The following is a 230686-nucleotide window of genomic DNA, read 5'->3' as shown; positions in this document are numbered from 1 at the left end:
ATTGCTTTCATGATGGTCGGTCCGGCGTTCGGAATGACCGATTATGACATGCGTAGCGCCCGCTTCCTTAAGCATTTCTGCAGAGACATCGCCTGTATGCGCGCCAGACACTTTATGGTGAGCATCCTGACCGCCGAGACCAACAGTCTCGCCTTCGAGCGTTTCCGCCGCGCGGGAAAGAAGCGTCGCAGGTACACAAATGACGGCGTCAAGCTTGCGGCCGAGATCGGAGCTCAGGCCGGCAGCAATCGCACGCAATTCGGTCAGGGACTCTCCCGTGCCATTCATCTTCCAGTTGCCAGCAACCAGCGGACGGATTCCCGGAGTCATTTCATTCTCCTCGCCTGTTCAAAACAGTAGACGCGGTCACCTCTTGAAAGCGGACCAGCGCCAAAATTTGCCACTGACTAAGCGTATTCGTGCCGCAATGCAAATGTTCTTGAGTGCCTACATGCAATGAGATCTTGCATATAGGGCTGGCTTGAGGTTATCCCCTGACTGGCTCTATCTATGAAAGCCGAGCTTAGATTTATACTTGAAGGGTTTCCAATGCTCGACAGCCTGCGTTCTGCCGCTCAATCCTGGGTCGCCAAACTTCTGCTTGGCCTGCTTGTACTGAGCTTTGCGATCTGGGGCATCTCCGATGTCTTTCGCGGCGGCCTGTCAGGCAATGCCGCTTTGACGGCTGGCGGTTCCGAAGTGAGCGCCACTGATTATCGTTTCGCCTATGAACAGCAGATGATGCGTTTGTCTCAACAGTTTCGCCAGCGTCTGACGCGCGAACAGGCAAAAACGCTCGGTGTCGAAAATCAGGTACTCGCCCAGCTCGCAGCCGGTGTGGTTCTGGATGAAGGTGCGCGCAACATGCAGCTCGGCCTTTCCAAGGACGGAATTGCTCGACTGACCGGTGAAGATCCGGCTTTCCATGACGCAAGCGGCAACTTCAATCGCGCGCAGTTCGATGCAGTGCTTCGTCAATCTGGCATTCGTGCACAGGATTATCTCGACAACCGCGCGAAAGTGGCTCGCCGCCAGCAGATCGTGGAAGCTGCAACGGACGGCATCAAACTTCCGAATACAGCGTTGAAGGCGCTGGCTCTATATCAAGGTGAAACCCGCAGCGTTGACTATGTGACCATTCAGGCTGAAAAGGCCGATGCTGTCCCTGCCCCGTCCGAAGATGCGCTCAAGACCTATTTTGACGCACACAAGGACGAGTATAAGGCACCGGAGTACCGGAAAATAACCTATGTGAAGCTGGAGCCGACTGATATTGCAGATCCGTCTGCCGTCACGCAGGACGAAATCAACGAATATTACGAAAAGAACAAGGACCGCTTCAGCACGATCGAAAAGCGTACTATCGAGCAGTTGAACTTTGCCGATGACGCCGCAGCTGAAGCTGCCCAGCAGAAAATTGCCGCTGGAACGAGCTTCATCGATATCGGCAAGGAACAGGGCAAAACAGAAGACGACCTGAAGCTTGGCACGTTTGAGAAATCCGCCATTCCTGATCAGGCAGTTGCCGATGCAGCTTTTGCACTGGCAGAGAATGGCGTGAGCCCGGTGGTGAAGGGTGGCTTTGGTCCGGTTATCCTGCGCGTGACGCAGATCGAACCGGCTCATGTGAAACCACAAGCCGAAGTTGAAGGTGAAATTCGCACCACGCTTGCCAACAATATCGCAGCAAGCAGCATCAGCGGCATTCATGACTCTTATGAGCAGGACCGTTCCGACGGCGCATCCATGGCTGATGTGGCAAAGAAGCTAAGCCTCAAGTCCGTCATCGTGGAAGCCGTCGACGCCGAAGGTAACGATCCTTCTGGTAATCCGGTGCAGCTGCCAAACTCCGAAGCGCTGCTTTCTGCTGCCTTCCAGGCCGATCAGGGTTTTGACAACGACGCCCTGACCATGGGCAATATCGGCTATCTCTGGTATCAGGTTGACGGTGTAACTCCGGCACGCGACCGTACGCTCGACGAAGTCAAGGACAAGGTTGCAGCGGCATGGAAGGGCGAAGAAGCAGTCAAGCGCCTCAACCAGCGCGTAGACGAGTTGCAGAAACGCCTCGACGGCGGCGCGACACTCGACGCAATCGCTACAGAGCAGGGCGTCGAAAAGCAGACAAAGCGTGGTATTGTCCGCACGACCAACGATGCCGATATCGGAACCGCAGCGGCGGCGCAGATCTTCCGGGGAGCGAATGGTTTCACCGGTAGCGCTGCTGCACCTTCGGACGATGCCCAGATTCTGTTCAAGGTTGTTGAAGTGACCGAACCTGCCGGAGCTGGCCCGGAAGCTATTCCGGAACAGCAGCAGAAATATCTGGCGACATCGCTCTCGGATGATGTTCTCGAACAGCTCGTCGGCGAATTGCAGAAGCAGTATCCTGTTAAGATAAACCAGACCGTCATCAACAACGCTCTGGCGTTTTAAGGACGGTGGGCATCCAAAATGGCTGATCTAAAACCCTATATCGCGAAAGCTGCATCAGGCGAACCGCTTTCGCTTGAGGATTCCCGAGCCGCCTTCGATATCATGATGTCAGGACAGGCAACGCCGTCGCAGATCGGCGGACTGTTGATGGCGTTGCGCGTACGCGGTGAAACAGTACCGGAAATCGCCGGTGCCGTTGCCTCCATGCGCTCGCGTATGCTGGGAGTTTCCGCTCCCAACAATGCCATTGATATTGTTGGCACTGGTGGCGATCAGTCGGGTTCATACAATGTCTCCAGCTGCTCGGCGTTTGTTGTTGCTGGAGCTGGCGTTCCTGTAGCAAAACATGGCAACCGCGCCCTCTCCTCCCGCTCTGGTGCAGCCGATGCACTCGCGGCGCTCGGCATCAATATCGAGGCCGACGCGAGCATCATCGGTCGCAGCATCACAGAAGCTGGCCTCGGCTTCATGTTTGCACCGATGCACCATTCCGCCATGCGCCATGTCGGCCCCTCGCGCGTAGAACTCGGCACCCGCACCATCTTCAATCTGCTTGGCCCCCTCTCCAATCCGGCCAGTGTCAAGCGTCAGCTTGTGGGGGTATTCGCACCACAATGGCTTGTGCCGCTGGCTGAAGTGCTCAAGGAACTCGGTTCCGAAGCGGCCTGGGTTGTCTATGGCGACGGCCTCGATGAAATGACCACCGCGGGAACGACACAAGTTGCCGCCCTCGAAAACGGTCGGATTCGTACCTTTGAAATTACGCCGGAAGAAGTTGGATTGCGTCGTTGCGACCCGGCCGAACTGAAAGGTGGCGAGGCTGCGGTAAACGCCAAGGCTCTGCTGGGCGTGCTTGAAGGCGAGAAAAACGCCTATCGAGACATCGTCCTGCTCAATTCAGGCGCGGCGCTTGTGATTGCTGGCAACGCGAAGGACCTGAAAGAAGGCATCGCACTCGCGGCACAATCCATCGACAGCGGCGCAGCACTTGATGTTTTGCAGAAGGTGATTGCCGTTTCCAACGACAAAGCCGCCTGACGGAAAGGATTAAGTCATGTCCACCGACATTCTGCGCAAGATCGAGGCTTACAAGCGCGAAGAAATCGCTGCTGCAAAAGCCGAGCGTACCGTCGCTGATTTGAAGGCGCGCGCACAGGATCAGGAAGCGCCGCGTGGCTTTTTCAAAGCGCTGGAGGCAAAACGCGCCGCCGGTGAATTCGCGCTGATTGCTGAAATCAAGAAGGCAAGCCCATCGAAGGGCTTGATCCGTCCTGATTTCGATCCGCCTGCACTTGCAAAAGCCTATGAAGCTGGTGGCGCTGCATGTCTTTCAGTGCTGACTGACACACCTTCCTTTCAGGGAGCGCCGGAATTTCTGACGGCAGCTCGCAACGCTTGCAGTCTCCCGGCTCTGCGCAAGGATTTTCTGTTCGATACCTATCAGGTACACGAAGCCCGCAGCTGGGGCGCAGATTGCATTCTGATCATTCTTGCAAGCGTCGACGATGATCTTGCAAAGGCGTTGGAAGAAACCGCGTTCGAGCTTGGCATGGATGCACTCATCGAGGTGCATGACGAAGCCGAGATGGAACGCGCACTAAAGCTTTCGTCGCGTCTGCTCGGCGTCAACAATCGCAATTTGCGTACATTTGAGGTCGATCTGGCCGTTTCGGAACGGCTGTCGAAGATGGCGCCAGCCGATCGCGTTCTGGTCGGTGAAAGCGGCATATTCACACACGAAGATTGCCTGCGTCTGAAAAAGTCTGGAATCGGGACATTCCTCATCGGAGAGAGCCTCATGCGGCAGGCCGATGTTGCAGCGGCTACCCGTGAACTGCTGACTGGCAAGGCCTGACTGATGATGTCCAAACTCACCCATATCGACCAGACCGGCGCTGCCAATATGGTGGATGTTGGTGCCAAGGACGAGACTGAACGACAGGCTGTGGCCGAAGGGTCGGTCAGAATGAATCTGGAAACGCTGGCGCTCATTCTGGAAGGCAACGCCGCTAAGGGTGACGTCATTGGCGCTGCGCGTCTGGCTGGCATCATGGCGGCTAAAAAGACCGCCGATCTGATTCCCCTCTGCCATCCACTGATGTTGACCAAAGTAGCCGTCGAAATCGAGCCGGATCAGACATTGCCCGGTTTGCGCGTTCGTGCGCTGGCCAAGCTCAAGGGGCGCACCGGCGTGGAAATGGAAGCCCTCACCGCCGTTTCTGTTACATGTCTTACGATCTATGACATGGCCAAAGCCGTCGACAAACATATGGAGATCGGCGGTATCCGCGTTACCGAAAAGGGCGGCGGCAAATCAGGTGACTGGAAAGCATAAACCGCTAGACTTTGCTCTGGATCAACTCATCTGGACAGATTCTGTGGTCTAGACGGGTCAACAATTCAGTTCGAGAGGAAACGCCATGTCCCTTCTCCCGGTCGATGAAGCACTGGCCCGCATCCTGAAATCCGCAGAACCGCACGGTAAAGAGCAGGTCGCTTTGTCAGATGCAGGTGGGCGCGTGGTTGCAACACCTGTTTTGGCACATTTTCTGCAGCCGCCGTTCGACGGATCGGCCATGGACGGTTACGCCCTGATCGCGCCAGACAACATCTCTTATCCCGTCGAGTTCGACATCATCGGCGAATCGGCAGCGGGCAATCGCTTCGAAGGTGAACCGGGAATTGGTCAGGCGGTCCGGATTTTCACCGGCGCGCCACTGCCCAAAGGCACGGATACGATCGTTATTCAGGAACACACTGAGCGCTCGGATAACCGGCTAACCGTTCACGAAGGCATAGAACCGGGACGACATATACGCCGCGCAGGCCTCGATTTTTCACCCGATAACATCGTCATTCCGAGCGGGCGGGCGCTGGATGCTGCGGCCCTGTCGCTGGCAGCGGCCAGTGGCAATGCGAGAATCGACGTCTTTCAAAAGCCCAAAATAGCAATCATTGCGACCGGCGATGAGCTGGTTCCGCCGGGGGAAACACCCGGAAAAGACCAGATTGTTGCATCGAACAGCGTTGGAATCGCCGAGATAGTAAGGCGAGCCGGCGGAGCGCCACATGATAAAGGGATCATTCCGGATGATCCTGCCAAAATCGAACGGGCAATAGCAGACAGCCTGCAAAGCGGCATCGACATTCTGGTAACGATCGGTGGCGCTTCCGTCGGTGACCGGGATTTTGTGCATGGAGCACTGCAGAAACAGGGCGTCAATCTCGACTTCTGGAAGATCGCCATGCGGCCCGGCAAGCCCCTGATGTATGGGCGCATCGAAGTGAACGGCAAGATCGTGCATGTCATCGGCCTACCGGGCAATCCCGTTTCGAGCTTGGTATGCAGCCTCGTTTTTCTCCGTCCGCTCGTCGCCAAGCTTGCCGGAACGAACCTCGATGCCGATATCCGACCTGCAAAGCTGGGCACTGACCTGCCTGCGAATGACCACCGCCGCGATTATATCCGGGCCACAATCGAATCAAACCCTGACGGAACGCTGACCGCAAAGCCGTTTCCGGTCCAAGATTCGTCCATGCTTTCAGCTCTCGTCGGTTCAAAAGCGCTTCTCATCAGGGATGAAAACGCTCCTGCTGCCACTGTTGGCGATGATTGTCGCGTTCTCATGCTATAGATCGAGCGCAATTCTCGCCCTCACTAAAGCTTGAGAAAACAGACCTAAGTCATAATAAAATATATGTTATTCGAAGCAGCATCTGACATGCCGTGCCCGTGATGGTCTTGCCCTGAAATATTCCGTTCAATCTCACCCTGAGCGTTAATGGTTTTAAAACCATTGCAGAACAAGACTGGAACATATAGTGTTCGTTCTGGTTTTGTTTTTCTCGATTCTTGGCCGGGAGGGTGTCGCGCATGTTAACCCGTAAACAGCACGAGCTTCTGCTGTTCATTCATGAACGTCTAAAAGAAACGGGCATTCCCCCGTCTTTCGATGAAATGAAGGAAGCGCTCGATCTGGCTTCAAAATCGGGTATCCATCGTCTGATCACCGCCCTTGAGGAGCGTGGATTTATTCGCCGTCTGCCGAACAGGGCGCGTGCGCTTGAGGTGTTACGTCTGCCGGATTCCATCGCTCCGGGCCTCAACGCACAAAAGAAGTTCGCTCCCAGCGTTATCGAAGGCAGCTTGGGCAAAACACCTCCGCCACCGGCACGCCCCGCTCCCGTGGCTACCAATGACGACACGTCTGGAACTGTATCCGTACCGGTCATGGGGCGAATTGCTGCGGGTGTACCGATTTCAGCAATCCAGAATCAAACACACTCCCTCAGCCTTCCGCCCGAAATGATCGGTGCGGGCGAGCATTACGCGCTTGAGGTCAGAGGTGATTCAATGATCGACGCCGGCATTTTTGATGGTGACACCGTCATCATTAAACGCGGTGATTCCGCAAACCCTGGCGAAATCGTGGTGGCACTTGTCGATGACGAGGAAGCGACTTTGAAGCGCTTTCGCCGCAAGGGTGCATCCATCGCTTTGGAAGCCGCAAACCCGGCATACGAAACCAGAATATTTGGCCCGGATCGCGTTCGTGTGCAGGGCAAGCTTGTGGGCCTGATCCGCCGCTACTAGATCGTAGTGTAGCCGGCTTTGGAGATAAGCTCCGAGTTCAAACAATGGGGCGGTTCCAGTTAAGAACAGAAACGTGGAACCATTCTTTATTTAGTTGCAGCGCGTTGGTTCATCGCTAACACCTGATGAACAAACTCCGGCATTTTGAGCGGAGTGGGATTTTGGTTTGTACTCGCGCTCGGACAAGCCACGTGCTGGACGCGAATGGATGCGGTGCAAATGCCAAGGACGACTTGGCGCATCAATTGCATAGGTAATTCGGTCCTCCGGCTGCAATTCAGATGTTTGCTGGCTCATCTCGGGCTTTGCGACGTCGTAGGTGTCGCCCGATATAGCCTTGAGAGATCGATTTTTATCTGGCCTTTCTCCGAGCCTGATCTCGACGGCTCCCTTTAGCGCCAGTTCCTGTTTGCTGATACTCAGGATAGTGGAACGTCCGCACGCCGGATCTTTGCCGGAAACGGCGAGAATAACCACATCGCCGATGTTGCAGGCTATTTCCAGCATCGCGACATCTGCGGTGTAGGCTAGTGTACGACCATCACGCAGACTGATCGTGCAAAGTCCATCTTCGCATTCGAACCCGTCCCCATCAGTTCGCTTTTTGTTTTTGCCGGATGGCGGCGCGATGAACTCTTCCACCAGATAAGCGGTTTTCCAATTGTCGATTGTGAACTGTGACTGTCGGCTTCGATTGACTGCGAACTTCCCGTCTGCGAGCCGAACACCCACCAGTTTGGCATCTTCCGAGATCACGATGTCAGGAAAAGGCTCCCTGACGAAAACGGCAAACCCCAGAACGATGAAGGGCAGCGCCAGCGCCTTCAATCTGGTCGACAGAACAATAACCAGAACGAGCGCAATGGCCCAGAGAACGATAGTGAGTGCGGGCATGGCTCCAGGATTGCCATCTGGTGACCACTTTGCAACAAAGGCAGCAATGTGCCTGACTGCAAAAATACCCCAGCCCATTATCTGCAAAGGTACCCAGTCCAGTTGCAATGGCATCAGTACAAGACCAAAGACGGCAAACGGCATCACGAGAAGAGCTATTACAGGCTCAGCGAGGACATTTCCTACCAGACCAAACGGCGCTGTATTGTTGAAGTGATAAGCTGCAAAAATCCCGCTTGCCAATCCGGCGATGAGCGAAGTAGCCGCCGCCGCAGTGATCGGCTTCAGGACTTTTCCAGCGAAGCTATAGGCGGTCTTCCCACGTTCTTCCGTGCCAACCTGCCTGATCGCGTTGCGCTCGCTCCACCAGGCATAACCGGCAATCAACGCAGCCGTAGCCGAAAAAGACATTTGAAAACTCGGTCCCAGTATCTCATGCGGCGAAATTGCAATCATAGCGATGGCCGCAATCGCCAGATTGCGCATGCTGATGGCCGCTCGGTCTACCAGCAAAGCTCCGAGCATCACTGCAATCATCACATAGCTTCGTTGTGCAGCGACATCCGCACCTGACATGGCAAGATAGAAGGTACAGCTCAACAGGGAGAGAAAGGCCGCATATTTCTTCACGGGATGCCGCACACTGAAAGCCGGAAATAGCGCGAAGACAGATCGCAACGTCAGCATGATAACGCCAGCGGCAAGCGCCATATGCAAGCCCGAGATCGACAGAATATGTGCGAGCCCCGCCTTGCGCAGGTCTTCATTTGTCCGCTCGCTGATCCCTGCACGCGTACCTGCCACAAGCGCCGAAGCAACACTGCCGTCCTCGCCACCGATCACTTCCTCGATTCGTTCAGACACCCGCACGCGCAACATGGCGATCCACTGGGAGATTTCCGCAGTCAGTTCGTCTGGCTGAGAAACCGTCGCCACTTTGGGTGTTCCGAGAAAGAAACCATTGGCACCGATACCATTGAAATAGGCATGAAACGAGAAATCGTAGTTACCCGGGCGAACCGGACCCGACGGAATACGCAATCGCACGAAACCTGCCAGTCCGCCGCCAATGCTCGTTGACGCCGGTATGTCCCGCGCATTGACACGAATGCGTTTCGGTGGAAAACGGAGTTTTGGACGCTCTGTCTGGAGCACATCAAGTGTTATCCGCCAGCTGCCATTGTCCTGATATTCAAGAGCGACAACCCGACCCGTTACACGTGTTGCCACGTCAGAGCCCAGCATCGGCGTGGCACGACGTTCCGTTTCCCATTTGCCGACCACAAACCCCGCCAGCAGAGCGATTGCCAATGTCACGCCTTGGGCAGCGGCGAATTGCTTGCGCGTCGCAATTCGCAAGATAGTGGCGATACCGAGCATGGACAAAAGCGGTAACCATGCCGGTTCGAATGAGAGCGTGAAATAGATGATTGCGCCAACACCGGCAAAAACCGGCAGCAGAAGAAAAAATACACCGCGTCCCGCTTCAGTTTCGACCGCAGCATTGAACTGTCGCGCTGTGACCGACGGTATAGACAGAAGTCGTTCACGCAAGCTCGGCGCAGGAGGCTTGACCGGCAGTGGATTTACCGGAATCTCGACATCATTTGGAGGCCAGACCTCTGGCAACAAAGCGCGCACGAAGCCGTCGGGCATGCTTTTCACAAGCGCCCGTTCGTTTATATCGCTCGCTTCCCTGATGCCTGTCATGCCCCCGCCTGACCGCAAAAGTTGGCCCAACCGCCGGAATACCCCGAAAGAACGACGGCACATTCGCGCGAAAGGGATGCGAGGCCCTTGCGCACATTGCTGCCTATGCTACATGAACCGCAGCCGAAATCGAGTGGGTTCGCATAACGAACCCCGATTACCTGCCGGGCATTCTCGCGCAGGCATTGGAATTCAAGTTCGCGCCTGTGTCTCCGGCATTTGCCGCTGCTCTAAAAAGGCGCACGACATAGTGGAGCTATCATGTCGAAACCGGTCGTTACCCGTTTTGCCCCCTCGCCCACGGGGTATCTGCACATTGGTGGTGCGCGCACTGCCTTGTTCAACTGGCTTTATGCCAAGCACAGCGGTGGCAAGATGCTGCTGCGCATCGAAGACACCGACCGGGAACGTTCCACCGACGCCGCGACGGCTGCCATTCTTGATGGCTTGACCTGGCTTGGTCTGGACTGGGACGGCGATGCCATCTCTCAGTTCGAGCGCGCACCTCGCCATCGCGAAGTAGCAGAAGAACTCGTCGCTCTCGGCAAGGCATATTATTGCTATGCAACACCAGAAGAACTGGCCGAAATGCGCGAGAAAGCACGCGAAGAAGGCCGTCCGCCGCGCTATGACGGTCGCTGGCGTGATCGCGATCCGTCAGAAGCGCCTGCAGGCGTAAAGCCGGTCATCCGGATCAAGGCACCGCAGGAAGGTGAAACTCTCGTGCAGGATGCAGTGCAGGGCGATGTGCGTTTCCCGAACAAAGACCTGGACGATTTCATCATTCTGCGTTCCGATGGTACGCCGACTTACATGCATGCAGTCGTTGTCGATGATCACGATATGGGCGTGACCCATATCATACGCGGCGACGATCATCTGACCAATGCTGCGCGGCAGACAGTCATCTATGATGCAATGGGTTGGGACGTGCCGCAAATGTCGCATATCCCGCTCATTCATGGTGCGGACGGTGCAAAACTCTCCAAGCGTCATGGCGCTTTGGGTGTGGATGCCTACCGTGCGATGGGTTATCTGCCTGCTGCTCTGCGCAATTATCTTGTACGTCTCGGCTGGAGCCACGGCGACGACGAAATCATGTCGACCGAACAGATGATCGAATGGTTCGATGTGAAGGATATCAACAAGGGTGCAGCTCGCTTCGATTTTCAGAAGCTTGAGGCAATCAATGGCGTCTATATGCGCGCCAGTGACGATAAGGCGCTTTATGATGCGCTTATCGCTGTTCTGCCGGAAATCGAGGGTGGCAAGGAAATTGCCGACGCTCTCGACGACAAGCGAAGCACACAATTGCTTGCCGCTATGCCGGGCCTGAAGGACCGCGCCAAAACTTTGGTGGAACTGGCTGATAGTTCGAAATTCATCTTTGCTGCCCGCCCGCTTGATCTTGACGAAAAGGCAGCTTCTCTCCTGAACGACGAAGGCCGGGCCGTGCTCAAATCCGTACTCCCGGATCTGGAAGCAGCTGGCGAATGGACCGTTGAATCTCTTGACGGCGTCGTAAGGACTCACGCAGAAAAAACCGGCCTGAAACTGGGCAAGATCGCACAGCCATTACGTGCATCTCTGACCGGTCGCGCCACCTCTCCGGGTGTGTTCGACGTGCTTTTCGTCCTTGGACGTGAAGAGTCTCTCGGACGTATTCGCGATCAAATCGGTTAAGGTGGGAACATTCACGCTGACGTGACAAAACCGGCGTAAATAGTTCAAATTACGCATTGCATCGCGAACCGTTTGGGATAGTTTGACGGGCAAAATCGTTAGGATAATGCGCTAAACGCTGATGGTCCCCATAGGGGCAGGGACCATTCCAAGAGATAAAAGACAAATTATAACGACGATTACAATTCTGCCGTCGTGCGGGCGGCAAAGTGGACATGAAAGGAAACACGATGTCAGATAGGACAGCCAGCTTTACACTAGAAGGCAAAACATTCGACCTGCCTGTACGACAAGGCACTGTCGGACCAGACGTCGTCGATATCGGTCCACTTTACAAAAACTCGCAGATGTTCACGTACGATCCCGGTTTCACGTCCACGGCATCGTGCGAATCCAAGATCACTTACATCGATGGCGATGAAGGCACCTTGCTCTATCGTGGTTACCCGATCGATCAGCTTGCCGAACACGGTGATTTTCTGGAAACCTGCTATCTGCTTCTCTACGGCGAATTGCCTACCGCGACGCAGAAGTCTGACTTCGACTACCGTGTGACACGCCACACGATGATTCACGAACAGATGACGAAGTTCTTTACGGGCTTCCGTCGTGACGCTCATCCCATGGCAGTCATGGTTGGCTGCGTTGGTGCAATGTCGGCTTTCTATCATGACTCGACCGACATCACCGACCCGCATCAGCGTATGGTCGCGTCGATCCGTCTGATCGCCAAGGTTCCAACGCTTGCCGCCATGGCCTACAAGTACCATATCGGGCAGCCGTTCATGTACCCGAAGAACGACCTCGATTTTGCGTCGAACTTCCTGCACATGTGCTTTGGCGTTCCATGCGAGGATTACAAGGTCAATCCGGTTCTGGCTCGTGCAATGGACCGCATCTTCATTCTCCACGCAGATCATGAGCAGAATGCCTCGACCTCGACCGTGCGCCTTGCCGGTTCTTCTGGAGCCAATCCGTTTGCATGTATCGCTGCCGGCGTTGCCTGCCTCTGGGGCCCTGCCCACGGCGGCGCAAATGAAGCTGCGCTCAACATGCTGGCTGAAATCGGTTCTGTGGACCGCATTCCAGAATTCATCGCCCGTGCAAAGGACAAGAACGATCCGTTCCGTCTGATGGGCTTCGGTCACCGCGTCTACAAGAACTACGATCCACGCGCCAAGATCATGCAGAAGACCTGCCATGAAGTTCTGGGCGAATTGGGTATCAAGGACGATCCGTTGCTCGACGTTGCAATGGAACTGGAAAAGATCGCCCTGACGGACGAATACTTCATTGAGAAGAAGCTTTATCCAAACATCGACTTCTACTCCGGCATCACGCTGAAGGCTCTCGGCTTCCCGACCGAAATGTTCACGGTTCTCTTTGCTCTCGCCCGCACCGTCGGCTGGGTCGCACAGTGGAAGGAAATGATCGAAGATCCGCAGCAGAAGATCGGCCGTCCGCGCCAGCTCTATACCGGCGCTCCCGAGCGGGATTACGTGCCGCTCGCAAAGCGTAAGTAAGTATCAGACTATAATAAAAACCCCGGTTGCCAAAACAACCGGGGTTTTTCGTATTCAATCTACAGTCAAAATCAGCTCTTGGAATTGCCTGCCAGTTCCAGAATGACGCGCGCCCCGATCTCGCCGGAGGGTTGCTCCGTCGCCATGATCAACGCAACTTTATCAAATCCGTCCAGCTGCGCCTGACGTGCCGATCCAGGCCGCATCAACCGTTCAAGGTTGCGTGCAAGCATTCCCGGACGGACAAACTCATTAAAATACTCAGGAACGACCGGCTCGTCGGCGATGATATTTGGCAAGGCAGCGCTCCAGATCGTGATCTTGGGCATCAGAAACTTGCGTGCGAACCAGTCCGCCTTATAGGAAAGCACGCTTGGAATGCGCGATAGAGCCAGCTCCAGCGAAACCGTCCCTGAAGCGGCAAGCGCCGCATCGGCTTTAGAAAAAGCTTTCCACTTTTCCTCATCACCCAGCACAATAAGCGGTTTGACAGCCCAGTCCTTTGAAAGATCGCGAACCATTTCCTCAATGCGTGGCAGTGTCGGCAGAACGACGTCAAGCTTGTCGACCCGGGCAGCTAATTCACCAACAGCCTGCCCGAACGGTTCCATGAGCATCTGGATTTCAGTCCGACGAGACCCCGGCAGAACGAGCAATGTTTTTCGGGACTCAACAGTCCGTCGCGCTTCCAGAGTTTTTTGTTCAGCCCGTGCCCGCAGTATCGGTTCATAACTAGAAAGGCGATGTCCGACATAAGTGGCACTCGGCCCGCTTAACCGCTGCATGACCTCCACCTCAAATGGAAGAATAGTCAACACATGGTCGAAATAGGCTTTCATCGCCCGTGCGCGTTGCGACCGCCAGGCCCACACGCTTGGTGCGATATACTTCACGATGGGAATCGATGGATTTGCAGCCCTGATCTTCTTGGCAACGCGATGTGTAAACTCCGGACTGTCAATCAGAAGTACGCAATCCGGTTTCTCAGCGATGATGCTTCTAGCGGTCTGGCCAATACGTCGCATTAGACCCGGTAAGTTCTTCAGAATTGCGCCCAGCCCCATAAGCGCAATCTCGTGCGGATCAAAAAAAGACTTCATTCCCCGGGCTGCAAGGTGATCACCACCGACACCGATGATATCAACCAACTGGTCTGTCTGGCTCCGCAACGCATCAATAAGGTCGGCACCTAGAAGATCACCGGATTCTTCACCGGCCACTATTGCTATTTTCAATGGCCGGCTGGTGGTGTTCACTTCTTGATATCCTTTTTCTCGCGACTGACCGTCTCTATGAAAAGGCCTTCTGCATTGGCCGCCGCGATGGTTTCACCGAAGCCTAGAATGAATGTCCTGCCTGCCTCAACAGCTATTCCTGATAATCCCGCTTTTACGGCATTATCAATCGTAGAAATTCCGATAGTCGGAAGGTCTGCTCTTTCGTCCTGTCGCGGCTTCGCCATCTTGACGAGAACACCGCCACGCCGAGGTATGCGGCCAGCTGCACGTAACTCGCGCACACGCTCTATCATTTGATCTGTGCCTTCCGCCCCTTCGAGCGCAACGACACGTCCGCCAACCGCAACAGCACCCTGCCCGACATCCAGATCACCCAGACGAAGCGCAGATTCCATTGCAAGTTCAAGATTATGACGTTCTCGCGCGTCCGGTGCATTTCGCGTCAAAATTTGAGCTGGCGATGGGGAAAGTAAATTCGGAACAACATCGTGAGCCCCGACAACTTTGAAACCGAAGGACTCCAGCAGACCGATAAATGCACGTAAAAGAGCATCATCGCCTTGTCCCAGCGCACGTAAAACGTAAGGCACTGCGCGCAGAGTAGGCCAGTCAAACTTCAGATCACTGACATGGGGCCTGCTTGTCACGCCACCAGCGAGGACAACGCGATCCACACCGGCAGCCTTCATGGACCGCACGAGCTTTGCAAACTCTACGATGGAGATTTCCTGATGCTCGTACTTGTAGAGTACCGGATCAGCCTCCCCTCGCAACGGTACGAGGAATGGCTTCTTCTCCGCAGCCTCAAGGGCCTCCGCCACACTGATCGGCAGCAGGCCATTACCGGCGATAATTGCAACGCGTCCCGCATCATCTGCAAGACGCGGTATTTGCTCAATCTTCGCCGCTGTCATGCCCGGCCCCACCATGGACCGCATCGAGCGGAGGTGTACAGTAGGCACGTTTGGTATCGACATTGATGAAGTCGATCATGTCAATCACAGCCGGAGAATCCGGTATCGCAGTCAGAACGTCCTTTGCACGATCCCGAATGGGCTTTGTGCGATCAAACAGCATCCGAACTGCATGACGGAGATTATGAATCTCTTTGCGTTCCATACCGGAACGCTTCATGCCGACGATGTTCAATCCACCGAGATGAGCGTGCACGCCAATCGCCATGCCGTACGGGATAAGATCGCTTACAACCGCAGCCATGCCGCCAACGAAAGCGTGATGCCCAACGCGCACAAACTGATGAATAGCGGCACCACCACCCAGAATAGCGTGATGTCCGATTGTCGTGTGGCCACCAATCATCACATTGTTGGAGAAGGTGACGTAGTCGCCAATGTCACAATCATGTGCCACATGCGCGTAAGCCAGGAACGAACAGTTGTCGCCAACCGAAGTGTAACCACGTGCGCTGTCTGACCCCTTGTGCATGGTCACGCCTTCGCGGATCAGGCAATTTGCGCCAATGTTCAGCTTCGTTGGGCCGCCCTTATGCTTGTTGTTCTGCGGGTCGCAACCCAGAACAGCGTGCGGATAAACCTTTCCACCTGTGCCAAGTGTCGTTGCACCAGTCACCACTACATGACTCATCAATTCCGAATTGTCGCCTATGACGGCGCCAGACTGAATGTGACAGAAGGGGCCGACAGACACACCCTGCCCCAGTTCCACACCCTGCTCAACAAGAGCGGTGGGGTGAATAAATGTTTCTTTCATTGATATGCTCACTGGCTTTCTTCAGCTGTACTGATCATGGCAGCGACTTCAGCTTCCGCAACCTTTACACCATCGACTTCGGCAATGCATTCGTATTTCGAGATATTTGCGCGTTGCTTGATCTTCTTTACGTGAAGCAAAAGTCGATCTCCCGGTATGACCGGGCGACGGAATTTGGCATTATCTATAGTCATGAAATAGACCACGCCAGGGCGCCCGGTTTTGCGCTGAAGCAGAGAAATAGCGCCCGCCGTCTGTGCCATGGCTTCGACAATCAATACGCCCGGCATAATCGGCTTTTCAGGGAAATGTCCGGTGAAATGCGGCTCGTTGATCGTCACATTCTTGATGCCGGTTGCGGAGACGTCGCCGTCAATGTCAACAATCCGGTCGATCAGCAAAAATGGATAGCGATGCGGCAGCACTGCCAGAAGATCCTGGATATCTGCTGCTTCCAGCTTGGTCTGATTTGCATCACTCATCAGAGGATTGCTCCTTTCTCGATTGCCCGATGCTACGTATGTTCGCGATATCTCGGAACCACTGCTTGATAGGCCGAGCGGGAATACCGCCCCAGCGCTCGCCATCGGGTATGTCATTCATAACGCCGCTCGCTGCGGCAATCTGCACGCGCGAACCGATAATCAAATGGTCGGCAAGTCCCACACGACCACCCAGCATCGTCTGGTCACCGATGACACAGCTGCCGGAAATGCCGCAATGAGCCGCAACAATACAAAAACGGCCGATCCGCACATTATGGGCGATCTGTACGAGGTTATCGATCTTCGTACCTTCGCCAATGACGGTATCGTTCAACGAACCACGGTCGATCGTCGTATTAGCGCCAATCTCGACATTATCCTGAATGATGACTCTGCCAAGCTGGGGAACCTTCTCCAAGCCGGCGGGACCTGGGACGTAGCCGAAACCGTCCTGCCCAATCCGCACACCTGGATGAAGAGACACTTGATTGCCGATGAAAGCACACTGAACGGTTACACCGGGGGCAATATAGCTGTTGCGACCTATCTGGCTGCCTTCACCGATAACCGCTGTAGAAGCGATCAGCGTACCGCTGCCGACACTTACGTCCTTGCCGATAACTGCGCCGGCCTCGATGGTCGCACCATCCTCAATATGTGCTGTCGGATGAATAATTGCCGCTGAAGAAACACCAGTTTCTCCGAACCAGCTGACCGGTTTGACGGATGCCGGAAACAGCATTCGACCAACGGATGCAAAGTCCCGTTGCGGATTGCGGGTAACCAGTGCAGCTATGTGCGACGGCACGCTATCCACCACAGCCTCGCTACATAGAACGCCAGCAGCATTAATCGATGAGAGACCGTCAGCATTCTTCTTGCCTTCGACGAAAACAAGAGAACCCTCAATAGCATCTTTAAGAGAAGAAAGACGCGCAACAGAACGCGGTGCAAGCTTCGGGTCACGAAGTCTTGCACCGGTAAAATCTGCGATATCGCCAATCGTGAGTTTACGCGAAGGCGCGAAAAAAACAGGATCTGCCATCAAAACACTTTCTTCCCCGGGGTTGTTATACCCCGGGAAAAGGCAAATCTATTAGAACTTGGTCGAAACACCGAAGTTGAAGTTCTGAACCTTGTCGGTATCAGCCTTCGCGATCGGGAACGCATAGTCAAAACGCAGAGGACCGAACGGCGAAGCCCACATCAAGCTTATACCTGCTGAAGCGCGAAGCTTCTTGTCGTCGCCATAGATTGGCGAACCGCCCTGCGAGGAGTCATTACCATAAAGCGTTGCGGCATCAGCAAACAAGGCGCCACGGATACCCAAGCTTTCAGGAACGAGCGGCATCGGGAACTGAACTTCAGCCGTACCGTTGATATAGGTCGTTCCGCCCATCCAGTAGCGTTTGCCGTTCGCGGCATCCTGATATGGACCGATACCATTGAACTTGAAGCCGCGGATGATGTCCGAATTGTTCTTGAACAGATCAAAGATGCGGACGCCATCATCACCGAATTCATGGATATAACCACCGCCAATGCCCAGCATACCGACGATATCGGCTTCCTGAGAAAGCGTCTTGTAGTAGTTACCCTTGAACGTGGTCTTGATGTACTTGGCATCGCCGCCAAGACCTGCGAACTCCTGTGTGAACTTGCCATAAAGACCGTCATGCGGATTCTTCATGTCGTCGATGGAGTTGTAGGTCAGCGAATAGCTGATCGACGAACGCAGCCACGGACTATGCTCAGCAGCCTCTAGCAAGGCAGGCGCATAGTAGTTGTCAGCGTCCGCACGGAACAGGTCATACTTTTCCTGAACGAGGTTATACGCGAGACCTGCCGAGAAATTGTCCGTGATCGGAAGACCGAAGCGGATCGTACCACCGGTCTGCTCGACATCGTAATCATCGTTTACGCGATACGTACGACGGAATACATCGAAACCAGCCGAGAGACGATATCCGAGGAAATATGGCTCCGTAAACGACAGGCCATAATTGCGCATATCATCCTGACCGGCACCGGCGCTGATACGGATGTACTGGCCGCGTCCGAGGAAGTTACGCTCGGTAATAGCAGCTTCTACCTGCGCACCCGGCGATTCGCCGCCTGTCGTGTAACCGCCACCGATCGAGAATTCGCCGGTCGACTTTTCAACAACATCAACGACAAGAATAACCTGATCCGGCTCTGAGCCCGGCGCCGTCGAGATATTGACCGTCTGGAAGAAGTCCAGCGCTTCAAGACGACGCTTCGCACGCTGCACCATGACCTGATTGAAAGCATCACCTTCGTTCATGTCGAATTCGCGACGAATCACGAAGTCACGCGTCTTGTCGTTACCGCGAATTTCAATGCGCTGAATGTAAGCGCGCGGACCTTCGTCAACGCTATAGACGACCGAAATCGTATGATTCTCGAAGTCACGATCGCCACGCGGTTCAACCTTGGCGAAAGCATAACCGCTACCGGCAACATTTTCGGTAACTGCGAGAACCGAATCTTCGATTTCCTTGGCGCTGTAAGGCTTACCTGAACGAGTCTTGACCAGATGATCCAGAGCCTGCCCGTCAACGCCATCAACGTTGCTCTCGACGCTTACATTGCCGAATGTATAGCGCTGACCTTCATCAACCGTGATGGTGATCGTGTATTCGTTTGTCGACGGATCAAGGACTGCATTCGATGAAATAACGCGGAAATCCGCATAGCCGCGATTGTAATAGAAACGACGGAGCGTTTCCTCGTCAGCCTGAAGACGCCCTTCGTCATATACGTCATTACGCGTCAGCCATGAAAGCGGGTTCGAACGCTTGGTCGAGATCACATCGCGCAAACGACGAGAGCCGAATGCCTGATTGCCAACGAAATCGACATTTGCGATTTTCGTGCGCGAACCTTCGTTGATTTCATAAACGACGTTCACACGCCCCTGACCAAGATCAACAGTACGTGCATTCACGGTCGCATCGCTGCGCCCGATATGTGCATAGGCTCCCTTGATGGCCTCAACGTCAGCCTCCATGGTCGCTGCGTCGTAAGGCGAACGCGGCTTGAGCTGAACAGCACGAGTAAGATCAGGATCCTTGATCTTCTTGTTGCCCTGGAAAAGGACGTTGTTGACGACGGAACGCTCAGAAACATTCACGACGAGCGTGCTGCCGGACTGATTGATGCGAACATCCGAGAACAGACCCATCGCGAACAGACGCTTCACCGCAGCATCAATATCAGCGCTGGTGAAGGCCTTGCCCGGACGAATGTCGATATTGTCACGGATGGACTGTGCGTCGACGCGTGTATTTCCGCGTACCTCGATACGGCTAACGACAGCAGCCTCGGCAACATTGACCGAAGCCAGCGAGAGTGCAGCAGTACCCGAAGCCACAAGAGCCACTGACATGGCGAGCGCAGAAGCGGCGCCAAAGAATTTAGAACTTGCCGTCATAGGCTTTCCGAACCTTCGTTTCTTTCTGTCCCCGGGGCGATTAACCCAGAAAAGCACGTACAGATACAACCGTCATACCCGGTTTTTCCATACAAGCAAGCGTCACGGTTAAATTCTGTTTACTTAAGCAACCAGCGTGGCATCCGCGCCACGCGATTTGAGCGTTATGGTAAACAAATCGCTTAGCTTTTCGAGCAGTCACTCCCAATTTTCACTTCTGTTTAACACCTTCCCCGATCCTCGCCAGAGAAGATGCGCATCATAGCGGTTAGCTGACTGGAACCCTCCAGCCTGCACCGATCCCCAAGATCACCACCTGAGCCAGCCGGAGAGTCATCTAGCAGGCAAACAGGTCGTTGAAAAGTACGAACCCCATGAATCCCATAACAAGTAGGAACCCAACACGATAGAAAATTTCCTGCGCCGCAACAGATACCGGGCTACCCTTTATGGCCTCCACCGCATAGAAAACCAGATGGCCGCCATCCAATGGAGGCAATGGAAACAGGTTCAAAAGCCCGATACCAACCGACAACATTGCCATTAGCTGGATGAGCCAGTCAAAACCCTGACTCGCAGCCTTACCAGCCATATTGGCGATTTTCACCGGACCACCGAGCTGACATTTGTCCTCACGCCCAACCGCAAAACGCTGAAAGAACTCTCCTGTCCGGCTGATAATGTAGCCCGTTTCCATGACAGCTTGTCCCACTGATTCGAGGGGGCCATATTCAATCCGGCGGAAATTACCGACAGCTTCAGTGGTTTCCACGCCGATGGCGCCAAGCTTGATCTTGTTTCCAAGCGGATCCGTACGCTCGACGATTGCCGGAACGGCCTGCAAATCCACCATCTTGCCATCACGCTCGACAGTGAAGTTCAGCTTGTCCCCGGCCCGTCCGGATACGATGCGCTGCACATCGGAAAAAGTTGTGATCTTTTCGCCCTCAACGCTGATAAAGCGATCCCCGGCTTCAAACCCTGCTTCAGCAGCAGGACTGCCAGGCTGGACGCCAGCTATGAGCGGATCGGAAATCTGACGCCCATAGAGCGCGAAGAAGACACTGAAGATAACGATCGTCAGAATGATATTGAAAGCAGGACCAGCAAAGACGGTCGCCGCCCGCTTCCACACAGGCTGGGTATGGAATGCCCTTCGCTGCTCATCTGCGCTCAGGCTTGCATTATCGACGTCAACTGGAGAGCTCGTGGCGCTCTCGTCACCGATGAATTTGACATAGCCACCAAGCGGAATGGCAGAAATCTTCCACCGCGTGCCGTGCTTGTCCGTGAAACCGATCAGCTCAGGTCCGAAGCCGATAGAAAATGCCTGTGAGCCAATGCCGCACCAGCGCGCAACCAGATAGTGGCCCATTTCATGGACAAAGACCACAACGGTCAAAACAAAGAGGAATGGAATGATGGTCCCGACAAGCAGACTTTCGCCACCCAGAAAAAAGGCCAACGCCTCCTGCAAATCACTACTCCTTACACAACGCTAGTGGGCTTCCGAAGAACCGAATGCGTTTTGAGCAATCCCACAAACTCATCCGTCGCACCCTTAGAAACTGAAGAATATAGCGGACGGCACGTCTGGTTCTGCAAAAATTGCACCAAACAGGTACAAAAGTGCGGCAGCAGCGACAAGCCCGTCCACGCGATCCAGAACACCGCCATGCCCCGGCAAAAGACGGCCAGAGTCCTTTGCGCCGAACTGGCGCTTCACCCATGATTCTGCAAGGTCGCCAATCTGCGAAACGACAGACAGCAGCAATGCGAGTAGCGGTACCAGCCAGCTTCCGGGAGCAGCCACCAGTGAGGCAACCAGAATGCCACCGGCTACCGCAGCCGCGGCGCCACCGATGGCGCCTGACCATGTCTTGTTCGGTGAAAAGCGCGGTGCCAGTTTCGGCCCGCCCAGTGCCCGGCCATTGAAGTAGGCCGCGATATCTGTGGACCAGACAACTGCGAAAAGGAAAACAATCGCAGTAAAGCCAAAGGGCTCATCGCCGCGCAGGAGTGAAAGCGAAACGGCGGAGAAACCTGCATAGAAAAGCCCCGCCGCTGGCCAGCCGCGCCCTGTCCGCCATTGCGTGGCCAGAAGAATGAGGGTGCCCACCAACAGAACGCCAATCGTCAGCAAAGCGCTCCGGTCCATAACAAGCAGAACGCTTGTGAGCACCAGCCCTGCCCAGCCGAACACACGTGAGAACACTGTCTGCTTCGGTGCGGTCAGGCTCGTCCACTCGTGGAACATGGCCAATCCGATTGCAATCGAAAACAGTGTGAAACCCAAACCGCCGACCCACGTCAGCCACAAGGCGGCTGCACCGAGGACAATGGCAGTAATGATGCGGGTTTGCAGATTGGACATTGAGACCTTTCGACGGACTGGCTTACGCCATATTAGAGCATTTTCAGTCGTCCCAACTCTCGGGAACCACCTTAGACTGCCGCCCCCTTGGTCGAAGGGCATGCGATTTCTTCTTCACGGTCTTCCAGTCCGGCGCGCACTTCAACGCCGCCAAACCGACGCTCGCGCTGGCGAAAAGCCTCATAGGCTGCATCAAGATCAGACGCGCGGAAATCAGGCCAATGAATGGGCAGGAATAGAAACTCGGAATACGCCGCTTGCCAGAGCAGGAAATTCGACAGGCGCATTTCCCCGCTCGTACGGATGATAAGATCGGGATCGGGTATCCCGGCTGTATCGAGATTTGCGGAAACCAGTTCACTGGAAATGGAAGCAGGATCAAGCAGTCCGGCAGCGACATCACGCGCCAGACTTCGAACGGCACGGACGATCTCGTCGCGGGAACCGTAATTGAAAGCTATGATCAGGTTGAGGCCTGTATTGCGACGCGTAAGCGTTTCCGCTTCGACTAATAGCGCACGTATATCGGCGGCAAGTTCCTCGCGCTCGCCGATAATACTGACACGCACATTATTGCGGTGCAGCTCAGCAAGATCGCGTCGGATGAAAATCTTCAGCAACCCCAGAAGATCGTTCACCTCGCCGCTGGGGCGGGACCAGTTCTCTGAAGAGAACGCAAACAATGTAAGGTAGCCGAGACCACGATCCCCGGCCGCCCGCACAATCTCACGAAGAGCTTCCACGCCTGCCCGGTGCCCGGCGCTGCGCGGCAAATTGCGCGCCTTCGCCCAACGGCCATTGCCATCCATGATAATGGCGATGTGGCGCGGATCGGACATGGCGAAGCTCTCCCTCAATGAAAACCATGCAGGTACTAGACCTGCATGATCTCCCCTTCTTTCACTGCAACGACCTTATCCATCTCAGCGATGGTTTCGTCCGTCAGCTTCTGCACTTTTTCAGACAGAACGCGGCCATCATCCTGACTGATGAGGCTGTCCTTCTCCAGCTTTTTCAGCGTGTCCATACCGTCACGACGAACATGACGGGCAGCGATACGACCCTGCTCAGCATACTGGTGCGCGATCTTGACCAGTTCCTTGCGGCGCTGTTCGTTCAATTCCGGCAGCGGAATGCGCAGCGTCGTGCCATCGGTGATGGGATTGAGACCGAGGCCGGAATCGCGAATTGCGCGTTCCACAGCGCCCACCATGCTCTTGTCCCAGACGGAAACCGAAAGCATACGCGATTCGGGAACAGTGATATTGGCAACCTGATTGATCGGCATGGTCGAGCCATAGGCCTCTATCACGATCGGCTCCAGCAAGCTTGCTGAAGCGCGGCCCGTGCGCAGACCGTTAAGGTCGTGCTTCAAAGAATTGATAGCGCCTTCCATGCGGCGTTTCAGGTCGTTGATGTCGAAAGCATCACTCATGCATTTTCTCCTTCGATACGCAGCAAAGGTCGATCAATTATCGGAAACGATCGTGCAGCGTCCCTTGCCTTGCAGAATTTCGGCCAAGCCGCCGTTTTCATGGATGGAATAGACTATTATCGGAATGTTGTTCTCACGCGCAAGGGCAACAGCAGCTGTATCCATGACTGCAAGCCCGCGATCGAGAACTTCTTTGTGGGTCAAACTGTCAAAACGCGTCGCGTTCGGATCCTTCTTCGGGTCGGCAGAATAGATTCCGTCAACCTGCGTGCCCTTCAAAAGCGCATCCGCTTCAATTTCCGCAGCACGAAGAGCTGCTGCCGAATCCGTCGTGAAGAAAGGATTTCCGGTGCCACCAGCAAAGATCACGACCTTGCCCTCATCCATGTAAGCCGTAGCCTGTCTCTGCGAGAAGCTCTCACAGATTTCAGGCATGGCTATGGCCGAGAGCACGACAGAATCGACGCCAATCTTGTGCAGGGAAGTACGCAGCGCCAGCGAATTGATGACCGTGGCCAACATGCCCATGTGATCGCCTGTGACGCGGTCTCCGCCCTTGGAGGCCACAGCGACACCGCGAAAAATATTGCCACCGCCGATCACGACGCCAACTTCAACACCAAGCGACCGTGCCTGCTTGATGTCGTTTGCAATACGGTCTGCAACGGAAACATCGATGCCAAAGCCCTGACTGCCCATCAATGCCTCGCCCGAGGCTTTCAAAAGGACGCGTTTGTAGGCGGGCTTACCGGACATTGGATGCTCTCCGCAGATTGTGATCAAGTGGTTGTGTTCGGGTTCCGATACACGAAGGGCACCGCGTTGTCACGCGATGCCCTTCATAATCAAAAGCCTTTTCAGGCAATCAGCGCATTCCGAAAAGTGGAAACCGGTTTTCGGAACAAAATGCGCTGAAAAAACGGAGCCACTTAGCCCTTGGCAGCAGCAGCTACTTCAGCAGCAAAGTCGGTTTCTTCCTTCTCGATGCCTTCGCCGAGAGCAACACGGACAAAGCCGGTGATCTTGGCCGGTGCACCGATGGTCTTTTCAGCTTCCTTGAGGGCAGCTGCAACCGTCAGGTCAGGATTGATGACGAAAGCCTGCGAAAGAAGAACAACTTCTTCGTAGAACTTGCGCATACGGCCTTCGATCATCTTTTCGATGATGTTGTCCGGCTTGCCGGATTCACGGGCCTGCTCGATGAAAATCGCCTTTTCGCGCTCGGCAGCAGCCGGGTCAACGTCCTCGGCAGTGAGAGCCAGCGGGTTGATTGCAGCAACGTGCATGGCAACCTGACGACCAAATGCGTTTGCAGCTTCTGCATCGCCAGCGGTTTCGATTGCTACGAGAACGCCGAGCTTGCCGAGGCCATCAGCAACGCCGTTGTGAATGTAGGTCGCGACAACGCCCTGCGGGACGGTCAGCGCAGCCGAACGGCGGAAGCCAATGTTTTCACCGATGGTGGCAACAGCGTCCTTTGCCGTTTCGGTAACGGTCTTGCCGTCAACGTTGGCGTTGGCCACAGCTTCGGTCGAACCGTCGGTCGACAGAGCAGCCTGGGCAATCTTGCGGACCAGATCTTGGAAAGCATCGTTGCGGGCAACGAAGTCGGTCTCGGAATTGACTTCAACCACAACAGCCTTGTTGCCGGAAGCTGCAACGCCAACCAGACCTTCGGCCGCCGTACGGCCAGCCTTCTTGTCAGCCTTTGCAATACCCTTGGCACGCAGCCAGTCAACGGCAGCTTCGATATCGCCATTGGTTTCAGCAAGTGCTGTCTTGCAGTCCATCATGCCGGCGCCGGTGAGGTCGCGGAGTTCTTTGACGAGAGATGCGGAAATGCTCATGATATCGCCTTTCATGAAAGCGAAGGCACACCGGGTGGGTGTGCCAACTTTTAACCGGCGCTTGGTTTCTGGATCGCGATCACCCTGAGCATTGCACTTCAGGAATCACAATCCCGCGCCGGGATGAAACGAGATTATCCACCCGCCCTATCGCAGATATGACGGATGGATGAAATCATACGCTGATTAAGCGCCTTCAGCCGGAGCTTCGAGGGCTGGCTCAACCGGAGCTTCAGCCTGCGCACCGACGTCGATGCCCATTGCGCCCTGCTGACGGGCAATACCGTCGAGAGCAGCGCGAGCAATCAGATCACAATAAAGAGCGATAGCGCGTGCAGCGTCGTCGTTACCCGGAATCGGGTAGTCGATCTGGTCTGGATCGCAGTTCGAGTCGATCACTGCGACAACCGGGATACCAAGACGCTTGGCTTCCTGAATAGCAATCGCTTCCTTGTTGGTGTCGATGATGAACATCAGGTCCGGAACTGAACCCATGTCCTTGATACCACCGAGGGCGCGGTCGAGCTTTTCACGCTCACGCTCAAGGTTCAGGCGTTCCTTCTTGGTGAAGCCCTGAGCTTCGCCAGCCAGAAGTTCGTCGAGCTTGCGCAGACGCTGGATCGAGTTGGAGATCGTCTTCCAGTTGGTCATCATGCCGCCGAGCCAGCGTGCATTGACGTAATACTGTGCCGAACGGTTGGCAGCATCGGCGATGATGTCCGAAGCCTGACGCTTCGTGCCGACGAACAGAACGCGACCGCCGCGAGCAACCGTGTCCGAAACGATCTTCAGCGCATTGTGCAGCAGAGGAACGGTCTGGGACAGATCGAGAATGTGGATGTTGTTACGGTCACCATAGATGTATGGTGCCATTTTCGGGTTCCAGCGATGGGTCTGGTGGCCGAAGTGAACACCAGCTTCCAGAAGCTGGCGCATGCTGAAATCAGGCAATGCCATCTTTATTTTCCTTTTCCGGTTTAACCTCCACGGGCTGAGGCGATTTCTCGCCACCGGAGGTTTTTGCCGGATTTCTCCCGACAAAAGCCCAATCCCGTGTGTGGAATAGGCGCGCTGTTAACTGATCACGCCGTAAATTGCAAGTCGTCTACACAATATAGCATTGAACAGGCGAACAAACACGCCAATCGGCGTGCTTATTTGCAGGTCGCGGTCTGTTTTGCCGCGTCATAGACATCAAGCTTCACAAGCTTCCCGCGCATGGAGAAATCTCCATAGTCCATAGTGAGGTCGCGGGTGATGCCATTGCGATAGAGCTTGAAATTAATGCGGTAGATCGGCAGGCCGTCCTGCTTTTCCTTGTCATCGAAATAGGCAATCGTCACCGGCCAGACCTGATCCTTGGAAAATTTACCCATGACCTTGGTCTCGTCATCCGGCAGAGACTGCTCCTTGCCGACGACAACGGTGGTAGCAACCACCCGGTCGGCATCTTCGGACGCGTCGAAAAGCGACGTCTGGTAAAATTTCTGCCCGGCTTCCGCCTTGCCGATCAGCTCTTCCATATGTCCGGTCGGAAATTGCGTTCCCTTGAGGTCAAGCTTGTTTTCCTTCGGCTTGTTCAGTTCAACGACTGTCTTGCCGCCCTCGAGTTTCGCGTCACCACGCACTTCCTTGACCAGTTCCTTGTCCACGAAGGTCTTGTTGACGAAACGGAAATTCTTTCCGTCTGCACCTTCGAAAGTCGTCGTCTGCTGGTCGGTCACACGCTGCGGCTGTTCTTCCATATCGATCCGAGTCACGAAACGGAAATTGGTGGTGTAGCCTTCACACGCAGATCCGTTGAACTCGTAGACCATGCGACCGGTCAAACCGCTGATCCCCGATTTTTCGTCGGCGCGATCCAGGGTCAGATCATAGACTGCGCGATGTGGAACCAACGTTACCGTCGAGGCCGCATGAGCGACGCCAGCGAATCCGGCCCATACACAAGCAGCCGTCCCACTCGCCGCAACCGCACTCTTGAAAAAACGCATACATGAATCTCCCGATGAGTTGACGAGCATGATAAAAAAACTCGTGGCGGAAGCGAGGCAAAAAACGCACCCTTCCCAAAAGCTTCACCGATTCTGCCTATAGGTAGATCGCGAAGTACCTTTGCAAGCAAGGATTAATACAATGACCGACACGATCGACAGCCGCCTCAAAAATCTGGGTATATCCATCCCAGAGGCCGCAGCACCCGCCGCAAACTACGTTCCTTTTGCACAAAGCGGTTCTTTGCTTCTCACATCTGGCCAGCTTCCGCTGGAAGGCGGCAAGCTTGTGCACACGGGGCAGATTGGTGATGAGCTGACGGTTGCGCACGGACAAGCTGCTGCACGCGCCTGTGCTGTCAACATCCTTGCCCAGGCAAAGGCTGCTCTTGGTGACCTTGGCCGCATCAAGCGGATTGTGAAGATTACTGCCTTCGTGGCTTCCACGCCTGATTTCGTGGAACAGCACCTTGTGGCCAATGGCGCCTCCGATCTCCTCGTGGCGGTTCTCGGCGACGCTGGCAAACATGCCCGCTCGGCTGTTGGTGTTGCGAGCCTACCCCTCAATGCACCTGTTGAAATAGAAGCGATCATCGAGGTTGCCTGACATGACTTCCATCGACTGGATCAAGAAGCGTCCTGTTGCTCATCGCGGATTGCACGATCTCAATAAAGAGCGCTGGGAAAACACTCTTTCAGCGTTCGAGGCAGCAGTAAAGGCGGGTTTCGCTATCGAATGCGATGTGCATCTCACAATTGACGGCGGCGTTGTGGTCTTTCATGACGATGAACTGAAACGTCTCGCCGGTCGCGAAGGCTACATCAGCGATCTGACACTGAAGGAAGCCACCGCACTGAAGATTGGCGGCACCGCCGATCATGTGCCGACGCTTCGTCAAATGCTTGATCTGGTCGATGGTCGCGTTCCCCTCGTTATCGAGCTGAAGGGTATCGAAGGTAAAGATGACGGTCTGGTTGCCACCGTTGCCAAAGAACTGGCATCCTATAAGGGCGAAGCCGCGATCATGTCTTTCGATCACCACCTGATCCGCCGTTTTGCGGCAGATGCACCGGGAATTCCTGGCGGTCTGACAGCCGAAGGTACACGCAGGGAGGACTTCGAAAGACATTTCTCCATGCTGGCGCATGGCATCTCCTTCGTCTCCTATAATGTGCATCACCTGCCCAACCCGTTCGTCACCTTTGTTCGCGAGAAGTTACAAATGCCGGTGATCAGCTGGACAGTGCGGGATCGGGAAATGCAGAAACATAGCGATCTCAATGTCGACCAGATCACGTTCGAAGGCTTTGATCCACGCGCCCTCGTAGCTTGACGACAACACGCCGAACACCGCAAAATATGTGCGATAACGGCAAAGGAATAGCGGTGAACGACGAAGATCCGCAGAATGAGCAAAGCTTCGTTCTCCGTGTCGTTGAGAATATCAGCGAGTTCACGGCAGACGAATGGAACAGTCTTGTCGGAGCATCCCGGCAGGACGCGCATTACAATCCCTTCATTACCCGCAACTTCCTGCTGGCTCTGGAAGAATCAGGCTCGGTTTCACGAAAAACGGGCTGGCTTCCGCGCCATTTACGTCTTGAAGATGATCAGGGCCACCTCATCGGAGCCGTGCCGAACTATCTCAAGGGGCATAGTCAGGGAGAATATGTCTTCGACCATGGATGGGCTGATGCTTTCGAGCGCACCGGTGGTCGATACTATCCAAAATTTCAGGCCGCAGTGCCTTTCACACCGGCCACCGGTCCGCGCCTCCTCAATCACATCGCCTATGAAAGCGAAACCGTTCGACTGGCGCTGGCTGGCGGACTGCGGGAACTGGCTGATCAATCCGGCGTCTCATCAGCGCATGTCACATTTGCACTGCCAGATGAGATCACCGCGCTCGAGCGCGCAGGATTTCTTCATCGCACGGATCAACAGTTTCATTTTAAAAACAATGGCTTTAAAAGCTACGATGATTTTCTGAATGAGCTGGTATCTCGGAAACGCAAGGCGTTAAAGAAAGAACGACGTGAAGCCTTGTCGGATGGTATCGAAATCGACTGGTTGACCGGCAGCGACCTCACGGAATCCGTCTGGGACGACTTCTTCGCGTTTTATACGGATACCGGTAGCCGCAAATGGGGACGGCCCTATCTGAACAGGCAGTTCTTTTCGCGGATCGGCGAAACCATGGCGGGAGACATTCTGCTCGTCATGGCCAAACGCAACGGACATTACATTGCCGGTGCGATCAACTTCATCGGTGGTGATACACTTTTCGGCCGTCATTGGGGCTGCATCGAAGATCACCCATACCTGCATTTCGAGGTTTGCTATCATCAGGCAATCGATTTTGCGATTGATCGAAAGCTGAGCGTCGTGGAAGCCGGAGCACAGGGCGAGCACAAAATTGCCCGCGGTTATGTGCCGGTAACCACCCATTCAGCGCATTACATTGTTCATGAAGGCTTTCGGAAAGCCGTACGCGACTATCTCGATCATGAACGTCGCGAAGTCGAACAGATTCAGGACGCCCTGGAAGAACACTCGCCATTCAGGGATGCGCTCTGACTGCTTGTTTTGACGCGCATCTCATCCGAAAGCCGCTTCACACCTTTCGGGATGCGCTCGCTCTATCCACCTTGCCTAACGCGACTTGATACGGTCTGATCCTGTCAAACATTTTCGCATTGGAGAGAATCGCATGTCCGCCACCTATGACGACAACAATATCTTCGCCAAAATTCTGCGCGGCGAAATCCCGTCCACCCGTGTTTACGAAACCGATGACGTCGTTGCTTTCATGGATGTGATGCCGCAAGGCACGGGCCACACGCTGGTTGTGCCAAAGACTGCTTCCCGCAATCTGCTCGATGCCAAGCCGGAAACCCTCGCGAATGTTGTTCAAGTGGTGCAGAAAATCGCGCAGGCCGTGAAGAGGGCATTCAATGCCGATGGCGTAACCGTCATGCAGTTCAACGAACCGGCATCCGGCCAGACCGTCTATCATCTGCACTTTCATGTGATCCCGCGCTTTGAAGGCGTGGCGCTCAAGCCCCATACCGGACAGATGGAAGACGCAGCAGTTCTTTCCGCAAACGCTGAAAAGATTCGTGCAGCGCTCTGATAAGACTCACACTTTCAAAGTGTAAGCAGGCCGATTACCAGCAGGATTTCCGCAACGAGCACACCGACGAGCAATCGCTTACCGGTAATGAGAAAGGCGGCAAATCCTGCCGCGGCAGAACCAGCGCGGAGCCAGAGCGGCGAATTGGCCAGTTCTCCATTAGGATAGAGAATAAGCTGCGCGATAACGCCTGCAACCAGCGCAGTCGCGACGCAGCGCACGAAAACGAGAGCTTCTGAATCCTCCCGCACGCGCCCACCAACCAGCACCCCCATCAGCCGAAACAGATAGGTTGGAAGCGCTCCAGCCAGGAGGATAAACAGAAACGGCCACCACCAGGTCGAAAAGCTGTCCCAGTTCATTCAGTTGCCCCCACCGATACGCGGCGCATCCGGTGAAAACCGAACGCTATCAGCCCACCGAGAACACCCGTGATCAGCAGGTCATATCCAGGAGCCAGATGATGAAATATGGGGAACAGAACGATCCCGGAAATCATTGCGACCTGCCCTGCCCTTTCTCTGGCTGAACGCCAGAGCGACGTCAGAAAATACATCGGCGTCAGCATGAAAAGTGCCGCGAAAACAATTGGCGGAAAAGACGTCGATAACGAATAGACGATAGCAACGACAATCGCATTGGTTCCCACCAGAACCATACCGATCCCCGCAAAATAGCTCGTCCGCATATCACGCGGGATCTTGCGCAGCTCCTCCATGGCCATGACCCAGGCGGTGACGGCAACGAAATGACACAGAGCAGCGAGCGTCAGTTTTCGCGTTTTAGGTCCCTGCAGCTCGGGAAGCAGCGCGACCACCATCGGCATCAAACGCACGGACGAAAGTCCCACCGCAAGAGCCGCGGTAGGCAAAGCCACACCTGCACTGATCGCTCCGATCAGAACGACCTTTGCCGGAAGCGCCCAGATGGTCAGCGTCATAAAGACGGCTTGAACAACGGTGATGCCGCTTTCAATTGCCAGTCCCGCAAAACCGATAAACGAACTCATCAACAATAGAGCAGGAATACTGCAAATGCGTGTGCAGCCGCGCAAGAACCATCGCAGGTGACGATGGTCTTCTGAATTTTGCTCAGGATAATCGGAATGAATCGGTGGCATAGAGTCACGTTAGAGCAAGGTCCGAGCAAGTTGCACCCGGTTTTTACCGCTCAGATCGGAAAACCTCAGTTTTCCTTCACACCAGCCTCATCCTCAAAACAAAACGGCCCTCAGAGAGGGCCGTTCCGCTTGCTTGTTACTTCTTACGTGGCACTTTCGGCACCGACGATTTGGCCGCCGAGGACTTCGCGGAAGATTTCGGCGCCGGTTCGTCCTTGCCCGCCAGCACCTTCTCCTTCTCTGCCTTCTTCGGCGCAGCCTTCTTGCGTTGCAGCTGCTTCTTCTCAGCCGGAATATCCTTCTTCGGACTTACCGGCTTATCAGCCACGCTTTCCAGCGAAAGATCGGTCTTACCGTCCGGTTTCGTCACGACATCCACCCGGACCGTGCCACCATGCTTGAGTTTCCCGAAGAGCACCTCATCAGCCAATGGCTTCTTGATGTGTTCCTGGATAACCCGGGCAAGCGGACGTGCACCCATGCGCTCGTCGTAACCCTTGTCAGCAAGCCAGGCGATTGCGCCTTCGGTCAGTTCGAAGGTCACGCCGCGCTCAGCAAGCTGAGCTTCAAGCTGAAGCACAAACTTCTGCACAACCTGATGAATGACGGGAACCGGCAACGGACCGAACGGAATGATCGCATCCAGTCGGTTACGGAACTCAGGCGTGAACAAGCGGTTGATCGCTTCCATGTCATCGCCTTCGCGACGCGTGGAACCGAAGCCGATTGCTGCCTTCGCCATATCCGACGCACCGGCATTGGTGGTCATGATCAGGATCACATTGCGGAAGTCGATCTTCTTGCCGTTGTGATCGGTCAGCGAGCCATGATCCATTACCTGCAACAAGATGTTGAACAGATCGGGGTGTGCCTTCTCGATCTCATCAAGCAGCAGCACGCAATGCGGATGTTGATCGACGCCATCGGTCAGGAGTCCGCCCTGATCGAAGCCAACATAGCCGGGAGGCGCACCGATGAGCCGTGATACGGTGTGACGCTCCATATATTCCGACATATCGAAACGCAGGAGTTCCACGCCCAACGAACTTGCCAGCTGTTTGGCGACTTCCGTCTTGCCGACGCCGGTCGGGCCGGAGAACAGGTACGAGCCGATTGGCTTGTCCGGTTCGCGCAATCCCGCACGGGCGAGCTTGATCGACGCTGACAGCGCTTCGATGGCCAGATCCTGACCGTAAACGACACGCTTCAGTTCAGCATCCAGATGCGAGAGAACCTGCTCATCATCCTTCGATACCGACTTCGGCGGAATACGGGCCATCGTTGCGATTGTCGCTTCGATTTCCTTCACGCCGATGGTCTTCTTGCGCTTGTTCTCAGGCAATAGCATCTGGCTGGCACCTGTTTCGTCAATCACATCAATTGCCTTGTCTGGCAATTTGCGATCCGAAATATAACGCGCAGAAAGTTCCACTGCCGTCTTGATGGCATCGACCGTGTACTTGACCTTATGGAAATCCTCGAAATAGGGCTTCAGCCCCTTCATGATTTCAATCGCATCCGGGATCGAAGGCTCATTGACATCTATCTTCTGGAAGCGACGCACCAAGGCACGGTCTTTCTCGAAGAACTGACGATATTCCTTATAGGTCGTCGATCCGATGCAGCGGATAGCACCCGATGAAAGCGCCGGTTTCAACAGGTTCGATGCATCCATCGCGCCGCCCGAAGTGGCGCCAGCCCCGATGACTGTATGAATCTCGTCGATGAACAGAACCGCACCCGGATACTCTTCGAGCTCCTTGACGACCTGCTTCAGACGCTCTTCGAAGTCACCGCGATAGCGGGTGCCCGCCAGAAGTGTGCCCATGTCGAGCGAGAATATCGTCGCATCGGCAAGCGCTTCAGGCACCTGTCCTTCAACGATCCGCTTGGCAAGACCTTCGGCAATCGCAGTCTTGCCGACGCCGGGATCACCCACATAAAGCGGGTTGTTCTTCGAACGACGGCAGAGCACCTGAATGGTGCGGCTGATTTCGCTGTCACGACCGATCAGCGGATCGATACGCCCGGCCTTGGCCTTCTCATTCAGATTGACGCAATAGGCAGACAGGGCGTCCTGCTTCTTCTTGGCGCTTTCTTCCTGTTCTGTGCTAGTGCGTTCTTCATTTGCGCTCTCTGCGCCGCGCGGCGGGCGAGTTTCGCTGTTCTGCGGGCGCTTGGAGATGCCATGCGAAATATAGTTCACGGCATCATAACGTGTCATCTGCTGCTCCTGGAGGAAATAGGCAGCATGACTTTCCCGTTCCGCAAAAATGGCAACCAGCACGTTGGCACCGGTTACTTCCTCACGGTTCGAGGACTGTACATGAATGACCGCGCGCTGAATGACGCGCTGGAAAGCGGCAGTTGGCTTGGAATCTTCGTCATAACCCGTGACGAGATTATCAAGTTCGCGATCAATATAGTCGGTAACGATACGTTTGAGATGCTCAAGGTCGACGCTGCAGGCACGCATCACTGCGCCCGCATCCTGATCGTCGATCAAGGCAAGCAAAAGATGTTCGAGCGTCGCATATTCGTGATGCCGCTCGTTTGCAATTGTGAGGGCTTGATGCAGGGCCCTTTCAAGGCTTGGGGAGAACGATGGCATATGACCTCACTTTTTCTCCATCACGCATTGCAGCGGATGCTGGTTTTGGCGGGCGAAATCCATGACCTGGCTAACTTTGGTTTCGGCGACTTCGTATGTAAATACGCCGCACTCGCCGACCCCGTGATTGTGAACATGCAGCATGATGCGCGTGGCATCATCCTGGTTCTTCTGGAAAAACCGCTGCAGGACATGAACGACGAACTCCATGGGTGTGTAGTCGTCATTGAGGAGCAGGACACGATAGAGGCTGGGCTTCTTGGTTTTCGGCTGTGTACGCGTAACTAAAACGGTGCCGTTTTCCGGACCATTTCCGCCGTCAGTCTTGCTTTGCATGACTATATCGAGATGCCTCATGAAACCTATTACCCGGATGCCCATCTGCCTGACCCAACTTGCCCTATTATGTAGGTCGTCATGTGGTGATTTTAAGCCCTTCATTGGCACTTGCAACCGGGACTTATTGCAATAACGAGGCTTGACACAGTTATATGGCGTCGTCCGAACGATAGGTCATGACAAAACAGCTCTATGTAAAATAGCCGGAGCACTTCGCTGCCAAATAATATAGGTACTAATAATTGAACCTAATAAACTCGACCCTATAAAAAGCGGAACACAAATTGCGGTTTCACGAATACGAAAAAAGTACTAATTTTCTCACATAATCAAAACATTAATGAATGCATTAGGGCTACTAACAGAACATACTTTTTAAAACCCGCTCATTTCTAGAGGCTGCCTCTCCCCTTCCACCCAAACAAGGCAGCAGCAAAACTAAACTCGCGCAAGCGGGTTTTTTTGTGTTGTGACACCACTGCCTTCCCCTGATACGAACAGCGCATTTCATTGACACATCTGCGTGAACGTTCTTAACGCATCGGGTCTGAACGGACTGTCAGCGTTACGGCTTCCTCAAAATTTTTCCGAAATTTATGAACAACACGGTTACCATAAACGGATTGGTAACGCTGATGGCAGTAGGATCACCGAATTAGACGCTGTGTGCCTTTTGTGTCGCAGTTCAAAAAATCCGGGATACAGGTAGGTCATCATCGTGCGTACCGCATTTAGTAAAGTCGCATATGCCTTGAAAAGAGCGGCGCAAGCCACCCTTCTTCTTGCAGTTGTAACGGGGTGTTCGACAGCTTCGACAACGATACCGGCGATAGCGGCTAGCGATAGATATGCAGCGATCGTGATCGATGCGAACACCGGCAAAACGCTGTTTGCCTCGAATGCGGATGCACAGCGCTATCCAGCTTCCCTCACCAAAATGATGACTCTGTATATGCTTTTCGAGGCAATGCAGGCAGGGCGCATGAACAAGGACACGCGTATCCCGGTGTCCGCCTATGCAGCCGCACGTCCGCCCACTAAAATCGGCTTCCGTTCGGGGCAAAGCATTCGTGCTGAAGATGCAGCGCTGGCCATGATCACAAAGTCAGCCAACGACGTGGCAACTGCCGTCGGCGAATATATCGGCGGCTCCGAAGAGCGGTTTGCGCAGATGATGACAGCAAAGGCTCGTCGTCTTGGCATGCGTAACACGACCTTCCGTAACGCATCGGGTCTGCCGAACATGGCGCAGCATACGACTGCACGCGACATGGCGATCCTCAGCATCGCACTTCGCCAGCATTTCCCGAACGAATTCTCCTATTTCTCCCGCCGCAGCTTCGTTTTCCGCGGACAGACCATCAACGGTCACAACCGTTTGCTCGGTCGCGTTGAGGGCGTGGACGGCATCAAAACCGGCTACACCAATGCATCCGGTTACAATCTGGCTTCTTCAGTCAGCCTGGATGGCCGCAGGCTCGTAGCGGTGGTCATGGGCGGCAATACCGGTGCTAGCCGCGACGCCCATATGACTCAGCTCATCCGCAAATATCTTCCTATGGCAACGCGTAGCCGTAACGCTGCACCGCTCGTCGCCATGCGCAACGATGCACCGCAGGTCGTTGCTTCGATCGATCTTCCCAAGGCCAAGAATGCCCCTGTTCCTGTAACCCGTCAGGTTGCAGCCGTGGACGACATCATCAACAACGAAAGCGGTGAAGGCGATAGCGACCAGCCTCAGGTTCTGGCACTTGCAGCACCGACCGCGCGTCCTGCTGCGCTGGCCGCACAGGCTGCGATCCGCCCCACACCAAAGGCCGCCGTCCCGTCTGCACAGGCTCAGGAAGTCGATCCGGTCACCACGGCATCCGCCCCTGCTGCCGGTGGCTGGGCAATCCAGATCGGCTCCCTCCCGAGCGAAGGTCAGGCGCGGGACATGCTTGCCAAGGCTTCTGCCACAGCAGGTGGCACGCTGCGTGCGGCGTCGCCCTATACCGAGACCTTCAACAAGGGTAGCGCAACTTTCTACCGCGCGCGCTTTGTTGGCTTCTCCTCCAAGCAGGCTGCTTGGGATGCCTGCGCCTCGCTGAAGAAGAAAAACTTCGGCTGCTATGCAGTCGCGAACTAATCGATTGCGAGGGGTTCTGCCCCCTCGTTGCCAGCTTCAAACCCGAATTTGTAGTGCGTAGAGGGTTTCGAGATGTCAAATATGAGAGAAACTTTCGGCCAGCCGCCGTTCAAAACGGCCGACTGGACACAGGATGAAGGCAAGACTTCAGCCTTCGGTGCATTGTTCTCGGTGCAAGGCCTCAAGCAGGCTGCCCTGCGAATTGCCGATGTAAGGCGAGGCACCGGCTTTCAGACCAAAGATCTGGTCGGGCTGCTCGTCTGTCATGCAGCACGTAACAAGCGGTTGGTTCAACCACGGGCTTCCATGCGGATGACCCTACCGGTGAATTTCGACCGAGTTTCTGTGCGCCTGACGATAGAAAACTGAATGAACACCAGATGAAATGAAAAAGGGCCTGCCGGTTAACCGGCAGGCCCTTTTTCATGAGTGTATCAATCTTCAAAGCAATCCCAGAGCCGCCAGCTCCTGGCGCAATTCTGCCGGCAAGGCAGCCCTGCCCGCTTTACCCGCGGCTTCATCACGCGGGACTTCATTTTCAACCAGATAGCGCCAACCCTGAAAAGCGCGGCGTGGCTGCCACTCGGTCGGAATGACCTTGGGTTCGAGAACAAGGTGACAGCGATTGATACCCTGCTCATCTGTAAATGGACGAACATCCAGCAGGCGCTGACGGCATTGGACGCTGCCCTTGATAACCCAGTAGAGCGAGCCACCTTCCAGCAGCTCATCGATCCGTTTCGGAACCATTCTCGTTGTGTGAAACTGTTCCGGCACCAAACCGGCCGCACGCTGTTCAGCGAGACGGAAATCGATCCAAGCCGCGAGATCTTCGATACTGTCGCAGCCGACACAAAGTTTGACGAGATTGAGAGCCATAGGGGTGATTTAGCCAAGACGAATGCGCGCTTCAAGCCTGAAGCATCGCATTCCGCCCAGAATTGCGAATCAACAGGCGACCACGTTGACGGCGAGACCGCCCTGACTGGTTTCCTTGTAACGCTCGCTCATATCGTGACCGGTCTGGCGCATTGTCTCGATACAAGCGTCGAGAGGTACAAAATGCTTGCCGTCGCCCTTTACAGCAAGTGACGCTGCGGTCACCGCCTTCACCGCACCAAGCGCATTACGTTCAATGCACGGCACCTGCACAAGCCCGGCAACCGGGTCGCAGGTCATGCCAAGATGGTGCTCGAGCGCAATTTCAGCAGCATTTTCAATTTGCTCAGGCGATCCGCCAAGCACAGCGGCAAGACCCGCTGCCGCCATTGCCGATGCTGATCCTACTTCGCCCTGACAACCAACTTCCGCGCCAGAAATCGATGCGTTGTGCTTGATGACACCGCCGATCGCGGCAGACGTCAGGAGAAAATCGCGAATGCCTTTCTCATCGGCATCATCATGAAAATGCAAGTAATAGCGCAGAACCGCCGGTACAACGCCTGCAGCACCATTTGTCGGTGCGGTGACTACCCGGCCGCCGGACGCGTTTTCTTCATTGACCGCCATCGCGTAAACCGAAAGCCAGTCATTTGCCAGAAGCGGGTTGCTGCGATTGTTGCGCCAGTCATCCTGAAGCTTATCATGAAGCTGTCGCGCACGACGACGGACATTCAGGCCGCCCGGCATGACACCGTCCCGGCTCAGTCCACGCTCGATACAGCCACGCATGGCCCCCCAAATACGATCGAGACCATTATCCAGATCACCGCGTGCCATATGCTTTTCTTCATTAGCCCGCTTCATTTCGGCGATCGACAGCCCGCTGTCATGGGCCATCTCAAGCATCTCAGCGGCACTACGGAATGGAAACGGCACATCAGCCCTGTCGTCCTGCTTTGCACCGCTGCGCTGAACGCGGCTCAGCTCTTCTTCCGTCACGACAAAACCGCCACCGATGGAAAAGTATGCCCGACGCAAGAGAAGATTGTCATCGGCATCGAATGCTGAGAAAGCCATGCCGTTGGCGTGCCCCGGCAAAGGAGTCTTCCGATCCAGTACGAGATCGACCTTCGGATCGAAATGATAGGCCGGATGCCCATCGGGTTTCACCTTCTTCTCGGCGAACACCTTCTCAACTTCAACGTCCATAATGTCGGGATCAATCGTATCCGGCAGATGACCGCAGAGCCCCAGAATGACGGCACGATCCGTCGCATGCCCGACGCCGGTATAAGCAAGAGAGCCGTGCAGGCTCGCTTTCAACCGGTGGATTTTCGAATGCGCAGGCCGTGGCCAGTTTCCGCCTATAATTTCATTGAGAAACATGCGCGCAGCCGTCATCGGGCCCATCGTATGCGAACTGGAAGGCCCAATGCCAATCTTGTAAAGATCGAAAACCGACAGAAACATTCCACACCTTCTGCAGCCGTCATAAGGCTGATTGATTCCTGATCGCAGCGTCGCCCGCGATTTGCCTGATCGTCCATTCTAGACAAAAATCGGCAAAAAGTCGCTAACGCAGAAACCGCGTATCTCTATCAGATAGTGTAGGAAAGGATCAACGCAAACGGAATGCTGAAATGCGGCATCAAATTTCCGGAATACGTAACGCCGCCTGACTTCTAGAGCATTTCCTGTTTTGTTTGATTCATTGGAAATGCTCTATCCGTTTGTTTTCACGCATGTCTTTATCCCGAAACCGGTTCCCACTTTCGGGAGACATGCTCTAGACGGAGAACAGATAGGCCATGAGGATGACAGCAGCGAGACCAACGACTGCCCAGAGCGTAACGCCCCAGCAGGATTTTTGAACGGTTTCGTCCATGGAGATTTTGGCAACCTTGTTGTGCAACTCTTTTACACAGCGTCCTTCACAACGCTGTTACCGATCATATAGCTTCGTGAACAACGGAACGCAACGGCGAAAAGCGACTGAATTGTGGCGATAAATTTTCTGGATTGAACATCCACCTCATGAAAGCTTTCTTTATCAATCAGTTACCAATAGATAACCTTAACAAAAGCTTTAAAGTGACGGCAGAAATGCGGCATCAGGGTTGAGGTAGAAGCATATCTGTCTTGCCCGCCAACCAGTAAGCGGCAAGTCCTACCCACTCACGCATGGCCACGCTGAACCGCGAAAGCGCTTCATTCGGGGATTCAAGATAAAGGGCAAAACGCTCGCGGGCGCGCGTCTTGTAGTCTACCGGCCAGGCGACAACATCGAAATCCGCCTTGCGAAAGCAGCCAACGGATCGCGGCATATGATATGCGGAAGTCACCAGAAGCCACGTTTCGCCGGGCTTGGGCTGGGCCAGTTCTTTCGAGAAAATTGCATTCTCAACCGTGTTCCGAGACTTGTTTTCATAGATGTAACGTTCGCCGGAAAAGCCAAGATCTATCAGCATCTGCCGCGTGCTATCTGCCTCTTTGGCGGCTTCTTCGAAAAAGGCTCCATCCCCTCCGGAAACAATAACCCTGGCGTCTGGATATAATCTCGCCAGCCGCATCGCTTCGAAAATGCGGTCGGCCGCGCTATTCAACTCGAAACCTTTGCGCCCGGCATTAATGTCGCCATTCATATAGCCGCCAAGAACAACGATCCCATCCACATGTTGTGGCATTGCATCCGGCTTCGCGAAACGATCCTCCAGCGGGGCAAGCAGAACAGAACCCAGTGTGGTGAAAGCCGCAAAAAACAGAATGGCGATAGACAACCCCAGCACACTCATACTGAGCCGTCGAGAACCTCGCCACATGGCCAGAAAAGCAATCAGGACAAGAACGAGAATTATCGTAACAGGTTGGAAAAACAGCCAGAAAATCTTCGACAGACTAAAAAACAATCAAGCTCTCCAATATCCAGCCCTCTGTCCGTGCCCATGCCAGCACGAATCCGTGTGCGACCGCATACTATAGTGTTGCAAAAGCCTGTGTTAGAGATTTGCCGGGAATCGAAAAACGCCGGATAGCGCTATCCAGCCGGAAGGAACCATGTCTAACATCACGCCCCAGGATATTGCACCTTCGTCCCGGATTCGTCTCGGTCGCATCGATATTGCGCGTGGGATCGCGCTGATCGCCATGGCGATCTACCACTTTGGCTGGGATCTTGAGTTTTTCGGCTATATGGCACCTGCCACAACTGCCCATGGGGGCTGGAAGCTTTTCGCCCGCTGTATTGCTTCAAGCTTCCTGTTTCTGGTCGGCTTCAGCCTCGTTCTGGCGCATGGCAACGGGATTCGCTGGAAATCAATGGCGAAACGTCTGGCACAGATCGTTGTCGCTGCGGCCGCGATTTCAGCAGTCACATGGTATATGTCGCCGGACAGTTTCATCTTCTTCGGCATCCTTCACCAGATCGCTCTGGCAAGTGTGCTCGGTCTTATTTTCCTGCGGCTGCCCGCCATTGCAACATTGATCATTGCAGCGTTGGTCATCAGCGCCCCGCTTTACGCAAGCGCCGATATTTTCAACAATCCCGCGCTCAGCTGGGTCGGCCTTTCGACCGTAGCGCCGCGTTCGAACGATTATGTGCCGCTGTTTCCTTGGTTCGGAGCTGTCCTTATTGGCATGGCGGCGGCGCGCATGTTTCAGCGTTTTGGTTGGCTTCAGCTCTTGGCTGGCGGGATCAAACCCCAGTTTCTTGAAAAGCCGCTGACATTTATCGGCAGGCATAGTCTGGCTTTTTATCTCATTCATCAACCAGTTCTGATCGCGCTAGTTTATGTCTTCTCGCAACTGATGCCTCCGGCGCAGCCAACACCGCGAGAAGCGTTTACGCGATCGTGTGTGGCTGCATGCCTGCAAAACGGAAGCGAACAGCTATGCCAGCAGTTCTGCGGCTGCGTCGTGACGGAACTGGATAAAGCGAAACTGTTCGATGATGTCTTCAGCGGCAAGATCGATCAGGAGAACAACAGCACGGTCCAGGATATTGCACAAATGTGCTCACCGGTGCCCGATACCCAGTAAAACAGATCAGGTATTGACGCCCAGTTCGGCAAGACGCTCGATGCAGGATTCCTCGATCTGGTCGAGTTCGCCGAGTGTCTCCTCAATGTCGCGTCGCTTCTGACGAAGATCGGCGCGTTTTTCCTCAACGCGCTTCATGAGCAGCTTCAGCTGCCCCGTCTCGCCGGGCGGCTCACGATACATCTGGATGATTTCGTGGATTTCGGCGATCGAAAAACCAAGCCGCTTGCCACGCAGAATCTGCTTCAGAAGATGACGGTCAGCGGGACGGAACAGTCGTGTGCGGCCACGTCTCACAGGAGCGATCAGGCCTTCATCTTCGTAGAAGCGCAAAGTACGGGTTGAAATACCGAACTCGCGCGTCAACTCTGTGATCGTATAATATTCGCGCACCACAACATTCCTGCCTTATATCAAGCGGACCAGCCTCTAAACCGGATTAAGCTCAGAAGCTAAGTTGTGCTCCCCCATTTACGTAAAAGTCAACATTAAACCGATACGAACTAAAATACATCTAGCTACAATTTGGCCGAAAACCGGAATAATCAATTTCACTTACTGCCAGAAATGGTGAAGGCTTTTCCAAAGGGTATTGAGCTGAAACCCCTGAATTTCCGCTATTTCACCGTGGATTGCGACTTGCCATCATATTGCCGCTCATGCGTTATGAACTCGTGGAAACCAGTTACAAATGGCGATTCATGCGGCGCTCTATAAAATTTACCTTGATCGGACTTGTCGTCATCGCTGTGATAGGCGCGGCCCCATTTGCCGTCGAACCAATTGTCGTGAAGATCGGAGAAGGTTCGATTCGTCAGCTCGCCAGAGACGGTAATTTCTGTCAGACAGAGCAATGCGACGAAGGCCTGAATTACGCGCTTGGTTTTCTCGAAACCAATTATGCCCTGTCGCCTCACGACGTTAAATGGTGTATGGGCGTCGATGTCATTTCCCATTATGAGTTGCCATTCGGTAACGCATTGAAAAAGTCAATAACCGACCGAATGTACCAACGTTGTGGCGATCCGAAGCAAGATGAACCACCCGGCGATCATACGGATGAATAAAGGCGCTCTTCATGAAGCGATTTTTGCGCATTGGCGCCTGGATGATACTTCTGGCCATCCTTGCAGTTACGATCAGCCCGATTAAATTCCGCCCAGTGACAGGTGAGCCCGTCGATCTAGAGCGGTTTGCGGCTTTCTTTCTGGTCGGAGCCTTGTTCGCCCTCGCCTACCCTCGCCACTGGATGGGTGTTCTTCTGCTGACAGTCGGCTGCGCCGCACTTTTCGAACTGATGCAACGTTTGGCACCTGGGCGTCACGGCGAGTTCATAGACTTTGTTTTCAAGGCGGCCGGAGCCATATTTGGCATTGCTGTTGGCTATGGCCTCAGCCTTATGCGCCCTTTCCGGCAAGAAGGCTGATCAAGCAGCGGGAATAGCCTTCAGTCTGTCGCCTGCCGTTTCACGCATGAATTCCAGATGGATCGAACGTAGCAATGCGGCCAGATCGTCATTGGCAGCAGCAAATCGGCCGCCCCCGACAGCCTCGCACATGAGTGCTGATATTTCCGCAGCGCCCATACGCTTCCGCCCGGCTGCAACCGCCCGCCAGGCCTCGATGGCAACAATCAAGGGCGCATGCGTGGCATCGCTCAATCCGGAAGAGCGAAGAAGCGCAGCAAGGGCAGCAGGACGTCCGCCCGAAATAATCGCACAAATCCGCCTATCATCGAGATCGGAAAGCGCGCCCAGCAAGCTGGCGAAGAAATCTATACGGCCTCCGGCAACGGCACGGATAACAAAACTGGTCGTGATTTCACCGCGCAGACGCAGATGTTCGACCAGCGCCGGGAGTTCTTCTTGTGAACAGTTTTCCGCCAGTTGCATTGAGGCACGAGCGGTCGCATCGCCTACAACCTTATCAGCGCGGCGTTGACCCAGAAGCAATTTCACCAGTGGAAGAGATTGGAGAACCTCTCCGACTTTCACTGCGAGTAGATGACGGCATTCAGCCGGAAGATGCGGATGGGCCAGCAAGGCTTCCCGTACGACAGCATCATGTCCGCAGCGCTCGCTGATGCGCCGAAACGAAACGGGCGCAATACGGGCGCAGCTGTTGAAGAGCATTTCAGCAACAGCTTCATTATTCCCGACTTCGGCGATTGCCGCCGCGACTGCGAATGAAACATGCGGGCGCGCGGCAATCAAAACCTGCATCGATGGAGCGCTATAGGCGACACGATCAATCAGATCAGCGTCGCTAAGAAGCTTTGAGCGTGCAAGGATATATCCCGCCACCTCCGGTTGATCGGCTGCAAGCGCCGTTACGATATGCAAAGGCGAATGCACGCTGGTCGAAAGCACATCTGCAATAGCCATGCGAACTTTCGGGGAAGGATCATCAAGCAAAAGCGTCAATGCGGCTTCTGCATGTGCACGAGCATGATCAGACTGAAGCTGGTCAATACATTGCCGGGCCAACTGAGCAGCACGGACAACGCGCGCAGCTACCGGCTCGCAGCCACCGACAAACGTATCTTTTTCGATATACATTCTGGCCCCGCTCCAGATCGTTCTTGTATTCGAAAATGATAAATTAAAATGGTTTACGAGCGGTTTACCATGTTTGTTAACCGCATTGTCGCAGCATGGAACCGAACGCGTTTTCACTCGTTTTATCGTCATCAATTCAACGGAGACTTCAAATGGCCGACGAAAAGATCACGAACGAAATCCAGCAGGCTCTCGAAAAGCAGATTGCCGATATGCGCACTGAACTGAAGCGCCTTTCAAAGTCGCTGGCGTCACATTCTGGCGAGCTGAGAGAACGCGCGGAGGACGTCATGGATGATGCGTCCGGTCGTTTCCGTCATGCCGCGCAGGCCGTGCGTGAACGCGGTCAGGTCGTTGCCGAAACGGTTCGCGAAAACCCAGGCACAGCCACAACCCTTTTCGGAACTGCCGGAATTATCGGCATTCTCATCGGTGTTGCCATCGGGTGCGCCATTTCTGATCGCCGCTGAACAGCAAGAACAGCCTGATACTTGTGCCCGCGCTCAATGCGCGGGCTTTTGTTTGCGCTCTTTACGAGACGGTTGTGGTCTGCTAGCTCCCGGTCATTGGCAGTTTGCCACCGGTCGCAGCCTACCCGGTCAAAACAAGGATGAGCGCAATCAAGCGCTGCAAGACTGCGACGTGGCTTGAAACAAAGGCACGCAAATGTCTGAAAAGACAATATATTCCGATCTCAAGCAGCTCGGCTCCAACGCTTCGATCCCACAAAATCCGGAAGATGCCATCCTTGAAAGGGTCGCAAATCCGCAAGCGGGAACGCCTTACTGTGTGCGCTTCACCGCACCTGAATTCACCTCGCTATGCCCAATGACGGGACAGCCGGATTTTGCACATCTGGTCATCGACTATGTTCCCGGCCAGTGGCTGGTGGAAAGCAAATCTCTGAAACTGTTCCTGTTTTCCTTCCGCAATCATGGTGCATTTCACGAGGATTGCACGGTAACCATCGGCAAGCGCCTCGTCGAGCTGCTGGAGCCGGAATGGCTCAGGATCGGCGGCTACTGGTATCCACGTGGCGGTATTCCCATAGACGTTTTCTTTCAGACCGGAGCGGCGCCGCAGAACGTCTGGATACCGGAACAAGGCGTGCCTAACTATCGTGGTAGAGGCTAGAGCATTTCCAGCAAAAGTGCGAAGCAGTTTTGCGTAGGATAATGCGAGAAAACAAAGAGAGCGAGCGGTTCCAGTGAACCCGTTTTAACTGGAACCGCTCTAGTTGATCGGAGTCGCTGTTGCGACTGAAGATCACGATCCCTATTATAGAAGCAGACCACATGGCCCCTGAAAGGACCCCCATGAAAAACTTCGCTATTCTGATTTCTCTGGCCGTTCTTGCCGGATGCGGGGGAGCTGGTAAGGCGGCCATGGATACAGGCAAGAGTTTTGATCGATTCGCCTGCATGTCGCGCAATTTCAAGGGCGAACCGCCCTGCCCGCAGCCGGAAGCTACAAACCAGAAGGCACAGTAAAACCAGAAAGGAGGCCTGTCATGGCTATCGAACCCAAGGACGTTCTCGATTTCTGGTTCTCGCCGAAGATACAAGAAAACTGGTTTAGCAAAAGTGATGAGATCGACGCGGAAATTCGTGAGAAATTTCTGACGGCTTACGAAGATGCGCGCGCCGACAAGCTGGAACACTGGAAACAGCAGCCAGAAAGCGCGCTTGCGCTCACCATTCTGTTCGACCAGTTTCCGCGCAATATGTTCCGTGGTTCACCGCGTTCTTTTGAAAGTGACGGGCTGGCCCGAGATGTGGCGGCGCAGGCGCTCGATCACGATTTCGACCGCAAACTATCGCCCGAACAACGCCAGTTCTTCTATCTGCCATTCATGCATAGTGAGCATCTGAGCGACCAGAAGCGCTGCGTCGATCTTTATGAAAGGCTCGGCGACGAGTTCTCACTCGGTTTCGCCCGCCAGCATCACGATATCATCGAACGCTTTGGACGCTTTCCCCATCGCAACAAGGTGCTTGGTCGCGATACCACCCACGAGGAAACCGAGTTCCTCAAGGAACATACAGGCTTCTGAAGTTCAGAGCGCATCCCGAAAAGTGTGAAACGGTTTTCGGGATGCGCGTTAAACAAATATCTAGAGCAGCCGATAAGGCAATATTCCGCGGCGGTCGTGATCGACCGCCAATCTGCTTTTAAGCGGCGGAACGGCGCGCTGCACACATTCAGCGCGTTCACAGATACGGCAGGAAACGCCAATCGGATCGAAGGCAGAGCGCACTGCGATGTCGAGCCCATCCGCATAGACAAAATCCTGCGCGTAGGCCACCTCACAGCCAAGGGCGATAGCATAGCGCCGCTGGGGTGCATTGAATCCCCCCTCGCTCTTGGTCAGCTCGGTCGCAATGCAAAGATAGCGCGCACCATCCGGCGTTTCGGCAAGCTGCCGAATGATCCGTCCCGGCGTCTCGAATGCCTGATGCACATTCCATAGCGGGCACGCAGCACCATAGCGCGCAAATTGCAGCTTGGCAGCGCTGTGTCGCTTCGTGATGTTTCCGGCCCTGTCTATGCGAGCAAAAAACACCGGTACGCCCCGATGGCCGGAACGCTGCAAGGTGCTAAGCCGATGCGCAACCTGTTCCAGACTTGCCCCGAAACGCGATGCCAACAGCTCCAGATCATGACGCAGCTCCTTGGCTGCTGAAAGGAATGTCTGATAGGGCAGCATCAACGCCCCAGCGAAATAATTACGCAAGCCAATCTTGCAAATTTCGATCGCTTCGGAAGACCGAAAATCTGCGCGTCTGGCAATCACGCTCACCAGTTCTTCCATTTCCAGTTCGGCAATCTGGAACGCAATCTGGAAATTGCGGGTCGAAGCGGGTGAATAAGGATTGAGATAAAGCACCCGTGCAGCAGGGTCGAACTGGCGCAGGACTGCCTCCTCCGGCCCGGCCCGCGCAATGTGCACGCGGTGGTGCTCCGCCATATATTGCGGCAAGGCTACACCGATGTCCCGACCCGGAATGTTTAGCTCCGCTGCCAGCTTTTCTGCCGCAATATCAATCTCATGTACGTAATTGTCGATAAAATGGAAAAAGTCGCGAACTTCCTCATAAGGCGCAGGCTCCGCAGTAGACGGAGCGCGACCCAGCTGATTATCCAGACTTGCGAGCTGTTCGCTGTTGCGGCGATAGGCCTGATGGCAGGCAATCAGCGCATGAGCCAGCCCCGGCGCATTTTGAGTAATGAGCTTCAGTTCCTGCAGGTTCGGCTTGTAATTGTCGAAAACGGGGTCAGCCAGTGCCTCGGAAACAGCTGAAAGCAATCGATCATCATCACCCAGTGAAATGGCGCCTATATCGATCTGGTAGTTTTCAGCCAGCGCGAGCAAAACGGCTGCGGAAACAGGCCGCTGATTATTCTCGATCTGATTGAGATAACTCGTTGAAATACCGAGGCGTTCAGCAAAGCCCGACTGGGTTGCCTTATGTTGCTCGCGTATTTCGCGTATCTTTCTGCCGATATAAAGTTTTCTCGGTGCCATTTTCGCAAATTCGCATTTCGCTATTTGCAAATTTATATCTTACACAATCGCACCTTTTCAAGCTTTTCCAGAACGTCTTCGGATTTTAAGCAGGAAGGAGAAAAAGACTATCTTTTCAGTTTCATAACTCGCCTTCCAAAGGCCGCCCAAAAGTGGGGACTTTATGCAGGAACTTCTTGAGCAACTCGAAGCCCGCCGTACGGAAGCCCGCCTTGGCGGTGGTCAGCGCCGTATCGATGCCCAGCATGGCAAAGGTAAGCTTACTGCCCGCGAAAGGATCGAAGTGCTTCTCGACGAAGGATCGTTCGAGGAGTTCGATATGTATGTCACCCATCGCTGCACCGACTTCGGCATGGAAAAGCAGAAGGTCGCTGGCGACGGCGTCGTGACGGGCTGGGGTACGATCAACGGCCGGCAGGTCTACGTGTTCAGCCAGGATTTTACCGTTCTGGGCGGCTCATTGTCCGAAACCCATGCGCAGAAAATCTGCAAGATCATGGATATGGCCATGAAGAACGGCGCGCCGGTAATCGGCCTCAACGATTCCGGTGGTGCGCGCATTCAGGAAGGCGTCGCGTCACTCGCGGGCTATGCCGACGTGTTCAAGCGCAATGTGGATGCGTCTGGTGTGGTGCCGCAAATCTCGGTCATTATGGGCCCTTGCGCAGGCGGTGCAGTCTATTCGCCAGCCATGACCGACTTCATCTTCATGGTGCGTGACAGTTCCTATATGTTTGTGACGGGCCCTGACGTGGTGAAAACCGTCACCAACGAAATCGTTACCGCAGAAGAACTCGGCGGCGCTTCGACCCACACCCGAAAATCATCAGTCGCCGATGGCGCTTATGAGAACGATATTGAAGCGCTGGAACAGGTCCGCATTCTGTTCGACTTCCTGCCGCTCAACAATCGCGAAAAGCCGCCTGTTCGCCCTGTGTTCGATGATCCGTCGCGACTGGAAATGCGCCTCGACACATTGATCCCAGACAGCGCCACCAAGCCCTACGACATGAAGGAGCTTATCCACGCACTGGCCGACGAAAGCGATTTCTTTGAAATTCAGGAGGCTTTCGCAAAGAACATCATTACCGGCTTCATCCGTATGGATGGTCAAACTATCGGTGTCGTTGCAAACCAGCCCATGGTGCTTGCCGGTTGCCTCGATATCGATTCATCGCGCAAGGCTGCCCGGTTCGTTCGCTTTTGCGACGCCTTCAATATCCCTATCCTGACCCTTGTGGATGTTCCGGGCTTCCTGCCCGGCACGGCGCAAGAATATGGCGGCGTCATCAAGCACGGCGCAAAACTGCTCTTCGCTTATAGCCAGGCAACTGTTCCCATGGTCACGCTCATCACCCGCAAGGCCTATGGTGGCGCATATGATGTGATGGCCTCAAAACATATCGGTGCTGATATCAATTATGCCTGGCCGACGGCGGAAATCGCCGTGATGGGCGCCAAGGGTGCAACAGAAATTCTCTATCGTTCCGAGCTGGGTGATGTCGAAAAAATCGCCGGGCGCACGAAGGAATATGAGGAGCGTTTCGCCAATCCGTTCGTGGCCGCTGAACGTGGGTTCATCGACGAAGTCATCATGCCGCATTCCTCGCGTCGCCGCATTGCCCGCGCTTTTGCCAGCCTGCGCAATAAGCAGCAAAGCACGCCGTGGAAGAAGCACGACACCATCCCGCTGTGATCCCCCGGTTCATTTGAGTAAACGCACATGATCAAGAAAATTCTCATTGCCAATCGCGGCGAAATCGCATGCCGGGTCATCAAGACGGCGAAGAAAATGGGCATCGCAACGGTTGCTGTTTATTCCGACGCCGACCGCAATGCCCTGCATGTCAAAATGGCGGACGAAGCGGTCCACATCGGACCAGCGCCGTCCAATCAGTCCTATATCGTCATCGACAGGATTCTGGCTGCGATCAAGGAAACCGGCGCAGATGCCGTGCATCCCGGCTATGGCTTTCTATCAGAAAACCCACGTTTCGCTGAAGCACTGAAGGCTGCCAATGTCACCTTCATAGGGCCGCCCGTAAACGCAATTGAGGCCATGGGCGACAAGATCACCTCGAAGAAGCTTGCCTCCGAAGCCGGAGTTTCCACCGTACCTGGTCATATGGGTTTGATCGAAGACGCCGACGAGGCGGTTCGCATTTCCACATCCGTCGGCTACCCGGTCATGATCAAGGCTTCAGCCGGTGGCGGCGGTAAGGGCATGCGTATCGCGTGGAACGACGACGAAGCCCGCGAAGGTTTCCAGCTTTCGCGCAATGAGGCCAAGTCTTCTTTCGGCGACGACCGCATCTTCATCGAAAAATTCGTTACCCAGCCGCGCCATATTGAAATTCAGGTTCTGGGTGACCAGCACGGCAATGTTGTCTATCTGGGCGAACGCGAATGCTCGATCCAGCGCCGCAACCAGAAGGTTATCGAAGAAGCACCCTCGCCATTCCTTGATGAAGCCACCCGCAAAGCCATGGGCGAGCAGGCAGTGGCTCTCGCAAAGGCCGTTGGCTATTACTCTGCAGGCACGGTGGAGTTCATCGTTGATGGCAGCCGCAACTTCTACTTCCTTGAAATGAATACGCGTTTGCAGGTTGAGCATCCGGTGACGGAGCTCATTACCGGCATCGACCTCGTGGAAGAAATGATCCGCGTTGCATCGGGTGAGAAGCTCCGTTCCGACCAGAGCGACGTGAAGCTCAACGGCTGGGCTATGGAAAGCCGCCTCTATGCGGAAGACCCGTATCGCAACTTCCTGCCCTCTATCGGCAGGTTGACCCGCTATCGCCCACCAGCCGAAGGCCGCAATTCGGATGGTACGATCGTGCGCAATGACACTGGCGTGTTCGAAGGCGGCGAAATTTCGATGTATTATGATCCGATGATCGCAAAGCTCTGCACCTGGGGGCCGGATCGCACCAGCGCCATCGATGCGATGGGAGATGCTCTGGACGCATTCGAGGTTGAAGGCATCGGTCACAACCTGCCCTTCCTGTCGGCAGTAATGGATCATCCGCGTTTCCGCGAAGGTGCACTCACAACCGCATTCATTGCCGAGGAATATCCGGACGGCTTTGCCGGCGTCCCGGTTTCGGAAGATGATGCGCGGGTGCTTGCTGCGGTTGCTGCCCAGATCAATCTGGCGATCGAGCAGCGCAACATGCAGATTACCGGACGGATTTCCAGCGAAAAGCAATCGGTCGCGACTGACTGGGTGGCGACACTTGGCGGGTTCATCCTGCCGGTTCGCATTGTGGAAGGCGAAGGCGGAACGACGATCAATTTTGTGGATGGTGGTAGCCTGCCTGTTGCCACCGACTGGCATCCCGGTAGCCATCTGGGTTCATTCACCGTTGGCGGCAAGCCCATTGCAATCAAAGTTTCGCGCTCGGGCACTGGTTGGCGCCTGCGCTGGCGCGGCATGGATATGGTCGCTCACGTCCGCAAGCCACGTGTCGCAGAACTCGCAAAACTCATGCCGATAAAGCTGCCTCCGGATACGTCGAAAATGCTGCTCTGCCCGATGCCGGGCGTCATCACATCGATCCTCGTCAAGGATGGTGAAACTGTCGAAGCCGGTCAGCCACTGGCCACCGTAGAAGCCATGAAGATGGAAAACGTGCTGCGTGCGGAACGCCGTGCTACCGTAAAGCGCATCACAGCGGAGGCTGGCTCCAGCCTTGCCGTAGACGAACTGATTATGGAATTTGAGTGAGGTCGATATGAGCGAGCGCCCCACAACCCGAGCAGACTGGGAAGCATTGGCCGAGAAGGAACTGAAGCGGCCTGCTGACAGCCTGATCTGGCACACGCCAGAAGGCATTGACGTCAAGCCGCTCTATACGGAAGACGATTTGCAGGGCATCGACCATCTGGGCACCCTGCCCGGCTTCGAGCCTTTCTTGCGCGGTCCTCGTGCGACCATGTATGCGGGTCGTCCGTGGACGATCCGGCAGTATGCGGGATTTTCGACGGCGGAAGAATCCAACGCCTTCTATCGCAAGGCACTAGCTGCCGGTCAGCAGGGCGTTTCGGTTGCCTTCGATCTTGCCACGCATCGCGGCTATGACAGCGACCATCCACGTGTTGAAGGCGATGTGGGCAAGGCTGGTGTTGCCATCGATTCCGTCGAGGACATGAAGATCCTTTTCGACGGCATCCCGCTTGAGAAAATTTCCGTTTCCATGACGATGAACGGCGCGGTGATCCCGATCCTTGCCAATTTTATCGTGGCGGGCGAGGAACAGGGCGTGCCCCGCGCCCAGCTTTCCGGCACGATCCAGAACGACATTCTCAAGGAGTTCATGGTCCGCAACACCTATATCTATCCGCCGGAACCATCCATGCGGATCATTGCGGATATCATCGCCTATACGGCAGCCGAAATGCCGAAGTTCAACTCGATTTCCATTTCCGGCTACCATATGCAGGAAGCGGGCGCGACACTGGTTCAGGAACTCGCCTTCACGCTTGCCGATGGGCGTGAATATGTGCGTGCTGCCCTGAACAAGGGCCTGAATGTCGATGAATTTGCGGGACGACTGTCATTCTTCTTCGCCATCGGCATGAATTTCTTCATGGAAATCGCCAAGCTGCGCGCCGCGCGCCTGCTCTGGTCGCGCATCATGAAGGAATTCGATCCGAAGAAGCCCGGCTCGCTGATGCTGCGTACGCATTGCCAGACTTCAGGCGTCTCTTTGCAGGAGCAGGACCCTTACAACAATATCGTCCGTACCGCATTTGAAGCCATGTCAGCTGCTCTTGGCGGTACGCAATCGCTGCACACCAATTCCTTCGATGAAGCCATTGCTTTGCCAACGGAATTTTCGGCTCGTATCGCTCGCAATACGCAGCTCATCCTCCAGAACGAAACCGGCGTAACCAAAGTGGTCGATCCGCTGGCAGGTTCTTATTACATCGAAAACCTCACCAACGAGCTGGCCGAGAAGGCCTGGGCGCTGATCGAGGAAGTCGAAGGTCTGGGCGGCATGACCAAGGCGGTCGAAAGCGGCCTTCCGAAGCGCCTCATCGAAGAAGCAGCGACCAAACGGCAGGCGGCGGTCGATAAGGGCGAAGAGATCATTGTCGGGGTCAACAAGTTCCGGCTGGAACAGGAAGACGAAATCGACATTCTGGAAATCGACAATTCGGCTGTTCGCCAGTCGCAAATTGCACGTCTCAATCGCATCAAGGAAACGCGCAACAAGGCAAAAGTCGAAGCAGCTCTGGCAGAACTGGAAAAGGTTGCAAAGACCGGCGAAGGCAATCTTCTCGCCGCCGCTGTTGAAGCCTCCCGTGCTCGCGCCAGCGTCGGAGAAATTTCCGACGCCATGCGCCGCGCATTCGGCGATCATGCTGCAGTTCCGAAGGTCGTCAAGAAGGTTTACGGCGCGGCCTATAAGGACGAGCCCGAATATCAGACGCTGGTTGAGCGGCTTGGCGATTTTTCAAAGCAGATCGGCGAAACGCCGAAAGTGATGGTGGCAAAGCTCGGCCAAGACGGCCATGATCGCGGTGCCAAGATCATTGCGTCAGCCTTCGGCGATATCGGTTTCGACATATTGGCCGGGCCACTGTTCCAGACGCCGGATGAAGCTGCCGATATGGCGATCAAGTCCAAGGTGCATGTTCTTGGAGTTTCGTCGCTAGCAGCCGGTCACAAGACACTTCTGCCTCAGCTTGTGGACACGCTCCGCAAGAAGGGCGCCGAAAATATCATTGTCGTCTGTGGTGGCGTCGTTCCCCGTCAGGATTATCAGTATCTGTTCGACCACGGTGTGGCGGCGGTTTTCGGCCCCGGCTCGAATGTGCTTGATTGTGCCCGCGCCGTGCTCGACCTGATGGAAGGCAAACGTCGTAATCTGTAGTATTCTCAGATGGATATGCCCTTTACAGGACTCATTTTCTGAACAACTTCAGAAGCCGGGTGAATAGCCCGGCTTCTTGCTTGGAGCATTTCCAGCAAAAGTGCAAAGCGTCTACGCGGGGAAATCAGTTCACTGGACTGATTTCTGATCCCGCTTCGATGCGTCAGATAATGCGACAAAAAAATACTCAGAGCGGTTCCAGCGACTCCGTTTTAACCGAAACCGCTCTAGAACCATCATTCAGTTTTTCGGTCCGGCAAAACCGGCAATCGTCGAGCCCGTAACGGATACTGGATCGCTGGCCGGGAACGTATCTTCCAAGCCCTCTTCAAGCTGGCGCTCCAGCTCTGCCCGGTCACCCGCGCGGCGCGCGCTGGGGCGTGTCAACAGGTTTTCAGGCTGAATGCCGCATTCCATACATGCAACGCCCAGCGCTTCGCCGAGCTTGATCGCGGCACGACGTATCACTTCATCGCGCGCCAGTTCCGCTTCCGTCTCGTTCTCAACCTTGACAGTGATCTTCTCTTCGCCCTCGGTGACAAACTCCACCATATAGAGCTTGAAGCCCCCAACCGAACTGATGCGGGTTTCGACAATTTCCATCGCTTGACCTCCGCGTTTTCTATGAGGATCAAACGTCGACCAGCGCCTGAAAGTTCCGCATATCTATGCAATTACGGAACCCCGCCCCTCCATCAAGCGTTTCTCGCCTGTCGTCTGGAGGTTGCGATGTCACAGTTCTTCACAAAGCTCAGCGAAAAAGCCGCCGAACTTGCAGGCCATTATCTGGCATTCGGGCTGGCAACCTTGTTCATCCTGTTATGGGGCATTAGCGGGCCTTTCTTTGACTTCTCGGATACTTGGCAACTGGTGGTGAATACATCGACCACAGTCATCACATTCCTGATGGTGTTCCTTATCCAGAACGCACAGGATCGCGAAGCAAGCGCGACACAAGCAAAACTCGATGAAATTTTGACCATCGTCTCAACAGCCAGGAGTGAGACCATAGGTGCGGAACACCTTCCTCTCGACAAGCTGAAGGCAATCTTGAAGCACCTTGAAGAGCAAAGCAGAAAAACCTCGACCGAAGAACCAGAATAAGCAACCCGATCTTTCCGGTGGAATGTTCACGCCTATATCCCCTCCGGAGAATTCTTATCATTAGCAGAAAGGATGTCCCATGGCCGTCACCAAGAAGCAGGAAGCTCGTGCTCTCAATGCCGACGAAAAAGAGCTGGTGGAAAAGTCGCACCATCCATTTTTGCAGAACGTTCCCGACGAGGAGCTTTCCCATCTGGCGAAACTGATCCGCGAACGCCGCAAGAAGGCGAAAGATCAGGCCCACCAGCGCAGACGTGAAATGCGCGGAAAGGGAGCTGCCCGCGGCTCTACTCCGTCCAAGGCAGATGAAGGTTCTCATCTGAAAGTTTCGGTACTGGCCATGGCCGTCCGTCGTATCAACACCGAAGTTGAACGTCGCCGCCGCATGTCGGCCAGCGCCGAATTAATCACAAATGCCCGAAAAGCGCTTGCGACCAAGGAAGCAAACGAAAAGAAGGGCAAGGATTTCAACACGCGTCACGCACTTAGCGGCATGCGCAACATCCCGAACGAAAAATATGACAGCCTTGTCCGTCCGGCAGAGCGGGGGCGGCTCCGTAAGGCCGCAAGTGTCGCTCAGGCAAAGAAGGACACTCGCCAGAAGGAAGCGGGTTAGAGCATTTCCAACGCCGTCTTGCGGGACGGCGGTGCGAAAGCCCGGTCCAGACGTTTCAATTGATCTTCGGAAAGCCGCAACTCTGCGGCTTTTCTGTTGTCTCGCACATGATGCAGGTTGGAGGATTTTGGAATTGCTATGACATTGCCGTCTCGTATCGTCCAGGCAAGCGCAACTGAGGCTGGCGTTCCGCCTGTCTCACCAGCAATTTCCGCCAGTACGGAACTGCCCAGCAATCGACCCTGCTCAATAGGCGAATAAGCCATCAACGGAATTTTCCGCTCGGTACACCACGGCATCAGGTCGAATTCCGGGCCGCGTCGCGTCAGATTGTAAAGTATCTGGTTCGTTGCAACGGCCTTGCCGCCCGTTATACCGACCAGCTCTTTCATATCATCCGTATCGAAATTGCTGACACCCCAGCCGCCGATTTTTCCGGCATGCTGCAGTTCTTCAAATGCAGCAATAGTCTCTTCAAGCGGATATCGCCCACGCCAGTGCAGCAGATACAGATCTATACGATCAGTGCGAAGGCGCTCCAGGCTTCTCTCGCAGGCCTCGATTGTTCCCTTCCGTGACGCATTGAACGGCAATACCTTGCTGACGATAAACACGTCGTCACGACGGCCCGTGATGGCTTCGCCGACAACATCTTCCGCCTCACCGTCAGCGTACATTTCCGCGGTATCGATCAGCGTCATCCCGAGATCGATACCGCTTCTCAGTGCTTCGATTTCATAGAGGCGTTGTGTGCTGTCCTCACCCATATACCAGGTGCCCTGCCCGAGCGCTGGAACCGTCTGGCCCGAAGGCAGGGTGATCTGTGGTATGGTTCCGGTCATTGCATCCTCCCCTATGAAACGATCAATACCATGATTGCTACATAGCCGGAAAATTCAAGACCTTGAGAACAACGGCTCAAGCAAAATGCAGACCGAAACCCTGCATGAGCCTGCGGATGGCATAGTCCGGATTGCGGGATGTCACGACCGCCAGATCGTTGTGATGATGCAGCTCTTCATCGGCGCGGCGTGGTTTCAGCAGCGAGACGGTACGCCGGGCGATCGCTTCCGCAGGATCGAGCCAGTCAACCGGCCATGGCGCCAAACGGCGAAACACATTGGCAAGGAACGGATAGTGCGTGCAGGCCAGCACGACAATGTCGGTCCGGTTACCATCCTGCTCAATGAAGCAGGGAGCGATCTGTTCCACGACCAGCGCCTCGTCGATCCTTTCGCCGCGAATATGGGCTTCCGCTACTGTCGCAAGCTGATCGGCACCAACGAGACGAACATGGCACTGGGTGGCGAAAGATTGAATGAGATCGCGCGTATAAGCACGCCTGACGGTACCGGGGGTCGCCAGCACGGAAACAAGCCCCGACGATGTTCTTTCTGCAGCGGGCTTGATTGCCGGCACCGTGCCGACAAACGGCACCGAAGGATAGGCTTGCCGTAAGTCATCCAGCACCAGCGTGGAGGCCGTATTGCAGGCAATGACCGCGATTTCGGGATCATAGGCGGCGATGAGCTTGCCGAACAGTTCGACAATCCGCTCCCTCAACGCATCCTCTTCCCATCCGCCATAGGGAAACCCGGCATCGTCGGCAACGTAGACGAAGCGACGATCCGGCATAAGCACCCGCGCTTCGCGCAAAACCGTCAGCCCTCCGATACCGCTGTCAAAAACCAGAATGGGTCTTTCGGCGTCGGCGGAAGGCATGGCGGAAAAGCTCACTGCGGGTGCGTTTTTCATTCGTCCTTGCCCTTCATTGCCCGAGCTTCGCTCGCAGGCTTGCGCGCACGTCCTTCCGGGGCACCCGAGCCACGCGGCTTCTTCGGTGTGAACACGTCAAGAGACGTGATAACACCGCGCAGCAATTTGAGTTCTGCGGATGCGAAGCCGGCGCGCGTCAGCACAGCACGCAGATTGTTGACCATGATTTCCTTGCGGGCTTCCGGACGGAAATATCCCCGGACATCAAGGGCTTCTTCGAGATGATTGAAAAGGCCCTGCAATTCGTTCTTCGGTGCCAATTCAAGCTCCGGTCCACGGAATACGGTTTCCGTTTCCGTCTCAAGACCCGACTTCATCCATTCATAGGACATCAGCAAAACGGCCTGGGCGATATTCAGCGATGCGAAAGCCGGATTGACCGGAAAAGTCACCAGCTCATCCGCAAGGCCAACTTCCTCATTACTGAGGCCAAACCGCTCACGGCCAAACAGGATGCCGGTCTTCTCACCAGTCCGGAAACGACGGCGCAGCTCGCCCCCCGCTTCCACGGCGCTGCGAACCTGCTTGAAGCCATCGCGTTCGCGTGCCGTTGTCGCATAGACGAAATTGAGATCGGCGATAGCCGAAGGCAAATCGTCATAGACGACCGCATTGTCGATCACATGATCGGCCTTGCTGGCTGCCGCCCTCGCCTTTTCGCTCGGAAATTCCTCACGCGGATTGACCAGACGCAGTTCAGCCAGACCAAAATTCGCCATGGCGCGCGCCACCATGCCGATATTTTCCGGCAATTGCGGCTCCACCAGCACGATTGCCGGTCCTTCCGCTATAAAGGGGCGCTGTTTATCTGTTCCTGCCATGATCTCTTCCGCATTAACTATCGTATCGTGGCGCTTCCCTTACATAATTGACGCAGAATCGCAAAGATTCCCCTTACGTGTTTTACGGAAAAGCCTGTGTAGTAGCCCGATAACACCTATTTGCTGCCCATTCATGCCAGACTGTCCCACCAGATACAGGATCAAAGGGAGGAAACCATGTCCGGTAAGAAGATACTCATGCTTTGCGGCGACTTTGGTGAGGACTATGAAACCATGGTCCCGTTCCAGACGCTTTTGACTGTTGGTCATACGGTTCATGCGGTCTGCCCCGGCAAGAAGGCTGGCGATCATATCGCGACAGCCATTCACGACTTCGAAGGCCACCAGACCTATACAGAAAAGCCCGGCCATAACTTCACGCTGAACGCGACCTTCGCCGAGATAAAGCCGGAAAGCTATGACGCTCTGGTCATTCCCGGTGGCCGGGCACCGGAATATCTGCGTCTCGATGATAAGGTTATCGCCGTGGTGAAGCATTTCTTTGAAGCGAACAAGCCAGTCGCTGCAGTCTGCCACGGCGCGCAATTGCTGGCTGCAGCCCGTGTTCTGGAAGGTCGCACCTGTTCCGCCTACCCGGCCTGTCGTCCGGAAGTTGAACTCGCCGGTGGCAAATATGCCGATATTCCGGTCGATCAGGCGGTTACAGATGGAAATCTCGTCACGTCGCCCGCATGGCCTGCTCATCCAGCATGGCTATCACAGTTCCTTACTGTGCTCGGCACCAGGATCACCCATAGCTGATCGCAACGCCCTGCCTGTTTCCCAACAAGGTTGCAGGCAGGGCGAAACTGCGCGACAGTAAGTTTGGGAGAATGATCCGGAGGAAATCATGTGCAGGCTGTTCATCGGTGCCGATCCTGAGCTCTGGCTGAGCGTAACACGTTCGCTGCGCATCGACGGTGTCGTGACAAGCGTCCGGCTTGAGAATTTCTTCTGGTGGGCTCTCGAAGATATTGCAGCACGCGATGATCTCACGGTCAGCCGTCTTATCGGCAAACTTTACGATGAATCCCGGAATGAAGGGCACGACCTCGACAATTTCGCGTCGTTCCTGCGGGTCTGCTGTGGACGCTATCTTTCGTTGCAGCTGAACGGCCTTGTTCCCACAGACAAGTCGACCGCCATCTCTACACTGGATGCAGATACCATTCTGGTCAGGGAACAGGAAAACTATCGCCAGCGGCAATCTTCCTGGGAGAAATCTCGTGATGACAATCGCGCTGCACACCGCGCCGCATAATCGGTGCAGTCAAAAGCCATTTCACGCTTTTCGCAAGTCTCTCCCGAAATTTTGACCGCCTAAACGCTCTATAGGCCAAAGAATAAGCCTCTTACGCTTTGCCTTATTCGTCGTGAGTGCTATACGGGCGCGACGCATTGAAAAAGAGGCTTCATCCATGGCAAAAATCAAGGTTGCGAACCCGGTCGTTGAACTCGACGGCGATGAAATGACCCGCATCATCTGGCAGTTCATCAAGGACAAATTGATCCATCCCTACCTCGACATTGATCTGAAATATTACGATCTGTCAGTCGAGCACCGCGATGCCACCAATGACCAGGTTACCATTGATGCGGCTAATGCCATCAAGGAACACGGCGTTGGCGTAAAATGCGCAACCATCACCCCGGACGAAGCCCGCGTTGAAGAATTCAAGCTCAAGAAGATGTGGAAGTCGCCAAACGGCACGATCCGCAACATTCTCGGCGGCGTGATCTTCCGCGAGCCGATCATCTGCAAGAACGTTCCGCGCCTCGTGCCGGGCTGGACCCAGCCGATCATCGTTGGCCGTCATGCTTTCGGCGATCAGTACCGCGCGACCGATTTCAAATTCCCGGGCAAGGGCACGCTGTCGATCAAGTTCGTCGGTGAAGATGGCGAGACCATCGAACACGAAGTCTATCAGGCTCCGGCGGCTGGTGTGGCAATGGCCATGTACAACCTCGACGAATCGATCCGCGAATTTGCCCGTGCTTCGTTGAACTACGGCTTGCAGCGCAACTACCCGGTCTATCTCTCGACCAAGAACACCATTCTCAAGGCTTATGACGGTCGCTTCAAGGACATCTTCGAAGAAGTTTACCAGACCGAGTTCGCTGACAAGTTCAAGGCTGCAAAGATCTGGTACGAACATCGCCTCATCGACGACATGGTCGCTTCGGCGCTCAAGTGGTCCGGCGGCTATGTTTGGGCTTGTAAGAACTACGACGGCGACGTGCAGTCGGATATCGTGGCTCAGGGTTTTGGCTCGCTCGGCCTGATGACCTCGGTTCTGATGACGCCGGATGGCAAGACCGTTGAAGCAGAAGCTGCACACGGCACCGTTACCCGTCACTACCGCCAGCATCAGAAGGGCGAGGAAACCTCGACCAATTCGATCGCTTCGATCTTCGCATGGACCCGCGGTCTCGCTCACCGCGCCAAGCTCGACAACAATGCCGAGCTTAAGCGTTTTGCCGACACGCTGGAAAAGGTCTGCGTCGACACCGTCGAAAGCGGCTACATGACCAAGGATCTGGCTCTGCTCATCGGTCCGGATCAGCCTTGGCTCTCGACCACCGGTTTCCTCGACAAGATCGACGAGAACCTTCAGAAGGCCATGGCCGCCTGATAAAATATTCGACGCTTATCGTCGATATGGAAAACCCGGCAGCCCCGCTGCCGGGTTTTTTCATTTCCTTTTCAAGGGAAAAAGCGCATCCTGCCACCGCTTACAGGGAGGATGAAATGGCTGAGTTGAAGCTCTATACCAACCCGATGTCGCGCGGACGCATCGCGCGCTGGATGCTGGAGGAGATCGGCAAACCCTATGATGTGGAAATTCTGGATTTCGGGCCACCGATGAAGGGGCCTGACTACTGCACAATCAATCCGATGGGCAAAGTTCCTGCCCTGCGCCACGGCGATGCGGTGGTGACGGAAGTGGCTGCAATCTGCGCCTATCTGGCAACAACATTTCCCGAAGCTGGTCTGGCGCCTCACCCCAATGAGCGCGCGGATTTCTTCCGCTGGCTGTTCTTTACATCTGGTCCTGTGGAAGCCGCCTTGTCCAACCATGCGCTCGGCTTTGAAATCCCCGCAGACAAGCAGGGAATGGTCGGCTACGGCAATTACGATACAGTGGTCAACACATTGGAGAAAGCGGTTTCGCACCATCCATACATCACCGGCGACCGCTTCACGGCGGCTGACGTTTATGTCGGCTCGCACATCGGCTGGGGCCTGCGCTTCGGCACGTTGCCGGCCAGAGGAGCGTTCGTCGCCTATTGGGACCGACTAAAAGATCGCCCCGCCATGAAGCGCGCCACGGAACTGGACGAGGCAGCAGCAGCAGCCACTCAGCATTAACAACATAATGCTGGCTGTTCAGGTCACGTAATCTGGCCAGCCAGCTCAAACGTGCGTGAGAATGCCTGTGCACCTTTTGGCGAGAACGCGATGACACGCCCCGCTTCGCGGCGTGCCCAGCCATTTGAAATGAAATGGTTCAACAGCGCTGCACCGAGCGCTCCGCCCAGATGGTTGCGACGCTCACTCCAGTCGAGGCAGTGACGACAGACCGGGCGCTTGCCCTGCTCCAGAGTGGTCACATCAACGCCAAGGCAACTGAAAAACGACTTGCCCTTTTCTGTCAGCACCGGCTCATTGTCATCAACAATCAGCTCAAGCCGATGCGAGGCATCAAGCATTTCCACGCCACGCTCACCGGCGAGATGGTCATAGCAGATGCGCGCCCTGCGCAGCGCCTGATCTTTCGGGCCGGTCCGCACCCGCACAGCGCCGGTGCGTTGCGCAAGCCCCATCAAACCTTCCAGGACCTGCGCCACATCTGTTCCTGAAAGCCGGAAATAGCGGTGCCGCCCCTGCTTCTCCGCGACCAGTAGATTGGCCGCGTCAAGCTTCGCAAGATGTCCGCTGGCGGTTTGCAGCGTCACGCCTGCGGCTGACGCGAGTTCACTGACAGTCAGCGCACGACCATCCATCAGCGCCGTGAGCATGTTTGCACGCGCCGGATCACCAAGGAGTGCTGCAACGGAAGCTATGATCGGGCCATCTTTCATACTTCGATGCTAACCGAACTATGGAGAAACTTCAATTGCTACATTGTCAGCATCGAAGACATGCTTTTGAAGGAGACACGCATGATAACCTGTTTCATCCGCTATCAGATCGACCCGTTCAAAGCGGATGCCTTTGCAGAATATGCGCGCAATTGGGGACAGGCGATTCCGCGCTGCGGCGCTGATCTCATCGGCTATTTCGGGCCGCATGAAGGTTCGTCGACCACAGCCTACGGCGTCTATTCAGTCGAAAACCTTGCCGCGTATGAAGCATATCGGGCACGGCTTGCCGCCGATCCGCTGGGACGCGAGAATTACGAATTTGCGCGCAGAGAACAATTCATCCGATCCGAAGACCGCATCTTCCTCAAACTCCAATCCGCACCGCATGGGGAGTTCATCAAGCCATGATTGCCGTCATATTCGAAGTCTGGCCAGCCGATGACAACAGACGTGAACAGTATCTCGATATTGCCGCAGGCCTGCGCGAAGATCTTTCCAGGATTGACGGTTTTCTGTCGATCGAGCGTTTTCAAAGCCTGGCTGATCCCGACAAATTGCTTTCGCTCTCGTTCTGGCGCGACGAAGATGCGGTGCGTGAATGGCGCAACCTGCCGTCTCATCGGGCAGCACAGGGAAAGGGACGCAATGGTGTTTTTGAGAACTACCGTTTGCGTGTAGCCAGCATCATGCGTGACTATGGTCTGGATGAACGAAGCGAAGCGCCTGACGACAGCCGCACAATTCATGCGGCTTAATTCCACCGATAAAAAAGGCCGGGTTAACCCGGCCTTTTGCATTAGATGATCAGTGCCTTGACTGCTGCAATCGCAGCGTCGGCCTTATCGCCATCCGGCCCGCCGGCCTGCGCCATGTCCGGGCGACCGCCGCCACCTGCGCCACCAAGGGCCACAGAAGCAGCGCGAACCAGATCGACCGCACTAAAGCGACCAACCAAATCTTCCGTCACCGCAGCCACCGCGCTGGCCTTGCTATCTTCGCCGATACCAATGAACAGCACCACACCGGAGCCGACCTGCTTCTTGCCTTCGTCGGCAAGCGGCTTGAGATCACGCGGGGAAACGCCAGTCACGATCTTGCCGAGGAAGTTGACGCCATTCACAGCTTCAACGGCGCTGCCGCCATCTGCCGAACCACCGCCAAGCGCAAGCTTCTTGCGCGCATCAGCAAGTTCGCGTTCCAGCTTCTTGCGTTCATCAAGCAGTGCGTTGACACGTTCCAGCGCTTCGGACGGTGTCGTCTTCAGTGCACCGGCGATGGCCTTTACGCGCTCGTCCTGCTCTTCAAGGTAAAGACGTGCTGCCTCACCCGTCAGCGCTTCCATACGACGAACGCCAGCGGCAACAGCACCTTCCGAAACGATGCGGACGAGACCTATATCGCCGGTCTGGCGCACATGCGTACCGCCGCAAAGCTCAACCGAATAGGCCTTGCCTTCCTTCGAACCATGCTTGGCGGTGCCCATGGAAACGACGCGAACTTCATCGCCGTATTTTTCACCGAACAGTGCCATGGCACCCTCGGCAATGGCATCGTCAACAGCCATCAGGCGGGTGCTGACAGGAGCGTTCTGCAGAATGATTTCGTTGGCGAGATTTTCAACCTGCGTCAGCTCTTCAGCCGAAATCGGCTTCGGATGCGAAAAGTCGAAGCGCAGACGATCCGGTGCAACGAGCGAACCCTTCTGCGCAACATGACTGCCGAGCGTTTCACGCAGCGCCTCATGCAAAAGGTGCGTCGCCGAATGGTTGGAACGAATGCGCGTGCGGCGCACCGAATCCACTTTCAGCTCAACAGCATCGCCGGTCTTCGCCGTCCCCTTGGTGACTTCGCCGATGTGAACGAAGACGCCCTCGCCCTTCTTCTGCGTATCCTTGATTGCGATAGCAAAACCTTCTCCGGAGATCGTGCCGGTATCGCCCTGCTGGCCGCCGGATTCTCCATAGAACGGGGTCTGGTTGACTACGACCGAAACAACATCGCCTTCAGCAGCGGACTGTACTTCCGCGCCATCGCGGACAAGCGCAGTGATAACGCCTTCGGCAACCTCGGTCTCGTATCCGAGAAATTCCGTCGCACCGACCTTATCCTTGATGCCGAACCAGATCGTTTCGGTTGCGGCTTCACCAGAACCAGCCCAGTTCGCACGGGCCTCGGCCTTCTGGCGCTGCATGGCGGCACTGAAGCCATCCGTATCGACGGCAATACCGCGCTGACGAAGTGCATCCTGCGTCAGATCCAACGGAAAGCCATAGGTGTCGTAAAGCTTGAAAGCGGTTTCGCCATCGAGGCGATCCCCTTCAACAAGGCTTTCCGTCGCATCCGACAGGAGGCCAAGACCGCGATCCAGCGTCTTGCGGAAGCGGGTTTCCTCAAGCTTGAGCGTTTCGGAGATCAAGGCATCGGCGCGGATCAGTTCCGGATAAGCCTGTCCCATTTCGCGGATCAAGGCCGGCAGCAGGCGCCACATCAACGGCTCTTTGGCGCCCAAGAGCTGGGCATGACGCATTGCACGGCGCATGATGCGACGCAAAACATAGCCGCGGCCTTCGTTGGACGGCAGAACACCGTCAGCGATCAGGAAGCTCGAAGCGCGCAGATGATCAGCAATCACACGGTGGCTGGCGCGGAATTCGCCCTCAGCCTTCACGCCGGTTGCTTCTTCCGAAGCGCGGATCAATGCCTTGAAGAGATCGATATCGTAATTGTCGTGCACGCCCTGCAGAACCGCAGCGACGCGCTCCAACCCCATTCCGGTGTCGATAGACGGACGCGGCAGGTCGATCCGCTGTTCGGGCGTGATCTGCTCGAACTGCATGAAAACGAGGTTCCAGATTTCGATGAAACGGTCACCGTCTTCGTCAGCCGATCCGGGAGGTCCACCCCAGATATGGTCGCCGTGGTCGAAGAAGATTTCTGAACACGGACCGCATGGACCGGTATCGCCCATAGCCCAAAAGTTATCACTTGTAGCGATGCGGATAATGCGGTCATCGGAAAGACCCGCGATCTTCTTCCAATAATTCGCAGCGTCGTCGTCCGTGTGATAAACGGTGACGAGCAACTTGTCCTTCGGAAGGCCGAATTCCTTCGTGATCAGATTCCAGGCGAAACTGATGGCATCTTCCTTGAAATAGTCGCCAAACGAGAAATTGCCGAGCATTTCAAAGAACGTATGGTGACGAGCGGTATAGCCGACATTGTCCAGATCGTTGTGCTTGCCACCGGCACGCACGCACTTCTGGGAAGTCGTCGCGCGATTGTAGGAACGGTGTTCAAGACCCGTAAAAACGTTCTTGAACTGAACCATACCCGCATTGGTGAACATCAGCGTCGGATCGTTACGCGGGACAAGTGGGCTCGATGGAACGACCTCATGCCCGTTCTTGCGGTAATAATCGAGGAATGTGGACCTAATCTCGTTGACGCCAGCCATAAGTCACCCTTGGGCTTTTTTGCCCTGCACGGATACAGCTCTGCAGAAAGCTGTATCAATTATCCTGTTCAAACTCCCATAGCCGCCAACCGTCATTGAAGGCCCGAGGCTCTCCCGCACTGCCAGGAGGTGAAGTGGAGTTTTCGGTTGACCGCTTTTAGCGGTGCCTTGCTTTTCTGTCCAGATAAGTACGCTGCGCCATAAAAGCAATTTCTGCCGGAAAGCGATAAAACCAGCACCATTCACTTCGCAAAAACACCCACTGCTAAACAAAAAGCCCCATGCAATTGCACGGGGCTTCGATAATTCATTCGATGCTGGCGATCTTACATTTCGGCAGCGTCACCCGCATCGTCTTCTGGTCCGCCATCTTCGAGGAACTGTTCGGCAATCAAACCGGCATTCTGACGAAGCGTGGTTTCGATCTCGCGGGCCACTTCCGGGTTGTCCTTGAGATATTGCTTGGCGTTTTCACGGCCTTGTCCCAGTCGCTGAGAATTATACGAGAACCACGCACCGGACTTCTCGACGACACCGGCCTTTACGCCAAGATCGACCAGTTCACCGGTCTTGGAAACGCCAGCACCGTACATGATGTCAAATTCGACCTGCTTGAAGGGCGGCGCAAGCTTGTTCTTGACGACCTTCACGCGGGTCTGGTTGCCAACAACTTCGTCGCGCTCCTTGATCGAACCGATACGGCGAATATCGAGACGAACCGAAGCATAGAACTTGAGAGCGTTACCGCCAGTCGTCGTTTCCGGCGAACCGAACATCACACCGATCTTCATACGAATCTGGTTGATGAAGATCACCATACAGTTCGAACGCGAGATCGATGCGGTAAGCTTGCGCAGCGCCTGGCTCATAAGACGAGCCTGAAGACCAGGCAAGGAGTCACCCATTTCGCCTTCGATTTCCGCACGTGGCGTCAAGGCTGCGACGGAGTCGACGACGAGAACGTCGATGGCGCCCGAACGCACAAGCGTGTCGGTAATTTCAAGTGCCTGCTCACCCGTATCTGGCTGCGAAATCAGCAAGTTTTCCAGATCGACACCCAGCTTGCGTGCATAGACAGGATCAAGCGCATGTTCCGCATCGACGAATGCACAGATACCGCCCTTCTTCTGTGCTTCCGCAATCGTGTGCAGCGCGAGTGTCGTCTTACCGGAGCTTTCCGGTCCGTAAATCTCAACAATACGTCCTTTGGGCAAGCCGCCGACACCCAGCGCGATGTCCAGAGAAAGCGAGCCGGTCGGAACAGTTTCGATCTCGATAACCGGGGCATTTTTCCCCAGACGCATGATCGAGCCCTTACCGAACGCCCTTTCGATTTGCGACAATGCCGCATCGAGAGCCTTAGTCTTGTCCACTGAATTTTCCTCAACAAGTCGCAATGAATTCTGAGACATCTTACACCATCCTCTTGTCTCGCTAGAAGCCCGGCAGGCTCGTTGCTATGATCTATATGTATTCGTTTTGTTCTCATTTGACAATAGGGCTAACTCATTGATTAAAAACAGTTCCGAAATTTTGTTCTATAATCGTTCTCTAACATCAGCAATTACGAAAATAATCGAACTATCCACGAATTAACTTAATTCAAACCAAACTGCCCATCCACCGATTCGGAAAAGCAAAGAAAAACGCAGCCCTTCTATCGAAGAACTGCGTTGTTTGAAGCCTATTAACCCTTGGAAGGGAATCAGCTGGCGGCGCGAAGCGGAGAAATCTGGATTTCCACGCGACGGTTCTGCGCACGGCCTTCCGGTGTTGCGTTGGTGGCAACGGGCTGGCTCGCGCCATAGCCGATAACGGCGAAGCGACGCGGATCGATACCCTGCGAACCGAGATAGCTCGCGACCGACGCGGCGCGGCGCTGCGAAAGAGCCTGATTGTGGCTGACGCTACCGGTCGAATCGGTGTGGCCATAAACGTCCACAAGCGTCTGGTTGAATTTGCGCAATACAATCGCGACCGAATTAAGCGTCGGGTAGAACTGGCTCTTCACCTGATCCTGATCGGTATCGAAAGTGATGCTGGACGGCATATTAAGGATGATCTGGTCGCCGTTACGGGTCACAGACACACCAGTGCCCTGCAGCTGTGCACGGAGCTCGTTTTCCTGACGATCCATGTAATTGCCGATTGCGCCGCCGCCAAGTGCACCAATACCGGCACCAATCAGAACGGCATTGCGCTGTGCACGGCTGGAACCGCCGACCATCAGGCCGCCGAGAGCGCCCACAGCCGCGCCAATCGCAGCACCACCTGCGGTGTTCGACATCTTCTGTTCCCCGGTATAGGGGTCGGTGGTGCAGCCTGCCAGAAATGTGGCGGCGAAAAGGGCAATACCGATCTTCTTCAGCATGAAATGGTCATCCTCAATTAGCGAATCCGTCGCATGATAATAGCGATTAAGGCCGGATGGTGTCTCAAATGCGAGTTTGAATCCAGCCTTTCGCTTTTTAACTGAAGCCTCCGCAACTGCGCAACTGCGTGGCGTAACGATTGGCCATGGATTGGGCACGTTTTGCGCCATTGAGCGCCGTGGCATTCCCGCGCCAGACACCACGAGCGTAACCGCCGTGACCCGAATAGTAAGCGAGATAAAGGCTATATGCATCGGCGCGATTGATGCCGTTTTTCAGATAGCTTTGATAGTGATACCAGCCAATGAAATGGATAGCGTCCGCGAAATTGGTGCGCGATGCAGTCCAGCGACCGGTTTCCCGCTTGTAACGATCCCACGTGCCGTTCAGCGCCTGGGAATAGCCATAGGCGCTGGAAGCCCGCTTCCACGGTATGATCCAGAGAATCTTGGTCCGTGGCGGGCGTGCATAGGGCTGGAAGCCGGATTCGGTATAGATTGTGGCCATCAGAACCGGAACCGGCACGCCGAATTCGCGCGAAACCCGCGTGGCAGCCGTCTGCCAGTTATTGAACCAACCGTCGCGTTGATCGAAGACCGCACACACATTGTTGACCTGCCGTGGGGCAGTCGCGCAGCCTCCTAGGATCACGAGCGCGACGAGAAACAAAACGCGCATCATGGAAAACCTCGTCTCTTTGCAAAGATTGATAAAGCGTAAAAATTAAGAAGACCTTTCTAACGACAGGTCACCCCTTTCCGGGGACCTTCAAACTCGCGTGAAGAAGCAAAGTAAAAGCCGCTGCCAATATGACGGCGGCACGAACTGTGCCCAAACTGTGGATGAATGTGGATAACTATGGGGATAGCGCATTTTCAGCGGTCGAAACTGCGTGAAAACCAATGGTTAGAGCGATTGCGCTGAAACAGAACCACTCCAAACTTCAACGGCGTCCCTGGCGCTCCTGTCGCAACCGCGCCCAGTATTCGAGGCGCTTGCGGATATCTCGCTCAAAACCCCGCTCCGGCGGATCATAGAATTTTTGCCTGCCCATGCTTTCCGGGAAATAATCCTGTCCTGAAAACGCGTCTGGCTGGTCGTGGTCATAGGCATAGCCGTCGCCGTAGCCCTCATTCTTCATAAGCTTGGTTGGCGCGTTGAGAATATGCTTCGGCGGCAGCAGGGAACCGTTCTCCTTGGCCGCACGCATTGAGGCTTTATAGGCCACATAGACGGCGTTCGATTTCGGAGCCGTTGCAAGATAAACACAGGCCTGTGCGAGCGCCAGTTCGCCTTCCGGCGAACCAAGATAGTCATAGGCATCCTTGGCGGCGTTGCAGATGACCAGTGCCTGCGGGTCGGCCAAGCCGATATCTTCCACCGCCATGCGCACCAGCCGCCGCCCAAGATATAACGGATCTTCGCCCGCATCGAACATACGAGAAAGATAGTAGAGCGCTGCGTCGGGGTCCGATCCCCGCACGGATTTATGCAGCGCCGAAATCAGATTGTAATGCCCGTCCTGCCCCTTGTCATAAACCGGGGCGCGACGTTGCACGACATCCTGCAGCTTTTCGGCAGTAAACACTTCATCGGGACGGGCCGCACGCCAGACTTCCTCGGCAAGCGTCAGCGCAGCACGTCCATCGCCGTCAGCCATGCGAACAAGGCTTACCCGTGCTTCCTCGTCCAGCGGCAATGGACGTTCTTCTTGCTCTTCGGCACGGGTCAGAAGTGTTGCAATACTCTCGCCATCATGGGGATGAAAAGTAAGCACTCTCGCCCGGGACAAAAGAGCAGCATTGAGCTCGAAAGACGGGTTTTCCGTCGTGGCGCCGATCAGGATAACAGTGCCGTCTTCCATGACCGGCAAAAACGAATCCTGCTGGGCGCGATTAAAGCGATGAATTTCGTCTACGAAAAGCAGGGTCTGGCGTCCCGACATACGCCGCGCGCGAGCAGTCTCGAAAACCTTCTTGAGATCGGCAACGCCGGAGAAGATCGCCGAAATCTGTTCAAACGCGAGATCAGTTTCTCCGGCAAGCAGGCGGGCAACGGTCGTCTTGCCGGTTCCCGGAGGTCCCCAGAAGATCATGGAACCGAGCGAACCGGATGCAATCATGCGCGTCAGCACACCTTCTGGCCCGGTCAGATGTTCCTGACCGGTTACTTCCGACAAATGCTTCGGACGCAAGCGATCAGCAAGCGGCCGGTTGCGGTCCGCGTTCGGGTCTGCCGCTGCTGAGAAAAGGTCGCTCATTTCATTCGCTCGATCGATAAATTAAATGCCGCTTCAGGCATAATGCTACCCGAAGCGGCATGCAACTTTTGGCGATATACTGGCCGACAGTTTTAACGCACGAACTGACGCAGCAACGTTCCGTTGCGTTCCACCTCAAGCCGCCAGGCAAGACCACGTCCCCCATCCAGAATCGCGGTCATCTCCTCCACGGAGCGGATAGGATTTCCGTTGATGCTTCGAACAATGTCGCCCGGGCGCAATCCGAGCCGTGCCGCCGGCGAGCCGGAATAGACGTCAACAACGACCACGCCCTGGCTTTCACTCTTGAGACGCAGTTTTTTAGCCGTGGATGGCGTCAGCACAAGGACAGCTGCACCGGCGAAGGGATTATCGCCCTTGATCACCTGTGGCGCAGTTTCCTTGACTTCGGGCGCTTTGGAAAGCTTCACCGGGATGGTCTGGTTCTTTCCATCCCGCATGATTTCGACCGACACGGTGTTACCAATGCCAGCCGTCGACAGACGATAACCAAGCACATCCTGATTATCGACGCGAACGCCCTGAACGGACAGAACCACATCGCCGATTTTCAGTCCTGCGGCTTCTGCAGGACCACCTTTTGCAACTGCTGTGATCAGGGCACCATAGGGCTTTTCCATTCCAAGCCCTTCGGCCAGATCGGAGGTGACCCCTTGGAAAGTCGCGCCGATATAGGGGCGCTCGAAACTTTTGCTGCCATTCTGCGCAGCTTCCACGACGGCGCGGACCATATTGGACGGAATAGCAAAGCCGATGCCCACGGAACCGCCAGAACGTGAATAGATCGCTGTGTTGATACCTATCAGGCGTCCGCGCATGTCAATCAATGCGCCACCGGAGTTGCCGGGATTGATAGCCGCATCCGTCTGGATAAAGAAATCAAAATCGGAAATGCCAACCTGTGTTCGGGATTGCGCCGACACGATACCGCTCGTCACAGTCTGTCCGACGCCGAACGGATTGCCGATGGCCAGCACCAGATCACCAACTTCGACTTCGTCGGAATTGCCGAGGCCCAACACTGGAAACTTGTCCTTGGCTTCAATTTTCAACACGGCAAGGTCTGTGGTTTCATCGCGCAGAAGCAGCTTGCTTTCGAACTCGCGACCGTCCGACAAGGCGACTTTGATTTCGTCGGCATCCTTGATGACGTGATTGTTCGTCACGACAATGCCTGAACTATCGACAATCACGCCGGAACCGAGCGACTGTTGGATACGTGGTTTGCTTTCCCCGAACTGCCGCCCGAAAAACTGCTCGAAGAACGGATCGCCTGCAAATGGCGATTGTGCCCGTGCCTGCACTTGTCGCGCCGCATAGACATTCACAACAGCTGGTGTCGTCTCTTTCACGAGAGGAGCGAAGGAAAGTTGCATATCAGCGCGGCTGAGCGGCACTTCTTTGGGAGGCGTCGCGGGCGCATCCTGCGCCATTGCCTGCGGCATGACCAGCCCGATGGATGTCAGCATAAGACCCAATACACCTAAACGTCGCCAATTCATGCACATACTCCGCGCTTTCCGAGGGCACTCATATCTTCCGTGAAAAAATATGAGATTCGTCGTCCATATGTAGTCAACTGAGGACAAGGATAAAGGGCCACATTGTGACCTTGAAGTGCCGCACGGCAATTTTCTTGAAACATATCGATTCGAAAGAGCCGAACAGCAGCAACAAACAAACAAAAAAGGGCCGCTCAAGGCGGCCCTTCTTCAATAATCAGAAACAGTGCAGATTATGCTGCGTCTGCTTCAGCAGCCTGTTCAGCTTCGACGCGGGCGCGGTCAGCCTTGCCCTTTGCATCGACGTCGCGTTCCACGAATTCAACAACAGCCAGAGGCGCGTTGTCGCCAGCGCGGAAGCCAGCCTTCATGATGCGGATGTAGCCGCCGTTGCGGGTTGCATAGCGAGCAGCCAACGTATCGAACAGCTTTGCAACGAGCTTAACGTCGCGAATAGCCGAGATAGCCTGACGGCGTGCATGCAGATCGCCGCGCTTGCCGAGAGTGACAAGCTTTTCTACGATCGGACGGATTTCCTTAGCTTTAGGAAGCGTGGTCACAATCTGTTCATGCTCGATGAGCGAAGCCGCCATGTTGGCGAACATTGCCTTGCGATGCGAGGCAGTGCGGTTCAGCTTACGCTGTCCATTACCGTGGCGCATGGCCTTCTCCTTAATTAGTTCTAGCCGGGATATTTCCGGTCACATTTTCGTTCCAGGCATCTCAGGATGCGAAACCGGTTACCGGTTCCGCAGGAAATGCTCAGTATTGGTCTTCGTAGCGCTTTGCGAGATCTTCGATGTTTTCTGGCGGCCAGGACGGGATTTCCATACCGAGATGGAGACCCATCGATGCCAGTACTTCCTTGATCTCGTTGAGCGACTTGCGGCCGAAATTCGGAGTCCGCAGCATCTCGGCTTCCGTCTTCTGGATCAGATCGCCGATATAGACGATGTTGTCGTTCTTCAGGCAGTTTGCCGAACGGACAGACAGTTCGAGCTCGTCGACCTTCTTGAGCAGAGCCGGGTTGAAAGCCAGTTCCGCAACCTGTTCCTGCGGAGCTTCCTTCTGAGGCTCTTCGAAGTTGACAAAGATCGCCAGCTGGTCCTGGAGAATACGAGCAGCATACGCCACTGCGTCTTCACCGCTGACCGAGCCATTTGTCTCGATGTTCAGCGTCAGCTTGTCATAATCGAGAACCTGACCTTCACGGGTGTTCTCGATCTTGTACGACACCTTGCGAACCGGAGAATAGAGGCTGTCAACCGGGATAAGCCCGATTGGAGCATCTTCTGCACGATTGCGGTCGGCAGGCACATAGCCCTTGCCGGTGTTGACGGTGAATTCCATGCGGATTTCAGCGCCTTCGTCCAGCGTGCAGATGACGTGATCCGGGTTAAGGATCTCGACATCGCCGACAGTCTGAATGTCGCCAGCCGTAACGACGCCTGGGCCTTCCTTGCGGACGACCATGCGCTTCGGGCCCTCGCCTTCCATGCGGATGGCGATTTCCTTGACGTTCAGAACGATATCCGTAACGTCTTCGCGGACGCCCGGGATCGAAGAGAATTCATGCAGAACGCCATCGATCTGAATGGCGGTCACGGCAGCGCCGCGAAGCGACGACAGAAGCACGCGACGCAGAGCATTACCGAGCGTCAGACCGAAACCGCGTTCCAGCGGTTCAGCAACGACGGTTGCATGCGTGCGGGAGCCGTTGGTGATGAAATCCACCTTGTTCGGCTTGATGAGTTCCTGCCAGTTCTTCTGGATCATGTAAGTATCCCTCTATCAATCGTCGCTACCATCCTATCGTAGCGATCAAGTGTAGAAACCGCAGAGGAGCCCCGAACTTGAAAAGCCCGAGGCTCGTACGGCATGTGAACGAGGATTAGACCCGGCGCTTCTTGCGCGGACGGCAACCGTTGTGCGGGATCGGCGTAACATCGCGGATCGACGTGATCACAAAGCCGGCAGCCTGAAGGGCGCGCAGCGCGGATTCACGGCCAGAACCCGGTCCGCAAACCTCGACTTCGAGGGAGCGCATACCGTGTTCCTGAGCCTTCTTAGCACAATCTTCGGCAGCGATCTGAGCGGCGAACGGGGTCGACTTACGCGAACCCTTGAACCCCTGAGCACCGGCAGACGACCAGGCAATCGCATTGCCCTGAGCATCCGTGATGGTGATCATGGTGTTGTTAAACGTCGAATTTACGTGGGCAACGCCCGACGAGATGTTTTTACGCTCGCGACGGCGAACGCGCGTGGCTTCCTTGGCCATGACAGTCCTTTCAATCGATCTCTACACCGCCGTAATTCCAGCGGCTACACCGGTCCTCAAGAAAGGACCAGCATCAAACCCAACCGGCGCACCGGAAAGGCCCGACGGAACAAATGTCCCGTCGAAATTACTTCTTCTTGCCTGCGATTGCCTTCGCTGGACCCTTGCGGGTGCGTGCGTTGGTGTGCGTGCGCTGGCCGCGAACCGGCAGCGAACGACGATGACGCAGACCGCGGTAGCAGCCCAGGTCCATCAGGCGCTTGATGTTCATCGAAACTTCACGACGCAGGTCACCTTCGACCTGGTAGTCAGCATCGATTGCTTCGCGGATCTGAAGGACTTCAGCATCCGACAGCTGGTTAACGCGACGATCGTCAGCAATGCCGACCTTCGTTACGATTTCCCGAGCAAATTTCGGTCCGATCCCGTGAATGTACTGAAGCGCAATAACAACGCGCTTGTTCGTCGGGATGTTGACGCCAGCGATACGTGCCACGTCTGTTCTCCTTGAGTTATAAAAATTTCCATCTGGCAGATGCGATCAACCAGACAGCATTAAACGACCGGTACCGGCCTCTTTCGATTTCCGCCGATACCCGCCATTCAAAACCAGTTGAAGTGGCGCAGTCTTTGACGGAATCGCCCGAAAAAGTCAACTCTTAACTGTCCGTAAAGCCATCAAACCGGCCTGACAGGCAACCCAAGCAACTTCTGGAAGCAATAAACGGGCAGAAAACGCTCCACGCTTTCCCTGCCCGCAATGGAATGAGGCTTCTTCAAGCCTCTTCAATTTTCATGCCGGAACCAGAATTCTCTCGATTTCGGCAGTAACTTCTTCAACCGGCGCCATGCCATTGATGACGCGCAGTTCACCAGTTCCGGCATAATAGCTCGAAAGCGGCGAAGTCTTTTCGCGGTATTCCACGAGACGCTTGCGGAACGCTTCCGGATTGTCGTCCGAACGGACCTGACCACCCTTGGCAATCGTTTCAGCCACGCGGCTCTCCATCCGCTTGACCAGAGCATTCTCGTCAACCTTCAGCTCAATGACTGCATCGAGCTTTAGGCCCTTCCCCGCCAGCATGGTTCCCAGAGCCTGAGCCTGTGGAACCGTGCGTGGATAACCGTCAAGGATGAAACCGTTCGCGCAGTCAGGCGCATCGATGCGCTCCGAAACGATCTGGTTCACGATCTCATCGGAAACCAGTTGCCCGGCGTCCATCACGGCCTTGGCGCGCTTCCCGATCTCGCTCTGCTGGGCGACTGCTGCACGCAGCATGTCGCCGGTCGAGAGCTGAGGAATTCCATGCTTCTTGGTAAGAAGTCCAGCCTGCGTCCCCTTACCTGCTCCGGGCGGCCCAAGAAGTATCAGTCTCATTTATTGCGTTTCCCACCTCTGAGTTTGGACTTCTTGATCAGCCCTTCATACTGATGGGCGATCAGATGTCCCTGAATTTGCGCAACCGTGTCAAGCGTTACGCTCACAACGATCAGCAGTGAGGTGCCACCAAGATAGAACGGCACACCGGTTGCGGAAATCAGGAATTCCGGCAGGAGACAGACAAGCACGATATAGATGGCGCCGACAACAGTGATGCGTGTCAGCACATAGTCTATGTATTCGGCGGTACGCTCACCCGGACGAATGCCCGGAATAAAGCCGGAATGCTTCTTGAGCTGGTCAGCAGTGTCCTTGGGATTGAACACAATGGCCGTGTAGAAGAAGCAGAAGAATGCCATCAATGCGGCATAGAACAGCATGTAAAGCGGCTGACCATGACCGAGTGCATTGAGAACGGTAGTAGCCCAGGCCGGCATTTCCGTCGTGTTGGCGAAACCGGCAACCGTCGCAGGCAGAAGCAACAACGACGACGCGAAAATCGGAGGAATGACGCCTGCGGTATTGAGCTTCAACGGCAGATGCGACGTATCGCCCTGGAACATGCGGTTGCCGACCTGACGCTTCGGATACTGGATCAGAAGGCGACGCTGCGCACGTTCAACGAATACGATGACCGCAATCAGCACGATGGCAAGAATGATAACGCCCAGAATGAGTCCCGTCGACAGCGCGCCGGTACGGCCAAGTTCCAGCGTGCCGGAAATAGCGTGCGGCAGGTTGGCCACGATACCGGAGAAGATGATCAGCGAGATACCGTTGCCGATACCGCGTGCAGTGATCTGCTCGCCGAGCCACATCAGGAACATCGTGCCGCCAACAAGGGTGATCACCGACGAAACGACGAAGAACGGGCCCGGATTGGTGACAATACCGTTGCCCGACTGCAAGCCGACAGAAATCGCGTAGGCCTGAACAAGCGCCAGAAGCACCGTGCCGTAACGCGTATACTGATTGATGATCTTGCGACCTGCCTCGCCTTCCTTCTTCAGCGCTTCAAGAGACGGAACAACCGACGTCATGAGCTGCACGATGATGGAGGCAGAGATATAAGGCATGATGCCGAGCGCGAAAATGGCCATACGACCGACGGCGCCACCGGCGAACATGTTGAAAAGCCCGAGCACACCCTGGCTATGCTGCTGGAAAGCCTGCGCAAGCGCGTCAGGATTGATGCCGGGAAGCGGAATATAGGTGCCGAACCGGTATACGAGCAAAGCACCTAGCGTGAACCAGATGCGCTTCTTGAGTTCTTCTGCTTTCGAGAAAGCTGAAAAATTGAGATTGGAAACTAGCTGTTCAGCAGCCGATGCCATTAAATTTCTCCGGTGAAAAGTCTCCGGTCCTCCGCCCCCGTCAGCGCAATCTATTGCGGTCGCGCCTCGAGACTAAAAAGACCCTACCCAGATATGCGCATTGGCATAAATGTGCAAGCGGCGGCACTGAGGCCGCCGCTTTTTATTTTTGTATCGAAGCCTTATTCGGCAGCGGCTTCAGGAAGCTTGATGCTACCGCCAGCCTTTTCGATCTTTTCGACCGCAGCCTTGGAAGCACCGGCTACCTCGAAAGCAACCTTTGCCTTCAGCTCGCCGTCCGAAAGGATGCGAACGCCGTCTTTGGCACGACGAATCACGCCAGCAGCCTTCAGCGAATCGAGGTTCACAACTGCCTTGGCATCAAGCTTACCTGCATCGATAGCGGCCTGAACACGGCCGAGCGATACAACGTTGAAGCTCTTTGCGAAGATGTTGGTGAAGCCGCGCTTCGGCAGACGGCGGTAGATTGGCATCTGGCCGCCTTCGAAGCCGTTGATCGCGACGCCCGAACGGGACTTCTGCCCCTTGACACCACGACCACCAGTCTTGCCGGTGCCCGAACCGATACCGCGGCCAACACGCTTGCGTGCTTTGACCGAACCTGGCTTGTCACGCAGATCGTTGAGTTTCATATCTCTATCTCCTGCGCTATCACGCCTCGTCCACAACTCGGACGAGGTGTGGAAGCTTGGCGATCATGCCACGAACTGCTGGAGTATCTTCCAGCGTGCTGCGGCGGTGCATTTTATTAAGACCCAGACCGATCAGCGTTGCGCGCTGCTCGGCTGGACGACGGATTGGGCTTCCGATCTGCTCGACCGTAACCGTCTTGCCCTTCTTCTCAGCCATCACTCAAATCCCTTGTCTATGGCGTATCCGGTGGCCTCAGCGGCCCCGGACGAACACAAACTATCGGCTACTCTTCCGAACCGACCACATCATGGCGGCGAGCCTGAAGGGTCGAGTACTTGATGCCGCGCTGTGCAGCGATGTCCTTCGGATGCATCTGATGCTTCAGAGCATCGAACGTCGCACGAACCATGTTGTAAGGGTTCGACGAACCGAGCGACTTGGCGACAACGTCCTGAACGCCGAGCGTTTCGAACACTGCACGCATCGGACCACCGGCGATGATACCCTTACCAGCAGGAGCTGCGCGGAGCAGAACCTTGCCGGCGCCGTGACGGCCTTCAACATCGTGGTGCAGCGTACGGCCCGAACGCAGCGGTACGAAGATCATGTCGCGCTTGGCAGCTTCCGTAGCCTTACGGATAGCTTCCGGCACTTCACGAGCCTTGCCATGACCGAAGCCTACGCGGCCCTTCTGGTCGCCAACAACGACGAGCGCAGCAAAACCGAAGCGACGGCCGCCCTTGACGACCTTGGCGACGCGGTTGATGTGAACGAGCTTATCGACGAATTCGCTGTCGCGCTCCTCACGGCCGCGATCTTCGCGGTTACGTTCTCTCTGTGCCATATCCTGATTTCCTTTTTCTTTTCCGGAAGCACAAAATGCTATTAGAAGCTCAGTCCGCCTTCGCGGGCAGCTTCGGCGAGAGCCTTCACACGGCCGTGGTAAATGAATGCACCACGGTCGAACACTACTTCGCTGACGCCTGCTTTAACGGCACGCTCGGCAACCAGCTTGCCAACTGCAGCTGCTGCTGCGGAGTCGGCGCCAGTCTTGAGCTTGCCCTTCAGGTCGCCATCCAGGGTCGAAGCAGCGGCGATGGTAACACCGCGAACGTCGTCGATAACCTGAACGTAGATGTTCTTGGAAGAGCGGTGCACGCTGAGACGCGGACGGCCGTTTGCAACAGCCTTGACCTGACGGCGTACACGAGCAGCGCGACGCTGCAAAGTTTCTTTTGGCGATGCCATGACGCGCTTCCCTTACTTCTTCTTGCCTTCTTTGCGGACGATCTTCTCGCCAGCATACTTGACGCCCTTGCCCTTGTAAGGCTCGGGGCCGCGATATTCGCGGATCTCAGCCGCGACCTGACCGACCTGCTGCTTGTCGATACCGGTGACGACGATTTCCGTCGGCTTCGGAACGGCAACAGTGATGCCAGCAGGCACGTCGTAGACCACTTCGTGGCTGAAGCCGAGCGAAAGCTGCAGGTTCTTACCCTGCATGGCAGCGCGGTAACCGACGCCGCTGATTTCGAGCTTCTTTTCGAAGCCGTCCTTCACGCCAACAAAAATGTTGGAGATCATCGTGCGGGACATGCCCCACTTCGAACGAGCTTCCTTCGACTGGTCGCGCGGATCGACGCTGACAGCGCCATCTTCCATCTTGACCAGAACTTCATCGTGCACGACGAAGGAGAGTTCACCCTTCGCGCCCTTGGCCTTGACGATCTGCCCATCAACACTGGCGGTCACGCCTGCCGGGACCGGCACGGGTTTTTTACCGATACGAGACATTTTAATACCTGTCTTTTATCTGTTCGCTGTCAACCGCATCAGAAGATGCGGCAGAGCAGCTCACCACCAACGTTTTGTTCACGGGCTTCATGATCAGCCATCACACCCTTAGGGGTGGACAGGATCGAGATGCCAAGACCATTCGCAACCTGCGGGATCGACTTGACCGACACGTATACACGGCGGCCAGGCTTCGAAACGCGGGTCAGTTCACGAATGACTGGAACGCCTTCATAGTACTTCAGTTCGATTTCGATCTCGGCTTTGCCGTTCACGAATTCACTCTGCGTGTATCCGCGGATGTAACCTTCAGACTGAAGAACATCAAGAACGCGAGCGCGCAACTTGGAAGCCGGGGTCGAAACCTTGGTCTTCTTGCGGCCTACTGCGTTACGAATACGGGTCAGCATGTCGCCGATAGGATCTGACACAGACATATGCTACTCCTTACCAGCTCGACTTGACGATGCCCGGGATCTGACCGAGCGAACCCAACTGACGGAGCGCAATACGCGACATCTTCAGTTTACGGTAATAACCACGCGGACGGCCCGAAACTTCGCAACGATTGCGAATACGAACCTTCGATGAATTGCGCGGCAGTTCGGCAAGCCGGATAGTGGCGCGGAAGCGCTCCTCCAGCGGAAGGCCCTGATCCATTACGATCGCCTTCAGACGTGCACGCTTGTCAGCATGACGCTTAACCAACTTTTCGCGGCGCTTGTTTTTTTCGACTGCGCTAGTCTTGGCCATATTATTATACCTCGCTACGCTTGCCGTTACTGCCGGAAGGGGAAGTTGAATGCACGCAGAAGAGCGCGCGCCTCATCATCCGTCTTGGCGGTCGTGCAAACGATGATGTCCATGCCCCAGATCTGATCAACCTTATCGTAGTTGATTTCCGGAAACACGATGTGCTCCTTGATACCCATGGCATAGTTGCCACGTCCGTCAAAGCTCTTCGGGTTCAGGCCGCGGAAGTCGCGAACGCGAGGAAGAGCGATCGTGATGAAACGATCAAGGAATTCGTACATGCGGTCCTGGCGAAGGGTGACCTTCGTGCCGATCGGCATGCCTTCACGCAACTTGAATGTTGCGATCGAGTTACGGGCGCGGGTGATAACAGCCTTTTGACCAGCAATCAAGCCAAGGTCTTCAGCAGCTACAGCCGGCTTCTTGGAGTCGCCAGTGGCTTCGCCAACGCCCATGTTGAGGACAACCTTGGTGATGCGTGGAATCTGCATCTCGTTGTCGTATTTGAATTCTTCAAGCAGAGCCTTACGAATGTTTTCGTTGTAAAGCTTCTTGAAGCGGGGAAGTGCCTTAGCTTCAGCCATCGATCAGCGCTCCAGAACGTTTTGCGACACGAACCTTCTTGCCGTCCTCGACGCGGAAACCGACGCGGGTCGGCTTACCGTCCTTGGGATCAGCAATTGCCAGGTTAGACAGGTGGATCGGCGCTTCCTTGGAGATAATGCCGGCTTCCTGGGTCTGGGTCTGACGCTGATGACGCTTCACAACGTTGATACCGCGAACGAGCGCCTGCTCGTCCTTAGGCATAACCTTGAGAACTTCGCCTTTACGGCCCTTGTCCTTACCGGACAGCACGACAACGCTGTCGCCTTTGCGAATCTTCTGCATCGTCTTGCTTCCTTACAGAACTTCCGGGGCCAGCGAGATGATCTTCATATGGTTCTTTGCGCGAAGTTCGCGCGGAACCGGTCCGAAGATACGCGTGCCGATCGGCTCTTTCTTGTTATCGATGAGAACGGCTGCATTGTTATCGAAACGAATAACGCTGCCGTCCGGACGACGGATGTCCTTGGCGGTGCGTACAACAACCGCCTTCATCACATCACCCTTTTTGACGCGGCCGCGCGGAATAGCTTCCTTGATCGACACCACAATGATGTCGCCAACGGAAGCGTAACGCCGCTTCGAGCCGCCCAGCACCTTGATGCACATGACACGACGTGCGCCGGAGTTATCCGCCACGTCGAGGTTTGTTTGCATCTGAATCATGACTGGCCGCCTTCTTTCCTCTCAGCTGGTTAAGGGCTCCTGCCCTACCTAAGCTGCGTGTTTATAATTTAGCCTGCTGCTTCGTTCGTGAGAACGACCCAGCGTTTGTCCTTCGAGATTGGAGCCGATTCCTGAATGGAAACGAGATCGCCAACCTTGAACTGGTTGTTTTCGTCATGCGCCTTGTACTTCTTAGACTGACGCACGGTCTTCTGGAGGAGCGGGTGCGAATAGCGGCGCTCAACCTTGACCACAACAGTCTTGTCATTCTTGTCGCTGACGACAACGCCCTGCAGAACGCGTTTAGGCATTATATTTTTCCTTATGCCTTGCTTGCGGCCGCCTTCTGGCGGGCAATAGTCTTAATACGCGCGATGTCGCGGCGAACCTGCTTCACGCGCGCGGTTTTTTCGAGCTGGCCGGTGGCCTTCTGAAAGCGCAGGTTGAACTGCTCTTTCTTCAGGGTGCCCAGCTCGTCATTCAGTTGATCGAGGCTCTTCGCCCGAACGTCTGCGGCTTTCATAGTTGCCTCTCTCTTATTCAGCAATGCGCTGGATAAAGCGCGTCTTGATCGGCAACTTTGCTGCGCCGAGTCTGAGGGCTTCGCGTGCCACATCTTCGGGTACGCCGTCAAGCTCAAACATCACGCGACCTGGTGCCACACGGCATGCCCAGTAATCAACCGAACCCTTACCTTTACCCATACGGACTTCGGTAGGCTTCGACGTAACTGGCAGGTCAGGGAAGATGCGGATCCACACGCGACCGGCACGCTTCATGTGACGGGTGATCGCGCGGCGGGCCGCTTCGATCTGACGTGCAGTGACGCGTTCCGGCTCAACGGCCTTCAAACCGAATGCACCGAAATTCAGATCCGTGCCGCCTTTCGAGTTGCCGTGAATACGGCCCTTGAACTGCTTGCGGAACTTGGTGCGCTTAGGCTGCATCATTGTTCTCTACTCCAAATTTCTCGCCCGCGGCCCGCTTTTTAAGCGTTTTCGCGGCGGCGGTTCGACGAGGAACCCTGATTGTCACCCTCGACCGCACGACGCTCGGAAGCCATCGGATCGTGTTCAAGAATCTCGCCCTTGAAGACCCAGACCTTCACGCCGCAGATACCATAAGCGGTCTTCGCTTCTGCCGTACCGTAGTCGATATCGGCGCGAAGCGTATGAAGCGGAACGCGACCTTCACGGTACCATTCCATGCGAGCGATTTCCGCGCCACCCAGACGACCCGAGCAGTTGATACGGATACCTTCGGCTCCAAGACGCATTGCCGACTGAACGGCACGCTTCATGGCGCGACGGAATGCCACACGGCGTTCGAGCTGCTGAGCGATCGACTGAGCGATCAGCGTAGCGTCGATTTCCGGCTTGCGAACTTCAACGATGTTGAGCGACGTATCGGCATTGGTCATCTCGGAAAGCTTCTTGCGGAGCTTTTCGATGTCTGCACCCTTCTTGCCGATGATGATGCCCGGACGAGCCGAATGGATCGTCACGCGGCACTTCTTGTGCGGACGCTCGATTACGATCTTGGAGATCGCAGCCTGCTTCAGTTCCTCGGTGAGGAATTCGCGGATCTTGACATCTTCATGCAGCAGCTTGCCGTACTCACCGGTATTCGCGTACCAACGCGAATCCCAGGTGCGGTTGATGCCGAGGCGAAGACCGATCGGATTAATCTTCTGACCCATTATGCGGCCTCCCCTTTTTCCGCGACTTCGCGGACAACAATGGTGAGATGCGAAAACGGCTTCTCGATACGGCTCGCGCGGCCACGGCCACGGACGTGGAAGCGCTTCATGACGATCGACTTACCTACATAGGCTTCGGCGACGATCAGAGAATCGACGTCGAGGTCATGGTTGTTTTCTGCGTTCGCAATTGCGGACTGGAGCGTCTTCTTAACCGTATCGGCGATCCGCTTGCGCGAGAACGTCAGATCGGCAAGAGCCGCATTCACCTTCTTGCCGCGGATCATGCTCGCAACAAGGTTCAGCTTCTGCGGGCTGACGCGCAGCGTACGGGCAACAGCTTGCGCTTCGTTGTCCTTGAGCTGACGGGGAGCTTTAGCCTTGCCCATCGTTACTTCCTCTTCGACTTCTTGTCCGCGCCGTGACCGTAATAGGTACGTGTAGGCGCGAATTCACCGAACTTGTGTCCGACCATTTCTTCCGAAATCGACACCGGCACATGCTTGTTGCCGTTGTAGACGCCGAAAGTCAGACCGACAAACTGCGGCAGGATGGTGGAGCGACGGCTCCACATCTTGATAACTTCATTACGACCGCCTTCGCGTACCTTCTCAGCCTTCGTGAGAAGATAGCCATCGACGAACGGACCTTTCCAAACTGAACGAGCCACTTCAGACTACCTCTCTTACTTCTTGCGCTGATGGCGCGAACGCATGATGAACTTGTCGGTCGACTTGTTCGAGCGCGTCTTCTTGCCCTTCGTAGGCTTGCCCCACGGAGTGACAGGGTGACGACCACCCGAGGTACGACCTTCACCACCACCATGCGGGTGATCGACCGGGTTCATTGCAACGCCGCGAACGTGCGGACGCTTGCCACGCCACACCGAACGACCGGCCTTACCGTCGTTGATGTTGCCGTGGTCCGGGTTGGACACTGCACCGACCGAAGCAAAGCAGGCACCTGGAACCAGACGCTGTTCACCGGAGTTGAGGCGCAGAATGGCCATGCCCTGATCGCGACCAACCAGCTGGGCGTAGGTGCCAGCCGAACGAGCGATCTGACCGCCCTTGCCAGGCTTCAGTTCGACGTTGTGAACGATCGTGCCAACCGGCATGGAAGCGAGCGGCATTGCGTTGCCCGGCTTCACGTCGACGGAGTTGCCTGCAACAACCTTGTCACCAACAGCAAGACGCTGCGGAGCCAGGATGTATGCCAGTTCACCGTCTTCGTAACGGATCAGCGCGATGAACGCGGTGCGGTTCGGATCGTATTCCAGACGTTCGACAGTGCCGACGACGTCAAGCTTGCGACGCTTGAAATCGATGAAACGGTACGTACGCTTGTGACCACCGCCCTGAAAGCGAACAGTGATACGACCGGTGTTGTTACGGCCACCCTTCTTGGACAGACCTTCGGTCAGGGACTTGACCGGCTTGCCCTTGTAGAGTCCCGAACGGTCCACGATGACCAGCTGACGCTGGCCTGGCGTGATCGGATTAAAATGCTTGAGTGCCATTGTCTCTTACTCCATGGCCTCTCAGAGACCGGTCGAAACGTCGATGCTCTGGCCTTCGGCCAAAGTAACGATCGCTTTCTTGACGTCGCTCTGGCGCCCGATAAGGCCGCGGAACCGCTTAACCTTACCCTTGCGCACTGCAGTGTTGACTGCGGTAACCTTGACGCCGAACAGCGCTTCGACTGCAGCCTTGATTTCCGGCTTCGTTGCCTTGCGGGCTACGTTGAAGACAACCTGGTTGTGTTCGGAAACCATGGTGGACTTCTCGGTGATAACCGGGCTGACGATCACGTCGTAATGGCGAAGATCAGTCATTTGAAACGCTCCTCGAGGGCTTCGACAGCCGCCTTGGAAAGAACGAGCTTGCCGCGGCGAAGGATGTCGTAAACATTGATGCCCTGCACCGGCAGAACGTCGATGTTCGGGATGTTCGAAGCCGCGCGCTGGAAGTTCACGTCGATCTCTGCACCGCCGATGACGAGTGCATTTTCAAGACCGAGCTTGGCGAACTGCGAAACAAGCTGCTTCGTCTTGGCTTCCGTTGCAGCCAGATCATCGATGATGATCAGGTCAGATGCCTTTGCCTTTGCAGACAGGGCATGACGCAGGCCAAGAGCGCGAACCTTCTTCGGCAGATCGTGATCGTGCGAACGGACAACCGGTCCGTGAGCCTGACCACCACCGCGGAACTGCGGAGCGCGAGCGGAATGGTGACGAGCGCGACCCGTACCCTTCTGCTTGTACATCTTTGCGCCGGTGCGGCTTACGTCGCCACGGCCCTGAGCCTTATGGGAGCCCTGCTGGCGGCGAGCCAGCTGCCAGCGCACAACGCGCTGAAGAATGTCGTCACGCGGGTCGAGGCCGAAGATTTCTTCGTTCAGCTTGACCTTGCCGGCATCCTTGCCTTCAAGAGTGGTAATCGTGAGATCCATTATTCGGCTCCCTCAGTCGCGACAGCTTCAGCCTTCGCGGCACCTGCACGCAGAGCGGCCGGCTTCGGCGCGTTCTCAGGCAGCGAGACCTTTACCGCATCGCGCACGATGATCCAGGCGCCCTTGGAGCCAGGAACCGCACCGCGAACCAGAATGAGGCCGCGATCGCTGTCCGTCGAGACAACTTCAATATTCTGCGTGGTTACGCGGGTCTGGCCCATGTGACCAGCCATCTTCTTGCCCTTGAACACCTTACCCGGGTCCTGACGCTGACCGGTCGAGCCGTGAGCGCGGTGGGTAATGGAGTTACCATGGGAAGCGCGATGACCGGCGAAGTTATGACGCTTCATAACACCAGCAAAGCCCTTACCAATCGAAGTACCCGTCACATCGACCTTCTGGCCGGCGACGAAGTGTTCGGCGGTGATTTCAGCGCCGACTTCGAGGAGGTTGTCCGGCGAAACGCGGAATTCCGCGACCTTCGCCTTCGGCTCGACCTCGGCCTTCGCGAAATGACCGCGCATAGCCTTGGACGTGTTCTTTACCTTGGCAAGTCCAACGCCAAGCTGAACAGCCGTGTAACCATTCTTTTCAACTGTACGCTGAGCTACCACGTGGCAATTCTCCATGCGGAGAACCGTCACCGGCACATGCTCGCCGGCGTCGTTATAGACGCGGGTCATGCCCAGCTTCTGTGCAATAACACCTGAACGCATCGGGTTCGTTCCTTCCGTCCTCAAGCCGATTAAAGCTTGATCTCGACATCGACACCGGCGGACAGATCGAGCTTCATCAGCGCGTCCACCGTCTGCGGGGTCGGGTCAACGATATCGAGAAGACGCTTGTGCGTGCGCATCTCGAACTGCTCGCGGCTCTTCTTGTCGATGTGCGGCGACCGGTTAACCGTGAACTTCTCGATCCGCGTAGGAAGCGGGATCGGTCCGCGCACATTTGCACCGGTACGCTTGGCAGTCGACACGATTTCCCGCGTCGAAGCGTCAAGGATCCGATGATCAAACGCCTTGAGGCGAATGCGGATGTTTTGACCGTTCATTTCATCTGTTCCTTGTTACGCGGGAACGCTCGCTCCAAAGCGAGCGTTCCTGCACAAACCTTCATTACTCGATGATCGAGGAGACGATGCCTGCACCGACGGTGCGGCCGCCTTCACGGATAGCGAAGCGGAGCTTCTCTTCCATGGCGATCGGCACGATCAGGGTGACGTCCATAGCGACGTTGTCGCCAGGCATAACCATTTCCGTGCCTTCCGGCAGCGTGACAACACCGGTCACGTCCGTCGTGCGGAAGTAGAACTGCGGACGGTAGTTCGTAAAGAACGGCGTATGACGGCCACCTTCGTCCTTGGTCAGAATGTAGGCTTCTGCCTTGAACTTGGTGTGCGGCTTCACAGAACCCGGCTTGCAGAGAACCTGGCCGCGTTCAACGTCTTCACGGCCAACGCCGCGGATCAGAGCGCCGATGTTGTCGCCAGCCTGGCCCTGATCGAGCAGCTTGCGGAACATTTCAACGCCGGTTACCGTCGTCTTCGCCGTCGCCTTGATGCCGACGATTTCAACTTCTTCACCAACCTTGACGATACCGCGCTCAACGCGACCCGTCACAACCGTACCACGGCCCGAGATCGAGAAAACGTCTTCGATCGGCATCAGGAACGGCTGGTCGATCGGACGTTCCGGGGTCGGAATGTAGTCGTCAACAGCGGCCATCAGCGAACGAACGGCGTCTTCGCCCAGTTCCTTCGAAGAATCTTCCAGCGCAGCAAGAGCCGAGCCCTTGATGATCGGAACTTCGTCGCCCGGGAAATCGTATTTCGACAGAAGTTCGCGAACTTCCAGTTCAACCAGTTCGAGCAGTTCTGCATCGTCAACCTGGTCGCACTTGTTCAGGAACACGACGATTGCCGGAACGCCAACCTGACGAGCGAGCAGGATGTGCTCACGGGTCTGCGGCATCGGGCCGTCAGCGGCCGAAACAACCAGAATTGCGCCGTCCATCTGGGCAGCACCGGTGATCATGTTCTTCACATAGTCAGCGTGACCTGGGCAGTCGACGTGTGCATAGTGACGGTTCGGCGTTTCGTACTCGACGTGTGCCGTCGAGATCGTGATGCCGCGGGCGCGCTCTTCAGGAGCGGCGTCGATCTGGTCATACGCCTTGAACTCGCCGAAAAACTTCGTGATCGCTGCAGTCAGCGACGTCTTGCCATGGTCAACGTGACCAATCGTGCCGATGTTAACGTGGGGCTTCGTACGTTCAAACTTACTCTTTGCCATTTGAGCTCTCCGTAAATTTAGCCTGCTCAGGCATTCTTTTAATTGGGAGCGTGACCCTTAGGTCACGCAAACTTCTTCTGGATTTCCTGTGCGACCGCCGTCGGAACCGGCTCATAATGGTCGAACTGCATCGTGTACTGTGCACGGCCCTGGGACATCGAACGCAGGTTGTTCACGTAACCAAACATGTTGGCGAGTGGAACATTTGCATTGACGACCGTAGCGATGCCGCGGGCTTCGGTGCCGGAAATCTGACCGCGACGCGAGTTCAGATCGCCGATAACGTCACCAACGTAATCTTCCGGCGTGACAACCTCGACCTTCATGATCGGCTCGAGGAGCTGAGCGCCTGCCTTCTGCGCACCTTCACGGAACGCTGCACGGGACGCGATTTCGAAGGCGAGAACAGACGAGTCAACGTCATGGTATGCGCCGTCGATCAGGGTGGCCTTCACGCCGAGCATCGGGAAGCCAGCCAGCGGGCCTGCACCCATGACGCTTTCGATACCCTTCTGGACACCCGGAATGTATTCCTTCGGAACCGAGCCACCGACGATCTTCGATTCGAAGATGAAATCGTCGCCATCATGCGGTTCGAAGATGATCTTAACGCGAGCGAACTGACCGGAACCACCCGACTGCTTCTTGTGGGTGTAATCGATTTCAGCCTGGCGGGTGATCGATTCACGGTAAGCAACCTGCGGAGCACCGACGTTGGCTTCAACCTTGAATTCGCGCTTCATGCGATCGACGAGAATGTCGAGGTGAAGTTCGCCCATGCCGGCGATGATGGTCTGACCGGATTCTTCGTCCGACTTGACGCGGAAAGAAGGATCTTCGGCGGCCAGACGATTGAGCGCAATGCCCATCTTTTCCTGGTCGGCCTTGGTCTTCGGCTCGATAGCGATTTCGATAACCGGATCCGGGAATTCCATGCGCTCGAGGATAACCGGCTTCAGCGGATCGCAGAGCGTATCGCCAGTGGTGGTTTCCTTGAGGCCAGCCAGAGCAACGATGTCGCCTGCAAAGGCTTCTTCAATGTCTTCACGGCTGTTGGAGTGCATCTGCAACATACGGCCGATACGCTCACGCTTGCCCTTGACGGTGTTTTCGAGCGAAACGCCCTTGGTCAGCTTGCCCGAGTAGATACGAGCAAAGGTCAGCGAACCAACGAACGGGTCGTTCATGATCTTGAATGCGAGCATCGAAAGCGGTGCTTCATCCGAAGATTCACGAGTGGTTTCTGTTTCCGTCTTGACGTCGATGCCCTTGATCGCTGGCACGTCGGTCGGAGCTGGAAGGAATTCCACAACAGCGTCGAGAAGCGGCTGAACGCCACGGTTCTTGAACGCGGTACCGCAAAGGATCGGGTGGAACTTGACCTCGATGGTGCCCTTACGGATCAGCGCACGGAGCTGTTCGTTCGTAGGCATTGTGCCTTCGAGGTAAGCTTCCATGGCAGCTTCGTCGATTTCCACAGCCAGCTCGATGAGCTTTTCGCGGTATTCTTCAGCCTGATCCTTGAGGTGCTCAGGAATTTCACCAACGGTCGCAGCTGCGCCGATCGTGCCATCCCAGGTCAGAGCCTTCATTTCGATCAGGTCGATGACGCCTTCGAACTCGTTTTCAGCGCCGATCGGCAGCTGAACCGGAAGTGCTACTGCGCCAAGACGCGAACCGACCATTTCTACGCAACGGTAGAAATCGGCACCGATCTTGTCCATCTTGTTGACGAAGACCATACGCGGGACGTGGTACTTTTCAGCCTGACGCCACACGGTTTCGGTCTGAGGCTCAACGCCAGCGTTGGCGTCGAGCAGTGCAATTGCGCCGTCGAGAACGCGGAGCGAACGTTCAACTTCAATCGTGAAGTCAACGTGGCCCGGCGTGTCGATGATGTTGAAGCGGCGCTTCTTGCCATCCTGACCCTGCCAGAACGTGGTCGTGGCAGCGGACGTGATGGTGATACCGCGTTCCTGCTCCTGCTCCATCCAGTCCATGGTCGACGCACCATCGTGGGTTTCGCCGATCTTATGGTTCTTACCGGTATAGAACAGAATGCGCTCGGTCATCGTCGTCTTACCGGCGTCGATGTGAGCCATGATACCGAAATTGCGGTAGTCTTCGATTTTATATTCGCGGGCCATGATAGTCGCTCTTTGAATAGGTTTCGACGATTACCAGCGGTAATGCGAGAAGGCGCGGTTGGCTTCAGCCATGCGGTGCGTGTCTTCACGCTTCTTCACAGCAGAACCACGGTTGTTAGCAGCGTCAAGCAGCTCACCGGAAAGACGATCGATCATCGTCGTCTCGTTACGGCCACGAGCAGCATTGATGAGCCAACGGATGGCAAGTGCCTGGCGGCGTTCTGGACGCACATCAACCGGAACCTGATAGGTTGCACCACCAACGCGGCGCGAACGGACTTCGATGTGCGGAGCTACGTTGTCGAGCGCCTGATGGAACAGCGCGACCGGCTCGGACTTGGCCTTGGCTTCGATTACATCGAGCGCACCGTAAACGATGCTTTCAGCAACCGACTTCTTGCCATGAAGCATGACTGCATTCATGAACTTCGTGATAACGAGATCGCCGAACTTCGGATCCGGATTGATCTCACGCTTCTCAGCCTTATGGCGTCTGGACATTTCGTCTCTTCTTTCAATTACATCGGGCTCAGCTCGCCTTCTGGCGGCCGGTATCCCCGGAAAATCTTACTTCGGACGCTTTGCACCGTACTTCGAACGGCGCTGCTTGCGGTTCTTGACACCCTGGGTATCGAGAACGCCGCGGATGATGTGGTAACGCACACCCGGCAAGTCCTTTACACGACCGCCGCGGATCATGACGACGGAGTGCTCCTGCAGGTTATGCCCTTCACCAGGGATATAACCAATGACTTCGAAGCCGTTCGTCAGACGAACCTTGGCAACCTTACGGAGAGCCGAGTTCGGCTTCTTCGGGGTCGTCGTGTAAACGCGGGTGCAAACGCCGCGCTTCTGAGGGTTTGCCTGCAGTGCAGGAACCTTATTACGCTTTACCGGCGCAATGCGCGGCTTGCGGATAAGCTGGTTTACGGTTGGCATACAACCTTCCTCTATAAAAAATCTCGTATCCACGCCCATACGGGCCGTTTCACCGCCATGCTGATGCACGAATTCGGGACAAGTCACGACAACCGGTGACCACCCCGAACAAAAGCAGAGGAAGCTGACGCTTCATGCGAACGGCAAGTTGCATTTCGATCGTAAAACGAACCCTGTTTGAGATGAACTTCAGGGCGCGTCGCCCCGAAAAAGCTTGTCTCACATCGGCTCAGATGGGGTGCTGATACGTCTTTAGCGACGTTTCGTCAAGGGCAGCGGCTCAAGTTTCTTCAACGGAAGGTCCGAAACCAGCGTTTTGGCTTCGCCCGGACAGGTTATTGCGCCGCATTTGACGTCTATTCGCTAATATTTCGCGATCAAAACCGTCATTTTCCTATGCAAGCATGGCGCAGCCACTTGGTAAAGGTTATTGAAGCACATCTGAGTCGAAACGCAACAGAATATTAAGGGTTTCTCAATGTCTTCCACATCCCCAACAGCCGGCGACGATTCGCCAACCGTCCATCTCGTCATCGCTGACGTCTGGAACGAAGGTGAAGAATCTCCGGTAGAAGTGCACCTGCTTTTGAAATCGGACGAGAATGAAGATCTCGTCCAGACGGTCCTCAGCATTCTTGCCGAAGAAGGCTACCATGAAGCCGAGCTTCTCGAGATGGGCACGCTGACCGAAGAACCGGAAGAAGAGCCGCACAAGAGTGCCTGGGCCACCGCGCTCAGCGGCGAAGTCGCGCTGATCGAATTCGACGGCGACGACGAAGAAGAAGAAGAAGAATAAGCATCAGAAGAAAGTGCCGGTTCCGACCGGCATTTTTTTATCCAGCATCAAGCCGCACCCGCTTTTGCAGGAACTATCAAAATGCAAAAAGGCCGCCTCGAAAGGCGGCCTTTTTCAGTTTCATATCTGTCGATCTTACTCGGCAGCGTTGTTGGTCATATCGACCAGCATTGCATTGGCTTCGGTAGAACCCGAAGACTTGCGGCGCTCATCGATAATCAGCTCGTCGCGTGCAGTTGCGATGCGACGGATCTGGTTGGTCATGCCGCCAGTACCGGCCGGGATAAGACGGCCGACGATGACGTTTTCCTTGAGACCCTGCAGCGTGTCCATCTTGCCGGCAACCGCAGCTTCGGTAAGCACGCGGGTCGTCTCCTGGAACGACGCAGCCGAGATGAACGAAGGCGTCTGCAGCGAAGCCTTGGTGATACCGAGGAGGACAGGATTACCGGAACCCGGCTTCTTGCCTTCTTCGATAAGACGTTCGTTGATCTCTTCCAGCTCGATACGGTCGACGTGGTCGCCCGGAATGTAACCGGTATCGCCGGATTCCGTGATTTCCACCTTCTGCAGCATCTGACGAACAATCACTTCGATGTGCTTGTCGTTGATCAAAACGCCCTGCAAACGATAGACTTCCTGGATTTCGTTCACGAGGTACGAAGCCAGAGCTTCGACGCCCTTGATCGCCAGAATGTCATGCGGTGCCGGGTTACCGTCGAGGATGTACTCACCCTTTTCGATGACGTCACCGTCCTGAAGATGGAACGGCTTGCCCTTCGGAATGAGATACTCGACCGGCTCGATCGTGTCGTCGTTCGGCTCGATGATGATGCGACGCTTGTTCTTGTAGTCGCGACCGAAACGAACGGTACCATCGATCTCGGCGATGACGGCATGGTCCTTCGGACGACGTGCTTCGAACAGTTCCGCAACGCGCGGCAGACCACCGGTGATGTCCTTGGTCTTGGCGCTTTCCATCGGCAGACGGGCGATAACGTCACCAGCCTTAACATGCGCGCCCGGCTCGACCGAAAGGATCGATTCCACGGAGAGCATGAAGCGGGCATCGCCACCCTTCGACAGTTTCAGGATCTTGCCAGCCTTGTCCTTGATGACCATGGCAGGCTTGAGGTCCGAACCGCGAGGGGTTGAACGCCAGTCGATAACGACGCGCTTGGTGATACCGGTCGACTCGTCAGCCGATTCCGAAACCGAGAGACCATCGACGAGATCTTCGAACTCAACGTAGCCTTCAACTTCGGTCATGATCGGACGGGTGTACGGATCCCACTCGGCAATACGCTGGCCGCGCTTGACCGTGTCGGCCTCATCAACAAACAGACGCGAACCGTAGGTCACGCGATGGACCGCACGTTCCTTGCCCGTATTGTCGAGGATCAGCACAGCCATGTTACGGCCCATCACCACGAGGTTGCCATCGGAGTTGCGAACCACATTGCGGTTACGCAGCTTGACGGTGCCTTCGTACGAAGCTTCGAGATACGAGCTGTCAACAACCTGTGCAGTACCGCCAAGGTGGAAGGTACGCATGGTGAGCTGAGTGCCCGGCTCGCCGATCGACTGAGCGGCGATAACGCCGACAGCTTCACCCTGGTTGACCGGAGTACCGCGTGCAAGGTCGCGACCATAGCACTTGGCGCAAACGCCGTTGCGGGTTTCGCAGGTCAGGGCCGAGCGGATGCGGATCGACTGGATGGCAGCCTTCTCGATGATCTCGACGTCCTTTTCCTCGATCATGCGGCCAGCCTCGACGATGACTTCGCCGGTGGTCGGATGCAGGATCGGATCGAGAGCCGTACGGCCCAGAACGCGCTGGCCAATCGAAGCCACGATCTGGCCGGCATCGACGATCGGCTGCATGGTGAGACCGATTTCGGCGCCGCAATCGACTTCCGAAATGATCGCATCCTGTGCAACGTCAACGAGACGACGGGTCAGGTAGCCCGAGTTAGCAGTCTTCAAGGCGGTGTCTGCCAGACCCTTACGGGCACCGTGGGTCGAGTTGAAGTACTCGTTAACGGTCAGGCCTTCCTTGAAGTTCGAGATGATCGGGGTTTCGATGATTTCACCCGACGGCTTGGCCATCAGGCCGCGCATACCGCCAAGCTGACGCATCTGGTTGACCGAACCACGGGCACCCGAATGCGACATCATGTAGACCGAGTTCATCTGCTTCTGGCGACCGGTCACCGGATCGAATTCGACGGCCTTCAGGCGCGCCATCATCTCTTCGGTGATCTTGTCGGTTGCCTTGCCCCAGGCGTCGACGACCTTGTTGTACTTTTCGCCCTGAGTGATCAGGCCGTCATTGTACTGCTGTTCGTATTCGGTCGTAAGCGCTTCGGTGTCGGCAACGATCTTCGCCTTCGTATCCGGAATGACCATGTCATCCTTGCCGAAGGAAATGCCTGCACGGCAGGCATGCGCGAAGCCGAGCTGCATGATGCGATCGCAGAAGATAACCGTCTCTTTCTGACCGCAATGGCGGTAGACGTGATCGATCATCTTGGAGATGTTCTTCTTTGTCATCTCCTGATTGCAGATGTCGAAAGGCACGTTGACGTTCTTCGGCAGCAGCTCACCGGTGATCATGCGGCCAGGCGTCGTGTCGTAGATCTTCGACACAGGCTTGCCTTCGGCATCGACCGTCTTGAAACGGCCCTTGATCTTGGTGTGCAGCGTGACGACCTTGTTTTCAAGCGCATGCTGCAGCTCGCCCATATCGGCGAACATCATGCCCTCGCCCGGCTCCTTGTCTGCCACGATGGACAGATAATAGAGGCCGAGAACCATGTCCTGCGAAGGAACGATGATCGGTGCGCCGTTGGCAGGGTGCAGGATGTTGTTGGTCGACATCATCAGCACGCGTGCTTCAAGCTGGGCTTCGAGCGACAGCGGAACGTGAACAGCCATCTGGTCACCGTCGAAGTCGGCGTTGAACGCCGTACAAACGAGCGGATGCAACTGGATAGCCTTGCCTTCGATCAGGGTGGGTTCGAAGGCCTGGATACCAAGACGGTGCAGCGTAGGCGCGCGGTTCAGAAGAACCGGATGCTCACGGATCACTTCGTCGAGGATATCCCAGACTTCCGGACGTTCCTTTTCAACCAGCTTCTTCGCCTGCTTAACGGTCGAGGAGTAACCCTTGGCGTCAAGACGCGCGTAGATGAATGGCTTGAACAGTTCGAGCGCCATCTTCTTCGGCAGGCCGCACTGGTGCAGTTTGAGTTCCGGACCGGTCACGATGACCGAACGACCGGAATAGTCGACGCGCTTGCCGAGCAGGTTCTGACGGAAGCGACCCTGCTTGCCCTTGAGCATATCGGACAGCGACTTCAACGGACGCTTGTTAGCACCGGTGATGACGCGACCACGACGGCCGTTATCGAACAGCGCGTCCACAGCTTCCTGTAGCATGCGCTTTTCGTTACGGATGATGATGCCCGGAGCGCGCAGTTCGATCAGGCGCTTCAGACGGTTGTTACGGTTGATGACGCGGCGATAGAGATCGTTCAGATCCGACGTCGCGAAACGACCGCCATCGAGCGGCACGAGCGGACGCAGATCCGGCGGGATGACCGGAACGATCTTCATGATCATCCATTCCGGGCGGTTTCCCGACTCCAGGAAGTTTTCGACGATCTTCAGACGCTTCATCAGCTTCTTCTGCTTCAGGTCCGAGGTGGTCTCGGCAAGATCAACGCGCAGATCAGCGGCAATCTTTTCGAGTTCCATCGAAGCCAGAAGCTCGTAGATAGCCTCAGCACCAATGAGAGCCGTGAACTGATCTTCGCCGAATTCATCGACGGCGATCATGTATTCCTCTTCCGAAAGAAGCTGATGCTCCTTCAGCGAGGTCAGGCCCGGTTCGGTAACAATGTAGTTCTCGAAGTACAGGACGCGCTCGATATCCTTGAGCGTCATGTCCAGGAGCGTGCCGATACGGCTCGGCAGCGACTTCAGGAACCAGATGTGGGCAACCGGGGCTGCGAGTTCGATGTGGCCCATGCGCTCGCGACGAACGCGCGAGAGCGTGACTTCCACGCCGCACTTTTCGCAGATGATGCCCTTGTATTTCATACGCTTGTACTTGCCGCACAAGCATTCATAGTCCTTGATCGGGCCAAAGATGCGCGCGCAGAAGAGACCATCGCGTTCAGGCTTGAACGTGCGGTAGTTGATCGTCTCCGGCTTCTTGATCTCGCCGTATGACCAGGACAGAATCTTCTCAGGGCTGGCAATCGAGATTCTGATGGAATCGAACGTCTGTGCCGGAGCCTGAGGATTGAAAAGATTCATGACCTCTTGGTTCATGCCGTTCTCCTTGAGGGCGATCCGTCGCCCTGTGTCGTCGATGACAAGCTGAAAATCCTTGCCATCCTGAAAAGAAATCGCGGTACTACGCAGTTATGAACTGGCTTGCCGTAGTTTCGTTTCCGGTGCGGAACCGTGTTCCGCATATTCTGGAAACGATTATACGGGCGCGCCGCGGCAATACCGTGGCGCGCCCTTGAGCTTTATTCCGCTGCGTCAGGCAGGGCCTGCTGCTGTTCGTCGCGTGTATCGTCCAGCTCGACATTGAGACCGAGCGAACGCATTTCCTTTACGAGAACGTTGAAGCTCTCCGGAATGCCTGCTTCGAACGTGTCGTCGCCGCGCACGATCGCTTCGTAGACCTTGGTACGGCCTGCCACGTCGTCCGACTTGACGGTCAGCATTTCCTGCAGCGTATAAGCCGCACCGTATGCTTCCAGAGCCCAGACCTCCATTTCGCCGAAGCGCTGGCCACCGAACTGAGCCTTACCACCCAGAGGCTGCTGCGTAACGAGCGAGTAAGGTCCGATCGAACGTGCGTGGATCTTGTCGTCGACCAGGTGGTGGAGCTTCAACATATAGATGTAGCCCATGGTCACCTGACGGTCGAACGGCTCACCCGTACGGCCATCGTAAAGCGTCGACTGACCAGACGTTGCAAGACCCGCATCCGTCAGCATCGCGTTGATGTCGGCTTCCACCGCACCGTCGAAGACCGGCGTTGCGATCGACACGCCGCGCTTCACCTGGTTGGCCAGCATGAGGACGGAATCGTCGTCATAAGACCGGACCGGTTCGTTGCGGTCGTTGTCCGGATAGATGTGCTCCAGCGTATCGCGCAGCGGCTCGATATTGGCCGTCTTGCGATAAACGTCGATGAGCTCACCGATCTTCTTGCCCATGCCAGCGCATGCCCAGCCGAGGTGGGTTTCCAGAATCTGGCCCACATTCATACGGCTCGGAACGCCAAGCGGGTTCAACACGATGTCGGCATGCGTACCGTCTTCGAGGAACGGCATGTCCTCGACTGGCAGAATGCGGGAAACCACACCCTTGTTGCCGTGACGGCCAGCCATCTTGTCGCCTGGCTGGATCTTGCGCTTCACAGCGACAAAGACCTTGACCATCTTCATGACGCCTGGAGGCATCTCGTCGCCGCGCTGTACCTTCTCGACCTTGTCCATGAAGCGTGCTTCGAGCAGCTTCTTGGATTCGTCATACTGGCCACGCAGAGCTTCAAGTTCGCCCTGGAGCTTCTCGTCGTCGACAGCAAACTGCCACCACTGCGACCGCGGATATTCGGTCATCAGTTCACGGGTGATCGTCGAGCCCTTCTTGAAGCCCTTCGGACCCGCTGCAGCGACCTTGCCATCGATCATGTCGGCAAGACGGCCATAGACGTTGCGATCCAGGATAGCCTGTTCGTCGTCACGGTCCTTGGCGAGACGCTCGATTTCCTCGCGCTCGATAGCCATGGCGCGTTCGTCCTTTTCAACGCCGTGGCGATTGAAAACGCGAACTTCCACAACCGTACCGTAGGTTCCGGGCGGCATACGCATGGAGGTGTCACGGACGTCCGATGCCTTTTCACCGAAGATGGCGCGCAGGAGCTTCTCTTCCGGCGTCATCGGGCTTTCACCCTTCGGCGTGATCTTGCCGACAAGAATGTCGCCAGGATGCACTTCGGCACCGATGTACACGATACCGGCTTCGTCGAGATTCTTCAGCGCTTCTTCCGAAACGTTCGGAATATCGCGAGTGATTTCCTCAGGTCCAAGCTTGGTGTCGCGGGCAGCTACTTCGAATTCCTCGATATGGATCGAAGTGAACACGTCGTCCGAAACGATCTTCTCGGAAAGAAGGATCGAATCTTCGTAGTTGTAGCCGTTCCACGGCATGAACGCGACGAGCACGTTACGGCCGAGAGCCAGATCGCCCAGATCCGTCGACGGACCGTCAGCGATGATGTCACCCTTCTGGATGGGATCGCCAACGCGTACGAGCGGACGCTGATTGATGCAGGTGTTCTGGTTCGAACGCTGGAACTTCATCAGGCGATAGATATCGACGCCCGACTTGGACGGATCGAGATCTTCAGTCGCACGGATAACGATACGCGTTGCATCAACCTGATCGACCACACCGCCACGGCGTGCTGCAATAGCGGCACCGGAGTCACGCGCAACGACAGCTTCCATGCCCGTACCGACGAACGGCGCTTCTGCGCGAACGAGCGGCACAGCCTGACGCTGCATGTTCGAGCCCATGAGAGCGCGGTTGGCGTCGTCGTTTTCAAGGAACGGGATGAGAGCCGCAGCAACCGAAACGAGCTGCTTCGGCGACACGTCCATCAGATCCACGTTTTCACGCGGAGCCATCATCACTTCGCCTGCATGACGGCAGATGACGAATTCGTCAACGAAACCGCCCCGCTCGTCCAGCTCGACGTTAGCCTGCGCAACCGAGTGCTTGGCTTCTTCCATCGCCGACAGATAGACAACGTCGTTCGTTACCTTGCCGTCGACAACCTTGCGGTACGGGCTTTCGATGAAGCCGTACTTGTTGACGCGGGCAAAAGTTGCAAGCGAGTTGATCAGACCGATATTCGGGCCTTCCGGCGTTTCAATCGGGCAGATACGGCCATAGTGGGTCGGATGCACGTCGCGGACTTCGAAGCCAGCGCGCTCGCGGGTCAGACCGCCCGGTCCAAGAGCCGAGAGACGGCGCTTGTGGGTGATTTCCGAAAGCGGGTTGGTCTGATCCATGAACTGCGACAGCTGCGAGGAACCGAAGAACTCGCGCACGGCTGCAGCAGCCGGCTTCGCGTTGATCAAATCCTGCGGCATGACCGTGTCGATTTCGATCGAGGACATACGTTCCTTGATCGCGCGCTCCATACGGAGCAGACCGACGCGATACTGATTTTCCATCAGTTCGCCGACCGAACGCACACGGCGGTTGCCGAGATTGTCGATGTCGTCGATTTCGCCGCGACCGTCGCGCAGTTCCACCAGCATCTTGACCACGGCCAGGATGTCTTCCTTGCGCAGAACGCGCACGGTATCTTCCGCGTCGAGATCCAGACGCATGTTCATCTTGACGCGACCAACGGCCGAAAGGTCGTAACGCTCAGCGTCGAAGAACAGCGAGTTGAACATCGCTTCGGCGGAATCCATCGTAGGCGGTTCGCCCGGACGCATGACGCGATAGATGTCGAACAGGGCTTCCTGACGGCTTTCGTTCTTGTCGACAGCCAGCGTGTTGCGGATGTAGCCACCGATGTTGATATGATCGATGTCGAGGACGTTGATTTCCGTCTCGCCGGTGTCGATCAGAGTCTTGAGGACCTTCTCGTCGATTTCGTCACCAGCTTCGAGATAAATCTCGCCGGTTGCGTAATTGACGACATCTTCCGCAAGATACGAACCGAACAGATCGTCTTCCGTCGCCTTGATGGCCTTGAGGCCCTTTTCAGCAAGCTGCTTGGCCGAACGGGCGGTCAGCTTCTTGCCAGCTTCAAGAACGACTTCACCGGTGTCCGCATCGATGAGATCGGAGATGATCTTCATGCCCTTGAAGCGGTCAGCCGAATACGGGATGCGCCAGTTGTCGCCGTCACGCGTATAGGTGACAGTCTTGTAGAACGTCGACAGAATGTCTTCGCCGTCCATGCCGAGAGCCATCAGCAGCGTGGTGGCCGGCAGCTTGCGGCGGCGGTCGATACGTGCGTAGACGATGTCCTTGGAATCGAACTCGATATCGAGCCAGGAACCGCGGTAAGGAATGACGCGCGCGGCGAACAGGAGCTTGCCCGAAGAATGGGTCTTGCCCTTGTCGTGGTCGAAGAAGACGCCCGGCGAACGGTGCATCTGCGAAACGATCACGCGCTCGGTGCCATTGACGATGAAGGTGCCGTTGTCGGTCATGAGCGGCATATCGCCCATGTAGACATCCTGCTCCTTGATGTCCTTGATCGACTTCGCGCCGGTATCTTCGTCAATATCGAACACGATAAGACGCAGCGTCACCTTGAGTGGCGCCGAATACGTCAGATCGCGCTGACGGCATTCGTCAACGTCGAATTTTGGTGCGTCGAATTCGTAGCGAACGAATTCGAGCATTGAAGCGCCGGAGAAATCCTGAATTGGGAAAACAGACTTGAAAACCGCCTGCAAACCCTCGTCAGAACGCCCACCGGATGGTTCTTCAACCATAAGGAACTGGTCGTAAGATGCCTTTTGAACCTCGATAAGGTTCGGCATCTCGGCGACCTCTGGGATCTTGCCGAAAAATTTGCGTACGCGCTTGCGACCATTGAATGAATGGGTCTGAGCCATCGTCGCTCCTCGTTCTATAGCCTTGCGGCTTGCTCACGCCTTGCGGCCTTTATCATGCGCCGCCCTTCGGCGGTCCTTCGAGCACATGGTCCTTCAGATCGGCCCCTTCAGATCGGATGGATCGAAAAGGATCATGTGCAAACTTTCCAGAGCTGCCTTCCGCATCGTTACCGGCACGCGGCGCTCTTAACGGGCTAAAACCCGTTTCCTGAAAGCCGTCCGGCACTCAGGAAAAGGGTTCCAGTCATCCGACCCACCAGGAAAGTCCGGCGGGAACTGGCGGATGGAAAACCATCCGCCAGAATAGTCCGAACTTACTTGAGTTCGACCTTGGCGCCAGCAGCTTCGAGCTGTGCCTTGATCTTCTCAGCTTCGTCCTTCGAAGCGCCTTCCTTGACAGCCTTCGGAGCGCCTTCGACCAGGTCCTTGGCTTCCTTGAGGCCGAGACCGGTGATTGCGCGCACTTCCTTGATCACGTTGATCTTGTTAGCGCCGCCGTCAGCGAGAACGACGTCGAATTCGGTCTTTTCTTCAGCAGCAGCGGCAGGAGCAGCGCCACCAGCAGCAGCAACTGCAACAGGAGCAGCAGCCGAAACGCCCCACTTCTCTTCGAGAAGCTTCGAAAGCTCTGCAGCTTCGAGAACGGTCAGTGCCGACAGGTCGTCAACGATCTTTGCGAGATCAGCCATTTTGGTATTTCCTTAGTTTCAAGGTTTGAACAATTGACAGCGAAAAACGGCCTTACGCCGCCTCGTTCTTCCGGGCGTGCGCGCCAATAACGCGAGCGATCTGGCCCGCTGGTGCGCTGGTAAGTACTGCGAGACGCTGAGCCGGGGTCTGGATCATTCCAACCAGCTTTGCGCGCAGTTCGTCGAGCGACGGGAGCGAAGCAAGCGACTTGACGCCATCGGCGTTAAGCGTCGTTGCACCCATTGCACCACCGAGGATAACGAGCTTGTCGTTAGCCTTGGCGAATTCGACGGCTACTTTCGGAGCAGCAATCGGGTCGTTTGCGTAAGCAACAACCGTCTGACCTGTAAACAGATCAGAAATGCCTTCCGATTCCGTGCCCTGAAGAGCGATCTTGGCAAGGCGGTTTTTCGCGACTTTAACGGACCCACCTGCATCACGCATCTTCGAGCGAAGATCACTCATCTGCGCAACGGTGAGACCGGTATAGTGGGCCACGACGACCGAACCGGACTCTTTAAAAGCGCCGTTCAGCCACGAGACAAATTCGCGTTTTTCCGCTCTATCCACTGTCTCTCTCCAGTAGGCAGGACCACATGGCCCTGCCGGGTTGCCTTTGCCGGACGAACTTCACAGTCAGCCCGACGTTCGAGGATCCTGTCCCCTTCAGCTATCCTGGAAGCCAGGCGTCACTCAAAGGCAACTACGGTTCAAACCTTGCATGCGTATTCACGCGAAACAGGGTTATTCCACGTCTCATGCAGGCCACATGTTTAAGGACAATCATCCGAAGATGATGATCCGCCTGCAATCTCGGACAGGATAACCGGACTTTCGTCCGGCTATCCGGATCTTGCGATCCGGAATTTTTGCCTTTCGCCCTGCTTTACAGGACTGGCTGGCAGCCACGCCTCCCAAACCAGGAAGGCTTGGACTCCGGCGAACCGGAGCCCATGAAAACTTAGGCGACGACCTTGACGGTTGCCGGATCGACCTTGACGCCAACGCCCATGGTCGAGGAAAGCGATACGCGCTTGACGTATTCACCCTTGGCAGCCGACGGCTTTGCCTTGATGACAGCGTCAGCGAAAGCCTTGATGTTTTCTTCGAGCTTGGCATTGTCGAAGGAAACCTTGCCGATACCGGCATGGATGATACCAGCCTTCTCGACGCGGAATTCGACTGCACCGCCCTTGGAAGCAGCAACAGCGGCTGCAACGTCGGTGGTGACGGTGCCAACCTTCGGGTTAGGCATCATGCCACGCGGGCCGAGAACCTTACCGAGACGGCCAACGAGCGGCATCATGTCCGGGGTTGCAATGCAGCGATCGAAGTCGATCTTGCCGCCATTGACGATTTCGAACAGTTCTTCCGCACCGACGATGTCGGCGCCAGCCTTCTTGGCTTCTTCAGCCTTGTCGCCGCGAGCGAAAACAGCAACGCGAACCGTACGGCCCGTGCCATTCGGCAGGTTGACAACGCCGCGAACCATCTGGTCAGCGTGACGCGGATCGACGCCGAGGTTCATCGCGATTTCGATGGTTTCATCGAACTTGGCGACAGCACGTTCCTTGACGAGGCCGATAGCAGCCGACAGATCGTACAGCTTGTTGCGATCGACGCCTTCACGGATCTTGTTAATGCGCTTGGAAATCTTCGCCATCGTCTCAGCCCACCACTTCCAGGCCCATCGAACGGGCAGAACCTTCGATCATGCGCATCGCTGCTTCAATATCAGCGGCGTTCAGATCCTTCATCTTCGCTTCAGCGATCGTGCGAACCTTGTCGCGGGAGATCGTGCCGGCGCTCGCCTTGCCCGGGGTCTTCGAACCGGACTTGAGGTTAGCGGCCTTCTTGAGGAAGTAGGTCACCGGAGGGGTCTTCATCACAAAAGTGAAAGACTTGTCCTGGTAATAGGTGATCACGACTGGAATCGGCGAACCCTTTTCCATTTCCTGCGAGGCAGCGTTGAACGCCTTGCAGAATTCCATGATGTTGATGCCGCGCTGACCCAGGGCCGGACCGATCGGGGGCGACGGATTGGCCGCACCTGCCGCTACCTGGAGCTTAAGCTGGCCTGCAATTTTCTTAGCCATTGCTTTCTGCCTTTTTAATTTGCCGGAAAATCCGGCTTTCTCGATTAATGCCGGAAACTCCGGCTCTCGACTGACGCCAGCTGAACTGGCGGGCAGTTCGGTGGTTCGGAGCTCGACGACCGGCTAAGCCGCCTTCCCTTCCACCATTTCACCCTGCCCGAAATTCGGTCAGGGTGAATGCCCTTGCGGGCAAAACGATCAGAGCTTGTCGACCTGACCGTATTCCAGATCCACAGGCGTTGCGCGCCCGAAGATGGAAACCTCAACCTTGAGACGCGCACGCTCTTCGTCGACTTCCTGAACGATGCCGTTGAACGAAGCGAACGGACCATCGGAAACGCGAACGTTTTCGCCAATCTCGAAGGATACCGAAGTCTTTGGACGTTCGACACCATCCTGAACCTGGTTCAGAATCTGGTCGACTTCCTTCTGGGAAACCGGAACAGGCTTGGAATCGCCAAGGAAACCGGTGACTTTCGGGGTATTCTTGATAAGCGAGAAGACGGCATCCGTGAGGGTTGCACGAACCAGCACGTAACCCGGGAAGAACTTGCGCTCTGCGTCAACCTTGCGGCCGCGGCGCACTTCAACGATCTTCTCGGTCGGCACAACGATCTGCTCGATCAGCTCGGACAGACCCTTCTGCTTCGCCTTGGCTTCGATATCCTCGGCGACCTTCTTTTCGAAATTGGAATAGGCGTGAACGATGTACCAGCGCGCCGTCATCTAAAAACTCCCCAATCCTAACTTATCGACCAAGGCCGAGAATAAATTCTACGCCATAGGCCATAAGCTGGTCGGCAAGAAAAAAGAACGCGGCAGCCAGAAACGCCATAATCACCACCATAATGGTGGAGATGACCGTTTCACGCCGTGTAGGCCAGGTCACCTTCGCCGTTTCGGCGCGAACCTGCTGAAAAAAGGTGATCGGATTCGTTTTGGATGCCATCTGCCGCTCTGTCATTGATCCGGCGCTACCCCCAAACCCTAACCCGTCGAAACGAATCAGAAGCCTGAAGTCACGCGTATACGGCACGCAAAGCTGAAAATTCAGCCCCACGCGCCGCGTGTCTGTTGACGCTACATAGAATCGATTCCCGAAAAAAACAAGCCCAAAGGTTAAAAGAATACCATACAGGCTTATCGGAAATCCGATCCTTGCGAATATCACTCGGCGCACCATCCAATCGTGCGGCGGCGATCCTTCCCTACCCGGCCAACAAATCCCGCAGGGAATTATCATTTTCAACGACGTCGCCTTGCCGAAGCCTGCGCCACCGTCGAAAAGGTAAGGCGGCATAGATTGCCGCCTAACTTATAATATAGAAAACGGGCGCCCATAGTCAAGCCATGAGCACCCGTTATAAAATGGCAGGGGCAGCAGGGCTCGAACCCGCGACCTACGGTTTTGGAGACCGTCGCTCTACCAACTGAGCTATACCCCTATGCGGCATTGCAATGCCTGATCGGCAGAATGCCAGACTGGCGGCGTAACCGCCAGTCAAATTGATTACTCGATGATCGAGGAGACGATGCCAGCACCGACGGTGCGGCCGCCTTCACGGATAGCGAAGCGGAGCTTCTCTTCCATGGCGATCGGCACGATCAGGGTGACGTCCATAGCGACGTTGTCGCCAGGCATAACCATTTCCGTGCCTTCCGGCAGCGTGACAACACCGGTCACGTCCGTCGTGCGGAAGTAGAACTGCGGACGGTAGTTCGTAAAGAACGGCGTATGACGGCCACCTTCGTCCTTGGTCAGAATGTAGGCTTCTGCCTTGAACTTGGTGTGCGGCTTCACAGAACCCGGCTTGCAGAGAACCTGGCCGCGTTCAACGTCTTCACGGCCAACGCCGCGGATCAGAGCGCCGATGTTGTCGCCAGCCTGGCCCTGGTCGAGCAGCTTGCGGAACATTTCAACGCCGGTTACCGTCGTCTTCGCCGTCGCCTTGATGCCGACGATTTCAACTTCTTCACCAACCTTGACGATACCGCGCTCAACGCGACCCGTCACAACCGTACCACGGCCCGAGATCGAGAAAACGTCTTCGATCGGCATCAGGAACGGCTGGTCGATCGGACGTTCCGGGGTCGGAATGTAGTCGTCAACAGCGGCCATCAGCGAACGAACGGCGTCTTCGCCCAGTTCCTTCGAAGAATCTTCCAGAGCAGCAAGAGCCGAGCCCTTGATGATCGGAACTTCGTCGCCCGGGAAATCGTATTTCGACAGAAGTTCGCGAACTTCCAGTTCAACCAGTTCGAGCAGTTCTGCATCGTCAACCTGGTCGCACTTGTTCAGGAACACGACGATTGCCGGAACGCCAACCTGACGAGCGAGCAGGATGTGCTCACGGGTCTGCGGCATCGGGCCGTCAGCGGCCGAAACAACCAGAATTGCGCCGTCCATCTGGGCAGCACCGGTGATCATGTTCTTCACATAGTCAGCGTGACCTGGGCAGTCGACGTGTGCATAGTGACGGTTCGGCGTTTCGTACTCGACGTGTGCCGTCGAGATCGTGATGCCGCGGGCGCGCTCTTCAGGAGCGGCGTCGATCTGGTCATACGCCTTGAACTCGCCGAAAAACTTCGTGATCGCTGCAGTCAGCGACGTCTTGCCATGGTCAACGTGACCAATCGTGCCGATGTTAACGTGGGGCTTCGTACGTTCGAATTTGCTCTTTGCCATCGCCGTTGTTCTCTTTGTTCTAGAACCGCTCAAGCGCCAGCACAAAAGCCTTTTGGCTTCCGGGCCAGCATTTATGCCAAAACGGAACGGCGAACCGCCCGTCGATGATTCCTTACACGCCAAACCGCTCTGAAAAATTTGGAGCGGGTAGCGGGAATCGAACCCGCGTATTCAGCTTGGAAGGCTGCTGCTCTACCATTGAGCTATACCCGCGCACTCTTAACTCTGATCCGACAGTGGTGGAGGGAGTTGGATTTGAACCAACGTAGGCATAGCCAACGGATTTACAGTCCGTCCCCTTTAACCACTCGGGCATCCCTCCAGATATCACTATCAGCAGAGTCGAGCGACTAGGCATTTCCGCGGGGCTTCTGGCTGACTGTCGGGCCAGCCGTCGATCCGCGAGGGGCCTTATGACGATAAGCTTATCCCCTGTCAACAGGGTAAAAGCGAAAAGAATGCATGTCCGTCCACAACGTCGTGGAAAGATCCTCTTCCACGCTCCTGTTCCATAGGCTCAAACGCCCGCATTTCTCAGGATTTTCCAGCCATCAGAGATTATTTTGCAATCAGAACAGCCTGATAGCAATCACAGGTGAAGTCGCTATCTTCCGCTCACCTAAAGAGTTATAAGCACGCCATGACCGATCAAAACTCGCCCCGCACCCCAAAAGATTCTCATTATGCGCGCCTGCGCCGCCAGCATCGCGACCAGAAGGCCGTGACCGAAGGCAAATCACCGCGCAAACCGCAGCGTCCTTCCATTTCGGCAGGCGCCGTGACTGAGGGAACCGTACGGCTTTATGGCCTGCATACAGTCCGCGCCGCCGTGGAAAACCCGGAACGCAAAATATTGCGCATGCGCGCGACACGAAACGGATTCGCCCGACTTGAGATCGGAGAGGCTGAATCTCTCCCCTTCCCTGTCGAAATCGTTGATCCGCGCGATATCGACAAGGAAACCGGTTCCGAGGCCGTCCATCAGGGCGTCATGATAGAAGCTGAACCGCTGCGCGCCCGTAAACTGTCCGAACTTAAGGACAGCCCGCTGCTTCTCGTTCTCGATCAGGTGACCGATCCGCACAATGTCGGCGCTATCATGCGTTCAGCCGTCGCCTTCGGCGCTGGCGCGCTGATTACGACAAGCCGTCACAGCCCGCAGGAAACCGGCGTTCTGGCGAAGGCCGCCTCCGGTGCACTCGAAATGATCTCTCATATCGAAGTGCGCAATCTGGCCGAAGCGATTGAAGAGCTGCACAGCCTCGGGTTCCAGACCATCGGTCTTGATTCGGAAGGACCGCAGGAAATGGAAGCCACCTTGTCCGGCGGACGAATCGCCCTGGTACTGGGTGCAGAAGGCAAAGGCCTGCGTCAAAAGACGCGCGAAACAGTCACCGCGCTTGCCCGCCTCGACATGCCGGGCGAAATCAAGTCGCTCAATGTATCGAATGCGGCTGCAATCTCGCTTTATGCTGCTGAGCGATATCTGCGCGCACGCTGATTCGAGTATGACTCTTCAATGAAATGCCTCCCGGCCGGTTGGCCTGCCGGGAGATATAAATATCGAATCGCGATGACCCGGAGCGGTTCCAGCTCAAACAGAAGCGTGGAACCGCTCTATCTCTTTGTTTGTACGCATTATCCTACGCGAAACCGCTTCGCACTTTCTCTGGAAATACTCTCAGGCAGTGGCGATATAGGTGCGAATATCTTCCGCCTCGCGCTCAACATCTTCGATACGCCGCTTCACAACGTCACCAATCGAGATGATTCCCACGAGCTTGCCATGTTCTTCCACCGGCATATGGCGGAATCGGCTTCGTGTCATGATTTCCATCACCTGATTGATCGTGTGATGTTCGCGACAAACCTGCACTTTTGCCGTCATAACCTCGGTGACCGGCATGCTCATGGCCTTGGTTTCTTGTGCGGCGACAGCGCGCACCACATCACGCTCTGACAGGATTCCCTTGATTCGACCGGCCTCGTCGCACACCACCAGAGCGCCGATCTTGTGTTTGTTCAACATGGCGACAGCGTGAGATAGTGTATCGGCAGGTGCGATAACCACTACATCCCTGCCCTTTGTCTCGAGAATCGATCTTACGGTCATGCCAAAGTCCCTCCAAGATTTAGCACTCGCTGCTTCTGGCGTTCAAACGCCATATGAAGCAGAACGCAGTTCCTCCCACCACGTTCCATGATGGTGCGCTTCGATCGTCCGATTAGCAAGTGGCATCAAATGGGGAGAAGGCTTTGTCAAAGCCAAAAGAGTGCAGAACCCTATCGCCTCAGCACGGCATCATAGCTGCGTGGGCGGTCCATCAGTGAAATACCGAAAAAGCCGGCGATGAAGCCGCCTATATGCGCTTCCCAGGCAATGCTGGAAAGGTCCGCCCCGCCAGTCGAGTAAAGACCGGTAATGATGTTGATCAGGAACCAGACACCCACAAAAGTCAGGACGGGCTTCAGCGTCAGGGTCAGCCCTACCGGAAGAACGGGGCCTGCGAATTCCGATCTGCGTCCATGGCCGATGCGACGAAAACCGTAACGCGCCGCTGCACCCATCATTCCCGAAATCGCGCCCGATGCGCCCACCAGTGGCGAAACGCTGTCCGGATAGATCGCGTAATGGGTCAACCCGGCAATCACCGAAGTGAATATCCAGAAAACGATCATTCGTCCGGTACCGATGCGCCCGGCCAGCGGGGAACCGAAAGCCGCAAGCCAGATCATGTTGACGGCAATATGGGCGAAGCCGCCATGCATGAAGGAATAGCTGATGAGCGTAAAAAGTGCGGCGGGATCGGTGAACCCGTCCGCCAGCGAGAACCGCGCCGGAATGAGCGCGAAGTTCAGCATGAATTCATAGTTCTGCTGCTCGCTGATGAGGTAGTTCTGATAAATATAGACTGCGGCGCAGAGGCCAATCAGAGCGAGAACAACGCCCGGAATATTGAACATCGGCTCACTACCGCCCGACCGGCGGTTACTGCCGTTCATTTCCGGCTGGGGAACGCTCATGAACTGCTGCTTTCTATTTTATGCGAAGCACCGCAATTGGACCGAAGGAGCCTTTTGCGTCTGGTCGATGCATGTTGATAGGGCAGAATTTGTTAAAAATAAAGGCCGACGGAGGTTCCCGGTCGGCCTTCACGCGAACAGAAATCTTTCGCGAAATTAAATCTGGAGCTCAGAAAAACGCCAACCAAGTCAAAGGCTTCGTCTGATGCCCTATCAAAGCGCGTCTTTCAGTGCCGTGCAACCATTACTTATTATTAACCTTAACGAACGAGCCCGGTGGATGAAGAAAGGGTTAAACTGGCATCCTCGCCGTTAATACTATTTTAATGCGTTCAACAGCGGAGCCAGCCTCCGCGTGCAACGGACAAATCAACGGCGCATGATGAAACACCGCAGTACGATCGCGATTTTCGCCGAATGGCAGCGTTTGGCCCGCACTGAAAGCGGTTTCTTTCGCGCGCCGATGCGCGAACAGATCGAGCCGCGCAAGCTCGGGCGTCATCTGTCCGACCTTTTCTTCCTCGAAGCCGAAAAGCATGGTGATTTGTCCTTTCGTCTGGCCGGAACACGCATCTGCACCCTTTTCGGTCGCGAACTGAAGAACACACGGTTTCTCTCGCTCTGGTCCGAGCGGGACCGGGCAGCCCTTGGCGAACTGTCGGAAAATGTAAGTAGCCTGGAAGTCCCTGCCCTCGTGTCGCATGTGGGAATCAGCATGTCCGGGCGAAGCCTCGGGCTGGAAATGTTTCTCGCCCCGCTGGAGGCGCCAAACGGGCAGATCAGCCTGCTTGGCAGCATCGCCGTGCTTGATTCCGTCGCATGGGTCGGAGCCGATCCAATCGTCCTCGGGCATTTAAATTCCATCGACCCGGTGGCGCCCGATCTGATTCTTGCGGATGACATCCGAAAATCGGCTGCCATCACGGTGAATGCACCCCGAACAGGCCGGGAGTGGACGAATGTTCGCCTGACGCAGCTACAGGAGCACGCCGCTCCGAAATTGCGCGTCATCAAGGGCGGCAAAGCCTGACTTAGGGTTGAAATCGCGATTTCTCTTTATCGACGGCTACTGTATTGTGGCGGATAATTAAGAGTACCCAATTTCGAGATGGATCGGCTTTGATGAATAGATTTGCTGCGGCATCTACTGCAAGCAATGTGCGGCAGGAAAATTTCAACGCCGTGAATGTCGATCTCAACGGTCGCTACATGCTGGAAAATCGCAGCGAATTTCCCTGCATCATCAAGCGCATGTCGCCTGGAACTGCGCTCATGAGCGGTATTGCAACGCCGCGCAACGGTGAACGGATCATCGCCTATATCGATCACGTGGGACGGATTGAAGGCATTGCCAACGAGGTTACATCCGAAGGTTTCCACATTCTCCTGTCGACCTCCGAACAGAAGAAAGACAAGCTTTCCGCACAGTTGACCTGGCTTGCCAACAAGCACGAACTTGCCCTGCCGGAAGATCGCCGTCACGAACGTGTTGTGCCACGCAAAACCCAGCAGAACATTACTTTTGCCGATGGCGCCCAGAGACTGTGCCGCATTGCGGACCTTTCGCTTTCCGGTGCGGCAATCGAAAGCGAGTTCAAGCCCGCGATCAAGAGCGGCGTCATGCTTGGACCGATCCGGGGAACTGTCGTCCGTCATTTCCAAGGCGGTTTTGCAATCGAGTTCGCCACCATCCAGACCAGCACAACGCTGGACAATCTTTTCGGTTGAAAGCATCCGCCCAAAAGATGAACGCGTGTCAAGGTTACGGAATGGCAAACCGCGAAATGCCCGCAATCACGAAAAAGCCGCAAAAACAGCCCATTTTGCCCTGAATTTGTCCGTTCGTTGACAAAAAGTTTCAGCGTTATTTGCACTTTTAATCGAATTTGACTCGCATTTTCGTGCGCAAATTTGCGTGCCTTCAAATTGTCTAAGTCATCTTGGTCTCCAACAGGGAGACAAAAGAATGACAAAGCAAACCATCATCGCAGCCATCCTGATGCTGCTCGGAATCGGACTGGCAGAGGCAGCAAGCCCCGCCTCCAATTCACCGTGGATGACGACCGGCGAACGCACTTCGCAGCCGATTGGCCACTACGAATTCTGCGATCGCTACAAGTCCGAATGCAACATCACCAGCCGCAACAGCAATATGCTGAAACTGACGCCGGAAATCTGGAAGCAGATCATTGCAGTCAATGCGAGCGTCAACGAAAAGATTGCGCCGATGACCGATATGGAAGCCTGGGGTCGCGAGGAATACTGGGAATATCCGACAACAGTCGGCGACTGCGACGACTACATGCTTTTGAAGCGTCGTGAACTGATGGCGCTCGGCATCCCGGCAAATACGCTGCTTTTCACAGTGGTTCGCCAGCCAAACGGTGAAGGCCATGCGGTTCTGACCGTTCGCACCGACCGTGGCGACTTCATTCTCGACAATCTCGATACCCGCGTTCTCGCCTGGAACAAGACCGACTATACCTATCTCAAGCGCCAGTCGACCACGAACACCGGTAGCTGGGTCTCAATCAAGAGCGACCGCGAACTCTTGGTTGGCAGCATCAAGAACTAATCAACAGATTAATCGAACAAGGACGGGTCGTCAGTCTCCCTCTGGCCCCGTCCTTTTTCTTTTCAGGCCGGCTCCAGCCCACGCATGAAAGATCGGGCCTTCTCGACGTAATGCTCTGCGGAAAGTCTGAGTTTATCCACCGCAGCATCGTCCAGTTCCCGGAGGATCCGCGCAGGAGAACCGACGACCAGCGAATTGTCCGGTATTTCCTTGCCCTCTGTCACAAGCGCCCCTGCCCCGATCAGACAATTCTTTCCGATCTTCGCGCCATTGAGAACGATGGCTCCCATACCGATCAATGTGTTGTCGCCAACGGTGCAGCCATGAAGTATGGCCCGATGCCCGATGGTACACCCTGCACCGACTGTGAGCGGAAAGCCGATATCGGTATGCATGATGGTGTGTTCCTGAACATTGGTGTCATCGCCAATGGTGATCGGCTCATTATCGCCGCGCAAAACGGCACCGAACCAGAACCCGGCATTCTCACCCACAACGATCTTGCCGATCAGGGTCGCATCGGGCGCGATCCAGTTGCTGCTGCGGTCCGCGAATAGCGGCTTGTGCCCGTTATATGCATAGATCGGCATGTTCTTCCTCCATCAGCAAACTCGATATTGAATCGCTAAGCCGTTTCAAGCAGTCATACAAGCACGACTTCACGCTCTGTTAACCATAAAAGACCGATATTCTTTTGCAATATCATCACCATGACACCCAGATGGAAACAGCACCAGATTACACCGCCTCGAAAATGGGAAGCCGCCTCTTCGGCTGGCTGCTGTTGGCGGTTATCGTTCTGATTCTGCTTTCGGTTGCCGTAAATGTTGGCGGGCGTCTGCTTGGTCCGCTGATTGCGCGCGGCGGACACTCCGACAGCACGCACGCTTATGAAATCATCATTGGCAACAATGTCCTGTCGATTCCAGCCAATATGATCCGCTTTTCGAACCAGCGACGTGACGGGGTGACGGGGCGTCTCGATCTTTATGCCCGCTGGCCGGGGCTTACCGGCTATACGGAACGCGACCGCGCCATCTTCAACCTTTTGACCCCGAAACGGCATCTCATTTTCATGTCTATCGAACAGCGAACCATGTCCCGCGACATGAGCGGGCGCTATCTGCCCATCTATGCCGAGCTGATAGACCCGAACGGGGAAACCGCCCCCGGAAACCTGACAGTACACCGTTTTCTGGAAAGCAGCGGTTACAAGGGCGAGGAACTGGTCCTGTCCGATCCGAGCAGCGGCAAGCCGGAATTCGTTGCACGATGTCTTGCGGATAGCGGTGCGGAAAGCTTCAATTCATGCGAGCGCGACGTCCAGTTCGGCCGCGACTTGCAGATACTTTATCGCTTCCCCCGCTCCATGCTTGGCGAATGGAAGTCACTGGACAAGGCGATCGTCGATTTTGCCAACGCTCATCTCCTTGACGGCAAGCCCGCCGACTGACGCCGAACGAAAATGAGTAATGGAGCGGCCGCCAGATAGATTGCGGGCCCAAACAGCCACACCCATCCGTTCCAGCTGGCTGCAGTCCTCATATAAAAGGCTGTAAAGATAACCGGCCCTGCGACGGCACTGATATTTGTAAGACTTGCCAACATCCCCTGAAGCGCGCCTTGCTCGTCTTGACTGGTCTTATCCGACAGGACGGATTGCAGAGCTGGCATCGCTATCCCGCCAAATGCCAGCAAGACGAGAATTGGCACAGTCATCCATCCTTCTGTCGCGATCGCGAGAGATGCCATGCCCAGCCCGTCAGCCGCTATTCCGATGATTATCGTATATCCAGCTCCAATTGTTGCGACGAGACGCCCCGTACCAAGCCATTGAAACATAGCATGCAGCAAACCGAATGCCGCAAGCGACAAGCCGACATATGTCGTATCCCAATGGAAACGATCTTCAGTGAATATCACCCACAAGGCAGCTGGTATTTGCCCTACCAATTGCAGGAGAAAGAAAACCCACAGCAACGGTTTCAGCCCCTTCTGCACACCCGATGGTACAAGAGCGCAATGAAGTCCCTTCGCCTGAGGCTCCGGTTTGGTTGTTCGGCGTACCTCCGGCATCACAAGGTAGACAGATAGGGCCATGAGACCGTTGACCGCGGCGGCGGCGGCAAATGGAGCTGTCAGTGATATACTTCCTAACGCGCCGCCAACGACCGGTCCAAGAATCATACCGCCGCCATAACATGCACCCAGCCAGCCAAAAGCTCGAGCACGTGTGCCCTCTTCCACCGTATCCGCTATGCAAGCCCCTGCAACCGCCATCGTTGCCCCCATCATGCCCGATAGGATGCGCCCGGCATAAAGAACCCAGAGATGAGGGGCGGCAGACATGATGGCATAATCGATCATCGCACCAATGAGCGAGCCAAGCAGGATCGGCTTCCGGCCAAACCGGTCGGACATTCCCCCCAGAATTGGGGCAAAGAACACCTGCATCAGTGCATAAAGAGACAGCAACACGCCATAGTGCCCCGCCACATCGTCGGAATGAGCCACATCCCGCAGCAAACTGGGCAGGACAGGCATCACAAGCCCGATTCCCACCGCGTCCAAAGCAGTAACGGCGAGAACAATCATCAATGTGCGTTTCATGCCAGCCTCACAATTTATCAACGATAAGGAACTGGACTTAAAATTTATCAATGATAAATTGTCAAGACACAACTGATTTGGTGAGCGCATTGGCAAAACTGCACCGTGATGCCGTGATACAAACGGCACTGGAACTATTGAACGAGGTCGGAGAAGAAGGCCTGACGACCCGTCGTCTGGCGGAACGGCTGGGTGTGCAACAACCTGCTCTCTACTGGCATTTCAAAAACAAACGTGTGCTGCTGGATGCCCTTGCAGAAACGATTTTGGCAGAGCATCACGACCACGCCTTACCGCGCGCTGGGGAGAACTGGCGTCATTTTCTAATTGAAAATGCACATAGTTTCCGACGGGCATTGCTGACTTATCGTGACGGTGCGCACATTCACGCCGGAACCCGCCCGAATAACAATCAGGCGGGACAGGCGGAAACCCAGATCGAGTTTTTGATTCAGGCAGGCTTTACACCCGCAAATGCAGCGCGCGCGCTAATCGCCATAAGCCATTATGTTGTCGGTTCAGCGCTGGAACAACAGGCCGACATCCACGAAAGCGTGCCGGGCGATGCCGTAAGCATCACTGCGACATCGGAAATTGCCCAAGCCATTGCAATACTGGATGCAGACGGCGCAGAAAATCTGTTCGATTTTGGCTTGATGCTATTAGTCGATGGACTGGAACGACATCGGCAGTCCTGAGCGCCTCTACTCCCCGTTCAACTCCTGGAAAGCTCTTCGTCCATCTTCCCTGAACTTGATCTGGCTGAGCGGAACTCCGCTCAAAAGATGCTCCTCCGTGGCAGCCAGCACGATCTCCAGCTTTAGTATTTCTGCCGACCCAAGAAACTTCCAGCATCCTTTTCCCGCGAGAAGCGAGTAGTTGTGGTCCATGACATAGGCTGCGGCGGCGTAAGCGCCGTCGCATTTCCCGATGCTTTGCGGTTCATCGAGGATCTCAATGACCGACCGTGAGCCATCGTCCTGCCCGGTTTCGATAGTGCCGAGGACTTCTGCGCGCGCCGCTAAGGACAGGGCCACCAAAAGCATGGCCAATGAAAAACCGAATTTCATAAAGACACCCAAGGGTCAAAACTATCTGGCGTTCTCAGGGATAATCGCAAATCTCATAACCGCTCAGCTCTGATTCCACGCCCGCCTTGATCCAGAAGAAAACGCTGCCTTCGCTCGTCATATGGGCGGTGCATAAAGCGACGACATTTTCCTTGCCGACAGGCGCCTTGCTCGCGCAAGAGGCTTTCCAGCTCGCGATCCGCTCGATGGAATCCTTTTTGATATCGGGAAATCCGAAATAGATGGTTTTGAAGTTCTCTGCGAGCTTCGGGCAGGTTCCGTCGTCCTCGATAGCCTGCGCACGGACGACTGACGGCAGCATGACAGAAAGGGCCAGCGTGGCAGCGATGATCTTCATGAATCCTCATCAGTCATATCTGGAGTCATATCTGGACAACAAAACGCCCTCTCCATAGGAAAGGGCGTCAAAGAACATTCCTGCCCGGCATCAGCGTCGTTTGCGACGCGATTACCGCGACCGATCAAAGATCAACGTCGAGAATGGCCATCGAGAAATTGTAGGAGAGTTCGCCTTCATCCTCGTCCTTATAGACCAGGCCCAGGAATTCGTCGTTGAGGTAAAGCTCGGCGGAGTCGTTCTTGCGCGGACGCGCCTTCACCTGCAGGCCGGGATTATTGAAAGTCCGTTTGAAATAGGCGTCCAGTTTTTTGAGTTCTTCGGGTTTCAACCGGCTTCTCCTGATATTGAATTGAGCCGGTTTATTGCACCCGGCAATTTCCTATGTAAACCCCCGATAAACGGGGACTCAAGGGATGTTGGCGTCCAATAGCCTCTTTAGACAGAATATAGGCCGCATACTGGAAAAAACCAGCAAGCGGCCTTGTTCAAGCTGCAACGATACGATGTATCGCCTAAATCCCTTCGCCCAGCATCTGGTCCATGACGCGGGAAGGCTCGGCACAACCCGTATCGCCCATGATCCGGGCCGGCACACCGGCTACCGTGACATTGTTCGGAACAGGCTTCAGAACCACCGAACCGGCTGCAATTTTCGAGCAATGACCGACTTCGATATTGCCGAGAATTTTCGCGCCAGCACCGATCAGCACACCGTGACGGATTTTCGGATGACGGTCGCCGCTCGATTTGCCCGTGCCGCCGAGTGTGACACCGTGAAGAATCGAAACATTGTCTTCGATCAACGCTGTTTCGCCGACCACAAGTCCGGTCGCATGATCAAGGAAAAGGCCGCTGCCGAGTCTAGCCGCCGGATGAATATCCGTCTGGAAGATCGAGGACGAACGGCTTTGCAGGTAATAGGCGAAATCCTTGCGGCCTTCATGATAGAGCCAATGCGCCAGACGATGGGTCTGGATCGCATGGAAACCCTTCAGGTAAAGGATCGGATCCATGAAGCGGCTATAGGCCGGATCGCGATCATAAACCGCCTGAATATCGACGCGGACAATCTGGGACCACTCAGGATTGGCATCCAGCATCGCGTCAAAGGTCTGGCGCAGAATATCGGCGCTCAGATCGGCGTGCCCGAGACGCTCGGCGATACGATGCATGACCGCATCTTCCAGGCTCGGCTGGTTGAGGATCGTCGCATAGAGGAACGTGCCCAACACGGGATCGTTCTTGGCCGCTTCCTCCGCTTCGGCACGGATGGAATGCCAGATGGGATCGACCTGACCCAGACCGGGGGTCGCTTTCGCTGATGTGCGAACGGACATATGCATACTCCAGTTTTGCACCGCGCGAGGAGGAGACGACAGCCGAACTTTTCGCTCAATCCCCACGCCGCAATACGAGTTCGGCGCGCAGCATAACTTAAAATGCTTTGCCTTGACACAGCCGAATTTGACGCGCCCCGTCGGCGCATTCTTTGTCAGAAATCAAATTCGCTTCAGAGTCGATTTTCTTTCAAAAACTGCAACACCGCCTGCTTGTAGACCTTGTCACCAACGGCCAGCATATGGTCGCGGTCCGGAATATCGACGGCCTGTCCATTTGGCAGAAGATCGGCGAGTTCCTGCGCGCTGCCTGCAATATCATCGGTCGTGCCGACGGCCACGAGAACAGGCTGCATGATACGTGCAATCGCAGCGGCGGGAACCAGCTCCTTGGAGGTAATCACACAGGCTGCAAGGGCGATACGATCACTCTTGGTCTGGTCGGCAAATTTGCGGAACATCTGTCCACGTGGATGGGTGATCGTGGTCGGATCTTCTGCAAGCAGCGCCTCGCCAATAGGCTCCCAGTCGCCAGCGCCCGTTACCATGCCGATGCCAAGCCCACCGAAAACAGCGCTATGAACGCGCTCGGCGTGTTCAATCGCCAGAAATGCGGTAATGCGTGCGCCCATGGAATAGCCCATGACATGCGCCTTTTCGATCCCGAGATGATCGAGCAGGGCTGCAGCATCAGCCGCCATTTTGGTCGGCGTGTATTCGTCTGCGTCGTGGGGCTTCGCGGAAAGCCCGTGCCCACGATTATCGATGGCGATAACGCGGTATCCGGCTTCGGTCAGCGTACGGAACCAGCCGGGCGAAACCCAGTTGACGAGACTTGAAGAAGCAAAGCCATGAATGAGCAGGATCGGATCGCCTTCTCCGTCCTGACGATATGCCAGACGCAAACCGTCATGTTCGAAATATTCGATATCGAGGGCACTCACCTGATTATTCCTCTTGATTTTATTACAGCAGCGTCACGACCGGCATTCGCCACAAATCACACGATGGACCGCTTTGTCACCAATCTTTATGCCGGTTCTTTTAACCGTACCGGCCAGAACCTCCACGACATACGCTGCCGGAACTTCAGATGAAATGATATTTTCGGAGAATGGCACCGCATTTTCGTGAATGGCCGATACGCGTCCCTTGTCATCGAGGAAAACCATATCAAGAGGCGACGGTGTATTCTGCATCCACATCATGACACGGCGCATTTCTCCGAACACGAAGATCATGGCGCGATCCTTGGGAAAATCCGTGCGCCACATCAGGCCGCGCACACGTGCATCGTCGCTTTCAGCCACTTCCAGCGCAAAATTTACCTTGTTGCCATTGGAGGTAATGAATGTCAGCGGTTCCTTGTCGACCGGCAGCCGCATCGGCTGTGTCTCATCGGCCTGAGCAACGAATGCGAAGAAAACAAATGCAAAAGCGAGAAAAATGCGGCCCATACCCTGCCCACTCAGATAAACAAACTGGCTTGTAAACAAACAGGCTTGGAACCTAGCAATAGGACAGAGTGACGACAAGACCGCTCAGGCCGCACAAAGCGGCCTTCACCTGCTTGTTACAAGAATTGAGAAATTTGGCGCGCTCTAATGCGAAACCGGGATTGCCGTGCCGATATCCGGATGGATTTCCGCCGCCATCAGGCCCTTGTCGCCTTCGCCGAAGCGAATAAGCACGACCTGACCGGGGCGCAACTCCATCATGCCGAAACGACGCAGCGTTTCCATATGGATGAAAATATCTTCCGTCCCCTCGCCGCGCGTCAGGAAGCCGAAGCCCTTGGTGCGATTGAACCACTTGACGATCACGCGCTCAAGGCCGCTCGACGGCGTAACAGTCACATGAGTTCGCTGCGGCGGCATCTGCGCCGGGTGAACGGCAGTAGACGTATCCATCGACAGGACGCGGAAACATTGCAGGCCGCGATCGCCATTGCGAACTTCACAAACGATGCGCGCACCTTCCAGAGCAGTCTGGAAGCCGTCGCGACGCAGTGACGTCACATGGAGAAGAATGTCATTAAGGCCCGGCTGGTCTGGAACAATGAAGCCGTAGCCCTTGGCTACGTCGAACCATTTGATATGGCCCGAGACTTCGATGATATCGCCCAGCTCTTCCGAGGCGTGCTGGCTGTGAAACTGGTCATTAGACACAGACTTGTCCGCCATGCGTTCGCCCCTCCTCTGTTCTTCCGTTGCGATTCCGACCTGATTCTTGTCCAAAGAATAACACTTCCTTAACCGGAGGCGGCAAGCCCAAACTTGCATCCGTCCCCATGAAGACCACAGACTTCACAACTTCATGGTTACTTTTCCCGGCACAGCAGCGTTTGAAACTGACCCACCACCTGAAATATGGCCGGTCGTCAATTTGGCAATGACATGTTCAAGACATTTCCGGTCACATCTGCTGCTCAAAATTTTTGAACGTCACTCTGTCCATGATAACTTGACGTTCGGCCTCCGACATCGGATTCGATGTCCTTGCGTTTCCCGAACGTCAACCGCCCGAATTACAACAGCCGAGGAAAAGACTATGCGCTATCTGCACACGATGGTCCGAATTCGCGACATCGACGAATCTCTCGATTTTTATGTAAACAAACTCGGCCTTGAAGAAATCCGCCGCACTGAAAATGACAAAGGCCGCTTCACGCTGATTTTTCTCGCTGCGCCCTCCGATACGGATCGGGCGAAGGCAGAGCGGGCGCCGGAATTGGAACTCACCTTCAACTGGGATCCGGAGACCTATACGGGCGGCCGCAATTTCGGCCATCTCGCCTATATGGTCGATGACATCTACACCACTTGCCAGAAGCTGCAGGATGCAGGCGTCACCATCAATCGTCCGCCGCGTGACGGGCACATGGCCTTCATCAAATCGCCCGATGGCATTTCCATCGAACTGATCCAGAAAGGTGACCGTCTGGCGCCGCAGGAGCCATGGGCTTCAGCCGAAAATATCGGTAGCTGGTAATAAAAAAGCCCCGCCACAAGGGCGGGGCTTTTTCTCAATACTGAACAATTATTCCGTTCCCTGAATGGCTGCGAGAAGCCATTCGCCGCCATCCGTGCGAGTGAACGTCCAGAGCTCGACGCTTTCCACCGGCTCATCCGGATTGCCTTCGACGACAGCGCCGGTATTGCGATCCAGCATCACATCGATCGCCGAATAGCGGATTGCAACGGTTGCGTATTCGACATCGCCTTCGCGCCAGGCTTCGGAAACGTCACCCTGCAGAAGCTTGACGTCCTTCACTTCGTTGCGCATGCCGCTGGAAGCGATCTCGCCCAGTTCTTCGGCCAGATAGGACATGGCTTCCGGGGTAGCGAGCTTGCGCAGCGCTGCATAATCCTCACGGCCATAAGCGGTCTGGACTTCAGCAAGCATCTGTTCGAAACGATCCAGATCCTCCTGACCGACATCCATCGGTTCATCTTCAACCGCCGGAGCGGCGGGGGTGACCGGAGCGGCTGCCTGCTTGGTCTCGAACGGGTTCACCGAAGGCGTACGGCCACCAAAACCGGCCTGTGAACCAGCTTGCGGGGCTGCGGTCTTTGCAGCACCGAAAGGCTGCGCGCCTGCGTTACCGGCACCTGCCGCTGCAGGCTGGCGACGATTTGCGAACATACGCATGACAAACATCGCAATGAGCGCGATCACCGCAACCTGCAACAACAGGCCGAACATCCCGGCAAGACCGCCAAGGCCGTTGCCGAGCAGCATGCCGATCAGGCCACCGACGAGAAGACCGCCCAGCATGGAACGACCGAAGTTACCGAACATACCGCCGGAACGCTGTGCCTGCGCAGCATTCTGCGTACCTGTTGCGCCCGGACGGTTGGTCTGCGTCGCGCCGGTATTCGGCGTCATCGAACGTTCCATCGGCGCGGCATTGTTAGGTGCAGTGCGCGTCGGCGCTGGCGCAGAATAGGTGCGTGCGCCACGGCTGCCGAAACCGCCACCGCCCGCACGGCGAGCCTCGGCGAAATCGACCGCAGCAAAAGAGGCAATCAGCCCCAATACCATTGCAGCTGTCAGTTTGGTCAGGCGGCTTCCGGAACCCGGCATCGGTTTCTCCCACTTAGAGTCATGTCTGAATGTTTAAATCAGTGCTCATATGGGAATTCGCCCCCACACCTCACAAGAGCGTGAAGGCAAAAAAATCCAGAAATTTCAAATAGGCCCGGAATTTTAAATAGGCAAAGCCGCATCCAGAATCTGTATTTGTGGCGTGACCGAGCCATTCCAATGATTTAGCGACAGATTGCCTGCAACATGGACGCTCTGGCCGATATTGTTGAACAGGAACCGCCCCAGATCGCCTTCCGCCGCCCGGAAGGCGATGGCATTGACGCGCTTTCCATCCGCGCCACGCAACGCGACACGCACGTGATCGCGCCCGACGCCACGCACATCGGCCAATATATGATGCGGCAGCGCCAATATGGGCTGCGGATGCGCCGAACCGTATGGCCCAGCCTTCTGCAAGGCTTCATAGAGCGATACCGTTGCGCCTGATGCGGCCAGTGCGCCATCGATGGACAGGCTCTGGTTTTCGCGCAGGCGCGAAACGATATGCGCCGATTCTTCTTCAAGATAAGCCCGCAGCGCGCCAAGATTTGCGCGCTCGATGGTGATACCGGCCGCCATGGCATGGCCGCCACCCTTGACGAGCAGCCCGCGCTCCATCGCGCCCCGCACCAGCTTGCCAAGATCAAGCCCCATGATCGAACGACCGGAGCCCGAACCGACGCCATTGGCGTTGAAAGCAATCGCAAAGGCTGGCCGCCGGGCCTTTTCCTTAAGCCGCGAGGCCAGCAACCCGACGATACCGGGATGCCAGCGGTCACTTGCCGTCACGATCACCGATGCTCCCGCGCCACCGGAAATTTCCAGCGAAGCTTCCGCTTCAGCCTCCATAAGCATCTCGGCTTCCATGGCCTGACGCTCCTGATTGAGACGGTCAAGCTCGACTGCAATCCGATCCGCGGTTGCGGAATCGTCCAATGTCAGCAGTCGTGCGCCAAGCCCCGCATCGCCGATGCGCCCGCCAGCATTGATGCGCGGCCCGATAAGATAACCGAGGTGAAAGACATTGAGCGGTTCGCCAATGCGGGCAACACGCGCCAAGGCCGCAAGGCCGACATTGCTCTGCGACCGCGCAACGACCAGTCCTTTGACGACGAAAGCGCGGTTGACACCTGTCAACGGCACCACATCGCAGACCGTTGCCAGTGCCACCAGATCGAGCAGAGAAAGAAGATCGGGACCCGGTCCCTTGCCGCGCTCGCGCAGGATTTTGGTCACCTGTACCAATGTCAGAAAGACCACGCCTGCCGCGCAAAGATGCCCCTGCTGCGAAATATCATCTTCGCGGTTGGGATTGACGATAGCCACCGCATCTTCAGGCAGATCGCCGCCGACCTGATGGTGATCGAGCACGACGACATCCGCTCCAGCTTGCTTGGCGGCTGTAATCGACGATGCGCTGTTGGTGCCACAATCGACTGTGACGATAAGGGTCGCACCTTTGGCGACCAGATCGCGCATGGCATCGGGATTGGGGCCGTAACCTTCAAAAATCCGGTCAGGAATATAGATGGAGTGCTGAATGCCGTAATGTTTGAGAAAACGCGCCATCAAGGCGGAAGAACACGCCCCATCGACATCGTAATCGCCAAAAATGGCCACGGTCTCGCGACGCAGAATGGCATCGGCAATACGGCTGGCCGCATTTTCCATATCTGTGAGCGTCGCCGGGTCGGGCATGAGATTGCGCAGCGTCGGATCGACAAATTCCGGCGCATTTTCTACCGACACCCCCCGCCCGGCCAGCACGCGTGCAACCAGATCGGAAATGCCGTGATGCTGCGCAATGGCAAGCGCCGTATTGGCCTCACGCAGGCCAAGCCGGTCTACCCATTTCTGTCCGGTTGCGGATTGTTTTATTCCGAGAAAAAAGCGCTCTGTCGTCATAAGTTTCTAAAGACACAAAAGGCGGCATTTTTGCAATGCCGCCTTTGACTATTCTACGCTCAATCCTGCCAAGGTTTAGGCTGAACCGTTCTCGCGCAATCACCTAGAACTTGGACAGATCCTGATGTCGCGCCTTGATCTCGCGCACTGTCTGCGAGCTTGAACGCATGACGATGGTGTGCGTCTGGATATAGTCACGGGCGAATTTCACGCCGGAAAGCATGTTGCCATCCGTCACGCCGGTAGCGGCAAAAAGCACGTCGCCCTTGGCCATTTCTTCCAGCGAATAGACCTTCTTCGGGTCTGCAATGCCCATCTTCGCGGCACGAGCGATCTTTTCATCGGTATTGAGCTGAAGACGACCCTGCATCTGGCCACCAATGCAGCGCAACGCTGCCGCAGCCAGAACGCCTTCAGGCGCGCCGCCAATACCGATATAGATGTCGATGCCGGTTTCGTCCGGGTTGGTCGTGTGCATCACACCGGCCACGTCACCGTCGCCGATGAGGCGGATGGCAGCGCCGGTCGCCCGCACTTCCTCGATCAAACGCGCATGGCGCGGACGATCCATGATGCAGGCGGTGATTTCATTCGGCTTCACGCCCTTCGCCTTGGCGACGGACATGATGTTATCCGTCGGGCTTGCGTCAAGGTCCACAACGCCCTTCGAGTAGCCCGGGCCAACGGCGATCTTTTCCATGTAAACGTCAGGCGCGTAAAGCAGGTTGCCCTTCTCGGCAATCGCGATAACAGCAAGCGAGTTCGGCAGATTCTTGGCGCAAATCGTCGTGCCTTCCAGCGGATCGAGCGCGATATCGACATCCGGTCCCTGCTTGGTGCCAACTTCTTCGCCAATATAGAGCATCGGCGCTTCGTCACGCTCGCCTTCACCGATAACAACCGTTCCGGCGATCGGAAGACGGTTCAATTCCTGACGCATGGCATCGACGGCGGCCTGATCAGCAGCCATTTCGTCGCCACGGCCACGCAGCCTCGCCGCGGCGACCGCTGCACGCTCGGCCACGCGGACCAGTTCGAGTGTGAGAATGCGATCCAGTCCGTGGGGGTGCTGCTCTGCGGTCTTGGCCATTTGAACAAAGTCCTGAATTCGAATTGCGTGGACGCGGCGCATGAAGCCCGCGATTGCCGCCTCTTATAGCGACACTGTGCAAACCTTTTGTCAAAGTCCCCCGCCCCCTGCAAGGGCGATAGAGCTAAAAACAATGTACGCTCAAACTCTTAATCGATTTAAGCTATACACGCTTCGTTTCATGTCCGGGCCGGATGTGAACGCTCACACCCGGCCAGAAGTTGCAGAAATTGTTAAACAACCAAAAGATGTTGCGGGCAATCAGCTTCCGATTCCATCAAAGAAAAACTCCGGACTTTCCACTTCGACCAGCTTTTTTCTTTCGATCATCCAGAAACGGTTGCCGACATTGCGAACAAAACTGCGGTCATGCGAGACGATCAGGCTCGCCGCCTCGTTGCGCAGCAGTTCCACTTCCAGCGCTTCCTGACCTTCGATATCGAGATGATTGGTTGGTTCATCAAGAATATAGAAGTTCGGATTGGTCAGCCGCAGAACCAGCATGGCAAGTCGCGCCTTCTGCCCGCCGGACAAACGTTCCAGCGGTTTGGCCTGCATTTCAAGCGTCATGCCCGCCCCGGCCAGCAAGGATCGCGTCCGCTGGTCGCCAATATCGAACCTTCTTGCAATCGTCTCGAATGGTGTCCAGTCCGGGCGCAGCTCCGACAAGGCCTGATCGCTATATCCAAGCACCAGCGAGGGCGTCGCCTTGATTCCTGCCTGTGCCTGATCCGGCGCAAGAATGGCCTCACGCACAAGCGTCAGCAACCGGGTCTTGCCCATGCCATTGGCCCCCAGCAGAACAATTCGGTCGCCCGGATTGATCCAAAGCTGTCCTGTCTTGAAGAGAAGCCGCCTATCGGGCGTGGCAATTTCGGTCTGATCGAGAACAACCAGCGCCTTGGCGTGGCTGCCTCGACTGCTCAGTATGATCTTGCCGGCAGAGCGCTCCACATGCGCCGCCTTGGCGCTTTCCTCGATCTTGTCGGCTCGCGCTTTTAACTGCTTGGTCTTGATCACAAGCAGATCACTACCCGAATTGATGCCAATATTGTTGAGCTTCGCCGCCTGCTTGCGCAACTGCTGGACTGTTTTCATGTCCTTTTCAAATTGCCGGGCATCGGCCGCGTCGATTTCATCAAGCGCAACACGCGCCTGACTATATGGCAAGGCGAAAACCGGTGATTTTTCCGCCCGCAGAAACAGCGTTCGCTTCGTAACCGCATCAAGGAAAGCGCGGTCGTGACTGCTGACGACCACCGCAACCGAACGCGGCAGCGCATTCAGCCAATCTTCCAGCAACCGCACTTTTTCAAGATCCAGATGGTTGGTCGGTTCGTCGAGAAGAAGAACATCAGGTTCGGAAACCCAAGCGCGCGCCAGAAGTGCAAGCCGCTGCCAGCCGCCGCTCAACTGCCCTATGGGGCGCTGCCGCAGTTCTTCGGTGACGTTAAGGTCATCCAGCACGATATCGGCGCGCCAGCTTTCATAATCGCGCGCTTCTTCGTCAAGCCCATCCAGCACAACCTCGTAAAAGCTGCGATTGAACAGTTTTTCGGGCACATACTGGCTGACATAGCCGATCTTCAAACCGCGCGACCGCGTGATGGTGCCAAGCGTCGGATCGCCCTCCCCGACAAGGAGACGCAGAAGACTGGTCTTGCCGCGCCCGTTGGCAGCGACAATGCCAAGCCGCTCGCCCTCGCCTATGACGAGATCGAGATTGGCAAACAGAGGTTCATGAAGGGTCAGGGAAAGATTCTGGATAGAAACAAGAGACATGGCAATCAGCCCGATTCTGCCACGCACGAATGCCCGGTTTCCAAACCGTGACACGAATAGATGTGCTGGCGAATGTCCGGCAGCGGTTCAACGACCGCGCCTTCAGGAAAAGGCAGAACAAGACAGTGATTTCAGTCTTTTTCCGCCCTGCACAAGTTACTTATGCAGGGCAAAATCGGGGCCGTGCTGACGGTGATGATCATGACGCGTCACATACATCATACAGCCCTCCTTTTCCTGTTTTGTCTCTTGAAACGAATTAAGCCGGATCAAATCCGACCCGGCTTTCATAACAAAGGTGAATCCAACCTGCAAGAGAGGCAGTCACGCCGGTTCTCACCCGGCGCGTTCGATGCGGATCATCTGCGGTTTATCGACCAGATGATCGTCCTTGAGGATTGCTTCCAGCGCTTTCTTGACGGCTGCTTCAGTCGTCTCATGCGTGACGAGGATGACCGTCTTGATGCCTTCGTTGGCTGCGCCATCCATTGGTGGACGCTGGACGATCGATTCCAGCGAAATATCGTTTTCAGCCATGCGCTTGGCAATGGCCGCAAAAGCGCCAATGCGGTCAAGGACGGTCAGGCGGATGAAGTAACCGCCCGCGTGCTTGCGCATCTTGGCGCGCTTGTAAGGCTGCAATGCCTTGGCAGGCGTACCGAACACCGGACCATGCTGGAAGCCCGGACGGCTCTTGGCGATATCCGCAACATCACCGATTACGGCAGATGCCGTCGCATTGCCGCCCGCTCCGGGACCGGACAGCAAAAGCTCGCCCAGAAGATCGGTTTCGATTGCCACGGCGTTGGTGACGCCATGAACCTGCGCGATGACCGACGAGGTCGGCACCATGGTCGGGTGCACGCGCTGTTCAATGCCCGTATCGGTCTTCTGCGCGACGCCCAGAAGCTTGATGCGATAGCCGAGTTCGTCGGCGGCGCGAATGTCGGCCAGCGAAATATTGCTGATGCCTTCCAGATAGATGTCATCGGCAGCGATCTGCGTACCGAAGGCAAGACTGGTTAAGAGCGCCAGCTTGTGCGCCGTATCGTTGCCTTCGATGTCGAAAGTCGGATCAGCTTCGGCATAACCGAGGCGCTGCGCGTCCTTGAGACAGTCTTCAAACGAAATCCCCTCTTCCCACATCCGAGTCAGGATGTAGTTGCAGGTGCCGTTCATGATGCCATAGACGCGCGAAACCGTGTTGCCGGTCAGCGATTCACGCATTGCCTTGATGACCGGAATGCCGCCCGCAACAGCGGCTTCGAAATTGAGCAGAACGCCCTTGTCTTCAGCGATCTTGGCAAGCGCAACGCCATGGCGTGCAAGCAGAGCCTTGTTGGCGGTCACGACATGGCGACCGGCGCGCAGAGCCGCTTCCACGGAAGCCTTGGCCGGACCGTCCTCGCCACCGATCAGCTCGACGAAAACGTCGATATCGGCAGATTTGGCCAGTTCCACCGGATCGTCGAACCAGGCAATACCGGAAAGATCGATACCGCGGTCCCGCGTGCGGTCGCGGGCGCTGACCGCCGTAACCGTTACAGGCTTGCCGCACTGGCGCGTGAGCATTTCGGACTTGTCACGCAGGATACGCAACACCGAAGCACCAACGGTGCCGAGCCCGGCAACGCCGATCCGTAATGCATCACTCATTATATCGACCTTCTGTATGGAGTGGCTTATCGGGTGGGATGCCACGGGCTGCATGATGCTGCCCGTAGCCTTTTGAAATATTATCCGCGACGACCTTCGAGCGGTATCACATTCTGCAGGTTCTCATCCTTGGTGGAGAGGAACCGCTTGATGTTGCGCGCTGCCTGACGAATGCGATGTTCGTTCTCGACCAGCGCGATACGCACATAATCGTCGCCGTGTTCGCCAAAACCAATGCCCGGCGCAACGGCCACATCGGCCTGCTCGACCAGAAGCTTGGAAAATTCGAGTGAACCCAGTGGACGGAAGCGTTCAGGGATCGGAACCCAGGCGAACATGGTTGCCGCTGGCGGCGGAACATCCCAGCCCGCCCGACCGAAGCTTTCGACCAGCACATCGCGGCGCTGTTTATAGACATTGCGCACATAGGCGATGTCCGAACCGTCACCATTCAGCGCTGCCGTCGCGGCAACCTGGATTGGTGTGAACGCACCATAGTCGAGATAGGACTTCACGCGGGTAAGAGCCGCGATCAGGCGCTCATTGCCAACCGCAAACCCCATGCGCCAGCCCGGCATGGAAAACGTCTTCGACATGGAAGTGAACTCCACCGCCACATCCATGGCGCCCGGCACTTCCAGCACCGATGGCGGCGGATTGCCATCGAAGTAGATTTCCGAATAGGCAAGGTCCGACAGGATGACGATGTCATGCTTGCGGGCAAATGCGACGACATCCTTGTAGAAATCAAGCGTTGCTACATAGGCCGTCGGGTTGGACGGGAAATTCAGGATCAATGCGATCGGCTTCGGGATCGAATGCTTCACGCCGCGCTCAAGCGTCGGAATGAAGGTATCATCCGGCTTGGCCTGAACTGAACGGATCACCCCGCCCGACATGATGAAGCCGAAGGAGTGAATCGGATAGGTCGGATCGGGGCACAGAACCACATCGCCCGGCGCGGTGATGGCCTGCGCCATATTGGCGAAACCTTCCTTGGAACCGAGCGTGGCAACGACCTGCGTATCGGGATTGAGCTTCACACCGAAGCGGCGCGCATAATATTGTGCCTGCGCGCGACGCAGCCCCGGAATCCCCTTGGATGAGGAATAACGATGCGCGCGCGGATCCTGCACGGCCTCACACAGCTTGTCGACGATGTTCTGCGGGGTCGGCAGATCGGGATTCCCCATGCCCAGATCGATGATGTCGGCACCCGCCGCTCGCGCCGATGCCTTCAGACGGTTGACCTGTTCAAAGACATAAGGGGGCAGACGACGGACTTTATGGAATTCTTCCGACATGATCCTGTTCCAGTGGAGGGTTGAACGTAATGGCGCGTATGCGCCGCAATGGAGCTATACACCTGTTCTCGAATCGGGTCGAGACGTGTTGCCGCGTCAAAGGACGCGGATTTCGTCTTTAGAGCACATCCCGAAAAGTGTGAAACGGATTTCGGATAAGATGCGCGCCAAAAACCAAGGAAGAGGATTTACTCTTCCCCGCTTTCGATCTGTTTCAGGGTGGCGTCCGTTTCCTGCTGCGCCTGCTGACGCAAGCTCGCAGCCTCGGCGGGCGTGAAGCCGGCGCCGGTGCCTCTGGATGCCGCCAGACGCGTGCGGTCGGCATCAAGCTTGGCTGTAAGCTGCTGCTTTTCTTCTGCGGTGATCTGCGTGGTCGCAGCCTTCGGCATATGGCCGAATGTGGGGAAAACACCGGTGCGCGAAGCACCTTCCTGCGGCGTACCCTGAAACTCTTTTCCGCCCGCGCATGCCGTGAGCATCGCCGCCGCCGTTGCTGCCAGCAAAAGATTGGCGATCTGCCGCGTGCGATTGGTCATGTTTCTGTTCCCGGTTAATGCCGCATAAGGTGCTGTTGGCCACAACACCAGACAAAGATAAAGCAATTGCGAAGGGATAGCACCAAGTCGAGGCACCCTGTCAACAAGTGAGTGATGTAAATCGGAAATTCGCCTTGCCGTGAAGCCGGATCAGGGCTCGCAGACTATCGTGCGCGACGGATAGGAACAGCGAATGTAACCAATGGTTACATAAAGTAATATTTCGTTATTAGCGAATATTCCGCACGGACCGCGAAGTCTTTTAACTCTAAATGCGCATCAATAGTTGCGCTCGGCGATTAAAAAACTTAAAAATTGGTAACCAATTGCCAATCAGGTGATTTGTCCAATACAGCGAAATGACAGTCATAACTCTGAAGTGACCATCATAACACGCTGATATTTCTGAATTTCTTTCCCGGCACGAACAGTCGGGAGCTGTGGGGACGATAGCCATCAGGGATGATGTCAGCCTCGCACGGGAGAGCCGATCTCCCGAAACCAGGTAGGCTCGAATGGATTCGGGTCGCCAAACTGGTCAGGGAAATCGAGCTGGAGCAGACTGTTGAAATTTGCGCATTCTACACACCGGACCACCGGCAGGTTTCTTTCAGGTAGCGTGGCTTTGCTTGCGCTTCTTGTCACGTCCTGCACGTCAACCGGTACAGGCCTTGACGGTAAGCCGCTCCAGATGACCTCTGCAACCGGTGGCTCCATGATTGCGGACACATTGCAAAGTGCCGCCGATCAGACAGCTGCCGCAGAAGCGACGGCTGCAACTCCGTCAACAGAAGAGAAAAAGGCCGAAGCCAAGCCGGGCGAAACTAAACCCGCCACAGCGGCTGAAGCGACAAACACCAATAATAAAGAGCAGGCAAAACCGGTCGAGACTGCAACTGCCACGGAACAACAGCCGGCACAGGTAGCAGCCCTCGCCCCGCAGCAGCCGAAGAGTTCATCGCTTTTCGGCATGTTCGGTGGCAACAAGCCCGCTGAACCTGAACCTGCGCAAGCCGCAGAACAACCTGCGGCAGCCGCTCCAGCTGAAACCGCGAAAAAGCAGCAGGAACCGGCAAAGGACGAAAAGCCTGCCGAAGCTGCAGAAACACAGCAAAGCACAGCGGCAAAACCTGCCGAAGCTGAAAAGCCCGTTCAGGTCGCTTCATTGTTCGGCTCCACGAAGAGCGCTTACACCTCGCCGCAGCGCCCAACGGCTTCGCAAGGCAGCATATCACGACTTTTCTCGGACGAATCGACCGGAAAACGCTCAGACAGAACCGAAAACAAGAAGCTTGCTGTCGCCAAACCGGTTTCGCCATCTGCGAAGCATGAATACAATTATTCGCTGCCGGGCGTGCGCCCCAATGGCGGCGTTGAAATCAAGCATCGCAACAGTCTTTATGACGATAGCGATATTGACGCGAACGAAGATGATGAATTTGCGAGCGTAACACTTGCTTCGGCTCCGGGTCTTGCCCGCCTTGCGCCCAATGGCCTGAAAGTACAAAGACAGACCGTGGATGTTGCCTGTCTAAAACCGCAACTCGTATCCATGCTGAAAACCATGGAGCGGCATTTCCGCCGTCCGGTAATGGTAACATCGGGCTATCGCAGCCCGTCCTATAACCGCAAGGTCAATGGTGCCCGCAAATCGCTCCATATGATCTGTGCAGCCGCAGATATTCAGATCGACGGCGTTTCCAAGTGGGAAGTCGCTCGCTTCGCCCGGTCCATGTCGGGACGTGGCGGCGTCGGCACCTATTGCCACACGACTTCGGTTCACGTCGACGTTGGGCCGGAACGCGACTGGAACTGGCGCTGCAAGGGCTAAAAAAGAGGCGTCCCAGGGATACACGGAAGCCGGATCATATGATCCGGCTTTTTTCTTTTGTCTTTATATTCAAGGAAATAAGGAATCCACCCGCCGAAGTTTCCCCTATTTTTGCAGTACATTCGATTTTTTTCAGAAAAGTGTTTTTTGGGGCTTGCGAGTCAGAACCTTCCTGAATATAAGCCCACTCACACCAGCAGGCGCCCATCGTCTAGCGGTTAGGACAGCGCCCTTTCACGGCGCAGACAGGGGTTCGATTCCCCTTGGGCGTACCATTGCTGGTTTTTCTTTTTCCCTTATAATTCAATCCATTAGCGCCTGATTGGCGTCGCTTCGTGCTACCTGAACTTATTCACAGACAGGTGAAAAAAGGGGCTTGCATGTCAGAAATTTCCTGACTATAAGCGCCCCACACCAGCAGGCGCCCATCGTCTAGCGGTTAGGACAGCGCCCTTTCACGGCGCAGACAGGGGTTCGATTCCCCTTGGGCGTACCATTGCTGGTTTTTCTTTTCCTTTAGAATTGACGCAAATATTACTGGCTGAATTGCCAGGATGCTGTTACGCGCCGGGCTGCAACCTTTTCGAAAGGACAGCATAATGTCGAAAGCAACAGCAATCGTTCCCACCGCCCATGCCAGCCGCTACCTTCAGCAGCTCTGCAAACATTGGGCGCACAAATTCGCAGTCGAATTCACGCCGGAACACGGCACCATCGATCTCGGCGAGAATCGTCTCGTGATTCTCGATGCCGATGCGGAAAAACTGACCACAACGGTTGAAACCTCGGAAGAAAACCTCGCCCGCCTCGAAGAGGTCGTGGCAAGTCACGTCGTCCGCTTCGCTTTCCGCGAGGAACTCGTCTTCAATTGGGTAAAACAGTAACAAAAGCGGGGGGCGTTTACCCTATCTGTAAAAAGCCCGCAAATTGCCCGGAATAGCCATTATCGCATCACAATCCGGGCAAATTCTCCCGCGAAATTCTTCCCAACTTCGAACAAGTGATTTGATGGGGAAGAATAATGACAAGCGAAACAAGAACCACCCTCACCTTTCTCGGCGCCGGCCTCGTTGCAGCCGCAATGGTTCTCGGTGCGGATATGAGCTGGGCCGACGTCGTTAAGGCGCTGTTCTAGGCCAACTGCTCTCGTTCACTGACTAATTTCGCAACGCAATCAGAAAAGCCTTTCGCGCACGCGGCGAACTACTCTAAATCGACGCATGATTTTTCAAACACCTTTGGTTACCGGCAGGCTGGAACGCCGCTACAAAAGATTTCTGGCCGACGTCACACTTGACGATGGGCGCTTCATCACTGCTTCCGTGCCCAATACCGGCTCCATGCTCGGATTGACCGCTCCAGGTTCTCGCGTCTGGCTGAGTGTTTCGGATGCCCCTCACCGGAAATATGCCCATACGCTGCAGATCGTCGAAGCGGATAACACACTGGTCGGTGTGAACACCGGCCTGCCGAACAGGATCGCCGAAGAAGCAATCCTCAACAGTCTTATTCCTGACCTCGCAGGATATGCCAGCCTCAAGCGTGAACAGAAATATGGCCGCAACTCGCGCATCGACCTTTTACTGGATGACGGCCCGCGCCAGCGAGCCTATGTCGAGGTCAAGAATGTACACTTTATTCGCACGCTCGGATTGGCGGAATTCCCCGATACGGTGACGGCGCGAGGCGCAAAACATCTTGATGAACTCGTCGACGTTGTTGCCGCTGGTCATCGGGGCGTGATGCTGTTTATTATCCAGCGAAACGATTGCAGCAGATTCAGCATTTCGGGTGATCTCGACCCCACTTACGCACGCGCTTTTGAACGTGCGCGTGCAAACGGGGTTGAGGCTTGGGCCGTTCGGTGCCACATAACGGACAAAAGCATTGATGCCAGTGAGCTGGTGCCAATTGAGTAGATTAAGACGGATCGAGTGATGGTAACCTATATCGAAGCAACAAGCGCACCCATGAAATATACGGGCCAGATCAGGCTCTATGGCCCCGAGGCTTTCGAGGGTATGCGCACGGTCTGCAACCTGACGGCACGCTGTCTCGATGCCCTCAACGATATCGTCAAGCCGGGCGTGACCACCAATGAAATCGACCGCTTCGTGTTCGAGTTCGGCATGGATCACGGCGCATTTCCGGCAACGCTGAACTATCGCGGCTACACGAAATCAACCTGCACGTCGATCAATCACGTCGTCTGCCATGGCATTCCGAACGAGAAGCCACTGCGCGAGGGTGATATCGTCAATATCGACGTGACTTATCTCCTTGATGGCTGGCACGGCGATTCAAGCCGCATGTATGCGGTAGGCGAAATCAAGCGCGCCGCTGAGCGGCTGCTTGAAGTCACCTATGAAAGCCTTCTGCGTGGGATTGCCGCCGTAAAGCCTGGCGTGAAAACCGGCGCTATCGGCGCCGCAATTCAGACTTTTGCCGAAGGCGAGCGCTGCTCCGTTGTGCGCGATTTCTGTGGTCACGGCGTAGGGCAGCTGTTCCATGATGCGCCGAATATCCTCCATTACGGCACGCCGAATGAAGGTGTCGAGATCAAGGAAGGCATGATCTTCACGATCGAGCCGATGATCAATCTCGGCAAACCGCACGTGAAGGTTCTCGCCGACGGCTGGACCGCAGTTACCAGAGACCGTTCGCTGACGGCACAATATGAACATACGGTGGGTGTTACGAAGGACGGCTGCGAGATATTTACACTCTCTCCGGCCAATGTCTTCGGCCCATCTTCCATGAGATAACAACGAAGAGATATAGTTCTCGGTAATTGTCTGGTCTGTTTTTGCGGGGGTTTAAACAGGATGGCAAAGAGCAGGAATGAGCCGGGTAACATTGAGTTGCCCGGTTTCAGTGATACACTTCAACTGACGCCGAAGATCGACAAGCCGCATTATGCCGGACATCGTGATCGTCTCAAACAGCGCTTTCGGGATACTCCCGATGCGCTGGCGGACTATGAACTGCTCGAAATGTTGTTGTTTCGCGCCATTCGTCGCGCCGACACCAAGCCGCTCGCCAAAGCTCTGCTGATGCGGTTCGGCTCGATTGCCGAAGTACTGGCCGCCCCCGAAAAGCTGATAGCCGAAGTTCCCGGCGCCGGTCCCACTGTGGCGCATGAACTCAAGCTTGTAGAGGCTGTCGCCAAGCGAAGTGCGCGCAGCACCGTCATGGAGCGCGAAGTACTTGGCTCTTGGAACAAGGTGATCGAATATTGCACCGCGGCCATGGCTTACGAGACCCGCGAGCAGTTCCGCATCCTGTTTCTCGACAAGAAGAACAAACTGATTGCCGATGAAGTCCAGCAGACAGGCACGGTGGACCACACGCCGGTCTATCCGCGCGAAGTGGTCAAACGGGCTCTGGAACTCTCCGCCACCGCCATTATTCTGGTCCACAACCATCCTTCCGGTGATCCGACACCATCGCGCGCCGACATCGATATGACCAAGCAGCTCGTCAACGCTGCCAAAGCACTCAACATCACGGTGCATGATCATGTCATTGTCGGAAAGCACGGCCATGCCAGCTTCCGTGGACTGGGATTGATCTAACAAAAATTTCCGCATCCAGCAGTTACCGATTGTTAAGCATAGCGCGAAGAATGGTTGCGCATTGCATGGAAATCGCTCGAATTTTCTTAAATTTGGACACAATCAGAGGTGAGACGAGAGCCAGTTCGAAGGCACGGCCTTTCGATGGATATAATGAATTCAGGCATGTTTCCCGCCAGCGTTTCCAGACGGGAAAATCGGAGTAAAAAATGTTGAAGCGTTCTATCACCGCAGTGGCGCTTGGCGCCGCAATCGTTGCTTTTGCAGGTTCGGCTTTCGCTGCCGACATGATGGGAGCAACCGACTATTCCTATAATGATCCTGTCGCCGCAGGCCCGCATGACTGGTCCGGCAACTATGTCGGCGCACAGGTCGGCGCTTCTTCGTCCAGGGTTCCCGGTCCTTTCACCAACCGCACTGGTGCTCTTGGCGGCGTTGTCGTGGGCAAAAACATGCAGAGCGGCAATGTCGTGTTTGGCGGAGAACTCGAAGGAAACTTCGCCGAAGCCGAACATCGCATCGGCAATGGCGGCAGCCTTCAGCAGTCATGGAACGGCAATGCCAAGGGCAAGGTCGGCTATGCTTTCGACAAGACGCTCGTTTACGGCACGGCTGGTTACGGCGTGACCCGCTTCAAGGCCAAGGACAACACCACCTCGGCTCCGGGCTGGGAAGGTGGCGCACTGGTTGGCGCTGGCGTTGAACAGGCCCTGAGCGGCCCGCTTTCCGTAAAGGCCGAATATGACTTCCAGCGCTTTAACGACGTGAAGTCCCGCGTCAACGGCGTGGAACAGCGCAACAATCTGAAGAACCATTCGATCAAGGCCGGTCTGAACTACAAGTTCTAGAGCATGTCTCCCGAAAGTGGGAACCGGTTTCGGGATAAGGACATGCTTAAAAACAAGCAGCTAGAGCATTTCCGACGATTCAAGCGAAACAGGAAATGCTTGAGGCCCCGCGATCCGATGCGAAACTTCATTCTGTTTTTGCATCAAGCAATTCTGCATTTGCACAAAGGGCTGCGTTTCATAGCGCAGCCCTTTCGTTTTGCATAAATTTATCTTCATTTCGCAGTCTGACTACGTCATTCGATGGCTTGACTCCGACAGGCACTAACCGATTATAAATTGGCAGTGGAAGTGCGGGGAACAATAAGAGCGAAAAGCTCAACCACCATATCGGGAGGTTATCTTACCTTGCCGTGTTGTCTCCTCGCGCCTGAACACTTGGATATGTGGCTCTGCTGTCGCAGACCATGCAGTCAGGAATGAAAGAATGCAGCGCGTTTTTGACGGACACAACGATGTCCTTCTGCGGCTTTGGGAAAATGCCCGCAAGGGCCAAGACCCGATCAAGGAATTTATCGACGGGACGGATATCGGCCATATCGATCTCCCCCGTTCGCGCAAAGGCGGTCTCGCCGGTGGAATATGCGCCATCTACATACCTTCGGGCGAGCATATCGAACTGGGCAAGCCGGATGCCAATGGCCACTACGAAACGCCACTTTCAGTGCCGCTGGAACGTAGTCCCTCCCTCGACATCGCTCTCGAAATCGCCGCCATCGCGTTGAAGCTGGAAGCTGCCGGAGGCTGGAAGCTTTGCCGCAATGGCCGCGACCTTGACGAAACGCTGAACAGCGACACATTCGCCGCCGTGCTGCACATGGAAGGCTGCGAAGCCATCGATGCCGATCTGGCTGCTCTTGAGGTCTTTTATGCTGCCGGCTTGCGTTCACTCGGACCGGTGTGGAGCCGCAACAACGTTTTCGCTCACGGTGTTCCATTCGCCTATCCGATGAGCCCCGATACTGGCCCGGGCTTGACCGATGCAGGCAAGCGTCTGGTCAAAGCGTGCAACACCAAGGGCATTCTGATCGACCTGGCGCATATCACCGAAAAAGGTTTCTGGGATGTGGCCAAACTGAGCGATCAGCCGCTGGTCGCCAGCCATTCCAACGCACACGCCCTCACCCCTGTCGCCCGCAACCTGACCGACCGTCAGCTTGATGCGATCCGCGAGAGCAAGGGTCTTGCCGGACTGAACTACGCCACGACGATGCTGCGCGCCGATGGCAAGGAAGACGCCAACACGCCGCTGTCCGATGTAGTTCGCCACGTGGATTACATGGTTGAACGCATGGGCATCGACTGCGTAGCGCTCGGTTCGGACTATGACGGCGCAACAATTCCAGCCGAAATCGGCGATGCCGCAGGCACGCAAAACCTTGTCGATGCACTGCGAAAAGCGGGCTATAGTGAACAAGAGCTAGCAAAACTTTGCCGGGGCAATTGGGTACGGGTTCTGAAACAGGCTTGGCACGAAGCGGCCTGATCTGGTGCGCATCCCGAAAAGTGTGAAACGGTTTTCGGAACAAGATGTGCGAAAAAACAAAGACAAAATCCCAAACAAAATCATAGGAAGGGGACTCTCAACATGATGCATTTCGGACGTTTTCGTATTCTGGCTGCGGGTGCAGCACTTGCCGCCGTACTGGCCGCAAATCCAGCCTGGTCGGCCACGCCAGCCGACACGCTGGTTCAGGCATGGGCCATCGATGACACGATCACGCTGGACCCGGCAGAATCCTTCGAACTGAGCCCGGCCGAATTCATCGGCAACGCTTATGACATGCTCGTTCGCCTCGATATCAACGACACGTCGAAAGTCATACCGGGCGTCGCTGAAAGCTGGACCGTTTCCGACGATGGTCTCACCTATACGTTCAAGCTGAAGAAGGACATCAAGTTCGCTTCCGGCAACCCGATTACCTCCGCTGACGTGGCTTATTCCTTCGAACGCGCCGTGCGTCTCGACAAGAGCCCGGCCTTCATCCTGACCCAGTTCGGCCTGACCAAGGATAACGTCAACGAAAAGGCGAAAGCTGTTGACGATACTACCTTCGTCTTCACCGTCGACAAGCCGTATGCACCAAGCTTCGTGCTGAACTGCCTGACCGCGACCGTCGCTGCTGTCGTCGACAAGAAGCTCCTCGAAGAACACGCCGAGAAGGTTACGCCGACCGACGACTACAAATACGACACCGACTATGCCAACGCATGGCTGAAGACCAAGTCGGCAGGTTCGGGCCCGTTCGCGATCCGCGAATGGCGCGCCAATGAAGTCGTCATTCTGGAACGCAACGACAATTATTACGGCGAAAAGGCCAAGCTCAAGCGCGTCTTCTATCGTCACGTCAAGGAAAGCGCGACGCAGCGCCTGATGCTTGAATCCGGCGACGTCGATGTGGCACGCAATCTGGAGCCGGGCGACTACGAAGCCGTTCTGAAGAACGACAAGCTGACGACCGCCAGCGCTGCCAAGGGCACGGTTTATTACATCAGCCTCAACCAGAAGAACGCAAATCTGGCCAAGCCGGAAGTTCGCGAAGCGTTCAAATATCTGGTCGATTATGATGCAATCGGCTCGACCCTCATCAAGGGCATTGGTGAAATCCGCCAGACCTATCAGGCAAAGGGCGTTCTTGGTTCTCTCGATGCTGCGCCTTACAAGCTCGACGTTGCCAAGGCGAAGGAACTTCTCGCCAAGGCGGGTCTGAAGGACGGTCTCTCGGTCACGTTCGACGTCCGTAACGGCCAGCCGGTCACCGGCATTGCCGAATCCTTCCAGCAGACCGCTGCTCAGGCTGGCGTGAAGATCGAGATCATCCCCGGCGACGGCAAGCAGACGCTGACCAAGTATCGTGCCCGTAACCACGACATGTATATCGGCCAGTGGGGCATGGACTATTGGGATCCGAATTCCAACGCCGAAGCTTTCACCAGCAACCCGGATAATAGCGACGACGCATCGACCAAGACGCTTGCATGGCGCAACGCCTGGGACATCCCGGAACTAACCAAGCAGACGCAGGCAGCTCTTCTGGAACGCGACAACGACAAGCGTGCTGAACAGTACAAGAAGCTTCAACAGGAAGCTCTCGACCAGAGCCCGTTCGTCATGCTGTTCCAGCAGGTTGAAGTTGCCGGCATTGGCGGCAACGTGAAGGGCTACAAGCTCGGCCCGACATTCGACTCCAACTTCCTGGCGAACGTCAGCAAGGAATAGTCGGTCACGCCTTGGCGCATGAAAGTTTTTCATGCGCTGAATCGGCCTAAAAACAAGAAGATGGAGCGGTTTTCTGAATCAAAAAGGAAAGCCGCTCCAGAGCGTTTCCAGCGAACCTTTTTCGTGTCCGGAAATGCGTCACAACACGAAATGGAACGGCTCATCAAAACCGTTCTAGGGCTTTTCAAGCAAAGATGACTGGGACTTCAGATCACCCCTGTTCTGAAATGTTCTCATTGTCGGAAGCGGTCAAAACATTGAGTAACACTGTAACCACGAAAAAGGTAAGGCGAGCGCCCCGGCGTTCAACGGTCCTTGCCGCGTCGTTAGCCAGCTTTCTGGTTATCGTCATCACGACCTATCTGGGCCTTCTGGCCGTCACATTCTTTATTGGCCGTGTGGTGCCGATCGACCCCGTGCTTGCCATCGTCGGCGACCGTGCTCCTGCGCATGTCGTGGCGCGCGTGCGGGAAGAGATGGGCTTCAACCTGCCCTATTACCAGCAGTTCTATCTTTACGTTAAGGGCGTGCTGCAAGGCGATTTCGGCACTTCGGTACTGACGACCAATCCGGTCATGACCGACATTCGCCGCGTTTTCCCGGCGACCATGGAACTCGCTACCGTCGGCACCATCATCGGCGCTTTGTTCGGCATTCCGCTCGGCGTTCTCGCCGCCGTGAAGCGTGGTAGCCTCGTCGACCAGATTGTGCGCGTGATCGGCCTCGTTGGCTATTCGGTGCCGATCTTCTGGCTCGGTATGCTGGCACTTCTGATCTTCTATGCGCGGCTCGGCTGGACCTCGGGTCCCGGACGTATCGACATCACATTCGAATACACGTTCACTCCGATCACCGGTTTCTACCTGATCGACGCGATCATCCAGCGCGACTGGCCAGCTCTCAAGGATATCGTCTCCCACCTTATCCTGCCGTCGGCTTTGCTCGGCTACTTCTCCTTGGCCTATATCAGCCGCATGACCCGTTCCTTCATGCTCAATGAGCTGGAACAGGAATATATCGTTGCTGCTCGCGCCAAGGGTATTTCGGAAACCCGCATCATCTGGGGCCATGCGCTGCGCAATGCCGCCGTCCCGCTCGTGACTGTGATTGCGCTTTCCTATGCCGGACTTCTGGAAGGTTCGGTTCTGACCGAAACCATCTTCTCCTGGCCCGGCCTCGGACTCTACATCACCAATTCCCTCCAAAACGCTGATATGAATGCCGTTCTCGGTGGCACTATCGTTATCGGGTCGGTCTTTATCGCGCTCAACCTCGTGTCCGATCTTCTCTATCGGGTTCTCGATCCAAGGACGCGCGTACGATGAGCCAAATGACAGATATTTCCAACCTCTCATGGCGTGAATGGCTGCTTACCGAGCGACCCCAATCGCGCACCCAGGCCCGTCTTGGCCGCGCCTATATGGTCTGGCGGCGTTTCACCGCCAACAAGCTGGCCGTCCTCGGCCTTCTGATTATCATCGGCCTGCTCGTCGTCGCAGCGCTGGCCGATGTGCTGGCGCCGCATTCGCCGGTTATCGGCGATCTCGCCAATGCCCGCCTGCTGCCGCCGGGAACACCCGGCTATCTGCTCGGCACCGACGATCAGGGCCGCGATATTCTTTCGCGTCTGATCTATGGCTCCCGCCTCACCCTCTATGTGGTGTTGCTGGTCGCCATCATCGCCGCGCCTATCGGCCTTCTGGTCGGTACTGTCGCCGGTTATGCCGGTGGTTGGGTCGATGCCGTACTGATGCGCATCACCGATATCTTCCTTGCCTTCCCGAAGCTCATTCTCGCGCTGGCCTTCGTTGCTGCTCTCGGACCCGGCATCGAAAATGCTATCATCGCCATCGCGATCACCTCGTGGCCACCCTATGCGCGTATTGCGCGTGCGGAAACGCTCACTGTGCGCAACTCGGACTATATCTCCGCCGTTCGCCTGATGGGCGCTTCGCCGATCCGCATCGTCGTACGCCACATCATGCCGCTCTGCACATCTTCGCTGATCGTGCGTGTGACGCTCGACATGGCAGGCATCATCCTGACGGCAGCGGGCCTCGGCTTCCTCGGCCTCGGCGCTCAGCCGCCATTGCCTGAATGGGGCGCGATGATCGCTTCCGGTCGCCGCTTCATTCTCGACCAGTGGTGGGTTGCAGCCATGCCGGGTATTGCGATCCTGATCGTCAGCCTTGGCTTCAATCTTCTGGGCGATGGCCTGCGCGATGCGCTCGATCCGCGGGGTAACAATCAATGAAGCCTCTTTTGACTGTTGATGACCTGCGCGTCACCTTCCCGACGCGCACAGGCGCAATCGAGGCCGTGCGCGGTGTCAGCTTCGAGCTTGGCCGCGAGCGTCTCGGTATTGTTGGCGAATCCGGTTCTGGCAAATCCCAGACCGGCCGCGCCATCATGGGGCTTACCCCGCTCCATGCGAAGATCACCGCCAGAAAACTTGAGTTCGATGGCATCGACCTTCTAAACGCGTCGGCACGTGAACGCCGCGCCTTGCGCGGCGGCCGCATAGCCATGGTCTTGCAGGACCCGAAATATTCGCTCAACCCTGTCATGACCATCGGCAAGCAGATCGCCGAAACGCTGAAGGCCCATGGCAAATTCAGCAGCGATGAAATCCGCAAGCGCTCAATCGCCATGCTCGAAGCCGTGCAGATTCGTGATGCTGAACGCGTCATGAGCCTTTATCCGCACGAAGTTTCGGGCGGTATGGGCCAGCGCGTGATGATCGCCATGATGCTGGTGGCCGAGCCGGAAATGCTGATCGCCGACGAGCCGACTTCGGCCCTCGACGTGACGGTTCAGCTCGAAGTGCTCGGCATTCTGGATAAGCTGGTTGCCGAGCGCGGCATGGGTCTGATCTTTGTCAGCCACGACCTGCGCCTCGTTTCTTCCTTCTGCGACCGCGTCATCGTGATGTATGCGGGCAAGATCGTAGAGGAAATTGCGGCGAAGGACCTCGCCAATGCGAAACATCCTTATACGCAAGGATTGCTGAACTGCATGCCGAAAATCGGAGCCGATCGCCATCCCCTGCCAACCTTGCAGCGCGAGGAGGCTTGGAAGCTATGACAGGGGAAACTATGAGCACGGCATCTGCACTGAGCGTCGACAATATCGACGTCTATTTCGACCATTTCCATGCGCTGAAATCAGTCAGCATCGATGTGGCGCGCGGTGAATCCTATGGCCTTGTGGGTGAGTCCGGTTCAGGAAAATCGACCCTGCTGCGTGCCGTTGCAGGACTGGCACCCGTCGAAGACGGCGAAATCCGCATCGACGGGCAATTGCTGAAGACGCCGCGCGACAAGGCATTCTATCGCAATGTCCAGATGGTGTTTCAGGACCCTTACGGCTCGCTGCATCCCCGGCAGACCGTGGATCGACTGTTGCTGGAGCCGCTTGCCATCCATGGCGTCGGCGACACGGAACAGCGCATCGTGAAGGCGCTCGATGAAGTCGGCCTCGGTTCCGGCTTCCGCTTTCGCTATCCGCACCAGCTTTCAGGCGGCCAGCGCCAGCGTATCGCCATTGCCCGCGCCTTGATCGTTGAGCCCAGCATATTGCTGCTCGATGAGCCGACCTCAGCGCTCGATGCATCGGTTCAGGCGGAAGTCTTGAACCTGCTCGAACAGGTTCGGCGTGACCGCAACCTGACCTTCGTCATGGTCAGCCACGATCTTGGCGTTGTGACCCATATGTGCGACCGGCTTGCTGTCATGCGTAATGGCGAGGTCGTGGAACAGCTGCAGGCAGACGATCTTGTCAGCGGCAATATCCATGCCGACTATACGAAGAACCTGATGCGGGCCAGCGAAGGCTTCCGCAGATAATGCAAAAGCTTGTCTCCCAGAAGGGGCAACCAGCTTTGGGATAAAGACATGCGAAAAAACAAAGGGGACCTGCCGGTCCCCTTTTTCATTGCATCAATCGTCGGATGCCTTGCGCGGTGTGTCGCCATCCTGCCCGCGCCGCCAATAGGCGACAATAAGCTGGCGATCCTTCGCAACATTACGTTCCTTGCGCATATAGGTGCGGATCGACCGGAATGCGTTGAACTCGCAACCGGCCCAGACGTAAATGTCATCCTCGTCTTCCGGTAGTTCGACTGCGCGGACCGCATCCTGCAGCAATGTCGTCGTTCCGGCTTCCGCACCGTCGCGGTTCAGCCACTGCAGATCGACATCAGCTCGCGAGACAAGTTCCTGCTCTTCCGAAGCACTGCCAATCTCGACGCGCACGACCGCCTTGGTCCCTTCCGGCAGACGCTCCAGAATGCGCCCGATGGCAGGTAGCGCGGTTTCATCGCCCGCAAGCAGATACCACTTCGCATCGCCTGCATCACCACCGCCCGGACCCGTCATCCCGACAATATCGCCCGGCTTGGCACTGACAGCCCAGCCGGAACCCGGCGCGTCGCAATCATCGCCATGGACGACCATATCGATATCCACCCAGCCGGCTACGCTATCGATGTTGCGGATCGTATAGACACGCGTGGCAAGCTTGGCTTCGCCATCCGGCCAGACGGGACGGCCATCTTCGCCGGTTGTGGGCCATTGCGGCTTGGCAAGACCTTCCGGTGGAAACAGCAGGCGGATATGAAGACCCAACTGCGAGAAGCGGAACAGGTTGTCGCCCTTCAGACGAATACGACGCATATGCGGCGTTACGTTCGATACTGCAACGACCTGCATCTCGCGGAAGTAAGGCAGCGGCAACCCGGCGGCCCCATCACCTTCCCAGATGATCTTCGGTTTGGCGCTGCCCTTGTCGAGAAATTCCAACACATGCTCGGCGATGGAATATTTCATATAGGCAAGACCGGTTTCGTCCTCGCTTTTAACGTCGACGCTAACCGTTTCATCATCCCATTGCACATCAGCCTGACCGAAGCTCAGCACCAGCTTGGCCGTGCTGCCCTGCCGATGCACGTCGGCATGCTCGACAAAATGATCGAGGAGCTGATTGACCACATGACCGGCATTTGTGAGCGCAAAGCGGGTATTGGCGTTGAGTTCGGACATGCCCCGTCCTCCTTTGGGAAACAATTTCCCCAGCCTTACCCGAATATAACATGACTATTCAAGTCATCATTTCGATTTGAACCCGCAATAAATTGTGACGGGCAGTGCCTGTCGCCAGACATCGAAAGAGCCAAGTGCACCGGCTTGCGCAACACCAAGGCGCGTCAATTCTCCACCGAATTTTTCGCGCCAGTTGAAAAGCAGCATTTCGCTTTGCAGCGTTACGGCATTAGCAACAAGCCTGCCACCCGGTTTCAGGGCGTTCCAGCAGGTTTCGATAACCCTGCCGTTGGTAACGCCGCCGCCAATGAAGATCGCATCCGGCATTTCCAGCCCTTCCAGCGCAGAGGGTGCCTCCCCCTTGACCAATTGCAATCCGGGAACACCCAATGCCGCGCAATTTCGCTCAATCATGGCTTGCCGTTGTTCGTTGGCTTCGATGGCAATCGCACGACATGAGGGATGAACACGCATCCATTCGATACTGATCGATCCGCAACCGGCGCCGACATCCCAAAGCAGTTGACGCGGCAGTGGCTGCAATCGCGACAGCGTAACAGCGCGCACGTCGCGCTTGGTCAGTTGTCCGTCATTTTCGAACGCTTCATCGGGCAGACCGGCGATGGGCGAAAACACATTTGTCCCTCGCAAAGCGACACACTCAATTGCTAGAACATTCAGATCGGCACACCGTTCATGCGACCAGTTTTCGGCAATGTCCTGAACCCGGCGTTCTTTCGGTCCGCCAATATGCTCAAGCACAGTCATCAGGCTTTGACCAAAACCTTTGTCCGTGAGCATTGCTGCGGCTTTTTCTGGCGTCGAACCGTCATTGCTGAGCACGAAAATCTTCTCGCCCGGCAGAATATGCGGATACAAAAACTCGAACGGGCGACCGTGCACACTGACTATTCGCACATCCTGAAGCGGCCAGCCCATGCGTGCAGCGGCAAGCGAAAGAGAAGACGGACAGGAAAGAACATGCATTTCTTCCGGCAAAAAATGCCGGGACAAAGTCGCACCCACACCAAAAAACATCGGATCGCCGCTCGCCAGTACAACGACCGGCTGGCCGCGATATGCCTCAATCATCGCAAAAGCTTCATCAAACGGAGATGGCCAGACCACGCGCTTGGCTGTGATATCGCCACTCAGAAAATCCAGATGCCGCTTGCCGCCAAAAATGACCGCAGCGGAGTTGAGCGCCGCGAGTGCGGTTTTTCCAAGCCCATCAAACCCGTCTTCACCGATCCCGATCACTGTCAGCCAGCGTGCCATGCGCGATGCTCCTTTTCCCTGTTCGTATGGCGGGGCAGTAGCAAGTGCAAGCGGCAAGGCGTATAAGGCCAATATGTTGAGCCAGCAAAACCGCCAGACCGAAAAAATAAGACCTGACAGGCGCAACGCCTGCCCCGGACTTTCGCGTATAGTCATGGCCAGGGATGGGGCTATTGCCCGCATTAAACTGAAACTTGGTCGTCTGTCAGCCGATCAGGCGCATTCGATTGCAGAAATAGCAGAACGTTTCGGTGCAGGCGCGATAGAGCTGTCGATTCGCTCCAATATCCAGTTGCGCGGTATTGCGCCCAGACATTGGAACGATGCCGTCGCGGCACTTCAGGCGGCTGGCCTTGGCGCCGACAATCCCGGCGCGGATGATATTCGCAATGTGATGGTCAGCCCCACCGCTGGCATCAACCGGGGCCAGATATGCGACGTCACCGGACTGGCATCGTCTGTGCTGGACATGCTGCAGGCGAATGAGGCCTTTTACGCCCTGTCGCCGAAATTCTCGCTGCAGATCGACGGCGGCGAAGACTGCGCGATGATTTCTCATCCGGGTGACATCTGGCTTTCGGCGATAGACGGCGAAACCTTTGCTTTTGGCCTTGCTTCGTCTCCCGACAGGGAAGCGCTGGGGGCTGTAGACGCGCAACATGCCCTGCCCTTCATCGAAGCGATGCTGCATCGTTTTTTACGCCATGGCAGCTTTGCGCGGATGAAACATCTGTTTGAAGCCATCCCAGCATCAGAGTTTGTGGCAGGTCTGAGCCGGGAATTGTCGTTCCCGATTCATCCCGCAACCGGCTGGAAGCGCAAGGCACCGATGCCATTTTCGCATCTCGGCAACAACCAGCAGTCTGGCGGTTCATTTTATGTCGGCGCCATGCCGCTCATGGGACGCCTGACATCGGCGCAACTAGCAGGTCTGGCAGACCTCTCCGACAGCGGAAGGCGTGAACTGCGTCTGACGCCGTGGCAAGGCGTTATCCTGCCTTATGTAGGCGAAACCCAGATTGGTGAAGTAACCGAAAAACTTCGTTCGCTTGACCTCGAAACGACAGCCGAATCCCCACATGCGCGGCTTCGTGCCTGTTCGGGATCAAATGGCTGCGTCTCCGCACTCGCCGACACACAGACAGACGGTAAAAGGCTGGCAACATATCTGGCACCGGGAAAATCATCCGTGCACATCACGGGATGCGCCAAGTCATGCGCAGCACTTGCACCTTTGCCGCACACGCTTCTGGCGCGCTCGACAGGTCGCTACGATCTTTACGCGCAAGAGACGTTTCCGCAAGACGGGGCTGGACCATCGCGCTTTGGACGGCTATTGGCGACTGATATCACCATTGACGAAGCGGCGTGCCTTCTGAACGCCCGACACTGATTAGAGCGGTCACCATGACAGACTATATTCGCGATGGGCAGGCCATTTACGACCGGTCCTTCGCCATCATTCGCGCCGAGGCCGATCTAAGCCGGATACCAACCGATCTGGAAAAGCTTGCAGTCCGTGTCATTCATGCCTGCGGCATGGTGGATGTGGTCAATGACCTCGCTTTCTCGCAAGACGCTGGCAAAGCCGGACGCGACGCTCTGCTCGCCGGTGCGCCCATTCTTTGTGATGCACGCATGGTGGCAGAGGGTATTACGCGCTCTCGTCTGCCTGCCAATAATGAAGTCATCTGCACGCTGAACGACCCATCGGTTCCCGAGCTTGCAACGAAGATCGGCAATACCCGCTCGGCTGCAGCGCTCGACCTCTGGCTCCCGCATCTCGGCAACAGCATTGTTGCAATCGGGAATGCACCGACCGCCCTTTTCCGCCTGTTCGAATTGCTGGATGCTGGCGCGCCAAAACCTGCGCTCATCATCGGCATGCCGGTTGGCTTTGTCGGCGCGGCAGAATCCAAAGACGAACTCGCCACAAACAGCCGCGGTGTACCTTATGTGATTGTACGCGGAAGACGTGGTGGCAGCGCCATGACGGCAGCGGCAGTCAATGCGCTCGCGTCGGAGCGCGAATAATGACGGTAAAAGGCAGACTGTTTGGCCTGGGCGTTGGCCCCGGCGATCCCGAACTGATAACGCTTAAAGCCCTGCGTCTCCTCAAAAGCGCACCGGTTGTGGCTTATCACGCCGCCAAGGGGAAGAAGGGCAATGCCCTCACAATAGTCGAGGAATATCTTTCACCGGAACAGGTTCTGGTGCCGTTGATCTATCCAGTGACGACGGAAAAGCTTCCCGCGCATATGGATTACGAACAGATCGTCAGCGATTTCTACAGCGAGATAGCGAGCACGATCGCGAGCCATCTTGATCGCGGTCAGGATGTGGCCGTGATCGCGGAAGGTGATCCATTTTTCTATGGCTCGTTCATGTATATTCACGACCGGCTTGCCGATCAGTATGAAACGGAAGTCGTGCCCGGTGTCTGCTCCGTTCTTGGCGCTTCGGCTGTGCTGGGCGCGCCACTGGTCTATCGCAATCAGACATTGTCCGTTCTCTCCGGCGTCATGAGCGCGGAAGAATTGACGCGGCGGCTCGCGGATACAGGCGCTGCAGCTATCATGAAGCTTGGCAAAAACCTCGATAAGGTTCGTGTTGTTTTGGGCGAACTCGGTCTCATGGACCGTGCGCTCTATGTTGAGCGCGCCACCATGGCCAATCAGCGCATTGTGCCGCTCGCCGAAGTCAATGGTAGCGACTGTCCCTATTTCTCAATCATTCTCGTTCCGGGGCAAAAATGGAACGGCGCGTGATTCCCGCAATTCTGGTTCTTGGAGAAGCGGCGGTTCCTGCCGCGCGGCGGATCGCATCGGTGCTGGAACGCGCCGAAGTACGCGGCCTCCAGAACCGTGTTGCGTCGCTGGATGAAACCTTCGTGCATTTCGGCGATGCGGTCAGGTCGCTTTATGAGGAGGGCCGCCCCATCATTGCGCTTTGCGCAGCCGGTATCATCATTCGCGCACTCGCACCGCTTCTGCACAACAAACGTGTCGAACCGCCGGTTCTTGCTGTCGCCGAAGATGGAAGCGCAGTTGTGCCGCTTCTGGGTGGTCTCTCCGGTGTCAATGACATGGCTCGGCAGATTGCGGCAGCACTTGAGGTTGCGCCTGCCGTAACCACGTCCGGCGAACTGCGGTTCGGTATCAATCTGCTGCACCCGCCTGCCGAACTGACCCTTGCCAATCCTGACGACGCGAAAAATTTCACGTCGAACCTGCTTGCGGGACAGAAGGTGCAGCTTGACGGAAAATCACGCTGGCTTGCGAATTCCAAACTGCCTTTCGCCAATGACGGTGCGCTGACGATCAGCATAACGCCTCACATCCGCACGCCCCAGCCAGACGAGCTGATTTATCATCCGCGCAGTGTGGCGATTGGCGTCGATAGGGTCAGCGAGAACATTCAGAACGATATTGAAGATGCTCTCGCCAATGCAGGCATTGCCCCAGCGTCGCTGGCATTGCTTCTCGCCCACGAAAAAGACTGCACTTCGCCGCGGCTCCAAGAGGCTGCGGCGAAAATTGGTGTCCCGCTGCGCTATGTGGCGAATGCAACCGATGCTCGTGAGATCGTTCTTCATTCGGTGGAACAGCCGGTCGAGCTGACAGAGCGCGAGGGGCTTGCCATTGCGGTGGCTGCCAGCCCGGCAGATGTTCTGTTTGTCGGTCGAAAACGCGGCAAGCTCGTCGTCATCGGCCTTGGGCCCGGATCACGAGAGCTGATGACGCCTGCCGTTCAGCACGAACTGGAACAGGCCGAAGACATTCTCGGCTATGAGACCTATGTGCGGATGGCGGAAGAAAACCTTCGTCCTTTCCGCGCCGATCAGATCGTTCATATGACTGATAATCGGGAAGAAATGCAGCGGGCACGTCATGCATTCGAACTCGCTGCTTCCGGGCGACATGTCGCCATGGTTTCCTCGGGCGATCCCGGTGTCTTCGCCATGGCTGCGGCAGTCGTGGAGGCGCTTCACGAAACGGAAAATGCGGCATGGCACGGCGTGGAGCTCGTCATCCAGCCCGGCATTTCCGCTGCAATGGCCGCCGCATCGCGGATCGGAGCGCCGCTTGGACACGACTTCTGCATTATTTCGCTATCGGACAATCTGAAACCCTGGGAAATTATCGAGAAGCGCCTTGCGCTTGCCGCCGAAGCCGATCTCGCCATGGCGTTCTACAATCCCATCTCCAAGGCACGTCCGCATCAGCTTGGTCGCGCGCTTGAAATCCTGCGACAATATCGGTCTCCCGAAACGCCTGTTGTCCTTGGGCGCGACATAGGCAGACCGGCTGAAACTACACGGACAACCACGCTCGGCGCACTGACACCAGATGATGTCGATATGCGAACCGTTGTGATTGTCGGCTCGTCCCACACGCAAGTTTTTGCGAAGTCTGATGGCAGGGAGTGGGTTTATACACCGCGCTGGTACGGCGAAAAGCCAGAGAAATGACAAACAAAAAAGGCAGGGAAAACCCTGCCTTTTTCATGTGTTATCCCTGATTGTTGAATCAGTTCTTCTTCGCCTTAGCTTTTTTCGGCTGGGCAGCGGCGGCTGCATCGGCCTTGGCTGCTGCCGCTTCAGCTGCAACCTGATCGGCGCTCTTCGGCGACGTATCGATAACAGCGCGCACACCGCCCTTGGCGGTCAGCTGGCAAACAGCGGTACGCAGATCGACCTTGAGATCGACATCGGTGCCGCCTGCTGCACCCGGACGGGAGTTGATGGCAGAGATAGCGTGTTCCGGCAGGAAATACTTGTTGGCAGCGGCAGTGATGCACGGCTGCGCGAGCGCCGGATCGACATAAGCCGTCGGCGTGAAGCGAGGCATCGAAATCGTCGGCGCGCTGATCGGGGCATCGGTCTTGCCCGGCGTCGCCGTCGTGGTTGGTACAGTCGTCGTGCAGGCAGCGGCAAGCGGGGCCAACATGGCAATGGCTAGAAAACGGGCTCCGGTGCGGGCGCGTCCGTACATGATCTACCTCATAGGATCTGCTGAGTAGGTAAAATTTTAAGTTCGATAACTATTCGGTTTTGCTCGATTGTCGAGTGGCAGGAAGGTCACATTGCCAGAATTTCGATTCGCATCCACAGTCTGGCATCACTGTTTTGCTAGAATCCAGTTCAGCATCTCGCGCCAGTCGGACATGCGGATCGGCGTGCCGTGATTACCACTTTCGAAACGCCGGAACTGGACCGGATAACCCGGCGCGCGCTTGCGGATCTCGCGATAAAAGGCTTCCTGCTTGTCGATTGCAAAAACCGGATCACGGCTGCCATGTCCGAAGAAGACTGGCACACGTTTCTTGAATGCGGGTGACTTGAAAAATCCGTCATCCCAAAGCGAGCCGAGCAGAATAAGGCCTGCGAGCTGGTTCCCCGCCTTTTCATCAGCCGCTATGCGCCAGCATAGTGTTCCGCCTTGCGAGCCGCAGGACAGGATCAACGGAGCGCTCGGTGATGATGCCTTGGCTGCTTCGATCAATCCGGCAATCTGCGCCTCACCCGCATCGGCAAAATCCTTGAAATCCGGCGTGATATAGAGACCGCCATTCAATGCCGCGAGATTCTTCACACGGTTGAAATTGCCGCCAAAGGTAAAATCATTCATACCTTGCAGGCGATTACCGCCCCTACCATGCAGGTAGATGACGATAAAGGACGCGCCTTCGCGCTTGCCTGCTGTCATGGCCTTCACCGGCCCGGCAGCAGTCTGAAAGGTAACGTCCTTCTGGTAAGCGCGCGCCTTCAGCGAGACATAAGCATCTTTCACGCGCTTTTCAGGCACCGCATCGCGCCCGTTGATATCGCGCATCTCGTTGTAATCGATAACCTTGTAATCACCATCGTCAGCGCTGCTGATAATGCCGGGATAGGCGAAATAATCGTCCTTGTATGGCGGCAAAGACGCTGCCCCGGATGCCATCACAGTTGAAAACAGAAACAATGCCCCAAACAGGCCACCTATTCCATGCTTCAACATTCTATGGCTCATCGGATTACAGCTCCAGCGTATGATAGCGCCTGTTGAGATAGACCAGCGCCTCGTCCTCGGCTTTGGACCGCAGGCCCACAACTTCCCCGAAAAGGACGTGATGCGTGGAGTGATCCTGCACGCTGACCACCCGGCAATCGAAAGCGGCAAGTGCACCCTGCAATATGGGTGCTCCGGTCACCTGAACATCCCAGCGCGCCAGTTCGAACCGCTCATCCTGGGTCAGGCCGATACGGCCCGAAAAAGCGTCTGCGAGCTGTTGGTGCGACCCCGCGAGCGTGTTGACGGCGAACACGCCGTTTTCGATGAACAGCCGGTTTTCTTCATGAATCTTTTGCAGGCAAATCAGGATCGTCGGCGGATTATCCGAAACCGAACAGGCCGCCGTCAGCGTCAGACCACGCCTTCCCGCACTACCGGCAGTCGTGACGATCTGTACTGCGCCGGCGTAATGACTCATGGCATCCCGATAGGACTTGGATTCCACCGAAGCTGCACTTGAAATGATGTTCTTAATCGTTTGCACGTCCAACAGAATCCGTCTCGCCCTATGGCATGTTATCTGAAGCCAGCTACCCTGGTAACAAGTCCGCATAACGAGCCCAAATAAGGGGCCCACATAACGGGCATTGCACAAAGGCCAGGAAACAGCTACCCACTTTTCGTTGAAAATGCCACGAATTGTTTAATGAAGACGGATCACGTGATCGAGCTTGGGAAACGTCCGACCGCAGCGCTGACAAGTATCATCCTTATACTGCTGGCCAGTTCAGTACTGGCGCAGGCGGAGGATATGCGCGTCGGGCTCGCAGCACCGCTGTCCGGAACGTTCGCTCCATTGGGCAATCAGCTGGCGGAAGGCGCTCGTGTAGCCGCCACTGCAAAAGGCGCAGAACTCGTTATTTTCGATGATCGCTGCGATGCTGAAGGCGGCAAGGAAGCCGCAGAACGCTTCGTCAAGGAAAACGTCCGGGTCGTCACCGGCTTTCTGTGCCCGGAAGCGCTTGAAGCAGCACTTCCGGTTCTCGCAGCCAGCAACATACCTGTTGTGACATCAGGCGTCAGCGAAGCCACGTTGACTGAAAGACGTGCCCCCGTGCCGATGGCGGTATTCCGTCTTGCAACCGGCCTCGACAAGGAAACACAGGCAACCGGGAGCTTCCTTGGCAGCCTTTGGCGCGCGCAATCTTTCGCAATCATCGATGATGGTACCATCGAAGGACGCGAACGAGCTGCACGCGTTTTAGCCAGCCTTAAAGAGCAACAACTACAGCCGGTTTTCACAGACACCTACCGACCGGGTCTCGATAACCAGAATGCTCTGGTCGCCCGGTTGCGGCGCGCAGGCGCTACCCATGTTTATGTCGGCGGTGAACGCGACGATATCGCGGCTATAGGCGCAAGCGCTACCGCGCTCAACTACCCGCTGACAATTGCAGGCGGCAGTCTTCTTGACGCAGCACCCGGCACACAACCCCTAAGTCAGGGCACGTTGATGATTGCCCCGCTCCGTCCGCAGGAACTCTCGACGGCAAAGCCAGCAATCGATGCATTGCGTCAAGCCGGGAAACTTGCAGACGCCTATGCAATCATTGGCTATGCCAGTGCGGAAATCCCTGCGGATGTGATCAAACATGCCGACGAGCAGAAGCTGCCGATTATCGACACACTCCGCAATAATTCCTTTGAAACCGTTCTTGGCTCGATCAAGTTCGATGGCAATGGTGTCCGAACCGACAACCCGAACCGCCTGCAGCGGTTCGATGGCAAGCGGTTCGTGCTAGCCGACAAGTAGCCCAATCAGGCTCGCAGCAATCACCAGTCCGGTCATCAGGCTCATCGTCGACCAGAAAAGGTGAAGCGCGGCATCGATATCATCAGCGTTGGCGTCGCGCTTGCCGGATGCATTCAGCATCGGCCCTTCGACTTTCTCCGCCCCATATTGGCGCGGACCGGCAAGCGCCAGCCCCAGCCCGCCTGCAAAAGCCGATTCCGGCCAGCCAGCATTGGGCGAGCGATGCAGACGTGCATCACGGCGCATAACGGAAAACGCTTCTTTGCCTGAAAGCCTGTCTTTCGTGATCGCGGTCGCAAGGGAGGCGAGCAGTCCGGTCAGTCTGGCTGGGATATAATTAGCGACATCGTCCAGCTTTGCGGCAAAACGACCAAAGTCACGATAGCGATCATTCAGATGGCCGATCATGGAATCAGCGGTATTGATCAGCTTGTAGGCGAACAAACCGGGTAGCCCACCGACCAAAAACCAGAACGCAGGTGCAACGATACCATCTGAAGCGTTTTCCGCGAGGCTTTCTATCGCTGCACGACTGACACCGCCTTCATCGAGATGTTCGGGATTGCGCCCGACGATCATCGACACAGCCCGACGACCGCCCTCGATCCCTTCCTCACGCAATGCCAGTGCGACCGCCTGCACATGATCGGCAAGGCTTTTCTGTGCAAGCAGCACCGTCACGATCAGGATTTCGGCAACTGCACCGGCAGTCCCGGCGAAGGGTAACGAGAGTTCAAGGACGAGCCCCAGAACCACACAGGCCATCACCAGCCCGATCGTCAGCCACATGCCGTTTCGGCGAAGCACCGAGGCAGAGAGATTGCGATTGTTCCAGCGCTTTTCGCCCCACGAAATTGCTTTTCCGAACAGGACGACGGGGTGCGGCACCTTCTGCCATAGCTGCGGCGGATCGCCGACAAAGCGATCCAGAAGAAGCGCCAGCGAAAGAATAATCAGCTTTATTTCCATGAGCTTGACCAGAAAAACTGAATCAAAATTTCAACGCCTTTTCAAACCGCGCAAGCGCCACATCATCCAAAGGCAAACCAATGCGCAACCAGCGCGGGGCGTAATCGAATTTCCGGATCAGAATATGTCTCTCGCACAATCTGGTGTAAATCCCGATTGCATCCACGTCTTCGACGAGAGAAAATAACGCCGTGCCGCCAATTTCCTTCAGACCGCTTTTGTCCAGAACAGCCGACAACTCCGCCCGCCGCAGATCAACACGGGCGCGATAATCCGCAAGCGTTCCGGCATCGCTGAAAGCATGATTGGCGATTGCCAGTGCCGGGCCAGAAACCGCCCATGGTCCAAGCCGCCGCTCCAACGCTTCAACAAGACGACCGCCTGTAATTGCAAAGCCCAGACGAACGCCAGCAAGCCCGAAAAACTTGCCGAAGGATTTCAGCACGATCATCGGTGCATCTTCCGCATTTGCCGCAATGCTGACAGCCTCATGCGCGTCGGCGAACGCCTCATCAACAACCAGAAACCCGCCGCGAGCACCGAGTTTCTGTGCAAGTTGCAGGAGAGCCTCTTTCGAAATCACGCGACCGTCTGGATTGTTCGGATTAACGATGACTGCCGCTGTTGCCTCACTCGGAATTTCATCAAGCGTCACACATTGCACAACCTTCCAGCCGGAAGCGGCGAACGAAGCAGCGTGTTCCTGATAGGTCGGTCCGAGGATGGCTACCGTCGACGGCGCGATCAGCGTTGGAACGAGCTGGATCAAAGCCTGCGTGCCCGGCGCTGCAACGATCGGTACTTTCTCGTTCAGTCGATAATAGCTGCGGGCCAGTCGCAACGTTTCCTGTAACAATCCTTCATCAGGCAGACGGTTCCAGATTTCAGGTGTCAGTTCGGGAAGCGGAAAATGCTCTGGATTGATGCCCGTCGAAAGGTCGAGCCAGTCTTGCGGCCTGCCACCAAAACGCGCGACGGCCTTGTCGAGCGCGCCGCCATGCTCGATTTCTGCACTCAAGCTTTCTCTCCGCAAAAATCGATGACATGCATGAACGAGCCTGAAACGGAGCCGACTCTCAGGCCTGCCTCGCCAACATCGTCGCCGACAGCATCACGCACACGGAAAAGACGATCAGCCTTTCCTTCACGCACGATGCTGGCATAGTGAAACTCATGCGCTTTCAGTGGCTCCGTCCAGGGAGAACCTTCAAGCGGTTCCAGCACCCGGTAGCCAAGATGAAGCTTTCTTTTCGCAAAACTCGTCTCAAGCTGCAAAAGACCCAGCATTGGATGCGCAACACCCTCCGCATCCTGCAAGCTTTCGCCGAGAACCATGTAACCGCCACATTCGCCGTAAACTGTTACCCCACGGGCTGCAGCTTCGCGTATGCCCGCCTGAAAGCGTCCTGCCTGCGCCAAACGCCCTGCATGCAATTCAGGATAGCCGCCCGGCAGATAGATTGCATCGGCATCCTGTCTCGGAGACTCATCGCCGAGCGGTGAGAAGAATGAAATCTCCACCCCTCGCCTGCGCCAGCCTTCAAACAAATGCGCATAGGCAAAGGCAAATGCGTCATCGCGGGCAACGGCAATGTGGTTGCCCAGCGGCTTCAGGCGCGGGACATTGGCCATCGCATCGAAGCGCTTCGGTCGCGACCAGATCGTCTGCAGCGCGTCCAGATCGATATGCGTTTCCATCGTATCTGCAGCGTGTTCGAGAAAGCTCTCAAGATCGGAGTGCTCGCCCGCCTGCACCAGCCCCAAGTGCCTTTCCGGCAAGGAAAGAGCAGTATCGCGAGGCAATGCACCAAGAACCGGAATACGGAGCGGCTCCAATGCGCCGCGCAACATAGCCTCATGCCGGGAGCTGCCAACGCGATTGAGGATGATGCCCGCAATCAGCACATCCTTGCGAAACTGGCTGAAACCCCAGACAAGAGCGGCAATGGAATGTGATTGCCGGGCACAATCCACCACCAGCACCACCGGCAGATCGAGAAGCCGGGCAAGATCGGCAGATGAACCCTTGCCGTCCATCGCTCCGTCAAAGAGCCCCATCATGCCCTCGGCAACCAATAGCCTGGCACCACTTTCCGTCATGCGGGAGGACAGTGCACTGATAAGTTCAGGGCGCATCGCCCAAGGGTCCAGATTGAAGCAATCCACCCCGCTTGCAGCCTTGTGGTAGGCGGGGTCGATATAGTCGGGACCGGCCTTGACCGGCGCAAGCGCTTCTCCCCGCCGCTTCAAGGCGCGCAGCAAACCCAGCGTTACCGTTGTCTTGCCAGACCCGGAAGCCGGCGCTGCTATCATGAACCCCTTCATGCGCTTCGCACTCCCTCATTTTGATTTCGTCTGGCAAGCGGATCGCTGGACAGGGCTTTGCCGTTCAACGCCCCCATCCAGTCCAGCCCGGCACGCAGACGAACCACTTCACCTACGACCACAATTGCAGGCGGGTTCAGCCCCGCCGCTTCAACATCTTTTGCAGCCCGCGCCAATGTCGTTTCAAGTACGGTCTGGTTGGGGAGGCTTGCATTGCACACGAAGGCGACAGGCTCATCCGGCGAACGCCCTGCCTCGATCAGCCGCCTGGCGATAAGGTCTATATGTTTCATCGCCATATACATGACGATAACCGGCGCAGACTTGGCGATCCCAGTCCAGTTGATTCCGTCAGGCATCGAGCCGCTGGCATCGTGACCGGTCAGAAAGGTCACCGATTGATTGATATCGCGATGGGTGGCTGCAATGCCTGCATAGGCAAGGCCGCCGATTCCTGCGGTCACTCCGGGAACGATGCGAAACGGAACACCATGCTCCACCAAGGTCAGCGCCTCTTCTGCTCCCCGTCCGAATACGAACGGATCACCGCCTTTCAGGCGCAGCACCTTCTTTCCCGATTTTGCAAGTTCGACAAGCCGCAGGGATATATCACGCTGTTTCGGTGAAGGCTTGCCGCCGCGCTTGCCTGCATATTCCAAAACAGCATCTGCATTCTTGAGAGACAGGCAGGCATCATCCACCAGCGCGTCGTAAACGATGAAATCCGCCTGTTGCAGGGCGTTGACAGCGTGAAGCGTCAAAAGACCGGGATCGCCCGGCCCGGCCCCAACGAGCCAGACATGGCCGGGCTCCATCGCAGGCAAGGTCACTTTGCTCCTCGCAATGACACATGCAGCCGTTTCTTCAGCCTTGTTCATTTTCATCAACCACTATTCTATCTGGCGGCACAGCTATCAGATACATTATAAGGCGTCCATGAATGACGAAACCGCTCCAACGAATAAAAGTCAGGAAAAAGCCGAGCTCCGCCGCGGCTGGACCACGGGCGCCTGCGCAACCGCTGCCACCAAGGCGGCATTGACGGCGCTTATTACCGGTGAATTTCCTGATCCCGTCGGTATAATTCTGCCCAAGGGGGAAGTACCCTATTTCCAGCTCGCCTATGAAGGGCTGGGCGATGGCTATGCGATGGCAGGCATCGTCAAGGATGCAGGCGACGATCCTGACGTGACCCATGGTGCCACGATCATCTCGACCGTATTCCCGGCCCCACCCGGAACCGGCGTCGTCTTTCGTGCAGGTGAAGGCGTTGGCACAGTTACGCGACCTGGCCTTCAAATCCCTCCGGGCGAAGCAGCTATTAATCCGGTCCCGCGCCGCATGATGACCGAAATCTGCGAGCAGATTTGCGCCGAATACGGCCTGCCCGCGGATATCGTCATTACGATATCAGTGCCCGGCGGCGAAGAGATTGCCAAAAAGACATGGAACCCGCGTCTCGGTATCGTCGGCGGTATTTCCATTCTCGGCACCACTGGTGTGGTCCACCCGTTTTCGTGTTCAGCCTGGATACATTCGATCCATCGCGGCATCGACGTTGCACGCGCAGCCGGGCAGAAACATGTCCTCGGCGCGACAGGTTCGACGTCCGAGGATGCTGCGCAGGCGCTCTATGATCTGCCCGATTTTGCCATTCTCGACATGGGCGATTTCGCTGGCGGTGTGCTCAAATATCTGCGCGAGCATCCTATCGACAAACTTACGATCGCAGGCGGTTTCGCCAAGCTGACGAAGCTTGCGCAAGGTGCGCTCGACCTCCATTCTTCACGGTCGCAAGTGGACAAGAGTTTCCTTTGGACCCTCGCCGAAAAGGCTGGCGCGCCGGAAAGCATGAAGGATCAGATTCTCTTTGCGAACACTGCGCTGGAAGTACTTGAACTGACTCAATCAATCGGCCTCGACATGGCCACGCCAATTGCGCTCAAGGCGAAGGAAACCGCGCTCGAAACCCTTCGCGGCGCGCCGGTCGCGGTCGAGATTATCGTAACTGATCGCAGTGGGAATATCCTTGCGCGCGTCTGACCCCAAGATACTCATTCTCGGCGGAACGACCGAGGCTGCGGCACTTGCAACGGCCTTCGCAGGGCTGCCCGTCAATGCCATTACCTCGCTTGCCGGGCGTACCAGCAATCCAGCCAAACTGACCGGAACGGTTCGAAGCGGTGGCTTCGGAGGTGTTGATGGGCTTGCTGCCTATCTCGACGAAGAACGGATAGACCTCATCATTGATGCGACCCATCCCTATGCCGCACGCATCTCGCAAAATGCAATGCAGGCGGCAGGCAAGCGCAGCATACCGTTGGTGAGGCTGGAGCGCCCCGCCTGGGAGGAAAAGCCGGGAGATCATTGGATTGATATTTCCGACGAAGCCGAAGCCGCGAACGCCATCCCATCCGGCGAGCGTGTGTTTCTGGCGCTCGGTCGCCAGCATATCGCCCCTTTTGCGAAGCGTGCCGATGCTCATTTCGTCATCCGCATGATCGATCCACCGGATGTGGCACTACCACAGGATTGCGAAATCGTTCTGGCGAGACCCGGCGATTACGCTGCGGAGAAGCGTTTTCTGGAAGGCCGCAGGATCGGGCTGATCGTCAGCCGCAATTCGGGCGGCACCATTTCCTATGCAAAAATCGAGGCTGCCCGTGCACTGGGACTTCCGGTCATGATGATTTCTCGGCCACCGGTCGCGGCCAGAAACGTTGTCACCTCGCCAGAAGAGGCAATCATATTCGCCCGCAAAGCACTAGGTTTTTGAACGCGCCGCGTGGCTGTGCGCTTCATGGTAAAGCGCTGAATCGCGAAAGCTTTTAGGGTCCAGTCCGCGCCCGACAAAAATCATTGCCGTACGTTTCAACCCGAATGCAGCCACCTTCTCCGCTATATCTGACAGCGTACCGCGTAGAATTTGTTCATCAGGCCATCCAACGCGATAGGCGATAACCACCGGGCAATCAGCACCGTAAAGAGGTGTCAGCTCGGCCTCGATTTTGTTGAGGTTCCGGATGGAAAGATGGATCACCAGCGTCGCACCCGACCGCCCGAGTGTGGTAAGGTCTTCGCCTTCAGGCATGGCAGACGATTTCATCGAGGTACGGGTCAGGATGATTGTCTGATTGACCTCGGGAATGGTCAGTTCCTGCTTCATGGCAGCGGCAGCGGCTGCAAAAGCTGGCACCCCCGGCGTCACATCATATGGAATGCCTAGACTGTCCAGCCGACGCATCTGTTCAGCCATAGCGCCATAAATCGACGGGTCGCCCGAATGCACTCGCGCAACGTCGAGGCCTTGCACATGTGCTGCTTCCATCTCAGCGATAATCTCGTCCAGCGTTAGCGATGAACTGTCGACCAGACGCACATCCTTCGGTGCTCCGGCAACAACCTCCTTCGGCACCAGCGAGCCCGCATAGATGCAGACAGGACATTGCTCGATGAGGCGCAGACCGCGCACGGTGATAAGGTCCGCCGCGCCGGGGCCGGCTCCAATGAAATGAACAGTCACGATTTCCCCTTCCTGAACTGCGGACATGACTTTCCGTGATGTCGAAAGTCAATCCGTTTCCGGCAAAAGCTCTTCGATATCGTTGAAGATCGACTGCCATTCCTCATCCGTCAGTTCGAAGAAATTGAAGCTGCGCAACAGGAATGCACCTTCATTGGCTATGAAGGCCAGCCGAGTCCTGCGCCCTTCCGGTGTGGAGACGTCAAGCCCATCCCATTGCTTGCGATACCAGAGACGGGTTTCATCCAGATGTTCGGTGTTAGGAATGAGACTGGTCATCATGGCCGCAAAGCGCGAGTCGTCTTCGGCATCGCTTTCGCGGGTCACGCGAATATGGGCGGCGATATGAGAAAGCGCGTCCATGCGGCCTTGCTTTTTCTTGTCGACCTGTGCGTCGAAACGATCGCCCCACCGCCCGATCATCGCTTTCAAAAGCCCGTCCTTATTGCCGAAGCAATACTGAACGCCCCCTTTGGTCACACCAGAAGCCTGTGCGACGGCATCCATGGTGAGGGCGACCAGCCCACCTTCGGCGACGAGCTTTTCAGCCATATCGAGCACATGGTCACGGTCGATTGAGCGCGGCCTGCCTATTTTGTGCAAATTTTCACTTTCCATACAGACGGATTTATATTAAGTGAGCCCTCCTCGCAAGTTTGAATACAAGCGTATTGAAAAGGTACTATCCAATGTTGCCGAAAAATCGCTGGCTGGTTCTGACCATTGTTTCCAGCGCATTGTTTCTGATCGTCGTGGACATGACGGTGCTTTATACGGCGCTACCCCGCCTCACCCACGATCTCGCGGCCAGCGCTTCCGAAAAGCTCTGGATCATGAACATCTATCCGCTCGTCGTTGCAGGGCTCCTGCCCGGCCTCGGCACGCTTGGCGACAAGGTCGGCCACAAGCGCATGTTCATGTCTGGACTCACAGTCTTCGGGCTTGCCTCATTCTGCGCGGCCTACTCGCCAAACCCGGAATTCCTTATTGCCGCTCGCGCATTTCTCGCTTGCGGCGCAGCCATGATGATGCCCGCAACGCTCTCCATCATTCGGTTGACGTTCACCGATGACAAGGAACGCTCGCTTGCAATCGGCATCTGGGCGGCTATTGCATCAGGCGGCGCCGCCATCGGCCCTGTGGCAGGCGGCGTTCTGCTGGAATATTTCTGGTGGGGATCGGTCTTCCTTATCAACGTACCCGTCGTACTGGTTGCACTGTCACTCTCCGTCTTCACACTTGAAAACCGTCCGCTCGGCTCCAAGCGCAAATGGGATTTGATCGGTTCGATCCAGATTATGGTTGGATTGATTGCACTCACCTATGCCGTGAAGGAACTCGCAAAGCGCGATGCGTCCATGACTGTATTTACAGCCGCGCTTGCAATCGGGTTGGTCGCATCATTCATCTTCGTGCGCAGGCAGCTCGCAAGCGAAGCACCGCTGATCGACTTTTCTCTGTTCAACAACAAGCTGTTTTCGATGGGTGTTTTCGCAGCTCTGGTGGCGTCCGGTTCAATGACGGGGATGGAGCTCGTCTTCAGCCAGCGCATGCAGCTGATCGAAGGCATGACACCCTTGCATGCCGGATTATCAATCTTGCCTATTCCTCTGGCCGCTTTCGTTGCAGGGCCGCTCGCTGGCATCATGCTGCCGCGCCTTGGTACCGGCAAGCTTCTGTGGTCGTCGCTGGGGATCACAGCACTCGGCGTTATTGTCTACATTCTGACTTACAAGACTTCGGCATCGTTCTATCTGGTCGGGCTTGCGATTCTCGGCTTCGGCGTGGGAGCTGCCATGACAGGTGCATCGTCGGCGATCATGACCAATGCACCGGTTGAAAAGGCAGGCATGGCAGCTTCCGTTGAAGAAGTTTCCTTTGAACTCGGCAATGCTCTCGGTGTCACGGTTTTCGGAAGCATTTTGTCCGTATTCTACACGGCAAGCCTTGTGATTCCTGAAGGTGCAGGTATCCCCGCAATCGTGCGCGACAGTCTGGACGAAGCGCTTCTGGCAGCTCAATCCCTATCGCCAGCAGATGCACAAACTCTGACGGCACTGGCATCGGCGGCTTTTGAGAGTGCTTATGTTGCCGTCATCACAGCGACCGCAACTCTGCTTTCGATCGCTACGCTCGTGGCCTACATTATTCAGCGACGTAAGACTATTGCCGCATAATCCGAAGTCGGGACCGGGCGACAGCCAATGCGGCAGTTGCCCGGCCTGATACGGTTTTTTCGACCACAAGAAAGCCATTCGGACCGGTGGCAGCAAGCGCAGCCGCTTCAGCGACACCATGACATCCAATTGTCTCGAAAACAGTCTCCGATGGGTTTTCGAGACGCGGAGTTTCCTTTTCCAGCCGCTCGGCATCGAAGAAACAAAGCGCACATTCATAGTGCGCTGCAAGCTCGTTCCATGCGAGCTCGCCACACTTGGTACTCAAGGTTGCGATAGCGTCAGGCCGCGAACGGCAGCCTTGTAACAACACCTGATCGGCCAAAGCCAAAAGCTCGTCGAATGTCACGCCGGACGAACCGCCCATGCCGAGGACTGTGCTGTAGTTTTTAGAACCCACAGGGCGACGACTGGCGTGCTTTGTGCAGCTCTTCCGGCTTGACGCCGAGTGTATCGGCAATGCGCTGGATCATCGTTGCCTCGGAACGGTCAAGCCGGTGATCGGAACAGGCAATCTTTACGAGGTCACTAAGCAGCGCCAAACGGCGATCCGGTGCCATCTCGGCCAGCATGTTGGCAGCTTGCTTGGTTGTCGTCTCGTAGGCGAAATCCTTGAGATACTCGGCCACTTCCGGAAGCTCTTCCGGCGGAATGCCGAAATTCCTTTCGGCAATTTCCTTGAACGCCGCTATTTCAGCAGGATGCTGGTCGCCATCGGCAAACACCACATGCAACAGCAAAAGCAGTTCAGATGCGAGCGCCGGATCATCGGCCACGCGCTGCACGGCGCTCTTCTTGCTGAGAAAAGCGGTAATCCGCTCAAAGATGCTCTCGCTCATGGAACCCTCAAAACTTTCAGCCTGAATATAATGAATAACGCCGGATGCACCGGAAAACAATCGCGCTCAACGCACTGGCTTTCTTCGAAGATTATCCTTGTCCGACTAGCGTTAGGAAAGCAGCTGCTCTATGTTGCGCCCACCTCTCCCTTGGGCTTCCCCTATGCTTGAATTTTTCGATACACTTACCCTGCTCCTGACGGCTGCGGCATTCATCGCCGGGATCATCGATTCCATCGCCGGTGGTGGCGGAATGATTACAATCCCCGCCTTGCTACTGGCCGGAATTCCACCCGTTGAAGCGCTTGGCACGAACAAGCTGCAAGGCTTGTTCGGCTCGTCATCGGCAACCATCGCCTATGCACGCAAAGGGCATGTAAACATCAAGGAACAGTGGCCTGAAGCACTTGCATCGCTCATCGGTTCAGTGTTCGGCGCTTTACTCGCAACGGTTCTGCCGGTCGACATCATGCGTGCAGCGCTGCCAATCCTCCTCATCGCGATTGCAGTCTACTTTGCCATCAAGCCGAGCCTTGGCGATGTTGATCGTGCGCGACGTATCGGCCCGTTTCTTTTCGGCGTAACACTCGTTCCGCTGATCGGTTTTTATGATGGCCTTTTCGGCCCCGGGACCGGTTCGTTCTTCATGCTCGCTTTCGTGGCGCTGGCCGGCTTCGGTGTGCTGAAAGCCACCGCGCACACGAAGCTTCTCAACTGTGCGTCCAATGTCGGCGGCTTTGCAACCTTTGCCGCTGTCGGCGTCATCAACTGGAAGATCGGTATCTGTATGGGCGTCGCCCAGTTTATCGGCGCACAGATTGGCGCAAGCCTCGCCATGAAGGTCGGCTCACGCATTATCAAACCGCTTTTGATCGTTGTCAGCCTGGCGCTGGCAGTTCGCCTTTTGATGGAAGGAACCAATCCGCTGCGCCAGTGGGTTGGGTTTTAGAGCGCATTTCGATCTGATTGGATCAGATCGGCGCTCTAAATATTTGTTTTGAATCGCGCATCTTTTCCGAAAACCGTTTCACACTTTTCGGGATACGCTCTAAATCCGAAGCGCGACCAGCACCACGCCGCAGCCGATAAGCAGAATGCCAAACCAGTTGAGGGTGGACATGCGCTCGCCAAGGAATGCCGCACCGAACAGTGCCACCAGCACAACCGACAATTTATCAATCGGCGCGACGCGCGATGCATCCCCGATCTGCAAGGCCCGGAAATAGGCAAGCCACGAAGCACCGGTCGCCAGACCTGACAGCACCAGAAACAGCCACGACTTTCCGGAAATCTCGCCGGGTTTCTGCCATTGGCCGGTAACGGTCAGGAACAGGCACAACGCGCCAATGATGACCAGCGTGCGCACGAGCGTGGCGAAATCAGAATTGATGCCCTGAATACCGACCTTAGCGAAGATGGCGGTCAATGCGGCAAACACCGCCGACATCAGTGCCCAGAATTGCCAGCTAGCAATCATCAAAACTCAATACCCTTCTGTGCCTTCACACCAGAGCGGAACGGATGCTTTATCATTTCCATCTCCGTCACGAGGTCGGCCGCTTCAATCAGCTCGTCCTTGGCATTGCGACCGGTAATGATGACATGCTTCATCTCCGGCTTGGCTTCGAGAACCTCGATCACTTCCTCAACCGGCAGATAATCGTAGCGAAGCACGATATTCAGCTCATCACAGAGCACCATATCGTAGCTTTCATCCAATATCATGGCTTTGGCTTGTTCCCATGCCCCACGCGCCATGGCGATGTCTCGCGTCCGGTCCTGAGTCTCCCAGGTAAAGCCTTCGCCTAGTGCTGAAATAGTCACCTGTTCGGGGAACTTTTCGAGCACCCAGCGCTCACCCGTGTCCCACGAGCCTTTGACGAACTGCACGACGCCGATTTTCATTCCGTGACCCAGCGCACGGAAAACCATCCCAAAACCGGCCGTCGACTTGCCCTTGCCTTTACCGGTATGGACGATCACCAGCCCTTTTTCTTCAGTCTTTGTCGCTTGAATCTTGTCGCGGGCAGCTTTCTTCTTGCGCATCTTGTCCGCATGGCGTGCATTCAGTTCCTCTTCCGTCATCGAAAGAAGTTTTTCCGATTTCTCAGCCATTTACCGCCCTTTCCGGATTCAATTTTTGAAGATTTGAACTCAATGTTTCCAGCTCGAACCGCGCAGAGTTGGAGCGAGGTGTCCAGAAGCCGCGCAAGATAGCATCGTTGAGTTTCGCTGCCGTCTCGGCAAGTGCTGCCGGGTTTTTCTCGGCCATGAAATCATGCACCGACTTGTCGGCGATATAAGCCTGATAGACCGCCTCGAAATGATGGTTCCCAACCTTGCCGGTGGTCGCCGCGAAGGCGAACAGATAGTCGACAGTTGCCGCAATCTCTGCCGCGCCCTTATAGCCGTGGCGCATGACGCCTGCGATCCATTTGGGGTTGGCCGCGCGACCACGTACGACGCGCGAAAGTTCTTCTTCCAGCGCACGAATGACCGGCTTTTCCGGGCGGGAATGGTCGTTGTGATAAACCGCAGGCATTGCGCCACTCAAGCTTTCAACGGTCGCAGCCATCCCACCTTCGAACTGGTAGTAATCGTCGCTATCGAGAAGGTCGTGCTCACGATTGTCCTGATTTTGCACAACAGCCTGAACCGAACGCAGCTGTTCTTCGAGAAGGCCGCGCTCAGCCTGCCCTTCCTCGCCTGCGCCATAGGCGTAACCGCCCCAGACAAGCCAGGCTTCCGCCAGATCGTTGCGTCCCGCCCAGCCGTTCTCGTCGATCAAGGCCTGCAGGCCTGCTCCATAAGCGCCGGGTTTGGACCCGAAGACACGATAGCCCGCACGCCGCTCCGCAGTCTTTTCGTCTGACCCTTCTGCAACAAGACGCACCTGTTCAATTCGCATACGCGCTGCGATTGGATTGTCCACGGCATCCTCATCAAGAGCGCCTACTGCACGCACGGCCTTGTCGAACAATGCAATCTGTTCTGGAAACGCGTCGCGGAAGAAGCCGGAAATGCGCAATGTCACATCGACACGTGGACGACCAAGCTTTGCAATCGGAATAATTTCGTATCCAGTCACCCGGCGTGACGCCATATCCCAGAGCGGCTTGACGCCGATCAGCGCCAAAGCCTGCGCAATATCATCACCGCCGGTGCGCATATTCGATGTGCCCCACGCGGTCAGGCCGAACGATGTCGGCCATTCACCATGATCTTGCGTGTAACGGGTGATCAGGAGTTCCGCCGATTTGCGTCCAAGTTCCCATGCTGCCGGAGTGGGAACGGCGCGACTATCAGTAGAGAAGAAATTACGACCGGTTGGCAGCACATCGGGACGGCCGCGTGTCGGTGCGCCGGATGGTCCCGGCGGCACAAACCGCCCGCCAAGTGCGGCAAGAAATCCATCTATTTCCGAAGGCCCGCAGGAAACCACCATGGGGCGCAGATGCGCCTCAATGGATTGGAGAACCGCCTGCGTCTGCGGCCAGTCTGCGGGGCACTCTATCGCGCCTGCAACAAAGCTGGCTACCAGCAGTTCGATACGCTCCACCGTATCACCCGCAATGCGCCATGTTGCAGGGCTCGCAGCCAGCAGGAGTTCCGGTTTGGCACCTGTCCACGCCTCTGCCATATTGCAGTCCAGCGGATCGAATGTTTCGCCAAGCCCGCAATCCGCAGCGATTGCACGCTGGAGACTTTGATCTCCCGGCGCACCACCGAGCGAAACAGGAACACCGCGTGGCACACGTGCCAGCGCAACCAGAAGATCCGTCAGCAGCCTGCCTTCAGGCGCCAGCCCGAAAATATGCAGACCGTCACGTATCTGCATTTCCTTGAGATCACAGAGATAGGCGTCGAGCTTTTGCAGCGCCATGTCCTCATCGTCATGGTCGTGAATGCCCGCATCGCGATCAAGCCCGATGTCGCGCACGAGATCGAGTATCTGTCCTTTCAGTCTGAGCAGGCGGCGCGGATCGACGCCGGAGGCCTCGTAATATTCGTCCACCAGCGCTTCAAGGTCTTTCAACGGCCCATAACTTTCAGCGCGCGTCAGCGGCGGCGTCAGGTGGTCGATAATAACCGCGCTGGCGCGACGCTTGGCCTGCGTGCCTTCGCCCGGATCATTCACAATGAAAGGATAGATGTGCGGCGTGGGGCCGAACACAGCTTCGGGATAGCAATTTTCCGATAACGCCAAAGCCTTCCCCGGCAGCCATTCCAGATTTCCGTGCTTCCCCATGTGCACAATGGCATCGATGCCTGCGACCTCACGCAGAAAAGCGTAGAAGGCAATATAGCCGTGCGGTGGCACCAGATCAGGTGAATGATATGTCTCTTTCGGGTCGATGTTGTAACCGCGTGCCGGCTGAATGCCCACGAAGGTTTCACCCAGCCGCATCAACGGCAATGCGAAAGCGGCAAGCTCCTGCGCAAAATAAGGATCGTTTTCCGGCGCACCCCAACGCTCTTCGATTTCTTTCTGAATCGCAATGGGAAGTTTTTTGAAGAAAGCCTTGTATTGATTCAGTGAAATCGTGTCACGGATTTCACGCCCGTCATGCGCAGCATTGGTCGGTCCTGTCGTCAAGGCACGCATCAATGCATCACCGTCTACGGGAAGGTCAGCGACGGAATAGCCATTCTTCGCCATGGCGCGCAGTACTTCAACCGTCCCGGCAGGCGTGTCGAGACCTACCCCGTTTCCAAGCCGTCCGTCACGGTTCGGATAATTCGCGAGGATAAGCGCAACACGTCTTTCATCAGGTGATTTTCGCTTCAACCGAACCCAGTTTTCAGCAAGTTGCGCCACAAAGCCCACGCGGTTTTCATGCGGCTCGTGTGTCACGATATTCGCTTCCACTGCCGCATCAAACTGCTTTGCAGACTTGAAGGAAACGGCACGCGAAAGCACACGCCCGTCCACTTCCGGCAAGGCGACATTCATCGCCAGATCACGCGCAAGCAGACCTTGCTGCGAGCTTTCCCAAACCGCCTTCGGCGTGCCGGAAAAAATCACCTGCAACACCACATTGCCGCGCTTATCGAGGACAGTCGGCTTGCGCTCCGCCCCCGGCGAAGAAATTGCAAACCCCGTGGCATTCAAAACGATATCCGGCGGACAATCCTCGAACAGACCGTCGACGACTGCCGCAGACAATCGATCCTTGAGGCTCGAAACGAATATCGGAAGCGGATTGAGACCTTTTGCCTGCAAAGCAGCAATCAGCGCATCGACCGGCTGCGTCTGTCCGCTTTGCACCAGCGCCCGATAAAAAATAATGCCAGCGACAGGTGCTTTTGCATCGCTCCAGTGCGTGCGAATACTATCCAGCGAGGAGACATGCTCTCCCGGCCACCACAGACCAGCCTTGAGCAGAGGTGCAGCACTTTCCGGCTTCTCGGAACCCGCTATCAGCGCAGCGCAGTAGTGAAGGAATGCACCGGCATTCACAGCCCCGCCCTCGATCAGATACTGCCAGAGTTCATTTCGCTCGTGCGCAGAGATCGTTGAAAACCGGTCCAGCCCATGATCCGGCTTGTCGTCTCCCGGCAATACGGCAATCTTGATACCGTGATTGAGTGCACAAGCATGCAGCGCTTCCAACCCGTAAGGCCAGTATGTCTCGCCGCCAATGATGCGCACCACGATGAGGCTCGCATATCTGGCAGTACGCTCCACATAAGCGTCCACCGACATGGGATGGGTGAGACTCAGGAAATTGGCCAGCCGCAAGCTTGGCAAATCCGGCGCAAGTCTGTGTGCCTGCGCCAAACTGGCCAGTTCGGTATCGGCAGCGGAAAGGAACAATATCTCTCCCGGCGTCTGGCCGAGATCGACGGCTTCATTGCCGTCGCTGATTGTTCCTTTCTGGGCAAGAAGAAGATGCATCGGTCAGACAGCGTCTTTCACGGCCTTGGCGATGGCTGCTTCATCGATATCATGCAACCCGATCACGACCAGTCGCGTGGAGCGCGCTTCATCCTTGCCCCATGGACGGTCGAAATAATGCTCAATACGCGGACCAACCGCCTGCACGACCAGTCGCATCGGCTTGCCCGGCACATCGACAAAGCCCTTCAAACGAAGAATATCGTGTTCCGCAATGACCGCTTTCAGCTTTTCCGTGAACAGCTTGGGATCGCCCACAGAGCCCACTTCGACTACGAAGCTCTCGAACTCGTCATGATCGTGCTCATGTCCATCTGCATGATGGATTTCATGGTGGGATTTGCGGTTGGCGATGTCGTCTTCCGTGCCAACGCCGAGGCCGAGCAGAACATCAGCCCCAAGCTTGCCAAAGCTCGCAGGAACCATATTCACGCGGCGGGGCGAACGCTCGGCCACATCGGCTTTCACACTATCCAGCCTTGAGGCGTCGATCAGGTCAGCTTTGTTGAGAACAATCAGATCGGCTGCATGAATCTGATCCTCAAAAAGTTCCTCCAAGGGGCTTTCATGGTCAAGAGATTCGTCCGCTGCGCGCTGCGCATCCACCTTGTCGTGGTCATCGGCAAAACGCCCCTCGGCCACCGCTGCGGCGTCGATCACGGTTACTACACCGTCGACTGTTACCTGCGTCTTGATTTCTGGCCAGTTGAAAGCCGCGACCAACGGCTGCGGCAATGCCAGACCGGACGTCTCGATCACGATATGATCGGGGCGATCAGCGCGGTCCAGAAGCTTGGTCATGGTCGGGATGAAGTCATCGGCAACGGTGCAGCAGATGCAACCATTGTTGAGTTCGATCACATCTTCTTCGCGGCAAGTCTCGATACCGCAACCTTTCAGAATACCGCCATCGACACCGAGGTCGCCGAACTCATTGATGATCAACGCAATGCGTTTTCCATTGGCGTTTTCCAACAGGTTGCGGATCATCGTCGTTTTGCCCGATCCGAGAAAACCCGTGATGACTGTTGCGGGAATTTTCTGTCCCTGCATCGATTTATCCCTTCATCCTGAGCGGCAACCCTGCCGCCATGAAATAAACTTCATCCGCAATCGCGGCCACTGCCTGATGCAGAAAGCCTGCATGATCGCGAAATTCCCGTGCCATGCGATTTTCGGGCACGATCCCTAGTCCAACTTCGTTCGAAACAAAAACCACAGGCCCGGCAAGATCCGGCAGCATGGCGACAAGACTTGCCGTCTCTGTCGCTATATCGCGCTCGGCCATCATCAGATTGGTCAGCCACAGGGTCAAACAATCGACCAGCACGAACCGATCCGCAGCAGCATTCAATGTCAGTGCACCGACCAGATCGAGTGGCTCCTCCACCGTCTGCCATTCGGAACCACGTCGGTCGCGATGAATGGCAATGCGGTTTTCCATTTCCTTGTCGAAGGCACGTCCTGTTGCCAGATAGAGTGGCTGAAGTCCCGAGGATTCAACCATTTTCTCGGCATAGGACGACTTACCCGAACGGGCTCCGCCAAGAACCAGAACCGATTTTCCCGGCGAAGCCATTTTCATCAGCCCTCAATCTCGGACGATGCGTAGTGCTGGATGAACCAGCCAAGTGCGAGGCCGATCACGGCCCACATGAACAGGTTCGTCGCCAGCGATGCGACCGCATATTGCGAAGCAAGCAGTGATGGAATCGGTGACGAGATGTCTTCGGGATGCGGAGCACCATAAAGATGCGGCGCCACGATCAGCACCAGACCGAGGGTCTTTGCCCAGATTTCCTGGCGCAACACGATGAGATAGAGGCCTAAACCGCTCAGCACCACGGTAGCGAGCCACCAGAGCTGACGTTCAGCCAGATCAGCCGCAGGCATTGCCGGTAATTCCGGCGATAAACCCAATGCAGGCAGAAACGCGGCCGCGAAGAAACCGGCAACGCCCCAATAAATCCCATTCTGCACCGTAATGCGGCGTCCGAGAAGCAAAGCCACGCCACCAAGCAGCAAGGCGAAACCTGCACCTGCTACGAGATTGGCAAGGATCGTATTGCCCAACCGCCCAAATGGTAATTCAGCCCCTTCTTCCTCGGCACTTTCGGCAGCGGCACCATGATCATGCGGTGTGGCTTCCGCCTCGCCGTGACTATGGCCACCGCCAGCATCTTCATAGGTTTCGGCCTGCAGGATCAAAGGCACTGTCTTCAAATACATGGCGGGAGTAACCAGCAGCCCGGCCAAAAGCCCGGCAGCAAGCGTCGCCAACAAATAACGGATCAACATTTCTGTCCCTCAATAGCAATTTCGCGCCGATGGCCGTCCACCATCGAGCTTTGCTCAGCTTCAATTCCGAAAGATGTTAAACTGCTCAGTGGCAGGGAAAACCATAGGAATGGCGCGTATCGTGCGCTGAATCGTGCAACGTATCAGAATGGGCAAGCCCTACGCCGTAGATCAGGAACGCGCCGAGAAGCAGTGAAACCACAGCCGTGCCCAGACGGGCAGCGAGCGGCATTGCGAGTGTGCTGGAAACAGAATTTTGAGTACGTGCAGCCATGACAACCTCCGTGCAGGCAGCAGGGAAAAACCTCCCATGGGGTTCGGGCTCAATGCCCTCACGCAACAGGCAGGTCTCCTGGCTCACGGGTCGCGGGGATTGAAGCTACCTTCCCAGAAGCTTTGCAGCCTCCAGTGGTTACCGGTTGCCCGGTTTGCCTCATCCCTCTCCGCTCTACAGTCGCGGGGTCGGCTGCGATAAAGACGCCCGGATTGGGTCCGTCCGTCGCATTCCCTTTTTGGTATTGCCGGGATTCGTCCCGGCAAAAACCTGTTGCATGGTTTCGACACTAGGCTTTCGCCCCATCGTCGTCAATCGCGACCGATGATTGACGACCTCATTTCAAATTAAACAGTGCATCGATATCGAGACATGCTTCCAGCCCTTCGGCCAGTTCATCCAATGCAGCTTCAACGCCGGCGCGATAGTTCACTGAACTGCTCTGCACACCAAGATTCTGCAGAAATCTCCGGCGAAATTCATCCGCATTGAAAACACCGTGGAGATAGGTCCCCATGATGCGCCCATCTGGTGATATGGCTCCGTCGTCATGCTCGCCAATTCGAGCGAAAGGCCACCCCATATCCGGTCCAGTCGTGCGGCCGATATGGATTTCATAGCCCTCCAGCGGCACATTATGGAGAAGCGCGGTCGCCTGCACGTTGCGGACCACTTTTTCAGGTTCCATCACCGTTTCGATATCGAGCAGCCCAAGACCATCAATGTCGCGTACATGCCCCTCGATACCAGCAGGGTCGCTGATGTGGTGACCAAGCATCTGGAACCCGCCGCAGATACCAAGCACATGACCGCCTCGTTTCACGTGGGCAGATAATTGGCGATCCCAGCCATTGTCCCGAACCGCCTGCATATCGGCTATCGTGGACTTTGTCCCCGGCAGAACGACAAGGCCCGCATCGCCGGGAATGCTCGAACCAGGCGGCACCATGACCACTTCTACATCCGGTTCAGCCTTTAGCGGATCAAGATCATCGAAGTTGGCAATGCGCGGCAACATCGGCACAGCAACCACGAGCGACTTCTTGTCTCCGCGAACGGCACGTTCAAGAACGACAGAATCTTCGGCTGGCAGTCTCGATACCGCTTTCAGCCACGGGACAACGCCGAAAGAACGCCAGCCGGTAAACCGGGTAATGGCAGCCAGCCCGTCATCAAAAAGCGAAATATCGCCCCGGAACTTGTTGATCAGAAATCCGCGAACCATGGCGCGGTCCTGTTCGGACAGAATTGTGTGCGTGCCGACGAGAGACGCAATCACGCCACCTCTGTCTATGTCACCGACCAGAACAACCGGGACATCGGCCTGTGTGGCAAACCCCATATTGGCGATATCACCGGCCCGCAGATTGATTTCAGCTGGTGACCCCGCCCCTTCCACCAGCACAAGGTCCGCGCCTTCGCTGACCCTGGCGAAGGATTCCATGACAGCCGCCATGAGCTGCGGTTTCAATTCCTGATAATAGCGCCCGCGCGCCTCGCCTCGCACTTGTCCCTGGACGATAACCTGACTACCCATGTCAGTCTGCGGTTTGAGGAGTACCGGATTCATATGGACAGACGACGGCACACCGCAAGCCAGCGCCTGCAACCACTGCGCCCGACCAATTTCGCCACCATCGTCGCTGACTGCCGCATTGTTGGACATGTTTTGCGGCTTAAACGGTCGAACATTCAGGCCGCGATTGCGCGCAACCCGGCATAGTCCGGCAACAAGAACACTTTTGCCGACGTCCGAACCCGTTCCCTGAAACATGATTGCGCGTGCCATGGACTGCTGCGTAGCTTAAACTGAACTTTCTGGCAACGGGACCTCAATCGGCGAGCGTCTATGCAAAAATGCGCATCAGTTTATTACAAATGTGAGCAACATTATTCCAATGGAGCGTTGGCAGTCTCACACGGTTATGATCTAGTCCGGTGAAAAGGTGCGGTGCTACAGGGAGGAAACCATGGATGCTGCCGACCAGAACCAGTACGAACTGAACGAAGATCAGCTTGCCATTCAGGACATGGCGCGAGCCTTCGCCAGTGATCGCGTTGCCCCGCATGCATTGCAATGGGACCGCGACAAGCATTTCCCCGTCGACGTATTGCAAGAGACTGGACCGCTCGGCATGGGCGGCATTTATGTGCGTGAAGATGTGGGCGGCTCGGAGCTGAAGCGGCTCGACGCAGTTCTCATTTTTGAGGCACTGGCAACTGCATGCCCTTCATTCTCGGCTTTCGTCTCCATCCACAACATGGCCGCATGGATGATCGACACTTTCGGCAATGACGAACAGCGCCTGCGCTTTCTGCCAAAGCTCACGTCAATGGAATGGCTTGCCAGCTACTGCCTGACCGAGCCCGGATCGGGTTCGGATGCGGCGGCGCTCAGAACACGCGCTACACGCGATGGCGATCATTATATCCTCAACGGTTCCAAGCAGTTCATTTCCGGTGCAGGCGCCACGGATGTCTATGTGACGATGGTGCGTACCGGCGAGGACGGCCCCAAGGGGATTTCCACCATCGTTGTGCCAAAAGATGCACCCGGCCTTTCGTTTGGTGCAAATGAATTCAAGATGGGCTGGAACGCACAACCGACAAGAACCGTCATTTTCGACAATTGTCGCGTCCCGGCTGAAAACCTTCTCGGTGAAGAAGGAACAGGGTTTCGCATAGCGATGGCCGGGCTTGACGGCGGTCGGCTCAATATTGCTGCCTGTTCGCTCGGCGGCGCGCAATCGGCGCTCGACAAGTCACTGGAATATTGCAGCCAGCGCAAAGCCTTCGGTCAGACAATTGACCGTTTTCAAGCGCTGCAATTCCGCCTGGCGGACATGGAGACGGAACTCTCCGCGTCACGCCTTCTTCTTTACTCCGCTGCCAGCAAGCTTGATCGAAAAACCCACGATGCGGGCAAATGGTCGGCAATGGCCAAGCGCTTTGTCACTGACACGGGTTTCAATGTGGCGAACGAAGCGCTGCAGCTCTTCGGCGGCTACGGCTATCTGCATGAATACGGGATCGAAAAGCTTGTCCGCGATCTGCGCGTACACCAGATCCTCGAAGGTACGAACGAGATCATGCGTGTGATCATCGCACGCCAGATGATCGGACGCTAGTTCTGAATTAGTAACCGCCAAGGGAGGAATTTTTTATGGCCACAATAGCATTTATCGGCCTTGGCAATATGGGTGGCCCGATGGCCGCCAACCTCGTGAAAGCCGGTCACACCGTTCGCGGCTTCGACCTCCTGCCGCAACATCTCGATGAGGCAAAGGCCAATGGTCTCTCGATAGCCTCGAGCGCGCAGGATGCGGTTGCCGACGTTGACGTGGTGATCACCATGCTGCCCGCCGGAAAGCACGTTCTCTCCGTCTATGAGGACATTGCACCAAATGCTCGAAAAGACTCACTTTTCATCGACTGCTCGACAATCGATGTAGATTCAGCACGCAAGGCACATGAGCTGGCCGCAAGCCACGGACATCTTTCCATTGATGCGCCTGTTTCCGGCGGCACCGGTGGCGCTTCCGCAGGGACATTGACTTTCATGGCTGGCGGTAGCGACGACGCATTCACACGCGGGGAGCCGATCCTGCAGCCAATGGCTGGAAAGATCGTGCATTGCGGCGGTGACGGCGCAGGACAAGCGGCGAAAATCTGCAACAACATGATCCTCGGCATATCGATGATCGGTGTCAGCGAGGCCTTTGTTCTGGCTGAGAAACTGGGCCTGTCCCACCAAGCGCTCTTCGATGTGGCGTCAACATCATCGGGGCAATGCTGGTCACTGACAACCTACTGTCCGGTTCCGGGACCGGTTCCAACATCACCTGCAAACCGCGACTATAAACCCGGTTTTGCGGCAGCTTTGATGCTGAAAGACCTCAAGCTCTCGCAGGAAGCCGCGCAAAGCGCTGGCGCTGAAACACCGCTCGGCGCACATGCACAGGAACTTTACAGTCTTTTTGATGGTGAAGGCCATGGCGCCGAAGACTTCTCAGGCATCATCAATTACCTGCGCTCCAAATCTGGAGCAGATTAAACAATTGCCCACGCAAAAAAATCGCATTGTTTAGATTTGCTTAAGTCTCTGATAACCGTACGGTAACGATGTTGGGCTAGAAAGGAGCACGAGACGGGTTCACCCGGCTCAACGCTCCGGATCTGGTACTGCGTACCGGAGCTCAGTATATCCCGCCAGTGTATTGTTCGGCGGAGATGCCATGCGTAATTGGCAAAACCGTGCACCTCTGGCAGCGCGGTTTTTGCCATTTGAACCTACAAATAGTTGCCTGAAACTGGCCCGTTGCCCTTGATCATCAGGGAATGCACAATTACACGCCTTTGTTACAAAGCATTTAGAGCTGTTCGATTGAAATCCGGACATAATCCTGTGAAATGCAGAGCGCTTCCAATGAAGCCTGCTACACAGGTGATTTTTATTCAGGGCAATGAATTTGACTGCACAACGACCAGCCACCGCTGTTTCCACTGCCGATAAGAAACTTTTCGGCCTGCCTTTGGCTGTAATTTTCGTGCTGTGCTATTTCGCGTTCCAAACCATTCTTGTCACCGTTGTTTCCAACGGCGCAGGCCTTGATGACGCCGAGCAGCTGGCCAATATCGGCTACCTGGACTGGGGGTATGGCGGATCACAACCCCCTCTCTATACCTGGATTACCAATCTGGTTGCATCGGTGCTGGGCACATCGATGTTCACACTCCAGATCGTGAAATTCAGCATTCTTGCAAGCCTGTTCCTAAGCGTTTACGGCGCTATGAGACTGCTCGGTTTTTCGCGCATTGTCGCGTCAGCCGGTATGCTTGGTCTGTTTCTCATCCCGCAAATCGGCTGGGAATCACAACGCGCCCTGACCCATTCAGTTGCAGGCACCGCCGGTTGTGGCTGGGCCTTCCTGGCCTTTGCCTGGCATATGCGCAGGCGCAGTGTCGTCTCTGCCGCCGCATTAGGCATCGCGATGGCTGCGGCTATCCTCGGCAAATTCAATGCCTCATTCTTCCTGATCATGCTGATCATGACAGGACTTCTCATTCCCGAATACCGCCGGATACTGCTCTCCAAGCTGAGTTTCGTTACGATTCTGGCATTCGCCATCTGCTTCGGACCAACTGCGCTCTGGATGTTCGCACACAAATCCAGCGTCATGGCGCGCGCGAGTAAGTTTGAAATCGGCGCTTCCGGCAATGTCTTCTTCGACCGGCTGATGGGCGTCGAGAGCCTGATAGAAGCAGCCTTTCTGTTCTCGATCCTTGCCCTGGCAATCGCGGGTATCATCGCACTCATTCACTGGCAGAAGAAAACCGCCCCCTCCGTTCCGCTCACCACCGGCGAGAAATTCCTGCGGCTCCTGATCCTAGTCGGACTGGTTATTGTTCTCGTTGGCGTTATCGCCACCGGCGCAAACAACGTGAAAGATCGCTGGCTGCAGCCCGTTCTGTTCCTCACTCCGGCACTGATGGCAAGCCTTTTTGCTCGTTACAGGACCGGAAACAGGGCCTTGATCGACTTCGCTGTCGTGAGCGCTGTCGTAGCGCTTATCGTCCCGCCAGTGTTGAGCTATTACCTGACCTATGGCTCCAGCTCTCCGCCTTACGGCCAGCTCGATTATCGTCATTTCTACGAGGAAGTGCAGGCGAAAGGACCGTTCAAGACGATCCTGACGGACAATGCACAGATACCGGGCAATTTCAGACTATTTGATTCGTCGTTGCGCGTGGTTCATCCCGAAACGCCCGATGCCAGAGCTTACCTGACATCACCCGTACTCGTTATGTGGTTCGGTGGCGCTGAACCCAATGAACGCATTGCTGCTTTGTTGCAAAATGCGAACATCACAATACCTCATGACGGTATCACTACCACCGAAATTGAATATAAAACCCGACCAGACAAGCACATAACCGTCAGCTATTTTCTGGTTCCATAAAGGAAAGGCCCGGGAAACCCGGGCCATTTATTCTCTTATTCTACTGTTTCCTGAACCGCATGAGCGGTGCCTTTTACGTCGCGGCCAACGCCGCGAACAGTATTTGCACAGGACGCAAGCGTGAATGCGCAGAGAACGATAGCAACTGGGACAAGTCGGGTCAGCTTCATGACAGTCTCTCCAATGGGATGTGCAATCCTCCCCTTTCAGGGGTAGGTGCATAGAGTTCCAAGTCTATTCAAACCAGTTATGCCTCCCGCCACATACGAAGCCCCTGCCCGGCATCTGGCGGTGAAGCCGATTCACTCGGCTGTCACAAAAGAAATCTAGCGCAGCGTTTTTCGCTGGCAAGAGAATGCATTAGTTCCCGTCCCAATAAACTGTGATCTGTCATCAGCTGGAACGAAAAGTCTCAAACCGGCCGGAACGGCGATAACCTTCGAAAACATTCCGCAGATGGTCAGCAACGACCTGAATGTGCGGCCCGGCTTCCGGCTTCACAATTATACCCAGCTGATAACGTCCCAGAGCGGGCAAACCATGTTCCGGCCCCAGAGCGACAATTCCATCGCTCAATAGCGTTTTACCAAATGGCGCAATGGCAAGATCAGCCATGATCGCAGCCCGCTGTCCTGTCGAATGCGAGCTCATATAGGCAATGCGGTAAGGACGGCCGCTAGTCTCAAGCGCTTCAAGCGCATTGCCGCGCCAGGCACATCCTTCTTCCCAAATCGAAAGAGGCAGAGGCTCCCGACGATAAGCCGTACCACACTTGGCACCCGCCCAGACGAGTTCCTCATCCAGCAGAACTTCCACATCGCCTTTGTTTAGTATCGTATGGGACATGTTGATCAGCGTAACATCGAGTCGCCGCTCATCGAGCCGCTTGCGCAGATTGCTACTCTGGTCGATCACGACATCCACTGTTACGCCCGGATGGCTTTCGGCAAAACGCTTCAAGACGAGCGGCAATACGCATTCGCCGATATCATCCGGCGACCCTAGCCGAACCACTCCAGTCACTGTGGGCGCAACAAATTTCGAGACTGCCTCTCGATTGAGAGCCAGAAGACGACGCGCATATCCGAGCAGAATCTCGCCATCGCTGGTCAGCGTAACCGAGCGTGCGTCCCGATCGAAAACTGCAACACCAATCTGTTCCTCTAACTTCTTGATCTGCATCGAAACGGCAGAGGGCGTGCGGAACACCGCGTTCGCAGCAGAGGAGAAACTTCCCGTATCGGCAATTGCCACAAATGTGCGCAGCACATCGATATCGAGCATCGGAAGGGGATGTTGAACGGGCGCTGTCATGACGGACTCCGTTTTTTCCGCTCTTTGTTCAAATTTTCTGATCTTAAGCCTTTCTATATTTCGTTTGATTGAACGTCAAGCAGAATGCACATTGAGGACACGAACAAGCAGAGCTGCAGCGAGCGTATCAACCGAACTTCCTGAATGAGGAGAGAGAAAATGACCGTTCAATGCCAATCCGCTCCCAACGGCCGGGCATCAGTCGTGCGCTTTACATCAACGTCATCCGTTGCGAACGCACAGTTATGGTTTCTGGCATTTTACTCCGAAGTGCAAAAACGGATCGAAGCCTGGTCGTACGAACGTCGGGTGAAGCGCAGCCGTCGTGTGCTGGAATCGCTACCTGAACACATATTGCACGATATCGGCTGGCCAAACGTGGATGATCGTCTGCCGGGCATCGCCAAAAACACAGCAGAGTTCAAGCGTGGGCAGTAAAGCCAATTGAGGGCGATCATGCGATCCGCCCTCAATTTCCCGACATTAAAATACCTTTTCGCGGCAGGCATTTAGCCGCACTTTGCAACCTACCCGTTCTGTGTCTCAATAGAACACTATCTTGTTTGCGCCATCGCCCTCCCCCTGTGAAACCGGGCCAACGCAGCAAGGTTGCCGGTCTGAAAGCGACCGGAGAAAACCGGGCCCAAAAGACCCGGAGTCGTGACGGAGACACAAGGCTTCAACTGCGTCGGGAACCGCAGCCAGAGCCTTTCGAGAATGGGAACGATCGGGCATGATCCAAGCTTCATCGGTTAAGCGGTCTATTGTCTTTTTCCTGGTTCCAAACTTTTCGATGATTGCATTCGCAACGGCCATTGAGCCATTGCGCATTGCAAATCGGATGCTGGGTTATGATGCCTATAGATGGCGACTGACATCGGTTGATGGAAAACCGGTGACCGCATCCAACGGTGTGGAATGCGCCGTCAATGCATCGCTGGAAGACGAGCGACGTTTCCTGCAGCGCGAGCAACGCCCCTCGATGGTATTCGTCTGCTCCGGCGTCTACGTGGAAGAATTCAGAAACAAGTCGGTCTTTGCGTGGCTGCGTGAGGAATATAATCGCGGCGTGGCAGTCGGTGGACTTTGTACCGGCGCCCATATACTGGCCGCGGCCGGGCTTCTATCTGGCAAACGCTGTGCCATTCACTGGGAAAATCTCCCCGGTTTCTCGGAAGCCTTTCCCAAGGCCGAGGTCTATGCCGATCTGTTCGAGGTCGATGGTAACCTTTACACCTGCGCGGGCGGAACCGCCTCTCTCGATATGATGCTGAAGCTGATTGGAGATGATTTCGACGCCAATCTGGTCAACAAGATCTGTGAACAGGCACTGACCGACCGTGTCCGCAGCCCGCAGGATCGCCAGCGCCTGCCGCTGCGGGCCCGTCTCGGCATTCAGAACTCCAAGGTGCTCACCATCATCGAGATGATGGAAGCCAATCTTTCAGAGCCGCAGGCACTGATCAATGTGGCCCACACGATTGGTCTTTCGCGGCGTCAGGTGGAGCGTCTTTTCCGACAGGAGATGGGCCGGTCTCCGGCGCGCTATTATCTGGAAATTCGCCTCGATCGCGCGCGGCATCTGTTGTTGCAATCGTCCATGCCTGTGGTCGAAGTCGCAGTCGCCTGTGGCTTTGTTTCGGCGTCGCATTTTTCCAAATGCTATCGGGAATTATACGGACGCTCGCCACAACAGGAACGGGCAGAGCGCAAAATGCTCATCGCCGCTTAAGCACGACACTAAAGAAAGATAGAGCTGCATCTTGAATGGAGCAGCTCCACTCCTGTCAGCTTTCAAAATAAAATCAAAACCATACAGGCTTTTCCGGAATCAGTTCTACAGATCGAACCATCTGTGGATACAGGATTGTTGGATATGTCGCGAACAGGACAGCCGATGCTCAACCTTCCGGGATTTCCAGAAGCTGCGATGCAGTCGTCTGACGCTGCGAATATGTCGTATAAAGGCAAATGTCGCGCCCAGCCAACGACTATGGTTTTGTCAAATACCAACGAGAGCGGTTTCAGGTAATACGGAGTCGTTGGAACCGCTCTATCCATCTTTTTCACGCATTATCCGACGCAAAACCGCTACGCACTTTTGCTGGAAATGCTCTAGGGACGCATAAAATGGCAGAGTTTCCTAAGAAGGCAAAAGTTGTGATCGTCGGGCTTGGCGGTATCGTCGGCGCCTCGGTGGCACACCATCTGATCGAGCGCGGCTGGGACGATATCGTCGGCATCGACAAATCGGGTATCCCGACCGACATCGGCTCTACTGCCCATGCGTCCGACTTCTGCTATGCGACCAGCCATGACTTCCTGTCGTGCTGGACAACGCTCTACTCCATCGATTTCTATGAAAAGATGGGGCATTACGCCCGCGTCGGTGGCATCGAGGTAGCGCGCGTCGGTGACGATGCCCGCATGGACGAAATCAAGCGCAAGGTCGCATCGGGTAAAGCTTTCGGCACTCGTGCTCGCCTGATGGAACCGTCAGAGATCAAGGAAAAATTCCCGCTCATCGAGGAAAGCCTGGTTCAAGGCGGCCTGTGGGACCCCGATGCCGGTCTGGTCATCCCGCGCTCGCAGACCGTCGCTGGCAAGCTGATTGATCAGGCTGAAGCTGCAGGCAAGCTACAAAGCTTCGCCAACACCCCGGCCCAGTCGCTAATCGTCGAAAACGGGCGCATCAAGGGTGTCGTCACGCATCGCGGCACCATCGAAGCTGACTATGTCATCATCTGCGCTGGCCTTTGGGGACGTCTGATTGCCGAAATGGTTGGTGAAGACCTGCCAGTCATGCCAATTGACCATCCGCTAACATTCTTCGGTCCCTATAACGAGTTTGAAGGCACCGGCAAGGAAATCGGCTGGCCACTCATGCGCGATCAGGGTAACTCCGCCTATATGCGCGACACCGGCGATCCGAAAACTGCCGAAGGCGGCCAGATCGAATGGGGCTATTACGAGGAAAAGAACCCGCGCTTGTGCCATCCGCGTGACCTTCTGGAAAAGCATGAAGCACGTCTCTCGCCATCACAGCGCGATCTTGAGATGGACCAGATTCTCGAACCGCTTGAGCGCGCCATCGAGCTGACGCCCATTCTGGGCGAGCTTGGCTATAATGAAAGCCACTCCTTCAACGGTTTCCTGCAGGTCACGACTGATGGCGGCCCATCCATGGGCGAAAGCCAGAAGGTGCGCGGCCTATGGTATGCAGTCGCCATCTGGGTCAAGGACGGTCCCGGCATGGGCAAGCTCATTGCCGACTGGATGACCGACGGTCGCACGTCCATTGATCATCACGCCGTCGACTATTCCCGTTTCTACCCGCATCAGATGACCGAGCAGTTCATCTGGGATCGCTGCACGGAAACGGCGATGAAGGTGTACAATCCGGCGGTTCATCCGCGTGAACCCTTCTCCAAGGGCCGCAATATCCGCCGCTCACCATTCTATGAACGCGAAGTCGAACTCGGTGGCCATTTCATGGAGCTTGGCGGCTGGGAGCGCGCGCACGGCTATGCCGCCAATGAACACCTTCTCGAAAAGTATGGTGATCGCGTACCAGTGCGCGAAAACGAATGGGATAACCGCCACTTCTGGCGCGTCTCCAATGCCGAACACCTCGAACTGACCGAGAATTGCGGCATCATCAATCTCTCGCACTTCGCCATGTACGACATTGAAGGCCCCGACCATGTCGAGCTGATGGAGTGGCTCTGTGCAGCTAAAATCGGCGGCGATGCCAATATCGGCAAGGGCATCTATACCCACTTCCTCGACGACGAAGGCATGGTGCGGGCCGACTTCACGGTAATCCGCATGGCAGACCGCATCCGTATGATCAATGGTGCCGATGCCGGACCTCGCGACTTCCACTATATGCGTCGCGTGGCCGAAGATAAGGGCTTTGACGTTACGATCACCGATGTGACGGAAAAATACGTCACCATCGGCATCTGGGGTCCGAATGCGCGCGAGAATCTGAAGAAGGTCGTTGAGAGCCCTGAAGGTCTTGATGCGGAAAACTTCCCCTTCGCTGCCATCAAGCCAATCCGGATTGCGGGCAAGGATGTTACCGCGTTCCGCATTTCCTATGTCGGTGAACAGGGTTGGGAATTGCATATGCGTTACGAAGACGGCCTTGCCGTCTGGGATGCGCTTCGCTCCACCGGCGTAATTGCGGTAGGCGTCGAGACCTATGCCAACACGCGTCGCATGGAAAAGAGCTTACGCCTGCAGAATGCCGATCTGCTGACCGAGTATAACCTTCTCGAAGCCGATCTTGCTCGCCCGAAGGTCAAGGAGGCGGATTTCCGCGGCAAGGCAAAGCATGTGGAATATCGCGCCCGCGAGCATCAGCCTGCCATACTCTGCACGCTAGCCATAACCGACAATGTCGATTCGAAAGGTGTGGCCAGGTATCCTGTCGGCATTATGCCGGTACAGGATCCGAGTACCGGAGATACACTCATCGACGAACTTGGCCGCCGGTCTTTCACGACCTCAGTCGCCTATGGCCCGACGATTGGCAAGAACATCGCGCTCGCGTACCTGCCATGGGCCTATTGTCAGGAAGGTCGCAAGCTGAATGTGGAATATTTCGGTGAGACTTATCCGGTTGAAGTGCTTTCGATAGGTTACAAGCCTCTCTACGACCCGGAAAACCTCAAGCCTCGCAGCTGACCGGGACACTTTCCATACAAAAAAGCCGAGGCAACACCTCGGCTTTTCACATTCCGCAATGGGAAAACTATTTCAACGTGGCTTTGCCACCACTGATCGTGATCGTTTCATCGCCGGTCAACGCTTCGCGGTCCCCGTTCGGAAACGTTACGAAGCAGCCCGAGGCGCAAAATTCAACAGTTTCACCGGGCGCGACAATCATTTCGCGCTTAGAAGCGCCTTCCGTAACGACAATCGTCTGAGGGCCGCTATCATTATTGGAAATCTGCGCGGCATAAGCGCTGCCAGTTGAAACTGCAAAACCGATTGCTGCACCAAGAACAAGCTTCCCCAAGCTGTTGGCCTGATTTCTGTTCATACCGTCCCGACCTTTCCATCGCTCCCGCCGCGATATGTCCAATGTCGCAAGAGCCCTATTGCCCTCTGTCATCCCCTTTATAAGCGGACAAAACTGAACTGCAACTGAACGAAACGTTCATCAAGCCCGGTCGTCGGCATCCTCGTCGACTTCCGGCTTCTCTGTCAGGGCCTTTTTCTTCTTGGCTGATGATGAAGGCTCTTTCTCCTTCTGCATCAAATCGGAGAGTTTTTCGATTTCAGGCACACTGAGAACGAGATCAGTCCTAGTAGACGACAGGTGTAATCCTTCCTCATGGAAGCGCTCTACAATCTGGAATCGCAACTCGTTCTTGATACCACCCGTCGCTGTAATATCGGCCACATAGGCGTAGATATCAAAAATCATCAGTGAATCGTTCATGTTCTGAAACGAAACGAACGGCTCAGGATTCTTCAAGATCGACGGATGGCCACGAACAATTTCGAGAAGCAAAGCGTGGACCCGGCGCGGCTCCTCCGTATAAGAGGCCTGCACATTGATATCGATGCGCCCGAGCTTGTTGCGATGGGTCCAGTTGCCGACGTTACCGTTGATAAGCGTCGAATTCGGCACGATGATCGATTGCTTCTGGAAAGTTTCCACTTCCGTTGCGCGCACGCTGATCTTCTTGACGATACCGCTGACCGTGCCGGCTTCTACCCAGTCGCCGACCTTGAACGGACGTTCGGCGAGCAGAATGAGACCAGAAACAAAATTCTGGACGATATTCTGGAGACCAAAACCGATACCGAGAGACAAACCACCAGCGATAAGAGCCAGGTTCGACATATTGAACCCGGCTGCCGATACACCGACCAGAGCGGCAAGACAAAGGCCAACATAGCCTATGACTGTGCGGATTGAATTGCGTACGCCAGAATCCACCCGCCCGCGCGCCATAACACTGTTGTCGAGCCAGTTCTGGAACCAGCGCGTCAGAAGATAGCCGATCACGAACAGCAGCACGCCGGTCAATAGTCCCATGAGCGAGATCGAAATATTGCCGATCTGGAAACCGGTCATCAACTGATAGAAGGTGCTTTTAAGTTCGGCCCACTGGAAGCCGAGCTGCATCAAAACGAGCGGAATGCCGATCAAGGCAACGACGAGATTGATCAATATGCCCGCCACAAGGCCAAGCTGATCAAGGGTTGCGTCATCGAAATGAAACCGCTCCCGCATTGCCTTGCCAATCTGGCTGGATGCGAAAGCCTGCTCTTCGGAAATTGCACGCCCAGTCAGGAAGCCCATATACATCGTAACCAGAAATGCGCCCGTCACCACGATCTGCTGCGATATGAAGCGCGCCATGCCGATATAGCCAAACAGCGCGGTCAGAATGGGTAAAAGCCCCAATATGATCAGGAATGTTCTGAATGCGCGCGGCCATGAGCGGACAGCGCCATCCTTTTCGCGCTCAACCGGTTTCAGAAACGCAATCGCCAGGATGAGAACGCCAACCATCACCGTAGCAAGCAGGCTTTTCGCCATCGTCAGCGACAGAGGCGATGACAAAATCTGGTTGACCTTTCCGAAGAAAGAATCGAGCCCGCTTGTCAGCGCCGTGGCAGTTATCAGCAACCCCAACACGCGTCCTGGACGTGGTGCGACCGGAACCAGTCGCCACTGCGGCATATCCGAGCTGATACAGGCAGACGCCAGTCTATGAATGAAGAAAACGAGCCCAAGAACGAGAAAAAGCGACTGAATCAGAGCGGCAATATCTGTTCTCAAGACATTAAAATAGTTCATTAAAAAGTAAGTCGTCGCCAAGAATACGCCCACAGCAGCGGACGGTATAACCGTAGACCAGAAAGCCACTGAGAGGCGACTTAGATAGGAGGGCGATTCGATCGTTGGATCGCGTTGATAGAGCGTTCCGAGGACGCGTCTTGCACCCAGCTGGATGACCAGCGCCGCCGCAAACGCAAAAAACGCGGCAGCGAGAAATGACTTGAGCTTGAACGTACTTACAAAACGCCACCACGACTGAACGATGCGCCAGAGTGAAACCATCTGGTTACTGGCAGCCGAAGCAACCTCTGTACCCAGCGTCGTATCGAGATTCACGCGTTGTGAAAGTGTGCGTGCAAAAAGGTCTCGGCGCATGTCGCCGATCTTTGCGGACATCTGATTGACGGAAAGCGATGTGTCTTCCGTCTCGCCGACAATGGCATTGATCTCGGCCTTTTCGGCGGTCAGTCGCGCGCGTTCTTCACTGACGATTGCCGGTTCTGGCGGCTGATCGCCAGAGGGTGCGGGGCCAAGCTGTTCCAGCCGCGTATTTATTTCGGTCAGACGCGGACGGAATGAAACGCCAGCATCCAGAAGCTTCTTTGAAAGAGAGTCCAGCTGGAGCTTGAGATTGGCCAGCGTTTCATCGTTCGAAGTGGCCTTGGGAAGCTGATCACTGATCCGTTTCGTCTGTTGCTTCAGATCGTTGATGACAGGCTTTTGTTGCTGAACCACGCTGGAAACAGGCGCTGGTGCCTGTTGCTGATCGGTAGCAGCGGGCGCTTGCTGGGCTGAGTCGTTTTGCGGAGCGGCAGCGGGCGCAGTTTGTGCCGCCGGCGGAGTCGAGGGCTTGTTATCCTGCGCAAAGGCAGGCGCAATGCCACCCGGCGACAGAGCGCCGATCAGAAGAGAAAATGCAAGAACACGAAACGTCGATGAATATGCCAATTCAATTCTGCCGTTAAACAAGACATGGTTTCAACATAAAGCGCCCTAAAACGGATGCAAGGCGTAGGCCGTCTACAAGATTTCACGGTGCGCAGGAAGCGGACCCATAACGTATAAGACGAGCCTTGATGCCAGTATTTCCTTGTTCGTGCGAACACAAATGATTAATGAGGATTCGCAATGAGTGTGAAAAGCTGGCTCAACTCCACGGATCGACTCTAAAGAAAGTCTTGGCGATTTGATGAAGGGCATGAAAAACACGGAACAGCACAAGCGGCATGGTTTCATGCTGTTCGTTACGTGCGTTCTGTCGTTTACGGCTTTTCTGTTTGCCGTGGATTTTTCAACGCCGGACGAAGATGTTGCCCGTGGTCACTCTGGCGGCATCGTCGCAAGACAGGTCGAAGGCACTCCGACAACCCCTGTTCGCCAGCAATCCACCCCCTCGCCGCAGCACATGCGGGCGATCCTGATCGAAGCGATCGCAGCCAAGATCAAAGCTGTTTATCTTGATGGCACCGGAGCAGCGCTGCCCGTTGCGGCAGTGGCTTTTGCTCTTCCAAAGTCGGCAGCAGCCAAAGCGGCGCTGAATTTCCAGCGCCTCGCAGTTTTGCAGAGACATTTTGGCTCTGCCCGTGCGCCTCCTAAAAGCGCATAATATGCCATCCTCGAAGATTGGCTTTAACCAATCCTGACACCATTACAAACGATGCCCGCACCGCTGCTTGATGAGTGGCAATTGGGGCGTACCAACCGGAACCTTAATCCATGCGTACTTCCAAATGGGTGGTTGTGCTTTATAGCCTGATCGTTGCGATCGGCGTTATCATTGCCTTGCCCAACTTTTTCACCCAAAAGCAACTTGAGGCGATGCCGTCCTGGTTCCCGAAGCGTCAGGTCACGCTCGGCCTCGACTTGCGCGGCGGCTCGTATCTCGTGCTCGAAGTCGATGCAGCGAGCCTGAAGAAAGACCGTTTGCGCTCTCTGCTTGACGATGCCCGCAGCAAGCTGCGTGCCGAACGCATCCAGCCGCAGTCGATCCGTGCTGTCGGCGATGCGGTCGTTGTGACCATCCCTGATGCGGACCAGCGTTCCAAGGCGGAAACTGCACTTCGCACCTTGATTTCGCAGGTCAATACCAGCGGTTTCGGCACGGCGATCAACGACATAGATGTTGCCTCGAACGACAATCAGGTACGCCTGACCCTCACCGAGGCAGGTTTCAACTATCGTCTTGATGCCGCTCTTCAGCAGAGCCTTGAAATCATCCGTCAGCGCGTCGACCAGGTCGGCGTTGCAGAACCGTCCATCCAGCGCGTAGGCTCGGACCGTATCGTCGTTCAGCTTCCCGGTCTTCAAGACCCGGCGCAGCTTCGCCAGCTTCTCGGAAGCACGGCGAAAATGAGCTTCCATATGGTCGCCGATGCCAATCCGAACGATGCGCCGCCTCCGGGCGTGACCATCATGCCGGATTCCAAGGATCCGAACATCAAGTATCCGATCGAGGATCAGATCGCCCTTTCCGGCGAGCGTCTCACCGATGCGCGTGCAGGTTTCGACCAGCGCACCAACGAGCCGATCGTGTCTTTCCGTTTCGATAGCCTCGGTGCACGCCAGTTCGCGGACATTACGACGAAAAACGTCAATCGTCCGTTCGCAATCGTGCTCGATGGCAAGGTGCTAAGCGCCCCGGTCATCCGTGAACCGATCACCGGCGGCTCGGGCCAGATTTCCGGCAGCTTTACGGTTCAGGACACAGTTGTTCTTTCGGCACTCCTGCGCGCTGGCGCCCTGCCCGCTCCGCTGACCGTTATCGAAGAACGCACAGTCGGTCCGGACCTTGGCGGCGATGCCATCAAGATGGGTCTGATTACAGGTATCGTGGGCTTCGTACTCGTCGCGGTCTTCATCCAGCTCCTTTATGGCGTCTGGGGCACGATTGCCAACGTGGCGCTGTTGCTCCACACCTTGCTCACCTTCTCTGCTTTGAGCCTCATTGGCGCAACGCTGACATTGCCCGGTATCGCCGGTATCATTCTCGGTATTGGTATCGCGGTTGACGCCAATATTCTCATCAATGAACGTATCCGCGAAGAAACGCGACGCGGCCTCGGGGCCATGGCCGCGCTGGACAAGGGCTTCCATAGCGCCTTCTCCACCATTGTGGATGCGAATGTTACATCCCTGATCTCGACCTTGCTGTTGTTCACCTTCGGCACAGGCCCGGTTCGCGGCTTTGCGATCACCATGATGCTCGGTATCGCGATCTCCATGTTCACTGATGTGACGTTGGTACGCATGGTCATGGCGTGGTACGTTCGCAAGCGTAAGCTGAAGGTGCTCGTCATCGAGCCGTTCCTGAAATTCGTCCCGGAAAAAACGAATATCAGCTTCATGAATGCACGCTTCATCGGCATTGGCGTCTCGATTGTGCTGTCTATTCTGTCCATTGGTCTGTTCTTCAAACCGGGATTGAATTACGGCATTGACTTCAAGGGCGGCATTCAGGCGGAAATCGTCACGTCACAGCCAGCCGATCTGGCGCAACTTCGCGCCAAGCTAGGCGCACTGGGTCTTGGCGAAGTAGCGCTTCAGTCAGCCGGTAGCCCGAATGATGTCTTGATCCGCGTCCAGCGTCAGGAAGGTGGCGAGGAAGCGCAGACGGTTGCTGTCAACAAGATGCGCGAAGCCGTGACTGAGCTTGATCCTGGTGTGAAAATCGAGCGGACAGAAGTCGTCGGCCCGAAAGTCTCCGGTGAACTGGCCCGTTCAGGCTTCATCGCCGTCATCCTGTCGGCACTCGGCATGCTCATCTATCTCTGGTGGCGCTTCGAGTGGTTCTTTGCGATGGGCGCAATCATCACGCTTATCCTCGACACCACGAAGATGGTCGGCTTCTTCGCGCTGTTCCAGCTCGATTTTAACCTGACAGCCATTGCAGCGCTTCTGACCGCTATCGGTTACTCGGTAAACGATAAGGTCGTGGTTTATGACCGCATGCGTGAAAACATGCGTCTTTATAAATCAAAGCCGCTACGCGAGATTGTCGATATGAGTATCAATCAGGTGCTCGTCCGCTGTGTTTACACATCGATGACGACGTTCCTGTGTATGCTCCCGATGGCAATCTGGGGCGGTAGCGCGGTTCATAATTTTGCCGTGCCGATGCTGTTCGGTATCTTTATCGCTACATCGTCGTCGATCTTCATCGCCGCTCCGATCCTGCTTCTGCTCGGCAACTGGTGGCAGCACCGCAAGGAAGCCCATCAGGCAATTGAAGACAGCGCCGCAGCGCAGAAATAACCCGCTTGCCGGGCAAGGCTCAAGCTTTGCCCGGCTCCCACTTACATAATTGAAAAGCCAGAGGGGGAAGGCACCTGATGCCCCATGACACGCCTTTGATAGCGACAATCGTCATCGGGTTATGCCTGGCCTTCATCTTCGGTGCGATAGCCACCCGCCTGAAAATCTCCCCCCTCGTCGGCTATCTTCTGGCCGGTGTCATTGCTGGCCCGCACACGCCCGGATTCGTCGCTGATCAGGATCTGATTCTGCAGCTAGCCGAAATTGGCGTCATCCTGCTGATGTTCGGCGTCGGCCTGCACTTTTCCCTCAAAGATCTTCTTTCCGTCAAAGCCATAGCAGTACCCGGCGCGCTCGCGCAGATTGCAGCAGCCGCAGCCCTCGGCACGGGCCTTGGGCTCGCCCTTGGTTGGGATGTACAGGCAGGTCTGGTTTTTGGCCTCGCACTTTCGACCGCCAGTACCGTCGTCCTGTTGCGCGCCATGCAAGAGCGCCGCCTGATCGACACCGAACGTGGACGCATCGCAGTAGGCTGGCTGATCGTCGAAGACCTTGCCATGGTCATGGCACTGGTGTTGCTTCCGGCAGTCGCCAGTGTAACCGGCCGTGCAGAAGGCTCAGCAGCGAGTGATCCTATCGTTTCATGGCTTGGCCTCGGAATTGGCGGCATCATCCTTCTCACCATTGCCAAGGTTGTTCTGTTTGTCGCCCTGATGCTCATCGTCGGGCGCAAGGTCATACCGTGGCTTCTGAACGTCGTGGCTCAGACCGGCTCTCGCGAACTGTTTCGTCTTGGTGTGCTCGCGATTGCGCTGGGCGTCGCTTTCGGCGCAGCTCATCTGTTTGGCGTTTCCTTCGCATTGGGCGCATTCTTCGCCGGCATGGTGATGAGCGAATCCGAACTCAGCCATCGAGCCGCAGAGGAGTCCCTCCCCTTGCGCGACGCCTTCGCGGTGCTGTTCTTCATCTCTGTCGGCATGTTATTCGACCCGATGAGTCTTCTTCGCGATCCGCTGCCCCTGCTCGGAACGCTCGCCATCATTCTTATCGGTAAATCAGTCGCAGCATTCTTCATCGTGCGCGCTTTCCGTCGCCCTGTCAGCACAGCGCTCACCATTTCGGCGAGCCTTGCGCAGATTGGTGAGTTCTCCTTCATTCTTGCGGGATTGGGCGTCAGCCTTAATCTCCTCCCACCAGCCGGACGCGACCTCATTCTCGCAGGCGCAATCCTCTCGATTTTCCTCAATCCAGTCATGTTCATTGTCGCGGAACGGATGCGACCATGGATCGAAAAGCGAAGCAAAGGCGAAACGTCAGCCGGTGATAACACCAGTGCCGAACTCAATATTTCCGAGCCCGAGCCATTGCCGCAGACTTTGCTGACCGCACACACGATTATCGTTGGTTACGGCCAGATCGGCGAAAGGATCGCAGCAGGATTGCAGGCAGAGACGCCTTTTCTCGTCATTGAGGATTCGTCGAAAGTCAGCGCCTCGCTCAAGGATAAAGGCATCCAGGTTATTACAGGGAACGCCTCAGATTCAGATATACTGAAGGCGGCCAATCCGGTAACGGCTCGAAACCTGGTTATTGCAATACCCAACGCTTTCGAAGCTGGGCGGGTGACGGCATTGGCCAGAGCCGCCAATCCGGAAATCAGCATCGTCGTGCGGGCCTGTTCAAAGGCAGAAGCACAATATTTGCATGATCTTGGCGCAGATTTTGTCATTCTGGGAGAAGAAGAAATCGCAGCAGCCATGGCAAAGGCAATCGGAACTGAGATCAAGAGGAAAAATACCGAAACCGTTTCAGAGGAAAACGAATTTCAGGCCGACGCATTAGGGATAATATCGGGAGATGGGTCGACCGATATCATGGGCAAAAAAGGGGATGATATGAAGCATGAAGGCATGGTGACCGGTTGATGAAAGCAAAGGATTACATCTGGCCGGTCGTGGGTATTTGCGCAGTCGGTATTTCGGCTTGGCTTCTCTATCGCGAACTTCGCAGCATTTCGCTCGATGATGTTCTAGACAGTCTTTACGCCATCCGCGCCCATCACTGGGCACTCGCGGCTGCTTCAGCACTTCTCGCCTACAGTTCGCTTGCTGGTTATGATCGCATCGCGCTGCTGCACCTCAGACGCAAGATTTCCTGGCTGTTTATCGCGCTTTGCTCCTTCACCACCTACGCGCTGTCGCACAATATCGGCGCTTCGGTCGTCTCCGGTGCGGTCGTGCGTTACAGGGCATATTCTTCTCAAGGCATGCCCGGCAGCGAAATCGCCGTCCTCATTGCTTTCTGTTCATTCACATTCATTCTTGGTGTTGTCATTACTTCCAGCGTCGTTCTCCTGCTGGAGCCGCATATTCTCATGCGCTTCAACGAGGAACTGACACCAACCGTCTCCATCGTCATTGCACTTCTAATGCTGGCATTCGTACTGCTTTATGTCTTCGGTAGCTGGCTGCGCCTGCGTCCGCTTCAGATCGGCAGTTTCCGTCTGGAATATCCGCGGCTGTCGGTTGTAGTGCAGCAGCTCATCGTCGCACCGCTGGAGCTGATCGGTGCCGCTGGTATCATTTATTTTGCCTTGCCAGAGGCCGGCAATCCCGGTTTCCTCATTATTCTTGGCATTTTCCTGGTCTCATTCTCTGCAGCCCTGATATCGCACGCTCCGGGCGGCCTTGGTGTTCTGGAACTCGTTTTCCTGACTGGCTTGCCGGATATGAATCAGGCTGATGTTCTGGCTGCGCTGATCGTCTTCCGTCTGCTCTACCTGCTTATCCCATTCGCGATGTCGCTTGTGGTCGTGTTGGTCTTCGAGAAATCCCAGTTTCTCCTGCGCTGGAACGATAAACAGCGAAAATAGAAGCAGATCAACGACGGAGTATATTCTTCACAAAACCCGCCATAATTTGAATTTTTTTTCCTTAAAATGGCGGCCATGGCCGCCTATCTTGGAACCAGTTTCGCAAATGGAACAAATTGCGAAACTGAACGCCCTCCCAAGGCTTTATCCAAGAGGAAAAACGCATGCCTGCGACATTGATCATCCCCGGCTACAAGGGATCGGAAGCAGGCCACTGGCAGCGCCAATGGTTGCATGACGATCCGTCAGCATTGCTTGTCGAACAGGACGACTGGCACTATCCGGTGCTATCCGACTGGATGCACGCACTCGAAGCCAAACTCGCCGAAAATCCGGGCGCCGTTCTGGTCGCCCATAGTCTCGGCTGCGCACTGGTCGCACATCTGGCCAGCCGACCGTCGGCAGCACATGTGGCGGGCGCCCTTCTCGTTGCACCTGCCGACGCGGAAACTATGGCCCGCAAGGACAGCCGTTTCCAGAGCTTTGCCCCGCTGCCGCGCCATGAGCTGGGCTTCCCTTCCATCGTCGTGGCAAGCCGCAACGATGAATATATGAGCTTTGCCAAAGCTGAAGCCCTTTCGCACGTTTGGGGATCGGGTTTTGTCGATCTTGGCCATTCTGGCCACATCAACGTAGCAAGTGGTTTCAGTCGCTGGCCGGAGGGGATTATCCTTGCATCCTCTCTTCACAGAGAACCGGTAGCCAACACGCTTTCCCAAGCAGCGTGACCGTGAGAGCGGTTCCAGTCAAAATGGAACCGCTCCAGCTCTTTTGTATTTAAGCACCTTGCCTGCGTTCAAGCAGAACCTTCAAGACGAGCGTCAGAAGAGCGATCAAAGCGAGCGTCGAAGCCGCAGCGAATGCACCAGCGACGTTATAGTCATTGAACAGTAGTTCCACCTGAAGCGGCAGCGTATTGGTCTTGCCTCGGATTGCACCCGAAACGACAGACGTTGCCCCAAACTCTCCCATTACGCGCGCATTGCAAAGCACCGCACCATAGAGCAAAGCCCATTTGATATTGGGCAAGGTGACATAGAAGAAGGTTTGCCAGGCATTGGCGCCAAGCGTCAGAGCCGCTTCTTCTTCATCGCTCCCCTGCACTTCCATTAGCGGAATCAGTTCACGCGCCACGAAAGGTGAAGTGACGAAGAGACTGACAAGGAAGATCGCCGGAACCGTAAACATCACCTTGATGTCATAAGTTTCCAGCAATGGCCCCAGCAAACCTTGCGATCCATACAGGAAGAGGTAGGTCACGCCGGCCACGATGGGCGAGACCGAAAACGGTATCTCAACGAAAGTGATCAGCAACCGCCGTCCTGGAAAACGGAACTTGGTCACAAGCCATGCGACACAGACACCGAAGGCCATGTTGATCGGCACCACGACGATTGCTGTGAGAATGGTCAGCCAGACCGCATGCAACGTATCAGGCTTCAATATTTCACCGAAGAAGACATCGGCGCCCTTGCTGAATGCGTAGGAGAAGATAATGGCCAGAGGCGCTCCAATGCAGACCACCGACAAGCCAGCCGCCAGCCAGATCAACAGATTGCGCACTGGTCCGGAATTTCGTGCCTGCAGGCTTGCGCTAGCGTTCTGCATAACGAAGCTGCCTTGCCTGAATGAGATTGGTCACAAGAAGCATCACGAAAGCCGTAATGAGCATCACGAATGCAAGTGCAGCGGCTGCAGGATAGTCATACTCGTCGAGTCGGATGAAAACGAGCAACGACGTCACTTCGGTTTCAAAGGGGAGATTGCCAGAGATGAAGACAATCGAACCAAACTCACCGAGGCTGCGGGCAAAGGACAGCGACGAGCCTGCAAGGAAAGCTGGAAAGATGGTCGGCCAGATAATGTGTGAGAATGTCTGCCAGGAGCTGGCCCCAAGGCTGCGGGCAGCTTCTTCCACATCAGCACTCATATCTTCAAGCACCGGCTGAACCGTGCGGATAACGAACGGGATGCTGGTGAAAAACATCGCGATCATGATGCCGAGCGGCGCATAAGCAACCTTTATCCCGATCGGTTCAAGGAACCGTCCGAACCAGCCATTTTGGGCGAATAGCGTCACCAATGCCAGACCGGCTATGGCAGTCGGCAGCGCGAAAGGAAGATCGACGGCGGCATCGATCAGACGTTTGCCGGGAAATTCATATCGCGTCAGTACCCAAGCCAGCAGAAGACCGAACAAGCCGTTAAAAACAGTGGCCACTGCGGCTGCGCTCAAGGTGATCTTATAGGTCGCTAGCGCCCGATCTGAAGTCACAATGCTCCAGAAGTCACTCCAGCCAAGACTTGCCGTTTTCAGAATCATGGCCAGCAGTGGCAAGGCCACGATAACAGCCAGATAAAGCAAAGTGCAGCCGAGGGTCAGTCCGAACCCCGGCAGCACAGAATTACGTTTCATGCTTAGAAGCGCCACTGGATTTTTCCAAAAAGCAAGGCGATCCCGTCCGGGATCGCCAGTTGGCTTTGTTATTTGCCTGTGAATAGCTGATCAAGCACCCCGCCTTCGGCGAAATGTTCCTTCTGCACCTTCTCCCAGCCACCGAAAGCATCTTCAACCGTCACGAGACGCACATCAGGATAGATGTCCTTGTGCTTTGCAATGACATCCTTGTCGTGCACACGGTTGAAGTTCTGAGCCAGAATTTCCTGACCTTCCGGCGAATAGAGATAGTTCAGATAGGCTTCCGCTATCTTGCGCGATCCACGCTTGTCTACCACCTTGTCGACGACCGTAACGGGAAACTCTGCCAGCAGGCTGACTTCCGGTACGACAACGTCATATTTGTCCGGTCCGAGAACCTTTTCGGTTCCGCGTGTTTCTGCTTCAAACGTCACCAGCACGTCGCCAATGCCACGTTCGGCAAAAGTCGTCGTTGCTCCACGTCCGCCGGTATCGAAGACTGGAACATTCTTGAAAATCTTCCCGATGAACTCGTGTACCTTCGCCTGATCACCCTTGAACGCCTCGTTCGCATAGGCCGTCGCAGCAAGATAGGTATAGCGCGCATTGCCTGAGGTCTTCGGGTTCGGGAAGATCACCTTCACGTCGTCACGCGCCAGATCGTCCCAATTCTTGATGTTCTTCGGATTGCCCTCACGAACGAGGAATGCAGGGAGCGAATAGTAAGGCGAGGAGTTGTTAGGAAGCCGCTTCTGCCAGTCCGCGGGAATCAGATTACCCTTGTCATGGAGGACCTGAACGTCGGTCACCTGATTGAAGGTCACCACATCCGCCTCAAGCCCTTCCAGAATCGAACGCGCCTGCTTGGAGGAGCCAGCATGGGATTGATTGACGGTTAGATCCTCGCCGGTCTTGGTCTTCCAGTCAGCGATGAAGGCTTGATTGACCTGTTCGTAGAGTTCCCGCGCAATGTCATAGGAAACATTGAGTATTTCCTTCGGCTCCTGTGCATGAACCGGTGCAGAGCCGAGACCGAGGGCTACCGCCGCATATAGAATAATTTTTCTCATTAGACCCATCCCCACCACGCTGTTTGCGAAAAGCGCTCTAAACTGGATTGTTTTCGGAAAACAAATCTAACGTGAGAAGAGGCAAAATCAATCTAAATCATTGATTTAAATATATAAACTACTTTTATCACCATTCATGGAACCCGTACCCAAACCTCATGCTGGCGTGAGAAAATAATTCTCATCAGGAGCGAAACCATAAAAAGAAATGCAAAAAGGCAGAAGACCTCCGTCTCCTGCCTTCATAACTTTCTTAGACTCTGGACTTACCAGAAACCGCGATGCTGCCAGCACCAGAGAAAATTATGCTCGCCACGCTCCAGCCGACTACGGCGGCGGGCTGCAATCTCTTCTGCATTCAACTTCATCTCGCTCCAAGGCCGCTCCAGAAGGGCCGGAACACGCAAAACCGTATTCTTCATTGTCGTAGCGAGCTGTTGAACGGTTCGCTTCATGCCTGGCCTCCTCATTGCCTTACGCTCAAATATTGTCGCGTTTTCGCCGCAACAATGAACGATAGGTTAATTTTGAAGGCTTCTCGGCTTTTGTCAATAACCTACTTATTTTATCGGAGTTAACTGCGTGAAATAATTTGCGAGCCAGACCAAACAACCCGCAAATTCATTCCTGTTAAACCTCATAGTCGGTTGAGGGCGTAATGCGTACCTTGCCGATATGACGACCATTCATCGACTCGATCTTGAACTCCAGGCCATCGGCAACGAAGCTTTCTCCACCCAAAGGCAGGTGTCCGAGATGCCAGAGAACATAGCCGGCAAGGGTAGTATAACGGTCACCGTCATCCAGAAGGTCGCGTTCCAGAAGGCCGCTTAACCGGCGAATATCGGTAAAGCCGTCTACAAGATAACCACCCTGCCCGTCCGACTGCGCGACAGCCGCCTCTTCGTCTTCATCCGGGAACTCACCAGCAATGGCTTCCAGAACGTCGGTCGGCGTCACGACGCCTTCGAAAGAGCCATGCTCATCGACGACGACTGCGATCTGGACAGGTGAATTACGCAACTGCTCCATAACGCGCAGCACGTTTGCATTTTCATGCACCACAAGCGGCTGTTTTACGATCTTGTCCCAGTCGACAGGCTTCTTGTCACCAATATCGAGCAAAAGGTCCCGGACCAACGCCACGCCGATGAACTCGTCCACCTGACGGCGCGCAACGATGACGCGAGAATGTGACAGCTCACGAATGGCCGCATCAAGTTCCGCTTCGTCTTCATCGAGGTCAAGCCACTCGATCTCGTTGCGCGGCGACATGATAGAACGCACAGGTCGATCAGCCAGATCAAGAACGCCGCGGATCATCTCCTTTTCTTCCGGCAGGAAGACATCACTGGCCGCTGTCTGCTGAGCAATCACGTCAACCGTGTCGGAAAGCGGGTTTTCGCCGCGACTGCCACCGAGTAGACGCAGGACGGCACCCGCAGTGCGCTCTCGCAGATCGTTGGTCGTGACCAGCTTTTCGCGATTGTGCCGCGACATCTGGTTGGCCGCTTCGATCAACACCGAGAAGCCGATCGCCGCATAAAGATATCCCTTTGGAATATGGAAGCCGAAACCCTCCACGACCAGACTGAAACCGATCATCATCAGGAAGCCAAGACACAGGATGACAACGGTGGGGTGTTTGTTGACAAAATCCATCAGCGGCTTGGAAGCAAGCATCATTACGCCGATGGCGATAATGACAGCAATCATCATGACCGGCAGATGCTGAACCATGCCCACAGCCGTGATGACACTATCCAGCGAGAACACGGCATCAAGCACGACAATCTGAACGATCACCTGCCAGAACACAGCATGCACGACCTTGGAACTCTTAGGCCCATGATCACCCTCCAGCCGCTCATGTAGCTCCATCGTGCCCTTGGCGAGGAGAAACAGACCACCAATTAGCATAATGATGTCTCGGCCCGAGAACGACATCCCCATCAGCGAAACCAATGGCTCACGGAGGGTGACGATCCAGGAAATCGACGCCAGCAGCACCAGACGCATCAAAAGAGCCAGAGTAAGGCCGATAAGTCGCGCGCGATTACGTTGGTGTGGGGGCAGTTTGTCGGCCAGAATGGCAATAAAGACGAGATTGTCGATACCGAGAACGATCTCGAGCACCACCAATGTCACCAAACCTATCCAGGCATTGGGGTCAGCAATCCAGTCCATGGACCAGTCCATGATATGTCGGCTCCTTTAAAGATCAGCAGAAATGGAAATTGGGAAATTCGTCGCAACAGCTTTGTGACCGGGCCGCATCTGTGCGGTCCAGTCTCTTGCAGGCAAAGGCTATCGGGAATTGTTCAATGCGCAGGAAGCCCGAACACCCCTCCGGGGAATTCGGACTTCGAGAAGACGAATCGTCAGAACTGTCGTCGGGCATAAAGCGCGATGAACCTTATATGAGGTGTCGCGAGGCCTGAATCCTCAGCCACACCGGTTGCCACATGGAACATATGGTCTGTTATTATGCAGACCGAAGCCTGTAGCACAAGAGGTCGATTATTCGGCGGGAGAGACCTGAACGCGGCGCTTACGCTCCCGACGTGGACGAGCTTTGAAAAAGCGCACACCGATAACCGTCGCAATGATGGTGACGATAGTGATTCCGATCACGAACCAGAACATGTGATCGCCATCCATTCTGGCGAAAACGCCTGCTCCACGACCTGCCAGCCAGCCCGGAAGGAACATCAGCGGAGCCCATACAAGCGCGGAGAGGACATTGGCTGTCTGGAAGCGTGTCTGATCCATAGACATCATACCGGCAACCATCGGCACGGTACAGCGCACAGGGCCGAAGAAACGACCAAGAAACACTGCAGAAAAACCATAGCGACGGAAGAGAAGGCGTGCACGCGCCACACCGCTGCGGTGTTTGTTGAGCGGCCACTTGTGAATAATATTGCGGCCCAGCCACCAGCCCAGGAAATAGGAGATGATATCGCCAATCACTGCGCCGATAATCGCACCGATTATAACGGGAATGGGTTCGATGATTCCGGCACCCACGAGGCCGCCGATAGCGATCATGATCGGCGTAGCTGGAATGAACATTCCTATAATGGCGAGAGATTCGCCGAAGGCGATAACGCCCACGATAGGCCCAGCCCATGCCCGATGATCGGAAATAAACTGTCCGAGATCGCCTATTATACTTTCCATTCCGTCCTCAAATGTCGCGAACCGGATTTTGAAACGATATGAGCCGTTTCTGTTTTCTTCGGCAAGGGCAACCCGGTGCATAAAGCGCCTTGCTCTCACAAATTTTAGGGGCGGCGCCGGTGTCCGTGACTTCAGAACCACTACCAACCGATCAAGTCTTTTATATGCCGTAGTTTCTCAGACAAGCATCAATAATTGATGACATGGCTGCGACATTTGCAGCGTGACTCTACTCCCTGAACGAAACCTCCCCGCCGCACGTATTAGTCCAGCATCGGCGAATATGGAGCCGCAGGGTTCCGCTTACAACGCCGAAAACGTGAAAAAATGAATCAAATCAAGAATCTCTCATTTTTGATTCTCAAAAGAGCGACCAGAAAACACAACCAGAATGCACACACCCTGAAAAAGACACCGGTAACGCGCAGTTATGGATTTTCGGAAGGCCCGCATTTCCGGGCTTTTTACGCAAGCTGTTATTTTTTTCAGAAATTTTGCAGTTGGAGGCTGGACAGGTGGAAAAGAGGCCGTTATAGAACCGCTCACTTCACTGGGGCCGCTGCCTCGGCAAAGCGAGTGGGTGATTAGCTCAGTTGGTAGAGCAGCTGACTCTTAATCAGCGGGTCGTAGGTTCGATCCCTACATCACCCACCAGTCTTTTCAATAAGATACGCTAAATTTCCGCTGATACGAATTTCCTTAAGCAGCAAATAAGCAGCGCAGATCAAAATTGCTACTTGGTGCAATGCGTACGCCTGCGGCGTGGAAAATTTGACGCATCATCCGATAGGTGAGCACACCCCCAGATATGGGCCGGGGCAATCCCCCCCGGTGAAAAACAAACACACCCTCATATTATGTGGCGAAGTGCTATTGTGAGCCGGACCATCCCGCATCTTCGGCCAGACGGGCATTGCATTGCGATAATTGCGCTCCCTACAGTCAACTACTCTTTGACACAGTTATTGGCTGCAAACAGCAAAACTTTCCTGCTACTATCCAACCAAGTCCTAGCTACCATCGGCTCATAAGGCTTGCGTAGAAGAACACCAAACTGCAACAACGTTGTTTTGGTCAGAAGATTTTTGATTTCATTCTTAGGAACTTCGATAAAAAGCTCTGTCATATTTTCATCGACCTGATGAATTATTGGATTGGGTGACTGCCATTTGGTAACATCCGTCCAAATTATTGCACCAAGGACACTATCCTTGACCGCTTGCTCTGGTCCACTGATCTCCATTCCAACAAACAAACGACCTTTCAATGCTTCAACACAGAATAGATTTAACTGCATTTCTCGTTCGTAATCGCTGACTGTTCGTACAAACGCTTCGAAACCATCTTTCTTAAAATTGATACGCCACTTCGATTGAGCGGGCGGCTCCTTGCCGAGTATTAACTTCAATGCGCGAGGTTCGCTTTTCTCAAAGCCGCTCATGTCTTCGCCGGGATATCTCGTGATGCCCCATCCCTCGGTGTCTGCGCGTGAAAACCAAAGGATATCACTTGGATCAGTGTAGGTGACAAACGCCGCAACACTACCGTGAGATACGCCGTGTAAAACCGCATGTTGAGAAATGATTTCATTGCAGGTTTCGAACTTCCGATCGTTTATAGAACACGAATGTTGACCAAACGCTGCACCGTCCTCCATGGTGCGGTATTTGCCAGCAATGAAGACGATGGAGGCACACGCAGAAGCACATTTAGCCCCTTTCGGTATGACCGTATGCACAGGAGATGCGTCGAAAATTTTCGAAATTTTAAGCGCTTCCGCGACAGAGCCACCGGGGCTGTTCAAGAGCACGACAGGAGTGCCATACGGCATATCAACCGCTCTTGGCAAAACTTCTGCAATCTTATCGGCATCACCTTGCTCAATAGGTCCCTCAAAGGAGATAATTTCGTGACCGTTCCAATTAGCGAGACTGATCGTCGCTGCAAATGTTTGGCAAACGAAGGAAAACAGCAGACTTGCCGCTAGTATTAGAATTTTCATGGAAAGCCCCCAGCCCCAAATTCATTAGAGTTATCATTTAACAGCCGAATACTCTCCGGTTCGAGAATTTTGGCTCAGAAACTCACGTGAGGATTGATATATTAAAGCAGGACGTGGGTGAAGTCTGTTGTAGCACTCAACACCAAAGAGACAGTTGAGTAACGGCGCTTTGCGTCCGGTTTCGTGCAACAAAGATGACGTTCTTAGCGCAGATAATAAGCACGTCCGCTCGGTTGTATAACACCAACACAAGTGAGTTTATGTTTAGCTCATCCAAGGTGTTGCATTAGGTATTTTATCCTATTTATCCCGTAACACCTTTTAAAAATCCAAACTCTTTGCTGCATACAGATGGACACAGATGCACAGCTATGCTTATTCATCGTGCCTGCGACAATATCTAGACGTGAACTTGAAAAATGATGAGAAGCCAGTCGCTATGCGCGATGGCTGCGCTTATCGGGGCAGTCGCCTAACTGGAGGATTGCCTTTGCACCAATCCCAACATTCTAGTTTCGAGGCAATTATGCCCTTCTATCCGGCAGAAACAATCAGCGAGTTTGCGAAAATGCATTCCACGTGGAAGGATCGCCATGACGACCTCGCTACCAAAATCATGGCGCGTTATTATCGAAATAAACGAGCATCTGAGTATGCCCGCCATGGGCTTTCCCGTCGCTTACAATGTCTTCTTCATAGCATCGACCAAACATTTTCCGCAATACCGCCGGATAGCGATGAGCAGCCTAGTCGCAACGAGCTTATGGACGCAACGGCTTTTCTCCATTCGTTCTTGGTCAATGTCTATGGCGCAATCGATAATCTTGCTTGGATTTGGTGCTTGGAGGGCAACATAACTCAGGACAATGGAACCGCAGTTCCCGATGGCCATGTTGGGCTTGGTCCAAAAAATAAGACGGTACGTTCAAGCTTATCGCCAAAGTTTCAAGCGTATCTCGCTACTTCAAATGACTGGTTCGAGTACCTTGAGAATTATCGTCACGCGCTCGCGCATCGAATACCGCTTTATATCCCTCCGAAAACGCTCCGAGAAGAAGACGGCGCGGAATGGCAACGTCTCGAAGCCGAGATAACTGTAGCCATGAAAAATGGTGATTTAGATGTATATGATGATCTATTTACTCAGCAGGCCTCACTTGGAGCATTTCAGCCTGTCATGACACATTCGTTTGGCGACAAAGCGAAGCCTGTTCTTTTTCACGGACAGATGCTCTGTGATTTTGCAACGGTCATCGAGATTGGTGAATATCTTGTGGAGCAACTAGGTACGCTGGACGAGCATTGACGCTGAATGTGATTTGGTTCCCTCCTAGTGATTTCTGCTTTTCCTACGTCTGCTTGGGAAGCAGCCTATGTTTTAACAGGCTTAACCCGTCATGGCCCGATAGGCCAAGGTCTAATCCACACGGTTCGCAACCGAATGCATGATCTGTGCATGTCGAGTTCCAAATGTTCAGTGTGGCATTCCATCGCCGTCCGGTTGAACAAGAGCAACATGACTGACGCCAAGTGCCTGCGCCAGTTCGTATGGCGTGATGATCGTCGGATTTTTGCGACAGCATTCAAGATCACTCAGAAATTGGTGCTGAAGCCTGTTTTTTCAGTAAGTCGGAGGCTTCGACTTCAAGCACAATTGCTAACCGATCCACGACATCAATGCTGGCGCTATAAACGCATCGTTCCAATGAACTTACGTAGGTTCGATCAATGTCCGCACGGTGCGCCAATTCCTCCTGCGACAAGCCTCTTGCTTGGCGGAGCGCTTTCAAATTCTGCGCGAGCACCTCTCGAATTTCCATGCATAAGAGAAAACCGTCTTGTAGAGTATGCTTCCACGGAGTATTCTCATCATCCATCGTGAAAATGATGAGACGCAATCCAGACGCAGCGGGGGCGGAAGATTGACAAAGCAAAAGATCGGAATTCTGACGCTCTGTTTGATTTTAGGGGTCACGACAGGCTGCACCAGTACTGGGCTAAGCGGAACACAGAAAGCGTTCGATCAAAATGCACGGCGCATCGCGGAATGCGAACGCAAGGAATTTCCGACGCATCGTGCAAAAGCCGACTGCATGAACGCAGCGGATCGGGCGCTCATGCCAGCAGTTGGCAGTGATGCAGATTTGCTCCGATACAGGATGGCAAAACGCACCGATGTGGCGCAGCGCATTGACAGTGGGAAAATATCCGTAGCAAAGGCCAATTCGGAGATTTTGGGCGTCTACGCTCAAGTTCAGTCTGAACGAAACAAACGCGTTGCGATACGTGCACAAACCGCTGCCAACATCATGCAGGCACAAAACCAAAGCAATGCAATGGCTTCGATGGCGAACTCGCAAGCGCGCATGGCCAACACGCTCGAAAATGCCGAACTACGCCGCAGCCGCATAAATGGTCAACCCGATCCATTTTCATGGGCCAGAACATACTCGCAGCAATGGTGATTTAGAGTTCGTCATTTCGTTGACAGACGTTCTGGAGAAGAGGATTGCAGCATGAAAGTTTTCAAGTCATTGGAAACGATTTTGTTTTTGGCTTTCATGGTGCCTTGGATATTTGGCGTCGGCATCTTCATAAAGAGTTTTGCAATAGAAATATACGATGGATGGTCATCATCGTCTTACAGCAGAACGTGTATCCAAAACATCGGTGACGAGTATGTTCGCGTGAATTGTGATGAATAATGATGAACTTTAATTCATCGAACACACATCATTATCGTTTTAATGTATCTCACCATATGCTGTTCTAAGCCATAAAGGGCCATTCCAAACATAAAACGGATCAAACTCATAACGTCTAAATTCTATTTTTCGTCCTGATTTACAATGTTCTTCGATAACTGACTTTTGTTCGTAGGGTTTTATTCGCTGCATTATTTCTTCACTCTCCCAAAACGCAAGCGCTTTTTGAACAGCACCATACGACGCTTTAACTTCTTGCGCTATTTGATCAATAGTTCGTGTAAAGCTTCTGTTTCCGTGTGTTTTCATGACTGCTTGCGCTTTTACATCACTGGTCATGATCGGATGATGATTATCACCAACAACAATCATGCATTCTCCCCATTCGGCTGTCTCTGCCAGAGCAAAGAACACTGCTAATTGTATCGGTTTTGCTCGCGTCGCAGATGCAGATATATATTTTCTTGTGAACTCACGGCTGACGGATGATGTTTCACCATACATATAATCTGCATTTCGGTTTCGAATGTTGAAAATTGGCAATCCACCCGCATATACCGGCTTACCGTCCCCTCCTAAAACTGGCGTTGGACTAGGAACTTCCACCACTTCACGCTTACCGACTTGGGAGAAAAGAATACTATCGACCATTTGGAGGGGTTTCTATTTTTGGTCCGATTGAACCAATAATGCTCTTTTTTGGTCGTAACCCCAAAGGCAAGAGAAAAAAGAGCATTATTATCAATAAGATAAACAGGGAAATTACGATATTCCGGTAATAAAATACATTACTGGGTCGTATTTGATCGTTGGTGACCAATGAGCCATTGGCGGATGTCCGACACCCTATAGGCGACCAAGCGACCAATCTTCACAAAGACTGGCCCTTTCCCTTCGTGACGCCAGCGGGCGAGCGTCTGGGCCGATATGCCTATATATCGGGGTAATAGCCGGGATGGGATCAAGGTTTCGTCATTATCAGGCAAGGGAAGCAGGCAGTTCGGGGTATCAAGAGGCATAGCAGCATATCCTAAAGAATTGAATGATGCTCTTAGGTGCCACGCCCTCGAAAACGGCGGTATGTCAAAAATATTTGTTTAGCAGCGTCAGTATGTTGTGTTTTGTCTCAGAATTATCGGAAACAGTTTTAAATATTGCCGCTGCAACAGAAAATTGTTTTGCGAGGATGCATTCGATAAAATCTGTTTCATTGTATGAGCGTGACGCATCGAGCAACGGATGCGCTCTGTTATATTCTCGATAATAGAGGCGTCGTGTCTGATCGTGCTTGTCCTTGTCTTTATCGGACAACATACGATCAATCTGTTCGCTAATGGTTGTGGCATCGTCGCGCTGATCTACCCATTCGCGAATGTCTGGTGCTTCATCAGATCGCGCACGCCCTTTACGGCGTGTTTGTAGATAGCTGCTATCCTCCCTCAGTGCATGTGCACTTGCTTCATCGATGTCAGAAAAACGATGTCGCAGAAATTCACGAACTTCCTGTTCGGTTGAGGTGGCTGTGAACATTCTCATTGCTCAGTTCATGAATTTTCATTGGTGTCCACGCCATTGGGCGTCGTTGCGCATATTTTGTTGAGGTGATCGCACCACTTATTCAGCGCATCTTGCCTTTCCTGAATGAACGCATTCTTTTGATATACGGCAGCAACGCCGCTGATTACGCCGCTCTTATGATTGAGGATAGCATCGGCAACATGGATCGCAACGCCAAGTTTGGAAAGCTCGGTCGTAACTGTGCGGCGTATGTCGTGTAACCGCCAAGGTGTTAATTTGACCAATTCGGGATTAACACCTTTGTCCTCCGCCATCTTTTGCAACACTTCCAGCATCTTTTTATCAAGCGTCGTTTTTGATTTTGAATAGCCGCTGAATGGCGTGTTGCCTGTCGTTGTGAATACCAGATCGCTTTCAACGTTGTCGGCGGACACAAAGCGCGGAATTGAATGCAGCAGCGCCAATGCATCTTTTGACAGGTGCACGTCGTGCGCCTTTCCATTCTTGACGCGTTCGGCTGGTATCGTCCACGTAGCTTTATCGAGATTGAGTTCGCTCCATCGCATGTCGCCAACCTCATCGCGTCGTTGCGCTGTCAGAAATAGCAATTCGACAATATTTCCGTACGGATAACCGACGCTTTTAGCTGCCATCAAAGCGGCCCGCGTTTCATCTGCCGTAAGAACGCGATCACGCGACACCTCTCTTGTAGGTAATGAAATGCCGTTGGCCGGTGAGATTGCAATAATGTCGCGTGACACGCACCAGTTCATGAATTTGCGGATAGCAGCCAATACACGGTTGGCCATGTAGGGTGCGCCGCGATCCCGTATGCCTTCAAGCACAGATAGAATATCGTGCTTGGTGACGACATGTATGGATTTCTTGCCGTGCTTCGATAAAAGCTCGCGTTCTAGAATGCGTTTTGTCTCATCATGCGTTTTGTTCTGCGCAGCGTGTTTTTTCAGAAACTCGTCAACCAGATCAGTCAGAATGTCGGATGATTTGCGCTGTCGTTCAACACGTTCGATAGCGCCGACATCATTGCCCTTGCTGCCTTCCGTCAAAACCTCACGCGCACGATCACGCGCTTGCTGCACGGTCCATTCGCCATATGTGCCGATGGTATATTTCTTCGCAGCGCCGGTATGACCTTTCGGACGGTGCATCACGAGAAACACCTTCCTGTTTTTAGGTGTCACCTTGACGCCAAACCCTTTCAGTTCGCTATCCCAATAGATCGCGTCCTTGTCGGTGGGCCGTAGATTGTCGATGTACGATTTTGTCAGCTTGACGGGTTGCGACATGCTTGCCTCCTTTGCTGCCTAGAGATAACATAGGCAGCAATCGAAAGGAAGCGACAGGAATCGTGCATCAGCGAGAGATTTAATTAAGCATTTAAAATCAATATGATATATACACATAGACATCCAGCGATGACGAATATATCTATAGACCAACTAACTCTTAATCAGCGGGTCGTAGGTTCGATCCCTACATCACCCACCACTTTTTCTTCTGAAAACAAACGCTTCCGCTGATAACTGATCCTGATGGATCAGAAAAATTCTTCTTGCCCGAACGAATATGTGTCTCAGTGCCTGCGGATGATTTTTCGCTTTGGAGAATGCTTCAACTCTGGTTTGCTCATACACTCCCCAATACATTACCGATAATTAATTGGCATATTCATATGCGGTTCATCTAAAAAGACAGACATTACTCGCACGCCTTTTAGCGGCGCCCCTGTAAAAGAGTAATGGAGTCAAATAGCCATGAAATCGAAGACCGCATTTATCGCTGTAATTGCAACATCTTTGCTTGCTGTACCCGCACTGGCACAAGAAAATAGCAGTGCAAATACTGATAAACCGGCAGCAGAGACGGCCGTTGCCCCAAACAAGGACATGAAGGGCAAGCGTGGCCCCGTCGATCTTGAGAAATTCTCACGCATGGATGACCTCAAGGCCGCCGATACCGATGGCGACGGCGTACTTTCTCGCGCCGAAATCGAAGCACTGGCACTCAAGCGCATCGTGAGCCGGGCAGCTGACCGCATGGAGCGTCGCCTCGACGTCAATGGCGACGGCAAGGTTACGCTTGCGGAAGTGGAGAACCAGCGTAAGAAGGAATTCGCTGCACTGGATCGAAATGAGGATGGCAAAATCGATCGCAGCGAAATGCGCGCCGCGAAGATGTATCACCAAGCCAGAGGCTCTCACCACAAAGGTCCACATCATATGGGCAACCACAAAGGTGGTGAGCATAAAGGCCCGATGAAGGATCAGGCAGAGAAGCCACAAGAATAAAGCTGAAATAAAAAACCCGGGCTCAATGCCCGGGTTTTTCATACGCCGATGTCAATTTCACCGTTCAAGAGCGGATGACGCCCTTCTTGAAAATGATATTGCCATAAAGCCGCTTCTCACCGGTCCGAATGATCGCGAACGCATCGCGAGCGCGGTGATAAAAAGCAAATCTTTCAACTGGATCGACGGAAATCTTTCGCCCCTCAGCCTTTTCTATGACCGATTCAAATTCCTTGAAAATCGCCGGCGTTTCATTGGGCGCCTGCATGACGGCGGCTGGCTTGTCGACAAAATCGTCCAAAGGCAACAGCGACAACACTGCCTCGGCCATATCCGTTGCAGTGATCCCCGGAAAGTCCAGCACGTGGACACCAGAGGACTGCGCCGGATAATTGGCATCAACAATCACGAGATCGTCTCCGTGCCCCATATCGGCAAGAACCTCGAGCAGCGAGCCGGTCAGCAATGGATTGATGTTCTTCAACATAAGACGTCAGTTCCTATAAAAATTCTGTCGCCTCACACTAAACAACTCGCTTTCAGAATCGCAAGGTCCAAGTGTTGGAAGTTGACCGGTCTTATCTCGTGGTCGGGTCCAGCTTGTCGCGTAGCCAATCACCCACAAAGCTGATCGACAGCGTCGTGAACATGATCACAAATGACGGCGCGAGCATGATCCACGGTGCGCGAGTGAGATATTCGCGACCATAACCAACCATATTACCAAGGCTGGTCATCGGCGGCTGTACGCCGAGGCCCAGAAACGAGAGGCTGCTTTCAAGGAGAATAATCTCCGGGAATGTCAACGTCATCGAGACGATTAGCGTTGAAGCAATGTTCGGGAGGATATGTTTGAGATACACCCGCGACGGCGTAGCGCCGAGCTGGGTAACCGCTGCTGCATAACCTTGTGCATTCGCTGAGACAGCCAGCCCACGCGCGATACGGGCATAACGTTCCCAGCCGTAGAAGCCCATCAGGCAGGTCAGCAACAAAAGCGAGCTTCCGAAAAATGCCAGCACGGCAAGCGACAAAATCAGGAATGGCAACGCCGCCTGAAAATCAGCCAGCATGACCACAACCTGCTCCACCGCGCCTCGAAAATAAGCTGCGAGGAAACCCAGTGTCGTCCCGAACACCGCTGAAATGATCGTCGCACCAAACGCGATGAGCAGCGAAATGCGAATGGATTCGATGAGGCGTGAAAGCACGTCACGTCCCAGCTCATCAGTACCCAGCCAATGCTGTGCGTTCCCCGGCAGTGCGAGGCGGTTTTTCAGGTCAAAGGCTGTAATGTTGTAGGGTTTTATCCAGTCCGCAGTCAGCGCAATCAGGATCATTGCGGCGATCCAGACAAAGCCGATGATGACCATCAGCGGAATGCTTTTACGGCTCTTTTTCGGTTGCGTGGAAACAGTGGCGGTATTGGCGGTCATATCCGTCATCGGTTCAGCCTCACGCCTTGCCCTGCGCCTGACGCAGACGCGGATCGAGATAACCATAGAGAAGATCAACAATGAAATTGGAGATCACCATCGTCGCGGCCACGAGAAGCAATATGCATTGCACGATAGCAAGATCGCGATTGGCTACCGAAACCACGAGCAATCTGCCCACGCCTGGCCAGGAAAAGAGCGATTCAACCACCACCGCACCTGCAATCAGCGATCCGACCATAAACCCGACGATAGTGACAATCGGGATGGCCGCGTTAGGCAATGCATGACGCCAGACAACATTTCGCCAGGACACACCTTTGGCGCTCGCCGTGCGAATATAGGGCTGCCCCAGAATCTCGATCATTGCGCTGCGGGAGAACCGCGCCAGAATGGCCGCGCCGCCGAGCCCCATGGTGATTATGGGTAGAATGGCATGCATCCAGCTGTCCTGCCCGCCCGAGGGCAACCAGCCCAACGAAACCGAGAACACCAGCACGAGCAACAAGCCAAGTACAAAACTCGGTAAAGTGAAGCCGATGACGGCAGTAGCCATGACAGCCCGGTCAATGAAGCTGTTGCGATGCAACGCAGCATAAATTCCGGCCGGAATGCCAAGCCCAAGTTTGATCAACAATGCCGGTATCGTAAGTTGAAGCGTCGCGGGAATGCGCTCGGTCACCAGTGCGATTGCAGATTGGCCATCGCGCATCGATATCCCAAGATCGCCACGCGCAATAGCGCCGAAATAGCGCAAATATTGCTGCCAGAGCGGATCATCGAGCCCCCAGTTCTTCCGGAAGGCAGCTATCGCTTCCGGTGGCGCGTCCGGTCCCATGATGATCTGGGCCGGATCACCGGACATACGCAAAACGACGAAAGCGAATGTCACCACAAGAAGAATGGTCACAAATGCGCGAACCCCGCGAACCATCAGAAATCTAAGCATGAATATTGTCCGTCTGCAGGGTTCCTGCAAAATGGCAGGCCACTTTGCGTCCCGCTGGCATGTCGAGGAGTTCAGGTGTCTCGCTGCTGCAGCGCGGAGCCGCGAAACGGCAGCGGGGGTGAAACGCACAGCCATTAGGTCGCGCGGCAGGGTTCGGCGGCTCTCCCTGCAGGATGATGCGATCGCTGAGAGGAGTTCCAGCGACAGGGACACTGGACACCAGCGCCTGCGTGTAGGGGTGAAGCGGTTTGGCAAAAATCTCGTCCGAGGACGCCTCTTCGACGATCCGGCCCAGATACATGACCGCAACACGATCCGAAATATTGCGTACCACCTTCAGATCATGGCTGATGAAAACCATGGCGATGCCTTCGCGTTCCTGCAAATCGCGCAAAAGATTCACAACCTGCGCCTGAATGGAAACATCCAGCGCCGATACAGGTTCGTCGCAAACAATGAGTTGCGGCTTGCATGCGATGGCGCGTGCAATGACGACACGCTGGCGCTGCCCGCCTGAAAGCTCATGCGGATAGCGCGAAGCCTGATCGGGACGAAGGCCGACCGCTCGCATCAGCTCTGCAACACGCGCTTTCTGCTCAGCAGCGGTTCCAATTCCGTGAATCTCCAGTGGTTCGGCAATCTGACGGCCAATCGGCAACCGTCGGTCCAGAGCTGCCAGAGGGTCCTGATAGACAAGCTGCATACGCGCCCGCAAAGCGCGCCAGCTTGCGGTCTTCTGGCGAGGTAGGGCTGAACCTTCAAACGTCACCTCTCCCTCGCTGGGATCTTCCAGACCGAGAAGCAGCCGCCCGGTCGTGGATTTACCCGAACCGGACTCGCCAACAATGCCCAGTGTTGTTGCCGGAGCGACCGATATGGAAAGCCCGTCGACCGCGCGCACCGCGACCGGTTTTGCGAACGGACCTTTGCGCGACGTGTAGGTTTTGACAAGGTCGCGAGCTTCGATGAGAGCAGCTGTCATTGTGCTATTGCCCTTGTGCTCGCCGGGACTGAAACATGGTCACTCATGGATGGCGGCAAATGCGAGGTAGCCGGATAGGGATGAAAGCACGAGACCATGCGCCCCTCACCGGCATCGTCCTGCGGAACACCGAGCCTGGGGAGGCTTCGCGCGCACAGATCACTCGCGCTCAAGCAGCGTGGCGAAAATGCGCAACCTTGCGGAAGCTTGCCCGGCTCAGGAACTGTGCCCTCAATGGGGATCAGACGATTGCGCCCGCCATCAAGGTTCGGAATAGAATCGAACAGGCCGTGCGTATAAGGATGGCGCGGAGCAGCAAAGAGCGCTTCGGTCCGGGCCTGTTCAACGATACGCCCGGCATACATGACGGAAACACGTTCGCAAATTTGCGACACTGCACCAAGATCATGGCTGATAAAGACCACAGCCATGCCGGTTTCCGCACGCAATGCGGCCAATAGATCAAGAATTTGAGCCTGAATCGTAGCATCAAGTGCTGTCGTGGGCTCATCCGCGATAAGGATATCAGGATTGCCCGCCAGCGCCATGGCAATCATCAAACGCTGGTTCTGGCCACCGGAAAATTCGTGCGGATAATTATCGATACGGCGACGCGCATCGGGTATTCCCACCAATTCCATCAATCGCAAAACCTCTGATCGGGCTGCAGGTCCTCTCAGATTGCGATGAAGCCGCACGGCCTCCTCAATCTGGCGCCCGACCCGAATAACCGGATTTAGAGAACTCGATGGGTCCTGAAAGATCATCGCAATACGGCCACCCCGAACACCTTCGAGTGTGCTGCGCGATGCAGTCAGCAATTCTGTTCCTTCAAGGAGAACACTACCGGAGATCGACGCCTTTTTCGGCAAGAGACCGAGCGCTGCCAGCCAGGTCACAGACTTGCCGCAGCCGGACTCCCCGACTAATCCGACAGCTTCGCCTCGCTCAATCGAAAGGTCGATACCATGCAGAACCGGCACGCCATCAAAGGCCACTTTGAGATTGGAAATTTCGACCAGCGGCATCATGCAATCCTTCTGGTTCATTCACAGTCGCGGGGTTTGAAACCCCAAAGGAAAAGCGAGCCCGATTGAGCCGGGCTCGCCTCTACAAATGGATCAGGCCCAGTTGTTTTTGCGGAAGTCCATCGCGAAAGCGGGCGCCGCCTTCCACTTCAATGACTTCGGCTTGGCGGTGAAAGTCGCGTTCTGGTGAAGGACGGTGTAGGCTGGATCTTCACGTTCGCAGATTTCCAGCATCCGCTTGAATGCTTCCTTGCGCTTGGCGTGATCCGTGCTCGTTTCCATAATGACGGAAAGCTTGTTCGCCTCCTCATTCGTCCATTCACCGACCTGTTGCTGCTGACCATTCGGGCCATGCTGGCTGACGATAGACGAAACCGGATCGTTGAACGGTGCGGAATTGGACCAGTCGCGCACGGCACGTCCTGGGCTCTTCTCCAGAACCTGCTGCCAGTTTTCCTGCATCTGAATTTCGACGTTCAGCCCCACCTGGTTCCACATCTCCACAAGGATCTGCGCGGTTGGGGTCTGGTTCGTGTAGTAGTTGTTGAGCAGGCGGTAAGGGATGGCATCGCCCTTGTAACCGGCTTCTTTTAGAAGCTGCTTGGCGAGATCCGGGTTATATTCCGGAACACTCCAGCCCTGAACGAACATATCGCCATAGTAGTCCCACTGGAGACCAGCCGGAACGACCGTACGACCGGCCCACAACGAATCCACGATCGCCTGACGGTCGATCGCATGGGTAAATGCGCGACGCACCAACGGATTTTCCAGTTGCGGATGGAACTTGTCGAATACAGTTAGACGGTGGTTGAGGATCGTACCGCCCTGAACCTCGAAAGCGTCATTCTTTTCGATACCTTCGATCTGATCCGGTGGAATATCGCAGGCAAACTGATATTCGCCCGAGAGCAGACCATTGATGCGGGAGGCAACTTCCGGCACCTCGATGAAACGGATCTGCTTCAGCGGTGGGCGTCCACCCCAATATTCGTCGTGAGCTTCGAGCACCAGCATGTTGTCCGGCTTGAACTCGACAACCTTGTAGGGCCCGGTGGTAACCGGCTTGCGCGCCCAGTCGAGATAGCTAGGCGACTCTTCCCAGCCACGACGGCTCATAATCTGGCTACCGTAACGGGAGATACGGCCTTCCATGGTGACGTCTGGCGTACCATTCTTGAAGCGCACCGTGTATTTGTCGACAATTTCGACACCCAGCAAGGCTGGCCAGGAACGACGTGCCGTCGCTGGCACTTCAAGCGGCAGTTCCTTGCTTTCACGACCGAGCGGATTTTTCTCCGTGACGTAAATCGTCTTGCCTTCGGCTGGTTGCGTGTCGCCAAACATGCGCTCCTTGCCAAAAGTGAAGGCAACGTCTTCGGCGGTCATCTCATCGCCATTGTGGAACTTCACCCCCTGACGGAGCTTTAGCTCGACCGTCTTGTCATCGATGCGGGTCCATTCGGTCGCAAGACCAGGCACAGCCGAAAGACCGCCCAGCCAGTCGCGGTCGATCAACGCCTCCCAGATACTGGAAAAGAAAACGCGTTCGCCGACATTCGACTGTTCGCGAAGAACGTCAAGCGTGTTGCTGTTTGCCACCTTCTGCACAGCAATGGTGATCGATGGGCGATTGTCAGCCTGTGCGATTGCAAATCGCGGCAGGACGAGCGAACCGGCGGCGCCGGCTGAAAGGCCAAGCATTCCGCGTCGGGTCAGATTGATCATTTGGTTGCTCCTGAGATCAATGGTTGCGCGTTGTGAGCCCTTGCGGGCCGGATCTGTAATGGGTCAGTGTCCGGTCGGCATGAGACAGTCGCCACGACAAAGCCTTCTGGGCGTAGTCGCGAACGAGAGCCGCATAAGCGGGGTCTTCAGCCAGATTGTTGAATTCGTGCGGGTCCGCCTTCAAATCGAAGAACAGCGGCGGCAGGGCCGCAAAATGCACGTACTTGTAGTTCTCGTCCTCGATCACACAGAGGCTGCAATCATCCTGGGAGAGCTGTACCGAGTTCTGCGGCTGATCGTAGAAGACGTCGCGGAAGTCGAATTCGTAATGCAATTCTGTGCGCCAGTCGGCGGGTTTTCCCTCACCCAGAAATGGCAACAGCGAACGTCCGTCGCAAGCGCGTGGCGTTTCCCCGCCGAGCCATTCGAGGATGGTGGGCATGACATCGATGCTTTCGGAAAACCCATCTTCGATCTGGCCAGCGTGCCGGTTCTCCCCCGCATCCTTTATAACCAAAGGAATACGGAAACTTTCGTCGTTGTAGCCGATCTTGCCGAGCAGATGATGATCACCGAGCTGCTCACCATGGTCGCTGGTGAAGATGATTAGTGTGTCGTCCCACTGACCAGTTTCATCAAGGTAAGCGAAGACCCGCCCCAGACAATCGTCGATTTCCGTAATCAGGCCGCAATAGGTGGCGCGCATCTGGCGAATCTCGCCTTCGTCCAGCGTTGCGCCGGAGCCTTCCGCCCCATGGAAAAACGAACCACGCCTGATATGATCTATATAGTGCTTCATAAGCGGATGCTGTGCCGCTTCGGCATCCGGACTTTCCGCGCGAACCGGCGCAGGCATATCTTCGGCCTTGTACATCGCATGATAAGGCGCGGAGGCGACGAATGGCGGGTGCGGGCGGTAGTAACCTAGATGCAGAAAGAATGGCTTGCCATCCCTGCCCTTAAGGTAGGTCAGCGCGCGTTCCGTGAAGAATGTGGAATCCGAGAACTCCTTCGGGATACGCGACGGCTTGTCGGTAGCACCGGGAACGGAATACTCCCCTTCTGGCAGCCAGATATCTTCCCGGTTCTCCGGCAGTTCAAAACCGTTCTGCGCCACCCAGCCGAAATATCCGTCCATATTGGGTTCGAATGCGCCCACTGAGCGAAACCCGTCCATGATATCGCCAAGAACCGTGAAACGCGGATCTCTTGGGGACGTCGAACGCGGGTCAGGCGTCGTCGTCGTGTAACCAATGAGCGCGGGATCATAGCCGATGGCGCGGAGGGCTTTGCCGAGGTTCAAATGGCGCTGATCAAGCGGAACAGTGTTCTGTACCGCCCGATGGTTCATCAGGTAAAGGCCAGTAAGCAAGCTTGCCCTTGCTGGTCCACACGGCACACAGGTTGTGACGTGGTTGCGGAAGGTCAAGCCTTCCCGGCACAAGCGATCAAGATTGGGAGTTTTGAGGAAGGGTTCGCGACCCTCCGCCCGCATCAGGTGGGGGATAAAATCTGCTCGCCATTGATCAACGACGATAAGCAGGACATTTTTTCTGGTCATGTTGGCCTCGTTATTTCCGAGGCTTACTAGGACCCTTATATATCAAGGGCATGACCCTTGTGTAATGTTTTGGTGAAGCTCTGATTACAGAAACGCCGGCCAAAGGCCGGCGTTTCACTCAGATCAGCGGAATAGTCGATCATTCCGCCTTGGCTTCGATATCGACCTTGTCGAGCAGCAAGGTCGGATCCTGCGATGCAGCTACCATTTCGAGAGCGCCAATGCCTTTTTCGGCTTTCGACTTGACGGTCAGCTCGAAAATATTCGGCTTAGCCAAGAACGTCGAAAACGCCGTCGCAACATCCTGCAACTGTGGCTGCTCCGCTGCCAGCTCTTGCAGAGCGGCTGCAGCCATCAGAGACATCGTGCCGCGTACTTCGTCTTCCGACATATCTTTTTCTTCGGCATAAATTTTGATCGCGTTAGCGATAATGCCCTTTTCTTCAACCTTCAGGTTTACCTGCTTGGCCTTGAGCCCGAGCAGAGCGACCTGCATCATCACCTTATCGCCAGAGAAGAATTCCTTCGTCAGTCCGCCCATCAAACCAGACATGGATACGGAACCCATATCCTTACCGCTGATCGAAATGTCCTTGATGATCAGATCCTGGTTTGCCTCATCCCAGCTTGCTTCGAAGTTTGAAGACATGGTGAGACTATCATAACCAAGCTTCCGAAGCTGCTGGTAGAACTCGTCATCAGCCTGTGTCGGCACTTTGATCGACATGTCTTCGTAAGCGACGCGCACATCGGTCGGAATACCGTTGTAAGGCTTGTTGAGAGCGACTTCATAGTTCTTCATGGCAAACTGAATGCGTTCAGGCAGCGAAGGAACCGACGATTCTTCGGTTGCAGCCTGCTCTCCCTCATCCGCATTTTCCTCGCCTGCGTCCACATCTTCAGACTTTTCGTACGGCAGATCGGCGTCGATCCCCACTACCCGAAGCGTGCCGAATTCCGGAAGCATGGTCGTGAAAGGGAAGTTTTCAACTTCGTCCTCATTCAGCGCCGCAAACTTCTTCAAGGCTTCGACTGAAGTCGCCCAGGAGAAGCCCTTCAAGGAAGCTTCCTCCATCTTCATGTAGTCCTGACCTTCGGAGAAGGCCAAGCCTTTGATGGTCGCATCCATCTTCTGATTGTCGAAAGCAACTGCGACGCGTTCGATACTGCCCTTGCCTTTCGATGAATCAGTTGGCTCGATCTTCATGCCGAGCATTTCGACATCGCCCTTACCGATCGTGTCGAACAGGGAACTCAACTGAAGAATAAGCTCGCGCGTCTCTTCCTGTGAAAGTTCGTCCGCATTTTCGAGAGACTGGAGCTTCTCCAAGGTTTCGGTGAACGGTACGGCGGGCATACGAGCCGTGAAACCGTTGCTGCGAATCTCATCGTAGCTGAAGTTCGCATCCTTCGTCTTCATGACGATGTTCTTCGCCGAAAACGGGCCATAGACCGGCTTTGCTTCCTTATCGTCCGGGCCTGCCTTTTCGGTATAGAGGCGGGCGAGGAAGACACCATCAATGTCTTTGCCCTCTGCGGCACCCATGGTGCCTGTCATCTTGTCCGTGACTTTTTCGCCGTCTTCACCCGGCACTTGGATCGTGAAGTCGAAAATCGTGCCGCCCGCCGTATAACGAGCAACCTTACCGAGGTTGATATCTTCCAGCGCAACGTCCTTATAGACGATGTTCTGTTCGTTATTCGCGACTGTCTGGACAACCTTGATTTCCTGCGCAGTCAGGCGCTTTGCCGAGAAACGACCAACGCGTTCCGGCAGCGTCAGACCGCTATTGCCGAAAGTATCCTTCAGCATGGCTGTATCGAAATTAGCGTCTTCGATTGCCACGCTTGGAATGGAAACCTTGTAGTTTCCGATCTCCGTATCAATGCCCGACGCATTCAACATGCCGGTCAGGAACAGAAACTTGGGGCGACCGTCAACCGAAGCGATACGGACGTTGGAGCCATCCTTCAACGGCAACGTCACGTCGCGCAGATGAATACGTCCGAGAAAGTCGGCTTCGACGGAAGATGCTTTGCCGCCACGCTTTTCAAGCTGCGACGTGATCGTGTTCTCAAGTGTGATCTTGTATCCGGTCAAACCGGCAGCAGCGATAGCGATTACCGCAACTGCCGCCCACAGCGCCTTGCGCCCACCCTTACGGGTTCCGTTCTTTGCCTGCTCCACGATGCTGGTCCTTTCAGCGCAAATTAAAACGGTGTCTGTGCAAGCCATTGCCAGAACGAATTCACTGACGAAAGGGAGGTTTCGACATCGCGTAAATACGGCTGAAACAACTGCTTAAAACACACAGCCTGAATCGGTCAGGCAGACAGATGCTCTAACTACCTGAAATTGCAAGCGCAAGCAGGATCGTAAATGTTCCTCACAATATTTTTGGGCTTTCTCAAGCAATACTCGAACAAGGCAACACAAAAATCATTGGTAATTTCAACGAAATACCTTCCGCGCCATTTCAGCTATTGAACCGGTTACTATCCCGTTCATTCAAACACACAGATACTATCAAACGCTCAAAGCGGCTGATCGGGATGTGGAGATGAACCGTAAGCGCCCCAAATGGATTGATCGAAATTCACGATGGCGCCAGTCATCAAGCCGGATTCTTCCGAAGCCAGAAATGCTATCGCGCGGGCAACTTCGACCGGTTCAATCAGCCTTCCGAAAGGCTGGCTCTTAGCCGCTTCATCCAGCCAGTTCTCCGGCGCATTGTGAAACTCGCGTTGGATACGGTCTTCGCCGTCTGATGCCATCCAGCCAATATTCAGGCTATTGATGCGAATACGATTGCGCAAAACCGAATAGGCTACGTTGCGGGTCAGTGTGTCCAGCGCCCCCTTGGAAGCGCAATAGGCTGCAATGAAAGGCTGGCCGCCCATGGACGACATCGAAGAAATATTGACAATCGTTCCCTCGATCTTGTCGCGCCGGAACAGCTCTATCGCTTCTTGAATGAGGAAGAATGGCGCTCGTGTATTCACCGCAAACAAGCGGTCGAACAATTCCGGGCTCGTATCCAGAATGGTGCCCCGATCCGTCAAACCAGCAGCGTTTACGAGAACGTCCAGCCTTCCAAAAACACGGTCGGCTTCCGAAACGATCTTGCGGCAGTCTTCCACCTTCTCAAGATCAGCCTGCACGAAGACCGCTTTGGCTCCGAGATTTGCCAACTGATCGACTTGCGCTCGCCCTTTTTCAACCGAACGCCCGCATATAACGAGACCTTTGGCGCCTCTCTCTGCAAACAGTTTCGCAGTTGCTGCGCCAAGCCCTTGCGTGCTTCCGGTAATGACGGCAACTTTGCCATTGAATTGTCCGTTCATTCTACGCTCCGAAAATCCCGGTCAGACCCGACCGCCCAGTTCAGCAGTCAGGTCGGCGAGTTCCTGCCCACCTGCCATGAGGCTTTGCAATTCGTCCATGTCCACATCGTTCTTCGTTCGCGTTCCAAGCGTTATCCCGCGATTGAGAACTGTGAATTTGTCACCGACCGCATGAGCATGACGGACATTGTGTGTAATGAAGATCACACCCAGCCCGCGTGAGCGCACCAGATTGATGTATTTGAGAACCATCGCCGTTTGCCGGACCCCCAGCGCGGAAGTCGGTTCATCGAGGATCAACACTTTCGCGCCGAAATAGACGGCGCGGGCAATCGCCACACACTGCCGCTCACCGCCGGAAAGCGTTCCGACAGCCTGCTGCGGATCACGGACATCGATCCCGATCTTGCGCATCTCCTCACGCGTAACTTCTTCCGCCTGCTGCGTATCGAACCAGCGTATCGGGCCGATGCCTTTGGTCGGTTCCCGTCCCAGAAAGAAATTCCGCATGACCGACATTAGCGGGATCATCGCAAGATCCTGATAAACTGTCGCAATCCCATGATCGAGCGCATCGCGCGGACTGTTGAAGGTGACAGGCTTTCCTTCGACCAGAAAGTCGCCACTGGTCGGCTTGTGCACGCCAGAAAGCGTCTTGATCAGGGTTGATTTACCGGCTCCATTGTCGCCAAGCAGGCAATGGACCTGCCCCGGTTCGACGCTCAATGAAACACCGTTCAATGCAATGACCGGACCGAAATGTTTAACGAGATTGCGAACTTCGATGATGGGTGTCGTCATGGCAAATCTCCCTCTCAGCGCTCGCCGGTCGCGCGCTTGCGAATGAAATTGTTGAAGAGCACCGCGATTAGAAGCATTCCTCCCAGGAAGACCAGATACCAGTCCTGATCGATCTGGGTATAGGTCAGCCCGATCAGAACCATGCCGAAGATGATCGCGCCGAAGAACGCACCGATTGCAGAACCATAACCGCCGGTCAGCAGACAGCCGCCAATGACCGCAGCGATAATCGCCTCGAACTCCTTCTGGAAGCCCCGGCGCGCATCAGTTGAACCGGCATCCAGAACGGTAAGAATAGCCACCAATGCCGCAGCCATTGCCGTGCACATGAATAGCGTTGTCTTGACGCGACGGACAGGAACACCGGAATTGCGTGCAGCCAGAGCATCACCGCCGGCCGCGAAAATCCAGTTGCCAAAGCGTGTGCGTACCAGCACATAGGTTGCAATAAGTGCGATGGCGATGAACCACAGAACCTCGACCGGCACGCCTTTTACCGAAGGCTCACCATTGGGAAATTTGTCAATCAGATCGTTTTCAGCCATCCAGGCGAAAAGTCCCTGAAAAGCATCGCCGGAAAACAGGCCCGCAAGATAACTGCCCGCTACAGCTTCCTTCACGCCACGCAGCTGCGTAGCGCCACCTGTTGCCCATTTCAGCCCGACTAGCGACAGACCACGCAAAATGAACAGGAATGCGAGCGTCACAATAAATGATGGCAATCCAGTCCGGATAACAATCTGCGCATTCACCATCCCCACGAAAGCGGCGAACAGCAGTGTGACGATGATGGCAATACCGAGCGGCACCTGCCAGACGACAAGGGCAGCGGCGAAGATCAGGCCTGCAAAAGCTACCATCGAGCCAATAGACAGGTCGAATTCACCGCCGATCATAAGAAGCGCTGCGGCGACTGCCAGAATGCCGAGCTGCGAAGCAGGAGCCATGAAGTTCATGATGCCGGCAGCAGTAAACATCGCCGGATTGGCAACTGAAACGAAAAAGACCGTAATTAGGATCAGGCCGGATACCGCTCCTAATTCCGGTCGGCTCAGGAGCCGTTGCATTGGGCTCGCCGACTGAAGCCGCTCATCCTTCGATAGCGCCGCTGTGTTGGCCTTTTCATGGGGAAGTGGCTCACTCATGATCTTCTCCTGATGCATTCTGGGCACAGAGACCCGTTCCCGCCCATTTTCATGGGCGGGTTCGATATCAGATGGTCGAAACAATGCTTACCGGATGCCCTTGGCCGAAAGTTCCACGACCTGCTTGGCCTTGTCTTTGGTGATCAGGTTCGGGCCCGATGGAACATTGCCGCCCGGCATCAAACCGTACTTCGCATTAAGCGCGAGGAACGAGACCGGAAGGTAGCCTTGCAGGAACTGCTGCTGGTCGATGGCGAAGTCCGCCTGTCCCTTTTCAACAGCTTCCAGGAAGCCAGCCGACATGTCGAACGTCGCAACGTGGATTCCGCTGCGACCGCTTTCGGCGGCGGCTTTCACGGCCGGTTCACCTGCAAGTGTCGCATTGAGCGTCAGGATTGTGTCGACGGCAGCATCAGATGCCAGAGCAGCGCGAACCTTGGCTTCGTTTTCAGCAGGATCGGTCGATGTCGGCAGAACCGTTACATCACCAAAGCCCTCTTTGAAGCCTGCGCAGCGCTGATCGAGCGAGACGTTACCCACTTCCTGGTTGACGCAAATGCCCTTTTTGCCGCCAGCATTCTTCAATGCTTCACCTGCTACCTTACCGGCATCAAATTCATCCTGTCCAACATGCAGCAGAGCGCCGAGCTTCTTCGAGGCATCGGAACCGGAATTCATGGAAATGACGGGAATACCGGCTGCTACAGCACGCTGGATCGATGGTCCAAGCGCATCCGCATCTGGAATGGAAACCACAATACCCTGCGGCTTCTGATTGATCGCCGCATCGATAAGCTGGGCCATCTGCACCATGTCAAAGGTTTCTGGCGCACGATAATCGACCTTCGCGCCCGTATCCTTTGCCGCTTCGGCAACGCCGTTCTTGACGACAGACCAGAACGGATCCGATGCCTGACCGTGACTGACGACAACGATATTAATATCGGCCGCGTGTGCTGCGAAAGACGCAGCCAGCAACGCCACCCCGGCCACTGCCGATTTCAATAGAGATTGCATGTTCACTCCTCCCTTGTCCGGCACTCCCCGCCGGTTTGCGTTAACGCTTTACCTTCCGCCTGCTGTATTCCGGCGCTCCTCCAAGCGTTTTACCCGTGAACACATGCAGATCGTGGATCTTTTCAATAGAATGAAACATTCATAACAAATTCTCGTAGAATTATAATTCCATTTCTGGTAGCTCATGTCAATCGCATAAGCTGCCGACGATATGCTTATTTCCCAAAGGAGTTGCGCAGCACCAAACGCTTCGACCATCGTTTCTGGAGGAATGACAATGGCTGATAGAGCTGAGGTTGTGGTGGCGGGCTTGATCGGGTCCGGCTTCATGGGCAAGACGCACGCCCTTGCGCTCGCTAACGTCAATCGCGTTTTCGACCTACCTATCGATGTGCAGCTTCACACATTGGCCGATGTGAATTCTGAAACGGCGTCAAAAGCCGCAAAACAACTGGGATTTGCAAATGCCACTGGAGATTGGCGGGAATTGATCACCAACCCGGATATCAATCTCATCGACATCACGACGCCAAACCGGTTTCACAAGGAGATGGCGCTCGCCGCCATTGAAGCGGGCAAACACGTCTATTGCGAAAAGCCGCTTGCACCCACCGCTGCCGAGTGCCTCGAAATGACGCTCGCCGCAGAACGGCAAGGTGTTCAGACAGCCGTTGGGTTCAACTATCTGAAAAACCCGATGATAAAACTGGCCAAGGAAATCATCGACAGCGGTGAACTGGGCGAAATTCGCAATTTTCGCGGTATTCATGCGGAAGACTTCATGGCCGATGCGCGTATTCCATGGACCTGGCGTCTCGATCCGGCAGGCGGTGGAGGAGCGTTAGCCGATATCGGCAGTCACATCATTGCCGCCGCACGCTATCTCGTTGGGCCGATAACGACGGTCATGGGAGACGCCGTCACCATCATCAATGAGCGCCCAGATAGTTTGAACCTTTCGCAGATGAAACCCGTGGAAACAGACGATGTCTGCCGCGCTTTCGTGCGTTTTGAAAACGGGGCAACGGGCACAATCGAAGCGAGCTGGATCACCAGCGGTCGCAAGATGCAGCACGACTTCGAAATTTCCGGATCGAAAGGCTCCCTCTTCTTTTCACAGGAACGCTTCAATGAGCTCGACCTGTTTCTCTTTTCCGACAAAAAAGGACAACAAGGCTTCCGCAAGATCTTTGCTGGCCCCGAACACGAACCCTATGGCGCATTTTGCGTAGCGGGCGGCCACCAGATCGGCTTCAACGATCTCAAGACGATCGAAGTTCGCGACTTCCTGTTGGCCATTGCGGGGCAGAAGACCAATCACGCCGATTTCCGCGAAGGTTATGAAGTCCAGAAGGCTGTAGAAGCCATCTACGCCTCTTCCCGCGAGCATCGGTGGAAAAATGTCTAGCCAATACGTGAGGTCGGATGGACGATGAACTCGCCATCCACCGTCATGATTTTCGCTCGAATACCATAGACGTCGTGCAGCAACTGTGGCGTGAGAACTTTCGTTGGCTCCCCATCTGCAACGATACGTCCCTTGTCGAGCAAAATAAGGCGCGTGCAATGCTGTGCCGCAAGGCTCAACTCATGCAATGAGGCGACAACAGTCCTCCCCTCTTTTGCAAGTTCGGCAAAACTTTCCATCAATCCAAGCTGATGAGAAGGGTCGAGCCCAGCCACCGGCTCATCGGCGAGTATTACGGGCGTATCCTGCGCCAGAACGCGCGCAATCAGCACGCGTGCCCGTTCTCCGCCGGAAAGCTCGATCGCCGACCGTTCCCGAAATCGGGTAACATCCATACGCTGCATTGCGGTCTCGATGAGCATTTTATCCTGTGCGCTCATGCTCGCAAAAACCGGCTTCAAGGCGGAGCGTCCCAAAGAAACAAGCATCTCCACGGATACCGGCCACGCGACATCACGCTCCTGCGGCAGATAAGCGAGGTTCTGTGCTTTTGTCGAAGCGCTCATGTGGCGCACATCGCCTGTGTCGAACGAAATTTCCCCGCTGGACCTCACAAGTCCCAAAATGGCGCGCAACAATGTCGTCTTGCCAGCACCGTTAGGTCCGATCAGTCCGATGAATTCACCACCATGCATATCGAAACTTGCGTCGCTGAGTACTGCCTTCCCGCCAAGCGTAACGGAAAGATTTTTTACCGAAAGCGATGTCATACGAGCTGCCTCCGATATTTAAACACAAGCCACAGAAAGAATGGGGCACCAATGATTGCCGTCAGGACGCCCAGTTTCAGTTCACGCCCCGGCATAACGACACGCACCAACACGTCAGCAGCCAACAACAGAGCAGCCCCACCGAAACCGCTGGCAACCAGCAATCGCGACGGACGCGCACCGACAAGCGGTCGCAGAAGATGAGGAACCACCAGCCCTACGAAACCGATTGCACCGGCAACAGCGGTGGAAGCGCCCACGCACGAAGCTGTGCCCAGCACGGCAAAAAGCTGCACGCGGGCCAGATTGACGCCCATTGTGGCCGCAGCATCTGCGCCTAGTGTCAAACTGTCGAGCGACCGCCCAAGCGCCAGAAGCATGGCCCAGCCAATGAGGATAAACGGTGCAGCGAGTGCCACATGTGTCATTGATCTATCCGCCAGCGATCCGAGCATCCAGAACACGATTTCCATTGCGGCAAACGGGTTGGGCGACAGGTTGAGCGCCAGCGCCGTCAATGCACCGGCGAGACTGGTCACCGCGACACCGGCCAATATGACCGCAAGCGTACCAGCATTGCGCCCCGCCAGAAGCTTGACGAGAAACACCGACACAAAGGCACCTGCAAGCGCGAGGAGCGGCAAAGCCAGCGGGAACAGAAGCGAGAGACCGCTATAAATAGCAATAACAGCGCCGAATGACGCGGATGCGCTCACACCCAGCAGGCCGGGTTCCGCGAGCGGGTTGCGCAGGTAGCCCTGCAAGGCAGCGCCAGACAATCCAAGAGAAGCGCCGATGAGGAGCGCGAGCAGTGCCCGCGGCAGGCGGATTTCACGCATGACGAGTGCGATCATTTCGCTATCATCGCCGAAAAGCGCCCTGAGGCTGTCAGTCATACTGATCGCAGCAGGCCCTGTCAGCAGTGAAACGATGAAAAGCAAAACCACAAGCATGGCCAGCCCGACGAGCAGAAGATAGAAGCGGTTCCGTTCAGTCACGCGCCGCCTCCGCGAGCTCTGCCACAGCTTCCACACTGAATGGACCACCGCAAACCGTCAGATTATCCGCTATCGTCACCGCCCTCGCCTGTTTTTCAAGCGCCCGCAGTGCCGGATGTTCGAAATTCTCGAAAGCCAGCGCAGGCGCGCGATCTCTTGAACTGCGCACCAGAATATCCGGCTTCTCGAGCACCAGCTTTTCCAGCGGCAGCGGCGCAGAACCGCTGATCCCTGCCTTGTCGGCCAGATTATCAAGCCCGGCAAGACGCACGGCCTCATCAACCAGCATCCCCCGGCCGGATGTGTAACTGTTGGCATAATAAAGCGCGACCGTCTTGCGACGGATCGGAGGCTGGATTGCCGCCAGAGCAGTTTTCATTTTGTCGATTTCCCGGCTGGCTTCCGCCTGTCTTCCGAGCACCTCGCCCATGCGACGCAGATGATCCTCTATATCGCCGAACGTGCGGGCAGGCGCGAACTCTTCCACACGAACACCCAGCTTGCGCAACAGCCCTACCGTTGCCCTCGACGAGAATGTGCCCGCCAGCACAAGGTCAGGCTTCATCAGAAAGACTTCTTCTGCCTGCGCATGGTTGACCGGCACCTCGCGGGCTTTTGCAGCCATCACGGATAGTTCCGGGTCCTGCGACAAGTAAGAAACCGATCGCAACTGGCCCTCATTGGCCAGCAACAATGCCAGCTGATCGGTGCATACGTTGATGGAAACGACGTGATGGGGAATGTCCCCCGCGTTTGCTGAATTTCGAACGAATAGGGCCAGCCCCGCCGCGAGGCAGAAGCTGGTTATCCAATTTGCGGACGCCCTTTTCATTCTCTGTTCAGCCTCAGAAATTCCGGGTCAATCCGACATTGATGGTGCGCCCCGGCGCAATATAGCCAGAGCTGGTCTGATAGTCCTTGTCAAAGATATTCTCCACCGAGAACTTCAACTGCGATTGCTTGTCGATGGAATAGACTGCCACGAAATCAGCAGTCACATAGTCTCCGAGTTTCTTGCTGTTCGCAGCATCAGCATAACGCGAACCGCCATAGATCACTCTTGCAGTCAGATCGAGCTGTTCAATCGGCGTGAAATTGACCTCCGCCGCAGCCTTGAAACGTTCACGATAAGGAAGATCCTTTTCCGTATCCTCATCAATTGGCTGCTTCAGGTCGATAGAACCCTTGACGCCCCAGCGATCATCAAAACGATGCGCCAGCGTAGCTTCGAAGCCTGTAACCCTTGCACTTGCGACATTGTAAGGCAGATAGGTTGGCGCAGTGCTCATAATCGCATCGCGCAACCATGTCTGATAGAATGCCATATCAAGGCTTGTCGAAGCCGTAGCCTGCCAGTTCAAGCCGATTTCATATGATCGGGACTTTTCCGGCTGCAAATCAGGATTGGCGAAGCCTGGATAATAAAGCTCGTTGAAAGTCGGCGCCCTAAAACCCGTGGCGTAGGATGACCGCAAAACAAGGTCCGGCAGAACTTCATAACTCGTACCGAGATTGTAGGTCACGACATCGCCGAACTGCCCATTATGGTCGTAACGCAGCCCGCCATCGAAGCGCAGCGCCTCATACTCCAGCGAATACTGACCAAATACAGCAGCCAGATCGCGGCTGGTTTCATCATAAGCAACGGTGGTGTTGATCTCCTCGCGATAGGCTTCCACACCAGCGGTCACGGTGTGGTTGACCGTGCCGGTGTCGAAACTCTTCTCGGTCGAGGCAAAAACGCCATAACGCTTGGTTTCAAACCGGTCCGAACCGCTCACGCCTTTCCTGAAGTTACGGCTGTTGTCGATACCGGTGCTGAATTCCAGCGTCGATGACCAATCCGCAGTATGATCGATGCGTGTTCCGATCTTGCCGGTAAATGCGGTACTATCGGCCTGGTTCGGTGATGGTGCCTTGGCATCATACTGATTGCGCCCTCGGCTAAGGAGACCGTCCGCATAAATTTTGCCCCAGTCGAAATCCTTCGACAGCGCAAAGTTGAATGAGCCCTGCAAGAATCCATCGCGATCCGGTTCGTGGCCATAGGCATCCGATGTGGTGAAGTCATATCCTTGCGTGCCGGTTATGGCCGCACCAAAGGCATAGTCAACACCATCATTGCTTCTTCCCTGTATGGTCCCGGAAGCATATCCACCCCATGGATGGCTGACACCGGTAGAAAGACTGCCGCACCAGGAGCGAGCACCGCAGGCTCCGCCTTGCTTGGTGATGATATTGATCACCCCGCCCATGGCATCGGCGCCGTATTGCGCAGAATGAGAGCCCTTGGCAATTTCAACACGGTCGATGGAACTCAGAGGAATGTTCGCAAGCGCAGTTGCTCCGGTTGTCGCCGACGCCGTGCGCACACCATTGATGAGAACAACCGTCTGCTTGGAAGACATGCCACGCATGTAAATGTCCGACGACGAGCCCTGCCCGCCGTTCGTCTTTATGGAGATACCGCTATAGGACTTCAGCAACGATTGGAGATCGGGAGCAGCCGACCGTTCGATATCGGCTGAATCGATAACCGTTACAGATGAGGTCGAGCGCTGCAGCGAAGACGCGCGGCGCAATGGTGTAACCACGATTGTATCGAGGACGACACTGTCAGCACTATTCGGCAGACTTTGAGCAAGCGTCGTGGACGGCAGCGCAAGAACGCTGGCCGATACCAATAAAACAGATGATTTCAAAAGATGCATTTTCCCTCAACCCGCCGAACCGAAGAACGATACCGGCTTTTCCTCGCACCGCAGGTTGAAGTGATAGTGGCACTGAAGGCCCTTCTCCCTGACGGCAACATTTCAACAATGTCACCGCCACGGACAGCCGCGCCTGGACACACCCCGTATCCATGCATGGGTGACCGGATACGGCAGGTCTCCTGACTTCCGGGTCGTCGCTTTCCCTCCGCCTTCCCGAGTGCATCGACTGCTCTCAGTGGCTTTTACCGCTTGCACGGCTGTGGAGGATAGCTCTCCGGTTACAGTTGCGGGGGCAGTCGCGGCATCAACCAGGATGGCTTCACCGTGTTCCCTTTTCATCCGCCTGAACAGCGGAACCGTTTCCTGAGAATTGCGATAGCAACATGGTTAAGGATTCGCAACTCCACTAAAGCACAATCCGGCACAGAAAACTGAATCACATTCGCAGGGAATGGATTCAGCCTCCTGATTTTAAAGAATTTTCCTATCGCAGGAACGCACGGAAACGCTGAAGCGCGAAGTAGAACAGCACAGAGCCAATGACGATCAGCGCCAGAAATTGCGGCCAGACGACACCCAGCCCTGCTCCGCGAAACAGGATCGATTGGGCCAATATGACGAAATGCGTATTCGGCGCTGCCAGCATGATTGTCTGGATGATTTCAGGCATGCTTTCGCGAGGTGTTGTCCCTCCCGAAAGCACCTGCAAAGGCAAAAGCACCAGCATGAGCAACATTCCGAACTGCGGCATCGAACCGGCCGCCGTAGCCAGAAAAATACCAAGGCTGGTCGTTGCGAAGAGCTGGAGCGCAGCACCAACGAGAAACAGCGACACCGACCCATAGATAGGAACGGCAAGCAGCCCCTGTACCACGAAGACCAATGCGAATGCAGAAGCAACCAGCACGACAAGCCCCATGGACCAAATCTTGCTGACCATGATTTCAACCGGCGTCACGGGCATTACCAATAGATGCTCTATGGTTCCGTGTTCGCGTTCCCGAATGAGCGCCGCGCCCGTCAGGATGATCGATAGCATCGTAACCGATGAAATCACATTGTTGATCGCACCAAACCAGCCCTTGTTCAAATCCTGATTGAATCTCGCTCTGAGATTGAGTTCAACCGGCGTTTGTGCGCTACCGCGATAGCGATTGAGGAATTCGCTTACCTCGCTCGACACAATCGACTGCACATAGCCGCCACCGGTAAAGGCCTGGCTCATTCGGGTTGCATCGACATTGAGCTGAATTGTCGGCGAACGACCCGCCAGAAGATCACGCTGGAAATTCGGCGGTATGTTCAGTGCGAAAGTATCAAGCCCCTCATCCATCCGGGCATCCATTTCATAGGATGAAATCAGCTTCGGAGGCACGAAATATGGCGGATAAAATGCCGTCGTGATCCGGCTCGAAACCGGCGACTGATCTTCGTCGACAATCGCTATCGCCGCATTGTTGAGGGTTTCGGGCATTGCTTTCGATGCCGTATAGATCGCAAGCGTAAAGGCATAGACAATCAGGATCAGCAGCATCGGATCGCGCGCCAAACCACGCAGTTCCTTCACTCCAAGCTGGAATATGTTAGATATCCGCATCTTAGCTCGCCTGTTTCTTGAGAAGAACGATAGCGAGCGCCATGAGAACCGGCACCGCGATTAACAACGGCAAAAACGAACCTGCCAGATCGACAAAACCCAGTGCCTTGGAGAAAACCCCGCGAGAAATGGTCACAAAATAAGTCGCGGGATAGATTTTACCGATGAACGCGCCCGCACCTTGCAGCGACGATACGGGGTCAATGATACCGGAATATTGCACAGCCGGAATGAGTGTCAGAAGTGCCGTTCCGAAGATCGCTGCAATCTGGCTGTTCATGAAGGTGGACAGCACCAACCCCATGCCGGTCGCAATTGTGACATAGAGCAGCGCCGCCAGCGCATAAGTCGGAAAACTCCCTGTGAACGGCACCCGGAAAATAAACACCGCAAAGGCTGTCAGCATCAGGAAATTCAAAAATGCCAGCCCGATATAGGGCAACTGCTTGCCGAACAAAAACTCGAATTTCGTCACCGGCGTCACGTAAAAATTGATGATCGACCCCAGTTCCTTTTCCCGAACCACGCTCAACACTGCCAGCATCGAAGGGATCATGAGAAGCAGTAGCGGAATCACTGCCGGCACCATCGCTACGAGGCTTTGCACATCTGGATTATAACGGTAGCGTATCTCCAGGTTGAAACTGCCAACATTCGCCGCATTGCCATAAAGCTCGCGGGCTTTTTGCGTCAGCCAGTTGGCGTGCATGCCTTGAACATAGCCTTTGATCGTCTCGGCACGAGTGGGCATCGCACCGTCAATCCAGGCAGCAACTTCCACCGGGCGGCCGCGCATGACATTTGCGCCGAAATTCGGCGGTATCTCGATAGCCAGACTGATCTCTCCATCGCGCATTCGCCGGTCCAGATCATCATAATCGGTTATGGGAGCCTGTTCAGAAAAATATCGCGAGCCTGCAATCTGCTGCGTGTAATCGCGGCTGATCGTCGTATCGTCACGATCAAGCACGGCGAACTTCAGATCCTCGACATCCAGGTTAATACCGTAACCAATAACGAACATCAGGATAACGCTACCCAGAATAGCCAGCGTTGCGCGGATCGGATCACGCTTCAGTTCCAAAGCCTCACGTCGTGTGTAAGCCAGCATTCGCCGCAGGTCTGGCAACCAGCCTGGAGTCTTCTTTGGGTGTGTTTCGCCTACCTCTCCCATTTGATCTGAATTGGCTACCGGCAATGGCGCTGACTGTTCTGTCTCGCCAATAGCGTCCTGCAGATATGCGACGAAGGCTTCCTCCAGAGTTTCAGCATTGCGACTCTTGGTAATCGCCTTCGGCGTATCGCTGATCAGCACCTTGCCCGCATGCATCAGTGAAATCCGGTCACAAAGCTCCGCTTCGTTCATGAAATGGGTGGAGACGAAAATCGTCACATTGTCCTTGCGCGACAAATCAGCGAGGATTTGCCAGAAAGCATCACGAGCGACCGGGTCCACACCCGATGTCGGCTCATCGAGAATGAGAATATCAGGTGAATGGATCAAAGCCACAGCCAGTGACAGGCGCTGGCGGATGCCGAGCGGCAAGGCATCGGGTAAGGAATCCATGACCTCAATGAGATCAAAGCGTTCGGTCAATTCCTTGATACGGCGTTCGGTCAGATCCGGCGCCATATCGAACAATTTGGCGTGGAGTTCCAGATTCTGACGAACGGTCAACTCCGAATAAAGCGAAAATGCTTGCGACATATATCCGACATGGCGGCGTATATCGATATCCTTGGGATCGACCTCTCGCCCGAACAGTCGCGCCGTTCCGTCGCTGGCAGGCAACAGTCCGGTCAGAACCTTCATGGTCGTGGTCTTGCCGCAACCGTTGGAACCCAAAAAACCGAAGATTTCACCGCGCGGAATTCGAAAACTTACATTATTCACCGCAGTGAAGCTGCCAAAACGAACGGTGACGTGTTCTGCCTCAATGGCGATTTCAGCATCGGCACCGAAATCCCGGTGCGGAATTTCTATGTCCTGATGGCCTTTCCGCAATTCCTCCGGCAG

Annotated in this window: 226 protein-coding genes, 6 tRNA genes, 1 pseudogene and 2 riboswitches (2 of these 235 running past the window's edge); of the genes and pseudogenes, 79 read left to right on the top strand and 154 right to left on the bottom strand. The window is 55.4% G+C overall.

The window, feature by feature from the left end; translation table 11 throughout:
- Positions 1 to 330 carry the beginning of a triose-phosphate isomerase gene (gene tpiA, locus OANT_RS10645; protein ID WP_012091967.1) on the bottom strand. Its footprint begins 435 nt before the window's first position, so 330 of the gene's 765 nt are visible here — the first part of the coding sequence; its start codon is at positions 328 to 330; its stop codon lies beyond the left edge, outside the window.
- A gap of 219 nt (positions 331 to 549) precedes the next feature.
- Between tpiA and OANT_RS10640 the strand changes: the two genes are divergently transcribed.
- From OANT_RS10640 to lexA, 6 genes are all read left to right on the top strand, one after another.
- Positions 550 to 2436 carry a peptidyl-prolyl cis-trans isomerase gene (locus OANT_RS10640; RefSeq protein ID WP_012091966.1) on the top strand — a complete coding sequence of 629 codons (1887 nt, stop codon included), beginning with the start codon at positions 550 to 552 and terminating at the stop codon, positions 2434 to 2436.
- An 18-nt stretch (positions 2437 to 2454) separates the two neighbouring features.
- Positions 2455 to 3474, top strand: coding sequence for an anthranilate phosphoribosyltransferase (trpD, locus tag OANT_RS10635; RefSeq protein WP_012091965.1), 1020 nt, complete (start codon positions 2455 to 2457; stop codon positions 3472 to 3474).
- Positions 3475 to 3490: 16 nt separating this feature from the next.
- Complete coding sequence (trpC, locus tag OANT_RS10630; protein WP_012091964.1) at positions 3491 to 4291, top strand: indole-3-glycerol phosphate synthase TrpC; 801 nt, start codon at positions 3491 to 3493, stop codon at positions 4289 to 4291.
- A gap of 3 nt (positions 4292 to 4294) precedes the next feature.
- Positions 4295 to 4771, top strand: a complete 477-nt coding sequence (gene moaC, locus OANT_RS10625; protein WP_012091963.1) for a cyclic pyranopterin monophosphate synthase MoaC — start codon at positions 4295 to 4297, stop codon at positions 4769 to 4771.
- Positions 4772 to 4856: 85 nt separating this feature from the next.
- A complete protein-coding gene (locus OANT_RS10620; RefSeq protein ID WP_012091962.1) occupies positions 4857 to 6071 on the top strand; it encodes a molybdopterin molybdotransferase MoeA in 1215 nt (404 codons plus the stop codon).
- Positions 6072 to 6310: 239 nt separating this feature from the next.
- Positions 6311 to 7030 carry a transcriptional repressor LexA gene (gene lexA / locus OANT_RS10610; protein ID WP_010659992.1) on the top strand — a complete coding sequence of 240 codons (720 nt, stop codon included), beginning with the start codon at positions 6311 to 6313 and terminating at the stop codon, positions 7028 to 7030.
- Positions 7031 to 7120: 90 nt separating this feature from the next.
- Here lexA and OANT_RS10605 read toward each other — a convergent pair whose 3' ends face one another.
- Positions 7121 to 9634, bottom strand: coding sequence for a ComEC/Rec2 family competence protein (locus tag OANT_RS10605; protein ID WP_040129258.1), 2514 nt, complete (start codon positions 9632 to 9634; stop codon positions 7121 to 7123).
- 261 nt (positions 9635 to 9895) lie between these two features.
- Between OANT_RS10605 and gltX the strand changes: the two genes are divergently transcribed.
- Both gltX and gltA read left to right on the top strand, forming a co-directional pair.
- Complete coding sequence (gene gltX / locus OANT_RS10600; protein WP_012091960.1) at positions 9896 to 11317, top strand: glutamate--tRNA ligase; 1422 nt, start codon at positions 9896 to 9898, stop codon at positions 11315 to 11317.
- Between the two features lie 230 nt (positions 11318 to 11547).
- Positions 11548 to 12840: a citrate synthase gene (gltA, locus tag OANT_RS10595; RefSeq protein ID WP_010659989.1), complete on the top strand. Its 1293-nt coding sequence runs from the start codon at positions 11548 to 11550 to the stop codon at positions 12838 to 12840.
- Between the two features lie 71 nt (positions 12841 to 12911).
- Here gltA and lpxB read toward each other — a convergent pair whose 3' ends face one another.
- The 14 genes from lpxB to eipB all read right to left on the bottom strand — a co-directional run bounded on the left by lpxB (position 12912) and on the right by eipB (position 27398).
- Positions 12912 to 14096 (bottom strand): lipid-A-disaccharide synthase, encoded by a 1185-nt coding sequence (gene lpxB / locus OANT_RS10590; protein WP_012091959.1) that lies wholly within the window; start codon positions 14094 to 14096, stop codon positions 12912 to 12914.
- Positions 14093 to 14992: an LpxI family protein gene (locus OANT_RS10585; protein ID WP_012091958.1), complete on the bottom strand. Its 900-nt coding sequence runs from the start codon at positions 14990 to 14992 to the stop codon at positions 14093 to 14095. Before OANT_RS10585 ends, lpxB begins: the two co-directional genes overlap by 4 nt.
- Positions 14973 to 15809: an acyl-ACP--UDP-N-acetylglucosamine O-acyltransferase gene (gene lpxA, locus OANT_RS10580; RefSeq protein ID WP_012091957.1), complete on the bottom strand. Its 837-nt coding sequence runs from the start codon at positions 15807 to 15809 to the stop codon at positions 14973 to 14975. The genes OANT_RS10585 and lpxA overlap by 20 nt, the downstream gene beginning before the upstream one ends.
- Before the next feature lie 8 nt (positions 15810 to 15817).
- Positions 15818 to 16291, bottom strand: coding sequence for a 3-hydroxyacyl-ACP dehydratase FabZ (gene fabZ / locus OANT_RS10575; protein WP_010659985.1), 474 nt, complete (start codon positions 16289 to 16291; stop codon positions 15818 to 15820).
- The gene (lpxD, locus tag OANT_RS10570; protein WP_040129256.1) at positions 16284 to 17339 is read right to left on the bottom strand and encodes a UDP-3-O-(3-hydroxymyristoyl)glucosamine N-acyltransferase; all 1056 of its coding nucleotides are present in this window, start codon (positions 17337 to 17339) and stop codon (positions 16284 to 16286) included. Before lpxD ends, fabZ begins: the two co-directional genes overlap by 8 nt.
- 51 nt (positions 17340 to 17390) lie before the next feature.
- Positions 17391 to 19748, bottom strand: a complete 2358-nt coding sequence (gene bamA / locus OANT_RS10565; protein WP_010659983.1) for an outer membrane protein assembly factor BamA — start codon at positions 19746 to 19748, stop codon at positions 17391 to 17393.
- Positions 19749 to 20085: 337 nt separating this feature from the next.
- Positions 20086 to 21225: an RIP metalloprotease RseP gene (gene rseP / locus OANT_RS10560; protein ID WP_012091955.1), complete on the bottom strand. Its 1140-nt coding sequence runs from the start codon at positions 21223 to 21225 to the stop codon at positions 20086 to 20088.
- An 84-nt stretch (positions 21226 to 21309) separates the two neighbouring features.
- Entirely contained in the window at positions 21310 to 22122 is an 813-nt protein-coding gene (locus OANT_RS10555; protein ID WP_012091954.1) for a phosphatidate cytidylyltransferase, read from the bottom strand.
- 71 nt (positions 22123 to 22193) lie between these two features.
- Complete coding sequence (locus tag OANT_RS10550; protein WP_010659980.1) at positions 22194 to 22961, bottom strand: isoprenyl transferase; 768 nt, start codon at positions 22959 to 22961, stop codon at positions 22194 to 22196.
- 35 nt (positions 22962 to 22996) lie between these two features.
- Positions 22997 to 23557, bottom strand: a complete 561-nt coding sequence (gene frr / locus OANT_RS10545; protein ID WP_010659979.1) for a ribosome recycling factor — start codon at positions 23555 to 23557, stop codon at positions 22997 to 22999.
- A 33-nt stretch (positions 23558 to 23590) separates the two neighbouring features.
- Positions 23591 to 24313 carry a UMP kinase gene (gene pyrH / locus OANT_RS10540; RefSeq protein WP_010659978.1) on the bottom strand — a complete coding sequence of 241 codons (723 nt, stop codon included), beginning with the start codon at positions 24311 to 24313 and terminating at the stop codon, positions 23591 to 23593.
- A 173-nt stretch (positions 24314 to 24486) separates the two neighbouring features.
- Positions 24487 to 25404, bottom strand: coding sequence for a translation elongation factor Ts (tsf, locus tag OANT_RS10535; RefSeq protein WP_036578226.1), 918 nt, complete (start codon positions 25402 to 25404; stop codon positions 24487 to 24489).
- 186 nt (positions 25405 to 25590) lie between these two features.
- The gene (gene rpsB / locus OANT_RS10530; protein ID WP_010659976.1) at positions 25591 to 26361 is read right to left on the bottom strand and encodes a 30S ribosomal protein S2; all 771 of its coding nucleotides are present in this window, start codon (positions 26359 to 26361) and stop codon (positions 25591 to 25593) included.
- Between the two features lie 197 nt (positions 26362 to 26558).
- Positions 26559 to 27398 (bottom strand): cell envelope integrity protein EipB, encoded by an 840-nt coding sequence (gene eipB / locus OANT_RS10525; RefSeq protein ID WP_010659975.1) that lies wholly within the window; start codon positions 27396 to 27398, stop codon positions 26559 to 26561.
- A 142-nt stretch (positions 27399 to 27540) separates the two neighbouring features.
- Between eipB and OANT_RS10520 the strand changes: the two genes are divergently transcribed.
- The 4 genes from OANT_RS10520 (at position 27541) to OANT_RS10505 (ending at position 30532) form a co-directional block, all read left to right on the top strand.
- Positions 27541 to 28005, top strand: a complete 465-nt coding sequence (locus OANT_RS10520) for a RidA family protein (protein WP_006471616.1) — start codon at positions 27541 to 27543, stop codon at positions 28003 to 28005.
- Position 28006: 1 nt separating this feature from the next.
- Positions 28007 to 28732, top strand: a complete 726-nt coding sequence (locus tag OANT_RS10515) for a glycerophosphodiester phosphodiesterase (protein ID WP_012091952.1) — start codon at positions 28007 to 28009, stop codon at positions 28730 to 28732.
- Positions 28733 to 28785: 53 nt separating this feature from the next.
- On the top strand, positions 28786 to 29976 hold the full coding sequence (locus tag OANT_RS10510; RefSeq protein WP_040130120.1) for a GNAT family N-acetyltransferase: 1191 nt from the start codon (positions 28786 to 28788) through the stop codon (positions 29974 to 29976).
- 133 nt (positions 29977 to 30109) lie between these two features.
- Positions 30110 to 30532 carry an HIT family protein gene (locus OANT_RS10505; protein ID WP_012091950.1) on the top strand — a complete coding sequence of 141 codons (423 nt, stop codon included), beginning with the start codon at positions 30110 to 30112 and terminating at the stop codon, positions 30530 to 30532.
- Between the two features lie 14 nt (positions 30533 to 30546).
- On the opposite strand, the gene OANT_RS10500 is transcribed toward OANT_RS10505, so the two are convergent.
- From OANT_RS10500 to clpS, 4 genes are all read right to left on the bottom strand, one after another.
- The gene (locus tag OANT_RS10500) at positions 30547 to 30894 is read right to left on the bottom strand and encodes an AzlD domain-containing protein (protein WP_012091949.1); all 348 of its coding nucleotides are present in this window, start codon (positions 30892 to 30894) and stop codon (positions 30547 to 30549) included.
- Positions 30891 to 31541 (bottom strand): AzlC family ABC transporter permease, encoded by a 651-nt coding sequence (locus OANT_RS10495; RefSeq protein WP_115179274.1) that lies wholly within the window; start codon positions 31539 to 31541, stop codon positions 30891 to 30893. The genes OANT_RS10500 and OANT_RS10495 overlap by 4 nt, the downstream gene beginning before the upstream one ends.
- A 247-nt stretch (positions 31542 to 31788) precedes the next feature.
- Entirely contained in the window at positions 31789 to 34263 is a 2475-nt protein-coding gene (gene clpA / locus OANT_RS10490; protein WP_012091947.1) for an ATP-dependent Clp protease ATP-binding subunit ClpA, read from the bottom strand.
- A 6-nt stretch (positions 34264 to 34269) separates the two neighbouring features.
- A complete protein-coding gene (clpS, locus tag OANT_RS10485; RefSeq protein ID WP_040130118.1) occupies positions 34270 to 34599 on the bottom strand; it encodes an ATP-dependent Clp protease adapter ClpS in 330 nt (109 codons plus the stop codon).
- 721 nt (positions 34600 to 35320) lie between these two features.
- Between clpS and OANT_RS10480 the strand changes: the two genes are divergently transcribed.
- Together OANT_RS10480 and OANT_RS10475 are read left to right on the top strand one after the other, a co-directional pair.
- Positions 35321 to 36730 (top strand): D-alanyl-D-alanine carboxypeptidase family protein, encoded by a 1410-nt coding sequence (locus OANT_RS10480; RefSeq protein WP_012091945.1) that lies wholly within the window; start codon positions 35321 to 35323, stop codon positions 36728 to 36730.
- 72 nt (positions 36731 to 36802) lie between these two features.
- Positions 36803 to 37099 carry a hypothetical protein gene (locus tag OANT_RS10475; protein ID WP_012091944.1) on the top strand — a complete coding sequence of 99 codons (297 nt, stop codon included), beginning with the start codon at positions 36803 to 36805 and terminating at the stop codon, positions 37097 to 37099.
- Between the two features lie 72 nt (positions 37100 to 37171).
- Here the strand turns inward: OANT_RS10475 and OANT_RS10470 are convergent, their stop codons facing one another.
- The 3 genes from OANT_RS10470 to OANT_RS10460 form a co-directional block, all read right to left on the bottom strand.
- The gene (locus OANT_RS10470; protein ID WP_012091943.1) at positions 37172 to 37609 is read right to left on the bottom strand and encodes a DUF1489 family protein; all 438 of its coding nucleotides are present in this window, start codon (positions 37607 to 37609) and stop codon (positions 37172 to 37174) included.
- 69 nt (positions 37610 to 37678) lie between these two features.
- Positions 37679 to 39082 carry an L-serine ammonia-lyase gene (locus OANT_RS10465; RefSeq protein ID WP_012091942.1) on the bottom strand — a complete coding sequence of 468 codons (1404 nt, stop codon included), beginning with the start codon at positions 39080 to 39082 and terminating at the stop codon, positions 37679 to 37681.
- 641 nt (positions 39083 to 39723) lie between these two features.
- Positions 39724 to 40518, bottom strand: a complete 795-nt coding sequence (locus OANT_RS10460; protein WP_040129253.1) for a YdcF family protein — start codon at positions 40516 to 40518, stop codon at positions 39724 to 39726.
- A 148-nt stretch (positions 40519 to 40666) separates the two neighbouring features.
- On the opposite strand from OANT_RS10460, the gene OANT_RS10455 reads away from it, so the two are divergent.
- Positions 40667 to 41647: a heparan-alpha-glucosaminide N-acetyltransferase gene (locus OANT_RS10455; protein WP_012091940.1), complete on the top strand. Its 981-nt coding sequence runs from the start codon at positions 40667 to 40669 to the stop codon at positions 41645 to 41647.
- A gap of 6 nt (positions 41648 to 41653) precedes the next feature.
- On the opposite strand, the gene OANT_RS10450 is transcribed toward OANT_RS10455, so the two are convergent.
- Entirely contained in the window at positions 41654 to 42040 is a 387-nt protein-coding gene (locus OANT_RS10450; protein WP_010659960.1) for a MerR family transcriptional regulator, read from the bottom strand.
- A 308-nt stretch (positions 42041 to 42348) separates the two neighbouring features.
- Here OANT_RS10450 and OANT_RS26875 point away from each other — a divergent pair, with 308 nt between their 5' ends.
- Together OANT_RS26875 and OANT_RS10440 are read left to right on the top strand one after the other, a co-directional pair.
- Positions 42349 to 42714, top strand: a complete 366-nt coding sequence (locus OANT_RS26875) for a hypothetical protein (RefSeq protein WP_040130116.1) — start codon at positions 42349 to 42351, stop codon at positions 42712 to 42714.
- Positions 42715 to 42725: 11 nt separating this feature from the next.
- A complete protein-coding gene (locus OANT_RS10440) occupies positions 42726 to 43073 on the top strand; it encodes a VanZ family protein (protein ID WP_010659958.1) in 348 nt (115 codons plus the stop codon).
- Here the strand turns inward: OANT_RS10440 and OANT_RS10435 are convergent, their stop codons facing one another.
- Complete coding sequence (locus tag OANT_RS10435; protein WP_012091936.1) at positions 43074 to 44204, bottom strand: DUF2336 domain-containing protein; 1131 nt, start codon at positions 44202 to 44204, stop codon at positions 43074 to 43076.
- Between the two features lie 152 nt (positions 44205 to 44356).
- Here OANT_RS10435 and OANT_RS10430 point away from each other — a divergent pair, with 152 nt between their 5' ends.
- The 4 genes from OANT_RS10430 (at position 44357) to OANT_RS10420 (ending at position 46257) form a co-directional block, all read left to right on the top strand.
- A complete protein-coding gene (locus tag OANT_RS10430) occupies positions 44357 to 44674 on the top strand; it encodes an ElaB/YgaM/YqjD family protein (protein WP_012091935.1) in 318 nt (105 codons plus the stop codon).
- Positions 44675 to 44870: 196 nt separating this feature from the next.
- Positions 44871 to 45338: a preQ(1) synthase gene (gene queF / locus OANT_RS10425; RefSeq protein WP_012091934.1), complete on the top strand. Its 468-nt coding sequence runs from the start codon at positions 44871 to 44873 to the stop codon at positions 45336 to 45338.
- A gap of 182 nt (positions 45339 to 45520) precedes the next feature.
- The gene (locus OANT_RS26870) at positions 45521 to 45694 is read left to right on the top strand and encodes a hypothetical protein (RefSeq protein ID WP_010659953.1); all 174 of its coding nucleotides are present in this window, start codon (positions 45521 to 45523) and stop codon (positions 45692 to 45694) included.
- A gap of 20 nt (positions 45695 to 45714) precedes the next feature.
- The gene (locus tag OANT_RS10420) at positions 45715 to 46257 is read left to right on the top strand and encodes a DUF924 family protein (protein WP_012091933.1); all 543 of its coding nucleotides are present in this window, start codon (positions 45715 to 45717) and stop codon (positions 46255 to 46257) included.
- A gap of 60 nt (positions 46258 to 46317) precedes the next feature.
- On the opposite strand, the gene OANT_RS10415 is transcribed toward OANT_RS10420, so the two are convergent.
- Complete coding sequence (locus OANT_RS10415) at positions 46318 to 47730, bottom strand: helix-turn-helix domain-containing protein (RefSeq protein WP_012091932.1); 1413 nt, start codon at positions 47728 to 47730, stop codon at positions 46318 to 46320.
- A gap of 163 nt (positions 47731 to 47893) precedes the next feature.
- Here OANT_RS10415 and OANT_RS10410 point away from each other — a divergent pair, with 163 nt between their 5' ends.
- The 3 genes from OANT_RS10410 to scpA are packed head-to-tail and all read left to right on the top strand — an operon-like array spanning position 47894 to position 53609.
- Entirely contained in the window at positions 47894 to 49426 is a 1533-nt protein-coding gene (locus OANT_RS10410) for an acyl-CoA carboxylase subunit beta (RefSeq protein ID WP_012091931.1), read from the top strand.
- Positions 49427 to 49453: 27 nt separating this feature from the next.
- Complete coding sequence (locus OANT_RS10405) at positions 49454 to 51457, top strand: acetyl-CoA carboxylase biotin carboxylase subunit (RefSeq protein WP_012091930.1); 2004 nt, start codon at positions 49454 to 49456, stop codon at positions 51455 to 51457.
- 7 nt (positions 51458 to 51464) lie between these two features.
- Positions 51465 to 53609: a methylmalonyl-CoA mutase gene (scpA, locus tag OANT_RS10400; RefSeq protein WP_012091929.1), complete on the top strand. Its 2145-nt coding sequence runs from the start codon at positions 51465 to 51467 to the stop codon at positions 53607 to 53609.
- A gap of 240 nt (positions 53610 to 53849) precedes the next feature.
- Here the strand turns inward: scpA and OANT_RS10395 are convergent, their stop codons facing one another.
- On the bottom strand, positions 53850 to 54212 hold the full coding sequence (locus OANT_RS10395; protein WP_012091928.1) for a hypothetical protein: 363 nt from the start codon (positions 54210 to 54212) through the stop codon (positions 53850 to 53852).
- A gap of 126 nt (positions 54213 to 54338) precedes the next feature.
- On the opposite strand from OANT_RS10395, the gene OANT_RS10390 reads away from it, so the two are divergent.
- Together OANT_RS10390 and OANT_RS10385 are read left to right on the top strand one after the other, a co-directional pair.
- Complete coding sequence (locus OANT_RS10390; protein WP_012091927.1) at positions 54339 to 54713, top strand: low affinity iron permease family protein; 375 nt, start codon at positions 54339 to 54341, stop codon at positions 54711 to 54713.
- A gap of 79 nt (positions 54714 to 54792) precedes the next feature.
- Positions 54793 to 55329, top strand: coding sequence for a hypothetical protein (locus OANT_RS10385; protein ID WP_012091926.1), 537 nt, complete (start codon positions 54793 to 54795; stop codon positions 55327 to 55329).
- Here the strand turns inward: OANT_RS10385 and OANT_RS10380 are convergent.
- The 3 genes from OANT_RS10380 to OANT_RS10370 form a co-directional block, all read right to left on the bottom strand.
- On the bottom strand, positions 55326 to 56171 hold the full coding sequence (locus tag OANT_RS10380; protein ID WP_012091925.1) for an aldo/keto reductase: 846 nt from the start codon (positions 56169 to 56171) through the stop codon (positions 55326 to 55328). The two genes, OANT_RS10385 and OANT_RS10380, sit on opposite strands and share 4 nt — an antisense overlap.
- Positions 56172 to 56247: 76 nt before the next feature.
- The gene (gene murI / locus OANT_RS10375; RefSeq protein ID WP_012091924.1) at positions 56248 to 57084 is read right to left on the bottom strand and encodes a glutamate racemase; all 837 of its coding nucleotides are present in this window, start codon (positions 57082 to 57084) and stop codon (positions 56248 to 56250) included.
- The gene (locus tag OANT_RS10370) at positions 57081 to 57926 is read right to left on the bottom strand and encodes an RNA methyltransferase (RefSeq protein WP_012091923.1); all 846 of its coding nucleotides are present in this window, start codon (positions 57924 to 57926) and stop codon (positions 57081 to 57083) included. Before OANT_RS10370 ends, murI begins: the two co-directional genes overlap by 4 nt.
- A 177-nt stretch (positions 57927 to 58103) precedes the next feature.
- On the opposite strand from OANT_RS10370, the gene OANT_RS10365 reads away from it, so the two are divergent.
- From OANT_RS10365 to OANT_RS10350, 4 genes are all read left to right on the top strand, one after another.
- Positions 58104 to 58688 (top strand): DJ-1/PfpI family protein, encoded by a 585-nt coding sequence (locus OANT_RS10365; RefSeq protein WP_012091922.1) that lies wholly within the window; start codon positions 58104 to 58106, stop codon positions 58686 to 58688.
- Between the two features lie 88 nt (positions 58689 to 58776).
- The gene (locus OANT_RS10360; protein ID WP_012091921.1) at positions 58777 to 59187 is read left to right on the top strand and encodes a ribbon-helix-helix domain-containing protein; all 411 of its coding nucleotides are present in this window, start codon (positions 58777 to 58779) and stop codon (positions 59185 to 59187) included.
- A 157-nt stretch (positions 59188 to 59344) separates the two neighbouring features.
- Positions 59345 to 60559, top strand: coding sequence for an NADP-dependent isocitrate dehydrogenase (locus OANT_RS10355; protein WP_012091920.1), 1215 nt, complete (start codon positions 59345 to 59347; stop codon positions 60557 to 60559).
- A 116-nt stretch (positions 60560 to 60675) separates the two neighbouring features.
- Positions 60676 to 61296 (top strand): glutathione S-transferase family protein, encoded by a 621-nt coding sequence (locus OANT_RS10350; RefSeq protein WP_012091919.1) that lies wholly within the window; start codon positions 60676 to 60678, stop codon positions 61294 to 61296.
- A 23-nt stretch (positions 61297 to 61319) separates the two neighbouring features.
- Here OANT_RS10350 and OANT_RS10345 read toward each other — a convergent pair whose 3' ends face one another.
- Positions 61320 to 62009 carry an ArsR/SmtB family transcription factor gene (locus tag OANT_RS10345; protein ID WP_012091918.1) on the bottom strand — a complete coding sequence of 230 codons (690 nt, stop codon included), beginning with the start codon at positions 62007 to 62009 and terminating at the stop codon, positions 61320 to 61322.
- Positions 62010 to 62090: 81 nt separating this feature from the next.
- Here OANT_RS10345 and OANT_RS10340 point away from each other — a divergent pair, with 81 nt between their 5' ends.
- Complete coding sequence (locus OANT_RS10340) at positions 62091 to 62420, top strand: NIPSNAP family protein (RefSeq protein WP_010659936.1); 330 nt, start codon at positions 62091 to 62093, stop codon at positions 62418 to 62420.
- The gene (locus tag OANT_RS10335) at positions 62417 to 62767 is read left to right on the top strand and encodes an antibiotic biosynthesis monooxygenase family protein (protein WP_012091917.1); all 351 of its coding nucleotides are present in this window, start codon (positions 62417 to 62419) and stop codon (positions 62765 to 62767) included. The genes OANT_RS10340 and OANT_RS10335 overlap by 4 nt, the downstream gene beginning before the upstream one ends.
- Positions 62768 to 62808: 41 nt before the next feature.
- On the opposite strand, the gene alaS is transcribed toward OANT_RS10335, so the two are convergent.
- From alaS to rpsL, 37 genes are all read right to left on the bottom strand, one after another.
- Entirely contained in the window at positions 62809 to 65466 is a 2658-nt protein-coding gene (alaS, locus tag OANT_RS10330; RefSeq protein ID WP_012091916.1) for an alanine--tRNA ligase, read from the bottom strand.
- Between the two features lie 326 nt (positions 65467 to 65792).
- A complete protein-coding gene (gene recA / locus OANT_RS10325; RefSeq protein ID WP_012091915.1) occupies positions 65793 to 66878 on the bottom strand; it encodes a recombinase RecA in 1086 nt (361 codons plus the stop codon).
- 293 nt (positions 66879 to 67171) lie between these two features.
- Positions 67172 to 67837: a YiaD family glycine zipper/OmpA-like lipoprotein gene (locus OANT_RS10320; RefSeq protein ID WP_010659932.1), complete on the bottom strand. Its 666-nt coding sequence runs from the start codon at positions 67835 to 67837 to the stop codon at positions 67172 to 67174.
- Positions 67838 to 67934: 97 nt separating this feature from the next.
- Positions 67935 to 68519 carry a transglycosylase SLT domain-containing protein gene (locus OANT_RS10315; protein WP_010659931.1) on the bottom strand — a complete coding sequence of 195 codons (585 nt, stop codon included), beginning with the start codon at positions 68517 to 68519 and terminating at the stop codon, positions 67935 to 67937.
- A 262-nt stretch (positions 68520 to 68781) separates the two neighbouring features.
- Complete coding sequence (locus tag OANT_RS10310) at positions 68782 to 70098, bottom strand: replication-associated recombination protein A (protein ID WP_012091914.1); 1317 nt, start codon at positions 70096 to 70098, stop codon at positions 68782 to 68784.
- A 92-nt stretch (positions 70099 to 70190) separates the two neighbouring features.
- Positions 70191 to 71621, bottom strand: coding sequence for a DegQ family serine endoprotease (locus OANT_RS10305; protein WP_012091913.1), 1431 nt, complete (start codon positions 71619 to 71621; stop codon positions 70191 to 70193).
- A 233-nt stretch (positions 71622 to 71854) separates the two neighbouring features.
- Complete coding sequence (rplQ, locus tag OANT_RS10300; RefSeq protein WP_010659928.1) at positions 71855 to 72283, bottom strand: 50S ribosomal protein L17; 429 nt, start codon at positions 72281 to 72283, stop codon at positions 71855 to 71857.
- Between the two features lie 100 nt (positions 72284 to 72383).
- Complete coding sequence (locus tag OANT_RS10295) at positions 72384 to 73397, bottom strand: DNA-directed RNA polymerase subunit alpha (protein WP_006467001.1); 1014 nt, start codon at positions 73395 to 73397, stop codon at positions 72384 to 72386.
- A gap of 115 nt (positions 73398 to 73512) precedes the next feature.
- Entirely contained in the window at positions 73513 to 73902 is a 390-nt protein-coding gene (gene rpsK, locus OANT_RS10290) for a 30S ribosomal protein S11 (protein WP_002964339.1), read from the bottom strand.
- Positions 73903 to 74029: 127 nt separating this feature from the next.
- A complete protein-coding gene (gene rpsM, locus OANT_RS10285) occupies positions 74030 to 74398 on the bottom strand; it encodes a 30S ribosomal protein S13 (RefSeq protein ID WP_006467002.1) in 369 nt (122 codons plus the stop codon).
- A gap of 297 nt (positions 74399 to 74695) precedes the next feature.
- Entirely contained in the window at positions 74696 to 75280 is a 585-nt protein-coding gene (locus tag OANT_RS10280) for an adenylate kinase (protein ID WP_010659927.1), read from the bottom strand.
- Positions 75277 to 76617, bottom strand: a complete 1341-nt coding sequence (gene secY / locus OANT_RS10275; RefSeq protein WP_010659926.1) for a preprotein translocase subunit SecY — start codon at positions 76615 to 76617, stop codon at positions 75277 to 75279. Before secY ends, OANT_RS10280 begins: the two co-directional genes overlap by 4 nt.
- Before the next feature lie 161 nt (positions 76618 to 76778).
- Positions 76779 to 77249 carry a 50S ribosomal protein L15 gene (rplO, locus tag OANT_RS10270; protein WP_012091912.1) on the bottom strand — a complete coding sequence of 157 codons (471 nt, stop codon included), beginning with the start codon at positions 77247 to 77249 and terminating at the stop codon, positions 76779 to 76781.
- A 19-nt stretch (positions 77250 to 77268) separates the two neighbouring features.
- Positions 77269 to 77466, bottom strand: coding sequence for a 50S ribosomal protein L30 (rpmD, locus tag OANT_RS10265; protein WP_002967737.1), 198 nt, complete (start codon positions 77464 to 77466; stop codon positions 77269 to 77271).
- 67 nt (positions 77467 to 77533) lie between these two features.
- Entirely contained in the window at positions 77534 to 78094 is a 561-nt protein-coding gene (gene rpsE, locus OANT_RS10260) for a 30S ribosomal protein S5 (RefSeq protein ID WP_006467009.1), read from the bottom strand.
- A gap of 41 nt (positions 78095 to 78135) precedes the next feature.
- Positions 78136 to 78498, bottom strand: a complete 363-nt coding sequence (gene rplR / locus OANT_RS10255) for a 50S ribosomal protein L18 (RefSeq protein WP_010659924.1) — start codon at positions 78496 to 78498, stop codon at positions 78136 to 78138.
- A gap of 12 nt (positions 78499 to 78510) precedes the next feature.
- On the bottom strand, positions 78511 to 79044 hold the full coding sequence (gene rplF, locus OANT_RS10250) for a 50S ribosomal protein L6 (RefSeq protein ID WP_010659923.1): 534 nt from the start codon (positions 79042 to 79044) through the stop codon (positions 78511 to 78513).
- A gap of 38 nt (positions 79045 to 79082) precedes the next feature.
- Complete coding sequence (rpsH, locus tag OANT_RS10245) at positions 79083 to 79481, bottom strand: 30S ribosomal protein S8 (protein ID WP_007875325.1); 399 nt, start codon at positions 79479 to 79481, stop codon at positions 79083 to 79085.
- A 10-nt stretch (positions 79482 to 79491) separates the two neighbouring features.
- Entirely contained in the window at positions 79492 to 79797 is a 306-nt protein-coding gene (rpsN, locus tag OANT_RS10240; RefSeq protein ID WP_010659922.1) for a 30S ribosomal protein S14, read from the bottom strand.
- Between the two features lie 26 nt (positions 79798 to 79823).
- A complete protein-coding gene (gene rplE / locus OANT_RS10235; protein ID WP_010659921.1) occupies positions 79824 to 80381 on the bottom strand; it encodes a 50S ribosomal protein L5 in 558 nt (185 codons plus the stop codon).
- A complete protein-coding gene (rplX, locus tag OANT_RS10230; RefSeq protein ID WP_010659920.1) occupies positions 80374 to 80685 on the bottom strand; it encodes a 50S ribosomal protein L24 in 312 nt (103 codons plus the stop codon). Before rplX ends, rplE begins: the two co-directional genes overlap by 8 nt.
- Before the next feature lie 12 nt (positions 80686 to 80697).
- A complete protein-coding gene (rplN, locus tag OANT_RS10225) occupies positions 80698 to 81066 on the bottom strand; it encodes a 50S ribosomal protein L14 (RefSeq protein ID WP_004683923.1) in 369 nt (122 codons plus the stop codon).
- Positions 81067 to 81134: 68 nt separating this feature from the next.
- Entirely contained in the window at positions 81135 to 81377 is a 243-nt protein-coding gene (gene rpsQ, locus OANT_RS10220; RefSeq protein WP_010659919.1) for a 30S ribosomal protein S17, read from the bottom strand.
- An 11-nt stretch (positions 81378 to 81388) separates the two neighbouring features.
- Positions 81389 to 81589: a 50S ribosomal protein L29 gene (rpmC, locus tag OANT_RS10215; protein WP_006467022.1), complete on the bottom strand. Its 201-nt coding sequence runs from the start codon at positions 81587 to 81589 to the stop codon at positions 81389 to 81391.
- A 13-nt stretch (positions 81590 to 81602) separates the two neighbouring features.
- Complete coding sequence (gene rplP, locus OANT_RS10210; protein WP_006467023.1) at positions 81603 to 82016, bottom strand: 50S ribosomal protein L16; 414 nt, start codon at positions 82014 to 82016, stop codon at positions 81603 to 81605.
- A 38-nt stretch (positions 82017 to 82054) separates the two neighbouring features.
- The gene (gene rpsC, locus OANT_RS10205; protein WP_006467024.1) at positions 82055 to 82765 is read right to left on the bottom strand and encodes a 30S ribosomal protein S3; all 711 of its coding nucleotides are present in this window, start codon (positions 82763 to 82765) and stop codon (positions 82055 to 82057) included.
- Positions 82765 to 83154: a 50S ribosomal protein L22 gene (rplV, locus tag OANT_RS10200; RefSeq protein ID WP_010659918.1), complete on the bottom strand. Its 390-nt coding sequence runs from the start codon at positions 83152 to 83154 to the stop codon at positions 82765 to 82767. The genes rpsC and rplV overlap by 1 nt, the downstream gene beginning before the upstream one ends.
- A gap of 2 nt (positions 83155 to 83156) precedes the next feature.
- Positions 83157 to 83435 (bottom strand): 30S ribosomal protein S19, encoded by a 279-nt coding sequence (gene rpsS, locus OANT_RS10195; RefSeq protein WP_010659917.1) that lies wholly within the window; start codon positions 83433 to 83435, stop codon positions 83157 to 83159.
- Positions 83436 to 83450: 15 nt separating this feature from the next.
- On the bottom strand, positions 83451 to 84284 hold the full coding sequence (rplB, locus tag OANT_RS10190; protein WP_010659916.1) for a 50S ribosomal protein L2: 834 nt from the start codon (positions 84282 to 84284) through the stop codon (positions 83451 to 83453).
- 21 nt (positions 84285 to 84305) lie between these two features.
- Entirely contained in the window at positions 84306 to 84599 is a 294-nt protein-coding gene (locus tag OANT_RS10185; protein WP_006467028.1) for a 50S ribosomal protein L23, read from the bottom strand.
- Positions 84596 to 85216 carry a 50S ribosomal protein L4 gene (gene rplD, locus OANT_RS10180; RefSeq protein ID WP_010659915.1) on the bottom strand — a complete coding sequence of 207 codons (621 nt, stop codon included), beginning with the start codon at positions 85214 to 85216 and terminating at the stop codon, positions 84596 to 84598. Before rplD ends, OANT_RS10185 begins: the two co-directional genes overlap by 4 nt.
- A complete protein-coding gene (gene rplC, locus OANT_RS10175; protein ID WP_012091910.1) occupies positions 85216 to 85932 on the bottom strand; it encodes a 50S ribosomal protein L3 in 717 nt (238 codons plus the stop codon). The genes rplD and rplC overlap by 1 nt, the downstream gene beginning before the upstream one ends.
- A gap of 29 nt (positions 85933 to 85961) precedes the next feature.
- Positions 85962 to 86270 carry a 30S ribosomal protein S10 gene (gene rpsJ, locus OANT_RS10170; RefSeq protein ID WP_002964363.1) on the bottom strand — a complete coding sequence of 103 codons (309 nt, stop codon included), beginning with the start codon at positions 86268 to 86270 and terminating at the stop codon, positions 85962 to 85964.
- 64 nt (positions 86271 to 86334) lie between these two features.
- Positions 86335 to 87510, bottom strand: coding sequence for an elongation factor Tu (gene tuf / locus OANT_RS10165; RefSeq protein ID WP_012091906.1), 1176 nt, complete (start codon positions 87508 to 87510; stop codon positions 86335 to 86337).
- A gap of 62 nt (positions 87511 to 87572) precedes the next feature.
- The gene (fusA, locus tag OANT_RS10160) at positions 87573 to 89657 is read right to left on the bottom strand and encodes an elongation factor G (protein ID WP_010659911.1); all 2085 of its coding nucleotides are present in this window, start codon (positions 89655 to 89657) and stop codon (positions 87573 to 87575) included.
- Between the two features lie 30 nt (positions 89658 to 89687).
- Complete coding sequence (gene rpsG, locus OANT_RS10155; RefSeq protein ID WP_010659910.1) at positions 89688 to 90158, bottom strand: 30S ribosomal protein S7; 471 nt, start codon at positions 90156 to 90158, stop codon at positions 89688 to 89690.
- A 66-nt stretch (positions 90159 to 90224) separates the two neighbouring features.
- Positions 90225 to 90596, bottom strand: coding sequence for a 30S ribosomal protein S12 (gene rpsL, locus OANT_RS10150; RefSeq protein ID WP_006471111.1), 372 nt, complete (start codon positions 90594 to 90596; stop codon positions 90225 to 90227).
- Positions 90597 to 91074: 478 nt separating this feature from the next.
- Here rpsL and OANT_RS10145 point away from each other — a divergent pair, with 478 nt between their 5' ends.
- Positions 91075 to 91392 carry a hypothetical protein gene (locus OANT_RS10145; RefSeq protein WP_012091908.1) on the top strand — a complete coding sequence of 106 codons (318 nt, stop codon included), beginning with the start codon at positions 91075 to 91077 and terminating at the stop codon, positions 91390 to 91392.
- A 135-nt stretch (positions 91393 to 91527) separates the two neighbouring features.
- On the opposite strand, the gene rpoC is transcribed toward OANT_RS10145, so the two are convergent.
- From rpoC to OANT_RS10085, 12 genes are all read right to left on the bottom strand, one after another.
- A complete protein-coding gene (gene rpoC, locus OANT_RS10140) occupies positions 91528 to 95730 on the bottom strand; it encodes a DNA-directed RNA polymerase subunit beta' (protein WP_012091907.1) in 4203 nt (1400 codons plus the stop codon).
- Between the two features lie 203 nt (positions 95731 to 95933).
- Positions 95934 to 100067, bottom strand: a complete 4134-nt coding sequence (gene rpoB / locus OANT_RS10135; protein ID WP_010659907.1) for a DNA-directed RNA polymerase subunit beta — start codon at positions 100065 to 100067, stop codon at positions 95934 to 95936.
- A 314-nt stretch (positions 100068 to 100381) separates the two neighbouring features.
- Positions 100382 to 100756: a 50S ribosomal protein L7/L12 gene (rplL, locus tag OANT_RS10130; protein WP_010659906.1), complete on the bottom strand. Its 375-nt coding sequence runs from the start codon at positions 100754 to 100756 to the stop codon at positions 100382 to 100384.
- Between the two features lie 52 nt (positions 100757 to 100808).
- Entirely contained in the window at positions 100809 to 101327 is a 519-nt protein-coding gene (rplJ, locus tag OANT_RS10125) for a 50S ribosomal protein L10 (protein WP_010659905.1), read from the bottom strand.
- Positions 101328 to 101718: 391 nt separating this feature from the next.
- Complete coding sequence (rplA, locus tag OANT_RS10120; protein WP_010659904.1) at positions 101719 to 102420, bottom strand: 50S ribosomal protein L1; 702 nt, start codon at positions 102418 to 102420, stop codon at positions 101719 to 101721.
- A 4-nt stretch (positions 102421 to 102424) separates the two neighbouring features.
- Entirely contained in the window at positions 102425 to 102853 is a 429-nt protein-coding gene (rplK, locus tag OANT_RS10115; protein ID WP_010659903.1) for a 50S ribosomal protein L11, read from the bottom strand.
- 198 nt (positions 102854 to 103051) lie between these two features.
- On the bottom strand, positions 103052 to 103579 hold the full coding sequence (nusG, locus tag OANT_RS10110; protein ID WP_006467043.1) for a transcription termination/antitermination protein NusG: 528 nt from the start codon (positions 103577 to 103579) through the stop codon (positions 103052 to 103054).
- 22 nt (positions 103580 to 103601) lie between these two features.
- Positions 103602 to 103802, bottom strand: a complete 201-nt coding sequence (secE, locus tag OANT_RS10105) for a preprotein translocase subunit SecE (protein WP_002964376.1) — start codon at positions 103800 to 103802, stop codon at positions 103602 to 103604.
- Between the two features lie 420 nt (positions 103803 to 104222).
- A tRNA-Trp gene (locus OANT_RS10100) sits at positions 104223 to 104298 on the bottom strand.
- 65 nt (positions 104299 to 104363) lie between these two features.
- Entirely contained in the window at positions 104364 to 105539 is a 1176-nt protein-coding gene (gene tuf / locus OANT_RS10095; RefSeq protein ID WP_012091906.1) for an elongation factor Tu, read from the bottom strand.
- A 139-nt stretch (positions 105540 to 105678) separates the two neighbouring features.
- Positions 105679 to 105752, bottom strand: a tRNA-Gly gene (locus OANT_RS10090).
- A gap of 24 nt (positions 105753 to 105776) precedes the next feature.
- Positions 105777 to 105861, bottom strand: a tRNA-Tyr gene (locus OANT_RS10085).
- 318 nt (positions 105862 to 106179) lie between these two features.
- On the opposite strand from OANT_RS10085, the gene rlmB reads away from it, so the two are divergent.
- A complete protein-coding gene (rlmB, locus tag OANT_RS10080; protein ID WP_012091905.1) occupies positions 106180 to 107040 on the top strand; it encodes a 23S rRNA (guanosine(2251)-2'-O)-methyltransferase RlmB in 861 nt (286 codons plus the stop codon).
- 180 nt (positions 107041 to 107220) lie between these two features.
- Here the strand turns inward: rlmB and OANT_RS10075 are convergent, their stop codons facing one another.
- Both OANT_RS10075 and OANT_RS10070 read right to left on the bottom strand, forming a co-directional pair.
- Positions 107221 to 107652, bottom strand: coding sequence for a CBS domain-containing protein (locus OANT_RS10075; protein ID WP_012091904.1), 432 nt, complete (start codon positions 107650 to 107652; stop codon positions 107221 to 107223).
- Positions 107653 to 107822: 170 nt separating this feature from the next.
- Positions 107823 to 108563 (bottom strand): rhomboid family intramembrane serine protease, encoded by a 741-nt coding sequence (locus tag OANT_RS10070; protein WP_029928849.1) that lies wholly within the window; start codon positions 108561 to 108563, stop codon positions 107823 to 107825.
- 382 nt (positions 108564 to 108945) lie between these two features.
- Between OANT_RS10070 and OANT_RS10065 the strand changes: the two genes are divergently transcribed.
- The 3 genes from OANT_RS10065 to OANT_RS10055 all read left to right on the top strand — a co-directional run bounded on the left by OANT_RS10065 (position 108946) and on the right by OANT_RS10055 (position 111138).
- Positions 108946 to 109593, top strand: coding sequence for a PAS domain-containing protein (locus OANT_RS10065; protein WP_040130114.1), 648 nt, complete (start codon positions 108946 to 108948; stop codon positions 109591 to 109593).
- A 92-nt stretch (positions 109594 to 109685) separates the two neighbouring features.
- Complete coding sequence (locus OANT_RS10060; protein WP_010659896.1) at positions 109686 to 110291, top strand: PilZ domain-containing protein; 606 nt, start codon at positions 109686 to 109688, stop codon at positions 110289 to 110291.
- A gap of 238 nt (positions 110292 to 110529) precedes the next feature.
- Positions 110530 to 111138: a transglutaminase-like cysteine peptidase gene (locus tag OANT_RS10055; protein ID WP_010659895.1), complete on the top strand. Its 609-nt coding sequence runs from the start codon at positions 110530 to 110532 to the stop codon at positions 111136 to 111138.
- A gap of 62 nt (positions 111139 to 111200) precedes the next feature.
- On the opposite strand, the gene OANT_RS10050 is transcribed toward OANT_RS10055, so the two are convergent.
- Positions 111201 to 111728, bottom strand: coding sequence for a gamma carbonic anhydrase family protein (locus OANT_RS10050; protein ID WP_012091901.1), 528 nt, complete (start codon positions 111726 to 111728; stop codon positions 111201 to 111203).
- A gap of 131 nt (positions 111729 to 111859) precedes the next feature.
- Here OANT_RS10050 and OANT_RS10045 point away from each other — a divergent pair, with 131 nt between their 5' ends.
- Entirely contained in the window at positions 111860 to 112591 is a 732-nt protein-coding gene (locus tag OANT_RS10045) for a hypothetical protein (RefSeq protein WP_012091900.1), read from the top strand.
- Here OANT_RS10045 and tet read toward each other — a convergent pair.
- Positions 112561 to 113748, bottom strand: coding sequence for a Tet(A)/Tet(B)/Tet(C) family tetracycline efflux MFS transporter (gene tet, locus OANT_RS10040; protein WP_012091899.1), 1188 nt, complete (start codon positions 113746 to 113748; stop codon positions 112561 to 112563). The two genes, OANT_RS10045 and tet, sit on opposite strands and share 31 nt — an antisense overlap.
- An 80-nt stretch (positions 113749 to 113828) precedes the next feature.
- Here tet and tetR point away from each other — a divergent pair, with 80 nt between their 5' ends.
- Complete coding sequence (gene tetR, locus OANT_RS10035; protein ID WP_280114084.1) at positions 113829 to 114446, top strand: tetracycline resistance transcriptional repressor TetR; 618 nt, start codon at positions 113829 to 113831, stop codon at positions 114444 to 114446.
- 6 nt (positions 114447 to 114452) lie between these two features.
- On the opposite strand, the gene OANT_RS10030 is transcribed toward tetR, so the two are convergent.
- From OANT_RS10030 to OANT_RS10000, 7 genes are all read right to left on the bottom strand, one after another.
- Positions 114453 to 114818, bottom strand: coding sequence for a hypothetical protein (locus OANT_RS10030; protein ID WP_012091897.1), 366 nt, complete (start codon positions 114816 to 114818; stop codon positions 114453 to 114455).
- A 34-nt stretch (positions 114819 to 114852) separates the two neighbouring features.
- The gene (locus tag OANT_RS10025; RefSeq protein ID WP_012091896.1) at positions 114853 to 115176 is read right to left on the bottom strand and encodes a hypothetical protein; all 324 of its coding nucleotides are present in this window, start codon (positions 115174 to 115176) and stop codon (positions 114853 to 114855) included.
- Between the two features lie 124 nt (positions 115177 to 115300).
- The gene (locus tag OANT_RS10020) at positions 115301 to 115507 is read right to left on the bottom strand and encodes a DUF3126 family protein (protein ID WP_010659890.1); all 207 of its coding nucleotides are present in this window, start codon (positions 115505 to 115507) and stop codon (positions 115301 to 115303) included.
- 184 nt (positions 115508 to 115691) lie between these two features.
- Positions 115692 to 116516, bottom strand: coding sequence for a serine O-acetyltransferase (gene cysE, locus OANT_RS10015; RefSeq protein WP_010659889.1), 825 nt, complete (start codon positions 116514 to 116516; stop codon positions 115692 to 115694).
- Between the two features lie 173 nt (positions 116517 to 116689).
- On the bottom strand, positions 116690 to 117460 hold the full coding sequence (locus OANT_RS10010; RefSeq protein WP_012091895.1) for an alpha/beta fold hydrolase: 771 nt from the start codon (positions 117458 to 117460) through the stop codon (positions 116690 to 116692).
- Positions 117461 to 117493: 33 nt separating this feature from the next.
- Positions 117494 to 117973: a DUF192 domain-containing protein gene (locus OANT_RS10005; protein WP_029928863.1), complete on the bottom strand. Its 480-nt coding sequence runs from the start codon at positions 117971 to 117973 to the stop codon at positions 117494 to 117496.
- A 144-nt stretch (positions 117974 to 118117) separates the two neighbouring features.
- A complete protein-coding gene (locus OANT_RS10000) occupies positions 118118 to 118699 on the bottom strand; it encodes a cold-shock protein (RefSeq protein WP_010659886.1) in 582 nt (193 codons plus the stop codon).
- Between the two features lie 367 nt (positions 118700 to 119066).
- On the opposite strand from OANT_RS10000, the gene OANT_RS09995 reads away from it, so the two are divergent.
- Complete coding sequence (locus OANT_RS09995) at positions 119067 to 119507, top strand: VOC family protein (protein ID WP_010659885.1); 441 nt, start codon at positions 119067 to 119069, stop codon at positions 119505 to 119507.
- A gap of 48 nt (positions 119508 to 119555) precedes the next feature.
- Here OANT_RS09995 and OANT_RS09990 read toward each other — a convergent pair whose 3' ends face one another.
- From OANT_RS09990 to OANT_RS09960, 7 genes are all read right to left on the bottom strand, one after another.
- Positions 119556 to 120602, bottom strand: a complete 1047-nt coding sequence (locus OANT_RS09990) for a Tim44 domain-containing protein (RefSeq protein ID WP_012091893.1) — start codon at positions 120600 to 120602, stop codon at positions 119556 to 119558.
- A gap of 123 nt (positions 120603 to 120725) precedes the next feature.
- The gene (gene recJ / locus OANT_RS09985) at positions 120726 to 122510 is read right to left on the bottom strand and encodes a single-stranded-DNA-specific exonuclease RecJ (protein WP_012091892.1); all 1785 of its coding nucleotides are present in this window, start codon (positions 122508 to 122510) and stop codon (positions 120726 to 120728) included.
- 103 nt (positions 122511 to 122613) lie between these two features.
- Positions 122614 to 123600, bottom strand: a complete 987-nt coding sequence (glpX, locus tag OANT_RS09980; RefSeq protein WP_010659880.1) for a class II fructose-bisphosphatase — start codon at positions 123598 to 123600, stop codon at positions 122614 to 122616.
- Positions 123601 to 123861: 261 nt separating this feature from the next.
- On the bottom strand, positions 123862 to 125382 hold the full coding sequence (locus OANT_RS09975; RefSeq protein WP_012091891.1) for an ABC-F family ATP-binding cassette domain-containing protein: 1521 nt from the start codon (positions 125380 to 125382) through the stop codon (positions 123862 to 123864).
- A 336-nt stretch (positions 125383 to 125718) separates the two neighbouring features.
- The gene (locus OANT_RS09970) at positions 125719 to 127038 is read right to left on the bottom strand and encodes a homoserine dehydrogenase (RefSeq protein WP_010659878.1); all 1320 of its coding nucleotides are present in this window, start codon (positions 127036 to 127038) and stop codon (positions 125719 to 125721) included.
- A gap of 80 nt (positions 127039 to 127118) precedes the next feature.
- Positions 127119 to 128342, bottom strand: a complete 1224-nt coding sequence (locus OANT_RS09965) for an LL-diaminopimelate aminotransferase (protein WP_010659877.1) — start codon at positions 128340 to 128342, stop codon at positions 127119 to 127121.
- A 188-nt stretch (positions 128343 to 128530) separates the two neighbouring features.
- Positions 128531 to 128878: a hypothetical protein gene (locus tag OANT_RS09960; RefSeq protein WP_012091890.1), complete on the bottom strand. Its 348-nt coding sequence runs from the start codon at positions 128876 to 128878 to the stop codon at positions 128531 to 128533.
- 565 nt (positions 128879 to 129443) lie between these two features.
- On the opposite strand from OANT_RS09960, the gene OANT_RS09955 reads away from it, so the two are divergent.
- The 14 genes from OANT_RS09955 (at position 129444) to OANT_RS09885 (ending at position 142197) form a co-directional block, all read left to right on the top strand.
- Positions 129444 to 130709 carry a YcbK family protein gene (locus OANT_RS09955; protein ID WP_012091889.1) on the top strand — a complete coding sequence of 422 codons (1266 nt, stop codon included), beginning with the start codon at positions 129444 to 129446 and terminating at the stop codon, positions 130707 to 130709.
- Positions 130710 to 130909: 200 nt separating this feature from the next.
- Positions 130910 to 130984, top strand: a tRNA-Glu gene (locus OANT_RS09950).
- 146 nt (positions 130985 to 131130) lie between these two features.
- Positions 131131 to 131205, top strand: a tRNA-Glu gene (locus OANT_RS09945).
- A gap of 103 nt (positions 131206 to 131308) precedes the next feature.
- Positions 131309 to 131593 (top strand): DUF2218 domain-containing protein, encoded by a 285-nt coding sequence (locus OANT_RS09940; protein ID WP_010659874.1) that lies wholly within the window; start codon positions 131309 to 131311, stop codon positions 131591 to 131593.
- A 336-nt stretch (positions 131594 to 131929) separates the two neighbouring features.
- The gene (gene sfsA / locus OANT_RS09935) at positions 131930 to 132628 is read left to right on the top strand and encodes a DNA/RNA nuclease SfsA (RefSeq protein ID WP_012091888.1); all 699 of its coding nucleotides are present in this window, start codon (positions 131930 to 131932) and stop codon (positions 132626 to 132628) included.
- Positions 132629 to 132646: 18 nt separating this feature from the next.
- The gene (gene map / locus OANT_RS09930) at positions 132647 to 133474 is read left to right on the top strand and encodes a type I methionyl aminopeptidase (protein WP_010659871.1); all 828 of its coding nucleotides are present in this window, start codon (positions 132647 to 132649) and stop codon (positions 133472 to 133474) included.
- Between the two features lie 60 nt (positions 133475 to 133534).
- The gene (radC, locus tag OANT_RS09925; protein ID WP_012091887.1) at positions 133535 to 134284 is read left to right on the top strand and encodes a RadC family protein; all 750 of its coding nucleotides are present in this window, start codon (positions 133535 to 133537) and stop codon (positions 134282 to 134284) included.
- Positions 134285 to 134493: 209 nt separating this feature from the next.
- Entirely contained in the window at positions 134494 to 135132 is a 639-nt protein-coding gene (locus OANT_RS09920; RefSeq protein ID WP_012091886.1) for an outer membrane protein, read from the top strand.
- 427 nt (positions 135133 to 135559) lie between these two features.
- The gene (locus OANT_RS09915; protein WP_012091885.1) at positions 135560 to 136618 is read left to right on the top strand and encodes a dipeptidase; all 1059 of its coding nucleotides are present in this window, start codon (positions 135560 to 135562) and stop codon (positions 136616 to 136618) included.
- Between the two features lie 102 nt (positions 136619 to 136720).
- Positions 136721 to 138352 carry an ABC transporter substrate-binding protein gene (locus OANT_RS09910; RefSeq protein ID WP_012091884.1) on the top strand — a complete coding sequence of 544 codons (1632 nt, stop codon included), beginning with the start codon at positions 136721 to 136723 and terminating at the stop codon, positions 138350 to 138352.
- Between the two features lie 227 nt (positions 138353 to 138579).
- Positions 138580 to 139677: an ABC transporter permease gene (locus tag OANT_RS09900; RefSeq protein WP_012091883.1), complete on the top strand. Its 1098-nt coding sequence runs from the start codon at positions 138580 to 138582 to the stop codon at positions 139675 to 139677.
- Positions 139674 to 140606, top strand: coding sequence for an ABC transporter permease (locus OANT_RS09895; RefSeq protein ID WP_012091882.1), 933 nt, complete (start codon positions 139674 to 139676; stop codon positions 140604 to 140606). The genes OANT_RS09900 and OANT_RS09895 overlap by 4 nt, the downstream gene beginning before the upstream one ends.
- On the top strand, positions 140603 to 141436 hold the full coding sequence (locus OANT_RS09890) for an ABC transporter ATP-binding protein (protein WP_012091881.1): 834 nt from the start codon (positions 140603 to 140605) through the stop codon (positions 141434 to 141436). The genes OANT_RS09895 and OANT_RS09890 overlap by 4 nt, the downstream gene beginning before the upstream one ends.
- 11 nt (positions 141437 to 141447) lie before the next feature.
- Positions 141448 to 142197: an ABC transporter ATP-binding protein gene (locus tag OANT_RS09885; RefSeq protein ID WP_040129229.1), complete on the top strand. Its 750-nt coding sequence runs from the start codon at positions 141448 to 141450 to the stop codon at positions 142195 to 142197.
- Between the two features lie 93 nt (positions 142198 to 142290).
- Here OANT_RS09885 and OANT_RS09880 read toward each other — a convergent pair whose 3' ends face one another.
- Positions 142291 to 143391: a siderophore-interacting protein gene (locus OANT_RS09880; RefSeq protein ID WP_012091879.1), complete on the bottom strand. Its 1101-nt coding sequence runs from the start codon at positions 143389 to 143391 to the stop codon at positions 142291 to 142293.
- Positions 143392 to 143457: 66 nt separating this feature from the next.
- Positions 143458 to 144669 carry a bifunctional cobalt-precorrin-7 (C(5))-methyltransferase/cobalt-precorrin-6B (C(15))-methyltransferase gene (locus tag OANT_RS09875; protein ID WP_012091878.1) on the bottom strand — a complete coding sequence of 404 codons (1212 nt, stop codon included), beginning with the start codon at positions 144667 to 144669 and terminating at the stop codon, positions 143458 to 143460.
- A 73-nt stretch (positions 144670 to 144742) separates the two neighbouring features.
- Between OANT_RS09875 and cobG the strand changes: the two genes are divergently transcribed.
- From cobG to cobJ, 4 genes are read left to right on the top strand one after another with little or no spacing between them, the layout of a single operon-like run.
- Positions 144743 to 146062 (top strand): precorrin-3B synthase, encoded by a 1320-nt coding sequence (gene cobG, locus OANT_RS09870; protein ID WP_012091877.1) that lies wholly within the window; start codon positions 144743 to 144745, stop codon positions 146060 to 146062.
- A 14-nt stretch (positions 146063 to 146076) separates the two neighbouring features.
- Positions 146077 to 146703 (top strand): precorrin-8X methylmutase, encoded by a 627-nt coding sequence (locus OANT_RS09865; protein ID WP_012091876.1) that lies wholly within the window; start codon positions 146077 to 146079, stop codon positions 146701 to 146703.
- Positions 146703 to 147437, top strand: a complete 735-nt coding sequence (locus tag OANT_RS09860) for a precorrin-2 C(20)-methyltransferase (RefSeq protein ID WP_012091875.1) — start codon at positions 146703 to 146705, stop codon at positions 147435 to 147437. The genes OANT_RS09865 and OANT_RS09860 overlap by 1 nt, the downstream gene beginning before the upstream one ends.
- On the top strand, positions 147422 to 149140 hold the full coding sequence (gene cobJ / locus OANT_RS09855; RefSeq protein ID WP_012091874.1) for a precorrin-3B C(17)-methyltransferase: 1719 nt from the start codon (positions 147422 to 147424) through the stop codon (positions 149138 to 149140). The genes OANT_RS09860 and cobJ overlap by 16 nt, the downstream gene beginning before the upstream one ends.
- 58 nt (positions 149141 to 149198) lie before the next feature.
- Here the strand turns inward: cobJ and OANT_RS09850 are convergent, their stop codons facing one another.
- From OANT_RS09850 to OANT_RS09840, 3 genes are all read right to left on the bottom strand, one after another.
- On the bottom strand, positions 149199 to 149663 hold the full coding sequence (locus OANT_RS09850) for a hypothetical protein (protein ID WP_010659856.1): 465 nt from the start codon (positions 149661 to 149663) through the stop codon (positions 149199 to 149201).
- A gap of 126 nt (positions 149664 to 149789) precedes the next feature.
- Entirely contained in the window at positions 149790 to 150683 is an 894-nt protein-coding gene (locus OANT_RS09845) for an alpha/beta hydrolase (RefSeq protein WP_012091873.1), read from the bottom strand.
- A 4-nt stretch (positions 150684 to 150687) separates the two neighbouring features.
- Positions 150688 to 151209 (bottom strand): flavin reductase, encoded by a 522-nt coding sequence (locus tag OANT_RS09840; protein ID WP_010659854.1) that lies wholly within the window; start codon positions 151207 to 151209, stop codon positions 150688 to 150690.
- 177 nt (positions 151210 to 151386) lie between these two features.
- On the opposite strand from OANT_RS09840, the gene OANT_RS09835 reads away from it, so the two are divergent.
- On the top strand, positions 151387 to 152478 hold the full coding sequence (locus OANT_RS09835) for a branched-chain amino acid ABC transporter substrate-binding protein (protein ID WP_040130109.1): 1092 nt from the start codon (positions 151387 to 151389) through the stop codon (positions 152476 to 152478).
- On the opposite strand, the gene cbiB is transcribed toward OANT_RS09835, so the two are convergent.
- Genes cbiB through cobA form a run of 4 tightly spaced genes read right to left on the bottom strand, consistent with a single transcriptional unit; the run spans position 152464 to position 156650 of the window.
- The gene (gene cbiB / locus OANT_RS09830) at positions 152464 to 153447 is read right to left on the bottom strand and encodes an adenosylcobinamide-phosphate synthase CbiB (protein ID WP_012091870.1); all 984 of its coding nucleotides are present in this window, start codon (positions 153445 to 153447) and stop codon (positions 152464 to 152466) included. The genes OANT_RS09835 and cbiB overlap by 15 nt on opposite strands.
- Before the next feature lie 22 nt (positions 153448 to 153469).
- Positions 153470 to 154465, bottom strand: a complete 996-nt coding sequence (gene cobD, locus OANT_RS09825; RefSeq protein WP_012091869.1) for a threonine-phosphate decarboxylase CobD — start codon at positions 154463 to 154465, stop codon at positions 153470 to 153472.
- On the bottom strand, positions 154462 to 155772 hold the full coding sequence (locus OANT_RS09820; RefSeq protein WP_012091868.1) for a cobyrinic acid a,c-diamide synthase CobB: 1311 nt from the start codon (positions 155770 to 155772) through the stop codon (positions 154462 to 154464). Before OANT_RS09820 ends, cobD begins: the two co-directional genes overlap by 4 nt.
- Positions 155769 to 156650: a uroporphyrinogen-III C-methyltransferase gene (gene cobA / locus OANT_RS09815; protein ID WP_012091867.1), complete on the bottom strand. Its 882-nt coding sequence runs from the start codon at positions 156648 to 156650 to the stop codon at positions 155769 to 155771. Before cobA ends, OANT_RS09820 begins: the two co-directional genes overlap by 4 nt.
- A gap of 58 nt (positions 156651 to 156708) precedes the next feature.
- On the opposite strand from cobA, the gene OANT_RS09810 reads away from it, so the two are divergent.
- The gene (locus OANT_RS09810; protein ID WP_012091866.1) at positions 156709 to 157815 is read left to right on the top strand and encodes a cobalt-precorrin-5B (C(1))-methyltransferase; all 1107 of its coding nucleotides are present in this window, start codon (positions 156709 to 156711) and stop codon (positions 157813 to 157815) included.
- Complete coding sequence (locus OANT_RS09805) at positions 157802 to 158548, top strand: cobalt-precorrin-6A reductase (protein ID WP_012091865.1); 747 nt, start codon at positions 157802 to 157804, stop codon at positions 158546 to 158548. The genes OANT_RS09810 and OANT_RS09805 overlap by 14 nt, the downstream gene beginning before the upstream one ends.
- Here the strand turns inward: OANT_RS09805 and cobM are convergent.
- Together cobM and OANT_RS09795 are read right to left on the bottom strand one after the other, a co-directional pair.
- Positions 158537 to 159295: a precorrin-4 C(11)-methyltransferase gene (cobM, locus tag OANT_RS09800; protein ID WP_040130107.1), complete on the bottom strand. Its 759-nt coding sequence runs from the start codon at positions 159293 to 159295 to the stop codon at positions 158537 to 158539. The genes OANT_RS09805 and cobM overlap by 12 nt on opposite strands.
- A gap of 48 nt (positions 159296 to 159343) precedes the next feature.
- The gene (locus tag OANT_RS09795; protein ID WP_010659845.1) at positions 159344 to 159898 is read right to left on the bottom strand and encodes a TetR/AcrR family transcriptional regulator; all 555 of its coding nucleotides are present in this window, start codon (positions 159896 to 159898) and stop codon (positions 159344 to 159346) included.
- Between the two features lie 86 nt (positions 159899 to 159984).
- Between OANT_RS09795 and OANT_RS09790 the strand changes: the two genes are divergently transcribed.
- Positions 159985 to 161472, top strand: a complete 1488-nt coding sequence (locus OANT_RS09790; protein WP_012091862.1) for an MFS transporter — start codon at positions 159985 to 159987, stop codon at positions 161470 to 161472.
- Here OANT_RS09790 and OANT_RS09785 read toward each other — a convergent pair.
- A complete protein-coding gene (locus OANT_RS09785) occupies positions 161459 to 161839 on the bottom strand; it encodes a cobalamin biosynthesis protein (protein ID WP_040129224.1) in 381 nt (126 codons plus the stop codon). The genes OANT_RS09790 and OANT_RS09785 overlap by 14 nt on opposite strands.
- Before the next feature lie 22 nt (positions 161840 to 161861).
- Positions 161862 to 162311, bottom strand: coding sequence for a tellurite resistance TerB family protein (locus OANT_RS09780; protein WP_010659842.1), 450 nt, complete (start codon positions 162309 to 162311; stop codon positions 161862 to 161864).
- Positions 162312 to 162474: 163 nt separating this feature from the next.
- Between OANT_RS09780 and OANT_RS09775 the strand changes: the two genes are divergently transcribed.
- Positions 162475 to 163260 carry a TSUP family transporter gene (locus tag OANT_RS09775; protein WP_040130105.1) on the top strand — a complete coding sequence of 262 codons (786 nt, stop codon included), beginning with the start codon at positions 162475 to 162477 and terminating at the stop codon, positions 163258 to 163260.
- Positions 163261 to 163359: 99 nt separating this feature from the next.
- Here the strand turns inward: OANT_RS09775 and OANT_RS09770 are convergent, their stop codons facing one another.
- From OANT_RS09770 to OANT_RS09735, 8 genes are all read right to left on the bottom strand, one after another.
- Positions 163360 to 163788: an EamA family transporter gene (locus OANT_RS09770; RefSeq protein ID WP_012091859.1), complete on the bottom strand. Its 429-nt coding sequence runs from the start codon at positions 163786 to 163788 to the stop codon at positions 163360 to 163362.
- Positions 163788 to 164426, bottom strand: a complete 639-nt coding sequence (gene cobO / locus OANT_RS09765) for a cob(I)yrinic acid a,c-diamide adenosyltransferase (RefSeq protein ID WP_010659839.1) — start codon at positions 164424 to 164426, stop codon at positions 163788 to 163790. Before cobO ends, OANT_RS09770 begins: the two co-directional genes overlap by 1 nt.
- Positions 164419 to 168210, bottom strand: coding sequence for a cobaltochelatase subunit CobN (gene cobN, locus OANT_RS09760; protein WP_012091858.1), 3792 nt, complete (start codon positions 168208 to 168210; stop codon positions 164419 to 164421). Before cobN ends, cobO begins: the two co-directional genes overlap by 8 nt.
- A gap of 3 nt (positions 168211 to 168213) precedes the next feature.
- Entirely contained in the window at positions 168214 to 169263 is a 1050-nt protein-coding gene (gene cobW, locus OANT_RS09755; RefSeq protein WP_012091857.1) for a cobalamin biosynthesis protein CobW, read from the bottom strand.
- 4 nt (positions 169264 to 169267) lie between these two features.
- Positions 169268 to 169789, bottom strand: a complete 522-nt coding sequence (gene cobU, locus OANT_RS09750) for a bifunctional adenosylcobinamide kinase/adenosylcobinamide-phosphate guanylyltransferase (protein ID WP_012091856.1) — start codon at positions 169787 to 169789, stop codon at positions 169268 to 169270.
- A gap of 5 nt (positions 169790 to 169794) precedes the next feature.
- Positions 169795 to 170508 carry a CbtA family protein gene (locus tag OANT_RS09745; protein WP_012091855.1) on the bottom strand — a complete coding sequence of 238 codons (714 nt, stop codon included), beginning with the start codon at positions 170506 to 170508 and terminating at the stop codon, positions 169795 to 169797.
- Positions 170509 to 170593: 85 nt separating this feature from the next.
- Positions 170594 to 170782: a CbtB domain-containing protein gene (locus tag OANT_RS09740; protein ID WP_006467114.1), complete on the bottom strand. Its 189-nt coding sequence runs from the start codon at positions 170780 to 170782 to the stop codon at positions 170594 to 170596.
- Between the two features lie 51 nt (positions 170783 to 170833).
- A riboswitch (cobalamin riboswitch) is annotated at positions 170834 to 171071 on the bottom strand.
- 48 nt (positions 171072 to 171119) lie between these two features.
- Entirely contained in the window at positions 171120 to 172571 is a 1452-nt protein-coding gene (locus tag OANT_RS09735) for a cobyric acid synthase (protein WP_012091854.1), read from the bottom strand.
- Between the two features lie 181 nt (positions 172572 to 172752).
- Between OANT_RS09735 and OANT_RS09730 the strand changes: the two genes are divergently transcribed.
- From OANT_RS09730 to OANT_RS09720, 3 genes are all read left to right on the top strand, one after another.
- Positions 172753 to 173910 (top strand): isobutyryl-CoA dehydrogenase, encoded by a 1158-nt coding sequence (locus tag OANT_RS09730; RefSeq protein WP_012091853.1) that lies wholly within the window; start codon positions 172753 to 172755, stop codon positions 173908 to 173910.
- A 35-nt stretch (positions 173911 to 173945) separates the two neighbouring features.
- Entirely contained in the window at positions 173946 to 174836 is an 891-nt protein-coding gene (gene mmsB / locus OANT_RS09725) for a 3-hydroxyisobutyrate dehydrogenase (protein WP_012091852.1), read from the top strand.
- Positions 174837 to 175245: 409 nt separating this feature from the next.
- On the top strand, positions 175246 to 176742 hold the full coding sequence (locus OANT_RS09720) for an ArnT family glycosyltransferase (RefSeq protein ID WP_012091851.1): 1497 nt from the start codon (positions 175246 to 175248) through the stop codon (positions 176740 to 176742).
- A 35-nt stretch (positions 176743 to 176777) separates the two neighbouring features.
- On the opposite strand, the gene OANT_RS09715 is transcribed toward OANT_RS09720, so the two are convergent.
- On the bottom strand, positions 176778 to 176912 hold the full coding sequence (locus OANT_RS09715) for an entericidin A/B family lipoprotein (protein ID WP_012091850.1): 135 nt from the start codon (positions 176910 to 176912) through the stop codon (positions 176778 to 176780).
- 223 nt (positions 176913 to 177135) lie between these two features.
- On the bottom strand, positions 177136 to 178056 hold the full coding sequence (locus tag OANT_RS09710; RefSeq protein ID WP_012091849.1) for a LysR family transcriptional regulator: 921 nt from the start codon (positions 178054 to 178056) through the stop codon (positions 177136 to 177138).
- A 159-nt stretch (positions 178057 to 178215) separates the two neighbouring features.
- Between OANT_RS09710 and OANT_RS09705 the strand changes: the two genes are divergently transcribed.
- The 3 genes from OANT_RS09705 (at position 178216) to OANT_RS09695 (ending at position 182748) form a co-directional block, all read left to right on the top strand.
- Positions 178216 to 178494, top strand: a complete 279-nt coding sequence (locus tag OANT_RS09705) for a DUF1127 domain-containing protein (RefSeq protein WP_012091848.1) — start codon at positions 178216 to 178218, stop codon at positions 178492 to 178494.
- Positions 178495 to 178789: 295 nt separating this feature from the next.
- Positions 178790 to 179788: a GlxA family transcriptional regulator gene (locus OANT_RS09700; RefSeq protein ID WP_012091847.1), complete on the top strand. Its 999-nt coding sequence runs from the start codon at positions 178790 to 178792 to the stop codon at positions 179786 to 179788.
- 398 nt (positions 179789 to 180186) lie between these two features.
- The gene (locus OANT_RS09695) at positions 180187 to 182748 is read left to right on the top strand and encodes a GcvT family protein (RefSeq protein ID WP_012091846.1); all 2562 of its coding nucleotides are present in this window, start codon (positions 180187 to 180189) and stop codon (positions 182746 to 182748) included.
- Between the two features lie 67 nt (positions 182749 to 182815).
- On the opposite strand, the gene OANT_RS09690 is transcribed toward OANT_RS09695, so the two are convergent.
- A complete protein-coding gene (locus OANT_RS09690; protein WP_012091845.1) occupies positions 182816 to 183106 on the bottom strand; it encodes a hypothetical protein in 291 nt (96 codons plus the stop codon).
- A gap of 120 nt (positions 183107 to 183226) precedes the next feature.
- The gene (locus OANT_RS09685) at positions 183227 to 185809 is read right to left on the bottom strand and encodes a mechanosensitive ion channel family protein (RefSeq protein ID WP_086000477.1); all 2583 of its coding nucleotides are present in this window, start codon (positions 185807 to 185809) and stop codon (positions 183227 to 183229) included.
- A gap of 241 nt (positions 185810 to 186050) precedes the next feature.
- Between OANT_RS09685 and OANT_RS09680 the strand changes: the two genes are divergently transcribed.
- From OANT_RS09680 to OANT_RS09660, 5 genes are all read left to right on the top strand, one after another.
- Positions 186051 to 186467: a hypothetical protein gene (locus OANT_RS09680; protein ID WP_012091843.1), complete on the top strand. Its 417-nt coding sequence runs from the start codon at positions 186051 to 186053 to the stop codon at positions 186465 to 186467.
- Positions 186468 to 186577: 110 nt separating this feature from the next.
- Positions 186578 to 189112, top strand: coding sequence for a protein translocase subunit SecD (secD, locus tag OANT_RS09675; RefSeq protein WP_012091842.1), 2535 nt, complete (start codon positions 186578 to 186580; stop codon positions 189110 to 189112).
- A 77-nt stretch (positions 189113 to 189189) separates the two neighbouring features.
- The gene (gene ybaL, locus OANT_RS09670) at positions 189190 to 191037 is read left to right on the top strand and encodes a YbaL family putative K(+) efflux transporter (RefSeq protein ID WP_012091841.1); all 1848 of its coding nucleotides are present in this window, start codon (positions 189190 to 189192) and stop codon (positions 191035 to 191037) included.
- Entirely contained in the window at positions 191037 to 191984 is a 948-nt protein-coding gene (locus OANT_RS09665) for a lysylphosphatidylglycerol synthase domain-containing protein (RefSeq protein WP_012091840.1), read from the top strand. Before ybaL ends, OANT_RS09665 begins: the two co-directional genes overlap by 1 nt.
- Before the next feature lie 164 nt (positions 191985 to 192148).
- Positions 192149 to 192712 (top strand): alpha/beta hydrolase, encoded by a 564-nt coding sequence (locus OANT_RS09660; protein WP_012091839.1) that lies wholly within the window; start codon positions 192149 to 192151, stop codon positions 192710 to 192712.
- A gap of 49 nt (positions 192713 to 192761) precedes the next feature.
- Here OANT_RS09660 and cysW read toward each other — a convergent pair whose 3' ends face one another.
- From cysW to OANT_RS09630, 6 genes are all read right to left on the bottom strand, one after another.
- Positions 192762 to 193592, bottom strand: a complete 831-nt coding sequence (gene cysW, locus OANT_RS09655; RefSeq protein WP_012091838.1) for a sulfate ABC transporter permease subunit CysW — start codon at positions 193590 to 193592, stop codon at positions 192762 to 192764.
- Positions 193579 to 194400, bottom strand: a complete 822-nt coding sequence (gene cysT / locus OANT_RS09650; protein ID WP_012091837.1) for a sulfate ABC transporter permease subunit CysT — start codon at positions 194398 to 194400, stop codon at positions 193579 to 193581. The genes cysW and cysT overlap by 14 nt, the downstream gene beginning before the upstream one ends.
- 68 nt (positions 194401 to 194468) lie before the next feature.
- Complete coding sequence (locus tag OANT_RS09645; RefSeq protein WP_012091836.1) at positions 194469 to 195473, bottom strand: sulfate ABC transporter substrate-binding protein; 1005 nt, start codon at positions 195471 to 195473, stop codon at positions 194469 to 194471.
- A gap of 266 nt (positions 195474 to 195739) precedes the next feature.
- The gene (locus tag OANT_RS09640; RefSeq protein WP_040129218.1) at positions 195740 to 195928 is read right to left on the bottom strand and encodes a hypothetical protein; all 189 of its coding nucleotides are present in this window, start codon (positions 195926 to 195928) and stop codon (positions 195740 to 195742) included.
- Positions 195929 to 196103: 175 nt separating this feature from the next.
- Complete coding sequence (locus OANT_RS09635) at positions 196104 to 197672, bottom strand: TerC family protein (protein ID WP_012091834.1); 1569 nt, start codon at positions 197670 to 197672, stop codon at positions 196104 to 196106.
- A gap of 321 nt (positions 197673 to 197993) precedes the next feature.
- Complete coding sequence (locus tag OANT_RS09630; RefSeq protein WP_010659812.1) at positions 197994 to 198656, bottom strand: DedA family protein; 663 nt, start codon at positions 198654 to 198656, stop codon at positions 197994 to 197996.
- A gap of 578 nt (positions 198657 to 199234) precedes the next feature.
- On the opposite strand from OANT_RS09630, the gene OANT_RS09625 reads away from it, so the two are divergent.
- A tRNA-Lys gene (locus OANT_RS09625) sits at positions 199235 to 199310 on the top strand.
- Between the two features lie 292 nt (positions 199311 to 199602).
- On the opposite strand, the gene OANT_RS27135 is transcribed toward OANT_RS09625, so the two are convergent.
- A complete protein-coding gene (locus tag OANT_RS27135) occupies positions 199603 to 200658 on the bottom strand; it encodes a COG3904 family protein (RefSeq protein ID WP_012091833.1) in 1056 nt (351 codons plus the stop codon).
- 361 nt (positions 200659 to 201019) lie between these two features.
- On the opposite strand from OANT_RS27135, the gene OANT_RS09610 reads away from it, so the two are divergent.
- Positions 201020 to 201964: a hypothetical protein gene (locus OANT_RS09610; protein ID WP_144243792.1), complete on the top strand. Its 945-nt coding sequence runs from the start codon at positions 201020 to 201022 to the stop codon at positions 201962 to 201964.
- 168 nt (positions 201965 to 202132) lie between these two features.
- On the opposite strand, the pseudogene OANT_RS27420 reads toward OANT_RS09610, so the two are convergent.
- A pseudogene (locus tag OANT_RS27420) lies at positions 202133 to 202261 on the bottom strand (transcriptional regulator); the annotation flags it as partial.
- Positions 202248 to 202478, bottom strand: a complete 231-nt coding sequence (locus OANT_RS09605; protein ID WP_012091831.1) for a helix-turn-helix domain-containing protein — start codon at positions 202476 to 202478, stop codon at positions 202248 to 202250. The pseudogene OANT_RS27420 and the gene OANT_RS09605, both read right to left, overlap by 14 nt.
- A 102-nt stretch (positions 202479 to 202580) precedes the next feature.
- On the opposite strand from OANT_RS09605, the gene OANT_RS09600 reads away from it, so the two are divergent.
- Complete coding sequence (locus OANT_RS09600) at positions 202581 to 203123, top strand: hypothetical protein (protein ID WP_012091830.1); 543 nt, start codon at positions 202581 to 202583, stop codon at positions 203121 to 203123.
- A gap of 279 nt (positions 203124 to 203402) precedes the next feature.
- Here OANT_RS09600 and OANT_RS26405 read toward each other — a convergent pair whose 3' ends face one another.
- The 4 genes from OANT_RS26405 to OANT_RS09580 form a co-directional block, all read right to left on the bottom strand.
- Positions 203403 to 204014, bottom strand: coding sequence for a hypothetical protein (locus tag OANT_RS26405; RefSeq protein WP_012091829.1), 612 nt, complete (start codon positions 204012 to 204014; stop codon positions 203403 to 203405).
- A 137-nt stretch (positions 204015 to 204151) separates the two neighbouring features.
- Positions 204152 to 204382 (bottom strand): helix-turn-helix transcriptional regulator, encoded by a 231-nt coding sequence (locus tag OANT_RS27415; RefSeq protein ID WP_040129211.1) that lies wholly within the window; start codon positions 204380 to 204382, stop codon positions 204152 to 204154.
- A 64-nt stretch (positions 204383 to 204446) separates the two neighbouring features.
- A complete protein-coding gene (locus OANT_RS09585; protein WP_040129209.1) occupies positions 204447 to 204893 on the bottom strand; it encodes a hypothetical protein in 447 nt (148 codons plus the stop codon).
- 14 nt (positions 204894 to 204907) lie between these two features.
- Positions 204908 to 206188, bottom strand: coding sequence for a tyrosine-type recombinase/integrase (locus OANT_RS09580; RefSeq protein ID WP_012091827.1), 1281 nt, complete (start codon positions 206186 to 206188; stop codon positions 204908 to 204910).
- Positions 206189 to 206656: 468 nt separating this feature from the next.
- On the opposite strand from OANT_RS09580, the gene OANT_RS09575 reads away from it, so the two are divergent.
- Positions 206657 to 207190 carry an EF-hand domain-containing protein gene (locus OANT_RS09575; protein WP_012091826.1) on the top strand — a complete coding sequence of 178 codons (534 nt, stop codon included), beginning with the start codon at positions 206657 to 206659 and terminating at the stop codon, positions 207188 to 207190.
- Between the two features lie 64 nt (positions 207191 to 207254).
- On the opposite strand, the gene OANT_RS09570 is transcribed toward OANT_RS09575, so the two are convergent.
- The 12 genes from OANT_RS09570 to OANT_RS09515 all read right to left on the bottom strand — a co-directional run bounded on the left by OANT_RS09570 (position 207255) and on the right by OANT_RS09515 (position 221182).
- The gene (locus tag OANT_RS09570; RefSeq protein WP_010659810.1) at positions 207255 to 207677 is read right to left on the bottom strand and encodes an RbsD/FucU family protein; all 423 of its coding nucleotides are present in this window, start codon (positions 207675 to 207677) and stop codon (positions 207255 to 207257) included.
- Between the two features lie 91 nt (positions 207678 to 207768).
- On the bottom strand, positions 207769 to 208635 hold the full coding sequence (locus tag OANT_RS09565; RefSeq protein WP_012091825.1) for an ABC transporter permease: 867 nt from the start codon (positions 208633 to 208635) through the stop codon (positions 207769 to 207771).
- Positions 208636 to 208645: 10 nt separating this feature from the next.
- Positions 208646 to 209575, bottom strand: coding sequence for an ABC transporter permease (locus OANT_RS09560; protein WP_012091824.1), 930 nt, complete (start codon positions 209573 to 209575; stop codon positions 208646 to 208648).
- The gene (locus tag OANT_RS09555) at positions 209568 to 210557 is read right to left on the bottom strand and encodes an ABC transporter ATP-binding protein (protein WP_012091823.1); all 990 of its coding nucleotides are present in this window, start codon (positions 210555 to 210557) and stop codon (positions 209568 to 209570) included. The genes OANT_RS09560 and OANT_RS09555 overlap by 8 nt, the downstream gene beginning before the upstream one ends.
- The gene (locus tag OANT_RS09550; protein WP_012091822.1) at positions 210554 to 211588 is read right to left on the bottom strand and encodes an ABC transporter ATP-binding protein; all 1035 of its coding nucleotides are present in this window, start codon (positions 211586 to 211588) and stop codon (positions 210554 to 210556) included. Before OANT_RS09550 ends, OANT_RS09555 begins: the two co-directional genes overlap by 4 nt.
- Positions 211589 to 211678: 90 nt before the next feature.
- Complete coding sequence (locus tag OANT_RS09545; protein ID WP_010659805.1) at positions 211679 to 213313, bottom strand: ABC transporter substrate-binding protein; 1635 nt, start codon at positions 213311 to 213313, stop codon at positions 211679 to 211681.
- A 16-nt stretch (positions 213314 to 213329) separates the two neighbouring features.
- Positions 213330 to 214874 carry a phosphoric/sulfuric ester hydrolase PehA gene (pehA, locus tag OANT_RS09540; protein WP_012091821.1) on the bottom strand — a complete coding sequence of 515 codons (1545 nt, stop codon included), beginning with the start codon at positions 214872 to 214874 and terminating at the stop codon, positions 213330 to 213332.
- 139 nt (positions 214875 to 215013) lie between these two features.
- Complete coding sequence (locus OANT_RS09535; RefSeq protein ID WP_040129207.1) at positions 215014 to 217062, bottom strand: aq_1923 C-terminal domain; 2049 nt, start codon at positions 217060 to 217062, stop codon at positions 215014 to 215016.
- Positions 217063 to 217409: 347 nt separating this feature from the next.
- Positions 217410 to 218219, bottom strand: coding sequence for an SDR family oxidoreductase (locus OANT_RS09530; RefSeq protein WP_012091819.1), 810 nt, complete (start codon positions 218217 to 218219; stop codon positions 217410 to 217412).
- Between the two features lie 21 nt (positions 218220 to 218240).
- Complete coding sequence (locus tag OANT_RS09525; RefSeq protein WP_010659800.1) at positions 218241 to 219020, bottom strand: ATP-binding cassette domain-containing protein; 780 nt, start codon at positions 219018 to 219020, stop codon at positions 218241 to 218243.
- A gap of 14 nt (positions 219021 to 219034) precedes the next feature.
- Positions 219035 to 220165 (bottom strand): ABC transporter permease, encoded by a 1131-nt coding sequence (locus OANT_RS09520; RefSeq protein WP_012091818.1) that lies wholly within the window; start codon positions 220163 to 220165, stop codon positions 219035 to 219037.
- An 87-nt stretch (positions 220166 to 220252) separates the two neighbouring features.
- Positions 220253 to 221182 (bottom strand): sugar ABC transporter substrate-binding protein, encoded by a 930-nt coding sequence (locus OANT_RS09515; protein WP_012091817.1) that lies wholly within the window; start codon positions 221180 to 221182, stop codon positions 220253 to 220255.
- Between the two features lie 277 nt (positions 221183 to 221459).
- Between OANT_RS09515 and OANT_RS09510 the strand changes: the two genes are divergently transcribed.
- Positions 221460 to 222590, top strand: coding sequence for a Gfo/Idh/MocA family protein (locus tag OANT_RS09510; protein ID WP_012091816.1), 1131 nt, complete (start codon positions 221460 to 221462; stop codon positions 222588 to 222590).
- On the opposite strand, the gene OANT_RS09505 is transcribed toward OANT_RS09510, so the two are convergent.
- From OANT_RS09505 to rbbA, 6 genes are all read right to left on the bottom strand, one after another.
- Positions 222587 to 223360: an ABC transporter ATP-binding protein gene (locus OANT_RS09505; protein WP_012091815.1), complete on the bottom strand. Its 774-nt coding sequence runs from the start codon at positions 223358 to 223360 to the stop codon at positions 222587 to 222589. The two genes, OANT_RS09510 and OANT_RS09505, sit on opposite strands and share 4 nt — an antisense overlap.
- Positions 223357 to 224358: a FecCD family ABC transporter permease gene (locus tag OANT_RS09500; protein ID WP_012091814.1), complete on the bottom strand. Its 1002-nt coding sequence runs from the start codon at positions 224356 to 224358 to the stop codon at positions 223357 to 223359. Before OANT_RS09500 ends, OANT_RS09505 begins: the two co-directional genes overlap by 4 nt.
- Positions 224351 to 225190 carry an ABC transporter substrate-binding protein gene (locus tag OANT_RS09495; RefSeq protein ID WP_012091813.1) on the bottom strand — a complete coding sequence of 280 codons (840 nt, stop codon included), beginning with the start codon at positions 225188 to 225190 and terminating at the stop codon, positions 224351 to 224353. Before OANT_RS09495 ends, OANT_RS09500 begins: the two co-directional genes overlap by 8 nt.
- A 13-nt stretch (positions 225191 to 225203) precedes the next feature.
- A complete protein-coding gene (locus tag OANT_RS09490) occupies positions 225204 to 227069 on the bottom strand; it encodes a TonB-dependent receptor domain-containing protein (RefSeq protein ID WP_012091812.1) in 1866 nt (621 codons plus the stop codon).
- A 155-nt stretch (positions 227070 to 227224) separates the two neighbouring features.
- Positions 227225 to 227448: riboswitch (cobalamin riboswitch) on the bottom strand.
- Positions 227449 to 227556: 108 nt separating this feature from the next.
- A complete protein-coding gene (locus tag OANT_RS09485; protein ID WP_012091811.1) occupies positions 227557 to 228669 on the bottom strand; it encodes an ABC transporter permease in 1113 nt (370 codons plus the stop codon).
- 1 nt (position 228670) lies between these two features.
- Positions 228671 to 230686: the 3' portion of a ribosome-associated ATPase/putative transporter RbbA gene (gene rbbA / locus OANT_RS09480; RefSeq protein WP_012091810.1), read on the bottom strand. Its footprint extends 765 nt past the window's final position; the window shows 2016 of its 2781 coding nt (coding positions 766–2781); the start codon falls outside the window, past its right edge — the gene reads right to left on this strand; the stop codon is at positions 228671 to 228673.

It is taken from the genome of Brucella anthropi ATCC 49188, assembly GCF_000017405.1.
In the GTDB taxonomy this organism is placed as follows: Bacteria; Pseudomonadota; Alphaproteobacteria; order Rhizobiales; family Rhizobiaceae; genus Brucella; species Brucella anthropi.
This window is presented reverse-complemented; position numbering and strand designations above follow the sequence as displayed.

Bases quoted from the DNA above. Each gene is read 5' to 3' on its own strand.
- radC (WP_012091887.1), top strand. From the start codon at position 133,535: ATGGCAAAGAGCAGGAATGAGCCGGGTAACATTGAGTTGCCCGGTTTC.
- OANT_RS09785 (WP_040129224.1), bottom strand. From the start codon at position 161,839: ATGGGCGGTTCGTCCGGCGTGACATTCGACGAGCTTTTGGCTTTGGCC.
- rplN (WP_004683923.1), bottom strand. From the start codon at position 81,066: ATGATTCAGATGCAAACAAACCTCGACGTGGCGGATAACTCCGGCGCA.
- OANT_RS10145 (WP_012091908.1), top strand. From the start codon at position 91,075: ATGTCTTCCACATCCCCAACAGCCGGCGACGATTCGCCAACCGTCCAT.
- OANT_RS09900 (WP_012091883.1), top strand. From the start codon at position 138,580: ATGTTCTCATTGTCGGAAGCGGTCAAAACATTGAGTAACACTGTAACC.
- OANT_RS09690 (WP_012091845.1), bottom strand. From the start codon at position 183,106: ATGAACAGAAATCAGGCCAACAGCTTGGGGAAGCTTGTTCTTGGTGCA.
- rplD (WP_010659915.1), bottom strand. From the start codon at position 85,216: ATGGATCTCACGATTACCACTCTTGAAGGCAAGGATGCCGGCAAGGTC.
- cobU (WP_012091856.1), bottom strand. From the start codon at position 169,789: ATGGCTTCGCCGGGAAAATCGGTTCTGGTTCTTGGCGGAGCCCGTTCG.
- OANT_RS10550 (WP_010659980.1), bottom strand. From the start codon at position 22,961: ATGTCCGATCCGCGCCACATCGCCATTATCATGGATGGCAATGGCCGT.
- OANT_RS09530 (WP_012091819.1), bottom strand. From the start codon at position 218,219: ATGAACGGACAATTCAATGGCAAAGTTGCCGTCATTACCGGAAGCACG.
- eipB (WP_010659975.1), bottom strand. From the start codon at position 27,398: ATGCGTTTTTTCAAGAGTGCGGTTGCGGCGAGTGGGACGGCTGCTTGT.
- rplX (WP_010659920.1), bottom strand. From the start codon at position 80,685: ATGCAGAAGATTCGCAAAGGCGACAGCGTTGTCGTGCTGTCCGGTAAG.
- OANT_RS10365 (WP_012091922.1), top strand. From the start codon at position 58,104: ATGTCCGGTAAGAAGATACTCATGCTTTGCGGCGACTTTGGTGAGGAC.
- OANT_RS10475 (WP_012091944.1), top strand. From the start codon at position 36,803: ATGTCAAATATGAGAGAAACTTTCGGCCAGCCGCCGTTCAAAACGGCC.
- OANT_RS27135 (WP_012091833.1), bottom strand. From the start codon at position 200,658: ATGAAAATTCTAATACTAGCGGCAAGTCTGCTGTTTTCCTTCGTTTGC.
- OANT_RS09735 (WP_012091854.1), bottom strand. From the start codon at position 172,571: ATGGCACGCGCAATCATGTTTCAGGGAACGGGTTCGGACGTCGGCAAA.
- cobG (WP_012091877.1), top strand. From the start codon at position 144,743: ATGTTGAGCCAGCAAAACCGCCAGACCGAAAAAATAAGACCTGACAGG.
- OANT_RS10430 (WP_012091935.1), top strand. From the start codon at position 44,357: ATGGCCGACGAAAAGATCACGAACGAAATCCAGCAGGCTCTCGAAAAG.
- OANT_RS09780 (WP_010659842.1), bottom strand. From the start codon at position 162,311: ATGAGCGAGAGCATCTTTGAGCGGATTACCGCTTTTCTCAGCAAGAAG.
- OANT_RS09645 (WP_012091836.1), bottom strand. From the start codon at position 195,473: ATGAGAAAAATTATTCTATATGCGGCGGTAGCCCTCGGTCTCGGCTCT.
- OANT_RS09885 (WP_040129229.1), top strand. From the start codon at position 141,448: ATGAGCACGGCATCTGCACTGAGCGTCGACAATATCGACGTCTATTTC.
- OANT_RS10295 (WP_006467001.1), bottom strand. From the start codon at position 73,397: ATGATCCAGAAGAACTGGCAGGAACTCATCAAGCCGAACAAGGTGGAT.
- OANT_RS09770 (WP_012091859.1), bottom strand. From the start codon at position 163,788: ATGATTGCTAGCTGGCAATTCTGGGCACTGATGTCGGCGGTGTTTGCC.
- OANT_RS09490 (WP_012091812.1), bottom strand. From the start codon at position 227,069: ATGCATCTTTTGAAATCATCTGTTTTATTGGTATCGGCCAGCGTTCTT.
- rplO (WP_012091912.1), bottom strand. From the start codon at position 77,249: ATGAAACTCAACGATCTGCGTGACAAGCCAGGTTCGGTCAAAGCACGC.
- trpC (WP_012091964.1), top strand. From the start codon at position 3,491: ATGTCCACCGACATTCTGCGCAAGATCGAGGCTTACAAGCGCGAAGAA.
- OANT_RS09745 (WP_012091855.1), bottom strand. From the start codon at position 170,508: ATGTTGATCCGTTATTTGTTGGCGACGCTTGCTGCCGGGCTTTTGGCC.
- OANT_RS09495 (WP_012091813.1), bottom strand. From the start codon at position 225,190: ATGAAAAGGGCGTCCGCAAATTGGATAACCAGCTTCTGCCTCGCGGCG.
- OANT_RS09665 (WP_012091840.1), top strand. From the start codon at position 191,037: ATGAAAGCAAAGGATTACATCTGGCCGGTCGTGGGTATTTGCGCAGTC.
- OANT_RS09545 (WP_010659805.1), bottom strand. From the start codon at position 213,313: ATGATCAATCTGACCCGACGCGGAATGCTTGGCCTTTCAGCCGGCGCC.
- OANT_RS10620 (WP_012091962.1), top strand. From the start codon at position 4,857: ATGTCCCTTCTCCCGGTCGATGAAGCACTGGCCCGCATCCTGAAATCC.
- OANT_RS10360 (WP_012091921.1), top strand. From the start codon at position 58,777: ATGTGCAGGCTGTTCATCGGTGCCGATCCTGAGCTCTGGCTGAGCGTA.
- OANT_RS10505 (WP_012091950.1), top strand. From the start codon at position 30,110: ATGTCCGCCACCTATGACGACAACAATATCTTCGCCAAAATTCTGCGC.
- rpsH (WP_007875325.1), bottom strand. From the start codon at position 79,481: ATGTCTGTGTCAGATCCTATCGGCGACATGCTGACCCGTATTCGTAAC.
- clpA (WP_012091947.1), bottom strand. From the start codon at position 34,263: ATGCCATCGTTCTCCCCAAGCCTTGAAAGGGCCCTGCATCAAGCCCTC.
- secY (WP_010659926.1), bottom strand. From the start codon at position 76,617: ATGGCATCGGCTGCTGAACAGCTAGTTTCCAATCTCAATTTTTCAGCT.
- OANT_RS09565 (WP_012091825.1), bottom strand. From the start codon at position 208,635: ATGACGGATATGACCGCCAATACCGCCACTGTTTCCACGCAACCGAAA.
- OANT_RS10385 (WP_012091926.1), top strand. From the start codon at position 54,793: ATGGCCGTCACCAAGAAGCAGGAAGCTCGTGCTCTCAATGCCGACGAA.
- OANT_RS09610 (WP_144243792.1), top strand. From the start codon at position 201,020: ATGCACAGCTATGCTTATTCATCGTGCCTGCGACAATATCTAGACGTG.
- OANT_RS10335 (WP_012091917.1), top strand. From the start codon at position 62,417: ATGATTGCCGTCATATTCGAAGTCTGGCCAGCCGATGACAACAGACGT.
- OANT_RS10310 (WP_012091914.1), bottom strand. From the start codon at position 70,098: ATGAGCGACCTTTTCTCAGCAGCGGCAGACCCGAACGCGGACCGCAAC.
- OANT_RS10555 (WP_012091954.1), bottom strand. From the start codon at position 22,122: ATGTCCAATCTGCAAACCCGCATCATTACTGCCATTGTCCTCGGTGCA.
- gltA (WP_010659989.1), top strand. From the start codon at position 11,548: ATGTCAGATAGGACAGCCAGCTTTACACTAGAAGGCAAAACATTCGAC.
- OANT_RS09730 (WP_012091853.1), top strand. From the start codon at position 172,753: ATGGATGCTGCCGACCAGAACCAGTACGAACTGAACGAAGATCAGCTT.
- OANT_RS09965 (WP_010659877.1), bottom strand. From the start codon at position 128,342: ATGTCGGAAGAATTCCATAAAGTCCGTCGTCTGCCCCCTTATGTCTTT.
- cobA (WP_012091867.1), bottom strand. From the start codon at position 156,650: ATGAACAAGGCTGAAGAAACGGCTGCATGTGTCATTGCGAGGAGCAAA.
- OANT_RS10495 (WP_115179274.1), bottom strand. From the start codon at position 31,541: ATGAGTTCGTTTATCGGTTTTGCGGGACTGGCAATTGAAAGCGGCATC.
- gltX (WP_012091960.1), top strand. From the start codon at position 9,896: ATGTCGAAACCGGTCGTTACCCGTTTTGCCCCCTCGCCCACGGGGTAT.
- OANT_RS10345 (WP_012091918.1), bottom strand. From the start codon at position 62,009: ATGAAAGATGGCCCGATCATAGCTTCCGTTGCAGCACTCCTTGGTGAT.
- OANT_RS10045 (WP_012091900.1), top strand. From the start codon at position 111,860: ATGGAAACAGCACCAGATTACACCGCCTCGAAAATGGGAAGCCGCCTC.
- OANT_RS09890 (WP_012091881.1), top strand. From the start codon at position 140,603: ATGAAGCCTCTTTTGACTGTTGATGACCTGCGCGTCACCTTCCCGACG.
- rpsC (WP_006467024.1), bottom strand. From the start codon at position 82,765: ATGGGTCAGAAGATTAATCCGATCGGTCTTCGCCTCGGCATCAACCGC.
- OANT_RS10075 (WP_012091904.1), bottom strand. From the start codon at position 107,652: ATGACCGTAAGATCGATTCTCGAGACAAAGGGCAGGGATGTAGTGGTT.
- queF (WP_012091934.1), top strand. From the start codon at position 44,871: ATGTCTGAAAAGACAATATATTCCGATCTCAAGCAGCTCGGCTCCAAC.
- rplC (WP_012091910.1), bottom strand. From the start codon at position 85,932: ATGCGTTCAGGTGTTATTGCACAGAAGCTGGGCATGACCCGCGTCTAT.
- OANT_RS10305 (WP_012091913.1), bottom strand. From the start codon at position 71,621: ATGAATTGGCGACGTTTAGGTGTATTGGGTCTTATGCTGACATCCATC.
- OANT_RS09520 (WP_012091818.1), bottom strand. From the start codon at position 220,165: ATGAGTGAGCCACTTCCCCATGAAAAGGCCAACACAGCGGCGCTATCG.
- cbiB (WP_012091870.1), bottom strand. From the start codon at position 153,447: ATGGAAATAAAGCTGATTATTCTTTCGCTGGCGCTTCTTCTGGATCGC.
- OANT_RS09580 (WP_012091827.1), bottom strand. From the start codon at position 206,188: ATGTCGCAACCCGTCAAGCTGACAAAATCGTACATCGACAATCTACGG.
- OANT_RS10380 (WP_012091925.1), bottom strand. From the start codon at position 56,171: ATGACCGGAACCATACCACAGATCACCCTGCCTTCGGGCCAGACGGTT.
- OANT_RS09775 (WP_040130105.1), top strand. From the start codon at position 162,475: ATGCTTGAATTTTTCGATACACTTACCCTGCTCCTGACGGCTGCGGCA.
- tuf (WP_012091906.1), bottom strand. From the start codon at position 87,510: ATGGCAAAGAGTAAGTTTGAACGTACGAAGCCCCACGTTAACATCGGC.
- scpA (WP_012091929.1), top strand. From the start codon at position 51,465: ATGAGCGAGCGCCCCACAACCCGAGCAGACTGGGAAGCATTGGCCGAG.
- OANT_RS10415 (WP_012091932.1), bottom strand. From the start codon at position 47,730: ATGGCACCGAGAAAACTTTATATCGGCAGAAAGATACGCGAAATACGC.
- OANT_RS10000 (WP_010659886.1), bottom strand. From the start codon at position 118,699: ATGGCGGACAAGTCTGTGTCTAATGACCAGTTTCACAGCCAGCACGCC.
- OANT_RS09995 (WP_010659885.1), top strand. From the start codon at position 119,067: ATGCGCTATCTGCACACGATGGTCCGAATTCGCGACATCGACGAATCT.
- OANT_RS09560 (WP_012091824.1), bottom strand. From the start codon at position 209,575: ATGCTTAGATTTCTGATGGTTCGCGGGGTTCGCGCATTTGTGACCATT.
- rplP (WP_006467023.1), bottom strand. From the start codon at position 82,016: ATGATGCAGCCTAAGCGCACCAAGTTCCGCAAGCAGTTCAAGGGCCGT.
- OANT_RS09710 (WP_012091849.1), bottom strand. From the start codon at position 178,056: ATGACAGCGCCCGTTCAACATCCCCTTCCGATGCTCGATATCGATGTG.
- tuf (WP_012091906.1), bottom strand. From the start codon at position 105,539: ATGGCAAAGAGCAAATTCGAACGTACGAAGCCCCACGTTAACATCGGC.
- rpsG (WP_010659910.1), bottom strand. From the start codon at position 90,158: ATGTCCAGACGCCATAAGGCTGAGAAGCGTGAGATCAATCCGGATCCG.
- OANT_RS09555 (WP_012091823.1), bottom strand. From the start codon at position 210,557: ATGACAGCTGCTCTCATCGAAGCTCGCGACCTTGTCAAAACCTACACG.
- OANT_RS10410 (WP_012091931.1), top strand. From the start codon at position 47,894: ATGCAGGAACTTCTTGAGCAACTCGAAGCCCGCCGTACGGAAGCCCGC.
- OANT_RS09575 (WP_012091826.1), top strand. From the start codon at position 206,657: ATGAAATCGAAGACCGCATTTATCGCTGTAATTGCAACATCTTTGCTT.
- alaS (WP_012091916.1), bottom strand. From the start codon at position 65,466: ATGGCTGGCGTCAACGAGATTAGGTCCACATTCCTCGATTATTACCGC.
- rpoC (WP_012091907.1), bottom strand. From the start codon at position 95,730: ATGAACCAAGAGGTCATGAATCTTTTCAATCCTCAGGCTCCGGCACAG.
- secE (WP_002964376.1), bottom strand. From the start codon at position 103,802: ATGGCATCCAAAACGAATCCGATCACCTTTTTTCAGCAGGTTCGCGCC.
- moaC (WP_012091963.1), top strand. From the start codon at position 4,295: ATGATGTCCAAACTCACCCATATCGACCAGACCGGCGCTGCCAATATG.
- OANT_RS26405 (WP_012091829.1), bottom strand. From the start codon at position 204,014: ATGGTCGATAGTATTCTTTTCTCCCAAGTCGGTAAGCGTGAAGTGGTG.
- secD (WP_012091842.1), top strand. From the start codon at position 186,578: ATGCGTACTTCCAAATGGGTGGTTGTGCTTTATAGCCTGATCGTTGCG.
- OANT_RS09975 (WP_012091891.1), bottom strand. From the start codon at position 125,382: ATGTCTCTTGTTTCTATCCAGAATCTTTCCCTGACCCTTCATGAACCT.
- lpxA (WP_012091957.1), bottom strand. From the start codon at position 15,809: ATGAAAGAAACATTTATTCACCCCACCGCTCTTGTTGAGCAGGGTGTG.
- sfsA (WP_012091888.1), top strand. From the start codon at position 131,930: ATGATTTTTCAAACACCTTTGGTTACCGGCAGGCTGGAACGCCGCTAC.
- OANT_RS09585 (WP_040129209.1), bottom strand. From the start codon at position 204,893: ATGTTCACAGCCACCTCAACCGAACAGGAAGTTCGTGAATTTCTGCGA.
- rpmD (WP_002967737.1), bottom strand. From the start codon at position 77,466: ATGGCTGAGAAGAAGGGCAAGACGGTTACGGTCGAGCAGATCGGAAGC.
- OANT_RS09720 (WP_012091851.1), top strand. From the start codon at position 175,246: ATGAATTTGACTGCACAACGACCAGCCACCGCTGTTTCCACTGCCGAT.
- OANT_RS09740 (WP_006467114.1), bottom strand. From the start codon at position 170,782: ATGGCTGCACGTACTCAAAATTCTGTTTCCAGCACACTCGCAATGCCG.
- map (WP_010659871.1), top strand. From the start codon at position 132,647: ATGGTAACCTATATCGAAGCAACAAGCGCACCCATGAAATATACGGGC.
- OANT_RS10640 (WP_012091966.1), top strand. From the start codon at position 550: ATGCTCGACAGCCTGCGTTCTGCCGCTCAATCCTGGGTCGCCAAACTT.
- OANT_RS10350 (WP_012091919.1), top strand. From the start codon at position 60,676: ATGGCTGAGTTGAAGCTCTATACCAACCCGATGTCGCGCGGACGCATC.
- OANT_RS09850 (WP_010659856.1), bottom strand. From the start codon at position 149,663: ATGTACGGACGCGCCCGCACCGGAGCCCGTTTTCTAGCCATTGCCATG.
- cobJ (WP_012091874.1), top strand. From the start codon at position 147,422: ATGGAACGGCGCGTGATTCCCGCAATTCTGGTTCTTGGAGAAGCGGCG.
- trpD (WP_012091965.1), top strand. From the start codon at position 2,455: ATGGCTGATCTAAAACCCTATATCGCGAAAGCTGCATCAGGCGAACCG.
- lpxD (WP_040129256.1), bottom strand. From the start codon at position 17,339: ATGGCAGATCCTGTTTTTTTCGCGCCTTCGCGTAAACTCACGATTGGC.
- mmsB (WP_012091852.1), top strand. From the start codon at position 173,946: ATGGCCACAATAGCATTTATCGGCCTTGGCAATATGGGTGGCCCGATG.
- cobN (WP_012091858.1), bottom strand. From the start codon at position 168,210: ATGCATCTTCTTCTTGCCCAGAAAGGAACAATCAGCGACGGCAATGAA.
- rpsQ (WP_010659919.1), bottom strand. From the start codon at position 81,377: ATGCCTAAACGCGTTCTGCAGGGCGTTGTCGTCAGCGACAAGAATGAC.
- OANT_RS09875 (WP_012091878.1), bottom strand. From the start codon at position 144,669: ATGGCACGCTGGCTGACAGTGATCGGGATCGGTGAAGACGGGTTTGAT.
- OANT_RS09820 (WP_012091868.1), bottom strand. From the start codon at position 155,772: ATGAAGGGGTTCATGATAGCAGCGCCGGCTTCCGGGTCTGGCAAGACA.
- OANT_RS10470 (WP_012091943.1), bottom strand. From the start codon at position 37,609: ATGGCTCTCAATCTCGTCAAACTTTGTGTCGGCTGCGACAGTATCGAA.
- rplE (WP_010659921.1), bottom strand. From the start codon at position 80,381: ATGGCTGAAGCTAAGGCACTTCCCCGCTTCAAGAAGCTTTACAACGAA.
- OANT_RS09640 (WP_040129218.1), bottom strand. From the start codon at position 195,928: ATGAAGCGAACCGTTCAACAGCTCGCTACGACAATGAAGAATACGGTT.
- rlmB (WP_012091905.1), top strand. From the start codon at position 106,180: ATGACCGATCAAAACTCGCCCCGCACCCCAAAAGATTCTCATTATGCG.
- OANT_RS09920 (WP_012091886.1), top strand. From the start codon at position 134,494: ATGTTGAAGCGTTCTATCACCGCAGTGGCGCTTGGCGCCGCAATCGTT.
- OANT_RS09630 (WP_010659812.1), bottom strand. From the start codon at position 198,656: ATGGAAAGTATAATAGGCGATCTCGGACAGTTTATTTCCGATCATCGG.
- OANT_RS09910 (WP_012091884.1), top strand. From the start codon at position 136,721: ATGATGCATTTCGGACGTTTTCGTATTCTGGCTGCGGGTGCAGCACTT.
- OANT_RS09970 (WP_010659878.1), bottom strand. From the start codon at position 127,038: ATGAGTGATGCATTACGGATCGGCGTTGCCGGGCTCGGCACCGTTGGT.
- OANT_RS09715 (WP_012091850.1), bottom strand. From the start codon at position 176,912: ATGAAGCTGACCCGACTTGTCCCAGTTGCTATCGTTCTCTGCGCATTC.
- OANT_RS10050 (WP_012091901.1), bottom strand. From the start codon at position 111,728: ATGCCGATCTATGCATATAACGGGCACAAGCCGCTATTCGCGGACCGC.
- OANT_RS10055 (WP_010659895.1), top strand. From the start codon at position 110,530: ATGACAAAGCAAACCATCATCGCAGCCATCCTGATGCTGCTCGGAATC.
- OANT_RS09505 (WP_012091815.1), bottom strand. From the start codon at position 223,360: ATGACATCGCTTTCGGTAAAAAATCTTTCCGTTACGCTTGGCGGGAAG.
- OANT_RS26875 (WP_040130116.1), top strand. From the start codon at position 42,349: ATGCGGCGCTCTATAAAATTTACCTTGATCGGACTTGTCGTCATCGCT.
- OANT_RS09695 (WP_012091846.1), top strand. From the start codon at position 180,187: ATGGCAGAGTTTCCTAAGAAGGCAAAAGTTGTGATCGTCGGGCTTGGC.
- OANT_RS10025 (WP_012091896.1), bottom strand. From the start codon at position 115,176: ATGAAGATCATCGCTGCCACGCTGGCCCTTTCTGTCATGCTGCCGTCA.
- OANT_RS10605 (WP_040129258.1), bottom strand. From the start codon at position 9,634: ATGACAGGCATCAGGGAAGCGAGCGATATAAACGAACGGGCGCTTGTG.
- rplA (WP_010659904.1), bottom strand. From the start codon at position 102,420: ATGGCGAAGATTTCCAAGCGCATTAACAAGATCCGTGAAGGCGTCGAT.
- cobW (WP_012091857.1), bottom strand. From the start codon at position 169,263: ATGCAGGGACAGAAAATTCCCGCAACAGTCATCACGGGTTTTCTCGGA.
- OANT_RS09550 (WP_012091822.1), bottom strand. From the start codon at position 211,588: ATGATGCCGCTGGTCGAAATTTCCAATCTCAAAGTGGCCTTTGATGGC.
- rplB (WP_010659916.1), bottom strand. From the start codon at position 84,284: ATGGCACTCAAGCATTTTAATCCGATCACGCCAGGCCAGCGTCAGCTG.
- OANT_RS09515 (WP_012091817.1), bottom strand. From the start codon at position 221,182: ATGCAATCTCTATTGAAATCGGCAGTGGCCGGGGTGGCGTTGCTGGCT.
- OANT_RS09865 (WP_012091876.1), top strand. From the start codon at position 146,077: ATGACAGACTATATTCGCGATGGGCAGGCCATTTACGACCGGTCCTTC.
- rplQ (WP_010659928.1), bottom strand. From the start codon at position 72,283: ATGCGCCACGGTAATGGACAGCGTAAGCTGAACCGCACTGCCTCGCAT.
- bamA (WP_010659983.1), bottom strand. From the start codon at position 19,748: ATGACGGCAAGTTCTAAATTCTTTGGCGCCGCTTCTGCGCTCGCCATG.
- clpS (WP_040130118.1), bottom strand. From the start codon at position 34,599: ATGCAAAGCAAGACTGACGGCGGAAATGGTCCGGAAAACGGCACCGTT.
- rpmC (WP_006467022.1), bottom strand. From the start codon at position 81,589: ATGAAAGCCGCAGACGTTCGGGCGAAGAGCCTCGATCAACTGAATGAC.
- OANT_RS09705 (WP_012091848.1), top strand. From the start codon at position 178,216: ATGACCGTTCAATGCCAATCCGCTCCCAACGGCCGGGCATCAGTCGTG.
- OANT_RS10440 (WP_010659958.1), top strand. From the start codon at position 42,726: ATGAAGCGATTTTTGCGCATTGGCGCCTGGATGATACTTCTGGCCATC.
- OANT_RS09895 (WP_012091882.1), top strand. From the start codon at position 139,674: ATGAGCCAAATGACAGATATTTCCAACCTCTCATGGCGTGAATGGCTG.
- OANT_RS10280 (WP_010659927.1), bottom strand. From the start codon at position 75,280: ATGAGACTGATACTTCTTGGGCCGCCCGGAGCAGGTAAGGGGACGCAG.
- OANT_RS10005 (WP_029928863.1), bottom strand. From the start codon at position 117,973: ATGGGCCGCATTTTTCTCGCTTTTGCATTTGTTTTCTTCGCATTCGTT.
- rpsK (WP_002964339.1), bottom strand. From the start codon at position 73,902: ATGGCCAAGGAAGCCACGCGCGTTCGCCGTCGCGAGCGTAAAAACATC.
- fusA (WP_010659911.1), bottom strand. From the start codon at position 89,657: ATGGCCCGCGAATATAAAATCGAAGACTACCGCAATTTCGGTATCATG.
- ybaL (WP_012091841.1), top strand. From the start codon at position 189,190: ATGCCCCATGACACGCCTTTGATAGCGACAATCGTCATCGGGTTATGC.
- cysT (WP_012091837.1), bottom strand. From the start codon at position 194,400: ATGAAACGTAATTCTGTGCTGCCGGGGTTCGGACTGACCCTCGGCTGC.
- OANT_RS09680 (WP_012091843.1), top strand. From the start codon at position 186,051: ATGAAGGGCATGAAAAACACGGAACAGCACAAGCGGCATGGTTTCATG.
- OANT_RS10390 (WP_012091927.1), top strand. From the start codon at position 54,339: ATGTCACAGTTCTTCACAAAGCTCAGCGAAAAAGCCGCCGAACTTGCA.
- rpoB (WP_010659907.1), bottom strand. From the start codon at position 100,067: ATGGCTCAGACCCATTCATTCAATGGTCGCAAGCGCGTACGCAAATTT.
- OANT_RS10185 (WP_006467028.1), bottom strand. From the start codon at position 84,599: ATGACTGATCTTCGCCATTACGACGTGATCGTCAGCCCGGTTATCACC.
- OANT_RS09810 (WP_012091866.1), top strand. From the start codon at position 156,709: ATGAATGACGAAACCGCTCCAACGAATAAAAGTCAGGAAAAAGCCGAG.
- cobO (WP_010659839.1), bottom strand. From the start codon at position 164,426: ATGGCTGAGAAATCGGAAAAACTTCTTTCGATGACGGAAGAGGAACTG.
- OANT_RS10405 (WP_012091930.1), top strand. From the start codon at position 49,454: ATGATCAAGAAAATTCTCATTGCCAATCGCGGCGAAATCGCATGCCGG.
- OANT_RS09700 (WP_012091847.1), top strand. From the start codon at position 178,790: ATGATCCAAGCTTCATCGGTTAAGCGGTCTATTGTCTTTTTCCTGGTT.
- rpsE (WP_006467009.1), bottom strand. From the start codon at position 78,094: ATGGCACAGAGAGAACGTAACCGCGAAGATCGCGGCCGTGAGGAGCGC.
- lexA (WP_010659992.1), top strand. From the start codon at position 6,311: ATGTTAACCCGTAAACAGCACGAGCTTCTGCTGTTCATTCATGAACGT.
- OANT_RS09880 (WP_012091879.1), bottom strand. From the start codon at position 143,391: ATGTCCGAACTCAACGCCAATACCCGCTTTGCGCTCACAAATGCCGGT.
- glpX (WP_010659880.1), bottom strand. From the start codon at position 123,600: ATGGCCAAGACCGCAGAGCAGCACCCCCACGGACTGGATCGCATTCTC.
- OANT_RS09605 (WP_012091831.1), bottom strand. From the start codon at position 202,478: ATGGAAATTCGAGAGGTGCTCGCGCAGAATTTGAAAGCGCTCCGCCAA.
- OANT_RS27415 (WP_040129211.1), bottom strand. From the start codon at position 204,382: ATGCCTCTTGATACCCCGAACTGCCTGCTTCCCTTGCCTGATAATGAC.
- OANT_RS09485 (WP_012091811.1), bottom strand. From the start codon at position 228,669: ATGCGGATATCTAACATATTCCAGCTTGGAGTGAAGGAACTGCGTGGT.
- OANT_RS09960 (WP_012091890.1), bottom strand. From the start codon at position 128,878: ATGACCAATCGCACGCGGCAGATCGCCAATCTTTTGCTGGCAGCAACG.
- OANT_RS10060 (WP_010659896.1), top strand. From the start codon at position 109,686: ATGAATAGATTTGCTGCGGCATCTACTGCAAGCAATGTGCGGCAGGAA.
- OANT_RS10585 (WP_012091958.1), bottom strand. From the start codon at position 14,992: ATGACAGCGGCGAAGATTGAGCAAATACCGCGTCTTGCAGATGATGCG.
- OANT_RS09525 (WP_010659800.1), bottom strand. From the start codon at position 219,020: ATGACGACACCCATCATCGAAGTTCGCAATCTCGTTAAACATTTCGGT.
- rpsB (WP_010659976.1), bottom strand. From the start codon at position 26,361: ATGGCATTGCCTGATTTCAGCATGCGCCAGCTTCTGGAAGCTGGTGTT.
- rplV (WP_010659918.1), bottom strand. From the start codon at position 83,154: ATGGGCAAGGCTAAAGCTCCCCGTCAGCTCAAGGACAACGAAGCGCAA.
- rplF (WP_010659923.1), bottom strand. From the start codon at position 79,044: ATGTCTCGTATCGGTAAAAAACCCGTGCCGGTCCCGGCAGGCGTGACC.
- murI (WP_012091924.1), bottom strand. From the start codon at position 57,084: ATGAAAAACGCACCCGCAGTGAGCTTTTCCGCCATGCCTTCCGCCGAC.
- OANT_RS10420 (WP_012091933.1), top strand. From the start codon at position 45,715: ATGGCTATCGAACCCAAGGACGTTCTCGATTTCTGGTTCTCGCCGAAG.
- OANT_RS10320 (WP_010659932.1), bottom strand. From the start codon at position 67,837: ATGCTGAAGAAGATCGGTATTGCCCTTTTCGCCGCCACATTTCTGGCA.
- OANT_RS10500 (WP_012091949.1), bottom strand. From the start codon at position 30,894: ATGAACTGGGACAGCTTTTCGACCTGGTGGTGGCCGTTTCTGTTTATC.
- OANT_RS10465 (WP_012091942.1), bottom strand. From the start codon at position 39,082: ATGTTTCTGTCGGTTTTCGATCTTTACAAGATTGGCATTGGGCCTTCC.
- OANT_RS09915 (WP_012091885.1), top strand. From the start codon at position 135,560: ATGCAGCGCGTTTTTGACGGACACAACGATGTCCTTCTGCGGCTTTGG.
- OANT_RS10435 (WP_012091936.1), bottom strand. From the start codon at position 44,204: ATGTATATCGAAAAAGATACGTTTGTCGGTGGCTGCGAGCCGGTAGCT.
- pyrH (WP_010659978.1), bottom strand. From the start codon at position 24,313: ATGTCCGGTAAGCCCGCCTACAAACGCGTCCTTTTGAAAGCCTCGGGC.
- rpsJ (WP_002964363.1), bottom strand. From the start codon at position 86,270: ATGAACGGTCAAAACATCCGCATTCGCCTCAAGGCGTTTGATCATCGG.
- OANT_RS09635 (WP_012091834.1), bottom strand. From the start codon at position 197,672: ATGGACTGGTCCATGGACTGGATTGCTGACCCCAATGCCTGGATAGGT.
- OANT_RS09510 (WP_012091816.1), top strand. From the start codon at position 221,460: ATGGCTGATAGAGCTGAGGTTGTGGTGGCGGGCTTGATCGGGTCCGGC.
- OANT_RS10340 (WP_010659936.1), top strand. From the start codon at position 62,091: ATGATAACCTGTTTCATCCGCTATCAGATCGACCCGTTCAAAGCGGAT.
- fabZ (WP_010659985.1), bottom strand. From the start codon at position 16,291: ATGAGTGATGCAAATCAGACCAAGCTGGAAGCAGCAGATATCCAGGAT.
- rplL (WP_010659906.1), bottom strand. From the start codon at position 100,756: ATGGCTGATCTCGCAAAGATCGTTGACGACCTGTCGGCACTGACCGTT.
- rplR (WP_010659924.1), bottom strand. From the start codon at position 78,498: ATGGCATCGCCAAAAGAAACTTTGCAGCGTCGCGCTGCTCGTGTACGC.
- nusG (WP_006467043.1), bottom strand. From the start codon at position 103,579: ATGACGGCGCGCTGGTACATCGTTCACGCCTATTCCAATTTCGAAAAG.
- rpsL (WP_006471111.1), bottom strand. From the start codon at position 90,596: ATGCCAACCGTAAACCAGCTTATCCGCAAGCCGCGCATTGCGCCGGTA.
- OANT_RS09845 (WP_012091873.1), bottom strand. From the start codon at position 150,683: ATGAGCCATAGAATGTTGAAGCATGGAATAGGTGGCCTGTTTGGGGCA.
- cysW (WP_012091838.1), bottom strand. From the start codon at position 193,592: ATGCAGAACGCTAGCGCAAGCCTGCAGGCACGAAATTCCGGACCAGTG.
- OANT_RS10395 (WP_012091928.1), bottom strand. From the start codon at position 54,212: ATGGAAATTGTCGAAACCCGCATCAGTTCGGTTGGGGGCTTCAAGCTC.
- frr (WP_010659979.1), bottom strand. From the start codon at position 23,557: ATGAGTGATGCTTTCGACATCAACGACCTGAAACGCCGCATGGAAGGC.
- OANT_RS10030 (WP_012091897.1), bottom strand. From the start codon at position 114,818: ATGAAATTCGGTTTTTCATTGGCCATGCTTTTGGTGGCCCTGTCCTTA.
- recA (WP_012091915.1), bottom strand. From the start codon at position 66,878: ATGTCTCAGAATTCATTGCGACTTGTTGAGGAAAATTCAGTGGACAAG.
- OANT_RS09570 (WP_010659810.1), bottom strand. From the start codon at position 207,677: ATGTTGAAGAACATCAATCCATTGCTGACCGGCTCGCTGCTCGAGGTT.
- OANT_RS10070 (WP_029928849.1), bottom strand. From the start codon at position 108,563: ATGAGCGTTCCCCAGCCGGAAATGAACGGCAGTAACCGCCGGTCGGGC.
- OANT_RS09660 (WP_012091839.1), top strand. From the start codon at position 192,149: ATGCCTGCGACATTGATCATCCCCGGCTACAAGGGATCGGAAGCAGGC.
- OANT_RS09860 (WP_012091875.1), top strand. From the start codon at position 146,703: ATGACGGTAAAAGGCAGACTGTTTGGCCTGGGCGTTGGCCCCGGCGAT.
- OANT_RS10065 (WP_040130114.1), top strand. From the start codon at position 108,946: ATGAAACACCGCAGTACGATCGCGATTTTCGCCGAATGGCAGCGTTTG.
- OANT_RS10370 (WP_012091923.1), bottom strand. From the start codon at position 57,926: ATGGCAGGAACAGATAAACAGCGCCCCTTTATAGCGGAAGGACCGGCA.
- OANT_RS26870 (WP_010659953.1), top strand. From the start codon at position 45,521: ATGAAAAACTTCGCTATTCTGATTTCTCTGGCCGTTCTTGCCGGATGC.
- OANT_RS10520 (WP_006471616.1), top strand. From the start codon at position 27,541: ATGACCGACACGATCGACAGCCGCCTCAAAAATCTGGGTATATCCATC.
- OANT_RS10355 (WP_012091920.1), top strand. From the start codon at position 59,345: ATGGCAAAAATCAAGGTTGCGAACCCGGTCGTTGAACTCGACGGCGAT.
- OANT_RS09940 (WP_010659874.1), top strand. From the start codon at position 131,309: ATGTCGAAAGCAACAGCAATCGTTCCCACCGCCCATGCCAGCCGCTAC.
- OANT_RS09790 (WP_012091862.1), top strand. From the start codon at position 159,985: ATGTTGCCGAAAAATCGCTGGCTGGTTCTGACCATTGTTTCCAGCGCA.
- OANT_RS09990 (WP_012091893.1), bottom strand. From the start codon at position 120,602: ATGCCGGGTTCCGGAAGCCGCCTGACCAAACTGACAGCTGCAATGGTA.
- recJ (WP_012091892.1), bottom strand. From the start codon at position 122,510: ATGACGACAGAGCGCTTTTTTCTCGGAATAAAACAATCCGCAACCGGA.
- rpsN (WP_010659922.1), bottom strand. From the start codon at position 79,797: ATGGCCAAGACTAGCGCAGTCGAAAAAAACAAGCGCCGCGAAAAGTTG.
- tet (WP_012091899.1), bottom strand. From the start codon at position 113,748: ATGAAACGCACATTGATGATTGTTCTCGCCGTTACTGCTTTGGACGCG.
- OANT_RS10515 (WP_012091952.1), top strand. From the start codon at position 28,007: ATGACTTCCATCGACTGGATCAAGAAGCGTCCTGTTGCTCATCGCGGA.
- rplK (WP_010659903.1), bottom strand. From the start codon at position 102,853: ATGGCTAAGAAAATTGCAGGCCAGCTTAAGCTCCAGGTAGCGGCAGGT.
- OANT_RS10315 (WP_010659931.1), bottom strand. From the start codon at position 68,519: ATGATGCGCGTTTTGTTTCTCGTCGCGCTCGTGATCCTAGGAGGCTGC.
- OANT_RS10455 (WP_012091940.1), top strand. From the start codon at position 40,667: ATGTCTAACATCACGCCCCAGGATATTGCACCTTCGTCCCGGATTCGT.
- pehA (WP_012091821.1), bottom strand. From the start codon at position 214,874: ATGACCAGAAAAAATGTCCTGCTTATCGTCGTTGATCAATGGCGAGCA.
- cysE (WP_010659889.1), bottom strand. From the start codon at position 116,516: ATGTCCGTTCGCACATCAGCGAAAGCGACCCCCGGTCTGGGTCAGGTC.
- tsf (WP_036578226.1), bottom strand. From the start codon at position 25,404: ATGAGCATTTCCGCATCTCTCGTCAAAGAACTCCGCGACCTCACCGGC.